Below are 230,686 nucleotides of genomic sequence, written 5' to 3'. Positions count from 1 at the left end.
TGATGAGATTGGCATTAGCTTATGTGCAAGGTGAGGAAAAAGGATATATTGTGATTGACAACGAAACGCTGCAATGGACGAAAGAATAGAAATAAAAACAGTGAAGCAGGAGCAGATGCTCGCACTTGGCGAACATAGACTCCTGCTTTTTCTTCACTCACTTGGCTTTCTTTTTTCTTTTTACTCTGGCGGATTTTTGCGAAACGGGCCTGGGATTGGCTGGCTTTCTGGACGTTCCGGGAGGTCTGTTGCGATATAACCATAAGGCGTACTCCAGCGGTTGAGTGATGGCTTTATAATAGATATCCCGCTCCCCGATGCGAGCGAATACTTCACGCGCAGGTTTGGGATTAACTTCAAGCAGGTAGATACGACCGCTTCTGTCAATCGCCAAATCCAGTGCCAGCTCACACAGGTCCCCATACGTATCTTCCAGAAACGAAGCAACATCAATGCCAAACGTCTCTGCAGTTGTGTTAATTTCTGCTCGGAGGTCGTCATCTTCGATCCATTGCTTCATGAGTCGGTTCATCGCTATTGCCTGACCGCCGCCATGCAGATTGGAGGTCACGCTTTTTTCTGCACCCATGCGTCCAGCACATCCAGTAAGCTCCCATTGTCCGTCACCGTTCTTCTGAACGAGCATGCGATAATCATGCACACGTCCATTCGGAAGCTGAAGTTGAATGCCCTTTTGTACAAGATACTTGTCTTTCATGTTCCAGTGCTGGAGCAACGCGCCAAGTCGTGATAAATGAACTTTACGTGGAGTGATGATACGACGCTTCTGATCCCGCCCCTGAACAAGCACCGTATTAGCCTCGCTACTGCTGCGTTCAATGCGCAGAATACCACGTCCGCCTGTTCCATTAATGGGTTTGAGATAGACCAGAGAAGAAACTTTGAGCATCCGGTTTACATCGGACATATCCTGAAATAGAGCGGTTTCCGGCAGGTGTTCACGAAAGTTTGCTTTTTGTAAAAGGGTCTGATGGATGGTCCATTTATTGCGCAGTGGCCTGTTCAGAAAGAGCAGATGCCCATATTTCTCACGAAAAGCAAGCAATTGCTGGAACCTTCGATTACGCTGAATCCGGCAGCGATCAAAGATCAGGTCCGGGAATGATCGCCACTCCCTGGACCAGCCTTTTCCCTCATGAAAAACCATGGCTTCAATTTGTTTGCCGCCGGGGTGTACGTCGGCTGGTGTGAATACATAGATATCGAGTCCCCGCTTGCGCCCTTCAAGAATCATTCTGCGATAAACGCTTCGTTCTTCAAGAGCGCGATGTTCATTTAAGTACAACGTCATAATGCCCAGAACAGGTGAGGACACAAACAATCACCTTCTTTTTGCAGTATTCCTGTCTGTCATCGTTTGGACTGACGGGCAAGATAAGCGCTGTAGTGAAATATACGTTCCAATGACCGCCGTCTGATCTGTGGTTCATCAAACTTCATGGGCTTTGCATTGGCTTCGAAGAACCAGAGTTCCCCCAGGTCATCAATGCCCAGATCCATGGACATTTCTCCGAGCGTGTAACCTGATCCCCGTTCTACCTGTCTTGCTATCATTAATGAAGTGGATTTCACACGTTTCATCAGGGTTGTTGACATTTCTTCGCCAAAAAGCTCAGTCAGCAGCTTCTCAGGGTCTTCTACGCTCCCGCCGCGTGGCACATGAGTTGTAATGCTGCGGGAGCCAGCAAGTCTCGCTCCTACACCGGTTACGCTCCATTGGCCTTTGGTGTTCTTTTGTACAAGAACACGCAAATCGAAGGGGCGTTTACGAGAGGATGCCAATTCAATGCCTTGTTGCATGATATAGGGCGTATGTCCGGTTTCTTTGCGGATTCGTGCCCATAACTTGGAGAGTGTAGCTGCTTTATAGGTCGTGCTTTTACGTGTGGTTTGTATTTTGAGTCGGTAGGGAAGCCGTTCTTTTTCCTGGAATTTAAGCATCATGATTCCTTTGCCAGCTTTGCCGCTCTCGGGCTTAAGGTATAGATAGGGATACGCCCGTAAAACGGCACCCAGAGAAGAAGCACTTCGCATCCGCCGAGTATAAGGGATCAGTTGCTGAGTCGATTTGGACTTCTTAAGCCATTCGAACAGATCCCATTTGTTAAAAAAGAATGGGTTATACAGTTCGATTCCTGATTGCATGCATTCGTCAATCTTGCGCTGAACGGAAGGTTTTCCTTCGTCTTCCCGGTTGGGAATACGATTGTACAGAACATGGGGAAGGGGGAAAGGTTGTGAAACCCACTTTCCACTCCCCTTGTTGTACGTATATCCTTTCACGGTGGGACCACTCACGTTCAGATCCCGCACAGTCACAATGTACACCACGTATCCCATGCTCTCGCCTGTCTGTAAGATATCCTGAAAATTTTGATGATTTCCCCTGAACATGCGCTGTTTATCATGCATGGTCAAAACAGCAATGACAGGTTTGAAATCATCATGAAGGCTCATCAAATTTCTTCCTTCTTCCGGAACTTGCTCAAATACAGGCAGTGTTCCAAGATGTGCTCCACCGACGATTTGCCCTCCACCCGGAGTGAAGGGTGACGGAAAATGGAGCGCCCGGGTTTGGCGTTCGCTTCGAACATCCATACATGTTCCTCCTGATCAATGCCCAGATCAAAGCCAATCTCACCAATCAGATGCTGGTGCTGGGTTTCAATCGCCTGGGCCAGTGTAATAGCGACGGATTTGGCCTGCTGAAGAACTTCTCCCGCACGATCGCCGAAGTTGCGACTGAGCGCCTGCTCAGGAGTCATTAGGGAGCCGCCATTTTTGATGTGTGTTGTGACGCTGCCACGTCCTGCCTTTTTGGCTCCAATCCCGACAACAACCCATTGATTGTTACCATTTTTGTGCATGTGAAAACGAAAATCAATTGGACATTCATCAATCTCAATTAGACGTATTCCCTGCTGAACAACATATCCGCGTAGCTGTTTGCCATGTCTTCCCTGAAGCATGCGCATCAGACTGTTGAAGGACCCAAAACGCAGGAGTGCATTACCGCCTTTTTTGCGATAACGTGCGAAATATCCGCGTTTGGGCGAATAAGTCAGGCGGTAGATCCCGTTCCCCAGACTTCCAGCAGTAGGCTTATAGTAGACGAACTGATGGCGTTCCAACATTTCCTTCATCTGTTCAACGGAAGGATTGGTAATCGATTCAGGGATATAACGTCCTGCTGCCGGCTCGTTCTCCAGCAACGTATAGATATCCGATTTGTTGAAGAAGCTCCAGTTGAAGAACGGAATTTTTCGGCGAACAAATCGTTCCCGCAGCTGGTTGATTGCTGGTGAGAAGTCTGAGCGTCTGCTCGGCAATCGGTTGTAGACAACATCGGGCAGAGGTACTGTTTTGCGTGTGAAGCTTCCGTTATCATTCAGAAAAAAACCCGATACCGTCTCATTCTGCCAATTGATATCCCGGGGAGTAAATGCGTAAATGTAAGATTTACGGCTACCTTCACGGAGTAACTGTTTGATGAAACCAGTACGGGAACCGAATGGATTAGTGCTCGTCGCAGGCCCATCAGAGAGTACGCCGATCAGTGGACCTAACTGGACCTCATCATTTTGCAAATTCCGGAGATAGATACTGCCCCGTTTGGGAACGTTCATCATATTACGGATACCTGAAGCGAGATACAGATGTTTACCTGCTTTTTTGATTGGTTTGATCGTTGCAGGTACCCGGTCACGCCCGAAGCGAAGGTGCACCGTTTTTTTGCCGGACAGGTTGAGGCTCTTCATTAAAGCGTTGGATACATAAACCACTTTATCCGGTTGCTTGGTGAAATGCAGATTGCAAAAGGTCAAACTCATGATTTATCCTCCTATCCTGAAAAGATCCTTGGGCTCCATGGCAAGCGGGCGCTGCGGGCCTCAGCCGCCGTGAATCGGGATGGGTTTCAGGCCAGCTTTGCTGGATGTATTCGGCAATTTCATTGGACGAATGACGTCCGTGAGAACATGTTGTTGCAACAGATAACGGGCATAGGCAAGCGGCCGGGTATAAGTCAGGGTATGCATGCGTCGGTCGCCCGCTTCTGCGAATGAGGTGCGGCCTGGTTTGGAGTTGACTTCAATTAGCCAGAGTTGGCCCTCTGCATCTGCTCCGAAATCAAGCCCCAATTCGGCTAACCTGCCGAAACGGCTTTCCAGCAGGGTGGGGATAAGAGTAGCAGTCTGCCGGATGCTCTTCAGCAGAGTTTCCGTGCGGATCGTTCCATATCGCTGGAGCAGATATGCGTGGGCAGGATATGCTTTACCCCCACCGTGAAGATTGGACGTGAGTGAACCTTCGGGTCCTTCCCGTACCATACATCCGGTAAGCGTCCAGCGACCTTGCCCATTCTTTTGCATTAGAGCCCGTATGTCGAATGCTCTTCCATGATGGCTAAGCTCCAGATATGGCTGCACGATCATCTTACGCTCAGCCTGATGTAATGCTAGCCAGGAAGATACAGCCTGGGTATGGTTGAATGTAAGAAGAAAGGGTTCATTGTCCTCGTTACGCCCCTCCACGACCCATGTTGATGGAGTCGCTCCCTGAGACAGGCGAAAGGTATTTTTGCCATGAGTCCCGGATACCGGTTTGAAGAACAGTCCTCTGGGCCAACGGTCCAGCCATGTTTCCCAAGGAATATGCGATCCTATCCGGGTTGTGGGAGCAAGTTGTGACCTCAATTCAGGATTTCGGGACAACACACGATGTACCTCCCATTTTCCTGGAAGGGAAGCAGACCAATAACGGTGTTGATCTGTGCCGTTGGTTGGTATCCATTCCTTAAGCTGTTGTCTGACGTACCTGGAGATAGGGCGAAGACAACGATCCATAATGAGATCGACTGCAGGAACAGGTGCCGAATTCCACTTCCCTTGATGATAGGCATATCCCCATTGAAGAGGGAGATGGACTGCATCATTCGATATCGGGATCACAATAATCTGAAGGGCGTATCGCATGCTCCCCAAACTGAGACGACGGCAGAAAAGTTCATCTGTAAAGGGAGGTGAGCCTTCGGTTGCACGTACCAGAATGGCCAGTGTCTTGGTCTGAGATGATGGAAACATTACGCTGCACCTCTCCTCTATGAAATAACTTTTCAAAAACCCGCCAGGTACGTAGAGTATTCAAGCATGGCTTTGACGGAAGGGCGGATCTTGCTCTCACTCAGTGGTGTATTATCATTCTTGGATGGTTTGGAGTTGACTTCCAGCAGCCATACGCGCCCAGTGGTGTCCAGAGCCAGATCAATACCAAGTTCACCAAAATGAGCAGGGATGGCACTCTCGATCCCTTTTGCGATATCCAGTGCTGCGGTGTGCAATCCTGCATACGCGGAAGCTTTGGCTGATCCAGACAACTGTGTTTTGGCAACAGCATCCTTGACGGTGCTGAGACTTCCACCCCGTGCCAGATTGGATACGTAGTGACTCCCGCCCGCAATCCGGGCGACGATGGAGGTTACACTCCATTTACCTGTACGGTTTTTTTGCACGAGCGCACGGAAATCCACGGGTCTGCCACTGTTGTCAATGAGAGTCAGCCCTTGTTGGATCTGATAACGCGTTGTTTTCATTTTCCCAGACATACTGGCATACAGTTTATCCAGAGAAGTATACGTTTGTTTCCGGGTACCCCCGACGCCAGTCGCCAGAGTCAGGAAGCTTCCGTCAGTCTGACGTGAGACCCGGATGATCCCTTTACCCAAAGAACCGCGTACGGGCTTCAGAAATACAACCGGATGTCGGTTGCACATCGTCTTGAGCATGGCGGACGTCTTGAGCAAATGAGACTCGGGAAGAACTCGTTTAAGCGTTGAAATGGACTTGAGTGCGTCAAACACTTCGTTTTTGTCCAGAAACTTTTCATTGAAGGTTTGCGTGCCGTAGAGCGATTTTACTTCTTTCATAAAATGCTGTACGCTAGGTTTGTTCTCAAGCTTGCGGGACGTTAGCCGGTTATTGACGACGTCTGCTACAGGCAGAACAGTCTTTTTCCAGCCGTCATCATACACCCAGCCTTTCATATAACCCGTTACCGCTCCAATATCCTCCGGTGTGAAAAAGGATACATAGGCGCCTTGCTTACGGCAGGCGTTCACCAGTTCTTGACAGAACATCGTGATGGAGCCAAAGGGCCGATCGGGCTGATCGGGATAATCCTGGCTAACCAGTACACTGATGTAGGGTCCAAGGCGAAGCGTACGGCTGGCTGAACGATAGGATACCCTCAGGACCGAACGTGGAACGAGACCGGTCTTGCTGGCAACTGTCTGATTGATGCGTAGCCCGTCATACCTTGGAACCGGAATGACAGTGACTTCTCGGCGGAAAGAGCCAAATTGCAGCTGAAGCGGCCTTCCTGAAGGGATTTTAAGCGCCTTGAGTACCCCTTCGCCCAGCATGATGACGTCGTCCTGCAGGATGCCCGAGCCGGTAACCTGAATCGTTACTTTTTTAGTGGACATCACGGATCTCCTTCCGGGCGGCAACTTGATGTCTGATCTCGAAGTTGAACGGCATCTGAACATGGCATGTGCTTCATCATATGAGGACATATAACCCTTGGTGATTGACCCATATGGATTAAATGCATTTGATTTCGAGGCAGGTTATTGATGACCTGTTTCAGATCGCCCTTGTTTGACAGGAGAGAAAAGCGTGTATTAACACGGATGAACAAACCAATCTGAGGAGGAATAATAGTGAACATTTATGACAAAGCCAATGATTTGGCCAAAGCACTGAGAGAAAGCAGCGAGGTGGAAGAGATTACTTCCGCGATGAAGCTGATTGAAGCTGATCCGGATGCAAAAGCAATGTTGGATAACTTCCGTGATCAACAAATGGAACTGCAACAACGTATGATGAGCGGGGATATGCCAGCTCCGGATGAGATGGAGAAAATGGAGAAACTGTTCGAAGTACTGAGCTTGAATCTGAACATCCGTCGCTTGTTTGATGCGGAGCGTCGCCTCAGTGTCATCATTGAAGACGTGAACAAAATTATTGCTGACAGCCTGGGTCATCTGTACGGTGGTGCTGAAGCGTAAAAAGGTAGTTCAAAAAGTCCACTTTTGATTACGAAGGATGCCTAGCGGCATCATCAGCATCGAATATGAAATTCAGCCGAAATAAGTGTGGGCTTACGAAGGTTGTTTCCTGCGGAAACATTGCGGTTGCTCACGTAGTTGTCCTACGCTCCGCTACTCCATTTCTAGCTTCATTCCATCTTCTCGGTACTGAAAACTGATCTTTTTGAATACGTACTAAAAGGTTGTCTTGTTTTTTTACCTGAACCTTTCATATTGGCTCCTTATCGTTCATAGACTAGACATATAGAGTCGATCAAGAACGAAGGAGCTGTGAATGGTGAAGAGGTTGAAAAAAGCAAAACATGTGATCTATCTGCTTATTGCGTTGTCGATGCTGGTCATTGCACTGCCGCGGATTTCTTTTGCTGGAGGAATGGACTGGGTTAATATTTTTGGCATCGTATGGGTGCTGTTCTCCTTATTAATCGTTGGTGCACATCTGCATTTTATTCTCGGTGTGGATGAAGAGAAGAAGCGTGCACTGGAAGCCGTTCGCCGGGCGAAGCTGCGGCAGTGGGAGATGAAACTGCTGGACAAGCAGGAGCGGAGCGAGTCAGTATAAGGTACAGAATGAGATCCAACATGGAAGACCGGAATCCCTTGATACAAGGGGGCCGGTCTTTTTTGGTACATACAGAATTAGAGGTTAATCGGATGAATAAATTCAGATGACGAACTTGCCTATGAGAATGGGTAGAGGTGGGGTTATTTTCCTAGAGCCGTGTTATAATAGATACAGTATAGTACAGATGCATCTTCGGGGGTGGTACAGTTGGACGGACAGGAAGAGAACGTCACGAAGCATGAACAGTTACTTCAACATATTGAACAACTGAAAGTTGGAAGCAAAATATCAGTACGTGGACTTGCGCGGGAGCTGGGTGTAAGTGAAGGGACAGCGTATCGTGCGGTAAAAGAGGCGGAGAACTTCGGGCTGGTCGTGACCAAGGAACGAATTGGAACGGTGCGGATCGAGAAGAGACCTCGGGGCATGTCGGAACAGTTGACCTTTGCTGATGTTGTGACCATTGTGGAAGGCCATGTGCTGGGGGGGAACGAAGGTCTCGCCAAACCGCTGCACAAGTATGTGATTGGTGCGATGAAAGAACAGGCGATGGCCCGTTATATTGACGCTGGGAGTCTGCTGATTGTAGGTAACCGTGAAGATGCTCACTCGCTTGCCCTCGAACAGGGAGCGGGCGTGTTGATTACGGGTGGTTTTGGGACAAGCCGAGAAGTAAGAATTATGGCTGACGAGCTTGGGCTACCGATTATTTCATCCAGACATGATACATTCACGGTGGCTTCAATGATTAACCGTGCGATCTTCGACCGGCTGATTAAGAAAAAAATTATGCTTGTTGAGGATATCATTGGTCAGAAACCTCGCTTGCAGGTGCTGAAGGTGACCAGTTCAGCCGCAGATTTTCATATGTTGGTTTCGGAGACAGGTGAACATCGCTTCCCGGTGGTGGATGAATGGAACCGGGTCATCGGAATTGTGAGTCTGAAGGATGTCAGTGAGCTGAAAGAAGATCAAAGTATTGAGAAATGTGTGATACGCCGCCCGATTACGGCCTCATTGCAGACATCTCTTGCTTCTGCTGCCCAGATTATGACTTGGGAAGGCATCGATTTTCTGCCAATCGTGGATCGGAATCGCAAACTGATTGCGTCCGTCACACGCAAGGAAGTGCTTCAGGCCATGCGGGATGCACAGAAGCAGCCACAACTGGGAGAGACGTTTGATCATCTGATCTGGAACGGGTTTGCCGAGGAGCGCGGTGAACAGAACGAATTGTTATTTCACGGATTCATCATTCCTCAGATGGCAACGGATCTGGGTACGATCTCCGAAGGTGTTCTGTTGAATGTGATGACACAGGCTGGCCGGCGGGCAGCGTGGGATGTTACAGGGAACGACCATGTGGTGGATAATGTAACGACTTACTTTGTTCGACCGGTACAGATTGAGGATCAGATCCTGGTTCGACCGTTAATTCTGGAAACCAGCCGTCGAACATGCAAAATGGACATTGTGGTTACCCGTGAAGGTAGTGTGGTATGCAAAGCGGTAATGACATTGCAGTCGATTGACCATGCCTAATAGGGTACGTTGCCTCGGGCATAAACAAAGAGAGTACTCCCTGATCGAGAAGCTCTGCCGGGTTGCGCTGTCGCGCGGTTCTGGCTTTGCTTAATGAAGGGAAGTACTCTCTTTTTGCAGACACAACAATAACACTTCAACGAATTATGCAGATTGTCCAGAGGTTTTACCTGATCCATTACTGGACCGTTGTTGAAGCCGCGCATAATAACTGCGGTTACGTATTCCGGCAAATACATTATACGCACCCATAATCAGAAATAGCGCTTCCACAATCACAGATAAAGTGGAGCCTGTGAAGACAAACATCAGGATCAGCGCAAGCACGACAAGCATGCCACCCATCCAGATATTCGTCCACGAACGGTACAGACCGGCGCTGGCAGCATCCGAGCTTCTGTGTGAACGAATACTGTTCAACGCTGCAAAAACCATGGCAACAGCAAAGATGGCGATTAGAGCATATTTGAGTACATCAATGAACACAAAGACGCAGCTCCTTTTCTGGAAAGCATTTACTGCCCTTATTGTACCATGCAGAGATGCAGACAAGGGCAGTTTTTTGCTATTATCCTTGTGTTACGCAGGAACGTGCATGCGAATCTGTACCCAAACTTGCAGTACGCCTTCCATAACCAGCATCGTTTTGACCTGAACGGTGTACTCCTTTTCCCTGACCGAGTACACTTTCTGATTCAGCATGATTCTCGTCATTTTGCTATACTCATCGATGTTGAATACATCTCTGCCCCGAAGTACCTCAAGTTCGTCTCCGAGCTTCTGTAACATCACTTTCAGAGAAGCCTCATCTGGCCCCTTATCCGATTCTTCTGCACGGACCTTGATTTCCTTGATAACGGTTTGGCGTTTACTGTATTTTTTCAGCGTTTTGATATCCTCCTCATTCTGATGCAGCTGAAGCTGCAGCTCCTGATTATTCAGCCACAACGCATTGTAACTCAGGTGAAATACACCGTTGTAGACGACACATCCAGCGATCATTCCCAGAACAAACACAGCGGTCATTCGCATCAGCGGGCGGTAACGGGAAAATGGCGGAATTCTCATGAACGCTGTTCCTGTCTCATATTAGCTCCGGCCTCCGCCGCACACCCATTTCACCAGCTCGGTTCCCATATGCGCGCCCATAAAAGCAGAGATCAAATACAGGATTTGTTTGACCGCCGGAGACAGGTTACCATCCAGGAAATTGCTCTCGATGACACGCATGGGATCTATTGTGCCGCCGACAGCGGCTGCGAGTGCCCATATCTTTATTTTTCCAGAAATATCGAGCATCGTTTGTGTTGGAGGCTGAAGAGAAATCACCGCTCCAATACCTCCGATCATCGCGCCGCCCAGCACGATTCCAAACGCAATAAAGAAATCAAGAATGGCTTTGGACAAAAATGTGCTCACTGGCAACACCCCTTTCTGACCTAGCAGCACACCTCCTGTCTTCGGTCTGTCACAGGGGGAGCGGCTTGTACTTCTATTGTATGGGCGTGCCCCCGAACGTTATGATAAAATAGAATAATAAAGTCTCCTTTTTATGAGGTTGTCACGAATTTTAATAGGAGATTCCATTTTTTTATTTATTTAATTCATATATATATGAGATAGATAGGGTAGCAGACGGATCAGAAGATCGATGCTGCGACTATCTGCGGCGAAAGGAAGAAAAAAACATGAGTTCTTTTGTGCATTTGCACGTTCACAGCGAATACAGTTTGCTGGACGGCGCTGCGCGTATTCCGGATCTCGTGAATAAGGCTGCAGATCTCGGAATGACGACACTTGCGCTGACCGACCATGGCGTGATGTATGGTGCAATTCCTTTTTATAAAGCATGTATGGAGCGAGGCATCAAGCCGATTATAGGGTGCGAGGCATACATGACAGCAGGTTCCCGCAAAGAGCGGGGAAGCCGCAAGGATCAACCGATACATCATTTGATTTTGCTGGCCAAAAACATGACGGGTTACCGTAATCTGATGAAATTGTGCTCGATTGGACATCTCGAGGGTTTTCATTACAAACCCCGTGTAGATATGGAAAGTCTGGCTGCCCACCACGAGGGCATTATCTGTCTAAGTGCTTGTCTGGGTGGTGAAGTACCGCAGCATCTGCTGCATGGGCGAGAAGAAGAGGCAAGACGTGCGGCGTTACGCTACAAACATATCTTTGGTGCCGACTTCTATCTGGAACTTCAGGATCATGGGCTTTCCGAGCAAAAAAGGGTAAATCCGCAGTTGATCAAACTGGCGGCTGAGCTTGAGATTCCGCTTGTAGCCACCAATGATGCGCATTACCTGTCGGAAGAGGACGCGGAGCTTCAGGATGTATTGATCTGTATCGGAACGGGCAAAACCGTGGATGATGAGAATCGGCTCCGAATTGGAACGAATCAGCTCTATCTGAAAAGTGAAGAAGAGATGGCTCGTTTGTTTCCGCATGTACCGGAAGCTCTGGCAAACACCGTCCGCATTGCAGAGTCCTGTGAGTTGAAGCTGGAATTCGGCAAATCGATTTTGCCGGAATACAGACCGCTTCCTGATGGACTCAGCCCTTCGGCGTATCTGCGTCAGCTGTGCGAAGAAGGAATGGAGGAGCGTTACGCGCAGTCCACACGTTGGACAGACGCGGAGCTTCGAGCTGAACTTGAACAACGACTGGCGTATGAACTCGGTGTAATCGACAGCATGGGGTTCTCGGATTATTTCCTGATTGTCTGGGATTTTATCGCCTATGCGCATAAACAAGGCATTGTTACTGGACCAGGCCGGGGCTCCTCGGCAGGAAGTCTGGTAGCGTACACGTTGCACATTACCGATGTTGACCCGATGAAATATAATCTGCTCTTCGAACGATTCCTGAATCCCGAGCGGATCTCCATGCCGGATATAGATATTGACTTCAGCGATGAGCGGCGGGATGAGGTCATTGATTATGTCGCGCATAAATATGGCAAAGCCCATGTTGCCCAGATTATTACGTTTGGAACGATGGCTGCCCGTGCAGCCGTGCGTGATGTTGGACGGGCACTGAATGTGCCTTATGGTGAAGTGGACAAGGCTGCAAAGCTGATTCCGGCCCAGCTCGGCATTAACATCGAGCGAGCCATGGAAGCTACACCTGAGCTGAAGGCGCTGTATGAAACCAAACCCAAAACGCGTGAACTGCTGGATATGGCGATGAAGGTCGAAGGTATGCCACGTCATGCTTCAACACATGCGGCGGGAGTGGTCATCTCCCGTGACCCGCTGACCGATGCGGTGCCACTTCAGGAGGGCAGTGAAGGAACAGCGTTAACCCAGTATTCCATGGAAAACCTGGAGTCTATTGGGCTGCTTAAGATGGACTTTCTTGGTTTGCGTACCCTCTCGATCATTGAGCGGTGTGTACGCTGGATTGGGGAACATGGAGAAATTCCGGATTTCCGCCTTATTCCCGATGATGATCCGTTAACGTACGAGATGCTTGGGAAAGGGGACACGATGGGCATATTCCAACTGGAATCTGCCGGGGTACGCCGTGTGCTGAAAGAGATGAAGCCAAGTAGTTTTGAAGATGTAATCTCGGTACTTGCCTTGTACCGTCCGGGTCCGATGGAGTTCATATCCAAATACATTCAGGGCAAGCATGGACAGATTGAAGTGGATTACCCCCATGTGGATCTGGAGCCTATCCTGAAAGATACGTACGGTATCATCGTGTATCAGGAACAAATCATGCAGATTGCCTCCCGGATGGCGGGTTTCTCGCTGGGTGAGGCAGATTTGCTCCGCAGAGCGGTCTCCAAGAAGAAACGGGAAGTGCTGGATCTGGAGCGTGGACACTTTGTACAAGGCAGTCTGAAACAAGGGTATAGCGAGGAAGAGGCAGACCTGGTCTATGATATGATCGTCAAGTTTGCCAACTATGGCTTCCCGCGTGCTCATGCCGCGGCATACGGTGTGCTTGCATTCCAGACGGCTTATCTGAAGGCACATTATCCGGTTCATTTTATGGCATCCATGCTGACAGCTGTGATGGGCAGTCATCGGAAAGTGGCAGAGTACGTAGTGGAATGTCGGCGTATGGACATGGAGGTGCTTCCGCCGGATGTGAATGAGAGCGGTATTCTGTTTACACCTGTATTTGTGCCGTCCGGCAGTACAGGAACCGGGGAACAGAGCAATGTATCGAACCTTATTGCGGGAGCAGATGCAGAGATTGATGCTGGAAGCCCTGCCGAAGAACATGCCGCGAACGGTAATGAGAGCTCCTTCAGGGAAGATCGCGTTCATGAGCATGATGGGCATTCGGGACAAGCAGAATATGGTGAAGCACCTCTGCCGGATGATCCCGGTCCTGGACCGGAAGAGGACAGTGGCGGATATGAGTGGCAAGCAGCGACATCCATGCCTGAGGCATCCGACAACCGGAAGGAACCGGGATTGGTGACGGCTGCTTCAACGGAAAATGGTAATGACCAGGGGAAAGAAGCGTCTTCTTCGCACACGGAGCAAGGTGAACTGTACTCTGTGAAGAAAAACGATGCAGTGTCTAATGCAAATGCGGATGAAGATAAGGAAAAATTAACGGGTGCAATACGATTTGGTCTTGCCGCTGTGAAAAATGTCGGTACCCAAGCAATGGAAAGCATTATGATCGTAAGGCAGGAGAGACCGTTCGACAGTCTGCTCGATTTTTGTCGTCGTGTGGATCTGCGTGTATGCAACAAACGGGTGATTGAATCGCTGATCCAGGCCGGAGCTTTTGATACATTACCTGGTCACCGGGCCCAATTGCTGGCGATGCTGGATGAAACTGTTGAGGCGGCGTTGAAATGGCGCAAGGAACGCGAGGATCTGCAGATTCAATTATTCGACTTTGTTGAGACGCCAAACTGGGAGATTGAATACCCGGAAATTCCTCCTTATTCCTCAGGGCAGCAACTGGAGCTAGAGCGTGAGTTGTTAGGTTTGTATCTCTCCGGGCATCCGCTGGATGACTATGAAGATGTGTTGGAATCGAGTGGGGCTGACCGGATCATGGAGCTGACCGAGGCGGCAGACGACACGATGACCGTCGCCGCGGGTATGGTTGTGTCCGTGAAGTCGATCACGACGAAACAGGGCAAGGCTATGGCGTTCATGGAGCTGGAAGACCAGATTGAACGCTGTGAAGTCGTTCTCTTTCCCGAGGTATGGAGGCGTAGCCAGCAACATGTCGGGAAAGGTGAACTGCTCGTCGTGCGTGCCAAAGTGCAGCAGCAGGACGAAGGGTTTAAGCTGCTGGCTGAGGAAGTGGTGCCGTTGTCACCGGCGGCACTGGAGCAGCAGCTGCGCAGCCGTGACCGGCGCGGCAAGCCCGGCAGCGGCAGCTCTTCGCGCCCGGCGCAGTCGGCTTCGCCGCGGCGGCCAGCGGGCGCAGGAGCCGAAGCGCAGCGCAGCAGCGCAGGCGGGAATGCTTCCGGTGCGCGTAGCAGCGGGAGCCAAGGCTCGGCAGCGACGCGCAGCGATGCGGCGGGTACGGGCGCAGCCACGGCGGCGGCTTCCCGGCCTGGCTGTGTCGCTGAGGCGGCTGGCAGCCCGGCGCAGAGCCGCGAACCGCGGGCCGTGGAGCAGCGGGTGTTCGTGAAGATTGCCCCGCATGCGGAGAAGCCTGAGCTTCTGGCACGTCTGAAGCAGCTGCTTCAGGAACATCCCGGACCTGTAGCGACAGTGCTCTTCTATGAGCAACAACAGAAGCTGCTTGCGCTGAGTGATGCCTACCGGATTAAACCATCTCCAGCCTTGTTCTCCGATATGGAGAAGATGCTGGGTGAAGGTACGGTCAAAATTAAATAAGAGCTTATCCCGTAAGTGATCGTTCTTATTCCATAATATGAAACCTGTTTGGCTCAATGCTGAACAGGTTTTTTTGTGATTATTTTAGCACGGTTCCCCTGATGAAATAATTTAAACAAACGAATTACAGACTAGCTAAAGACCAAAGCGGGATGCACAATCCTATATCAGTCCAAGGTGTTACTGGTCTCAACCATTCGCACATTTTATGAACATTTTAACAGGTTGCTGCATACACTTGAGAACACCGAAGGACCTCGCGGTCCTCGGGGGATTGATGCGGGAGGTCGAGATATGTCATATGAAATCGTAGAAGCCATGCTGGCCCGGCGGGGTGTACGGATTGATGCAATCGCAGCAATTGTATACCGTCTGCAAAAAGGGTACCACCCCGAACTGACCTTGGACGACTGTGTAACCAGCGTGAAATCCGTTCTGCAGAAACGAGAGGTGCAATATACGCTCTATACCGGTATTGCTCTCGACGAACTTGCGGAGAAAAAACTCTTGCCCCAACCGTTACAGGCTATTATGGAAGCGGATGAATCCCTGTATGGAGTGGACGAGACTCTGGCCCTCGGCATTACTCATGTGTATGGTATGATCGGTTTAACCAGCTTTGGTTATCTGGATAAAGAAAAAATAGGTGTAATTCATGATTTGAACGAACACACAACAGCCATTCATGTCTTTTTGGATGATCTGGTCGCAGGGGTGGCGGCTGCCGCATCTGCCCGGATTGCACACAAAAATATTAAAGCCAAAAAATACCCCTCAGACCTGTAGCCCCCTGTATTTCCATGCTTATATGCTGTTGTCACTCCAATGGCTCATATGAAGTCATCAAGGGCGGCCGAGGCTGCCCTGATAAGCTTGCGGCTGCTTATGGAAGAGGTAAGAACAAGAAGATTTCGTCAACCATATGAGTTATTCGTGGGGGACTAATGTCCCTCATGATCCCAAATTCTCCCCAAAGGTCCCGAACCCTTTCTTGCAGAAAAAAAGTGAGGTATGTTATCATTAGTCCAATATACGGGCTCTGAACATTAGCTTAGGGGGCGGACAAGGCATGTGGACGGTGATTTACATTGCGCCGACAGCAAAGGTTGCGGACAAGATCAAGACCAAGCTTTCGGAAGAAGGTTTTCTGGTACAGACCCGTCCCATCAGTTTATCCAAGCAGCAATTTGAGATTCGCGTCCCTTCTGGGGAATTGGAAGAGGTCCAGGAAGTGCTGAATTCCATTCTGCATTCCTGATTCGTTCGACATCAACGTGCCTTGGCAGATGAAGAAGTACCATCGGTACATAAGGGACTAATCGCGTAAGCGGAGAGAGGAATCGACTTGCATGTATTGTATGCTGCTGTCCTTCCTTCTTTTTTTGTTAGGACAAGGACCGACCTGGTTGCTCCCGGAGACCCTACCAAGATAGATTCAAACATCGGCGCAACAATCTTTCGGTTTTTGCAGGTAACATCAATCGTGCTGACAGAAGCCGGTGATCCTTGCCCTGTACCGGCGGATTTTTTTGTTGTGAATGCTGGACAAGGCCCATGGCAGCGTGTGGGTCGTAAGCGGTTTACCGTAACACGCGGATGAAGCTGCCACAAGCAGCGCTCTGCAGGTTGCGGCCATCAAATCAACGGCTGGAGAGGTGTAGTTGTGTTCAAAGATATATTCCAGAAGAAACGGAAGTACGCTACCATACCTTCCGAGCGTGCACTTCCCGGCGAAGGCCAGGAAGTCCTAGAACGCCCAAAACGTGAAATACCTGAAGGGCTTATGAACAAGTGCAGCAAATGCGGCACCATTCAATATAGCAAGGAATTGGAGAAAAATCTGAAAGTATGTCCTGCCTGCGGTTACCATATGCGTCTTAACGCTATGGAGCGCATTGCTATGGTACTCGATGATCAAGGATTTGTTGAGTTTGATGCTGATATGATATCGGTTGATCCACTTGGCTTTCCTGGATATAGCAACAAATTGGAACAACAGCGTCTGAAATCGGGTCTGAAGGAAGCGGTAATTACAGGGGAAGGAACCATTGATGGCCTGCCTGTAGTTGTGGCTGTCATGAGCTTTGATTTCTTCACAGGCAGCATGGGTTCTGTTGTAGGGGAGAAAATTACCCGTGCCATTGAGCATGCCACAGAGAAACGGTTGCCATTGATTATTTTCTCAACATCAGGTGGTGCCCGGATGCAAGAGAGTATTCTCAGCCTCATGCAAATGGCCAAAACAAGCGCAGCTTTATCCCGTTTGGATGAACAGGGCGGGCTGTACATTTCGGTCATTACGGACCCAACGACAGGTGGAGTCTCGGCAAGTTTTGCGAGCTTGGGCGATATTAATATTGCCGAACCTGGCGCTGTATTTGGTTTTGCCGGCAGAATTGTTATCGAACAGACGATCCGTCAGAAGTTACCTGATGATTTCCAGACGGCTGAATTTAATATGCAACATGGTCAGTTGGACATGGTTGTGCACCGGAAAGAACTTCGGGCCACTCTTGGCAAGCTTTTGGATATGCATAGTGAAAAAGGAGGGGTCTAAATGGCGGGTGAGTTGCCATATGAAGCGCCTCTGGTTGAGATGCGCAAAAAGATTGATGAACTCGTACAGTTTGGACAGGAAAAAGGCATCGACTTTACGGACGAGATTGCCCGCCTGGAAGAACGTTACCATAGACTTGAAGAAGAGATCTACACTGGCATAACAGCAGCTCAGAAGATGCATCTGGCCCGTCATCAGCAGCGCCCAACGGCGCTGGACCTGATTCAGCTGATATTTACAGACTTCATTGAGCTGCACGGTGATCGCATGTTCGGAGACGATCTTGCGGTTGTTGGCGGACTTGCCAAGTTGAATGGAAAGACAGTAACGGTAATCGGGCAACAGCGGGGGAAAGATACGAAGGATAATATCGCCCGCTTTTTCGGCAGCGCTCATCCAGAAGGTTTCCGAAAAGGACTGCGTCTGATGAAACAAGCGAACAAATTTGGCCGTCCTATTATTACGTTTATTGATACTAAAGGGGCGTATCCGGGTAATACTGCAGAAGAGAGAGGTCAATCGGAAGCGATTGCTCGCAACTTGATGGAAATGGCGAAGCTATCGGTTCCTGTTATTGTTGTGGTCATCGGCGAAGGTGGAAGCGGCGGTGCCCTCGCTATGGCTGTGGGTAATCGTGTGTTGATGCTGGAGCATGCGATCTATTCTGCAATCTCTCCGAACGGCGCTGCTTCGATTCTCTGGAAGGATGCATCCAAGGCAGATCAGGCGGCTGAAGCAATGAAAATAACAGCCAAAGACCTGCTCGAGATGGAAGTCATTGAAGAGATTGTCCCTGAACCACGCGGCGGTGCTCATCGGGATTATGAAGCGTCTGCTGCTTTCATCAGTGAAGCCTTGGTCCGTCATCTGGACGATATGAAGGGTTGGAGCGGGGATCAGCTGAAACAGGATCGTTATGAGAAATTCCGTAAAATTGGATCGGTCACGTTTGAACCTCAAGCATCAATTGAAGCCCCTCAAGAGCTTGTAGAAGTCGATGTTGCGAGTAATTTGTCGGGAAATGCTGAATAATGTGACGAATTTCCTATACAAATGAGCAAAAGTATAGTAAATTTAATAGTTGGAAAAAGAAAAATAGATAAAGAGTAATACCTTTAAAATCGGAGGAAACCCAAAATGCGTAAAACGAAAATTGTATGTACCATTGGTCCATCCAGTGAATCTCTGGAGAATACCAAAAAATTGATTATGGCCGGTATGAATGTGGCCCGTCTGAACTTCTCCCACGGTGATTTCGATGAGCACGGCGGACGGATCATTGCGATTCGCCAAGCATGCGAAGAGTTAAACAAAACAGTAGCGATCCTGCTGGACACCAAAGGACCGGAAATTCGGACAGGTAAACTCGAAGTTGAACCGATCGAATTGGTTCAAGACGAGTACATCACTTTGACAACAGAAGAAATTCTGGGCACCAAAGAACGTCTTTCCATTACGTATACAGATCTTCCGAATGATGTTGAACCGGGATCTACAATTCTGATCGACGACGGTCTGATCGGACTGACTGTGGTGGAAGTGCAAGGCACCGAGATCAAATGCCGTATCGTTAACGGCGGATCGATCAAAAGCAAAAAAGGTGTTAACGTTCCGGGCGTTGCCATTTCTCTGCCGGGTATCACCGAAAAAGACGCTAACGATATCGTATTTGGTATCGAACAAGGTGTCGATTTCATCGCGGCTTCTTTTGTACGTAAAGCAAGTGACGTACTTGAGATTCGTGAATTGCTTGAAAAACACAATGCTGGACATATCCAAATCATCTCCAAAATCGAAAACCAACAAGGTGTCGATAACCTCGACGAAATCCTTGAAGTGTCTGACGGCCTGATGGTTGCTCGTGGAGACCTGGGTGTTGAGATTCCTGCGGAAGAAGTACCATTGGTACAAAAACGCATGATCCAAAAATGTAACGTTGCAGGTAAACCGGTTATCACAGCTACACAAATGCTGGATTCCATGCAACGTAACCCGCGTCCAACACGTGCGGAAGCAAGTGACGTGGCGAATGCGATCTTCGACGGTACGGACGCAATCATGTTGTCCGGTGAGACAGCTGCGGGTAAATACCCAGTTGAATCTGTTCTGACTATGTCCCGTATTGCTGAAAAAGCAGAATCGGCTCTGCCTTACCAAGAGTTGTACCTGAAACAACGTGTTGCTCAACAAACAACAGTTACAGAAGCAATCAGCCAATCGGTTGCTCTCCAAGCTCAAGATTTGAACGCAAAAGCGATCATTACTTCGACTGAATCAGGACATACTGCACGCATGATTTCCAAGTATCGTCCAGAATCTCCAATCATCGCTGTGACTACGGAAGATAGAACTTCCCGTCGTTTGGCTCTGGCTTGGGGTGTAACTCCTGTCAAAGGAAGACTGGTTGATTCCACGGATGCTTTGTTCGAAAATGCAATTGAAGGCGGCGTAAAATCCGGACTTGTTAAAGAAGGAGACCTGGTTGTGATCACAGCAGGTGTACCTTTGGGTCGTTCCGGTTCTACCAACCTGATTAAAGTAAGCCAAATTCCAAACAACGCTTAATAGCGTCTTGGATGGAGAAGCAACAGGAAAGAAGCAATGGGGCGTTCTTGTCCCGTTGCTTTTTTTCCATCTTATTGACACTTTACAACCATGTAACACGTATGAATGATAGAACGAAGGAGGCCGATAACGTGCGAGAACAGAGCAATGGTAACTGGTATGCGGCACGTCTTCGTGTACGCTATCAAGAAAGTGACCAGATGGGCGTGGTCTACCACGCGAACTATTTGAATTGGTTTGAAATCGGTCGAACCGAGATGATTCGCCAAATGGGGTATACATATCGTAAAATGGAGGAACAGGGGTTACTGCTTCCCGTAACCGGACTGGATGTGAAGTATCACAAGCCTGCCCGATATGATGATGAAATTATCATTTTCACCCGTATTGCTGCATTTAGTGGTCTGCGACTGAACTATGAGTATGACGTAAGACGCATGTCTGAAGAACCTGATGAGCATATGGCGATTGGAGAACGGGTATGGTCAGCTGATGAATCACTCCCCGGTGAACGGCTAGTTACAGGTTCTACCCAGCATGTATGGGTGAATGGGGACTGGAAGCCAGTTCGGCTGGATAAGGCAGCCTCTGAGCTATACAGCGCGCTTGAAAAGGTGTGGCTTTTGGGAAAGGGGTAATACGTCAATGCGAAAATGGATGTGGGCTTTACTCTTAATCATTCCGGTGATTGAATTATTTGGTTTTATTCTGATGAGTGACTGGATCGGAGCCGGAAAGACATTGCTTCTCATGATTCTCACGTCCTTGATTGGTATAGCAATGTTGCAGTTTGAAGGGCGAAAAGTACTTGTGGACGCCAGATCCGAGATGGAGCGTGGCAAGGTACCTGGAAGAAAAATGGTCGATGGTCTTTTTATTTTTGTCGGTGGTTTCCTGCTTTTGATTCCAGGTTTTGTAACGGATCTGATTGGGTTTACACTGGTATTTCCATTAACACGTCCGGTTTACCGTCTGTTCTTCCTGGGGTGGCTGGAGAAAAAAATGAAAAGTGGTAAAATTACGTTTTATCGCCGTCCGAAATGAAACACCAGTTGTTATGCATAATGGAAAAGGCTCCGCTCAGCAGATAATTTCTGTTGAACGAAGCCTTTTTCTATTTTTCCTGGGTGCTCATAAGATGATGCCTCATCGGACACGTCCGTTGATGATATACGTTCTAAGGTCGCGTAATACGTTAGCCCGATTGAACGCATCGAGAATCACGAGACTGACAGGGCCAATAATCAAGCCCAGAACACCGAACAACTTCAAACCCACAAACATGCCAACCAGCGTGGCAAGTGGGTCGAGCCCTACACTACTTGCAAGTACCTTCGGTTCAATAATCTGACGGGCGATCAATAAGATCAGATAGATAATACTAATGCCAATACCCAGATACAGATCCCCATTCATAAAGAGGTATGCTGCCCAAGGCACCATGACAAGGCCAACACCCAGATAAGGAAGCAGATCGACCAAACCAATCATCAGAGCGATGGTGAAGGCTGAATTGACTTGCAATATAAGCAGTCCAATCATGACGAATAGTGCTGTAATCGAGATCATGATCAATTGTGCTCTTACATACCCAAACAAAGCCTTTTTAAGGTCAGTCCATATGTCTGATATTGGCTTGCGAATGGAAGAAGGCACCCAGCCCGATACGGTAATGCCATGCCGGGTCCAGCTTTTGCTAATGAAGAATGTAGACAACAACACAACGATTAATACCGCGCCCATGTTAGGCAGGGAAGTCAGCAGACTCAGAATCATGTTGAAAAATCCGGTGACCAGATCGGTCACGGCTGTACCTACTGTTTCGGTAGTTTTACTAATATTGCTGTTAATAGTTTCCTGGTAGTTGGGATTTTCTTTGTAAAATTCATTGATCTGCGCAGTCAAACTTTGAATGGTGTCATTCTGGGTCCAGCGCACAAACGTGTCCTTAATCTCATCAACATGAAGATCAAAGCTTGTCGTAAGTGAAATGACTTCTTTCACCATGCGGGTAATCGCCGCAGACAACACCACTGCAATGGCTCCAAAATAAAGGATCAATGAAAGAGTCACAGCCAGCCAGCGCGGGAATCGTGCTCGATGCTGAAGCAGTTTCACTAATGGATTCATGGCATAAGCGATAATCCAGGCAATCGCAAAAGGGTACAAAAGCGGGAACAGCAAGTATATGGCAACGGCGATCAGAACGGCCGCAATGATAACCCATAAGCCGCGGAGCAGGCGTTTCATTATAATTCTATCCAAGCATCAACTCTCCTTATTTCAATTAAGCCGACCTATGTATATCTGTGAAGCAGTATTAGAAATAGATGGCTATCTTAATTAATATAGAGCATTTACAAGGTTTTGAAACGCCGGGATGTTACCAGATCTTGTTCAGAAGCGGACTTTTGAACAAGATCTACGGGGATTCTTTCTTTTGCCTAGAGTATGCCTTAGTATTACAGAATATAGCAATAGAAAGTTCCTCATACGACAGGATTGGTTAAAAAACATTAAATGTCAACCTTGTTTTTGTAAAGGCTTTCAAAAATGCTTTATCAGTCCGATAAAGAAGTTTGATGTGCGAATGAACTCTCATCATGTTCACATAAACGACAAAATCCAGTATGATGTTATAAGTAAATACCGATTGACAGATAGGAAAACCGCAGTTTGAAATATTTGTTAATTTTAAAATGAAAATGTTTACAAAAAGAGAATAGGTGCATTTTGGCACTTATATGACACTCTGGAATGGTTCCTGATTTCGCTTATTAAAGGAGAGATGTATATGACAGCTACCAAAGGTCTGGAAGGCATCGTTGCAACAACCTCTTCGATCAGTTCTATTGTAGACGGTGTGCTCACATACCGTGGTTACGATATCGACGATTTGGCTGAACATGCTAGCTTTGAAGAAGTTGCCTATTTGTTGTGGTTTGGTAAATTGCCAACAACAGATGAACTGAAATCCCTTCGTAAAAGCCTGAGCGATTACGCGCCGATTCCGAGCGAGTTGATTGCACAAATCCAATTGTATCCGAAAAACGTCAGTACCATGGCAGCACTTCGTTCCGCGATCTCTGCACTTGCACTGTACGACGAGCAAGCGGATGAGATGACAACGGAAGCAAATGAGAACAAAGCCGTTAAGTTGCAAGCACAGTTGCCAACGATTGTGGCAGCCATCGCCCGTATCCGTCAGGGCAAAGAACCTGTGGCTCCAAAAGAAGGCGCTTCCATCGCAGAGAACTTTTTATATATGATGACTGGTGAAGAACCATCCGAGACCGCAGTAAAAGCATTGGACCAAGCGCTTGTCCTGCATGCGGATCACGAGTTAAACGCTTCGACATTTGCAGCCCGTGTAACGGTTGCTACGCTGTCGGATATCTATTCCGGTGTAACTTCCGCCATTGGCGCACTGAAGGGGCCACTGCATGGCGGTGCTAATGAAGCCGTTATGAAAATGTTGAATGAGATTGGCACGCCTGATCGTCTGGAAGCGGCTATTCAGGAAAAACTGAACAACCGTGAAAAGATCATGGGCTTTGGACATCGCGTATACAAAAACGGTGATCCACGCGCCAAACATTTACAGAAGATGTCCAAGGAACTTGGCGAGATGAACAATGATACGCGCTTGTATGAGATGTCTGTGAAGATCGAGGAACTGGTAACAGGACAAAAAGGACTGAAGCCTAACGTAGACTTCTATTCTGCTTCTGTATATACCCAACTGGAGATCGAACAGGAATTGTTTACTCCGATCTTTGCCATCAGCCGGGTGTCTGGATGGACTGCGCATATTCTGGAACAACTTGCGGACAATCGCATCATTCGTCCACGTGCGGAGTACACTGGCCCTACAGAACAGAAATACGTTTCTATTGAACTTCGCTAATAGCCGCAAAAACAGTATAATAATATAGACGAGGTGAAGGGTTGGAAAGCAGAGGCGTTACTGGCTTAAGCTCTCAGGACCCTTCTCTCAACAAGACTAGTGGTATGATGAATACTGCATATACGAAACCTAGGAGGAATTTTAACTATGAAATTAGAAAAATTTGCTCACCCAACTGAAGGCGAAAAAATCCAAATTGATAACGGTACACTTCAAGTACCTAGTAATCCAATCATTCCATTTATCGAAGGTGACGGTACAGGCCGTGATATCTGGAAAGCTTCCAAACGTGTATTGGATGCAGCTGTTGAAAAAGCTTATGATGGCAACAAAAAAATCGCATGGTATGAAGTGTTTGCTGGACAAAAAGCATTCGATACATACGGTGAGTGGTTGCCGAATGATACACTGGAAGCCATTCGTGAGTATATCGTAGCGATCAAAGGCCCATTGACTACGCCAATCGGTGGCGGTATCCGTTCCCTGAACGTTGCCCTGCGTCAAGAGCTTGACCTGTACACATGCTTGCGTCCTGTTCGTTATTTCGACGGTGTACCTTCTCCGGTTAAACGTCCTGAGCTGGTAGACATGGTCATTTTCCGTGAGAATACGGAAGATATCTATGCAGGAATCGAGTATGCTGAAGGTTCTGAAGAAGTGAAAAAAGTGATCCAATTCCTGCAACAGGAGATGGGTGCTAACAAAATCCGTTTCCCTGAGACTTCCGGTATTGGTATCAAACCAGTTTCTTCCGAAGGTTCGAAACGTTTGGTACGTGCAGCAATTCAATACGCAATTGATCACAATCGTAAGAGTGTTACATTGGTACACAAAGGTAATATCATGAAATTTACCGAAGGTGCCTTCAAAAACTGGGGATACGAAGTGGCTGAAGAAGAGTTCGCTGACAAAGTATTCACTTGGGCACAATATGACATCATCAAAGATAACGAAGGTACAGATGCAGCGAATGCAGCACAAAAAGCCGCTGAAGATGCTGGTAAAATCATCGTAAAAGATGCGATTGCCGATATCGCTTTGCAACAAGTATTGACTCGTCCAGGCGAATTTGATGTTATCGCAACATTGAACCTGAACGGTGACTATCTGTCCGATGCACTTGCAGCGCAAGTTGGCGGAATTGGTATCGCTCCTGGAGCGAACATCAACTACGTAACAGGACATGCTATCTTCGAAGCAACTCACGGTACTGCACCTAAATACGCGGACAAAGATGTCGTGAACCCTGGTTCTGTTATTCTGTCCGGAGTAATGTTGCTTGAGCACTTGGGATGGCAAGAAGCAGCTAACCTGATCTACAAAGGTATGGAAACATCCATTAACAATAAAACAGTAACGTATGACTTTGCACGTCTGATGGACGGCGCTACTGAAGTGAAATGTTCTGAATTCGCGGATCAAATCATTAAAAACCTGTAAGGGGAGATGTGAATCTTGACTATTCAGCGCAAAAAAATCACAGTAGTCGGCGCCGGTTTTACCGGTGCTACGACCGCATTAATGCTTGCCCAAAAAGAGCTCGGGGATGTTGTGCTGGTTGATATTCCTCAACTGGAGAACCCGACGAAGGGGAAAGCACTCGATATGATGGAAGCAAGTCCTGTTCAAGGATTTGACAGTCATATCGTCGGTACTTCCAACTACGAAGATACTGCAGGTTCTGAGATTGTAATTATCACGGCTGGTATCGCCCGTAAACCGGGTATGAGCCGCGACGATCTGGTCAATACGAATGCGGGTATTGTGAAGTCCGTTTGTGAAAATGTGAAAAAATATTGCCCTGATTCCATCGTCATTATTCTAAGCAACCCGGTGGATGCGATGACTTATGCTGCTTATCAGACCCTTGGTTTTCCTAAAAACCGTGTTATCGGTCAGTCAGGTGTTCTGGATACAGCACGTTATTGTACCTTCATTGCGCAAGAGTTGAACGTATCTGTGGAAGATGTTCGTGGATTCGTTCTTGGCGGCCACGGAGACGATATGGTACCCCTCGTTCGTTATTCGAGCGTGGGAGGTATTCCGATCGATACGCTGATTCCGGCAGACCGGATTGAATCTATCGTGCAGCGCACACGTGTAGGTGGTGGTGAGATTGTGAATTTGCTGGGTAATGGCAGTGCCTATTATGCACCAGCAGCTTCACTTGTTCAGATGACCGAAGCGATTTTGAAGGACAAGAAACGTATCATTCCAGTGATCGCTTATCTTGAAGGTGAATATGGCTATAATGATCTGTTCCTCGGTGTACCAACCATTTTGGGTGGTAACGGCATTGAGAAAATATTCGAACTTGACCTGACTGCAGAAGAAAAAGCAGGATTGGATAAATCTGCTGATTCGGTTCGCAACGTCATTTCGGTAGTAAACCTGTAAGTTTGAAAACTTTTTGAACAGAAGCTAAAAGAAAACCTCCGGTAAACCCGGAGGTTTTCTTTTCTTTGGATAAGTTCCCCAGTATAATGGGATGTGATGTATAGCACACCGAAAATGTTGAGGAGGATGAAAATTTTGACAATGATTATGTATTTGCTCCATATTGTTGGAGCACTGGCGATGGGATTCTATTTGATTCTGCCATTTGTGGTCGGTAAAATCCGTACCTTGAATGCTGCAGCACAAGAGGGAGCCTTTGCATCGCTTCGTTCTTTGAACAAAGTCGCGCAGTATGGACTTGTAATCCAACTTCTTACTGGTGGTTACTTGATGACCAAAGGTGAGTATTCTCATGTCTGGATGGCTGTCGTTGTTGTTCTGCTCTTGGCTATTGCGGCTATTGGAGGAATTATGGGTAAACCGCTCCGACTCGCTGCAGAAGGTGTGAAAAACAAGCGTGATGTGGGTCCTGAGCAAAGCAAGATCCGTATGTTCAGTACACTTCTGGCTGTATTCTTGCTAATCATGGTGTACCTGATGGTGAATAATCAGGTGATCTAAGTGCTTTGTGGACGGTTAATCCACCCTACAAAGATGTATTGTTAGTCGTTGGTTAAGCGTTTGCAGACGGAATTAGGACAAGCCGGATGATATGTAAGATGGTGTTTCGTTGAAACAAATGAAAATAGACAGCCTCATTGGCTGTCTATTTTTTGTTATTACCAAGATGATGAAATTAGCAGTCCTCGGTTTATTTGAACTGGAACTAGAGTGATCACTATCATACATAACAACATGCATACTCCATCAGACACGGTCTACATTGGTTAGGTTGTACTCACAGTATACGCATGAACTGCATTTCGACCATTACGCTTGGATTCGTACAAGGCAGTATCAGCGTCGCGTAACAAGGACTCCAGCGAATCGGAACCTCCATTGTACTGGGCAATACCAAAGCTTGAGGTCAGCGTAATAGGCACTCCCTTAACATCCAGTGGATCATTCAACAAGGCAACTCTCAGTTGTTCGGCAAGTTTCTCGGCTTCTTGAAGCGAGGTATTCGGAAGAGCGATGACAAACTCTTCTCCTCCATAACGGGCAAATAACATCTCAGGGCTTAAATATCGATTACAAACGGAGACCACATGAATGATGGCCTGATCGCCAACATCATGCCCGTACGTATCGTTGATGCGTTTAAAGTGATCAATATCAAATAAAATAAATGAAACAGGTTGCGGATTAAGCTGAGCTTCACTCAAAATCTCCCGTCCTCTATGCAAAAATTGAGTGCGATTATAGATTTTGGTCAGACCATCGAAATAAGCCAGTTGTTTCAGCTGTTCTTGCAAGAAGCGTTGTTCCGTTATATCGATTAACATAATTAGACTGCCCACAGTCTGTGCATCCTTGTTATACACGTAAGATGTCCTGACCTGATAACAAACGGTCTCTCCATTTAACTGCCAGTACAGATCTGTTTGCAATCCTTCCCTGCCGTATTCAACGGGAAACGTCTTTCCAGCAAGATTAAGCCAGATATCATCCAAGGGTTGGCCAATCATGGTTGTATTAAGCTCTGGCAACATGTCACGCAGAGATCTGTTGTAATCGACCAGTCGATTGAAACTATCCAGTACAATAACACCTTCACGCATGCTCTCGAAAATACTGTCTTTGGCGATGGGGACGATGGTCAGTAGACGAGAGGATAGGATGGCCCAGATATACATGGCAGATGTGATACACATGAGTACGGGTACGGGGTCCATTCCGCCAGGAGTCAAACCAAGCAAGTACAGAAAAGCTGCGACCATAGGAATAATCTGTGAAGTAATCAGAGTAAGTAATTGACGACGATACATCTTCTTGGTGTGTCTCCATTGTCCAATTAGAATGAGACAGGCACATAACAGACAGGAGAAGGTGAATGCACCGTGCACAACATACCATTGACCCACTGCGATATCCATCAGAGGAACGGGACTATCTTCTCTCAGCCATACTTTTTTATAAAAAAGATGATGAAAGTCATTGGTTGCAACCATACATAGTGTAATGGAAGGGATTACAAACAATGCGGCAGTTACCTTTTTGGATAACGTTTTTCCTGTGTACTTTATCATCAACATGAGGCCAAGAGAAGCGGAGAAGGGCATGCCTATATACTCCACGGTGGTCCAAAACTTCATCTGCTCCAGCGTGTTGCTGGCCAGCTCAATTGCATAACCAAAAGTGTATATGGAGAGTGCTGCTGTGTAGAGAATGAATATACTGGAACTGGGGATCTCGGATCTTCTGAAATAGGTATATAAACACAAAAAGACATTCAGCACGGCTGAAGTGGCTACGAGTGTTATATATGAATTAATATGCGATTCCATTGTCAGGTCTCCATGTTAGGTTAGGATGATTAAACCAGTAAAAAATGAAAGTTAAAGCACATCAGTATACTGTACATTGTACATCAGCCTAAGCAGCATAGGAATACACTTTGTATCATGAAACAGTCTAATTTCGAATAAATTTCGAATTTTGGCTAAACACGTATTGAAGCAAATCGATTGTTTGATGTCCAAAGATCGTGGTAAATAACGATTAGAGACAGCGCGCTGAGGCTTGAGTTGCTGTTGATCGCAGAAGAATAATCTGGACTGTTACTGCCATCCTACAGAATGAGACTTTTTTCAGAGAACGAAAGACAAGGAAGTGTGCAGTTATGTCCATGTCTTCTGTAATCCAAATATGTTCACATTTTGAGAGGAGAATGTTAGATGTCAACTACACCACAAAATCAAAAAACAATGCCGGCACAGCACCAGGATCAACGCCCCGGAATCGAATCAGAGATGCATCCCAGACCGGAATTTGAGAAGCCTGAATACAAGGCAGCAGGTAAACTGACGGGTAAGGTGGCGCTTATTACAGGGGGTGACAGCGGAATTGGACGTGCTGTTGCTGTTACGTATGCCAAGGAAGGCGCGGATATCGCCATTGTATACCTGAGCGAGCACGAAGATGCCAAAGAAACGAAGCGTCAGGTCGAACAGGAAGGACGCAAGTGCATCTTGATTGCAGGTGACATTGGTGATGATGCCTTTGCGAAGAAATCGGTTCAGCAGACAGTAGATGAACTGGGCAAACTGGACATTGTCGTGAATAACGCAGCAGAACAGCATCCACAGCAGAATCTGGAGGATATTACGCCAGAACAGCTGGAGCGTACATTCCGCACCAATATCTTTGGCATGTTCTATGTGACGCAGGCAGCCCTGCCACATCTGAAGAAGGGCAGTACGATTATTAATACAACCTCCATCACAGCCTATCGCGGCAGCCCGACCCTGCTTGACTATTCATCTACCAAAGGAGCAATCACTTCGTTCACTCGTTCGCTATCGATGAATGTGATTGAGAAGGGAATTCGTGTTAATGCCGTTGCACCAGGGCCGATCTGGACACCACTCATTCCATCTACATTTGATGAGAAAAAAGTAAGTGAGTTCGGCGCAACACAGCCAATGAAGCGGCCAGGACAACCGGATGAACTGGCTCCCGCCTATGTATATCTAGCTTCAGATGATTCTTCGTATGTAAGCGGACAGGTGATACATGTGAATGGCGGCGAAGTGGTGAACGGATAATACGTTAAGAACATTTAGACTCAGGATAAGATTGATTATATAAAGAGGCGTATCGCTTTCAGCATGGCTGAGCGGTGCGTCTTTTTTATATCAGGTGAATATGTATGTCAAAGATGCGGTTTAGCACCTGTTTACAAAAGTCGGCATCTCTGTTGATACAACTATGATATTTTATTATTAGCCTTGTCTGACTGCAGTTGAATAGCGTATTGCACAGTATTGACTAAAAGATTGGGAGTCCCCTAATCTGTGATATGATAGATCGAGCAATTATACTCGGAGGGACAAGTCATATGAAAATGAGCAAACAGAATGCAGCACATTATATATGGGGTGCACAGTGCGACGGTTGGCATCTCGTTCAAAATGAAACACTGAGCATTATTCATGAACGCATGCCCGCAGGAACGGCTGAAATACGACATTATCATTCGGTAAGCCGTCAGTTTTTTTTCATCCTCAGCGGTGAAGCATGTATGGAACTTAATGGAGAAACGTTTGTGCTGGAAACCCATGAAGGAATAGAAATTGCACCCGGGATGCCGCATCAGATGATGAATCGGAGCAACGAAGAAGTGGAGTTTCTTGTAATTTCCAATCCGGGTACCCGTGGGGACCGAATTGAACTGGATTCAATGTAGAGCAATTCATTAGATATTATTCTGATCATAAAGGAAGAGATAGATGAGACCGTTCCGAATTCGCCTTGCCATCATTATGATGGTGCTGATCGGCGTATCCGTCATTGTGGCTGGATATACGATGGGCAGAGTGTTTAAGACTACGCATATAGCCGCATTGGAGCAAACCATGGTGCGCGAGATTAATTTGCTCAAAGCAACTTTTCCATTCCATGATGCAAGTGATCCAACCTCGGAAGCCACACGAAAGTATTATTCAGATCGGGCGCTGGAACTGGATCGTCTGACGGATTCCCGTGTAACCTTCATCAATAAAGACGGCATGGTCATTGGAGATTCAGAGAGTGATCCGGCATCCATGGATAATCACTTGAACCGTGAGGAGATTAAGGGTGCCGTCGGAGATGGATACGGGCAATCCATACGTTACAGTGAGACATTGGGACAGGACATGCTGTATGTAGCACTACCTGTGAATTCGGATCAAAGTGACATGATTGAAATACCTAGCGGCAAATTCGATGGCTACATTCGCCTTTCCATGAGTCTGCATGCGGTTGATCAGGGTCTTCAGCGTGGTTGGATGATTATGTTTGCTGCACTAGGGCTATTGTTCTTAATTGTCGCATTTGTCAGTTATCGGGTTGCACGCGGATTAACCTCCCCGATTGAGCATATTACAAAAGTTGCCCATCGGATCACCAAGCTGGAATACGATGCGAGAGTTGATGTAACGCGAAGAGATGAGATCGGACAGCTGGGGCTTGCGATAAACGGAATGGCAGACAGCTTGCAGTCCCAACTGAAGACGATTCGTGACAATGAAGCGTTGCTACAGAGTGTCCTCGCGAACATGACCGGAGGAATTGTCATGATCGACGCAGGGCAATCCATTGCACTGGTCAATCGGGAAGCGGAGCGTATGCTTGGTATTCAGGCACGAAAAGTTACGGGTAAGCCTTATACTGAATTGAAAAGACACTACGAATTAACACGTACCATTGAAGAGAGTGTTGCCCTGAAAGAACGGATGCATGAAGAAGTGAGTGTGTTTAACCCGGAGGAAAAACTGATCCGTCTTGATGGAGTACCGATGTCCGAAGATGATGGCGGGTATCGAGGCATGTTGTTCCTGTTGCAGGACGTGACGGCGATTCGCCGATTGGAGTCAATGCGCAGTGAGTTTGTTGCAAATGTCTCTCATGAGCTCAAGACACCAGTTGCTGCGGTCAAAGGGTTTGCCGAAACGTTGCTCAGTGGCGGGGTACAGGATAAGGAGACAGAGCGATCATTCCTGAAAATCATCTATGATGAAGGAGATCGACTTAACCGATTAATTGGGGATATTCTGGAGTTATCCAAAATTGAATCGAAACGCGCACCGCTGCAATGCTCACCTGTTCATGTACACTCTTTCTTCGAAATGGTACTGGGCACCTTGTCCAAGGTGGCGGAGAAAAAGCAAATTCGTCTGGAAATGCATGTTCCGGAGGAACTGTACATTGAAGCGGATGAGGACAAGATGAAGCAGATATTCATCAATCTGTTATCCAACGGAATCAATTATACCCCCGATGGTGGGCGAGTGAAGTTACAGGTGACGATGGATAACGATGATGAAGTCATCTTTGCGGTGTCAGATACAGGAATTGGCATACCGAAAAAAGATTTGCCGCGAATCTTCGAACGGTTCTATCGTGTTGATAAAGGCAGATCCCGTAATTCAGGGGGCACAGGCCTTGGACTTTCCATCGTAAAACATCTGGTGGAACTGCATCATGGCAAATTGTCTGTAGAGAGTGAACTGGGCATGGGGACAACGTTCCGTGTGATCCTTCCATTCATTCAAGACGAAGAGATGTAGGCGTCTGGTATCAAAATGTAAAAAGTGTGTATTGTTTTACACCGCGTTAACAAATTAGTGCTATGATAGAAAAAGTGTTGTGGCAACAGACAACCTATGAAGAGAGAAGGGGTATCATGGCACAGCGTTTACTGGTTATTGAAGATGAACCTACATTATCAAGATTACTCACGTATAACCTGACACAGGAAGGTTACGACGTTACGGCAGAGGATCACGGATCTGCAGGATATGATCGGGCCTTGTCCCAGGAATTTGATCTCATTTTGCTGGATCTGATGCTTCCGGGTATGAATGGTCTGGACATTCTGAACAAGTTAAGAATACAGGGTGTCAGTACACCTGTTATCATTCTGACGGCCAAAAATGGTGAAGCCGAGGTTGTACAGGGACTGAAATCGGGTGCCGATGATTATATTACCAAACCGTTTGGTGTATCAGAGTTATTAGCCCGAGTGGATGCGGTATTAAGACGTTATTCCAATGGCGAAGATTTACCACAGCTTGAGGACAAAGATGGCTCACGAATTATTCTGGGAGAGCTGGAGATCTATCCATTGAAATATGAAGTGACACTGGGTGGACAATCCATCAGTCTGCGTCCAAAAGAGTTCGAAGTACTGCTATATTTGGCCAAAAAGCCGGGTGTGGTACTGACAAGGGATGATCTGATGAACGCTGTGTGGGGCTTCGATTATATTGGAGGTCAACGAACGGTGGACGTACACGTCAGCTCATTACGTAAAAAGCTGGAGCTGGACCCGGAATCAGTTCACATTGATTCCATTCGTGGTGTAGGTTATAAATTGGTTGTCAAAAGAAAAACTCCCCATCATTCAAGTTAACAATGATCGGGGAGTTTTATTTTACGTTTGTTTAACATAAAGGAGGATTTTACTTTACGTAGAGGGAGTAGCATGGACTTATCTGGGTGATACTTTATACCTACATAATCTATCTCAAGACGGAGCTAATACGTAAAGGAGATTGCGCATTTATGCCCATGTTGCTCGAAGTGAAACCTGACCAGCCTCATGTTGTTTTACATAATGAAGAATTAATAACATCCGAAATGAAGCAGAGTGAAGAAACGGTTGTTGCTGAAGAACCTGTAATCCATTTGCATGACTATTATCGTCAGGTACCCGTAGCAGGGGTCCATACGACCTGTGGAGAAGCTGCCACGATGATGAATCAGGATCAGGAGCACCCATGTATTGTTTTGTGTGATGAGCAGATGAAACCGACCGGATTGTTAATGCGAGAGACGTTATATCGGATGTTAAATGGCCGTTTTGCCGCAGATTTATTCTACCGTAAGCCGGTCATACAAGTAGTGAATACATCTCCCGTTATAGCAGATATTCATATGGAAGCCTCAACGATTATTGATATCGCACTTGGACGGAATGAACAGCATTTTTACGATTGTCTGCTGGTTACGGACCAAGGCAGACTGCTTGGTGTGCTGACGATGCGTGACGTAATGTCGCTCTCCCGCAGATTGCAACAGGCTTCTTCAGCAGAACGGGTACGTACGGTGTCCGAGAGCAGACAGGAGATATCCAGAATCAACGATGCGGTCACCAAGCTGGTGCATGCAGCGAATCAGACCGTTTATGAGGCCCGTGAGATCATGGCATTGTCCAAGCAGGGCGAAGAGAGTTTGAAACACGTTGATGCTTCCTATAACCGGGTACATCAGCATATGGAGAGTCAAGGACAACATGCGGATCACATGCTGAATTCGATCAAAACAGGCTCAGGCATGGCACAATCCATTCGCTCCCTGGCAGATCAGAGTGGTCTCCTCGCCCTGAATGCTTCCATCGAAGCAGCTCATGCCGGTGAATATGGACGAGGTTTTCAGATTGTTGCAGGCGAGATCCGAGCGCTCGCAAAACAGACACGTGAGGTTGCGGGGAACATGTCTTCATTGCTAGAGAATATTGGTGGATTGACCCTTCAGACTGTTGAACTGGTTAAGGCAAGCGGAGCGGAGATTGACGACAGTTCGGTGCATGTCACCGCAGGGGGAGCAACGTTCCGACAACTGAACAGTGCAGTGAGAGATTTGTCTCGTATAGCAGAGGAGATCGCCATGGAAGGCGGGAAAGCTGGAGAAGTCGCAGAGCACATTCGTACGAAGCTGGATGAGATGGTTTCGAATGGTGAGTAATATAAGGTAGTCAATAAAGCAGGCATCAGCAATCAGATTGATCCATCAAGCAGATCATGAAGGTTAAGGATGTCTTTTTTACATTCCGTTAACATGAAAGTGATACTGTTTTTACAATGAAAGGGTAGGATATTAAAGATGGCCGAGCAGCGATGAAAGATTATCAGCATCGGTCTCAACGTAAAGGGAGTTTCCGTGTCCCTGCAGCGAAGGAGAAGTGAACATCCATGAAGGACCTCATTCACATTGAAAATCTTAATTTATACTATGATACGCATCACGCGCTTAAAAATATATCGATGGATCTGCCGGAAAAAACCGTTACTGCGTTCATCGGGCCGTCAGGTTGTGGTAAATCGACATTGCTTCGCACGTTAAACCGGATGAATGACATGATTCCGGGTGTTCGTGTGGAAGGACAGGTTATGCTGAATGGCTCTGACATTTACAGTAATGAGATTGAAGTGGAGACACTGCGCAAACGAGTTGGTATGGTGTTCCAACAACCGAATCCTTTTCCAAAATCCATATACGATAACGTGGCTTATGGGCCGCGCTTGCACGGGGTAACCCAAAAGGCTGAACTGGATCAGTTGGTGGAACAAAGTCTTGTCCATGCTGCCCTGTGGGATGAAGTGAAGGATGTATTAAAAAAGTCGGCACTTAGTTTGTCCGGCGGACAACAACAGCGTCTCTGTATTGCACGGGCGCTGGCTGTACAGCCTGACGTTCTGCTGATGGATGAAGCAACGTCTGCACTCGACCCGATCTCCACATTGAAGATTGAGGAACTGGTGAAGGAATTGCATCACAAGTACACGATCGTTATGGTTACGCACAATATGCACCAGGCGGCACGGGTATCTGGACGCACGGTATTTTTCCTGAATGGTGAAGTGGTGGAGGCAGCTGATACGGAGACGTTATTCTCCACACCGCAAGATTCCCGGACCGAGGATTATATATCTGGAAGGTTCGGTTAAGCGAGCTGAATTGGAATGATCCCGGCATACCCGGAGATGATGGATAAGGAGGACATGAAATCTATGATTCGCAGAAAAGAATTTGATCAGGAGCTCGAAGAGCTGCGTACCTTGCTCAAACAAATGGGTGAACATGTAGGAGCAGCATTGGATGGTGCTATTGAGAGTTTACAAACGATGAACGCGGAGAAAGCTCAGGTCATCATCAAGAATGATGCGAATCTGAATGCCCTTGAAGACAAAATTATGGAACTTGGCTCCAAACTGATCATCACACAACAGCCGGTGGCGAAGGATCTCAGACGAATTATCGTGGCATTCAAAATCTCCAGTGATCTGGAGCGTATGGGAGATCTTGCGCTCGACGTGGCAAAGGTGACACTCCGAATGGATGGACAGAAGCTGATTAAACCTCTGGTGGATATCCCGCAAATGGCAGAAATCGTGAAATCCATGATCGATGAATCCATCGAATCTTTCCTGAAAGAAAACACAGACCTGGCCTACAAAATGGCTCAGACTGACGATCAGGTCGATCAACTGTACAGTCACATGATCAGTGATCTCTATACGTTAATGACAGAGCATCCTAATCAGGCTTCACAGGCTATGCTGCTGATGATGGTTGGACGTTACATTGAACGTATTGGCGATCATGCCACCAACATTGGTGAGAGCACGGTATACCTGGTGACAGGTAAACGTCCAGATCTGAATCAATAGAAGAGTATTGATTTGGAATTGGGGAATCAGTACTGATTAAGTAATGCAATCATATGAATGGAAAAGGACTTTCTCTCAGGTAGGCTGTGTACAGCTGTCTGTGGAGAAGGTTCTTTTTTGCGATTAAATGTGAAGTGAAAGAGGCTATTCTTTTTGATGTGACAGGTGGGTATGGTATCATGAGAGTAGATGTAATTTGAAGAGGTTGACCATATAATACGCGAGGTGCTGGAATGGACAAGTTTATTCTCATAGATGGAAATAGCATTATTTACAGGGCGTTTTTTGCAATGCCGCCTCTGACCAACTCGAAAGGTCTGCATACCAATGCGGTATATGGCTTCACTACGATGCTGCTGAGACTGCTTGAAGAGCATAAGCCTACACATGTTATGGTTGCATTTGATGCAGGCAAGATCACGTTCCGTCACGAAGGGTATCAGGAATACAAGGGCGGTCGGGAGAAAACTCCACCAGAGCTGTCAGAGCAATTCCCATTGCTCAAAGAACTGCTGAAAGGACTTGGCATCGCTCAGTTTGAGCTGGCTGGATTTGAAGCGGATGACATCATCGGAACATTAACCAAACGCGCAGATGAAGCGGGCAGACAGGTGCTTGTTGTATCGGGTGACAAAGATATGCTGCAGCTTGCTTCCGAAAATGTACATATCGGGCTGACGCGTAAAGGGGTAACCGATATTGAGCTGTATGATCCTGCTCAGATTAAAGAGCGTTATGGTCTGACGCCGCTGCAAATCATTGATCTCAAAGGTCTGATGGGCGATGCGTCCGATAACATTCCGGGGATTCCCGGAGTTGGAGAGAAGACAGCGTTGAAACTGTTGCACCAGTTCGGATCGGTAGAAGATGTGCTGAACGGCACAAGTGAGCTGAAAGGCAAGATGAAAGAAAAGATCGAGACCCATGCCGAAGATGCCCGGATGAGCAAACAACTCGCGACGATTCACCGGGAAGTTCCGCTGGAGCAGACGTGGGAGGATATGCAATTCGCTGGATTAAAAGAAGAACATGCTGGCCCTGCACTAGCTAAGCTGGAATTCAAATCCTTGCTCGAACGCCTGTCGTTCAGTGGCAGCATTGGTTCTGAACAGGAAGCGGTCCCTGCTGCCGAAGTTGAATCCTCCATTGCAACAGAGGACAACATCAGTGAGCTGTTCAGTTCCCTGGATTCCATTGATGTCCTCCACGTGGAGACACATGGGGATAACCCGCACCAAGCGAAATTGATTGGACTAGCTCTAGGTTCCGCTGGAACGTATACGTTCATATCTCCCGAATTGCTTCATTCCGAGGCTGCGGCTCCAGTGCGGGCGTGGCTTGGTAATTCAGACCAGCCGAAGCGCGGTTATGATCTTCATCGTGTAGACCTGGCCCTGCATGCACATGGCATTGAATTCGCTGGTGCGTCATTTGATGTACAACTGGCGGCCTATTTGCTTGATCCAACGGAATCCAACCAGACGATTAGTGGACTCACGACCAAGTATGGTCTGCCGTCGCTCGTAGAGGATGACACGGTTATGGGCAAGGGGGCCAAGTACAAGGTGCCGGAAGTAGAGATCTTGGGTGATTTCCTGTGCCGCAAAGCCGCTGCTGTCGCAGCCATTATTCCACTTCAGGAGCAGGTGCTGGAAACGGATGAGATGAATTCGCTGTTCCATGAACTGGAGATGCCGTTGTCACGCATATTGGCGGACATGGAGAAACAGGGCATCAAGGCCAATACGGCAGATCTACAGGCTTTGGGCAGTGAGTTTGAAGAACAGATCAGCAGGTTGATGGCTGAGATCTACAAGCTGTCAGGAACGGAATTTAATCTGAATTCACCAAAGCAACTGGGTGAGATTTTATTTGATAGATTGGGCTTGCCAGTGGTGAAGAAAACCAAAACGGGTTACTCCACAGATGCTGAAGTATTAGAGAAATTGGCCCCTTATAATGATGTGGTCAAGCATATTCTGCAATATCGTCAGCTTGCCAAGCTGCAATCCACTTATGTGGAAGGATTACTCAAAGAGATTTCCGATCGCGATGGCAAAGTGCACACGTATTACCGTCAGACCATTGCTGCAACGGGACGACTTAGCAGTCAATTCCCGAACTTGCAGAACATTCCGATTCGGATGGAGGAAGGTCGCAAAATCCGGAAGGTATTTGTTCCTTCGGAACCCGGATGGTCCATTTTGGCAGCAGACTATTCCCAGATTGAACTGCGTGTACTGGCACACATTTCGGACGATGAGCGCTTGAAGGAAGCATTTGTCAATGATATGGATATTCATACAAAGACCGCTTCGGATGTATTCGGCGTGAAGCCTGAGGATGTGGATGGGGATATGCGTCGTTCCGCCAAGGCAGTAAACTTTGGTATCGTGTATGGAATAAGTGATTATGGTTTATCCCAGAACCTGCACATCACACGTAAAGAGGCCGCGCAGTTTATTGACCAGTATTTTGAAGTATTCCAGGGTGTCCGTCGATATATGGATGACATTGTGAAGGAAGCTCGCCAGGATGGTTACGTCAAAACGCTGTTGGAACGACGTCGCTACCTGCCAGAGATTAACGCCAGTAACTTCAATCTGCGTTCCTTCGCAGAGCGTACCGCGATGAATACACCGATTCAGGGAACAGCGGCTGATATCATCAAGCTGGCCATGGTACAGATGGATGAAGCGCTGCGGGAACGCAAGCTGAAGAGCCGTATGTTGCTTCAGGTGCACGATGAACTTGTATTCGAAGTGCCTGCGGATGAATTGGAACTGATGAAAGAGTTAGTCCCTTCTGTTATGGAAAAAGCATTGGAACTGTCGGTTCCGCTAAAAGCAGAAGTCAGCTTTGGTGATAACTGGTACGAAGCGAAATAAATCAAGTGCCGCGCGGTTTTTCCGGTATTTTACAAAAGGACTTTCCATGTTTGAGATATAAGAAAAGGGTCCCGCTGAGCGCCATCTTCCGTTATAATATAGGGGAGGTGAGAACATCATGCCGGAATTACCGGAAGTCGAAACAGTCAGAAGAACATTGAATCAACTTATTGTGGGCAAAACGATTGATCATGTTACCGTTAGCTTGCCGCGGATTATTCAGCGGCCGGACGACATAGATGCATTTGCAATGGAACTCGCGGGACATACCGTCATTGGGGTGGAGCGCCGCGGCAAGTTTTTGCGTATTTTGCTGGACGGGCTGGTGCTTGTCTCCCATCTGCGGATGGAAGGAAGGTACGGTGTGTACGAGCAGCATGAAGATGTGGAGAAACATACACATGTGATCTTCCATTTTAATGATGGTACGGAATTGCGTTATAAGGATGTGCGTCAGTTCGGTACGATGCATCTGTTTAATGCAGGTGAGGAACTGGTGTCCAAACCTTTGCTGAAGCTGGGACTGGAGCCGCTTGAACCAGCCTTTACGGTAACTGCATTCCGCGAGGCGGTTGGCAAGCGGACAACCAAAATCAAGGCTGTACTTTTAAATCAGGCATATGTGGTTGGTATCGGGAATATTTATGTGGACGAGGCTCTATTTCGCGCAGGTATCCATCCCGAGACCATCGCCAAGACACTGACCGAAGCTCAGTTAACGGTGCTCCATGAAGCGATTGTAGCTACGTTGCAAGATGCAGTGAATGCAGGGGGATCTTCCATCAAGTCCTATGTGAATGGACAGGGTGAGATGGGGATGTTCCAGCATCAACTGAAAATCTATGGACGCAAATCAGAACCTTGTACAACATGTGGTACGTTAATTGAAAAAACGGTGGTTGGTGGCCGTGGCACGCATTTTTGTCCGAACTGTCAGCTGCTGTAACATGAACTGAATGAACGAAATGATGAAATCATAGCACCCTTGGATTCCTCCCTCCATATACTGATATGGCAGAAATAAGCGGGCGTATACCCATACTGGCATCTTCAGTTGGCACGAGTACCGCACAGAGGAGGAGTCCGGGGTGCTGCATCATTTTATTTCATTGCTGGCGCTTGCTTTGGCGCTTAGTTTAGATGGTTTTGGAGTCGGGATTACATATGGGTTACGGAGGACTAAGATTCCCCTGTTATCTATCGCTGTTATTTCGATCTGTTCAGGATTGGTTATTGCCTTGTCGATGCAAGTAGGTGTGTTGTTGTCCCATGTGGTGTCACCGGATATCGCTTCGATCGTGGGAGCCGTTATATTGATAGGTATTGGTGCGTGGTCACTGTTGCAACTAATTCGAAAGCAAGGCAAAGAACAGCTGGAAACAGACACTGGAATGGGTGAGGCAGCAGAAGCAAAGGTAACTGGAGTGGGAGAAGCACAAGAGAGACTGTCGGATTCAAAGGGCAGGAATCAGGTGCTCGCACTGGATCTGGAGCAGTCGGCTTCAAATGGATCACTGGAACGAATGGTATTTACACTGGAGCTGCGCAAGCTGGGCGTTGTCATTCAGATCCTTCGCAGTCCCTCTAAGGCGGATATGGATAACTCGGGGAGTATTTCTGCTCAAGAAGCGATGTGGCTAGGTATTGCCCTGTCTCTGGATGCGTTTGGAGCAGGATTGGGAGCGGCACTTCTGGGATTCCCTACACTATGGACAGCACTCATTATTGCACTGTTTAGTGGGGCGTTTCTGTCACTCGGCATGAAGGTGGGATTGCGATTCTCAGCTCTGCGCTGGATGCGAAGACTGTCTGTATTGCCAGCGCTATTGTTAATGATTATGGGAATAATGAAGTTGTTATGAGGTGAAACGATGAATATAGGCTTAACCGGCGGGATCGCGACAGGCAAAAGCAGTGTTTCCGCCTATCTCGCCAGTAAGGGAGCGTTGCTCATCGATGCAGACGTTATTGCCCGGGAAGTTATGATGCCCGGGCATCCCGTGTTGGCCGCCGCTGTTAAGCGGTTTGGACAAGCCATACTGAACGAAGATGGAACACTGGATCGGAAAAAGCTCGGAAGCATTGTTTTTCAACAACCAGAGGAACGAAAGGCACTGGAGGCTATTACACATCCGGCGATTCGAAGAGAGATGCGCGAACGGGCTGCTGCATACGAATTGCAACATCCGGATAAACTTGTGGTGTCAGATATTCCTTTGCTCTATGAATCAGGTCTGGAAGATGGTTTCGAGGAAGTCATGGTTGTATATGTTCCAAGGTCGATCCAACGAGATCGCTTGATGAGTCGGGATGGAATGACTGCAGCACAGGCTGAGGCACGAATGGATGTTCAGATGGATATTGAGCGCAAAAAACAGCTGGCAGACATTGTCATTGATAACAGCGGCTTATGGTCTGCGACGGAGCAGCAAATTGACTCATATCTACAGCGTAAGGGTTTGTTATGAGAGTATTACGCAAGAAACGTGTACTGCTGTTGATGTTTGTGTCCTTTGTACTGGTATTATTTCTGAATACAAACTGGATGGCATGGTTCTATCCCATTCATTATAAGGAAGAGATTCGTACCCAATCTCAGAGCTATGAGGTTGATCCGTTTCTGATTGCTTCCATTATCAAGGTGGAGACCAATTTCAAGACAAGCAAGGAATCCAAACGAGGAGCCATTGGGCTCATGCAACTGATGCCAGACACGGCCAACTGGATACTGGAACAAGCCAAAATTCCCGACACTTCGCTGGAGGAATTAAAGCACGAGCCTGAACGCAATATTCAGTTAGGTACATGGTATCTGCGAAATCTGTCCGATCAATTCGATGGCAATGAAGCAGTTATGATCGCTGCCTATAATGCGGGTCCAGGCAAAGTGAACAGTTGGCTTAGAGATGGTGTATGGGATGGCTCGTTTGATACGGTGAAAGATATTCCGTTTGGTGAAACGCGTCACTATGTACAAAGAGTCATTTACTATTATAATCAGTATGTAAAGATCTATAATACGTTCTAAGTATATAAGTAGAAGCACAGAGCAGGCCGGTTATTCACCGGCCGCTCCATGCTCCTCTTGTAGCGTATTACGATGCAGATATTATTGGTATTGACCTGCCAATTGCTGTTCTGCAATTGTTACCAGACGCTTCGTGATGTATCCACCGATCGAACCGTTCTCGTAAGAAGTCATGTTACCTTGGTATCCGTCTTGTGGGATGCTGATTCCGAGTTCTTGAGCAACTTCGTATTTCAGTTGTTCGAGGGCTGCGGAAGCTCTAGTTACCACCAGGTTGTTGGAGTTACCGTTGCTTTGTGCCATTGCTGTTCACCTCCTCGCGGGTTGGTAAAAGTATTATGTGTCGGCAATGCGTTTTTCATTACAAAATCAGTACAGGGAATATGTGGTAAAAAGTAAAACGTGGGAAGTGATCTGATTTGAAGTGTCCTTATTGCGGTTATATGGGTACCAAAGTGCTTGATTCGCGTCCGGCCAACGAAGCAAAATCCATTCGTCGTCGCCGTGAGTGTGAGCAGTGTGCCCGAAGATTTACAACGTTTGAGATGATTGAAGAGACTCCACTGATTGTTATTAAGAAAGATGGCAGTCGTGAAGAGTTCAGCCGGGATAAAATTCTCCGCGGGCTTATTCGTGCCTGTGAGAAACGTCCAGTCTCCGTAGAGACCCTGGAAATGATGGTATCTGAAGTGGAGAAATCTCTGCGTAATACAGCTGATGCTGAAGTTGAGAGTCGCCAGATTGGCGAGCTATTGATGGAACAATTGTTTCCGGTCGATGAAGTGGCGTATGTCCGTTTTGCGTCGGTATACCGCCAGTTCAAAGATATCAATATGTTCATGAAAGAACTGAAATCCCTGTTGTCCAAAGACGATCTGGAGGATTAGTGAAGTGGGTAAAGGGAGAAGAGCAGTCTGGAGTTCCAGTCCGTATGTGCCAGTGAAATCGGTTGTTCTTCTCCAAACACTTTGGATCATGAAAAAGTGATTGACAGCGAAAGCTGGATTTTATATGATATAGGAGTCGCCTGTGGAACGTAGCAGTGTTGGACAAGTTATCTATTTCATATCCTGGGGCCTTAGCTCAGCTGGGAGAGCGCATCGCTGGCAGCGATGAGGTCAGGGGTTCGATCCCCCTAGGCTCCATACTCGTAGAAAATCCGCTAATATAGCGGGTTTTTTCGTTTGTCTAGACGTTGACTGTTATCGTGGACACCTCGCAGATATGCGCTCCACGCATCGCAGATATACGCTTCTAATCCCTCGTTTTCTTACCGTACTTATTATCAAAGGAGACGGTATTGAATGGATAAACGAAAAGGAAGAACAATTAAGAGTGAACGCACATCTACGCGCTTACAACATTCGTTAGACTACTTGTTCGATTATTACTACCAGGCGAAGAAGTCGGAAGGTCGAGCGGAGAATACACTAAAGACATACGTACAGAATTACAATTACTTTTGCGAATTTCTGGACGAGCGTAAGATCATTCGTGACATCCGGAATATCAACGTTGAAGTAGGGCGTGATTACATAATTTGGTTACGCGATGAAAAGCGGAGATTTAGTGATAACTGTAACGTTCCGGAATCTGTTCGCACTGTGGGGCTGCTTCCGAAATCAATTAACACGCGCATTAAGAATATGAAGACGATGTTTAAGTTTCTAAAAGAAGAGGAAGTAATTGAAGCAGACCCGTTTACGTATTTAAAGAACGTACAGGACATTGGGAAAGATATTGAGGTGCTTACGGCGGAGGAAATGAACGACCTCCTCAAAGCGCCAAACCAGCGCAAATACAGCGACTTCCGTGATTTCGTAGTCATAAATCTCCTGATTGACGGGATGTTACGTGTAGACGAGGCGTTAACATTACGCAAGACTGACGTAGACTTCACCGCATGTTGTGCAACTTTACGACGGGAAGTGACCAAGACGCGTAAGCCTCGAATTGTGCCGATCACAAAACGAACTGCTAAGCTGATGCAAGAGTTAATCCGCGAATCAACGGAGTTTGGAAGTGAATATATATTCCTTAATAATTACGGGGAACGGTTGGTTCCGAATCACTTCCGTCACCAATTGAAGAAATACGCGGATCGTGCGGGTATAGAGAAGCGCGTGTACCCACATTTGTTGAGGCACTCTGGGGCGACGTTGTTTCTTGAGGAGGGTGGGTCACAGCGTCATCTACAGGTTATTCTCGGACACGCCGATGGCCGGATGACTGCACACTATACTCACCTGTCTGACAAGAACGTGAAAAAGAATCACGATGAGTTCTCTCCATTAAACGCGGTTATTGGTAAGCTGGAGAAGCCACGAAAGATTAAACGGTAATCCTATTGTCTTTCTCTTCGGAGAGATATTTTTACATTTTCCTTCTTTGGTTCCATAATTACTTTTGAACTAGAGGAGGTTATCATAAAGATGGTACAATTCAAATTTATCAGTAAAAAGGAAAAGCCGATTAAAATCAATCTCAACAACATGATCTTAGATTTTTTGTATGTAAAGAGAGTTGAGCGGCGCTCACCGCGGACTATCTCCGCGTACGAGGGCAGCCTAGAGCAATTTGCGAAATGGTACGAGTTATCTGGTGCAGTTGGTATCACTCGCGATCTAATCCGCTCCTACATCGAGTATCTGACGTACGAAAAGAAACGTTGGGACGATCATCCGACGAGTCCAACACAGGGTGCCGGCTTATCACCGCGTACAGTTAACAATAATATTCGTAACTTGCGCATATTCTTCAATTACTTGCTGAGTGAGCGTCGCATATCTTATTCACCTATGGAAGGAATGAACTATCAGCGAGAGGCTAAGGATACGTTCGATATATTTACGGATGATGACGTTAGACTCCTGCTGACCGCGCCTAATCAAAAAGTTTACTCCGGATTCCGCGATTACTGTATGATTCTCGTATTGTGTGATACTGGGCTTCGCGTGAGGGAGTTGACGGGTATTCGCGTAAAGGACGTTGAATTCACGAACAAGCATATTTATATTGACGCGGGCAACGTTAAAACGGCTACTACCCGGGTTGTACCGATATCAGACGAAACTACAGCCGCACTTTTTAAACTCCGCACCAGCATGAATATCGAGGATGACGATTACCTGTTCCTTACGCAATTCGGTGAGCGTTATTTCGGAGACACTTTCGCTAAGATGCTTAAGCTTTATGCAAAGCGCGTCGGCGTGACAGGTCCTCGGGTATCTCCGCATACTTTCCGGCATTATTTTAGCGTTAAATACTTACGTCAGGGCGGTGATCCAATTGCGTTGATGCGTATTTTGGGGCACACTTCGGTCGCGACAACAGAAAAATACGTAAAATACGCGGCTGTCCACATTAAAGAACAGCACGAGAGGGTGAATCCTTTGTCCGGAATTCTCCGTGGAGGTAAGAGTAAGAAGGGAAAGACTGTTAAGTTCAAATAGAGATACGCACAAAACTTTAGACCGGATAGCTCACCATAGCCGTCCGGTTTTTTTGTATTTGCACTATTATACATACGTTTCTCCTTCGTTATTTCCAGTGGCTACTCTACGCTTCAGAATTTGCGCTCCTTTGCGCTTCCCGTAAAATTCACGTGAAATTAGCGTATTTAAACGCTGACCCTGACGAATACTCTCACGCGCTATTTGAACGGCTAAATCCACGGTGATTTTACGGAGATTTCACGGCGGCGATTCGGAGGGTTCGGTGTGAGGGGCGGCGAGGCGTATCGTATTGTCTTTTTCTTTAGTTTTGCCGCGCAATTCCCTATGTGATACCCATTGTTACGACACGATCACTTGTTATCGGGGCGTACGAAGTTATGAACGTAGTGAATAACTGAGTAAAAGATCTTAAATCTTTAAAGTCTTAAAAAGATCTTTATTATACACACGACGACGAGAATGTCAATAGCCTAATTTGTATGGTTGCGCGGTACCTCGAATTGGTAATATTTATTTGCACTATATTACATGTTGTGCTGCGCGGCGGAAATACGGATCACTCTCCGCATTCTCCACGTACACATACTCAACTTGCGGAGGCTGATCGCGCATAGATTCTAGAGTATCGCGGACGGTTTCGTAGTCGGACTCCGCTTTACTCCGTTGGCGCTCTGCTTCCTCCCGCGCTTCTCTTTCCGCTTTGAGTGCGGCTTTAACTTCGCGCAGCTCACGGACGGTCATTTCGTCGACCGTTTTGGTCGTGCCGGATGACGGAATTGTGTGCGACGATGTGATGAATTCGTTTCGGTCAACATCGGATGGAAGTTGGATGATCTCGAATATTTTTCCGGGAGAAATATGGGACGACATCGTCCCCAACTCTTCGAATGCCTGAATGAGCCGATTGGCCGAACGCCTCGACATCTCGACCTCTTTCTCACACCACCGCTCCCAATCTCGATAGTCCAGAAGCCTGTACTTATCTGGCTCATCCCTAACTCCTTTTAATCGCCGTCCTATCTCGAATATCGCTTCGCCCGCCACGCGTTTGTAAGCGTTGATTTCGGCTGTTAGCGTAGGGAGGTCGGATGAGAGTTCGCGGAAGAAAAGTATGATGTACGAACATATGTTTTTTTGTTGCTGTAACCATTGGAAATGATATAATAGTTAAATCGTGGTAAGGTTTTAGGAGGGAGGTGTAACCCTCTATGACGACGGAAGCGATTATAACTTTAGTTTTCGTAGCAATGACTTTTGTTGTAAATCTGTTCAATGCATTTATCAATCTTATAAATATAAAGAAAAAGTAGTCGTATCCTTGGCCGGGGACGACTACTAATTGATGCACTGTTGTTTTTGTTTTAACGAATTTGAAACCTTACCACGATTAACTGACAGCCTGAAATGTTGTATTCTAGACTGATTGTCAATCATGATTTACACTTTATTTTATTTTACACCTGTGCGTCAAATGCTTCAAGTATTATATTTGTGTAATTGAAGTTTGTTGAAAGCTAACCCGCAGCGGATATCGTTTCCGTTCGCGGGCTTTTTGTCGTTTATGGGGGTAGGCTCAACTTTGGGCACACCCCCCCTGATACAAAGAATTCTTGTGTGAGGTGATTCGAACTCACTGCATAGCTTAGTTCACTCTTTAATTTTCAGGAGTCCCTACGTTGTAGTTAGTCACCTAACGATGGTGCGTCCGATTTTGGATTCATTAAGAGGTACGCGAAATGTGCGTATCCTTTTGAACGGTGACGTCGGGAAACGCGACCTCATCTGACTCCTCAAAGTTGGTGAGTGAGATTGACCACTCAAAGTTGAGCAGTGAAAAGGATGTATACAGTGTAAATACCCTTAAGAGACATCAGGAACTTTGCGGACACCTCCTTATACACATCCATAAAACGAACAACCAACGCAATCTTGCGCTCGTTAACAAGATGGGGCGGTGAATCACCTAGTCATCGACGCGGTTATCATACGGGAGCGTATCGCTGCAACCGTTTATCGCGGATTTCCGCATAGTCCATTTCGTTCGACGTCAAACGATTTCACCCGCTTGTATAATCCGTACCTCCCGCGCTATACTAAGAACAAACGTTCCGCTCTCGCGGATTCAAACGCACTATATCGGAGGTGCCTCCCCGCACATGATCGATATCACCGACGAAGACCGCGCGCTAGTCAAATCGCACATCATTCTCCCGCGCGTATTGACCGCATTCGAACGTGACGCCGCGCTGATTAATACAACGCTGAAAACTCCGGCACCTTATACGGATCTGATCGCCGAGGCTCAGCGTAAAATCACCGCAGACATTTACGAGATCCGCAAGCAGTTTCGGACGCGTGGTATCAAGGTCTACGAAGAGTTGACGGATAGTGACGGCGTTACAGCGCGCTATAAATGCCGCGGCTATGAATCGGAAATGAGGATAAGGTGGACGATGATGGCGGCGGATGCGAGCGTAGTTATGCGGAAGTATCTCGGGGTGAATGAGGGAACGGGGCCTTTAGTAACGGTGCCTCCGGTGTAGACAACGAAAAGACGCAGCTTCGATTGACTGCGTCCGGGGCCTTGCGCGTGTTGACGGTAAGCGTTATGATAATTACTGAATAGTGATCGCGGTAGCCTCCCGACCAAGAGTAGCTACCGCTTTTTTGCGTTCATAAAAGCTAAAATTGAAATGATAAAGGCAAGTAGGGTTAGAATTAATGACCCAAAGTTGAGCATAACCGTTAGCGATTCATATGTACTCATTTATATTCACCTCCTTTAACGCGCTTATAAACTGATTTCATGGAAGAATCCTTCGTGAATCTGTGCTCCATTCTCCTTTTAATCTTTTAAATTTATTGAAGCTTTTTTCCATAATCTCAAGTCCTATCTCTAAATTTGTTATTGCTTCAACTGCCTCCGGGGAGTAATGATTCATGTATAGAGACTGTGTTTCAACTAATTTAGCACGGATGCTTAAGTTTTGGATTTCAACTGCGGCTAACAAACCTGATAGGTTGCGTAATGAACCCTTGGCTCTATCATTAACAGACTCTTCCCACGCTTCATCATAATCGTACTCTTCAATTTGATCATCGCTTTTAGGAAATAACTCAACGTTATTAGACGACTTCTTCACTTTCATAACAGTATCCCTGTGCGATTCTAAATCCCACAACGCATTTTTAATTGTATGCTGATTCACTACATAGTCAGAGTCGACTAATAATGTCTCTACTTCACGCCATAGGTCTGACTGCTTTATACCCATTTCGAAATTACGTAGGATAGAAACAGCCACGTCTCTTATATAATCAGGTGTAGGTTTTTTCATTATTTACACTCCGTTTTAGAATATTTATTAGAAAGATTAAAAGATATCTAAAAAGAAATCTTTATTTTTGGATTATACATTCTTATTATTCCTAAGTCAAATGAACTCTACTTTTGTACTACAAACCTAGAATCTGGCACTGTAACCTTAAAATAATTGCAGGAAATTTGCACCAATTTGTCGAAGTACATACGTAACCCACAGCGAAAGGACTACGTCTATATGCGAACTAATCCGCGTTTTATGCGTCCTCTAACCTCCGATATCCAATTCTATACCGCGCAAATGGACCGCACGCCTATCGTTATATTTATCGGCGCGGAGCTCGTTGGCAGCGGAGTGATCGAGGACATTACGGAGATGAGTGTTGCGGTTAAGGGCGAGAGGTATATACGCGGCGTCTGTACGTTCAAATATGCGGGATAATTTAGGAGGGACTATGTATGTCAGAAGAGAGTGGTAGCGGAGGTAAGAAAAGTTTAATTGATATCTCAATCCTATCACCTGAAGTGCAAAGTGAGGTTTACAAAGATTTGGTTAAGACTTCTACTCAGAATTTAGGAAGCGTATTCGGAGCCTTGACGGGAATCTTGAAGTCTGTTACATATCGAGTTCAATATTGGAATGAAAAACAACGTTTAATGTATGAAAATAATATTAAAAAGCTTGAAGAAGGTCTTTCGAAAATTGAGGACGAAAAGAGGATTGAAATTCCTTTAGAACTAGCTGTATCGATTATTGAAAAATTATCCTACACCAGCAACCCAAATATTAGCGAGATGTATTTAAATCTCCTTTTGAAAGGGGCCTCACAGGATACTGTGACTCTCGCGCATCCTAGTTTCGTTAATAGTGTAGGGTGTTTGTCATACGATGAGGCTGTGTTGCTGAAAGTAATATATGAAAAAAGCATGAAAGTTGTCCCGGCTGTTGATTTTTTAGTATACTCCACGAATGGAGATAACACAAAATCGGTTGTTTCTGAGGATAGCTATACAGCATTTCCGATAATTACCAAACTGGATTACCCTGATAACGAAACTTTATATATCCATAATCTTGTGGGTCTCGGTATATTCAATAAAATGGAAGAACGTGTTGACCAACTCCATGTAAAACTTTATGACATATTGGAAGACTATCTGAAAGAAGAACAGCAGGAGTTCTTTGAGAGTGTAAGAAAAGAACAAAATTTAGATGATTCCTACGAAGTTAGATTCGTTAGGCACATGTATATATTAACAGACTATGGTAGGAAGTTTTTGGCTGCTTGTAATGAAACAATTTAGTTGTGCTCAATAGATTAGTTCTCATTGATTACAGAATGAACCGCAGCCCGTCCGTTGGGTTAGCGGTTCTTCCGCGTTCTCTCCGTCAAATTTCCGTACATTTAGCGCGCCTGGCCCGTCCGGGTACGCTCCCCCTCATCGAAGCCTTAACGCGCTGATTCCACGGTAAAACCACGCAAAAAAGAGCCGTATGGTTAACGGCCCGGTGTGTCTCAATATTTATTATTCCATAATTTTGAATCCGCGTGTATACTGGAAAGTGGACAAGAGCGAGATTTGTGTTATGTAAGGCATTAATCAAAGGAACATCTACCTTCAATCTTGAAGGGAGGTGTTATATATTTCAACATACGAAGCACTTACGCTAATGATAGCGTTTGCTGTACTCATAGTTATGATTATGAAGGGCAGGTAACCGCCTCTCTCCAAAGACTGCGGTTACCTAAAAACAATTGTTGTTTTACTCGCTCTTGTCCTCTGTAAATTTGTAAAATATAATTTACTAATCCAAGTGGCAATTCAATTTTACTTCTTAAGAATTAATGTTGCAACATTATTTTTATTCTTAAGAATAAATTTTATAACGAAAAGGACCGCTATCTCGATTGAGGTTTCGGTCCTTTTTTGCGTTTAATCAGTATTTTCTTCGGCAATCGGTATGTATTCGATTAACGCCTCTATGCCATATTGACGGGTACTCCCGCTTTCCTTGGCGATGCGGTTGATTGCGTTCAATATTTCTACCATTGTCTCAAGTTTAATAGTACGCGTATCTCCACTCGCAAGATCCAGTATCGTGGCCGGACGTGTTTTTGACTCCACAGCTATTTTATTCCGCTTAACATCGAGCTCATCTAGAACCTTATTTAAATTAAATTTGATTTGATTTACAGACACCTGATACGCCTCCTCGGAGTAGTCACAACACAATTATAATAGAACATCCTCCGCGCGTAAAACTTTTTTCGGATAAACGCTTGACGTACTACTCCCCGAGTAGTATTATTGCATCAGATAGTATTACTTACGGAGTAATACGAACGAAGTAAACAAGGGTTTCAACTTTCTCGCAACAATGTATCCGAACGAATCACCACTCACGCAAGGAGGTACGCAATTATGCCGATCACTATCGTAACCAAAGGCGTAGACGTCGACGGACCGTGGCGGATTGAATACGCTGGAACGCTTATAGATGAACATCACGCGATTTACGTTGACACTGAGTTTAGTCTCGCAGTTATGGAATGCGTAAACTTTGACGGAACCGAGTACGTTACAACTTACGGCGAGCCCGCAATCTTTGACCTGACGATAGAGGACCTGAATTTCGTTGATAACATCCTCAATATGAGCGCGATCGAACTACTATCTAAATTTATCCGAAAAGGAGATACACAAGATGCAACTAACCGTTAATAATACTCAGACTACGTCTAACAACATTAAAACAAGAAAGTATGGCCGTCGGTTCATTCAACTTCTGCGTGCTCTTTACGCAATCCTGATCATCACGAAGGAGATCGTAGCATGAGCTGCGCGCCAGACCGTTTCGAACTAGCGTCCGTTGCTATCGGGCCATTTGACAGTGATGACGTATTTTATGAATACGAAGGATGCGCACTGAACGAACGTTACCTGTTCTTCATCGATGCAGGCGCGCTATGGGTTCGCTCAGTTCACCAAGATCCGGAGCAGCCGCGCCAGTACATAGACGGAGAAAGCGGAGGCATGGCGATCGGCCTTGACGTTAGCGGAGACATAATGGGTATCACGGCCCAACTCGTAACTAGACTACGCGGCATGGATGCGCTCGATTTTCTGACGCAAATACTACTGTTCACGCCTGGCCGCGGTGATTTCAACCTGCAGCTTGATGGACTCATCTCGGATCGGAGGGAGCCACGTGGATAAAATATTCATCCTACACGTTTGGGAAGAGAAGGCGGAGAGCCACGAAATAACTCCGGCCTGGCTCGTAAACAGTAACACCGCGATCTATCTCTCGCACTGCACCGTATTCCTTGTCCGCGTCATCCCGATCCGTCTCGGCCACCTAACGCGTTATTACGTCGAGGATACGGCTACTTGCGGCATTCACCTTGCGCAGAACGTCGATGGCGATCCGGAATTAATCGCAGCGCGGATTATAGGAAGGCTCCGGAGTCGGACCGCGCTTGATTGGCTGGCGGATGATGTACTCGGGGGAATGACGGGATTGTTCGAATTTCAAGTATAGCCGCCTGATGAGCGCCTGTTTTAGCGGAGCAGGACGAAACCAACGGGCCCCGGTCCGGCGGTCGCGGAACTTCCGCATGTATCATGTAACAACGTACTGTAACGATATGTATTTGCTTTCTACTTAATAGTCGCGCGGACTAAAAACGCCGAGGGGGCATCCATGGAAAAAACGACAGTAATTGAAATTGGTTATGTACGCGATCATCGCACCGGTAACTTTATTGTTACGCTCATTGACGAATCATTCCATCCTAACAGTAACCGCCGTCGCCAACAGATCGTTGTGTTATCTGGCGCATTCTTCCGCATCCTAACCAAAATAGACCGCCGATCCATCGCGAACACAGTTTATGTCACGTTGGAACAAGCGGCCGACCTCGGATTCATTGTATCGAAAATTCCCTTAACCGTTGAAGCAATCGCCTAATTCTCTTATTTATCCGTACCGTCAGCGCTAACTGGCGGATCGCTATGCGGATAGTCTGAACTTTCTGACGCCAATCGGAAGGATCGCCATTCAGACGTTTAACACTGATTTACTTTCGCCGGTTCGCGCCAACGTTCCGGCTTTCCTTTGAACATTCCGCGTCACGGGGCGGCAACCTCGTTCAGGCAGGCGCGTTCACATATATCGAGTGTAAACGGAGGGAGCGGCGATTGGCTATCGCATGGCGCGCTCTTTTCCGTTGTTATACCAAGTAATACGCAAGTTGATGGACTAGGTTTCGTAATTTCCAACTAATTATCCTGATCTTTTTGAGGTACGAATAAGAGAAAGAAGTTATGTAATGCTTCGAGCGAGGCAGCAATAACTGCGTAAACTAATAAATTACTATTGATGACGTCACTAACTTTGTTGCGCCCCGAGAGTACAAACTGAAAGAAAGCATAAAAAGCTATCATAAAATAGATTGATCCTTTTGCAAATATGAATAGCTTGTCCACAATATTTCTAATCAGAATCTTCCTCCTTACATCTAGAAGTAGTAGGTTGAATGAAAAGAGAGGATAAAAACAAAAAAAAAATAGACAAACCTCTTGCATAGCTGAAAAAGTGTGCTATACTGAGATTTAGACTATGATTTTTACCTTAAAATATATCCATCATATCACCTTGCAATAATATTATATCGCGTATCTATCTGAAAGTCAACCCTTAACTTGAAAATTGGCAATATCCAATAACATCGGCCATCGCGCCGTTAACATATAGCACTACGTCAACACCAAACTAAACGAATGGGAGAGATGTACATGTTAGCAAATCAGCAACTAGTATTCATCGATAACGGCCGGGTATTGACGGATAGTCTGACGGTGGCGGACGTGTTCGGAAAAGGTCATGCTAAAGTGCTAAGGGATATTCGAGAGCTTGATTGTAGTGCAGAATTTAACGAATCCAATTTTGGACTCGTTGATTATATCGACACTAAGGGTGAAAAGAGGCCGAAATACATCCTCACACAAGACGGGTTTACCTTTCTGGCGATGGGATACACGGGTAAGGAAGCTGCGCGATTTAAAGAAGCATACATCACACAGTTCAACCACATGCGTCAGCAACTCCGCCAACTCTCCGCGCCTTCCTACGCGATCGACGATCCTATTGCGCGGGCCAAACGTTGGATTCAGGAGCGCGAAGAAACGGAGCGAATCGAGGCGGAGCGGTCGCTGCTTGCGGAAAAGGTAACCGAGCAAGGGGAGCAATTAACCATAATGCAGCCTAAAGCAGACAAGTATGATGCATTTCTTGACTCGGACGGTTACGCTTCCTACTCAACAGTTGGGAAGCAGTTTTTAGGCGGAATGTCTGCCGTAGGATTGCGCAGATGGCTCCAGGATAATGATATTTTATCTAAAAAGAAAGTAGACGATGTCTTTTTACCGCGAAAAGGATACGAAAGCTACTTTAAGGTGTATCCTGCATTCCAAAACGAGAGTGTTTCAAGATTAGGAGTGAAGGTGACACCCTTGGGGATTGACGCCTTGATCGAGTTTTTCTACGGAGGGGTCAAGCCAGAACGTAAATCCCCACTCAAACCACAAGCGCAGGTGGTTTCGTTATTTCCAACGGTAGCTCAGACGCCACGGAAAATTCCAAAACTCATATTAAACCCTAAAGCCCAATAATCCATATAACGGCCGTACTTTTATCGTGCGGCCTCGTTTTTCCTACTATAAAGGAGGCGCAATATGAATCTAAAAGACGGAATCACAGCGTATCAGCAAAACGGAGACTTTTCGATCGTCACCCGCATTATGAAGGACGCGGTTGAAACGGACTTCCTCGGCAATCCAACGCGGCGTTATAGATTCGTAGAGGGAAACGATATCTCCATAGATCTCGCGCATCCTCACCAATATATAGCGTACCGAATACGTGCGATCCGTGAAAAGGCGGTTAAGCACGCTTGGTATGTTCGTGAACCTATCCGCTGGGCATATGACGAGCTCAACCGGCAGCTTTCGATTTTACACATAGATATGGGCGTTAGAATACCATTCGAACCGGTAGACTGGGAGAAACACATCTACAAATACAACATTAATCCGGAGTTACTGGAATGGTTACGCTTGTCGGAAGATGAGATCACGCGGTCATACCACGAACTCGGAACGGTTGCGAATTACCGTCTGTATCGCGGTGTATTGTCGCTGATTGAGCCGACAGAAGAGGCCGCTCGCCGCGAAGAGTCGCAGATCAGATCCGAAGTGATGATTGATATGGAGGCGGCGCTATACCATGTTCTCCAATACGTAGATGTCACGCGTTCTGATCGGGAAATTGTTAAATACGTCAATCAATCGCTGATGACACGCTACTATGACGCGCAGGCCAAGAGGAATGGATTGCGTAGACTTCGGAAAGGAGGCGTAGATCGGACGGTACAACCGAATTTTATGACTCCGCTCGGAACAGTTCTAGGCGCAGAGATTGCGGAAGAGACCGTATGGCAGCGGATAGGTGGTCGCCAGGCTGACTTCCTGCGTAAATTGGTCGAAGCTGCCGAAAAGGATATGGTAGCGGGTGAGATGGAAAAGTACGGACTGACGAAAGATAGTTGTTATGTTATGACCGGGGAGAGGGCAAAAGAGATTAGTGGACTATCTTACGATGCTGCGAGAAGGAGACTAACGCGGATTAGAAAAAAAGTTTACACCCGGAGTCCATTAAGCGTCGCACATTGACGGTATATTTAGAACTTATATAGGGTAAGTAAACGGAATATCCCATTTTTATTTTACATCATAATTTCACTCAAGTAAAGCTAATGCCGCGCTATCACAGGCGGTATACCCTCTGGGTAAATATTTCCCCTAACAAAAACACGATAAAACACCTTACTTTACGGGCAATAAGGGGAGAGTACTTTTCCACCACGCTAAGGCTACGAACGATGCGGGTATACTCCGCACGCCCTTACGTTAATCCAACGTTAAGGAGATGGCACTTATGGCCGATATTAGACGATTGTGGATGCACATTGAGTTTTACGTTAAGAAACGCGTAGATTTCAAAACGCTGGACGGATTGAGTCCGGAGAGCTACGAAAAGTTTCTCACAAAAGCCGCGATCGAGATATCGCGCGAAACGTTCCCCGCTAAAGTTTTCGGTATTTCACGTGACGAACTACGCGAGATGGTTCGCGATGTTATCGTGGATATTAGAGCGGAAAAGCGAGTTCGCCCCGCGGCAGATAAAGTTTATTCGTATATTAATAGCATCGGAGAGACGATCATAGTATACGCGAAGACTAAGAAGGAAGCCGGCGAGCTTATGGCGCTAGCATCGTACGTTAATCCCCTCTACTGGGGTCAAAAGAAGACGATCAAACGTATAATGCAGGTCTCCGAAAGCGGTCAGGCCGAGCTAGACAACGGAGAATATCGCCAGATCCCGCACAGCGGACAATTCATAAATCTGTACGGTCACGGAGGTGCGGCATGAGCGAGATCGTCAAGCCCCTTCCGAACGACAAACGCGAGCTACTCGACAGTTCTACGGGCTACGAGACGTACAACCGTGAGTTGGTGCGCAAGGTATTCCCGCGCATCATAAACGAGGCATACGACGTAGTTTTTGCGGACAGCCGGCGTAAGCCAGAGATTCGCGACATCGTTGCGTTTTACTTCCTCCTGCAGTCGTATATTGACGGTAACCATACGCGAGCTGACGGAACCTACAACGACAGATTCGGCGCATGTTTCTTGTCGTACGAAGCGATAATGGGCGCGCTTAGGATCGAACGTAACCGGGTTAAGCTGCTTGCGGATATACTGGACACAAACGGGATTATCCGGAGCGCGAGTCATTACGAAGGTACGCGCCGATTTAAGTGGTACTTTCCGTCATACTGTCCGCGCATCACGGACGATGGCTATATCGTAGACGAGGACGGCGTCGTGATAATGCCGGACCACTCCGTATACAAGCCGCGTCGGACAACCGCTAAAGTTGCTTAGTAGGCGCTAGACATACTACCGGTGATATGCGCTAGACATACGATCCATAGTATGCGCTAGGCAGACGGTAAAGATAGAAAGATGTAAAAGAGAAAGATGTAAGAGAGAAACAAAACATTACCGCTCAGTTGATTTTGCTATCGCAAACTAAACTTCGCGGGACGAATAGAACTATATACCTTTATCCGCGTTATCAATTAAATAAGATACAAAGTACTGACAAGCAGCTGCGATCATCGAAAGATGTGAGCGCGAGGGCGAAAGCCTGAGCTTGTCTTTTTTGTTTGTGCTAATACATGAAGATAACTCGAAGAAGAGGCCCATGTAGGCAATATCAAAAGAATAGCGCGGTATCTCTTACGCCTTGCCTGAGCGTAGGAGACACGTTCTATTCACGTAAAGGAGACGGTATGAATGGCGCTTAAACGCCTAGAGACGCATCACCTTATCACGTTGAGTTATCTCGCGCAACCTAAACGCGCAGGTCTTACGATGGAGCAGATCGCAACAGAAGCCGGAGTTAGTCGCCAGGCGCTGTATGACTGGATGAAAGATCCGCTGTTCGAACGTGAGCTAAAGAAACAGATCACACGTAATGTACTCGATCGGATACCGGCAGTGACTGACGCAATGGCGCAAGCAGCTATCGAAGACAGGAACGCAGCCGCCGCGAAGTTGCTACTTACTATGACGGAGATGCTTACGGAGAAGATCGACGTTACCAAGACGGATGCAACTACGCTTGACCGCGAAGAGCTGGACCGTAAGCTTGCGGAGTACCAAGCAAGACGCGGAATGTAAAGCGGATAGATGGCGTGTGTTTGGCGCGTCATTATATGAAGGAACGCGATGGAGTGCGTATGTACTGCGGTTGACAAGACGTCAATTACATCTACTGCGACCTCCTGGCGCGTGACCCTTCGGAAATTTTCGTTTCGCCTTCGTAATTCACCACGTCACCGTAACGAAGGTTATTCACTCCTCGGTGAATGACGCTGTATAACCGCCGCATAAGTACCGACAGACCATACGGGAAATGACCGCATAACCTTCCAGCTACTAACGGGCATAATCCGTATAACGGCGCGGGTTGTACGCGTTATTAACTGGAAATGTATATGCGATGTATAAGGCGCGTTTATGCAGCGTAAATAAACGCAGGCGGGGCGCGGGTTTGCGGAGCGGACTATTGCACCGTATACGGGATTTTGTGCACATGTCCGTGCATATCCGTGATTAAACGGGATCGTTACGATTATGCATTGCGGATGAATAAACGGAGTGGTTGCGATGAGGGGCTGAGAATGAGAGGGCGGCCCACCCCCTCGACCCCTAGCGACCGCCTCAACTGGTGCCGGAAATATCCGCGAACAAAAATTAACTTTGGACTTTGCGCAAGCAGGCTATCGGAATGTTCCCGTAGTTTTACCGTGGTTTTAGCGTGTATTTAGCGCTTCTACCCAAGGCCGAGTGTATTCGGTAGGGTAACTGCAACAACAGCGTTATTTCACGCTGAAAATCAGCGAAGAGGAGGCGGAGTCATGGCGTGGGTAAACGATCGGTGGGTCGGTAGAGATGAGCGCGAACAGCTTATTGATAGATTAGACGCGTTAATTCACGCGATGACTGCGGAAGGTGTTCCGGAGTTACTTACGAGTGAGGAAGAAGCGGAACTGGCGCATTATCTCGACGAATCTAAGCGATTGTCGCGAATTCATAGAGCGGAAGCCGACCTCCTATACTTCGCGCTCGAATACTTTTCGGAGGTACATAATCCAGGCAACGCAGGTAACTGGGATGGATTTGACGTCGAAACTGTTGAAGAATCACCGTTGTTCCACCGTGAAATCTGCGAGACAATGGACGATGTATCTATGCGAGAGATAAATGCAAAGGTAGTGCGTGCGGCGCCTCGTTCTCACGCAAAATCGTCGTACTTATCAAAGGCGTTCCCTCTACGAGAGATCGCGTATAGACATCGTAAATACATCATCAATATATCGGAAACGCCTGCGGTATCTACCGGTAACCTTGAGTGGATTGCGAATCAGCTCAAAAGTAACGCGAAACTACGCGCAGACTTCGGGCCGTTGCTGAATCCCAAACAGCAAATGAACCCGAAAGATAACTCTTCGGAATTTGTTGCATGGGAGCCTACCGCAGATGGGGGACAGCGTCAGTTAACGAAGATGGAGGCCGCTTCCAGTAACCAGGCATTGCGTGGCCGTAACTGGGAAGGTGTCCGACCGGACCTAATTATCTGCGATGACTTGGAAGACATACGGTCTAACGCGGCCACGCCGGAACTACGGCAGAAGATGCGCGACTGGTTCTCTCAAACGGTGGTACCGCTAGGAGATCCGAAAGGCAAGCGTACTGCTTTCGTATATATGGGAACGGTTGTACACGCGGAGTCGCTGTTACGAACGGTTATGAAACGGTCTGACTTTAACTCGAAGCTATACAAGGCGCTGATTGAAGACCCGGAACATACAGAACTATGGGAAAAATGTCGCGCAATATATCTGAATCCTGACGTTGAGGACCGTGTTAAGGCTGCGCGAGCTTTCTACGAAGCAAACCGGGAAGAAATGGACCGAGGAGCGGTTGTACTTTGGCCGGAAGTTCAGCCATTATGGGCACTGATGACGTGGAAATGGGCTAACGGATCAAAAGCGTTTAATACGGAATATCAGAATACGCCGATAGACGAGGAATCAATGGTATTTAACCCGGAGTTATTCCGATATTACGATGAATCAGACCTTATTGATTCATTTGGACGCGAGCTTCCGCTTGATTATTACGCTTTCTGGGATATTGCGCAGGGAAAAAGTTCGCGTTCCGACTATAACGCGATCGTTACGGTCGGAATAGACCGGAACACTCGTGTAATGTACGTAATTGAGGCATGGGCTAGGAAATGCGCAGCTCACATAGCGTTGGAGCAGGCGGTAGAGATCATTAAGCGTTACGGGCATAAGACATTTGCGGTAGAGACAGTCGGTGCACAGCACGATATGTATCGGCAATTGAGCGAGAGATTACGCAAAGAACGCATCGGAAGTGTGCGCCTCAAGGCGGTTGTGTCTCGCACAAAGAAAGAAATACGCATTGAATCGTTGGAACCGCTTATCGAGAGCGGCTATTTGCGTTTTAACAGATCGCATAGGCTGTTGATCGAGCAGATGGAGCAGTTTCCTTCGGGAACTCACGATGATTTACCGGATTCTCTTGCCGGCGCGGTTGAGGCTGCAGGAGGTGGCTTAGGAAGACGTGGTAGATCATGGAGTAAAAAACCAAAAGGACTATAAAGGGGGCGTCGCATTGTTTGAGGTCGGTAAGATGTACCCACCAAGAGAGCACAAGGACCGGATAGACCGATACCGGGAAAACGCTGAGCTTGTCAGGTGTAACGCTGATTTGATTAATAGGCTAAGCGAAGAAATAGAAGTTGAGCCGAAACGTTATATCTACGCTAACTACGCGGGGCTGATATGCAAGAAAGCTGCCGACTTGCTATTCGGGGATTCTCCGATCTATAGCGCGGGAGAAGAAGCCTCAGCAGAGCAAACCGCGCTGGACCGGATAGTCAAAGACAATACGCTTAATACGACAAACTATGAGATGGCTCACGGAAATGCTTACCGCGGGGACTCGTTTTATAAGGTTAAATGGGCGCAAGAATATCGCGGCATCTTACCGGAATCACAAGACCCGTATCGCGCCGTCATTGAATCACAGAATGCAGCGTACGTCTTTCCGGAAACAGTGCCCGGCAACGCTAAAAAAGTCGCGGCTTACCACATAGCCGTCCCGATTGCTTTTCCCGAAGAAGGACGAACTCGATGGGAGCTACACGTTGAAACGCATGTTCCAGGAGAGATTACGTTTTCCAAGTTCGGAATGAACGCTCTGACTACGCGAAATGATGAAGTTACTTCGTGGACTATTACTGAGGAGTTGGGAGGCGATGAGGCTCCGCTGAAAACCGGGGTTCCCGCACCTCTTATCGTACACGTTCCTAATTTCTCTTTCGATGATTCCTGGTGCGGATTGGATGATATAAGCGAGCATAGGGCTTTGTTCCGTGAGATCAATAATCGATTGACTCAAATTGCATCGATCCTAGATAAACATGCTGACCCCATATTGACGGTTCCGTCAGGTGTTTTGGAGGACGGCCCGGACGGTGTACCTCAACAAAGAGCTGCATACGCTAAAGTCTTTGAAGTCGTAGACTCTGGCTCAGTCGTTCCTCAATATGTTACTTGGGACGGTCAGCTTGAGTCAGCTTTTAAGGAACTCGACAAGCTCATAGATACACTCCTGACCACGTCAGAGCTACCTCCTATTGCATTGGGGAAAGAAAACGCAGGGACTAGCGGAGCAACAGGGCTCGCCGTCAAATATCGTATGAATCCTTTGCTTTCTAAGATAGCGCGTAAACGCCAGTACTTTGATAAGGCGCTCACAGAGGCACTTTTTATCGCCCAACTACTTGAGCAATCGCAATCGAACGAAACTCTCGACTACACGCCGACAAAACCACACATCATCTTCTCCGATGGACTGCCGACGGATGATCGCGAGCAGGCGGAGATAGCGCAAATACGTACGGGCGGTAAGTCTACAATGTCCGTAAGAGACGCTATTAAGCGCTTGGATGGAGTAAACGATGAACAGGCCGAGCAGGCGCTTAGACGCATTGACGAAGACGAAACGCGAGTCGGTGGCATAGCGGATTCAGCGTCAGCGGACGCGGTGTTTAACAATGGATGAGCGGCCGGTATCGAAAATAGTTAATGCGTTTAAGCGTGCGAAATCCGCAGTGAGTGCGGCAGTCGGACGCTTATTTACGTTGGGCTTTTCCCTTAAGAATGGCGATGCGGCTGCGAAAGAGTCCGCGAAGATACTCAGCGAACTTAACGAAGAATCGCGGAAGCACGTTGACGAGGCGCTGACTCAGGCGGCCAAAGACGGAACGCGCCAGGTGCTTATTTCGCTCGGACTAGGAAGCGTGGTGTCTGATGTAAAGCTCACGCGTGTTAACCTCGCTATGTTAAACGCGGCTAAGGCGGACACGTACGCGGACCTGCTCGCAGTTACGCAGAACATGGACCGTAGAACGCGTATGAGTGTCCGCCAAGCAATTGCAGAGGCTATGCGCGCCAATCTCGGCCAAGGCGTTAACAGCTCGCGGACAATAAGTGCCGACGCGCTTAGTCGTCTACGAAACACGCTCGGCCAGGCGGCTGATACCGGCATTATCGACGCTGCAGGACGGCGTTGGAAACCGGAGGTCTACGTTGAGACGGTCGTACTCACGAAGATGTCCGAGACACAACGCGAAGCAACGATTAATGAGGCGCTTGGCCGTGACGTTTATTACGCGCAGATATCGAGTCATGGCGCAAAAGATGCGTGCCGGAACTGGGAAGGCCGCATCGTTAAGTTAACACCGGATGCTCCCGGAGATTATCCGTATGTAGGCGATTTGCCGCGCAGGGAGATATTCCACCCGCGCTGTAAGCACGTACTGACTCCGGTAAGAAACCCTTAAACGATCTGTCCGAACGTACACGACACTAAACTGCTACGGACACTATGCGCTACGCGGCGCTAAAACGCTGGAGGAAACGACCATGAAAACCGAACAAATTCGCACTAAATTTCCGATGAATCTGCAGCTCTTTGCGGAAGGAGATCCGGAACCGACACCGCAAGAACCTGAGAAGACATTTACGCAGTCTGAACTAGACGTCATTGTTCGCGAAAGGCTCATGCGAGACCGTAAAGGACGCGAGGATTATGAGGAAATCAAGGCTAAGTTAGCGGAGATGGAAGGTAAACAGCCGGAGTACGCGGCAGAAAAAGAAGCCGCTGAGAAACGCGTACAGGAAGCCGAGGACGCTCGAAACAACGCGTTAAAAACAGCGAATGAGCGCTTAGTTAAAGCCGAGTTTAAAGCTCTGGCTGTAACCGGCGAGCAAAAAATTCGACCGGATGCGGTCGAAGATGCGTTTAAGCTGGCGGATATTTCCGGAGTTACGATCGATGACTCTGGCAGTGTTACGGGTATGGCTGACGTCATTAGCGCGCTGATCTCTTCAAAGCCGTATCTAGCGGAACCAAGCGCAGGATCACGTCAAATTGGCGGAGAGACCAACGGAGGCACCCGTAAGATTGATTCTTCCGGTATGAATCCGCGCGAGATGATGGCTCTTGGCTATTCGAATACGAGTAACAAATAAGAACCTTACCGGTTCTTTTTTTATTATCAATAAATAATAGGGGGATTTTTAATTATGGCATTGACACTTATGGAATCCGCAAAACTTTCTCAGGATACTCTCCAACAAGGCGTAATCGCAACATTTGTACAGAACGCTCCAGTGCTTCAATACTTGCCATTCATGGATATTCAAGGTAACGCTTATGCGTATAACCGTGAAGCTTCCTTGCCTGGTGTAGCTTTCCGTGGAGTCAATGAAGGTTACGTGGAATCTACTGGCGCGGTTAACCAACTGACAGAGTCGCTGTCAATTATGGGTGGAGACGCTGACGTCGATAAGTTTATCCAACGAACACGATCCAACATTAACGATCAACGTGCAATCCAAACTGCATTGAAAACAAAAGCAGCAGCTTTCAAATTCCAAGACACGTTCTTCAACGGCGATGTCGCTACTGATTCCAAGTCTTTCGACGGTTTGAAGAAGCGTCTTACCGGCTCTCAAGTTATCAATGCAGCTACAAACGGGCTAAACATCGGTGACGAGGGTAATTATGACCTGTTCATCGAGGCACTTGAAACATTGCTGTATCAGACGCGAGGACGTGCGGATGCATTGTACATGGATTCGAGAACGAAGATCCGCTTGAGCACGATTGCAAGGAAACTCGGGTTCCATGAAAACAGTGTTGACGCATTCGGTAAACCAGTAATTGCGTTCAATGGAGTACCTATCTTCGACGCAGGAGATAATGCTGTTGGGGGTAAAGTAATCGGCCATAACGAAACTACCGGTACAGCTACGAACACAACCTCTATCTACGCGGTAAAATTCGGAGCAGATGAGTATACTTCCGGACTGACTAACGGTGGCGTTCAAGTAACGGATTTGGGCGAGGTACACGATAAGCCAGTCTTGCGTACGCGTATCGAATTTTACACTGGTATGGCGCTGTTCGACGGCAAATCGGCTGCTCGCTTGTCCGGTATCATCGTCTAATAATCGGGAGGTGCGCAGATGTTCGTAATCAAAACGCCGAATCCGAATTATGACGGAGTTACGTGCGGCGTAAAATTCGAAAATGGCACGGCCGTAGTTGAGGACGAAAACCTGCGCAGGGTTCTCGTTTACGACTACGGCTATTTGTCGGAAGCAAAACCGGAGGAAAAGCCACCGCAAGAAGAGGCCGCGCTTAAAGCGCCCAGACCTCGGAAAGGCGCTGCTAAGACCTCCGCAAAATAAACGGAGGTGTGGCGAATGAACTACGTAATACCTGACGCAGATGCGTATATCAACGCGAACTGTATTGATATCGAGGATTGGACGGCCAGCGATACCGCGAAAAAAACACGAATGTTAAATGTCGCAGGATCAACGCTGACTCGCGCCTATTCGAAATACACGATACCTAACGCGGCTGTGTACGAATTTGCGAATGTGCTTGCGATTATGTACAACGATATGCTCCGGATGCAGCAGCAGGGCGTATCCACGTTCGGACTGACCGGAGTATTTAACGTTAACTTTAAGGACGGCACAACGTCGATGCCATACGACGACATGCGTAAGAAGATTCCGCAAGTTGCGCTTGATCTAATCGGCGAAGAGAACGGCGTTAGGCTTTCTAAACAAAGATTTGGGAGGCTGATTGTCTAATGCCGTTAGTAGCGATGAATCAAACGATTACAGTTACGAAGGCTGGCGCAAGTGATGGTTGGGGCGGCAAGGAGGACGACGTCGTTGTCGAATACGATGCGCGCGTTACCGAAGAGACGAAGACCGTCGTTAACAATTACGGAGAGGAGGCCGTCTCAGGCATGACGATATTGCTCGATAAGCTGCCGGATATAACGTACGACGACACGATAACGTATACGAACGAATTGGGTGTTACGATCGCGCGTAAGCCGGTTGCAATCAAGCCACGTCGCATGTATAGCGGTCGCGCCGTATTAACGGAGGTGAACGTCTGATGACGATTAATCGGATTAACTTCGATATCGGGCGTGGTGGCGGATTCATACGTCGTTTGGTGAGCCGCTTCTCCCGCCGATACGAGGAGCGCTTAACTACCGCGATCGAAGACGGCGCAATGACCGGAACACACGACGTTATGGACGATTGGAAACGCCAGGCCACAGACTTAGCTCCGCTCGGTAAGACGGGTGATCTGAGACGCGGCATTGAAACGGACGTCACCCATAACGGTAAAACGTGGACCGGTGAGATTACGTCAACGGCGGTAACTATGCGTGGTGGTCGACGTTTTGACTATGCGACTTACCTACACGATACGTACCCGGAAAAGTACGGCGACTCGTTTAAGAATCCGACGACAGACGGAACAATTCCGCGCTATCTTGCGGTACCTGCGGAGGAGAATGAGGCGGAGTGGGCGCGTATATTCGAAGGCGAAATTAAGGCCGCGATCAAACGGGGGCGGTTATAATGGCCGCAATAATAGACGAAATACTCGGCATCGAAGCGTTTATAAAATCCGTCGTACCTGGCGCAGCAGTCGAAAAGCAAACGGCCCCGCTGCAACCTACGCCGGGCCTTTTTGTCGTGCGCTTTTTAACGGAGTCTCGTACGGATGAGACGGCGTATCACTACCGGATCGAGCGCGATTATCAAGTGATCTATTACAGCGCGAATCCTCAAGCGGCCTTTCCCGTTATGGACGCGCTCAGTAACGCCATATACGACGTGCAGCGGATTGTTGCGACAGGATCTCGTCTGAACGCGCTGAACTATTCGCAGCCCATGCGGACAGATACCGATAAGGCGTCGACCACTAACGCGGGCTACGCAACACTCGGCATACTCCGGATTACTTCGCGACAGTCACGTACGCAGCAATCGTATCCGCTTATTCAAAACGTTAATTCACGATTTAACTAGGGCGTCCATCCGGGCGCTCCTTTCAATTTAAAGGAGGTCATTGCATGGCAACTTGGGACCCATCAAATTTACCGACACGTCCCGGTATTTACATGCGCTTTATCCGCGCAGCAGCCGCACAGATTAGCGGAGGCACGCTCGGCACAGTCGCAATTCCGCTTCTGACATACGCCGGCACAGCGGTTGAGAAATCGTTCTATACGGTCGAATCCGAAGCCGCAGCGGTTGAGCTGTTCGGTAGCGCGAATATTCAATCCGTTTTACTCGCGTTGGCTGGCGGAGCTAAGGACGTTCTCGTCTACACGATGCCAGATACGGCCGTTGCGGACGACTACGTTGATATGCGCGAAGCTCTCGATGCGCGTCCGTTTAACGTGTTCGTGTTCGACGGAGAGTTCGACTCCGTACAACAAGCCGCGACTAAAACGTGGGTAACGCGCAATCGTGACGAAGGTAAACACTTCATCGTGGTTATCGGCGGAGACGCGGCTTCTGACGCAGATCCAGCGCTCGGTAACGCACGCTCGACGCTTAACGAAGACGACTACATCGTCAACGTAATCAGCGGCGGTATTGTAGGCGGAGTTACGTACACTTCGGCCGAATACGCGCCATTCATTGCGGGCGATATCGCGGGGACTCCGATTAGTCAGTCGATTACCTACGATCAATTGACGCTGGAAGACGTGACGAAGCGCTTGACCAATTCACAGACAGTCGCAGCGCTGGCGGCCGGATCGCTGTTATTTACGAATGATGGCGCGAAGGTGAAGATCGAGCAGGGACTCGTCACTAGCGGCCTCAAGATCAAGTCGATCCGTACGCAGCAAGCGATCACGAACGATATCTCGCGCACAGCTACCGACAGTTATATTGGCAAGCTTCCGAATAACGCGGACGGCCAAGCTACGTTGATTGTCGCGGTTAAGGCGTACCTGGAATCGTTAGGCGCGGCGGTACTTACGAACCCCATCGTAATGCTAGATCCACAACGTCCAAGCGTAGGAGACTCCGTTTTCCTTGCGGTTAGCTATACGGAAACCGACACAATGGAGCGCATCTTTATTACGGTAAATATTTAATCGAGGCGGTGAGAGAATGACTTTGGATGCAAAACGCGTTATTAGCGGTAACTACGGTCAGTTGTTCGACCAAGACGGCGAATGGTTGTCTAACGTTACCAGCGTTGAAGCGAATATCGAAATCGGCATGGAAGAAATCAAGCTGGCCGGCACGCGCTGGCTCGGCAACAAGACCACTACGCTAAAAGGTAGTGGATCGATTAACGGTTACCTCGTTACTTCCGAGTGGATCGAAAAGATGGCGCAAGTCACTGACGATGTCAGCTCGCCGTACGTTACGGAGCTTATCGTTAAGATCGACGATCCGGAAGCGTTCGGTGCGTATCGCGTACGTCTGAAAAACGTAACGTTCGACCGGATTCCGGTTGTGAATTACGAAGTCGGCTCGATCGTTGAGCAGGAGTATACGTTTGTGTTCTCCGGCTACGAAATTCTGGACGCAATCCGTCCGTCATAATAGCGCAACAAAACTAGCGGACTGCCTTCGGGTGGTCCGTTTTTAATTACGAAAATAATCGGAGGTTGACATATATGGCAAAAGGATTAGAGGCGCTACTTGGCGCGAATTTGGACGTTACGAAAGAGGTTTATATTCCGCGTCTTAAAACGACATTTACGGTCAAAGCACTGACTAACGCGGAGACTGCAAAGGCGAGATTACGCGCAACTACAGGCAAGGACAACGTTGACGCGATGACGCTTAGTTACGTGATGATTTCGATGGCCTGCGTTGATCCGGACTTTAACGACAAAGCGCTCAAAGCACATTATGGCGCAAGTGATGACGTGGACTGCGTAGGTAAGGCACTGCTTCCGGGCGAGGTTCAGAAACTCACTACGGAAATCTCAACTCTGTCCGGATTCGGCAACGAAGAGGAGCTGCTGGAAGAGGCAAAAAACTAATTCGGGCGGGTGGTGAGGCTCGGATTCTACACGAGATATTCCAGCGTCACCATATACCGCCCGATGAAATTTTCGTAAAGCCTGCACGACACCGCGCCGTGATCTATGCGTCCATGGCGATAGTGCTTGAAGATGAAGAACGCGCAAGGAAAATAGCGGAGCGAGGGAGGTAACGGGGCATGTCGTTTGATATCGTAGGACATTTAAAAATTGTAGATAACGCCACCCGACCTCTTCGTACAATGACCGCGGGAATCCTCAAGTTCGGAGCAGCGGCGGCCGGCATCGGAGCGGCAGTCGGTACAGTTGCGGTTGTAGGCGATAGCATTAAGAAAGCGATGGATTTCGAATCGCAACTCCAATCGATCAAGGCGTTAACCGGCGCCACTGAAACGCAGATGAAGGCGATTAGCGCGATGGCTCTCGAACAGGGCGCACTCACGAAATACTCCGCGTTAGAAGCTGCGCAAGGTATGGAAGAGCTCTTAAAGGCCGGTATGAGCGAAGCAACGATAATGTCTGGCGGCCTTAACGCAGCGCTTAACCTCGCGACGGCTGGCGGATTGGAACTCGCAGAAGCGGCTGAAACGATGGCAACGTCGATGAACGCGTTTAAGAAGGACGGACTCTCAGCGGCACAGACTGCGGACATACTTGCGGGCACTGCGAATGCGGCGGCGACTGACGTACGGAACATTGCGTATGGTATCGCATCTGCGGGCGGCGTGGCGGACATGGCTGGCGTTTCCTTCCGCGACTTGAATACCGCGATCGGACTCATGTCCAACGACGGATTGAAGAGCGGATCTGACGCAGGTACATCGTTTAAATCGATGCTCATGTATCTGCAGCCGCAAACGAAGAAGGCGACCGCGATGTTTAACCAACTCGGAATCGGCGTCGGGAAGGCGAACAAGTTTTTCGAAGGTGGAAAGATCAAGGATCTCGCGGGAATTGCGGAGGTCTTGAATAAAACGCTCGGTAAGATGAACAACCAGGACCGCGTAGCTACGTTGCTCGACATGTTCGGAACCGACGGCGTTAAAGCGGCGACTACGTTATACAAGGCAGGCGCAAAAGGCGTAGAAGAGTTCCATAACGAAATGGCGAAGGTTACCGCGCTCCAAGTTGCGGAAGAGAAGATGAATAGCGCGGCTGGTGCGATTGAACAGTTCCAAGGCGCGATGGAGACGTTGCAGATATCCGCGATGTCACCGCTACTTCCATATATTAAGAAATTCGCGATAGGTGCGCAGAAGCTGATTGCGGATTGGACCCCTCAGATTACGGCGGCCGTTCAAAATGCGGTTGATACTGCGGCGAAGTATATCAATACGAATTTTATTAATAATCCGGAGTTTAATAAGCTGCCGGATTTGGAGAGTAAAGTTCGCTTCGTGTTTGATACACTGGGAGATTCTTTCAACAAGTGGTGGGAAGCTGGTGGTAGAGATGACGCTAGGAATGCGACAAGCAGTATGATCGGGTTCCTCATTGATACTATGGAGGCGTCATCTTCGCAAATTACAGAAGTTGCTCTGAAAATCGGTGCAAGCATCGCTCAAGGTATCATGCAAGGGGTCAAGGATCATCTCAACGTCATTTCTTTACTTAACCCAGTGAAGCAGCAGATGGAGGATTTTAACAATCAGTACAACAGTGCAAAGAAACTCTCATCCGATTTGAGTACTTGGTCTGCAAATAATCCAGGAAAACCAATGGTTGACGGCGGAAGTATTGGCCCCACTGAAGGTAAAAGCAGTAGCAGTGGAGGAAATGCCGTTTCCAACTGGTGGAACGAAACATTTAGTAAGAGCGGTTGGTCGGGCCATTCCGCCGGCCTCGAACGCGTTCCATACAACGATTACCCTGCGCGACTTCATCAGGATGAGATGGTGTTAAATTCGAACCAAGCGCGAGACTACCGCGAGACTAACGGTGGAACCGGCGGAGGCCCGTCCGTAATGGTAACGGGCAACACGTTCGTCGTCCGTAACGATAGCGACATTGACGATATTGCGAACAGAATCGCGCTTCGGTTGGCGCAATAAAACGGAGAGGAGGCGGCATTATTGGCGAGAGGCAAGCCGCAGTTTTGGCTCAAGTATAACAATAACGCGGAAGTATTGTGGCTTCCCGTTAATCCCGAAACAATCAACGCAACATCCACGTACGGCTACGAAGACGTCAGCGTATCGAATCTCGGCGAGTATACGATTCTCGGAAACAATCGGCAGAAAGAATTTACGGTATCTTCGTTCTTTCCGCGCGATTATAACGGTTCCTACTGTCAGTATTCGAAGTTGAAAGATCCGTGGGAAATCGTTAAGACAATCGAACGGTGGCAGCAGTCCGGCCGTCCTGTCCGTTTTATTGTGACGAATACGCCGATTAATATCGCGGTTACGATTCGGTCATTTGAGTACGAGGAGCGCGGCGGAGAACCTGGCGACGTTTATTACACGCTACAGCTCAAGGAGTACACGTTTATTCCCAACGCCAAAAAGTCGGACCCTAACGCAAAGACAACGAATATATCCGCTGCTAAGGTTACGACTGATCCGGCGCGCCCTTCAACACGTACTACTCCAACATCATATACGGTCAAGTCGGGCGACTCACTTTTTAAGATTGCGGCTAAAGTCTACGGGAACGGCGACCGATGGCGCGATATCTACACGAAGAACAAGTCGGTAATCGGCGCGAATCCTAACGCAATTAAGCCGGGCCAAAAGCTGGTGATCCCGAAATGAGTACGCAAATTCGCGTTTTATATGACGGAAAGTACTACGTTGAGCCTCTCGTAAAGACCGCGACATGGTCCGGAGATGTAGCGCAACCTCATCGAACTCTTACGCTGGCCTTGTCAAATACGCTTAACGGAGAGGATCAAGAAATCGCGTTCGAGCTCGGCAAGGAAATACGCTTTTATGTAGATGGTAAAGGCGTATTTCGCGGCGTTATCTTTACGTACGACATAACTGAAAAGGGCGACGCGGTCGTGATTGCGTACGATGAAAACGTGTATCTCACGAAGAATACAGATACGCGGAAGTTTGTCAAGATGACGGCGGGCGCGATGATTGCGGAGCTCTGCAAGTCATTCGGAATCCCAACGGGCGACATCGCAAACACCGGCTACGTGATACCGCGCATGATCCTCCGGAGTAAGACGCTGTGGGACATGATGGTCACGGCGCTAACGGAAACGCGCAAGCAGAACGGACGGAAGTTCGTTGTATACGCGGCAAACGGTAAGCTCGGCCTACGCGAGAAGAAAGACGCCGCGGTGCGTTGGATGATCGAGGATGGCGTTAACATTATCGGCGCGACACGGACGCGCTCTATCGAGGAACTACGGACGGCCGTTAAAGTTGTCGGCGGCGAATCGGAAGAGAAGCAGATAACCGCGTCTGAAAAGAATGCGGCATTAGCTACGCGTTACGGTTTGATGCAGCATTATGAGAGCGCAGATTCGAAGCTTAACGCGTCCCAATTACGACAGCTCGCGAAACAGCGCCTTAAGGAGCTATCGACCGTTAAGGAGGACGTAACAGTTAATGCGTTAGGAATCACGGATGTCATCGCCGGAACAGCGGTCTACGCGTTCGAGAGTATGACGGATCTGGTCGGGGGCTTTTACGTCAACGCGGATACCCATACGTTCAGTGACGGCGTACACATGATGGACATAACGCTATCTAAAACGGATGACCTTCCGAAGCTGGATTACGAAGAGGAGCCGGAGAAAAAGAAAGCCGCGAAGGAATCGAAGAAAAAGGCGAAAGAAAAAGCGAAGAAAGGGAAGTGACGCGGTGGCTCTCGAAACTATCGACGGAGGCGGCGTAAGTAAATTGCGCGACGTCATCCGGCAACTCGGCTACAACAAGGACGTTGACGTAGAAATCGGAACGGTCACCGCACCGCTTCCGGATATTCGCGTGAAACTTGATAATGTAAACTTCGAGCTTGAGCGTGAAGACATTGTTATTGTCGAGCGCCTAAAAGGGTACACGCGGACTGTTAGGATCAACGGAGTAGACGCTGAGATTGAGTTTCCGCCGGTACTGGAAGCGGGCGACCGCGTAGTCCTTCAAATGTTCAACGCGGGACAGGATTACGTAATACTTGACCGGCTAGGAGGCGATGGAGATGGCGCTTAGTCCACTCGCAGTAATTACCGATGAGGAAACGGAAGAGACGGTCGTTAACGAAATACTGCCGCTCAAGACATATGCGCTTAACGTTGAGACTGGCGAAATGGGCGGAATGGTGGACGGAACGGCTGCGATTGAACAGTTCATTTATAAAGCGATTCGGACTGCGCGGTACCGTTTCGCGATATTCGATGACGACTACGGATGCGAGCTTGACGATTTAATCGGCCAGGAAGTGTCGGTCGAACTATTAGAAACGGAAATACCGCGGACAATTGAGGACGCGCTAATATACGACGACCGGATTCTTGCGGTACGTGACTTTACATTAACGAGGGAGGCGGACAAATTGTACGTCTCTTTTTTCGTGGAAGTAGATAACGAAACGATTCCGGTGGAGGTGACGATTTAATGGCATACGAAGACCAAACGAAGGCCGCGGTCCTCGAGCGGATGCTCGGAAACTCTCCGCCGGATATCGACCAGCGGCCGGGATCAGTAACGTACGACTTAGAGTCTCCCACTGCGATTGAAATATCGATGGCTTACGCTGAGCTTGATAACGTGTTGGACTGGGGATTTACGGATACGACGTTCGGCGAGTACTTGGATAGCCGTGCGTCTGACTACGGACTCGTTCGTAAGGCCGCGATCAAATCAGCCGGATCAGTGACGTTTACAGGCCCGGACACAACGGTAATTCCGGCGGGTTCAATCGTATCAACAGGCGGAGACACTCCGGTCTACTTCGTTACGAGCGCGGCGGCAACTATCGCAGGATCTACGGTTACAGTCGCAGCAGAAGCGCAGGACGCAGGCGCAGTGGGCAACGTCGGCATAGGCGCGATTAATACGATGGTCGGCGATCTCGTCGGCATTGTTGCGGTAAATAACGTGGTTAACTTCGAAGGTGGTGTCGATACCGAATCAGATGCGGCTTTATACGCGCGTTATCAGGAACGGGCGCAGCGGCCAGCCACGTCCGGAAACTCGAATCAATACCGCCAATGGGCGCTCGAAGTGCCTGGCGTAGCTGATTCGATTGTCTATCCGATATGGGCGGGGCCTGGCACGGTCAAAGTCGTATTACTTGGCGCGGATAAAACTTCGCCTGATCCTTCCGTAGTTACAGCGGCTCAGACGTATATTGATCCGACAATGGACGGACACGGCGAGGGCGTCGCACCAATCGGTCCGGTAGTCACCGTGCAAGGTGCGGTTGAGGTTCCGATCAATGTCGCGGTAGACGTCGACGTTGAACCGGGCTATACGCTCGAAGAAGTGCGCGCACAACTAGAAGCCGGAGTCACTGCGTATCTGGCAACGCTGGCCTTTGCGGACCCTCTCGTACGGATTACGCGGATTGCTAACGTCATCCTCGACGTGCCTCGCGTTATTGACTACCGTGACCTTACGATTAACGGAGGGACCGCGAATATCGTCGTAGCTAACGGAGAGGTTGCGGTTCTTGGGACGGTGACAGTTACGTGAGAACATTAACGGAGATTCAGCGCGACATGCTCGATTACCTGCCGCAGTATTACCGCGACTCTCTTGTAGCGAGCGGGATCTTGAACGCTGAGGCTATCGAAATCGCGCAGCTTAATGCGGACATTTACGACGTACTCGACCAATTCTATATCGATCGCGCAACGTGGGGATTGGCGCGGTGGGAGCGGATATTCGGAGTAACACCGGAAGCCGGCGCAACATACGAACAGCGGCGCGAAGTCCTGCGGGGTAAAATGCGTGGCGTCGGTAAGATTAGCGTAAGTCTCATCGAGAACGTAGCGGAGGCATATGCGAACGGTGACGTGGATGTAACGGTGGATAGCGCGGCTTATACGTTGACAATTACGTTTGTCGGCGTATTTGGTGTGCCCGCACAACTTGACGCGCTCAAAGCGAATCTACGCGATATTATACCGGCTCACATGGCGATTGATTACGTGTTCCGCTTTTACACGTACGGTGAGCTCACGGGAAGCGGCGTGACATACGCGGACCTGAGCGGATACACATACGACGATATTTACAATCGGAGGTTATAACGATGGCAACGACGCCAAATTTAGGATTGCCGCTGATTGATAGCGCGATGACTGCGGATGTGCCCCGCGATATGAATGCGCTGGCGAATGCGGTGGATAGTGCGGTAGAAGAAGCGTTGGCAGACGTAAGTATTCCAGACGCGAGCCTGACCGTGAAAGGTAAGGTTCAACTATCGAATAGTACGAACGGAACGTCACAAGCGCTGGCAGCTACGGAGAAGGCGGTCAATGACGCAAGGGTAAGCGTTGTGTCCGACTATATTCGGCAGCCAGGATTCGCGAGTACCGGCGGGACATCGACGGCATATACCGCGACATTAACTCCAACTCCGACTACCTTGCCGGACGGATTCGGGATCACTATTGTTCCGCATATTGCTAACGGAGCGAGCCCGACGCTTAATGTAAACGGACTTGGCGCTGTTCCGCTTAAAGACCAAAAAGGCATTGCGTACGCGGCGGGTAAGCTTGCGGTGGGTAAGCCGTACACATTTCGTAAAGTTGGATCGGATTTTTTGGCCGATAGCTCTGGTGGCTCTGGTAACGCAGTAGCGGGAGATATCAGAGCAGGGAAAACGGCGACAAACGATGCCGGAGACGTTACGGGTAGCTTGGTTGTGCGCAACACATCACAAACCAATGTCACGCCAACAACGAGTGCACAAACGCTGCAACCGGGAATTTATGATTATCCTATTGTGGTAGCAGGTGTGCCGGCAGCAACAGCGGATCTGGTGACTCAAACCCAATCGGTTCCAGCGAACTCGAGTAGAGCTTTTAATTACGCAACCCAACCTAATATAGCATTTGTTACTACAAGTGCTTCGATGGCCCAACAGCACGCAATGATGTTGCTAGGACCTACTCCTAGAATTAATCATAACGGAACAGTCCTTTTCACAGACACTTTGAACCCAAATGCTTACAACTCAGCCCTTTCTTATTCGAATTGGAACGGTTCGAGTTACCAAATATACAACAATAATGGAGTAGCAGCAAATCTAACTGTGGAAGCGTATTTCAAACGATAAGGAGAGGGTTTTGTGACGTCAACGGACTGGATTAACTCAAACTATTTGGTTGTTAATGATCCATACGTAGGAAAGTCTGTCTACTGGGGAAATGGAGTAATTTATTATGGCATACTTACTCCGGTGGTTAAATTTATTGAAATGTTCGGGGACGCGATCCAAGGCGCTATTGATAGCCAAGCGGACGTAAAGCAAGCGATACGCGACAGTGACCCGGATAACAGCAAGGGTTTTAATAACATACTGTGACCGCCCGTTACGCTCGGGTGTGTCTTTTTTTTTATTTTTTACGGATAGGACGTGAACCCGTGAACAAGACGCAGCTTTATCGCATCCTAGTTCTGCTCGCGCTGGCCTTAACATTCGTAGCGAGCGTCATCACGGCATCGTCCGTAACTAAATCACGCATCAACATTAACGTAAGCAGCCGCGCCGCAATCGAAACACTGCCGGGAATCGGGCCGGTACTTGCGGATCGCATCGCGAGCGGCCGTCCCTACGCGGATGTGTACGAATTGGATCGCGTTGAGGGCGTAGGCCCCGCGACAATAGACGGAATTATCGGGAGGGTTGATTGGTGATGGACATTGCGGGAATATCAGCGCTGGCCTTTACGCTACTTAAAGAGGGCGCGTGGATGCCGCTGGCCGTACTCGTAATCGGCGTGCTCGTATGGCTTATGTTACGCGCGCAGAAAGAGCAGACGGAGGCTAACCGGGCAGACGCTAAGAAGCGCGAGGATAAGTTGATGGCGTTCGTTGACGAGAACAAGGCGGAGGCATTAGCGCGTGAGGATCGTTTGATGGAACATCTTACGAAAACGGAAGAAGTACAGACGCGTATCGTATCGACATTGGAACGGATGGAAATGCGGATGCAGTATATTGAACGCGCTGTAAATATCGAAATCAAATACGGAGATGATGCGGCATGAATTATCGCAAGGATTATATTCCGAAAGGTACCGCGTTTAATCGGCGGCCTGCCCACGTAATGAACGCGACGACGATCACGATACACAATACGGGGAATGCGAACTCCACTGCGGCTAATGAGCGCGCTTGGCTGACGAATCCTACGAACGCGCGGCAAGCTTCGTTTCATATCGTTGTCGATGAGCGCGAGGCTATCGAATGTATTCCGCTGAATGAGAACGCCTGGCATTCCGGAGACGGTAGCGGAGCAAGTTCCGGAAACCGTACGTCAATCGGCATCGAAATCTGCGAGAGCGGCAATTACGCCAAGACGCTCGATAGCGCGGCTACTCTCGTTGCGTCGATGCTTAAAGAGCGCGGATGGGGCGTTGATCGACTACGCCGCCACTACGACTGGTCCGGTAAGATATGCCCGCGCTTAATGTACGATGGTGGCGCGTGGACCGGTTGGGGCCTATTTAAAGCGGCGGTTGCTGCGAAACTAAACGAAGGGAAGGCGGATGCTGACGTGAAGAAGGACGTAATCGTAAGCGTAGTTGTTAACGGTAAGAAAGTAACGGACGGCGTGCTTGACGGAGGGACTACGTATACGCCGGCGCGTGCAGTAGCGGAAGCGTTAGGCGCGAAGGTAACGTGGGACGCGAAGACTAAAACGGTGACGATTACGAAGGAGGCGAAGTAATATGAAGAAGCGTTTGACTAATCCGCTGTTTATCGCGGCGGCCGTAGGGCTTGCGTACCAGGTGCTCGAAAAGTACGGAGTCGCTCCGGATTTCGGTACGTGGCAGATTGGCGTTGACCTCGTGACCTACGCGTTGATCGGAAGTGGCGTGTACTCTACGTTTAAAAAGACGGAGCCAGTGGAATAAAACTGCGACCTACTTGCGGATGACTACGTATTGTATCGTAGGTAGGTCTTTCCTTTTTATATGATTCGATGGTACTATTTGGTTATACGGTTTGATCCAGAGGAGAGTTGCTAAATGACTTTGATTGATACAATCGTCGTTCAACCAGTAATAACAGTTTCCGGACTTTCTACGGAAGTAGTTCGTACATTTGAAAGCGCAATGATGCCGCAAGTCGGCCAAAAGATACGTGATCGAATGTTTGGTCACAGTGCTGATCTTATCGTTGAGGATGTAGTAATTGATTACGCTACGGATGAATGCTATGTGTATCTTGCTCCTGTGACGTTGGACAACGCGGATAGAGATGACCTACGTGATCATGTTCGGGAGTACGAAAGGCATGGATGGGAATGGCCGCGTCCTATATAAAGTACATACGCAATAAAACAGGCGCAGTTCTCGCGGATAAATTCCGTTGAGGGCTGCGCCTGTTCTTCGTTTATTCGAGGCCGGCCTGCGCTTTTTATAGTTGATTTATCCATAAACTAGTATTATATTAGAATTTGTGGATTGAGGAGTGATACTAGATTTGATTTTTAATAATTTCGAAGCGGTTTATTTTACAGTTCTCATGATGGTTCCTGGTTTTATCATGAATATGGGCTACAACTATATACTCCCTACAAGAGAAGGACAAGCACCAATCTATCTCGTGAGATTTATAGTTTTTAGCTGTGTTAATTTTGCTTTAGCATGGCCGGGATTAAACAGTCTGATTAAATCTCGGTATTGGGAGGAACACCCTTTTAGGTGGTCCGTACTTCTTGTGTTAATAGTATTATTTCTGCCTTACGCTATCGGTCTAATTGCAGGAATAGTTACTGAGAGAAAATGGGTGAGAAAGTTATTGTTAAAAACAGGGATTAACCCGATTCATCCATCTCCAACTGCTTGGGATTATATTATGTCTAACGAGTCAAGGTATGTAATTGTTACGTTGAAAAACGGATTTGTGATATATGGACTTTTTGCTTCAAAATCTCTTGCTTCTACTGTACCAACTGAAAAAGATATTTACTTAGAAGAGATATTTGAGCTAGATGATGATGAGACCTGGGTACCTAAATCCAAAGGCATATGGATTAGTGGCTCCGAGATTTTACATATTGAATTTTTAATTTTTAAGGAAAATCAGGAGGGACAAAGTGAAGAATCAGAACCAACAGAGTAAAGTTGCAGGAACCTTTGGATATCAGCCAAGACCGTCTTTGGAAATAAGTGGTTTGCAACCAAAGGCGTCAGGGAAAACATTAAATCCTCCTAAGGGTGGAAGTAGCGTTAAGAAACCATAGAAAGGGAGAGATTCGAATGTCACAAAACAAGCCTTCATCACCTATAAAACACATAGGGAACGGGCATCAACCGAATAAAGCGCAAGAACAAATGCCTAAACCACCAAGTGGTGGTTCTAGTGTGGAAAAGAAATAACGAAAACAAGTGTAGGACATACGCTTGTTTTTTTTTGATTTATTTAAACAACCGTCTTCCGCGCTTCTCCTCGTTTCCTTTATCAATTAGATCCGAAATTGGACTTGCCTTATCATGCTGCCCGCGCAGGTCTGTTCCAATAACCTTCGTTTATACTTGCGTAACAGTAAGCGCGGTATGAACGAGGATACGAGCTAGACTCAGGGCGCTGTCTGTAATCTCAGTCAATCCGGAGATTTTTCGCGCAGATATACGCTTTACAATTTGCAGATATACGCTCCTAAACGTTATAATATCAGTAACGGTAAGAATATAGCGCGGATAATTAGATTCTCATAATCGGGAAATCACGCTATTTTACGGTGTTTTCGTCTAACGTTGACTGACCGTTGGACTGTGCGGAGACACTTGCGAGCTGGCAGCGATGAGGTCAGGGGTTCGATCCCCCTAGGCTCCATAATCAAGAACGCCATCACATTATTGCGATGGCGTTTTTTTTGTGGTGAAATAAATCAGAACATTTATTAATGAAGTAGAATTTTGGACTTGGGGTCGAGCTTGGGGACGAATATTCTAGATGCAAAAATCGAGGGTTTAAAGTCCTGATCGTAGAGTTGTCAAAAAAGTACAGTTTGAAAACAAGGAGACCCTTCCGGCTGGATATTGTCCAACCGGAGGGGTTTGTATTTTTCTGTATACGCTTTCACTTAGCCAGATATTCAACGAACCTTACAAAGATCGTGGCTACTTCGGCGCGGGTGGCGTTGGCTTTGGGAGCAAAAAAGTTGTCCGGCTTGCCTAATACGATGCCGATGTCCCGCAGTGCCTGAACGGCCTCCAATGCCCAAGAGCTGATCTCACTCTCGTCCGCGAAGGACTTTGAGTGGCTTTCAGGTATCTCATAGCCCTTGTACTTCATGTAGTTGTACAGGATCACCAGCATCTGCTCGCGCGTCATCGGTGAATTGGGGTCAAACAGGTCTGCGTTTGTACCATTGACTATGCCTTTTTCGGCTGCCCACTCGGCTGCCGCCGTGTACCACTGTCCGTCCGTCACGTCGTTAAAGCGGGAACTCGTATAGCTGGAGAGGTTTATGTTCTCAAGATTGGCCAGTACCTGCACGAACATTGCACGCGTCATTGCGGTGCCTGGTGAGAACGTTGTGGACGTCGTGCCGTTGAAAAGATCGTATGTGTAGGCGAAATTTATATCGTTGTAGAACCAGTCGTCCATGTTGGCATCCCTGAAAGGATTGCCCGATATCACGAGGAGGCCCAGTGGGGTGGCGTCATCAAACGCCAGCTCCGTAGCCTCACGGATGTTCAGCGAGATGCCGTTGTCTAAGCCAACTCTTGCGCCACTCGGTCCTACCACAACCGCTCCGCCGCTCCGTATCTTCGATCCGCCGTGGATATCCACACGGTTGCCATTGGGCAGGTTCACATGCGCGTCTTTGCCACCTACTGTAACCGTACCGTCGCTCGCGATCGTCGAGCCGCCCGAAATGGTCACTGTGCTGTCGCCGCCGGGTAGTGTCACTTCGGCGCTCTTGTCTGCCGGAATGGTTACCTTACCGTTTGAGTCTATCGTTGTGCCTTCGGGCACCTTAATCTTCGTCCCGCCTTTGGTTGCAATCTCGCCGCCGCCGGGGAGGGTGGTGTTGCCGTTTTTGTCTGTGACCGCGGGTTTATCCTTCGGTGTATTCACTGTGTAGGTCGACTTTGGCGTTCCAGCGTCTGTCCCGGTGGCCGTATTGACAGTGTTGCCCGTATTACCGATGTTGCCGGTATTTCCGGTGTTGCCCGTATTGCCGCCAGAATCAGGCACAGTGGGGTTCGTCGTCTTCATCGGCGTCGTCGTCGCACTGATCTCCGCGCCGTCGCCCTTTGCGTTCACCGCGATGATGGTGAAGTTGTATCCTTGACCGTTTGTCAGGTTCTTGAAGGTATATTTGGTCTCCGCCGCATCCAGTGTGACCGGCGTAACGTTGCCATACCATACCTTGTAGCCCAAGATCGCACTGCCGCCGTCGTCAGCAGGGGCGGTCCAGCTCAATGTGACCTGTCCGTCACCGGCTGTCGCCTTGAAGCCGCTCGGTGCACTGGGTACGACCGGTTTTCTCTGCGCGAACATCCAATCAAAGACATCTGTGTAGTCATTGTTCCAAGCCGGCAAGTTAGAGGACTGCGCCGTGGGAGCTATACTCCAAGTTCCCATAGTTATCTGATTGTAAAGAACCGCTGCTTCCACTTCATGTGCTATATAATCAGCCATAACAGGTGTATTGGCAGGATTAGGCCTCAGATTCGGCTGATCAAATTGATTGTAGGGCCACGTAAGAGCCTCATTACTCTCAAAGCGTGAAGCCCTTGCGTTGATCATTTTCGGAATATTGTTATTGATGAAGTTATTGAGGTTAGTCTGGTAGCCTCCAACATTATGAGCATTTAAAAACATCCAATAGGCCAGGTTGTTGTGAGCGTCATTGTCCTTAGCGTTCGGTGAACCGCTTACCGGGGCCATAGGTGCAGCGGCAGCAAAGAAGCCAGGGTAGCTGTTAACTAAGTTGTTGGTATACTGGCCGCCCCAGGAGAAGCCTGCTGCGTAAACACGATTAGGGTCTACTTCGCCGCTAGCAATCAAGGCGTCTATGACCTTCTTAACATTTTCTGTTGAGGGAACAGATACGCCATTATAGGAAATATTCAGTACATGGCTGGCGTACTTATCGGGATTTTGCTCCATCTTTTTCATTAGAGCGACTGAGCCGTTGGCGGATTTCATGGCCGCTTTTTGGTCTGTCGCAGCGTTTGTGCCGCCGCGTGACATGCCGTGAGTATAAACATACAGTGGCAATCCTTTCATCACCTTACCATCATCATCCCTGTGAAGGTAGAGCGAACGATTGACCGAATTGTCCGTGAAAGTAGTGAACTTATCGAGGATTGGATTCGCAACCTTTTCCTGTTCAAAAACCACGTTGTGAAGCGGATTTCCTTCTGTCAGTATGATTTCGCCTTTTTGGACAATGGTGTAAACCTGCTTTGTCGAGTTACTGCTGCCATCCAGCGTTGTATTGCCGCCGCTCTCTGAATAAAACTCAGACTCAACGACGATGTAACGACCGCTCGCCAGTCCGTCTTGATAATCTGGTGAATTGTTAACCTGCCCCACATAGCCGCGTACTTTTGGCTCGTCATTAGCGTATACCCTTGTGATTTTGCGTGGTCCTTCAAAGGTCACCGCTTCGCCGTTCAGAGTCGTGTTCCTAGCTGACAAAGTAAACAAGCCCGGATTAAGCTCGGAGCCTAACGCAGCCTTCCCCTCGCCTAAGTCAATGATGACAGCCGTTGTGTATTCGCCACTGGCGAAGTTGTCATTCCATACGATAAAGGGGAGTATCCCCGCGTCCGGATCATTTTTGAATGTCACATGAATGGTATGGTCTGTTTCAATATTCGTAAAGGTATACGTGCCAGCAGAGAGAGTCACGGTCTCGCCGTCTACCGTTACAGTATCTACAATTTTGCCGTAATCAGGGGTAAACGTAATGTCTTTGTTAGAGCCCCGATCAACTCTGAGAACATCGCCGGGTGGGTTGGACATGATAGAGCCGCCCGGTCCCGCAGTGGCGGTGATTGAAAATCTGGTGTCGACTTCATTGGCTAAGGTGAGCTGCAGGCTGTCTGTAAATGAAACAGAACTGCTATAAGCCGCGTCCGGATCTCCGAAACTGGAAACGACTTCATAGCGGTCACCGCCCTTTTCCGTTGAGTTATTAATGTAAACCTCAAAGGTAAGCTTGCCTTCCTCCAAGGTCAAGGTTCTTTTGGGTATTCTCATCTCCACGATATACCCTGTTTCCGTGATCTGGGTCCATGCAGCTCTGCCCGGAGCGGCCTGCCCTGAGAACACCCCCGTCGCGCTGACGCGCCATTGGTTTGAGCCTCCGGTTCCGGTGCCGACATAAAACTCTAGGCTGTCGTACTGGTGATCTCCGCCAGCTCCCTGATATAGATTACTGTCATTCACAACTACTCGGGAATATAGGTAGTCATGGTCCCAAAGGATTCTGGCTGTGCCCGTGGCATGGGGTCTGGGATCGGCGGGTACAGTGCTTTTGTTGATGTGATGCTCCATGGTCTGGCCCCAGAGTGGGTCGTTTGACCCGAGTTCGGGAGTTCCATAAATAGCGATGGGTGTTTCATTCGCTTCTGCGTTCTCGATGTTGTCAGTAGCGGCGGCATAGCTGGTAGGCATTAGCGACATCACCATTACCAAGCAACAGAGGAACGCGAGCATTCTGCTAAATCGTTTTGGCATAAATGAAAATCCTCCTTATTTTTCCGATCCGGTGGCCCACGGCTTACCCGCATCGTATTTGGACACATTGTCCATTTGACAAGCGCCCAACTATATATATTAAGTTTATCAGAGGTTCAATCCTTTAATTTAAACATAGAGGGGTTCCGAACTCCTAGGCTCTACCATACATAAACCTTCAGAACGGCAGAGATGCCGTTTATTTGTCTTGATAATCTTGTGCGCATCCATACATGTAGATTGCTTCATATGAATGGTGTTGCAGTCTGCATCAATTTCAAATTGCAATAAAAAAATCCACATTATTAACAAGATAGTACATTGAATTGAAAGTCTTGAATACGTAATATGAGAAGAAATGTAAGCGCATTCTTTTTAAGGTGCTTCTCTATTTCCTTGAGCGAGGTGGTCTAGTTTTAAAGGTGAGAAGGGGTTGTATGCTTCTGAATATTAACCGAAGGGGAGAATGCTATGCGAAAGCGGATTTCAATCATAATGTTAGCTTTTCTTTTGACCTTTAGTAGCTGTTTTAGTCTTGTTCTGCCATTTAGCAATCAAGCTTCAGCGGACACAATAACACCAACGATGTTGGCGCATTATCCATTGCTTGAGGATGTACAGGATATATCAGGTAATAAAAAGCATGGAACGGCCGTAGGAAATATTACGTACACCGATGGTCTCACTCTACCTGGGGGAACAGATAGTAATACGAACTACGTTCAGCTTCCTACGGGTTTGTTTGATCATCAAGAAAATACAACGATTTCTGTATGGATCAAGAGCAACACGGGGAGTGGGAACTACTCAGCATTATTCTACGGTACGCCAGCAGCTGGCAATAACTTGCCAACAAATTACTGGATGTTGAATCCATCGAATCCAAGTGGTGATTTTAAGTCAGTATTTACGAATAGCAATAATGTTGACCAGCCTTGGACGACTGAGGTAGGGGTATCAGGCACTTCTACGTCACAGTACAAAGGTCAATGGGTTCACTATACGACGGTTATTACAGAACGCTCTATTACAGGTTATATTAACGGTGTTCATATAGGCACGACCGCCAAAGAGAAAACAACAGCAAATTTTGGTACGGATTTGCATGCTTACATCGGTCGCTCCAATTATTTAGGGGATGCTACTTTTGCGGGCAGCTTTCAAGATTTAAGAATTTACGGAGAGGCACTAAATAATGAAGATATCGCTGTAGTATATGAACAATCATTTAATGACAAGCAAGTACAAAAAGGCAAAATTGAGCTAACGTTAGGTGATATATCGGCAGTTACAGAATCTCTTGAACTACCTACTGAAGATAACAATGGCGCAATGATCTCATGGACTTCTAGTGATGAGAGTGCGGTTAGTCCAACTGGTGAAGTGTTCTTACGAGAAATGGAACAACAAGTGACGTTAACTGCAACCATTTCTTTAGGTGGAAGCCAGGCAACGAAGGAGTTTATTGTTACCTTACTACCTAAGGATGACTCTATTGAGCAGATTGCCGTTAAGAATGTTTCGCTTAATGAACCTACATTTATTTTATCAGTGGGGGACAGCGAAACATTAGTGGCTACTATTTCACCTTCAAATGCAACGAAAAAAAGAGTTATCTGGACATCTAGTGACTCCAGTGTAGCGATTGTCAATTCAACGGGTAAAGTTACAGCTGTTAGTGAAGGTACAGCCACAATTACGGTACAGACGGAAGATGGAGAGTTTACAGCTACATCAGCCCTTACCGTTAAGGGAAAATCGCTAAAAGATGATCTTATTCTTCATTACAACATGAAAACGACCGAAGAAGTAGACGGTCAACTCGTACTGAAGGATGTTGCCAACAAGGCAGTTACATTTGACGGAATATTTAGAAATCCAAACAATGGACAATTCATTTCAAACAGTGAGGTTGGCTTTATTTCCTTCAACGGTGGAAGCTCTACATCTAATAGTGGACATGTTGAGATTTCTAAGGGCTCAAATGAACTAGATCTACTACACGGTCTGAATGAGATTACAGTATCTTCAATCGTGAACTGGACGAATGATGGTACGAATCGCTGGATCTTCGGTTTGGGTACTGTATTAACACCAGAAACGAACAAATATTTCTTCGTAACACCACGTCACGGTAGTGGACCAGGTAATATGATTGCTACAGGTATCTCCAAAAATGGCTGGCCAAACGAAGCATTAGTTACAGGTAGCGCAAACTCAAACCTGATTGGCGGGCAGTGGAAGCATGTAACGGTGTCCTTGTCCCAAGCTAGCAATAGGATAACGTTATTCGTGGATGGAGTTAAGGTTGCTTCAGGTAATGCGAAGGGACTAAAGCTGTCAGAAATTATTAATTCGGATGCTCCGTTCTCTGGTTTTATCGGTAAGTCAATCTTCTCAAACGATCCGTATCTTCAAGGTAGCGTAGCTGATTTTCGAGTATATGATCGCGCGTTGACGGAGCAAGAAGTAGGCGAGTTATATCAACAAGAGGGAGCAACTCACATCTCAAAAATACGTCAGCTCACTGTTGATGATGCCGCGAATCAACTTGACATCAGTCGTTACTTAGGTGAAGGCGATAAGAGCACCGATAAGATAACGAGAAACGTTACATTACCGACAAGCGGTAAAAACGGCGTGAGCATTACTTGGAGTTCTAGTCATCCTACTGTCATTTCTAACCATGGCACTGTACAACGTCCAGCTGTTCAGGCAGGTAATGTTCAAGCAGAGCTTACGGCCACTTTAACGTATCAAGGCGTATCGACTACAGCTATATTCCCTGTTACGATCTTGAAGCAATTCGATGATCAGCAGAAGGTTGATTTAGATGCTGAACAGATAGAGATCTACAATGCTGACAACGTTAAAGGGAACTTACGTCTTGTCACTACAGGTGAACAAGGCTCCACAATTACATGGGTATCTAGCAGACCGGCAGTTGTTAAAGGAACGGCTGAAGCGGCTGGTAACGTTACACAGCTAGGTTGGGTAAGCCGTCAAGCTACGGATACGCCTGTTACGCTAATAGCTACAATTACGAATGGTGCAGCTTCTAAAGAGCTTATGTTTAACGTTACGATTAAACAAGCAATTGCGCCAGTTCAGCTTGATGCTTACTTCTTTGCGTACTTTACAGGTGAATATGAGGGTGGTGAAGAGATTTCCTTCGCTACAGCTGAAGATCCATTGTTCTGGAAAGCGCTGAATAATGGTAAGTCGATCCTTCAATCCGATATGGGTGAAAAAGGACTTCGTGATCCATTTGTTATTCGGTCACCAGAAGGTGATAAATTCTATATGCTGGCAACCGATTTGAAAATGGGCGAAAGTACAAATTTCGACCAAGCTCAAATTACGGGTAGTCATTACATGATGATTTGGGAGTCGGAGGATCTCGTTCATTGGGGCGAGCAGCGTATGATCGAGGTTGCTCCTAAGACTGGAGGAAATACATGGGCACCAGAAGCAATCTACGATCCAGTAACTGGAGAGTATATCGTATTTTGGGCATCATCGATGAAAAACACAGAGACATATGGTGATTATAACGGAAGACCGGAAGGTCAGTACAATGTGATGTACTACGCAACAACAAGAGACTTCTACAACTTCTCTGAGCCAAAGGTCATGATTGATGAGTCACTTCCAACCATTGATACGACGTTTATTGAGCATAATGATATGTTGTACCGATTCACCAAATCAGAAGTGAATACTAAAGTGTATGTGGAGAAAGCACCAACTTTCTACGATGACAAGGACGGTATTGCAGCAAACGGCCTTCAATACGACGCAGTTCCGGGTACACGTGACAATAAACTTGGCTTGATCGGAAATAATGGAAACAACGAAGGGCAAACGATTTTTAAAGATAATAAAAAAGACAAATGGTATCTGTTCCTTGATTCATGGCCATATCATGTCCGATATACAACAGATTTGGATAGTAGCACGCAATATATTAACAATGTATTAAGTAGTGATCAATATGCACTTCCGCCAGGACCACGACACGGAACGGTAATTCCAATCTCACGTGCAGAGTATGATGCTTTGCAAGAGAAGTATGCATGGAAAGGTCCAGCACCATCAACAGACCCGGTTGTACATTACTCATTTGATGCAAATACAGTGAATGGTACAACGTTGAACGACATTTCTGGTAATGGCCATCACGCAACACTAGTAGGTGGAGCAACGATTAATGAAGAGGATCGTATCGGTAAAACGGGTGGTGCACTAGAGCTTAATGGATCAACAGGATATGTGAAGCTGCCAGATAACTTGATTGAATCTTTGAATCTTGAGAAGGCTACGTTCTCTACATGGGTTCAAATGGACAGAAATCAAGCAAATCAAAGAATATTTGATTTTGCTTCTGAAACAGGCAGACAGGTTAACCGCAACACCATGTACTTGAGCACACAAGGGGATACAGGTAGTTTGGAGTTCGCTGTCGTAACACCTTTTACAGAGAAATTTAGCAATGACAGCACGCGACTAGGATCAGAATATAAATATGCGGTGAGAAATTCTGGACTATTACCAACGAAGACTTGGCAGCATGTTGCCATTACAATGGATGAATTTGATGCAGTATTGTATGTGAATGGTCTAGAGGTTAAACGTAGCTCGACATTTAACGTTGAGCCGCGAATGTTACTGGAAACAACGATAAATTATATTGGTAAATCGAGAAACGGCTCTCATAGTCTATTTGATGGTAAATTGGATGATTTCCGTATTTATAATCGTGCATTATCCGTTGAAGAGATTGCAACATTAGCTGATGAAGACGTTACTCCTCCAGTAGAGCAGCCATCCGGGGCAGAGCTCATTCTTCACTACGATATGAATGATATCGATGGTGCCGCGGTTATTGACCAAACAGGAAATTTCAACGGAAAATGGATGAATCCGTCTAAAGCAGAATGGATTCGTACACAAGATGCCGGTGTACTAGGCTTTACTGGTGGCACAACTAACTCTTATGTAGAGCTGCCACAAGGAGTTCTCGATGGATTAACGGATATGACCGTTTCATCCATTGTGAACTGGAGCGGTAAAAACGCTGCGGAGTGGTTGTATGCATTAGGAAGACCAGACAATAACACGCACTATACGTACTTCACACCACGTTATAATGCTAACGGTCTAGCTCGCCTTGGTATCGCGACGAATGCTTGGAATAATGAGTCATCAACTTCTACCACAGGCTTAAAGAATAATGAATGGAAAGTAGTTACGACTGTTGTTTCAGGCACGGATGGTACACTAACGCTTTATATTGATGGTGTTGCAGTTGCATCAGGCTCAACGAATGGGATGACACTAGAACAAATAAAAAATACTTCAGGCAGTAGTGGATATATCGGTAAGTCATTCTATCCAGCTGATCCATACTTCGGTGGTATGATTGCAGACTTCCAAATCTATGATGGTGCTATGACTGCGGCAGATATTACATCACTTAAGGCCCATTCAGATCAGAAGATTGCTTTAATGGAGGGCATGCTTGTATCGGCAGCGACCGAGAAATTAACGATTAATGATCTTCTTGCTTCTAATGCATCAAAAGATGCGATTATAAGCAATGTAACATTGCCAACATCAGGCGCTTATGGCACAACAATAAGCTGGACTTCAGATAAGGAGAATGTCATCTCCACTACAGGTGCCGTAACTAGACCAGCTAATGCAAAAGGTGATCAAGTTGTAACGTTAACAGCAGTATTTACAGAGGGTACAGAGACAGTTAACAAAACTTTTCAGTTGACGGTTAAGGCATTGCCAAACGATGGCACTTCTGTAGATGAAGCAAAAGCAGCACTAGTCGTTCATAACATTAATGATGTAAGAGGCCATATCGAATTACCAACATCCGGACTATATGGAACAACAATTACTTGGGCTTCTGTACAAACAAACGTCGTTTCAGTTACTGGAGAAGTAAAACGTCCGGCACACGGTAGTGGAAATGTAGACGTGAAGCTTACAGCTACGATTACATTAAATTCAGCATCCACGACGAAGGAATTCATTGCAAAGGTGAAGGAACTGCCTGCTGATGAAAATTATGCGGGATACTTTTTCACATATTTCACTGGAGAAGGTACTGCAACAGGCGAGCAAGTTTACTTTGCACTAAGTAACGGTAATGATCCGTTGGACTGGCGAGAATTGAATAATGGTAAACCTGTATTGACCTCTACCTTAGGGGAAAAGGGTGTACGTGATCCGTTCATTATTCGTTCGCCTGAAGGTGATAAGTTCTACATGATCGCTACCGATCTGAAAATTAACGGCAATGGTGACTGGGGTAGAGCACAGACATGGGGCAGTCGTTCCATTATGGTTTGGGAATCGAATGATCTAGTCAACTGGACAGATCAACGCATGGTAGAGGTTGCACCGGAAGAAGCGGGTAATACATGGGCACCAGAAATTATGTACGACAAGACAACGGGTGAATATATCGTATTTTGGGCATCAAGAATGTTTGAGGATGCATCTCATACAGGCAGTGCTTATCAAAAAATGATGTATAGCAAGACAAGAGATTTCTATACGTTTACTGAACCGCAAGTATATTTGGATTATGGATATTCCATCATTGACACAACGATGATTGAGCATGAAGGAAAAGTGTATCGCTTTACGAAGGATGAGCAAAACAACGGAGCTTCTGCTCCATTTGGCAAGATGATCTTCCAAGAGGTGGGTGACTCGATCTTAGATCCAACCTTCAAGATGATTAATCAAGGCGTTGGTAACATCAAATGGGTCGAGGGTCCAACGATCTTCAAATCGAATACAGATGAAAAATGGTATTTATTCGTAGATGAGTTTGGTGGAAGAGGTTATGTTCCATTCGAGACAACCAATCTTGCATCAGGTGTCTGGACATTAGCTTCTAACTACAACTTACCAGCTAGTCCGCGTCACGGAACGGTAATTCCAATTACACAAAGTGAGTATGATGCACTCAACGGGAAGACCGTACCCGTTAGCGGAATTAGCTTGGGCAAAACAACGTTGTCCATCGTAGAAGGTCAATCAGGGCAATTGACAGCTACGGTAGCACCAGCTAATGCAACGAAAAAAGCAGTAACATGGAGCTCAAGCAATACAGCTGTAGCGACTGTAAGTGCGACAGGTCAAGTAACAGCGGTGGCACCAGGAACAGCAAGGATTACAGTAACTACAGTGGATGGTGGTTTATCATCCAGCGCTACGGTAACGGTAACACCATTGGTTGATGGAACACCACAAGCACCAGGCAGTGGTAATGGAAATGGTGGCGGTGACGGTAACATCCCTGCACCTACAGTACCAACAGCTCCAGGTGGAAGTGAGCCAGTGGTCATGGACAACGGCCAAATAAATATTAAACCAGTTGTAAATGAGAGCGGTACTTCTGAAGTGAAGTTAAGTGCGGATACAATGAAGCGTGCGCTTGATCAAATGACAGGCGGTAAGTTACACATGCGAGTTGAAGCTGATGCAAGCTTGAACGGGCTAACGATTGAGCTAGCCGTAGATCCGCGTTTAACAAGTGGATCTTCTACGGTAGATCGCATCGAGATCAACACAGGCTCTGCAGTCGTAACCGTGGCAACCGAACTGCTTGGAACAGGAACAAATGCGGGGAAAACGTTAGGATTGTCGATTAAGAAAATCGCAGCTAATCAACTGCCAGCTGGCGCCCCAGCTCAGCTGAACGGTGAAGTCGTATACGATATCGAGCTAACGATGGATGGTAAGAAACTTGCAGAGTTTGATGGCAGAGATGATCTCGTGATTGAATTGCCATACACACTAAAGGCTAACGAAAATCCAAACAACGTCGTCGTATACGATGTGAAGGACAACGGAGAGTTAAGAGTGGTGACGAATGGTAAATACAATGCAGCGACAGGAAAAGTAGAGTTCAAGCCAACGTATCTGCGCAAGTATACGGTAGCGTATGTTGCAACGAGCTTTAAGGATGTGACCCAAGACTGGGCGAAGGATGCAATCTCAGCATTGGGAGCAAGAGGCATTGTGAAGGGTGTAGGCGACGGAGAGTTTAATCCGAATGGTCGAGTGACACGAGCAGAATTCATCACCATGCTGATGAATATGTTTGAGCTATCGGATGAGAGCGCAACGACAAGTTTTAGTGATGTGAAGCAAGGAGAATGGTACCATGGAAATATCGCAACCGCGCAGAAGCTGGGGATTGTGAACGGGAAACCAAATGGAAGATTCGGAGTTCATGAGAACATTACGCGAGAAGATATGGCGGTTATGGTATACAAGGCGATCCAAATGAAGCAACTAGCGTTAGTAAGTGGTGAAGTTACAGCCTTCAAGGATGAAGCAAACATCGCAAGTTATGCGAAGCAAGCGGTAGAGGCAATTCAGGGAGCGGGCATAATAAACGGTGTAGGCAACGATGAGTTTGCACCGAAGAAGAATGCTAGCCGTGCAGAAGCAGCAGTGATGATCTATAATGTGTTGGGTTTGATGTAGACACGTTAAGTATAGGGCAGTTGCTATTGATTCACTCTGATAATAAAGTTGGGCGGAAGAACTTTTTCCGTCCACTTTTTTATCTGTTTAATCAGTGAGTTTTGTTTGAAAACGCTTTAAAATTACTGTGGACAACAGTTATGTCGGATGATATATTGTTTCTGTGAGAAACAATATTATTTTTAAGTGAAATAATAATAAGCGTGTCCATGGTAGGGCGGAGGAAATGATCTCTCGGAGCTTAAGCTTGGACATCACAAAAAGGACGGGGAAACGATGACTAAAATTGAGACAAAGATTCAATCCTTTGACGGTACACAGCTTTATTTCAGCAATGATACAGTAGAAAATGCAAAAGCCGCTGTCGTTATTGTACACGGACTAGCTGAGCATGCAGGGCGCTACGATTATGTGACAGAGAAGCTGAGCCAGCGCGGGTTTAACGTATATCGGTTTGACCATCGCGGTCATGCCAGATCGGAAGGACAGCGTACATTTTATAAAGAATTTGATCATCTTATTGAAGATGTTCATGTCATTGTCGAGGCGGCATTGCAAGAGAGCGGAGATCTTCCGCTGTTTGTCATCGGACATAGTATGGGCGGTTTTGCAACCTCATCCTTTGGAACGAAATATCCTGGCAAGGTCAAAGGCATCGTGCTATCCGGAGCGCTCACTCGTTACAATACAAAAGTTGCCGGAGAACTGCCGATGGATCTTCCTACAGGCACGTATTTCCCAAATGAGCTGGGCAGCGGCGTATGCAGCGATCCTGAAGTTGTATCCGCTTACGCGAAAGACCCACTGGTTGAAAAACAGATCTCTGTAGATTTATTTAACAGCTTGGGAAATGGCATAACATGGCTCAAGGAGAACGCCAAACAGTTTACAGATCCCGTGCTTGTACTGCATGGAGCCAATGATGGACTGGTCAGCGAAAAGGATTCTCGTGACTTTTACGGCGATATCGCTTCGACGGATAAAACACTCAAAATATATGCTCATCTGATGCATGAGATATTTAATGAACCAACTCGTGATGATGTTATTGAAGAAGCAATTACATGGATTGAAAAACGAATCTGATTTCAGTAGAGTAAGAGAGAATCTGAATATGAAAGGGATTACTCATGAAATTAGATTGGATGGGCGACCATCGGGAACTGATTGAGAAAATTATAAAATACGGTAATGCGTACTCAAACACTTATAAGCTGCAGCGAAGTTATGGTACAGACATGATGTTCTCGGCTTCACAGATTCAGACGCTGGAATACATTCTGGAAGCCGAGGACAAAGAAGAGAAGATGTCGGAAATGGCGGCACGCCTGGGCGTAAGCCGCAGTACATTTTCCAAGAACGTGAAGAATCTGACGGAAAAAGGCCTGCTCGAAAAATTTCATTTAAGCGGTAACCGCAAAGACATATACGTCAAACCTTCGCCGAAAGGTCGCGAGGTATATGCGAAGTATACCGAATTTGTAAGGGAGCTTTGCTTTGATGAAATTTTCAAGTATGCAGATCAGATTTCAGAAGTGGATAAGCAGAACTTTGTTCGCATCATGGATTTATTTGCCGACGTGCTCGTCTGGTATGGTGAAAAAGAACAGGAAGCACGCAAGTTAATCAGAATTGATTCCGATTCGGGCAGCGACTAGTTTCGAGATAAAAGGGATTTTCCTCAAGGCTGTTCTGTGGCCTAACTCAATCCGAAACACGAACCTTGAAATTAAGGGCACCAGCCCATTCCCTCCGCGAATGTCCGTCATACAGTATAAAGTGCTTGATGCAGTAGAGGCTGTAGGACGATTATTCAGCAGGGAGTGGGACGTGTGAAATCATCAACAAAGCTAACCGGACGGGTTATTTACAAGGGTGATCCAGGATATGAAGCCGCGCGCAAGAACTGGGACCCGCATACCGACAAATATCCTAAAGTTTTTGTTTTTGCCCAAAAGACGAAAGATGTTTCCAACGCTATCCGATGGGCTCGTGAAAATAATGTACCGATCAGGCCGCGAAGCGGCAGGCATGCACTTGAGGTTAATCTTTCACAGGTTAACGGCGGAATTGTAATTGATGTGAGTGATCTGAATTCCATCAAACTTGATAAAAAAAATGGAACGGTTGTTGTTGGAACAGGAAACCGAGTTGGAAGAATTGCGAATACCCTTGCCAAGCAAGGTTTCATAGCTCCTTTTGGTGACAGCCCTACTGTAGGGATCGGTGGAATTACATTAGGTGGGGGAATTGGACCTCTCCAGCGTACCATCGGTCTTATCAGTGATAATCTGCTTGAGGTAGAGATGGTGGACGCCAAAGGAAAAGTGATTCGGGCCAATAAAAATCGTAATGCAGATCTCTTCTGGGCCTCTCGGGGAGGAGGCGGTGGTAACTTCGGAGTATACACCCGCTACAAATTCAAAGTGCGCCGTGCTCCAGCGAAGGCGACTGTATTTAAAATCACCTGGCCATGGTCTCAATTCGAGGAGGTACTTAAAGTATGGCAGAGGTGGGCTCCCTCTGTGGATACGAGACTGGGCAGCGAGTTGTCCATCGGACCGAAAAAGGGTGGCAACGTCCTTATGGAAGGGCTGTTCTTAGGCTCTAAAACAGAGGCTCTCCGTTTATTACAGCCAATTACGAGTGTTGGCAAACCGACAAGTTCCATTGTTCGTTTGTTACCTTACACAGAAGTTGTGAAGTTCTTATTACAACCTGATCCGACCGAGACTCAACGGTATAGCAACCAGTTCTCGTCCGGTTTTGGACGAAAACCATTCCCCGACAAAGCGATTAAATCGATGCGCGCATTTTTGGAGAACTTGGAAGAGGGACCAGGCGGGTTCTATTTCCTCAACTGGGGCGGAGCGGTAAGTCGCAAATCACCTAGATCTACCGCGTTCTTCTGGCGCAAAGAGAAGTTCTATGTGGAATGGACCAGTACGTGGCTCAAACCATCCCATGCCGCCAAAAATATTGCACTCGCTCGTAATACTCGCAAGAAATTGCAACCATACATTGTGGGTTCCTATATCAACGTTCCAGACCAAGGGATCAAGAATTCCGGTCCAGTGTACTATGGAGCCAACTATGCCAGACTGCGGAGAGTCAAAGCCAAGTATGACCCGAAAAATGTGTTTAACAATCCGCAAAGCATCACGCCGGCTCGGAGAGTATAAGGTAGAGCCATTCATTTATACTAGCAGCTAGTGCTAATCAGAAGTTAAATTCATCTATGTACTACTAATAATAAAGACACGTCTTTTATGGCGTGTCTTTTTGATTTTTATGGTAGTATAGATGCCAAAACGATATATGAAACGATACAGTTGCTGTTCGAGACCCTTGAATGGAGGTTTGGCTCATGTATGCACCGATCTTATCTACGAAATTAACCATTCCAGTTCAGCGCTCCCATGTAGTCGATCGTCCCCGCCTGTATGTCCGTTTGGGCGAGGGGATGCACGCTAAACTTATACTGGTCTCTGCTCCTGCAGGATCAGGAAAAACACTACTAGTCAATCAATGGGTTAAGTCTTCTTCAATAGATACTGCTTGGCTTTCGCTGGAAGAAGCGGATAACGATCCTTCACGTTTTTTGACATATCTATGTGCTTCGTTACAGACGATTGTCCCCCAACTTGCTGAAGGAATCATGGGATTTGTTCAATCTTCCGAGCCGCCACCTCTCGAGACCATTATTACATACCTTCTTAATGAAGTTTCTGAAATAACAAATCATTTTGTACTTGTTCTGGATGATTATCATCTCATGGCTTCAGAAGTGATCAATCAAGCGCTTGTCTACTTACTGAGGCACATGCCCCCGCATATGCATATCGTCATGACTACGCGTCAGCAACCCAAGTTACCTTTGGCTCGACTACGGGCAAAGGGGGAATTGATTGAAATACGTGGTAGTGATCTACGTTTTACTTCTGCCGAAAGCAGTGAGTTTTTGGATCGGGTCATGGGATTGAAACTTTCAGAGGAACATGTCGCTCTCCTTGAAAAACGAACAGAAGGCTGGGTTGCCGGGTTGCAGTTAGCGGCCTTATCCATGCAGGGTTATTCTGATCCAAATCACTTTATGGAAACGTTCAGTGGCAGGGACCCATTTGTACTGGACTATCTAATGGAAGAAATATTACAAGGGCTAACCGAACAGGTACAGAACTTTTTGTTGAAAACGTGCATGTTGGATCGATTATGCGGTTCATTGTGTGATGCGATCTTTGATATAGATGAACCAAAGGAACATGAATCCGTTGATTTTACCGGACAGGACATGTTGGAGTGGCTGGAGCAAGCCAATCTTTTCATCGTTCCCCTAGATAATGAGAGGCGATGGTATCGTTACCATCATCTGTTTGCAGATTTATTGCGTACAAGAGTACACCAGAATTCAAATTACGCCGGCTCAGCTGAGACCGATCTGTCTGTTACTGAGATACATAAGCGAGCGAGCATCTGGTATGAGAAGCACCAAATGGAGCTGGAGGCTTTCAATCATGCTGTAGCTGCGGCAGATACTCATCGTGCATCGAATCTGTTGGAAGGTAAAGGTATGCCACTTCTTTTTCGCGGGGGTGCTGTTCCTGCCTTGCAATGGTTGAGTTCTCTATCCTCAGCAGAAATGGATTCAATACCTTCCCTATGGGTGATGCATGCGGCTGCGTTATTAGTGTCAGGACATATGATAGACGTGGAACCCAGATTGCAGTCTGCTGAACAAGCGTTACAAAATACGGAACCTGAAAAGATCAATTCTGATCTCATCGGACATATCGCTTCCATCCGAGCCACGCTGGCTGTCAGCCGGCACGATGCGGATACAATTATTACGGAGTCACTTCGAGCACTCAAATATTTGCATCCTCATAATCTGCCCATTCGTGCAGCAACAGCTTGGACATTAGGATATGCATACCAGCTTCAGGGAAAACGTGTGGAAGCCGAATTGTCCTACGAGGAATCATTAGCGAACAGTACCAGGATCGGACATCATATCATCACGATGATGGCGACACTGGGCATGGGGAATATGCAGGAATCCAACAATCAGCTACACCTGGCGGCTGAAGCCTATCAGCAGGTGATACATATGGCAGGTAAGCCACCGCTGCCCATTGCATGTGAAGCCCATTTGGGTCTGGCGCGAGTTCATTATGAATGGAATAACCTTGATGTGGCGATGTTGCACGCTCAACAGAGTGTGCAGTTGGCACATCAATTTGTCCAGACGGACAGGGTTGTTGCAAGTGAATTATGGCTCGCCCGAGTGACGCTTGCGAAGGCGGATCTTCATAAAGCCGCTATCATGTTAGGTAGAATCAACGAAACGGCCCAACGGTTAAATTTTACAAAGGTGATCCCTGATATTACTGCTGCATACGTTCTTGTGCTCCTTCGTCAGGGCGATCTGAAAAAAGCAATGCGATTATCATGGGACAGAAATCATGCGCTTAGTCAGGCCAGAGTATTGCTGAAGCAGGGGAACACCTTGGAGGCACTTGGTATGATGGAATCCTGTCTTCGCTTGGCCATAACCAAAGGCTTCAAGGATGAACAGCTCAAGGCAACAATCCTTCTGGCGGTTATCCATGAGGAACATGGAAATAGAACACAAGCTATGGAGCTCCTGACTGAGGCAATGATGATGGCAGAGCCATCAGGCTTCATTCGTGTATTTGTAGACGAAGGTGTTGTTGTGTACAGCCTTTTGAAGAGGATAACAGCACGCGGTGACTCACGTTTATATTTGCTTCAATTACTGGCTGCATTTGATGAAGCTGAGGACAACAGAATAGAAATGATTTCGGAAGAGACAGATGTATATCCGTACGTTTCTGAACTGCGAATTGATCCGTTAAGTGTGAGAGAGCTCGAAGTATTACATCTCATTGCGCAGGGAAGATCCAATCGGGAGATTAGTGAGATACTTCATATTGCACTGCCTACCGTGAAAGGACATAACCGGATTATTTTTGACAAAATGCAGGTGAAGCGACGAACCGAAGCAGTGGCAAAAGCACGTGAATGGAAACTCCTGTAACGGGTGTATCTTTGAAACGATACTTTAGTATCTAGGGGCCGAACCCACTTCCAGATATACTCTTGGCAAACAGGAACATGTGGGGGGAAAGATATGAGAGCTATCATATGTACGAAGTATGGATCACCAGATGTGTTGCAGCTTAGAGACATAGCGAAGCCATCACCCAAAGATCATGAGATTCAGATTAAAATACACGCAACAACTGTAACATCCGGGGACTGCAGAGTTCGTGGTTCCAATGTTCCGTTTCTGTACTGGGTACCGATGCGTCTTTTTTTGGGATTCCGAAAACCTCGAAATTCGGTCCTGGGCGTAGAGTTGGCAGGAGAAGTTACGGCGATTGGCAAGGAAGTAAAGCAATTTAAGTTAGGTGATCAGGTGTATGCCATCAATGGATTGTCTTTTGGTGCCCATGCTCAGTATATATGTCTATCCGAAGAGGATCCAGTCGCTCTGAAACCGCTCAACGCAACGTATGAGGAAGCAGCAGCAATTCCGTTCGGTGGAACTACGGCCTTATATTTTCTGCGCAAAGGAAACATTAAACGGGGAATGAAAGTGCTCATCTATGGAGCTTCGGGAGCCGTAGGAACTGCTGCTGTACAGCTTGCGAAATATTTTGGAGCAGAAGTGACGGGGGTATGCAGTACAACGAATGTGGAGTTCGCGAAGTCACTTGGTGCCGAGCATGTTATAGATTATATGAAGGAAGACTTTACAAAAACAAGTCAGCGGTATGATCTGATATTGGATGCAGTTGGCAAAGTCTCGAAAGGTCAGTGTCGGCACCTATTGGCACCTAACGGCACATATGTCACTGTTGAGGGGCAAGGCATCGCAAGGGTCACTGCAAAGGATCTGCTACTTCTTAAAGAGTTGATGGAGGCTGGTGAGATGCAAGCAGTGATTGACAGACGTTATGCCTTGGAGCAAATTCAGGAAGCTTATCGTTATGTGGAAACAGGGCGAAAGAGGGGAAATGTCGTGATTACGGTCAAACATGAGAACTAAACGACGTCATACACGGGGGATGATCTTCTAATGGAAATGATTTAGCTCCCAATCAGCTATCTTAGTCAATCTGAGGATCGTAGAATTACTGGTTTTGCTGAAAGAACATTTTATAAGGCCAACCAGTAATTACTGGCTAACCTGATAATACAAAAAGCTGCCCTCGGTCATATGACCAAGAGCAGCTTATTCACATGCAAGATACGCATGGCAGTTAATGAGCTATTAAGCTTTAACTTGTTCTCCAGCAAATACTTCAACGTTCATTGGAGCGGCCATGAATGCTGCTGCTTGTTGAACAAAAGCTTGGAAATGCGCGCTTGTGTTGTGGGATGCTGTAGCAGCTTCATCTTTCCACAGCTCGATCATCGTGTATTGTTGTTCGCGTTCTGTGCTTTTTGCCAAATCGTAGCTGATGTTACCTTCTTCTTGACGTGTAGCAGCAATCAGTTCTTTCGCAGCTGCGAGGAATGCTTGCTCTTGATCCGGTTTAACTTGCAGATGAGCGTGAATGATAATCATAATGTAAAACCTCCATATTGTGTTTGTTTGGAATGTGTTAAGAATGTATGCTTATTAACTAGTAAAATCGTGACTTACAGGGAAACCGTCCCTGATATTATGCCCAAGTTGTGATTGTTTCTACAGGCAGACGGTAGGATGGGTGACCTTCTTTGGCCGATTTACCGATCGAGATCAGCATAACCGCTTGATAACGCTCTTTGTCCATGCCAAATGCTTCTGCAATTTGATCTTTTTCGTAACCACCGATTGGGTTGGTATCATAACCGTGAGCACGTGCTACAAGCATTAATTGCATGGAAGCAAGGCCAGCGTCGATCATATTAACTTCGCGAATAGCGGAAGCAGGCATACTTTCATAATAAGGCAATACTTTTGAGAGTTGCATATCTTTGACTTCTTGTGGCATATAACCGAGTTCTACAGCTTTACCAAAAATTTCTTCCATATGTTCCGCGTTTTTCATGTCAATGAATACGCCAATGACTGCGGAGGAAGTCAACACTTGATTTTGATTGAATCTTGCAAGTGGAGCAAGTTTTTCTTTACCTTCAGCCGTATCTACAACCAGAAAACGCCAAGGCTGCAAATTGATCGAAGATGGTGCACGGGAAGCTTCTGCCAGAATTTCAGTCATTTCTTCACGGCTGATTTTTACTTCAGGATCGTAAAGCTTAACAGAGCGGCGGCCGTAGGTAATTTCGTTAAAATCATTGGTTTTTTGGAATTTGCTTTGAATTGTACTCATGAATGGATCTCTCCTCTATATATATGGGTTTAGAAATTGTTCTGCATACGTTCCAGGAAATCGGCGAGTGATTGAACTTCGTCTTCACTAAAATCCTGTAAAATCTGGTTGATAAAATTGGTCTTCTCTGCTTTGTAGCCTTCAATCTGCTTCCGACCGTGGTCCGTCAAACGAACAAAAGTGACCCGATTATCATCGGGATTCTTACGTCTTGTAACCATCAGGTCCGCCTCAAGCTGTTTCAAGTGGCGTGTAATCGCAGCACTATCAATATTAATGATTTTCTGCAGCATGGATTGGTTAATCTCATCCACCTGATCCAGCTCATGCAGAATTTCAAAGCGAGAGGAACTGATACCTGTACAGCGTTCAAACTTGGGACTGATTTTATTACCCAACACGTTCAACAGATTGATGATTTGTTCTTCTTTGGAAACAATACGTGTCATGACTAGACCTCCCGGGTGAATCTGAATCATGAACAACGGCGTATGTTAACCAATGATTAATATTGCAGTATACAATGCCATTGCCTAATGATTATTTGGATGCTCTCGATCATTGATGTATCAATATTTGATGCGTCAATCATTGATGGCTCAATTAATATATCATGCCTTTTATGATTTTGCAACAGGTTAGAAAATGTTGCTGATTCTAGCGTTATTATCCCGCTACGTTACATTGTAGTCCGTATAGGATGTCCAAATAGATAAGTTAATATTGATTGTTTATGTTATTGAGAATTGTTATCAATCTATCTATAATTAAATGAAAGGCAAAAAATATGGTTTAATCAGACGATTACAGGGTTCGATCCAAACAGGGAGGTGACGTCATCATGGAGGAAAATGATTGGATTAAACAACTGGAGCAACTACATTTCTCTGCTGTCCACGTCTGCCATTACTCTAGCAATCCGGGGGCTGTTCAGCGTCGGATCTGGAAAAGGTTCGCCCTTTGCAGGGTCATCGCTGGCAAGGGATCTTTGTCTATGGATAACAATGTACATACGGTGTCTCAAGACGAGTGGTTTTTGTTGAAGCCAGGAATGCATGTGGAGTTTCAGACGGATTTGCAAGCACCTGTTCGATATCAGATCATCTTATTTTCCTGTGTGGCGCTTACCCGGAGTCGCAATGCTTGGTATACCGAGCCGTTTGATGTTCCTGTGACGGGCAAACTTAATGTTCCTTCCAATACACGCGATATTCAGGAGATGATGGATACCCTGGTGAGTGGAAAGTACTCCATCACGAGTCTGGAAAAGACACGCAGGAAACATCTTTTGCATCAGTTGTTGATTCAGTTAATGATGCACGTGAAAGAAGCAACTCCCCCTGTAGCAGGGATGGATTTGGCACTTGAGTATATGACGCATCAGTATACGGAAGACATTCGAATTGATCAGATGGCCCGCATGGCAGGGCTTAGTGTGAATCATTTTATAAGAACATTCAAACGGCAATTAAATATGACCCCGAATGAATATATACTGAAACTACGTATGGCAAAGGCCAAGCGACTGTTATTTTCTTCAGATAAAATCAAGGAAATTGCGGAGCAAGTGGGTTATAAGGACGAGCACTATTTCAGCAGAGTTTTCAAGAAAAACGAAGGAATCGCCCCAACGTTGTATATGAAAAATAAAGTGAATCGCATTGCCACCTTGTATTACGGGTTGGACGATTATGTGATAACGCTCGGTTTGAGGCCAGTATCCGCTTTATCCTATGGTCAGAGGGTGGCTCGTCATATTGCCATACCTGCGCTTCAAGCACACAGTCATCAGGGACTTATCCTGGATAGCTTCAATCAGAACTATGATGATTTGAGGCGAGTCCAACCGGACCTGATCATTACAAGTGATCGTTTGGAGCCAAATGACTCCCTGCATCGTATTGCGCCTACCACCATGCTGGAGCACACCAACCATTTTGGCGAGAGGCTTCTGTATATGGCGGATATTATGGGCCGCACCGAGCAGGCTGTACAGTGGATAGAACAACATGCTGAACTGAGCCGGGTTCTTCGAGGGCGCATTCAATCGAGGTGGGGGAAACAGAGTGCCATGTTCATCCGGGTGACTTCTCATTTCTACCGAATGTATGGATTGAATAATCAGACAGGGGCCCTGTTGTATGATGATCTGGGATTTTATTTGCCTCGTGATTTTCCGGAACAACAGTGGGCTGTAGAGAGTAAAGTTCGCGATTTGCATTTATACGACGCGGATCATGTGTTTGTAATGGTCGATCCCACAGAAGAGGCACGTGCTCAACTGAGGCAATTGCAGCAATCCAGCGCATGGTTGGCATTAAAGGCTGTTCAAGTAGGCCATGTATATAATGCAGGAGATATTTTCTTCAAAACGCTGGGTCCAACCGGACGCATGTGGGCCATGCGATATGTGGCAGAGCAACTTGGGGTTACCTTACGGTGATATTGTGCAAGAGAAGAGAGTGGAATAATCCATGGTAAGCCTGTACGCTTTTCCCTACTATAGTGATAATGATTATTATTATTAAAGAGTAGAGGGGATTCACTACAAATGGTAAGACAGAGAGCAGCAACGATGATACTGTTGGCCCTGCTTGTGCTTGTTCTGACGGCATGTAGCAAGGCATCAGAAGTAACGGAAGCAACGCCTCCGCAACAGGATACACCTGTGGAAGAGAGTGGTACGCAAACGATTGAGCATCTTAAAGGAAAAGCGGTTGTACCGCAAAAGATAGATCGTATGGTGGTATTATCTGCTGCTTACATCGATCACATGTTGACGATTGGTGAGAAACCAGCAGGCGTTAATGTAGAAGTTCGTTACGGAGGAGATTATTTGCCTTACCTTGCAGATCAGCTTGCCGGCGTTGCAACGGTAGGGTCGGCAGATAGTCCTAACCTGGAGGCTATCCTTCAGATTGATCCGGATGTCATCGTTGTTGAGAGTCGAACTGCGGAGAGTACGTATGAACAGTTGGAGAAAATCGCTCCGACGATTGTACTTGGTACTGAATGGCTGGATTATGCAGATGATACAACTTATTGGACACAGGATCTGTTGACCATTGCCGGGATGTACAACAAAGTGGATCTGGCAAAAGAAAAGATAGCCGAGGTAGAGCAGCAGACGCAGCAACTAAAGGCGAAGATCGAACAACTGGATCAAAAAAAGCTGGCTTATCTGCGTGTAAGAGAGAAGACCTTGCAGATTTACGCGGCAAAAGGACATCCAACCAACACACTTTTGTATCATGATCTTGGATTTGTGCCAACGACTGTGACACCTGCCGAACAACGTGAGGACCTGTCCATGGAGAAAATTGCAGATGTGGATGCTGATTTCGTAGTTCTGGAGATTGACCCGAATGCCGATGAGTATTTAAACAACATCAATGCAAGCTCACTCTGGAAGGGAGTACCGGCTGTTGGTGCAGATCAGGTCTATACGACAGATTCGTTCTGGTTGTTTAAGGGCTGGGGAGCAATTGGGCGAAGCGAGATTATCAACGAAGTTGAAGACATGATTAATAGATGAGACGTTATCTAAGACATGATTTTTCAGAGATGTCTGAAGCATTACAGCAATTTTTTGTGACGACGATTCGAGTGGACTGCGATGATTCCAAGTATCCTATTCGTGTGAAGGATGTGCTGAATGATGAGAAACGAAACTCGATATTGCATGAACAGGCTGTGCAGCAAGGGCTTCAACTGGGCGGCAAAGGAAGTGTGGCCGTCGGTACACTTTTTGCCAAACGTTACTCCGTATTTGTTATGTCCGTAATCTCAGCATTCAGTCTATACGATACTATACTTAGCATTGCAGACGATGATGTGCGGTTTGAATTGAATGGAGCAGGTGGCATGCGATATGAGACTCGGCTGAAGAGCTCCTTTCTGGAGGGTGGAGATCCTGTTCAGCGCAGATCAGAGAGCGGCTTGCTCAAGAAGAGAATGCTGTTACATCTGGAACCTGTTCTGCGAGCAGTAGCCGTTAGTACAGGAGCGAGCGATAAGGTCATGTGGTCTCTGGTTGCCCATAATGTGCAACAATTGTATGCACGAATGATCAATGATCGGAGCATTTGGAAGACAGATGAACGGCTTGAACAGATCAAGGAAGATCAAAGCATATGGCTTGACAAACAACAAAATGAAAATGCATTTTCATTTGCCTTCGAGCTGCATCGCTTTGATCATCCCAAGTGGCAGGGACCGCCGTTCCTGATACGCCGATATTGTTGTTTGGCATATCAGGTTGGGAGCGGCAGTCACGCACATGGATATTGTAATAGTTGTCCGAAGCTGGATTCGGAATCCCGATTGCGCAAACTTCTCCATCAGTGAACAGACACTCTTGTAATGCATGGTACGAAACTGTTTCAGACAATCCATGTTCTCTTCGGTTTCCAGTGGGTAGAATCTATGATCGACAAGCTACACCTGCAGCGGCTTGAGCCAGCGTCTGCGGGTTTGTTGGCTTTGTACAAGGTCAAGATACCTTTGCATTGAGGGATAGTATTCGTTATACTTCAAGCTATTGATCAATTAATCACTAACTATTGGAGGGCGGATTATCATGGCTAAGGAAACAGTAGCGTCAGTTAACCGGCGAAATGATATTATCTCTGCAGCAATTGACGTCTTCGCGGAAATTGGCTATTATCGTGCGACTACAGCCCAGGTGGCTGAACGGGCACAGATCTCGCAGCCGTATATATTTCGTTTTTTCAAAACAAAAGAAGCTTTATTATTAACTGCAATTGAGGTCTCATGGACACGGGTGATTGATTCGTTTCGAATTGTGGTGGAGACGGCGACGCCAGATCAGTTAGAGAATGATCTCATAGAAGCCTATGATAAGATTCTGGAATCGCACAAGAGCGAAATCTTGCTTCAGATGCAGGCGCAAACGATCCGGGAGGAAGTCATTCGTCAGGCCATGCAAAAAGGCATTAGTGATGTACGAAGTATGGTACTGGAAGCTTTCACCGTTGCAGGAATGGCTGAACCGCTGAAAAGAACCATGATTTTTCTGGCAATCGGGATGTTGTGTAATGTATCTAATGCACTGGATATGCCGGAGCTGAAGGAACGATAGAGGGGGAGGGAAAGTCCCTTTTTGAATTTTAGTTATTGATCAATCACTAATTATGGTTTATATTGTTTTCAGGTAAGTAATTGATCAATAACTAAATGGGTGAGAGAGGTCGATCTACGATGAAAAGAGCTATTGTGATTGGAGCGACAGGTGGAACAGGTGCAGCAATTACGGAAGAATTAATTAAAAGGGGTATTGTTACAATTGCATTTGGGCGATCCCGTCAAAAACTGGAGCAACTTGCGGTAAAGTTGGGATCACCGGATCACCTGCAAATTGCAGTGGGAGATGCATTTCGGTCGGATGATATTATCGCTGTTTCCCAAGAAACGGATGTCATGTTTCATTGTGCGAATGTCCCTTATAACGAGATGGAGAGCAGGCTGATTCCGCTCGGCGAATCTGTGATGGCGGCGGCAGAACACTTGGGTCTGAATGTGGTGGTAATAGACGGAATCTACCCCTATGGCAGAAGACAAATGAAGGAAGTAACCGAAGAACATCCGAAACAGCCACATACCCGCAAAGGCAAGACACGACTTGCCTATGAACAGATGTTATTCAGCACAAGATGGAGCAGAGCTCAGGTGATGATTGTTCGCTTGCCAGACTATTATGGCCCAACGGCCAATCAGGCTTCCTATCTGGGTTCAACCCTTGAAGCGATAGCAAAAGGCAAGATGGCTTTTTTTATCGGGAATATGAAGGTGCCAAGAGAGTATATTTATTTACCGGATGCTGCGGTCATGGTGGTGGAGCTGGCAAGCAGAGAGATGACGTATGGACAGAATTGGAACATTCCTGGATCGGGGATCATCTCGGGTCATGACATCGTGCGATTGGCACAGAAGGCTGCTGGAAGAAGCAAACCTGTGATGGCGTTAGGAAGAGTGGGATTGTCTTTGATTGGACTAGGTGTACCCGTTATGAAAGAAATTGTAGAAATGTTATATCTGACCGAGGAACCCCTGATCTTGAGTAGACAGAAGTATGTGGAACGGATTGGCCCAGTTGTGGCAACATCTTTTGAAGAAGGAATTAAGTTGACGATTAAGGAGTTGGAGTTGCGGGGGGAGTAGAGGGGAATATATTTTTTTGAAGAAAAGTAATTGATTGATCACTAACTTTGAAGGTTTCATAGGTATATTGAATAGGGGGCGCACAAAGCTAGTCCCGGGCATAGAGTGTACTATTGTAAAATGCGGGGATTTGACGTGGTGTACAAGGAGGGGGGATTTTCTTGTGAGCGGTATGTCCAAAAGGAAACGCAAAATTTCCTCAATCAGTACAGGTAAACGGAAAGCAAAAAAAGCAAAAAAACACTCTATCCCAAAGAAGAAGAGTAAGTCTTGTAAGAAAAGCAGACGTAAATGCAAAAAAAAGAAAAGTCACAGGATTCCTTTCCTTCGCGGCCCACGGGGTTATCGGGGAATGAGAGGATATACCGGAGCAACAGGTGCTACTGGGTTAACCGGAGACCCTGGGTATCCCGGCATATGCGGAGCAACCTATTTAACAGGACGGACCGGATTAACTGGAACCACGGGAAGTACCGGAATAACTGGAGTCACAGGTGTGACTGGAACTACAGGATCTACAGGTCAGACCGGTCCAACGGGTGAAGCGGGAGCAACTGGATCTACAGGAAGCACAGGAGTTACAGGTGCGACTGGGACTGGATCGACTGGAGTCACAGGAACAACCGGCGCAACTGGAAATACCGGATTTGGTGTTACAGGCATGACCGGGGCTACAGGAAATACAGGTATAACCGGCTTTACGGGCAGCACCGGAGTTACAGGTCCAACTGGAGTTGCAGGATTAGCTGGGGCTACCGGGTTCACTGGAGCAACTGGTCCAACTGGAATTGGTGTGATGGGACTAACAGGATCTACTGGTGAAACAGGATTTACTGGAGCAACGGGCTTAACAGGACCGACTGGAGTAACCGGTATTACTGGATTCACAGGGATTACGGGCGTGACTGGAGTGGCGGGAATTACCGGTTCGACTGGTGTGACGGGACCAATCGGGGCTACTGGATCAACGGGTACCATAGGAGTCACTGGCGCAACTGGAATTACAGGTGTTACAGGGACAACCGGCCCATCTGGATCTACTGGATCAACAGGCATAACCGGTACTACAGGAGCTATGGGTCCGGCTGGTGTAACGGGACCGACAGGGACTACAGGCGAAACTGGGATTACAGGTACGACCGGCTCAACCGGTGAGACTGGTTTGACTGGATCTACTGGAGAAACAGGTATCACCGGAGTTACAGGCGCTACAGGATTTACTGGGGCGATAGGAGCAACGGGAAGTACTGGTCCAACTGGAAATACTGGCATAACCGGCACGACAGGGATAACAGGTGCGATCGGCGCAACTGGTGCCACTGGGGGGATTGGGTCTTCGGGAGTTACTGGAATTACGGGTGTAACCGGATCTACTGGAAGTACTGGTGAGACGGGGCTAACAGGGGTCACAGGTACGACTGGTCTAACGGGACCCACCGGGTTCACTGGTGAAACAGGACCAACAGGTACAACCGGATTGACTGGCGTTACTGGAATTGCGGGCACAACAGGAACGACTGGAGTGACCGGTGCAACAGGTATTACTGGATTTACAGGTAGCACAGGTGCGATCGGAGCAACTGGTGCCACTGGCACAACCGGAGTCACAGGTACGACTGGTGTGACAGGACTCACTGGGGATATAGGAGTAACGGGAAATACCGGTGCCACTGGAGAGACGGGTCTAACAGGGATCACCGGCACGACAGGTGAGACAGGACCGACCGGCGCTACTGGAGAAATAGGAATTACAGGTACGACAGGTACAACCGGAGTTACAGGTGCTACAGGATCTACTGGGGCAATAGGGGCAACGGGAAGTACAGGTACAACCGGCGTTACTGGCATAACCGGCAATACTGGTGTAACAGGAGCCACAGGAATTACTGGTGCAACTGGAATTACTGGAGATACCGGTCCAACAGGGGTCACAGGACCGACAGGTGTGACGGGATCAACTGGCGCAACTGGAGAAACGGGGATTTCAGGTGCAACCGGGGTTAGTGGCACAACAGGAATTACCGGAGCTACCGGAATTACGGGTGCTACAGGAAACACCGGGACGACAGGTGTAACTGGAGAAACAGGGTTCACAGGATTAACGGGAGTTACCGGTCCAACAGGAACGACAGGGTTAACAGGGGTAACCGGAATCACCGGTGAGACCGGAGCCACAGGGATTACAGGTACAACTGGACTAACTGGCTTTACTGGAACCACGGGTATCACAGGCGTGACCGGAGCTACCGGACTGACTGGTGTCACTGGGGAAACGGGTCTAACAGGATTCACAGGCACGACAGGAGCGACGGGACCGACTGGGGTGACTGGAGCAACTGGAGCAACCGGAATTACAGGTATCTCGGGAGTGACTGGCGTAACCGGAACGACGGGAATTACGGGAGCGACCGGGGCCACTGGTGTCACTGGAGAGACGGGTCTAACAGGAGGTACAGGTGCAACTGGTATTACAGGTCCTACGGGTACGACGGGAACAACTGGTGTTACAGGTGCAACCGGAGTTAGTGGCACAACAGGAATTGCTGGTGTAACTGGCGCGACAGGACTCACCGGGGCTACTGGTTCAACTGGTAATACGGGAGCTACTGGCATAACCGGGGTCACTGGCGAAACAGGGCCAACCGGTTCGACTGGCTTAACTGGCGTTACGGGTACAATTGGTGTGACCGGAGCAACAGGCCTCACTGGAGAGACCGGAGCTACAGGTCTGACGGGAAATACAGGAGCAACCGGAGTTAGTGGCTCAACAGGAATTACTGGAGCTGCCGGAAGTACGGGTGCTACAGGAAACACCGGAACGACGGGGATTACGGGTACCACCGGAGCTACTGGCGTCACTGGAGAGACGGGTCTAACAGGAGGTACAGGTGCAACTGGTATTACAGGTCCTACGGGTGCGACTGGAGAAACAGGAAGTACCGGTGCCACAGGAGTAACCGGCGCAACCGGAACAATTGGTATAACCGGTCCGACAGGCACTACTGGACTAACAGGGATTACTGGTGAAACAGGACCAACAGGTACGATTGGGGCAACGGGTATCACGGGAGTTAGTGGTGTAACAGGAACCACAGGAATTACTGGTGCAACCGGAACTACTGGAGCTACAGGTCCAACAGGAGTGACAGGTACGACTGGAGCAACGGGAAGTACGGGTACTACGGGAGCTACTGGTGTAGCTGGCATAACTGGCATCACAGGGGAAACAGGTCTAACAGGAATCACTGGTCCAACTGGTGTTACGGGATTAACTGGAGCCACGGGCATTACAGGAGAGACTGGTGTAACAGGCGTTACCGGCACGACAGGTACAACAGGACCAACCGGAGCCACTGGTGCGACTGGCATAACCGGAGTCACAGGTACGACTGGAGTTACAGGAGCAACGGGGAGTACGGGTTCCACAGGAATAACTGGCGTAACCGGGCCGACTGGTGCTACTGGAATTACTGGTCAAACTGGTGTGACAGGATCAACCGGAGTTACTGGCGTTACGGGAGTAACTGGACTTACTGGCTTCACTGGTGAGACGGGTGTAACCGGGATCACAGGTGCGACTGGACCGACTGGTGCTACTGGGATCACTGGGGTAACCGGAGTTACAGGTATCACTGGATCGACCGGAGTAACAGGAAGTACGGGTCCCACCGGAGTTACCGGCATCACGGGAACGACAGGTAGTACAGGACCGACTGGTGCTACTGGAATTACTGGGGTAACTGGATTTACAGGTGTTACAGGGGAAACCGGTCCAACGGGTATTACTGGTGAAACAGGAATAACCGGCACGACCGGCGTAACTGGCATTACGGGTGTGACTGGAGCTACTGGAATTACAGGCGCCACCGGCACAACTGGCCAAACTGGTGAGACGGGTCTAACAGGGGTCACAGGTACGACTGGTGTGACGGGACCCACCGGGGCTACTGGAGCAACAGGAACCACGGGCATTACAGGAGAGACTGGTGTAACAGGCGCAACCGGTACGACAGGTGTATCGGGACCCACCGGAGCCACTGGCATAACCGGCATAACCGGAACTACGGGTATCACAGGTGTGACTGGAACAACCGGAGCTACTGGCGTAACGGGCACAACTGGCATCACAGGGGAAACAGGTCTGACAGGAATCACTGGTCCAACTGGAGTTACCGGATTAACTGGAGCAACAGGAAACACGGGCATTACAGGAGAAACGGGTGTAACAGGCGTTACAGGTACGACAGGTGTAACGGGACCAACCGGTACGACTGGTGTGTCAGGTCTGACTGGGGTAACAGGAGCATCGGGGAGTACGGGTATCACAGGAATCACTGGCGCCACCGGGACGACCGGTATTACGGGATTTACGGGCAGTACCGGTGCGACGGGAGCAACTGGTGGCACTGGGGAGACGGGACCCACTGGTTCCACAGGACCAACAGGCACGACTGGTTTAACTGGAGTTACGGGTACAACCGGTGCGACCGGAGCCACTGGGGAAACAGGTATAACAGGGGGTGCAGGAACGACTGGGGCAACCGGATCTACGGGAGTTACTGGAGTAACCGGCACGACAGGTACAACCGGAGTCACAGGTACGACTGGTGCTACAGGGGCCACCGGTCCAACGGGTATTACTGGTGAAACAGGACCAACCGGCACGACCGGCGTAACTGGCATTACGGGTGTGACTGGAGCTACTGGAATTACAGGTGCCACCGGCACAACTGGCCAAACTGGTGAGACGGGTCTAACAGGGGTTACAGGTACGACTGGTGTGACGGGACCCACCGGGGCTACTGGAACTACGGGAACTACGGGACTTACTGGCGTAACCGGCACAACTGGCCAAACTGGTGAGACGGGTTTAACAGGCGTAACCGGCACGACAGGTGTAACGGGACCGACCGGCGCGACCGGAGCAGCTGGGGCTACAGGGCTCACAGGTGTATCAGGAGCCACAGGCACAACAGGAATTACGGGTATCACGGGTGTAACAGGAGCCACCGGAAGTACTGGTTCAGCAGGAGTTACAGGTATAACTGGCGCGACCGGAGCAACTGGAGAAACAGGAATAACGGGAGCTACTGGTTCTACAGGTGCAACTGGGGTCACTGGGGTTGCCGGAGCTACTGGAACTACTGGGGTTACAGGCATCACAGGTCCAACCGGCCCGACTGGACCAACTGGTGCTAACGGACTTACAGGAGCTACCGGCATAACTGGTGTAACTAGTGCAACCGGAGCTACGGGAGCTACGGGAGCAACAGGAATTACAGGAACAACAGGTGCCACGGGATTGACAGGAGCCACTGGACCAACCGGCCCCAATTTTGCAACACAAGGGTTCTCGGCCTTCCTGGCTACACTTTCGACAGCAACGAGCGCACAGTTAACCAACTGGACGACAACGAGTCCTTATTACGGTAATGCCAACTTCAATGCAACAACAGGAAATTATACGGTCCCGGTGACAGGGAGATATTCCATTGTGGCCACGATCAATTATGCAACGACCGCAGCGATCGCCCTATCACTGGGTGCTGGAGTTAACCCAGCCTTTCTAGTCCAGAGGACATCACCGACAGTTACAACGCTAGTTAGTGGTTTATTGCCCGTACTCAATATTGCAGTTACACTACTAACACTGCGGGCAGTGCTGGGAAGCGGTGCAGTTACTTTGGCGGTAGAAGTGGCATTGAATGCGGGAGATGTGATTGGACTGTTCTATGCTGCAAACGGGCTGACGATTACGTTGAATCTGGGCAGTGGTGCTACAAATGGCATTGTGTGGTCTGTGCATGAGATCACCTAAAAACTTCTTAACGGATTGCGCCTATGGACAAATTCGTAAAGTTGTAATAAGTTAGTTTGAAGATATTCGAAATATCTTCGGAAATTGGACTAACAAGTGAGGTGGATTACATGATTCCTATTTTGGGACGCATCAATGAATTAAGTCGAAAACAACGCAGCAGCGTGGGCTTGACAAAAGCAGAAAAAAGCGAGCAGCAGGAGCTTAGAAAACAATATTTGCAGGCTATTCGAGGTCAGGTACTGACAACCATGCTGGCAGTATCCGTTATGGACCCACTGGGGCATGATGTGACCCCTGAGAAATTAACCAATGAAAAATTGCAGCGCCGTGAACAAGCCGGCCAATAGCATTCCTTTAATAAGACAGACCAAGGTTACATCTTGGTCTGTCTTTTTTTTCTGCAAATCATTCGTTCAGCACGAACTGCATCAAAAATCTAGTTCGGATTTCGTGCGAATTAACAAGCATGTTAGATATTTTTAGTGTTGATGACAATAAAGCTACCGCGAACTTCAAATGATCTCTGATAACTCATATAATAACGCTAATATATTTCAGAAAAACAAACAAAAAGCACAATAACTCTCAATATAACTGACAAAAAACTCACATTAAATAATTAATGAAAGACTAGTTCATATATGTATCTCGAAAGGGTTGATGAATCATGAGTCTGGAGGCTTTGAATGAACGTGTGAAGAAAGATCTAGCTTATTTGTCATTTGGTGGCGCGAATTGGGTGCGTCCAAGAGAACATGCGGATGGTCATGTCTATGATGTTGTCATTGTGGGCGGAGGCCAGAGTGGATTAGGGGCGGCATTTGGACTTCTTCGTGAACGGATCTCCAATATTGTAGTCATTGACGAGAATACATCGGGGCTTGAGGGACCTTGGGAGACATATGCGCGTATGGTTACTTTGCGTACACCCAAGCATCTGACTTCCATCGATCTGGGGATCCCCTCGTTAACCTTTCGCTCATGGTGGGAAGCACAGGTTGGGCCCGAAGGTTGGGAAGAGGTAGACAAGATCCCGCGTGGAGACTGGATGAATTATTTGCGCTGGTATCGGGAAGTATTGAAGCTGCCTGTGCTTAATGAGGTGAAATTGACACTGGTTGAGCCAATAGAGGACGGAATACATCGACTTCATGTGAACAATGCAGGAACTCAGATGGATGTTATACTTGCTCGCAAAGTAGTGTTTGCTACGGGAATACAAGGGGGCGGAGAGTGGCATGTACCTTCCATGATTGCGGATAGATTACCTCGGGATCGGTATGCCCATACATCGGAAGCGATTGATTTTGATCGGTTAAAAGGTAAAAGGGTTGCTGTACTTGGCGGCGGCGCTTCTGCATTCGATAATGCGAGCTATGCGCTTGCCACTGGTGTGGCAGAAGCTCATGTATTTGTGCGGCGGGAACAACTGCCTAGTGTTAATCCCATTCGTCAGATGGAACAATCCGGTATGATTGAGCGATACCATGCTCTTCCGGTTGCTGATAAATATGAAGTGATCTCTCATTTCTTCAAATTCAATCAACCGCCAACCAACGATACGTTTAATCGTGCGGCAGCTTGGCCAGGATTCGAACTACATTTGAACTCGCCTTGGCTGAGTGTAGAAGCGACGGACCAAGGCGCGATTGTGCGCACGGCAAAGGGAGCATTTACGTTTGATTTTCTAATTATTAGCACAGGTCTTCTCAGTGATCCGGCACTCCGTCCTGAGCTGAGGCTTGTGGAGCCATACATCGCGCGCTGGGAGGACTGTTATGAGGCTCCGCCAGAGCATCGCAATGCATTGCTGGACGCACATCCTTACCTGAGTTCCGGGTTTGCAATGACAAGCAGGAGTGAACAGGGTGAGAAGCAGTTGCATGGACTGTTTGTATTCAATTACTCTGCACTTGCCAGCTGTGGTCTGTCGGCATCGGCAATATCGGGAACCAAGAGCGCGGTGCCGAAACTAGTCTCTGCCATAGCGGATCAGTTGTTCCTCGATGATCGGGAGGTTATTTTGCAACAATTCTATGCATATGAAGAACAGGAATTTACGGCTACGTGGGTGAAAAGTGGTGCCCTCGCTGAGTAATCGCACTCTATAATATTGTGAACGTGTGGCATCTGTTGCTGCACGTTTTTTTGTTTTTCATATGATGAAGGTTACACTTGCCTTTAATTTGTTGTAAAATGTCGGTTGGAACATGTTAAAGGCAGGGATAATAGATGAATGAAATGAACTATGAACAATTTAGAGCCCATTTGAAGAAAGCGTCACGTAAACGAAATGTACCTTTGATTAAGATCGTTGCATTTCAAGAGAAATACATGAAGATTGAAGAAGTTCAATTTTACGATGTGGAACAAAATCATATGAGTGTTCAGGCCTGCAATACGTTGTGGATGCATCTGGAGAATAAATCTTTCCGTAATATGGTGTCCCAACATTTGCAGTTTTATAGAGACATGGAGAACCTGGGTCGGCATTCTTTTGAGAATCTGATCAAAGAACTATATGATACGTCTGTTCCTGTGCTGCTCGATTACAACCCCGCTCATTATTACACCTCGGGGCAGCTCGCTGAAATTTTGGCCATGGATGAGGAGAGGCTGATTGAACAATTGGAGATGGGCCGCTTCAAGGGGGCTTTTATTAATGAAGATGGAAAATGGCTTAAACCCAAACCGGATGCAATGTTTGTAGATTCATAAACGTCATAAAGTTCCCATGATAAGCAAAATCCTGCAACGCCGCGCATCAAGCGCTGGAGGCTGCAGGATTTTTAATGGAGACACGAAGGGCAAGGAATTGCAACTTTAAGAACATGAAGTAAGTCAGGTTACCACCATTCGATAAAATAGGGACTAAAATATCAGATGTGCGTTCAGGCGTCAGAGAAAGGGACAATTGGACAAGGAAATAAGTCGAAAGATGCGTGTTTTTGAATGTTTTTAAATTATTTTGAATGAAAGTGGTTGTTTTTTGAGTGGATTATGATACTATAGAAGCAGTTGGAGGAATGAAGATGCTGACTGAAGAACGATATGCTGCAATTATAGAGCGCTTACATTTACAGGGAATTGTGAAGTTACAAGAGCTTGTTGATGTGTTGGGTGCTTCTGAATCAACGATTAGGCGTGATTTGATTGATTTGGAGAGTCGTCAGATGCTCAAACGCATCCACGGCGGTGCCGCACTGGTGAATGAAAAAACGCTGGAACCGGGCATGGAAGAAAAAACGTTCAAAAACATTCAACAAAAAACGACGATTGCCCGTTTGGCTGCACAGGAGATCGAAAATGGCGAATGCATCTATTTGGATGCAGGAACGACAACGTTAGCCATGATTCCTTTTATTGAAGCTAAGGACGTAACGGTTGTTACCAACGGACTTTCACATGTTGAAGCTTTGGTAAGCAAACGTATTCGCAGTTATTTGCTTGGAGGTATGATGAAAATTCATACAAAAGCAGTCATTGGCAGTATCGCATTACAGAACATGGATAATTTCCGTTTTGATAAATGTTTTCTTGGAAGCAACGGAGTTGATCCCGAAATGGGGTATACAACACCGGATCCAGAGGAAGCCTTGATTAAAAGGCGTGCACATCAATTGTCGGGAAAATCTTATGTGCTGGCTGATTCCAGCAAAATAGGGGAAATTACTTTTGCCAAATTGTTTGATTTGGAGGAGGCCGATTTGATTACCGAGCAGATGCCAGAACACTGGCGGCCTGGAATCGCCCAGAAAACTAAAATAATTGAGGGATAACGATGATATATACGATAACACTTAACCCGTCCATTGATTACATCGTGGAAATTGATGAGCTGAAGCTTGGCGGATTGAATCGAATGAATCGGGATTTGAAGCTCCCTGGCGGCAAAGGCATTAATGTCTCTCGCATACTGAATCAACTTGGAGCAGATAACACGGCCATCGGTTTCCTTGGTGGATTTACTGGACGTTTCATTAATGACAAGTTGCAAGAAGATAACATTCGGACAGACTTTGTCACGATTGCAGACGATACTCGCATTAACATCAAGCTGAAGCATGGAGAAGAGACAGAGATTAATGGTCTTGGACCTGCAATAAGTGCAGAAGAGGCAGAGCAGTTGCTTCACAAATTGTCTTCGTTGGAAAAAGGAGATATTGTCATTCTCTCCGGAAGTGTACCGCCTTCACTTGGAACGGATTTTTATGATCGTCTCATTAAAGTCTGCAAGCAAACGGGTGCCGAATTTGTGATTGATACAACTGGCCCTGCGTTAATGGAAGCTCTTGAACATGCACCATTGCTGGTGAAGCCAAATCATCATGAACTGGCTGAACTGTTCGGTGTAACGATTGATACTCGTGAGGAACTGGTGTTATACGGGCGTAAGTTGCTGGAAGCCGGTGCCAAACATGTGTTGATCTCCATGGCAGGTGAGGGTGCATTATTCATTACCAAAGCGGAAGTTCATCATGCGAATGTGCCAAAAGGCATTGTGAAAAACTCGGTTGGTGCCGGTGACTCCATGATTGGCGGATTCGTAGGTACCTATGTACAGAGCGGAGATTTGCTGGAAGCTTTCCGCACAGGGGTTGCATCTGGAAGCGCGACTGCGTTCTCGGATGATCTGGCAACACGTGAATTGATTGATGAATTGCGCAATCAAGTAACCATTACGACAATCTAGTCTAAATGCCATATAAAAGGTTTTCATTGTAATTGTAATGTAGTGAGGCCTGCATATGCAGGCCGACTGAACTTAAGGGAGTGTACCAAGATGAGAATAACAGACTTGATGATCCAGGAAACGATGATCATGGACCTGCAAGCCACAACCAAAGATGAGGCTATTGATGAACTAATTGCAAGCCTGAACCGAAGCGGACGAATTAATGATCCGGTCCTGTTCAAGGAAATGATCTATAAAAGAGAAGCTGAGTCCAGCACGGGGATTGGTGGCGGAATTGCAATGCCACATGCCAAAACAACAGCGGTGAACGAACCAACAGTTGTATTTGCCAAAAGTAGAAAAGGGCTTGATTTTGAAGCGTTGGATGATCAGCCAGCTCATGTGTTCTTCATGATTGCAGCTCCAGAAGGCGCAGGTAATACCCATCTGCGTACGCTTGCAGCTCTTTCCAGGTTGTTGATTGATAGCGATTTCATCTCACAATTGATGAGTACAGATACACCTGCCGAAGTTAGTGCATTGTTTGATGCCAAACAGGCAGAAGCAGCGGAGAAGGAAGCAGCCAAAGAAAAAGCAAAAGCTGAAAAAGCAGCAAATGTCGCATCCACTTCTACTACTGGTCAGCAACAGAATACCTCTGGTGTGATTGTAGGTAATGCAAATTCGGAAGATTTTGTTGTTGCGGTTACAGCCTGTCCAACTGGTATAGCGCATACGTTTATGGCTGAAGATGCACTTAAAAAGAAAGCTCAGGAAATGGGCATCAATATTCGCGTAGAGACAAACGGCTCTGAAGGAGCGCAGAATGTTCTGACTGCTGATGAGATCGCTCGGGCTAAAGGGGTTATCGTTGCCGCAGACAAAAATGTGGAGATGGCACGTTTCGATGGCAAACCGGTATTGCAAAGACCGGTGAGTGATGGAATCCGTAAATCCGAAGAGCTGATTCGCAAGGCCGTTAACGGTGATGCACCGATCTATCGCAGCCAAGGCGGAAATGCCAAAGAAGAGGGCGCAAGCGGTGGCAAAATCAGTGTAGGTAGCAAAATCTATAAAGATCTGATGAATGGTATCTCGCATATGCTGCCATTCGTTGTAGGTGGCGGTATCCTGCTAGCAATCTCCTTCTTGTTCGAACAGCTTGCTAGCCCTGAGAATCCGATTGTGCAACTGCTTCAAACGATCGGTGGCGGAACAGGTGCATTCCACTTCCTGATTCCGGTACTTGCCGGATTTATCGCGATGAGCATTGGTGATCGCCCGGCCCTGATGCCTGGTATGGTCGGTGGATTGATGGCGGTTAACTCAAACGCCGGTTTCCTTGGTGGTTTGGCTGCCGGTTTCCTGGCGGGTTATGTAGTTATTGGTCTCCGTAAGTTGTTCAAAGGATTGCCAAAAGCGATTGATGGCTTGAAACCAATCTTGCTGTATCCGGTATTTGGTTTGCTGATCGTGGGTGCCATCAGTTTCTATGTCTTTGATCCAATCTTTGGTTCCCTGAACACATGGCTTGTAGATGCACTTGGTAACTTGGGTACAGGTAATGCGGTATTGTTGGGCTTGTTGCTTGGCGGTATGATGTCCATCGATATGGGTGGACCGTTCAACAAAGCGGCTTATACGTTCGCTATCGGCGTATTCACATCCAGTGGTAACACAGACGGTGCATGGATGGCAGCGGTTATGGCAGGCGGTATGGTGCCTCCTCTGGCGATTGCACTTGCAACAACGTTCTTCAAATCCAAATTCACGGAGCAAGAACGTAAATCCGGCCTGACTAACTATGTACTTGGATTCTCTTTCATTACAGAAGGTGCAATTCCATTTGCTGCGGCTGATCCATTGCGTGTATTAACTTCTTGTATTCTGGGTTCCGCTGTTGCTGGCGGATTGACACAACTGTGGAGCATTAATGTACCAGCTCCGCACGGCGGGATCTTTGTTGCAGCACTGGCGAACCACGCACTATTGTTCCTGCTCGCTGTTGCGATTGGTTCTGTGATCTCCGGTCTGATTCTGGGACTGTGGAAGAAGTCACCAACGCTTGTGAAGTAACAAATATAAGAAACATCTCCTGGGTGAAACTCACTTGGGGGATGTTTTTTATTTCAGCTTTTTCGTCAGGTAGTGGAAAGTTGCCTCCGGATTTGTGTAAAATGCTTATTTAGATTTTACATTCATGTGTGGTAAACTAAATATAATTATATTTTGAAACTATGTTTCGTCTAATGAAACTTATGCAGGAGGAATTGGAATGTCTGATGTAATTAAAAGTCAGGTGCAGAAGCAGTTTGCGAAAAATGCAGGAAAGTACGTGACGAGTGCGGGGCATGCCAAAGGTGAGGATCTCGCGTTGCTCGTGGCTTCATCTCAAGCCACTCCGGATATGAACGTGCTGGATATCGCCACAGGGGGAGGGCATGTTGCTAATGCTTTGGCTCCACTTGTTCAGCGGGTGACAGCCCTCGATCTAACGGAGGAAATGCTTCAGGCAGCTGAAGCATTTATCCAGGGGAATGGACACGGTAATGTAGATTTTGTAGCCGGAGATGCAGAGAAGCTGCCGTTTGATGATGATATCTTTGACCTTGTAACCTGCCGAATCGCTGCTCACCATTTTCCGGACGTTTCTTCGTTTGTTCATGAGGCATTACGAGTTATGAAGCCCGGTGGAAGGTTGTTATTCATTGACAACGTGGCACCTGAACGTGATGAGAATGACCAGTTTTACAATGAAGTGGAGAAGTGCCGAGATGCAAGCCATGTTCGAGCATGGCGCAAGACGGAATGGATTCATATGCTGGAGTATGCGGGCTTCCGAATGGAAACGATGGTTTCCTTCCAGAAGCGCTTTAAGTTTGAAGAGTGGTGTAACCGTGCAGCACTGCCGGAACGGGAGAGAAGGGAACTTGAAGCGAGCATGTTGAGCGCACCATCCATCATCAGAAAATTTTTTAATTTTGAAGTGACAACGAACGGGAAGCTCGACAGCTTCCAAGGAGAAAGTGTGTATATCCAAGCGATTAAACCAACTCATGTCTGATTAGGTAAAACAAATGATTTAGCTGAGCAGTTTATGAAAGGGTTAATGGATGAATGTCGATAAAATAAAACAAGCAGAGTACCTTGAACAGGTAGATCTGCTTGTTTTATTTTGCATATTTATAATCAAAGCAACGGTTCAGGGTTTTAGTATAACTTTGGTGCACTCGTCTTCATGATCGTTGAAAATGCGATACGCATCGCTTGCATTCTCCAGTGAAATTCGATGGGAGATGATCTCCGTTGGATCAAATTCACCAGCAGTGATTTTGCGGAACAATTCAGGCATGTAATGTATAACAGGAGCTTGTCCCATTTTAAGATTGATATTGCGTTCAAACAGGTTGCCTAACGGAAACATGTTGTAGGAAGAGCCGTATACACCCGTAAGTTGGAGTGTACCGAATTTGCGGATTGCTTTCATGCCGATTTCGATCGCACTCAGTGAACCGCCATGAAGTTTTAGCTTCTGTCCGATCTCCTCCAGCGTGGTTTTTTTACCATCCATACCTACACAGTCGATAACAACGTCGGTTCCGCCTTGTGTAATCTCACGAATGTGCTCACCCATATCATCGTAATCTTCGAAATTAAAGATCTCTGCGTCATTCAAACGTTTGGCTTTCTCCAGTCGATAGGGCAGGCGATCCACAGCAATAACTCGTTTGGCACCTTTCATCCAGGCGAACTTCTGCGTCATCAGTCCAATGGGTCCACTACCGAGTACAGTGACCGTATCTCCCGGTTTAACCCCGGCATTCTCGACGCTCCAGTAAGCCGTTGGAAGAACATCGGACAGGAACAATAAGGCTTCATCTTCCAGTTCACAGGATTCCGGAATCACAAACGGAGTGAAGTTCCCGAAGGGAACACGCAATAATTCTGCCTGACCTCCGGGGTGATTTCCGTAGCGTTCGGTGAACCCAAAATAACCACCTGTATGAATATCCGGATTGCCATTGGAATTATCGCACTGGCTCTCCATGTCATGATTGCAATAGAAGCATTCACCACAAGCGATGTTAAAAGGCAGGACCACACGGTCCCCCTTCTTCACACGTGTCACTTCCGGACCTACTTCTTCCACAATGCCCATCGGTTCATGACCGATAACATAATCTTTGGCAGCAGGCAGAGCTCCCTGATAAATATGCAAATCGGATCCACATATAGCTGTGGAAGTAATACGAACGATAATGTCATCCTTCTGTTGCAGTTGGGGATCTTCAACCTCTTTGACTTGAATGTCCTTTATTCCCTGAAACGTAACGGCTCTCATCTTTCATATTCCTCCTTATATAGTGGGATTCTCTGACAATTACCCCATTTCAGCATAAATGATAGATATACATATTAAATTAAACGACAGGCCATTTTACTTTACGCAAGGCATCGAGTAACTCGGGCGGCGCATTCAGATTGTCACGGACCAGATCCCGCGGGGTTAACGCCATCCACTGATTCAGCGATACATCCTCGAATCGATCACTTCGGAATATCTCCAAAAACCATAAAGTGTCTGTGCCGGTATTCTGTATATAGTGTCCCATAGCGACAGGAACATATCCGACATCTCCAGCCCGATAATCAAAGGTACGAGCAATGCCATTGCCTCCAAACACTGTCATTCTTCCTTGTCCTGTCAGATAATATTGCCATTCATCCGCATTGGGATGCCAGTGCAGCTCACGCATGGCGCCAGGTCGAATCTCAACGAGGGCGGCTGCAACGGTAGTTGAGATGGGGAAGTTGGTGGAATCGACAATCCGTACACTTCCGCCAGGTGTAATAAGCGGTTCTTGGGCCAGCAATCGGTGTTTGAATGTGAGAGGAACGGTACCGTATGGGGATTGAACTTCCTGGCTCTCGATGGAACCCGGGACAGTATCTTGGAAAATGTACACCTGTTCCTTCGGCATCGACTGAAAAGCGGATTCGGGTACGCCGAAATTGACAGACAATACCTCTGGTGGTGTGTGTGCAAACCAATCGGATATGGATAACGTATTCAGATCGGAGAAGGACCCGTCATCAAACACAAGCAGAAATTCACAACCGTCCTCCAGTCCTTGAATGGAATGGGGAAGACCTTTGGGGAAAAACCAGAGATCGCCAGGCCCGACATCGGCAATAAAATTACGTCCATTCTGATCTACAGAGGTGATTCTTGCCGTTCCCCAGATCATATAGGCCCATTCGGATTGCTGATGCCAATGCAACTCCCGTACACCTCCGGGTGTCAGGCTCATGTTCACACCAGCCAGTGTAGTGGCAATAGGGAGATCCCGTACGGTGATCTCACGTGACCAACCCCCATGGTTCAATTGCATATGGGTATCGGAAAAAGACATTCTCAGATTGGGCAATAACCCATTATCGGTTGCTGGAGGTACCAGCATATCGGGGTTCTGTCTATCTCTCATAACATCTCTGGGTCCCAAATCAGGTCCACCGGCGCCATCACTGCGAATGGGTTGCGGGATAAGCATTGGTTTCTCGTTTGGTTGTTGTCCTTTGGTCATTAAGTAATCCCTCCAGATTCAGTAACATGTCACACGCGACATTGTATCGTTATGTTTACACCTATGAATCAGGGCCTGGATAATATGAGGGACAAACGAAAAATAAAGACGTGACCGCATGCGGTCACGTCTTTATACGGATGTGAGAAAGTCGAAAAATCCATGAATCCGGTTATCGAATCAAATGAAGGCAGAATTCCAGATCGAATTGAAGATGATCTTCAATGAGGAAAGGCACTAATAATATAGTGCCCAACATCCATCATGGTTAAGATGGGTTGGTTGTGGGCTTTCCAGACTTCGTTGTACGAAAACGCTGCTCATAAATCTCGTTTACCCGGTGGAGAACAGCAGGGCCTTGCTCTGTAAAACGAAGTGCTGTCGCTTTATTTTTCACCAGAAATGTACCGGATTCATGTCTGGTGGGTGATAAAGCCGCACTGTAGAGTAATGAAGCGCCATGACTTGGATGGGGAAAGAACCATTTCATAATGGGTTTGATATAGAAGGGCAGGCCGGATGTTTTGTTGCCCCTTAGCGTATTATTTCCACCGGGATCTACGCTTAGCAGTTGTATGCCATTCGCTTTGGCAGACTTGGCAACCTCACGTGTCCACAGAGATAGAGCGAGCTTCGAGACAGCATAGGGACCAAACAGCTTTTTGAATTCAGCTGGACGTTCCAGGATGTTTAGATCAAATTGTTTGACCATACTGAACGCGGTGGTGGAAGTATTGACGACTGTTTTCATCTGTCCTTTGAGCAATAGCTCCACTAATTCCATGTAGATGATGTAAGGGACTACCGTCTGAAGTTCAAAGTGCAGTTCATGCCCCTGATCAGAGAAACGAAGCTCCGAAGCGCTGCCACCCGCATTGTTAAACAAGACATCGATCGAATCGGTATCGGATTTAATCTGATCCAGTGCAGTTCTCAGACTGTCGTAGTTGGTCAGATTAGCCTGAACCCAACGAAGCTCTCCTGAACGTAAGGCGTTCTGAATATCGGTATCCTCGGCTGGGAAAGCAGAACGGTTGAGGCCGATTACCTGCCATCCTTCAGCCAGTAACTTGCGTGTCAGTTCAAGACCAATTCCTGACGTTGAACCTGTGATGAGAGCGGTGCGAACCTGATTTTGTATATTCATATATACCTCCAGATAGAATGGGATTACAGAACGAATCTGTATGCTGCGCTCATTCTATAACTTGGAGTCGACTCCAAGTCAAGAGGTGTTGGGATTGAATGGATCATGCTTGACTTGGAGTCAGCTCCAAGTTGTAATATGGAGAGAAATGAATGTGGAGGAGGCCCATATGATGAGCGAGAAAGAAGTATTCTCCATTAAAGAAACGTCAGAACAGGCCGGATTATCGGAAGATACAATTCGTTATTATGAGAAGATTGGGTTGCTTCCCCGAGCGGAACGCAAAGCCAATCGCCATCGGGTATATCGCTCGGAGGATATCCATACGATGAAGTTGATCACTTGCCTGAAAAAAACAGGAATGTCTCTGGAGGAAATGAAGCCTTATTTACAAATGTCCATGGATTCCGATCTCGCAGATTTCCCGGATGAACGGGAGATGCTGGTGAATCACCGAAAGAAAGTTGAAGCACAGATTGCTTCGCTACAGCAAGTCGTTGATTTTATCGATGAGAAGTTGGAGAAACGAAGTATGTATCCTGATGAATGTCCTATTACCAGGGAGAACCAGTTGTCTGTTTTTGAAAAACAGAACATATTCTCTTGATGGCGCTGCTGCCTATTTAAAACTGAAAACCCACGTCATGATGACGCGGGTCTTTTTGTTGTTTCTAGTTTTAAATATCGAGTGTATGACGAAGTCGTTTGATATCGCTTTTGGGAGGGAGACCATACATGCGGGCATACTCCCGGCTGAATTGAGACGGACTTTCATAGCCAACCTGGAACGCAGCGTCTGCGGCATCGGTTGAACCTGCAAGCAGCATTCGCCGGGCTTCATGCAATCGAATTTGTTTCTGGAATTGCAAAGGGCTCATGGCGGTAATGGCTTTGAAATGATGATGTAATGAGGAAGAACTCATGTTGATCATGGCAGCAAGTTGCTCAATCCGAAGTGGCTTGGCGTAATCGGATTGGATGACTTCGATCACCTCGGCGATGTGCTGTGCATGACTGTCCTGAATCGCAAACTGCTTGATGGAATGTCCATGTTCATCCTGAATAATACGATATAGAATCTCGCGGATAAACATAGGGGCAAGGACGGGAATGTCTTCAGGTGTATCCAGCAGCCGAACCAATCGGATCACAGCTTCAAGAAGGGAAGGTTTGGTTGAGCTAACAAACAGTCCTCTTCGTGTTGAATGGTCAGGTTTGGGTTGTGCAGAAGGCGTATCCTGAATCAGATCGAAAATCTGTCCTGAATCAAAATCGAGTCGAATACATAGATAGGGATGTTTGATTGTAGCCTTTACAACCTGCCCTGAAATAGGCAAGTTTACGGAAGCTACCAAGTATTGTGACAAGTCGTAGGTGTAGCTCTCGCGGCCGAGTATAACTAATTTGGAACCTTGGGCGACAATGCAGAGGGCAGGCTGATGAACGGAATATATGGGTTGTGAGATCTCGGAGGCACGGATTAAGGCAAGGGATGGAATTGCTGTTGTATGTATCCCATCATTTGGGGTGAAATGCTCAATAAGTTGAGCCAATTGTTGCTGCTGCTCCGTGATGCCCGTATCCGTTTCATTTATTTTGATAAGCATGAATTGCAGCCCCCTTGTAAACCACTATTACTATTATTTTAAAACGCGCTGGAGGAATAGGCAAGAATATTGCGGGATTTTTCTATCGTACAACGACTGATCCTCTACATAATGGAGATAAGCAACGGAATCTTTTGAAGCAGAGAGGAGTGAGAAACGATGGGACGCAATTCAATGGGTGACCAACAGGAACCAAAACACCCGTATGTGGGGATGTGGGTCACGAAGGATGGATATATCAGACACGAACTTCTTCCTTGCGGTAGATATGATGAAGCGAGAGGAGATCGGCAAAGTGCATATCAGGGTCGCTACGTTGTTCATGGGAAACATATAGAATACGTGGATGATACAGGATTTACAGCGGATGGAGACTTCAGGAACGGCGTTTTGTATCATGCAGGCATGGTTTTGTATAGAGAAAATGTACAATAACAACCAAATAAGGAGCGATTTAATATGTCCAATGTAAAAGGGAAAGTTGTTGTCATTACCGGTGCGAGTAGTGGAATTGGTGAGTCAACAGCTCGATTGCTTGCACAGCATGGAGCACACGTAGTTATTGGAGCTAGACGTATGGAACGTTTGGAGGCATTGGCCTCCTCGATTCGTATGGAAGGCGGATCGGTGGAGTATCATTCGCTGGATGTTACCAGATTGGAAGAGATGCATACGATCGTTGACCTCGCTCAAACTCGCTATGGACGTGTCGATGTTATTTTAAATAACGCTGGAGTCATGCCGCTATCTCCCCTTGAATCGTTAAAAGTAGATGAGTGGAATCGCATGATAGATGTTAACATTCGTGGTGTTCTGCATGGCATTGCGGCTGGACTACCCGTCATGAAAAAGCAGGGTTTCGGCCAGTTTATTAACATCGCCTCTATTGGAGCCTATGCCGTGTCACCAACGGCAGCGGTGTATTGTGCAACCAAATACGCGGTCCGCGCCATCTCGGAGGGGTTGCGACAGGAAGTAGGCGGAGACATCCGTGTAACCCTTGTATCACCGGGCGTGACGGAATCGGAACTCGCGGATACGATTTCTGATGAAGAAGCACGTGATCTCATGAAAGAGTATCGGCGCATATCCATTCCCGCCTCGGCGATTGCGCAAAGTATCTTGTATGCCATTAGCCAGCCGGCAGAGGTGGACGTAAATGAGATTGTAGTGAGACCGACAGCAAGCATGGCTTAAGGTTGGATCCTCTTTTGGTATATAATAGGTTCAATTGATACGAAAAGAGGAATAGTGCAGTGACATTACAACAACTAAAATATGTGATCGAAGTTGCCACGCGCGGTTCCATGAATGAAGCAGCCAAGAGGTTGTTTATCTCGCAACCCAGCCTTTCGAATGCCATTCGGGATCTGGAGCAGGAGTTGCGAATTACTATTTTTGAACGTACCAATAAGGGGATATCTCTGTCTAAAGAAGGCGTTGAGTTTCTGAGTTATGCACGTCAGGTGGTAGAACAAGCTGAACTGCTGGAGAATCGTTATCTGAACGCCAAGCCATCCCCTCAGCACTTCTCCGTATCGACGCAGCATTATGCGTTTGCAGTAAATGCCTTTGTTCGTCTGGTACAGCAGTATGGTCAGGATGAATACGAGTTGGCGCTTCGGGAGACAAAGACCTACGAGATTATTCAGGACGTGAAAAGCCTGCGGAGTGAAATTGGCATCCTGTATTTGAATGAGTTCAATGCCAAGGTAATTAACAAATTGTTAAAAGATGCGGGATTGGTTTTCACGAGTTTGTTCATAGCCAAGCCCCATATCTTTATCAGTGTGAAGAACCCGCTGGCGAAGCAGGAGTCGGTTGCAATCGAGCAACTGCAGGATTATCCGTACTTGTCATTTGATCAGGGGGAGTACAATTCCTTTCATTTTTCCGAAGAAATCCTAAGTACGTTATCTCACCCCAAAAGCATACAGGTTAATGACCGCGCAACATTGTTTAACCTGTTGATTGGTCTGAATGGTTATACGATCTCTACGGGTGTACTTAGCGCTGATCTGAACGGAAACGAGATAATTCCTGTACCGCTGGAATGTGAGGAATCGATTAATGTAGGGTGGATAAGCCACAAAAGTACTTCTCTCTCTAATCTGGGTGTCGCATATGTCCAGGCTCTGCATGAGGCCATAGGGTCTTAGTGGTGTTGTATGGTTCATCAAAAGGCCGTTTCCGAATGATCGGAACGGTCTTTTTGTTGTACTACGATCTTTCAAGTATAGGGTGGTATGTTGTCATCCCGTGTAATAGAATGAAGGTATATGTCGAATAGGTGTGAAAGCACGAAGGGAGAACGGTTAGTGAGAGTTCTGTATCGAAATAAAAGTGAACAGCATGAGCTGACGGTATATGATACCAAAAAGCTTTATGGAGAGAAGGGCCGGTTTCGTGTATTAGAATTCTCCAACGCAGCTGTGCAGGGAGCCATGGATTTGGATGAGCCTAACCGGATGGTGTTGGAGTATCCGAGAGCGATGGTGCATCTAATGGAACGGAATGATCCTGAGTTTGATACCGTATTTGTGGTGGGACATGGTATTGGCACATTGCCAACCTACTTGTCTGATCGTCAGGTAAAGGTAGCTGAGCTTGACGCAGAGGTCGTGGAGTTGAGCCAAACCTTTTTTGGATATGAGGGAAGTCCTGTGCTCATTGGGGATGGTCGTGAATTATTAGGCAAGGAACCCGCTGCGACATATGATTATATTATTATTGATGCCTTTACGGCAACGGGTACACCCGAGCAGTTTATATCCAGTGATTTTTTTGCCATGGTCAAGGACAAGCTGGACTCGGACGGAGCTGTGATCCTTAATGTGTTTGGGCGTGCGGGCAACGATCGGCTTGTCAATGCGATCTATACGACACTTCAGGCACAGTTTGTCTATACACGTGCATTCGCATTACCTACAGAAACAGCGGATGAAGTTCAAAATCGCATTTTAATGGGTAGTCATCACCCGATCGAATTTCAGGTTCGTCAGATGGCAGGGTTTGTTGAACAAGAGCCAGAAGAAGGATATATCATTGTCGATTAGGGCGATCCTGAACAGTGATTCTTCCAGGGAAAGTAAAATGTCATTAAATCGTCAATCTTACGATGTAATTGTTAAGATTTCTCAAATTCTTTATTTGATCTTAACAACTTTCGTATAAGATAGAAGGAATATGCCTTTTCATGAAAATCCGGGGGAAGTAAACGATGATTGCACAGATCAAGAGATCTAGATTACGAAGAAAAATAAAAAACATCAAGAAGATCAGCCTCACGGCTTTACTCGGCGGGTTGGTCACTATTTCAGTTATAATGACATTGACCCTCATGGTCATCTCATCTTATACATCTCAGAAACAGTCACTCATTGATAACACCCTTTCGCTAAACTATGCCAGCGCTGTGCAAATGAGCCAAACGCTGGATTCGCTTTTTTATTCCATGCAGGAGAGCTTGAAATATGCAGCCAATTATTTCCCGGATATGGATCAGTCCAATACAAAAGAATTGAATTCCACATTGGATTTGGTTCGCAATAGCAGTAATTTTTTTAATTCCGTTTCCTTGGTAGATAAAGCGGGAGTAATCAGGTCTACCTCACCCTACTCACAGGCTAGTGTAGGTCACCATGTTAGTTCCCATGCAGCAAAAGAAGCGGTTAAATTGAGGACTTCGTATATCTCCGAAGCGTACCAGACACCCAGAACGAAACGCAGAATTGTATTTGTCAGTGAACCGATCTTTGATTCGGCAGGGGAGTACCAAGGAACAATCGGTGGAAATATCTTTCTGCAGGAAAATAATATATTGAGTCTGTCTTTTGGCAGTCAGCTCAAGACAAGTAATGGTTCCTACTTTTTTATTGTGGATAAGAAGGGCACTTTGTTATTTCACCCAAACACCAACCGAATTGGTGAAAATGTCAGTAAAAATGAAGTGGTGCAAAAGCTGCTAGTAAACAAGCACGGTAAAGAACAATACAAAAATCTGGCAGGTGTGGATTCGCTTGCAGGTTATTACAAAGTTCCATCAACAGACTGGGGTGTCGTAATCGTGTCTCCAACCCAAACGGTGTACGATCAGTTGAATCATCATATCCGTATGTTGTTGCTGTACACCTCAGTTCCTTTCCTGATCCTGACCCTTATTGTGGTTCGGGTTGCACGCAAGCTGGCCAGTCCTTTTGCTATGCTGGCTGATTTGGTGAATCAGGTCGATAAGGGACAAGTGGATCTACCGGTGATGAAACCTCACTGGAATAGAGAGGCAGACCTTCTAACAAGAGCAGTTGTTGGCGCATTGGCGAACTTTAGGAAACAGACAAACCAGCTTGTCTATGATGCCAGAACAGATGTTTTAACAGGTATGAACAATCGCAGAACCTTCGAAGAAGTTATTCAGGAATGGATTCAGGATGAGGCGCCATTCTCCATTATTGTTCTGGATATCGACCGCTTCAAGTCCATTAATGATACATTCGGTCATCATGCTGGGGATGAAGTGTTGAAACACATTGCCAATATCATTCAATTGTCTGTTCGACCAGAAGATGTCTGCGCACGGTTTGGTGGAGAGGAATTTGTAGTCTTGTTAAGAAATTCCGAGTCTAACGTAGCTTTTGAGATTGCTGAACGTATCCGAATAACGGTCGAAGAAAGCGTATTGCCTATAGATCGTTCCGTCACCATCTCGGCTGGAATTGCTGAATATCCGAAACACTCCACAACATCCACAGAACTGTTTCACTTGGCGGATAATGCACTGTATCAAGCGAAGGAAGAGGGGCGTAACCGTACGGTTACGATCCAAACGGTTATTAAATAAGCAAGCAAAGAAGCTGTTCCCTAAAAACTAGGAACAGCTTCTTTTGTGTTTTATACCTCTTGTGAGGATCTGGCCAGAACCTCATTTGTATACGTTTCTCCCCAATCTCGCATGCTGAAGATGATCGGCCGTAACGTTTCACCAAATGGTGTGAGGGAATACTCCACTTTAGGTGGGATCTGGGGGTATATTTCACGATGAACAATTCCGCTGCCTTCCAACTCTCGAAGTTGCAGGGTGAGCATACGCTGGGTAATGTCAGGAAACAATTTTCGGATCTCGTTAAATCTCAAAGGACCGGAGAATAAATGATACAAAATGGCACCTTTCCATTTGCCTCCGATCACGCTGAGGGTAACTTCTACGGAACAGCCGTATGGCGCGGGACATGGCTTGGTCGCGTCCTTTTTCATTATAAGTACACCTCCACTTTAGGGTGATTTTCTATGGTATCTATTTGGGTGGTTACATTACATAAAGTACGTATAGTTCATGAAAGAGCATATCACTTATGATGAAGATTATAAACCCTAATTATAGTCGAAGGCAGATGTGTTGATGTCTATAATAAAAAAAAAGAGCCCCGGTTTCGTCTTGCGAAACATTGAGGCTCCATGTGATGAATTTTGTACATTATATCAGGGCATCGAGGGAATATGCACCGGCTCCAGCGAGAGCAACACCAAGTAATGATCCGATCATCACAAGGTTATATTCGAATCCTCCGTTCAGATTCCATAGACCTTTATCGGCATGCACCTTGGCTATGGCTACAATCATCGGAAGAATGAGCAGAACGGCACCAACGATAATCCATAGACCGACTCCAAACAGGAACCCACCGATCAGTTCAGCAAGTCCGGCACACACTGCCAAGGGTCTAGCGGGTTTCAGGCCAATCGCTCCGAAGAATTCAGCCGTCCCTGATATACCCTCGCCTCCAAACCAGCCAAACAGTTTCTTACATGCATGTCCAATCATAATGAAACCAATCACGAGACGAATGATAAGTAGACCTGTGTCCAACATGAGATTAGTTCCTCTTCTCTGGATGTATAAAATATGATGATGAGCGTATTTACGCTACTTTAGTGATGATAGAATGGAGTCACATAGAGCCATCGTTGTAATATTATCCTTGGCGCTGGAATATGGGACGGTCTGATTCTGGCAACACTTGATGAAGTGCACCATTTCACCAACAAACCCGCGTAGATAAAGATCGCGATAAGCTCCTGACATGGGAGATCCGGAAGGTGTATATACAGTATCTTGCTCCTCGAGAGATTTCCAGGGAAGGTTGGTCGAGCTTCGGGATTGATGAACAGTAAGTGTGTTGATTTCTTCAGCTGACGCAAATCCGTTGTCAAAGGTGACGAGTACACTTTCACTCTCCCGTGACCAAGCGCTCATGCCGGTAAAATAAGCGCTGCCTACTACGTTATTCTCAAACACAAGGGAAATGCTTTGATTAATGTGTTCCCCATCTTTCACGGTTGTGCCTGTAACCCGTATTACTTCTCCGAATAAGTAACGCATCAGATCGACCATATGTATGGCAGCGAGCTTCATGAACTGTTCCTCATCCTTGCAAAATGGGGTACTGTCTACAGCGAATTTCATCTGGAATGAACGTACCTTACCTAGCGAACCACTATCAATGAGCTCCCTCAGCTTCATGTATACGGGAGCATAACGTTTCATAAAACCGACCATGACAATGACGCCAGCCTGCTCGGCAGTTTCTGCTACAGCGGCGGCTTCCGCTGCATTCCATCCGAGCGGCTTATCCACGTATACATTCTTACCAGCCCGAATGCATTCAAGGACAAGAGCGGTCTGATCTACAGGCTGTGCGACCACAACGACACCGTCACAAGTTTCCTGCTGTAACATAAGCCCAGCGTTATCATACGCTTTTCCGTTGCTGCCAAATCGCAGCAGAGCTGCTTCAGAGCGTTCCATACTGCGTGTGGCAATGGCCTGGATCTGCGCTCCGGCTTCAACAACAGAAGGGTAAATATTTGTGGATGCATGAAACCCGGCACCGATAAAGCACAGATGGGTTGTTTTCAAGGTGGATCTCTCCTTCATTTTTGCATTCGTATGGATGGTATATTTGTTTAATGCTACGATAGGGTGTTTGAAGTTGAGAAAAAAGGACATATGTCCTATTCTTGAATGAATAAAAAAGAAGTTGCATTTTTATTTTGGAGCATGTATACTCTGAATTACGGTAAAACAAGGAATTGCTTCACCGGAACGCTTTTCATCGATGGATGAGGAGATACATATTATGCGGTCGTGGCGGAATTGGCAGACGCGCACGGTTCAGGTCCGTGTGGGCTAACCCCCCGTGGAGGTTCGAGTCCTCTCGACCGCATCTAACAAAAAAAGGTTCGTGAGTTGCTCTAGGGCAATTCACGAACCTTTTTTTATTTTGTGGATCATTCGTGTGAAGCCTACATTTTGCTACCGGCTTGCTAATGCTAATGTTGCCGCTGGCGCAGAATGACTGCCATGATGATTCCGGCAATGGCTCCTGCAATACCAAATAGCGTAACACTGGCAACCACTTCAACCGACTGGAGACGAAACAAAAAAGCGATACCACTGCCAAAAGTGGTTCCAGCGAGAAATCCGAGCGAAATTCCTAATTCTTTGGTTAATTTCATTGCTTCACCTACTTGGAAATGTGAGATATGGATTTGCAAATATTGGGTACAGGCAGTAAAGTGTGATCAGGAAAATCATCACATTTTATTTCCTTTTTTATCTTGTGGTTTTAACCCGTTAATTATGCATGATATCTCATATGGGAGGGTAAGAGCGAATGAATATGAACGAACGAATTGCAGCATGGAATGAGGAAGCACAACAGTGTGCTTGCGGTCATCAACACCGGGTGGTGGATATGCTGATTCATCTGGAAGCTGGGGCCATTCAGAGGTTACCGGGTTATTTGTCTGAGCAAGGATATCGTCAGGTGACGGTTGTTTATGATCGACATACGTTTCTGGCCGCTGGATCTGATGTGCTGAGCAGTATTCGGGAAGCGGGAATGGATGTGGATGAGATCGCTCTACCGGAGAAACGTACGGGTGATATCATTGCGGATGAAGCAGCTATTGTACAGGTCATGTTGGGTGTGAAACTGGAAAGTCAGGCTGTAATTGCGGTGGGTTCAGGTACCATTCATGATCTAGTGAGATTTGTTTGTTCCAAAATGAACAAGCCCTTTCTGTCGATACCGACAGCGGCTTCAGTGGATGGGTTTACCTCTGCGGGTGCACCCTTAATTGTAAGCGGCGTCAAACAAACATTTCAGGCTGTTCCGCCGGAGGCTATCTTTGCCGACCTGGATATTCTGGAGCAAGCTCCCCAAGTGATGACAGCTGCCGGATTCGGAGATATGCTTGGTAAATATACTTCACTTGCAGACTGGATTATTTCTCGTGAACTGGGCGGAGAACCGTTCTGTCCAGTTGCTTATCGGATGACAGAAGAAGCGTTGAATACCTGCATAGATCATGTACAAGCTATTGCGGAGGGGCGAGCAGAGGGAGTAGCTGTATTAATGGATGCATTAATTGTTTCCGGTATCTCCATGCTGATCATTGACCATTCCCGTCCGGCATCCGGAGGTGAGCATCATCTGTCTCACATCTTGGAGATGGATCTGATGCAAGCGGGAGAAAGACCGGTTTTGCATGGTGCCAAAGTTGGCGTAGCTTGTGCATTACTTACGGTAAAATATAAAGAACTTGCACAGACATCGGGTGAACCGGTGTTTGGGATATATGACCAATTGCCGGAGGCTTCTCAGCTCATCGCATGGTTGGAACAAGTAGGTGGACCTGTGACTACTGAGCAACTCGGTGTAACCCCGGAGATGGTGGAACATGCGTTCAACACAGCGCATACGCTTCGTCCTCGATATACGGGGTTGAGATATATCAATGAAGTGTTGAACACGAAGTTAGGATGACCTTTTAGTGAGAATGGTCATGATGAAATGCATAAACTTAGCTTGTAGCGGGCTGTGATGGCTCTCCTTGGGAGCAAAAGGCGAAAAAGGGTAGGTTACCTGACACTTCTGATGGAATAGCCAGAACAGTGCTTCAAGTCCGAGAGAGAAGGTATGCATTTCATTTTAAAAAGGCTCTGGCCTCCTAAGAGGAGGTCAGAGCCTTTTGGCTGTTCGCTTATTTAGTTGTTGCGACGATCTTTCAAGATGACATCTGCGAACAAAATAGTTTTCGGGATACGGAAAAATTGCTCCGCTTGTTCCTGAAACGCAGCAGAAGGCAGTGTTCCCTGATGCAGCCATTTGCGGAAAGTGCCGGGATGAACCCCGATCCAGTGGCTGACATCTGTCACCGACAAATCATGGACCATACACAAGCCTGTCAAAATACGGTTACTAACCGGAGAACGGGTCACCGTACGCTTCATGAAGCGGGATGACTCGGGTTGACATATGACAGGGCTATTACGCACAACTTCTTCATTGAAGAGAATATGACGCGGGTAGCCGAGTAATTGGCAAGTCTTGTCCAAATTGGTACTGCCGGGTATCCGTCCTTCATATACCCACGCACTGACACTGCGTGAAGAGATGGAGAGGTCTTCAGCAAGCTGGGACAATTTGATATCATTGGCCATCAGCACGGCAAGAAGAACCCGATTGCGGATTTGACAGCGTGTCGGTTTTCGGAATCGTTTAACACGGACGCCTTTTCCCAAGTATTTACGGTTGATCAGAGACCACGCCTGGATGGAATGTTGTTCTGGTTGATTAGGCATATTTCCTCCGATTTTTTTTAACCAAATACTACAATAAACAACGGGGTACTTTCAAGTGCCGGGTTTACCGGTTATAAATGCGTCAATGCGTCAATTCATGATAAAGAGGGAACTACGAACTAGACCATGCGCAATTCACATCCTAGTATATTCCTAGATTACAATGTTTCACTAAAAATGAGGGGAGAAATTGAACAGGAATAAAAATAATATAGTTCTAATTACTTATTATTAGGTCTAAAGAACTTTTATCTGTTTTTTGTTGATATGATGCGGTTTATTTCCCTGAATTCCCCAAAAGCATGTGATTTTCGTTCTTCTGTTATGAAGAGGATGTGCACAAATCTGAAATGATAAATCCGCATGTTCAGCATGACATGTGACCTGTCAAATCTCTTACTTTTACATATATTGTATGATACTCAAGTGTAAGGGAGAGGTGAGGGACGTGAATCTATCTGTGAATACCTTTGCTGCCATCTCGGGAGCATTTGTTACGTTTGCTTTTGGCGGATGGGATCAGTTACTGAGCCTGCTCGCGGTCGCGATGGCTGTGGATTATATAACAGGTTTGGCAGCGGCGGTAAGAACAGGTACCGGGTTGAATAGCAACATTGGATTCTGGGGGATTGCTCGCAAAGGGCTCATGCTGACCGTTGTTTTGCTTGCTCATCGAATTGATCTGATCATGGGAACCGATTTTATCAAAGGCGGAGCTATTTATTTCTATCTGGTGAATGAACTCATTTCAATTACCGAGAATTATGCCAAAATCGGTCTTCCATTGCCTGCAAAGCTCAGACAGGCCATTGCAGTGTTGAAGAAACAGGAAGATCAGGAGTATCTGATGAATCGTGAATGGGCCAAACCGCAGCAAACTCCAGACAACATCAAGCAGCAGGCTGAAACAGGACAAACTTTGGAGGATGACTCAGCAAAACAGACGGAGGATGGATCGCAAAAGAAATCCGAATCGAAAGGAAACGGTTCGGATTAGTTTTTCTTATCAAGAGAACGTTTCCAAGTATCCTTTCGTAATAGAGAACGTTATGATATATTTTGGATACATGAAAATTCATTCATTTCTACTATTATATTAAACGAGGTGCTTGCCCAGATGATAAAACATATTGTCCTGTTCAAAATGAAAGATCGCTCAGCAGAAAGTATTGAAGCTGCAGCCCAGGTGCTTCGCAATCTGGAAGGTAAAATTGATGTTCTGGTTTCACTTGAAATTGGGATTGATGTGCTTCGCTCGGAGAGATCGTTCGACATTTCACTCACGGCGGAGTTTGCGTCACTGGAAGATCTTCAGGCGTATCAGGTACACCCGCTTCATCAGGAAGTTATCAAGTACATGAACGAAGTCAGAGAACAGTCAATTGCAGTGGACTACGAAATCTGATCTGTCATTTAAACTACGTTGAGATAAAGGGGACTCTGCATGAGCGATTTAAGAGACGTTATGGAATTTCTATATATTTTTGTTGTGTTTCTAATCGCTTGTCCTGTGATGGTATTCTGGCTTAAGCGAAGAGGGAAACGGAACCGATAACTCACTGAACGGGAAGTGAACGAATGTATTATGTGAACAGAGAACAGATTGCCCGCCGGCTTGCTGCTGTACCGGAAGTAGCTGAAGGACTTCGTGGGGCAGCAGAGGCTTGGGATGGCGGTCTCATGCTGGGGATGGTACAGGAACGTTGTCTTCACCTGGCGATCGAAATTGTTACCGATGTGGGAAGTTATCTGATAGACGGCTTCATCATGAGAGATGCGAGCAGTTATGATGATATTATTCAGATTAATTATGAAGAAAAGGTTTTTGATCATTCGACCTATGAGATATTGCGTCAGCTTGTCACGTTACGCAAACCACTGGTGCAGGATTATTACAGTTGGGAGCGGTCTGAGCTTCATCCGCTTAGCGTAGAGTTGCCGAGTATACTTGAACATTTTACTACTCAGGTTAGCGCCTACGTGGAAACAGAACTTGGTCCTTTCAATACGGCACAGGCCGAGGGACAGCGTAAGGAATGAGGGAAATCGCATGACAAATGAATCAAAAGAATTTAATGAAGTAAATACTGAAAGTAACGAAACGAATGAAACACCTTCCGGATTCCATCCGGTGTATATGGTTGAACTCTTGTTCCGGGAACGTCCAGAGGTGGATCGCCTGCGTTTGCAGGAATCGATGATTCGTCATACAGGACAAGTCCGACTGGATGTGAAACAAGGGAGTGGAGAGCAAGAGCATGAGATGCTTGTCTTCTATCATCTGGACCATAAGGTATCCTTCCAGGAAGGAAATATCCCTGCGCAGACCTGTATGCTCCCTGTGAATAAAATTGCAGATCGTGCACGCTTTGGCGGGGCTCTGCAGCAAGCATGGCATTGGCCGGAAGTGGGACAAGTTGTAGAAGCTTCACGTTACTCCATCCGGATACATGATATGTTCACGGCTGCTATGCCTCGTAAACAGCGCTTGGAGCTGTTTCAGAAGACTGTACTGGCAATCATGGAGAGTGTCACCTGTGACGCGCTGTATTGGTATGGCAGTGATAAGCTGGTTGAACCGGAAGCATATACGCAAGCTCAGGAACGTGAGGAACATCTGTATGCAGCCATGAACGTTCGAATGTATCAAGCCGGAGGTACAGAGGAACAACGCGGGTTGGTCATGGATACCGTGGGATTATCTGCGCTGGGTGTACCTGATGTCCAGTGTCACTTCGTCGGTCTTGATCCAGATACGGTGGCTCAGACCTTACTGGGTGCAGCGTATTACATATTTGATCAGGGGGATGTTCTGCAAGATGGACAGACGCTGGGTTCTTCAGGTGGACGTCGCTGGCGTTGTGAACATCAGGCGGCATTGATTGCACCGGGACGATATGTGATTGATTTGGACCCGGGGGATGAGCATGCCGCGGCTGATCTCGAGCCGGCTCGTCAGAATTGAGTTTAAGCCAAGTCATCTGCATCCATTCAAAAAGAGCGTTTAGATTATTTTTAACATCTGGAGTGTCAAGTCAAGCCTGTGCTGCTTATAATGCATCAACAGAGTAGGCATTCGCCCGGATGGCTGAGCGACAGACCGTTGCTTCTAGTCCGGTACTTAAACAATAGTAAAGGGAGAGATGTGACGTGAAGGATTCTAACAAAAGTTTGTTGTGGGGAGCTCTAATTGGCTCCGTGGTTGGCTCAGTAACGGCATTATTGCTGGCGCCGAAATCGGGACGTGAACTTCGTCAGGATATTACAGAAGGTGCTCGTCAGGTATCGGAGAAAGGTCAGGAACTGGCTGGTATCGTGGGAGAACAAAGTTCGCAGATCGTATCCAAAGTTAAAGAGACCGCAGATGTCGTGATTCAGGATATTCAATCCTGGCGCAATTGCGCTGAAGGGAAAGAAATTCGCATATCGGCAGCCATTGTTGATAACGATATCGATAAAGCAGTGGATGAACCCGGAATTGACATCGTAGCGAAGCTTCCTGCGGATGAGTCCAAGGACGACAACTAAGCAAAGCTTGATAAGCAGGCTTTCCTCTATTAGAGGAGAGCCTGCTTTGTTGCGTGTCCACACATAGATGACGTAGCGCGTGGATTTAATTTGAACCCTGCGATGAAATCGGGTAAGATGTAGGTACCTTTTTGCCGGAATGTTCATACGGTAGGAAGAAAGCTTTGAGAAACAATCGTTTTGAGAACCAATTCAATGAAGAAGGAAGCGGTGTGTTCGTGCAGCAAGCAATCGCTATATTAGACTCCGGTGTGGGGGGATTGACCGTCGCCAAGGAAGTGATGCGTCAGCTCCCGCGGGAAAAGATCATTTATTTTGGGGATACTGCCCGGACACCGTACGGACCCCGTTCGTCCGAACAAGTAAAACAATTTACGGAACAAATCGTTGATTTCTTGATCCAATTCGATCCGAAGGTTATCGTTATCGCCTGTAACACAGCAACAGCAGCCGCGCTGGAGTATATCCGTGCCAAGGTGAATGTGCCTGTCATTGGTGTTATACATCCAGGTGCGCGGGCCGCAATCACAGCGACACGTACAGGACGTATTGGTGTGATTGGTACCACGGGTACCATAGGTAGTGGGGCTTATACATCGGCACTCAAACAGTTGTCCCCCTATATTGATGTGGTCAGTCAGGCTTGTCCGGCGCTGGTGCCGTTGGTGGAACAAGGTGAATTTCGTTCCGAGCACACGACACATACGGTGGAACAATCATTGGGCGAGATTAAACAACAGCCAATCGATTGTCTTATTCTGGGTTGTACGCATTATCCCTTTCTCATGGACACGATTCAGGAAGTTATGGGGCAGGAAGTGAAGTTAATCAGTTCAGCAGATGAAACGGCACGTGAAATCAGTACGATTTTATATGATAAACGAAAGCTGGCCAGTGGGGATGAGACTCCGGTGCATCAATTTTTCTGCACGGGTGACCCGCGAATGTTCCAGAATATCACCCGTCGATGGTTGGGGGAGCAGATCTCCAAGACCCCTGTTGTCTGGCAGGTAACGCAATTATCATAGTTATACTCAAAATATGCATGAATAAGACTTTTAATTAATGTATTTTGGTTGTGGACGATCCCGGAACTGTGAAGTTCCGGGATTTTTTGTCGTCATTATGCATTAACCGGAGAGAAACATGATTCATGTCACATGACGGACAACCTGACCTGCATACATATGTTACAGACACGAAATCGGTCAGAACTGGACAGGAGAACTGTCTTTTCCTGTGGAAAGGAGAACATCATGGATCTGCAGTGGATTATCGTTCAGCGGGGAGATACATTGCCGCGAATTGCGTCAGCACATCATATGACCAAAGAGTTTCTTGCTGCACTGAACCCGGAAGTAGCTGCCCAGCCATACTTGCTGGCGGGTCAGATGCTGCGTATTGTCCCCGGGACAGGTCGCAGATACGCTGTACCACCTGGAGAAAGTGTAGGGGAGATTGCAGGCAGATTTGGTCTGGACGAAGAGGTATTGCGCCAGGCCAATCCCGAAATCACCAATGTAACCGACTGGGTTGGTCGCTGTATTCATATTCCGGCTTCGAATGGAAAAACTATTGTGAAGATTCAGGGAGAGTATGGTTATCGAGAATTAATCAGGGATATAGACAAGCTGGAGAATCAATACCCGTTTATCGAGACGGGGTCCATTGGAACAAGTGTCATGGGGAAGTCGCTGCCTTATTTGCGTATTGGGCAAGGGTCCAGACATATCCATGTTAACGCTTCCGTTCATGCTAATGAGTGGTTGACAACTGCAGTTCTGATGAAGTTTATCGAGGAGTATGCCGAGGCGTATAGTGCGCATAGGACATGGCATCAATACCAGACTGAACGCTGGATGCAAGAGACGACACTCTGGGCCGTGCCTATGGTTAATCCGGACGGGGTCGAACTGGTTCAGGAAGGTGTGGTCAATCAGCATCCACATGCACAGCAGTTGTTGGCCTGGAATGCCGACAGATCACATTTTACCCATTGGAAGGCCAACATCAGAGGGGTGGATCTAAATGATCAATTTCCAGCCCATTGGGATGAAGAGGCAGCGAGAAGAGGTGTGACCTCACCTGGCCCCAGGGATTATGCAGGGACAGCGCCATTGACAGAACCGGAGGCACAGGCCCTTGCGCAGTGGACGCAGCAACATACATTTGATGCGGTTGTATCCCTGCATAGTCAGGGACAGGAGATCTATTGGAACTACCGTGATCTGGAACCTAGAGAGAGTGGACCGTTGTCGCGTAGACTCGCCAAAGCTTCCGGCTACAAGGCGGTGAAGCTCGGTGGCAGTGATGCCGGATACAAGGACTGGTTTATTCAAGATTTTGGTAGACCGGGCTTCACGGTAGAAGTTGGATTGGGTGTTAATCCGCTTCCCGTAGAACAGTTTGATGATATTTGTATAGAAGTGGGAATGTTGCTGGCTGAACTGTTATCCAATGGACAATGAGGCAAGACCCCGAATTATGATGGTGTGAAACTTAACAGTAGATCATTCGTATAACAGGAACGGACGCTATGAGCGACGTTCCGTTTTTATTATTTTTTATAATGACATTCTACGTCATTCGTTCTGAATGTTTTTGAACGGGTAATGATGGATGTGCCGTTTCGGCGACATATATTTATTATACGGAGGGATTCAAATGAAGTGGAGAAGACTGCTATCGTTCAAACGATGGACACAAGTTTTCAAAAGGCTCCCCCGGCTGCTCCGGGCTCCGCAGATTCCTTTGGGAGAAAAGTTGTTGTTTATTATTCCGGCGCTATTATACTGGGTACTTCCTGACGTCATGCCGTTTATGCCCATCGATGATATCGGGGTCACTTTGATTCTGATGAACTGGTTTGTAAGCCGGGCAGAACGTAAATATCCTGTGCTTCAGGAGGGGACACCTTCTTAATTTGCAGCCCGATGGATCATTTTAACATTGAATTCGCATCAATGTTATTGCGAAGAGCGGTAACTTTCTTTACAATAGATGCTGTAGTTTAAGAATGCTGAAATTGTTGAAACCTGCAATTACAATATAGGAGATGAAGAGAATGAACTGCAAAATTACGCGTAATGCTGCTAAAGTATTGAAGCTTGAATTGGACAAGCCGGAGAACGAAGGAAAAAAACTGCGCGTTGTCATCACACATGCACATGGTGACCATGCTCACTACGGGCTTGATCTCGACACACCAAAAGAAAATGATACGGTTGTATCTACGGATAAAGAGATTGATGTCATTCTCGCGAATGATCAGCCTTTGTTGAACGGTGTTAAAATTGATTACCTCTACTTCCCGGAAGAGGGATTTGTTATTACGAATCCGTCCCAAGGTAATCACGGCGACCACTAAGGGCGCGAAGAAGGGGAACTCATGGCTAACGATATCCGCGTATGCGAAAAGTGTAATCATGTCCGACTGAAATCGATTGTACCCAAGTTGCAAAAAATGGCTCCAGACACGGAGATCAAGATTGGGTGCAAATCCTATTGCGGTCCTTGCGCGAAACGTGCGTTTGTCTTTATCAACGGTCGGTACATCAGTGCGCCGACAGAAGAAGAAGTGCTCGTCAAAGTCGCAAAGTTCGTGAAGTAACAGGATATAACAAGGTGAGTGGAGAAAACTGTCCACACATCAGAAAGGAGGGGCTACGTGCCTCTCCTTTTTTTTGCGTTTGGGTAGCAGTGAAAGGATGTTTTACTCCATAGCACCTTTGACCATTTCAGTAATTTGGAAGGAATCTTCTCGAATTTCAATGGCAATGACCGTATTATCCTTTTTCAGAAAATGTACATGCCCCAGTCGTTCTTCCTCCAATTCGACCCAACCTGTATCCGCTAACTTCTGAAAATAATCCATTGGTGGGTAGAGTCCTTGTTCACCCCCAATATGTTTCAGTTCATACTTAGCCCCTTTTTCAAGGTTGGGATCATCCGAATAAGTTATGTTTTCAATAAGCTTTGCATTAGTTGGAACAGGAATGTCTGGGTTCATGGATGACCCTGTATATCCTTCTATCTCATATGTTGCTGGAGCGCAGCCTTGCACCCAAATGAGGAAGGGCAACATGCAGAGTGTCAATATTATTTTCTTCAAATGAATTCCTCCTGATTCGGCATGATTATCTAATAAACGTAGCCAAATCAACTAAAGTTACGATAAAAACACAAAAGAAGAATAAGGAAGGCTTGTGTTATCCATCCTAAAGGGGTAACAGGAACATGATAATCCCAAGGAGGAATACTCATGCCGAAGCGTTATGATTCCAGTTTGCAAGCAGATACCACCGTATCTCAGGCGCAAAATGCGGTGAACAAGCTTCATTATGCTGTATCTCAGGCCATGTCTCATCCGACCGCACAGACCATTGTACAGGCGGAACGTCGTCTGGCACACACGGAGCAGGCGATGCGACAAGCAGAGCTTTCACTCGGAGGGCAAGGTGTTGAGTTGGCAGAGGAAATGTTCATCGAGGAGAAGAGAAGATTGAATTCAATCCAGAGTCAGCACGGTCAAGGGAATTTATAACGTTCCTGTCACATCAGAACCCGCAGGGCAGCAATGCTTTGCGGGTTTTTCATATCATTTGCAAAGACTCTGGGTCCATGGGTTTACTCCGACAGTATGTCGAATGGTCGCTTAAAATTCTGTGAGAAGGTTAATAGAACAAGAGCAGGCAAAATTCCATACGGGAGGTACAGAATGACAAAACATATTACAGATTGTACGATTCTGAACAACGGAGTAACGATGCCATGGCTAGGATTTGGAACATATAAAGCAAAAGGTAAGGAAGTACAACAGGCGGTTGAGACCGCTTTGGAGGTTGGATATCGCAGTATTGATACCGCGTCCATCTATGGAAATGAAGAAGAAGTGGGACAAGCTATTGCAAGCAGTGGTGTTGCCCGTAACGAACTGTTTGTGACGACCAAGCTTTGGAACGAGGATCAGGGATTTGATTCAACGTTGAGAGCATTTGAAGCTAGTCAGAAGGCACTTGGACTGAATGTAATTGATCTTTACTTAATTCACTGGCCTGGCAGAGACCAGTATAAGGAGACGTGGAGAGCATTCGAACGTCTATATAGCGAAGGAAGCATCCGTGCGATTGGTGTGAGTAACTTTCAAGTACATCATTTGCAAGATATCATAGATGAGGGCGGAACGGTGCCTGCGGTAAATCAGGTAGAGCTGCATCCGGGTCTGATCCAGCAGGAACTTCAGGATTTCTGTGGGGCGCAGGGAATTCAACTGGAGGCTTGGAGCCCGATCATGAAAGGCAAGCTGAACCAAGAGTCCACCCTCAAAGCGCTGGCCCAGAAATATGGGAAAACGCCAGCACAGATTATTCTGCGTTGGGACATTCAGAATCAGATTGTGACGATTCCGAAGTCCGTTACCCCGGAGCGTATTCGTGAGAATGCGGACATCTTTGACTTTGAATTGACACCGGATGAGTTGAGACAAATTGATGCACTGGATTCGGATAAGCGGACGGGTCCACATCCAGATCAACTGTTCTGGGATTAAGTGGGTGGCGCTAATTGAATATAAGTGTTTGATGAACTACTTGTGTTTGTTCCGGTTACGGAATCGTTCTTTTGATCGCTGTTGTCTCCAAATTTTTTTGAATCCTCTTTTCAGAGGATAAAATTCGGATACAAAGGCGCACGCTTCGCTTCTTCAGAATCGATTCCGTCCCCTCCACAGTAACTGTTCATCAAACACAAGTATATACAATGAGCTTGAGTGGTGTGTAGCATATAAAAAAAGCAGCAGGACCGGGGGATATCCCCTGATCCTGCTGCTTTTTGTGTGTGAAGTGGCTTAATTTTTTTTCGGGACTTCGCAACCGTCATCTGTGCAGACTCCGCTGCCGTCTGTTTCTGTTGTGTTGGATTCAACCATTGTGAATGGGGAACGCTCGTCCCATGCTTTTTGAATGGCATCCAGGAACACCTCGTCAGGCTGAGCGCCCGATACAGCGAACTTGCGGTCGAATACGAAAAAAGGTACACCACGGATACCGAGTTGCTCGCCTTCTGCTTGGTCAGCGCGGACATTGTCGGTGAATTGATCACTGGACAGCACTGCCGTAGCTGCATTTCGATCCAAGCCGACTTCTTCTGCTAACTGAGCCAACACTTCAGGGTCGCCGGAGTGTTTACCTTCAATGAACACAGCTTGGAATATCCGTTCACTCAGTTCAAGCGCTTTGCCTTGTGTATCCGCCCAGTGTGTCAAGCGGTGAGCTGAGAAGGAGTTCGTAGGGATCATGGCATCGATATTGTATTCCAGTCCTGCCGTACGAGCATTGGCATTCATCTGGGCATTCATACCTTTGGCCTGTTCCACGCTCATATTATATTTGGCAGCCAGATATTCCGAATTGGTTTTGCCTGGGTTCAATGCTGCGTTTGGATCAAGCTCGAAGCTTTTGAATTGCAGCTTCACTTCATCACGGTGTGGAAACTGTTCCAGTACATTCTCCAAGCGGCGTTTACCGATATAACAGAAAGGGCACAGAAAATCAGACCATATCTCAATATTCATTTTATTATAACCTCCATCATCCTTTTAGTTGAAACCAATATGGTTACAATTATAAAGCCACTTTCTATAATTCGCAAGGAGATTACTTTTTATCCCGATATGCCTTGGACCAATGGTACGGTTGGATCTCATCCAGTCTCTTGAAGACCAGTTGACCAGAAGGGTCGTATACGGCAGCTTTGACTTCTTCGCCCCAGTAAAATAATCGTTCCTGGCATACACCGCAAGGTGTAAGGACCTTAAATTCTGAATGCTCGTCATCACGAGCGATACAGAGGGAGTGGGTGACACGTTCGTTCAATTTGTGGGCTTCCAGATAAGCTCCTGTTTCCATGCACAGATGCGTGGCATCGTTGATGACCTCTGGCGCTACGCTAATCAGCAGGGAACCGGCTTCGGTATAGACGGCACCCGCACCGCCCCATCCCTGAGGATAACGTTGCTTCACAAATTCTGCGGCTGCATCGAACAATTTCTGTTCCATATTAAGTGGTTCAGTGTGTAATGTCATGTAATACAAGTTCCCCTTTTTAAATGCAGATACAAATTCAATTCATTCCGTGTATTTGTTTAGTTTGTCATTACGACATTGCTCATTGCGATGTTGCTGCTCCGCTGTCTTCCTCTCGAAAGCGCTGAATCAAATCATAGGTAATGACCGTGTCCGAGACATGCAATCGCTTCGCTGCTTCATCATGACCGGTACGGCAAGCATTGATATCTGTTTTGTCACGTGTGGACAGGTCATAACAAGCGCCATTCTCATAGATATAGTCATCCGATGGGATATAAAATACAGAACCATCCGAGAATGCGCCATTACGCAGCACAACCGTACGTGCAGACCCGTCATATACGTCGTTGCCCATATGATAATAGGACTGGTCGGACACGCCGAGCAGATGCAATACGGATGGCGTGATGTCCAGTTGTCCCGAAGGTTCGTCGATGGTTCCGGCATCTGCTCCGTCCGGTAAATGCACGAGCAGGGGAACCTCGTTCATGATCTGTGCCATATCCAGTTCGTTCAGCGAACGTCCCAGGAACTGTTCGTATTGTGATTGTTCCTTGATCGAGTTGTCGTGGTCTCCGTAGAACATAAAAATGGTATTTTCCCATAATCCCCGATTTTTCAGATCTTCCACCATCTTACCGAGTGCTGAATCCACGTAATGAACGGATTGCAGATAATCACCGAACATCGTTCCCTGGAACTCGCCTACATCCAGTTGCTGCTTCTCTTTTGGCAGGGCGTATGGGTGGTGACTGCTGAGTGTAATGAGGAAGGAATAGAACGGTTCGGTCACCTCACTACTCATTTTCTCAACGGATTGCCGGAAAAAGGATTCATCAGACAGGGACCAGCCAAGCGGGTCATCCTGTGCAAAATCATTTTTACTATAAAACTTGTCGTACTTCATGTTCTGATACATCGTATACCGATTCCAGAAGCCACTCTCATAAGCGTGAAATACGTTGGTGCTGTACCCGTTGTCCTTCAGAATGGAAGGAAGGGAATCATACGTATGGTCTGCATATCGTACAAAGGCTGATCCAACCGGAAGTGGATGTAGGGAAATATTTGCGCCAAAATCGGCATCTGACGTTCTGCCCTGACCGGTCTGGTGATAAAAGTGACTATAATACTGACTTTCCTTCATCAGTTCATTAAAATGGGGCGTGATCTCCTGACCGCCAATGCTCTGGCCAATCATGAAGTTCATAAAAGCCTCACCCTGGACAATGATCACATTGCTGTCTTTATATTTGCCAAACAAGGCATCATTCTGCGGGGCAGTCCCTTGCCTTTCGGCGAAGAATGCCTTTGCTTGCTCAACATCAGCGGGTTCAGCCTGCGGCCCGGAGCCGATGTGGTCTTTGGCATAGTTGTACAGATCATAACCGTGAAAAGCGAGCAGTCCGGTCACATTGTACATGGATACATTCCACCAGTTGTTATCAAACAGGCCTTTGGCCCATGTTTTGCTATAAAAATAAATCGGGCCGACGGCGAGGCCAAGTCCCAGCACAAGGGCAATACTGCCAGCCGTGAGACGGCGGCGCAACCGTGCCTTGCCATCGTTATACGAATAACTCCCGTAACCAGTAATAGACGTGCTGGAGTGCTTCGAACGGTAACGTCTGCTGAACAGTACGATAGCTGCGAACGGAATGACGACAAGCCAGTCAGCGAAGAACCAGAGATCACTTGTGTAGATCAGTGTAGCGATGCTGTCACCCAATGCGTCAACTTGTCTCGCCTGCAACAATACCGGGATGGTCAAGAAATCCTGGAAATAGCGATAATACACCATATCGGCGTAGATTAGTGCGGTAAGCAGCAGGTTAAGGATGGCGAGAGATACGATCATGCCTCTACGTGGCAGCAACCAGGTCCAGAAGGACAAGAGTAGTAAAGATCCAATGGCAATGACTTTATCCAGCAGTCCCATCGTAATGTTATAAGCGTGAAGATTGTGATGGAGCCACATGAGTTTGAGCAGCATAAGTGCTAGAAAAATAAGATATAACATTAATGGATGATTTAGAAGCCCGCGTGGCATGGAACTGCGCGTAGGCCGAGTGACAACCATATGTATGTCCCCCTTGCTTTTTGTTGTTTTGTTATCGGAATGTAAAATAGGGCTCCATTCATTATAGCGTGGCCTCATGTGTTTTCAACTATGCCCCAGAAGAATTGATTTCTGCTGAAGCGAAGAGCGAAGTCGATGAATTCTTATGACCAGAAAAGCGCATAAAAAAAGTGCGCCGGCCATGAATGGCAGGAGCACTTTAGATTCGAAATAATTATGAAGATTGTGGTGTTTTATTTCGTGGGGGCAGTGGACCCAAATACTGATAGTACTGGGTTTCGATTCGTCCGTTGAACAACTTGCGACGTTTGTCTGCCTTATGACCGAAATACTCCTCAAAAGCTTTGGTTGACGTGATGGCAAAAAAGGACCATGTTGGCATGTCGAGGTAACTGCGCCCTAATGAGCGGAGCAACTTCTGAACTTCTTTTTCTTCACTCAAACGTTCACCATATGGGGGATTGGTAATGATGACACCATATTCACCCTGTGGTCTTGCGCGGTGAGCCGGCAGGACGCTGACTTCAATATCTTTGGCGAAGCCAGCACTTTTGATCGCTGCCATAGCAACTTCAATCGCTTCAGGATCAATATCGCTACCTGAAATCTGTAATGGGACATCGTCACGTACAGCATCGAATGCTTCTTCGCGCGCCTGTTCCCATAATTCTTCAGGAATGACAGCCCAGTCTTCAGAGTTGAAGGTTCGACGAAGTCCTGGTGCAATGTTCCAGCCGATCATAGCGGCTTCGATCAGCATTGTGCCTGATCCACAACACGGGTCATAGAATGGACGGGTTACATTCCAGCGGCTAAGCTGAATAAGAGCTGCAGCAAGTGTTTCTTTGAGTGGCGCTTCGGTGACGAGTTTACGATAACCCCGTTTATGCAGACCTGGTCCCGTTGTATCTAAAGTAAGCAGGGCGCGATCGTTCAGCAGAATAACCTCAATCACATAACGAGATCCATCCTCTGGGAACCACTCTGTGTCATAAGTCAGCTTCAGTTTCTCTACGATTGCTTTTTTCACGATCCCTTGTGATGCAGGCACACTGCTTAACTGGGATTTTTGAGAGCGACCCTCTACAGGGAATTCGCCGTCGGCTGGAATCCACTCTTCCCAAGGCAGTGCTTTGGTGCCTTCAAACAATTCGTCGAAAGTTGTGGCAGGGAATTCACCCATTTTCACCAATACGCGATCCGAACTTCTCAGCCACAGATTACAACGGCATATATCAATATAATCTCCTGTAAAGAAAACCCGGCCGTTGTCGATCGTAACATCTTCATACCCCAGTTGCTTTAGTTCCCGGGCAACAACAGCCTCGAGTCCCATCGCCGAGGTTGCAATCAATTGCAATTGAGCCATGTGATTCATTTCAACTCCATTTCAAGCTGGAGAAGGGAGATCCTTCTCTCTGCTGTATAGTAACGGTGCGGCCTTGCCGCTTTCCGTGAAAAAACTTACAATGAGAAATGCGGTGAACGTATGCACTCCTCTTTCGAGGTGATGCATCAGTCAACCGCCTGTGTTGATAACAAACATTTATTATAGAACATTGGCATCCATATGGAAAGCAGTCCAAGTGTCCAAGGAGGATTTTAGTGGTGAATCTGACCCCTGATGAATATGTAAATCAATTATTTCAAGAGGATGAGCTTTTGCTAAAAGTGAAAGAGGCCATCCGTTCGAACGGGATGCCTGAAGTTTCCGTTGCTGCGGCGTATGGACGATTGCTCACGTTTCTAGCGAAGACATCCAAAGCAGAAGCTGCGCTCGAAATCGGCGTGCTGGGCGGTTACAGTGGGATCTGCATTGCACGAGGTTTGCGTGAGAATGGAACCCTGACTTCGCTGGAACTGAAAGAGGAATATGCGGCAATGGCGCGTGGTCATCTGGAAGAAGGCGGTTTTGGCGAAAAGGTAGAGTATCGCATTGGCCCAGCAGCAGACAGCCTGGAGCAATTGGAGCAAGAAGGTCGCACATTTGATTTCTTCTTTATTGACGCAGATAAGGAGAATTATCCGGTATATCTTGACTATGCCATTAAGCTGGCTCGGCCAGGTGCGGTCATTGTAGGTGATAATTGTTTCCTGCGTGGTCGTACGCTGAATCCGGACAAGCAGGGCCCGGCCGTGCTTGCTGTTCGCCGTTTCAATGAACAGATGGCAAGTGACCCGCGTCTGGTGACGACGATGTTGCCGGATTACGATGGGCTGGTACTTGCCTGGGTGAAGTGAAAGTGAAAATTTCCTAAAGATAAATAAAACTCCGACGGAACACGATCTCACCTTTTATGTTTGTGAGGGGGATCGTGATTCTGTACGGAGTTTTCTAAAAACACACAAAGAAAGAGATGACAACATTTTAAATGATCAAAAATGTGTCGTCTCTTTCTTTGTGTGTACAGATACCGTTGTAGTCGTTCTATTTATACTTCAGGTGTTCCGTACGTTTCAAACCATTTTTTGATGGTGTCAAAATCATCACTGAAGGACAAGCTCAGCATCAATAATACACGAGCTTGTTGTGGACTGAGGTTGTCGCCTGCAATGATACCTTTGCCACCGCCGTACACACTTCCTGAACCCGTCCGAGTGGTGGTCACAAAGATAACACCTTCTTCAATGGCTTTGGTACGAGCTTGTCCCATAGCTCTGGAGATACCGCCAGCTCCGGTACCGGAAGTCACGATTCCTTTGGCACCACTGCTCACGAATCCTTCAATGGCTCCACCGCCAGCTTCTTGATATGAGATGGCAATTTCTACTTTGGCCAGATCTGCCTTTGTGATTTTACTTAGATCAAATACGGGCTTCGCTGTGCCTTCAGGTTTCAAGGCACGTGCAGGAGCGCGGTAGATTCGAATGTTTTCTTCATCAATATATCCTACAGCGCCGAGCATCGGCGTTTCAAACGTATCTGTTCGATAATCATTTGTCTTGGTTACACCGCGAGCAAGCTGGATTGTATCATTCAACATGAGCACTGTGCCAAATGAAGTGGTACGACCACTACCTGCAAGTTTGATTGCGTTGTACAGATTGGCTTGAGCGTCAGAACCGATGACAGTCCATGGACGCATGGAGCCTGTGATCACGACAGGTTTGTCACTCTGAACCGTCATATCGAGGAAATAAGCGATTTCTTCCATTGTATCTGTACCCGTGGTAACGACAACACTGTCATACATTGCCAGAGCTTTGTCTACCGTCTGCGACAAGTCATAGAGGTCGGTCATGCTATAGGAACCTGAACCTGAGTTTCCGAATTGGAGTGTGCTAACATCAGCAATCTTCTGTTTATCCGGTAAGGCGTCTACCATCTCTCCAATGGGAAGCGTACCTGCCTTGTAATTCTGGAAGCTGGTGGCATCCTCGGATTGACCGGCAATCGTTCCGCCAGTTCCGATCACCAATACATTAGGGAGTGCAGATTGCTTGGAAGAGTCTGGTATTGCAGGGATGGAAGTATTGCGAGCCGGAGTAGTGGTTGCTGTCTGAACAGCACCTGTTGTGCCTTTCACCTCTACCGTAGCTGCGTGCGCAGCGTTGGTTCCAATGGGGGACAACGAGATGGTCAATGCTGTTAAAGCTGCGGTACTCCATACGGCCCAGGGACGAAGCTTGGATGTTTTACTCATGAATAGCACTCTCCTTCAAGTAAGTGTGATGTTAAGTTTTTTAAGAAGAATATGTATACCATTTCAAATTGATTGTATTTCATGTCAAGTAATATGACAAACATAGATAATGGTAGAGTAATCGGTTACATTCGTAGATAGTGAGAGTAAAATGATTATTTATGAGGAATTACGAAAGAATATTCAGTCTGATAGAGATATATAAGAGTTGATTTTAGTTGTTTTGAAGAGAAATACGCCTTCATTGTGTTAGTTAATATTACATAATGAGTCTTTTGTCCTGATAAAACGATGTATTTTAATAAAAGAATGTCGAATTGGGACTCATATCAGAAGTAGGTAACAGAATGAGAGGATGATAGTAACGCATATTAGGTAATGGGGCTCAATTACGGTCTAAAGAGTGGTTTCGTTATAGAGTTATGTTTATAATAGGGGTGATCAACATATGTAAATAAATATATAATACTGATTGGAGGAGAAACGATGAAACAGGCACCGAGAAAGTATGCAAATTACATTCCGATTCGGGAACTGGAGACTTTGGAAGAGAGGTTATCTCCCTTCAAGGTGTATGCAGAACTTCGTGATAACACTCCAGTCCGATATGATGAGCATCGAGAATGTTGGGATGTTTTCGGGTATGAAGATGTGAAGTACGTTCTGAAAAATCCCAAACTGTTCTCTTCTGCACGTGATCGTGCCAATACGAGCATGTTGACGACAGACCCTCCCAAACACAAACAGCTGCGTGATCTGGTGAACCAGGCGTTTACACCCAAGGCAATTGAAGCATTGGCTCCCCGTATTCAGGAAATCACAGATGAGTTAATTGCTCCACACCTGTCAGAAGGGCATATGGAACTTATTGATGACCTTGCAACACCATTGCCCGTCATTGTCATTGCGGAATTGATCGGAGTCCCTGCGGCGGATCGTCAAAAGTTCAAGGACTGGTCTGATGTATTGGTGAAAGGCGCACGTGATGATAGTGAGCAGGCTTTCCAGGAGTTATTGGAGGAGAAAAAAAGAAATATGCAGGAGTTGCATATCTATTTCACTGGCATTATGGAAGAACGTCGGTTGCAGCCAAAGGATGATCTGATCTCATTACTGCTTGCTGCGGAGATTGATGGTCAGAAATTGACTTCAGATGAAGTGGTAGGCTTCTGTATTCTCTTACTCGCTGCCGGTAATGAAACAACAACCAACCTGATTACCAATGCGGTTCGTATTCTGTCTGAACAACCTGAGCTACAACAGGAGTTGCGCGAACATCCTGAACGGATTACTTCTGCGATTGAAGAGACGCTGAGATATTATCCGCCAATTGTCGCGATTGGGCGGGTTGCCAAGGAAACTGTAGAGTTGAATGGTCAGATGATTCAAGCCGGGGAGCAGGTGATTTCCTGGGTTGGAGCAGCCAATCGGGACAGTGCCCAATTTGAAAACCCGGAAGATTTCATCTCTGATCGCAAGCCGAACAGGCATATGGGCTTTGGTTTTGGCATTCATTTTTGTCTGGGTGCACCACTCGCTCGATTGGAGGCAAGGGTAGTTCTTCATACATTGCTTCAGCACATGGGAAACATTCAACTTGTTCCGGGAACGGCTCTGCAACCGATACAAAGTGCTTTTGTATTTGGTGTGAAACATTATCCGATACAATTCAATCTAATAAATAAATGATGAATGGCGAATGAATGACAAAAGCCGCTCTCAGGCCAATTAGGCGCTGGAAGCGGCTTTTTCAAATGAAAAAGTTAAGATGTACTAATTAAGAAATGGATAGGGAATCAGGATTCCCGAATAGAAGCAGGTTTGTTATACAATTTGAATCGGACCCAAACCATATTAAGCAGCAGCAGTCCGCCAGATACGATAAACAGACCTTCGATTCCGATGAATCCTGCCATAAATCCTCCAATGATCGCTCCAAGCATGTTGCCCAGCGCCAGAGTACTCGTATTAAAACTGAATGCACGGCTGATCATGCTATCGGATGTATAGGAACGGATCAGGGCATTAACGCTCGGAAGCAGTCCACCCATGAACACACCCATCATGAAACGAACAAGAATGAGTTGCCATACGGTCTGAACAAATGCCTGCGGAATTAGCATGAGTCCTGTACCTATGAGGGAGAACGTCAGCACCTTGTGAGGACCAATCCGGTCACTCAGCTTCCCGAGAATCGGAGACATCGCCATATTGGATAGTCCCGTAACTGCACCGACAAGTCCTGCCCAGAAGGCCACATTTACATCCGAACCATGCAATTTTTGCACATACAACGGCAAGAGTGACATGGGGCTAATCATCGCAAACTGCAACAGAAACGTCACAGCAAACAGTGCGGGAAGTTGAGGTGACTTATTCAATTCCTTCAGACCGGACAATACGGATTGTGCCGGCAGTTTGGCTGCTTCTTGACGGTCGAACTTCTCCCTCACCAGGAACATGGCGAGCATGGAAGCGACAAAGATCAGTCCACCTGTAATATAGAAAATGGGGCGGAAGCCTACCGCATCCGCTAACAAACCACCAATGAGTGGACCCAGGATTGTGCCGGCAACCTGCCCGGACTGACTGATTCCCATGGCAAAACCCATGCGGTCTTTCGGTGTGGTACCCGATATCAGCGCAACAGCTGCAGGATTGAAACCGGAGATGGTACCGTTAAGCAAACGCAATAAGAGAAGCTGCCAAGGATTCTGTGCCAGACCCATAAGGGCAATTACGATGGCCATCCCGAATCCCGAACGCAGCAGCATTACTTTTCGGCCATACTTGTCCGATAACTTGCCCCAGAGCGGTTGGAACAAAAATGAGGTGAGGAAATTGGCTGCAAAAATAAATCCCGCCCATATGCCAATTTCATGTTCGCCAACAACGCCCAGATCTCTTGCGAGATAAAGAGACAAAAATGGGGTAATCATGGTCATGCCCGAATTGACCAAAAATTGTCCGAACCAAAGCACAATGAGGTTTACTTTCCACGTTTTCAAAGTGCTTTCACTTCCTTTCAAAGATATTTCTGTAATTCTCAAAAAAACACCATTCTTTCATTATAACATAATTGGCATATGAGGGATGGGTGTAAGGAATGTCATAGTATTGTCACGTAGAACGCATCTGCATGTGGTTGTTACGGCTGTTTAAAAAGGGCATAATGGTAATTATGAGTCCAAAAACTATTGGAGGCTTCTTACATGAGCTATAATGATCGACTGATTCGGGCAAGTTTCAAACAACAGGTAGACCGTGTCCCGGTGTGGTACATGCGTCAAGCTGGACGTTACGATCCTGAATATCGCAAAATTAAAGAAAAGTACTCCTTGTTAGAAATCTGCAAACAACCCGAGCTGGCGGCTGAAGTTACACTCATGCCGGTACGCAAACTTGGTGTAGATGCGGCTATTTTGTATTCCGATATTATGAATCCGGTTGCCTCATTGGGCATTGATTTTGACATTGTAAAAAATATTGGTCCAGTTATCGATAATCCTATTCGGTCTGCTGCAGATGTGGATCGGCTCCGTCCCATCGACGTAGAAGGAGATCTGTCACATATTCTGGAAACCATTCGAATTCTGGATAAGGAGCTTGATGTGCCTCTTATTACGTTTGCGGGCGCACCATTCACGATTGCGAGTTATCTGATTGAAGGCCGACCTTCGAAAGGTTATATCCGCACCAAAACGATGATGTACAGCGAGCCTGAGGTGTGGCATAAGCTGATGCAGAAGCTTGGTGATATGGTTATTACATATGTCCGTGCGCATATTGCGAATGGCGGTAAGGCATTCCAGTTGTTTGACAGCTGGGTTGGAGCACTTTCTCCCAAAGACTTCAGAACATATGTGTTGCCTACGATTACCCGTATCTTTACCGAATTATCGGATTTGAATGTACCGAAGATTTATTTCCCTGGTGTTGCATCGGGTGAGTTGTTGCCAGCACTGCATAATCTGCAAGCCGATGTAATTGGATTGGACTGGAGAGTATCCATTTCAGAAGGGCGTCAACGTCTTGGTGGCAAGTTTGCAGTACAGGGTAACCTGGACCCATATGTGCTGACTGCCCCGATGGAACTGATTAAAGAGCAAGCCAAAGTGATTATTGACGAAGGAATCAAGGAGCCGGGTTATATTTTCAACCTGGGACACGGATTGTTTCCTGAAGCATCGCTAGAGAAGCTCAGAGAACTAACGGCGTTTATTCATGAATATTCTGCCGAAGCAATGAAGACTGGGGTGACGGTAACTAATGACTAATACTGTAGGTGTACTGGTGATGTCGTATGGCACACCCGAAAATATGGAGAGTGTTGAAGCGTATTACACACATATCCGCAGAGGACGTCCGCCTGAACCGGAGCAATTGAAAGAACTGACGGATCGTTATGAAGCCATTGTTGGCGGTGTTTTCCCCCTTCGGGAGAACACAGACAATCAGGTCAAGGCCCTTCAAGAGACATTAAACCGCGATGAGCGTGGCACTGATGTGGAATTCCATTGTTATCAAGGACTGAAGCATGCCTATCCGTTTATTGAGGATGGCGTGGAGCAGATGGCTAAGGATGGAATTCAGACAGCAATTGGTATTGTACTGGCTCCTCATTTTTCAACGATGAGTGTAGGCAGTTATATCAAACGTGCGCGTGAAAAAGCAGAAGAGCTGGGCGTTCATATGTCCTTTATTGAGAGTTATCATCTGCATCCGAAGTTAATTCAGGCGTTGTCCACACGTGTCAGTGCCAAGTTGGATGCGTTCGAAGAAGCTGGAGCCAAACGCGGAGATGTGAAGGTATTGTTCAGTGCGCACAGCCTGCCGGCACGTATTGTGGAGATGGGTGATCCATACCCGCAACAATTGCTGGAGACCTCGGAAGTGATTGCCTCACGTGTAGGAATAACCAATTGGCAATTTACGTGGCAGAGTGCCGGACGAACAGCTGAGCCTTGGCTTGGACCGGATATTCTGGATACGTTACAGGAGCTTTCGCGTGAACAGGTAGAGGATGTACTTGTGGCACCAATCGGGTTTGTCTCGGATCATCTCGAAGTGCTCTATGATCTCGATATTGAGGCCAAATCGATTGCCAAAGAGATCGACATGCGCCTGATGCGTATTGATTCTCTCAATAGCGATCCTCTATACATGGAGACGTTAAGCGACGTTATTATAAGCCAATGGCAGCAAGGGTCGGATGAGTAATGGGTGATAAGAAACGCCGTGTTGTTGTTGTCGGCGGTGGCCTTACCGGCCTCAGCGCGGCATTTTATATCCGCAAGCATTACCGGGAAGCAGGAGTTGAACCCGTGATTACTTTGGTCGAGAAAAGCTCGTCCATGGGAGGCATGATTGAGACACTGCACCGGGATGGATTTGTGATTGAAAAAGGGCCCGATTCTTTCCTGGCTCGCAAAACAGCAATGATTGACCTTGCTAAAGAATTGGAGATTGATCATGAGCTGGTCAGTCAGAATCCGGAGTCGAAGAAAACGTATATCATGCAGCGTGGCAAACTTCATCCTATGCCAGCAGGACTTGTTCTTGGTATTCCTACAGAACTAAGACCATTCTTGAGAAGTGGTCTGGTCTCTCCGGCAGGCAAACTGCGGGCGTTGATGGATTTTGTCATCCCGCCGCGTCGTACAACAGAGGATGAATCGCTTGGTTATATGATTGAACGCCGTCTTGGAGCAGAAGTGCTGGAGAACTTGACGGAACCACTGCTCGCAGGAATCTATGCAGGTGATATGCGGCGATTGAGCCTCCAGGCTACCTTCCCGCAGTTCGGAGAAGTAGAGCGCGATTACGGCAGCTTGATCCGGGGTATGATGACGGGTCGCAAACCGGCTGAGACGCATACCGGAACAAAACGGAGCGCTTTTTTGAACTTTCGCCAGGGACTTCAGAGCCTTGTTCATGCACTCGTCCATGAGTTGCAGGATGTGGATCAACGTCTGAACACTGCGGTGAAGTCGCTGCAACGCCTTGATGGAGCGCAGACCAGATACAGTGTTGAACTTGGTAATGGCGAAATGCTTGAAGTCGATGATGTAGTGATTACTGTGCCGACCTATGTCGCGTCGGAGCTGTTGAAGCCTCACGTGGACACAGCGGCACTGGATGCGATTAACTATGTGTCTGTAGCCAATGTCGTGCTCGCTTTTGAGAAAAAAGAGGTGGAGCATGTATTCGACGGGTCGGGTTTCCTCGTTCCGCGGAAAGAGGGGCGGAATATTACGGCTTGCACGTGGACATCGACGAAATGGCTGCATACCAGCCCGGATGATAAAGTACTGCTCCGCTGTTATGTTGGTCGCTCCGGTGACGAACAGAATGTGGAGCTTCCGGATGAAGCGCTGACGAATCTGGTTCTCAAGGATCTGAGAGAGACGATGGGTATTGAAGCAGTGCCGATCTTCTCCGAGATTACAAGGCTTCGTAAGTCCATGCCACAGTATCCGGTGGGACACCTCCAACATATTGCCGCCCTCCGTGAGGAGCTTGGCAGCAAATTACCGGGTGTGTACATTGCGGGTGCAGGTTATGAGGGTGTAGGTTTGCCTGATTGCATCAGACAAGCGAAGGAAATGTCTGTTCAAGCTACACAAGAGCTTGCAGCAGATTAAGTACAGCAAGAGAGCTGTCTCAAACGTAGAATTATCTACTGGAGAGATGGCTTTTTTATATGAAGATCTGGAAGCTAACCGAGTTAATACCCTTTCAATCGATACAGTTCCAAGGAATGATGGAAATCCAGAATATGCCTGATATAATGGTATGTATGGCTGTGAAGAAGAAGAGGAGTTGCTTATGTATCCCCCAAGATCAGAGCGAAGTGTAAAGAAGAAAAAAGGCAAACGCACGCGCAATACAATCATCTGGACAGTTAATATTGTATTGATCATGGCAATTGGTCTGGTGGGCATTTTTTATGTTATTAATACACGTCAGCAACAGGCGGACCAGCCAGTGAAACAAGAAATCGTCGATCAGGATCAGCCTTCCATTGGAGATGATGCCAAAGGCGGGGATCAAGTAAGTTCTCCAGACTCGGAATCTGATGAGACTTCGGAAGAAGAACCCGAAGCTACGGATGAAGAGACAACAGCGGATGCAGATAAGACATCTGGAGCAGCGACACCTGACACTTCAGGCAATACCAATAGTGGGAAAGCAGAATCCGGAACGAAAAAACCTGCGGCAGATTCTACACCGTCCGGCACCAAGGGAAATGCAGGTGTGGATCAGGAATCAGGGACATCGAAACCTTCCAATTCAGCGAAGGATGTCACGATTAACTTTGTGGGTGATATTCAATTCTCGGGCAAAGTTGCTGAGCTGTTGGATAAGAACGGTTATGATTATCCCTTTGCCAAACTCGGCAGATTATTCAAGGATGATGATCTTACCATCGGCAACTTGGAGACACCGATAACCCTGGGTGGTACTGGTGCAGTCGACAAAACCTATGTATACAAATCTTCGCCCAAAGCATTGGCGGCAATGGCCTCTGCGGGTTTTGATGCTGTCAACTTGGCTAACAATCATATTCTGGATCAGGGCGTAGAGGGTTTGGTGGATACGTTAACTTATCTCAAGGAATATGGCATAGTTCACACCGGGGCAGGTATGAACAGGGATGAGGCCTATGCACCAGCATATCTGGAACGCAAAGGCATGAAGATTGCATTGCTTGGGTTCTCACGAGTTGTACCGGAAACGAGTTGGAAGGCGGAAGGTAATCGGGCAGGCGTGGCTGAAGCTTATGATTCCACAGGGGCAGTCACAGCGATCCAGGAGGCCCGTAAGAAGGCTGATCTGGTGATCGTGGTTGCACATTGGGGAGAGGAACGTGTAAGTACTCCGAATAGTGACCAGACCCGATTGGCTCATGAGTTTGTAGATGCTGGCGCTGATCTGGTCATAGGTGGTCATCCTCATGTGTTGCAAGGGCTGGAGTACTATAAGGGGAAGTGGATTGCATACAGTACGGGAAATTTCATTTTCTCCAGATCAACAACCGAAGAGACATGGAAAACGGCGGTATTTCAGGCTCGTTGTAGTCAAGATGCAGCTTGCAGCATGAAAGTTATCCCTTATGAGGCCGGGCTAGGTCAGGCCATTCCGATGATCGATGAGGCGAACAAACTGCTGTTGGAACAGATGGCAAAGCTCTCTCCTGGTATTCGATATGATGGGAATGGAGTCGCTTCACCTAATTAAAAACCTTTTTGAGGAGGGAATCGAATGAACAACCTTTGTGTAGCGCACCGTGGATTTTCTTCTATTGCACCAGAGAATACGATGGCTGCATTCCTGATGGCCATGGAACGGCCTGAAGTTCAGTGGATGGAGCTGGATGTGCAGTTGTCGCGTGATGGTGTACCGGTGGTCATTCATGATTTTACAGTGGATCGCACGACAAATGGCAAGGGCCTGGTTCGGGAAACCGATTGGGCAGATCTGCAACGACTGGATGCCGGATCGTGGAAAAATAAGTCTTACAAAGGCGAACGGATTCCGGCGCTAAGTGAATTGTTAGATCGCTCGTGCGGCAGAGTACGTTTGAACATTGAACTGAAAACGCAGGGAGACATGTACCCGGGTCTGCCTGCGGCTGTTATACATGAAGTGAGAAAAAGACATATGCAAAATGATGTTGTGATCACATCATTTGAACCAGCCGCTCTGATCGAAGTGAAGAAACTTGCACCGGAGATCCAGACGGGGCTGATTATCGATGCACGACCAGGTGATCTGTTAACCGCCCTGCGGCAGATGAATTGTACATTCCTCTCGATTGGATACACCAATGTGGACAAATCCTTAATGAACGAGATGCGGAGTGCAGGCATTCGGGTGATGGCTTGGACAGTGGATGACAAGACCATTATGAAGAAACTGGCGGCAGTTGATCCAGAACTCATGTTATGTACGAACCGTCCTGACGTATGGGAGCTGGCATTTCAGGAGACGAGCAGCCGATTTTTCAGACCCTAATTTACACCATACACACTAATGAATCCAATAAAGGTGGTTATATACCCATGTTGACTAACATTCGCAATGTATACTGTGTAGGACGCAATTATAAACTTCATGCGGAAGAATTGGGTAACGCGGTTCCGGATGAGCCAATGATCTTTATGAAACCTTCTCATGCAGTCGTGTCCCTGAATGGTGAAACGCTTGAATTGCCTGCTACCAAGGGTGAAGTTCACTATGAAGCTGAACTGGTCGTGCAAATCGGCCGGAGTTATGAACCAGGTATGGCGGTAGATGAGCTGGTGGATGCGTATGCGTTTGGTATTGATTTTACGTTACGTGACGTACAGACCGTGATTAAGAAAAAGGGCCACCCGTGGACAGCGGCCAAAGGGTTCAGAAATTCCGCTCCGGTTACTACATTTCAGGCATTCCCGGGTGCGGCAGCATTACTGGAGAAAGACTTTACATTGACCAAAAATGGTGAGGAAGTCCAGCGTGGTAACATTCGTAACATGATCTTCAGTTTACAGGACATTGTGGAATATGTAGGTCACCATTACGGCTTGGGGCCGGGCGATGTCATTTTTACAGGAACACCCGAAGGTGTTGGACCAACACAAGCAGGAGATGTGCTCGAACTGGCATGGGACGGCGAATCCTTGGGTGCCTGTACGATTGGGGCAGCGCAATAAGGATTACACATCATACCTGCTTGAGATGAATAGGGTACAAGAAAGGGGCGTGCATACGCTCCTTTTTGCTGTGTTATCGTGGATATATGTTTATATCTTCATCGTACGGATACGCTACTAATTTACGCCAAGCTGTATGCTGTATTTGCGCTCTGTGTGACCAACTCTTCCAGTTCAGCTTGTTGTGCAGCATGTTGCTCCGAGCTGATACTTCCACTTGCGAGCCGTTCATCCAACTGCTCTCTGAGCTGTCTTACTTGTATAGCAATGACCTCATCCAAATTCCCGTTGTTTTCTTCCGTAATCATCCTCAGTGATTTGCCGTTGTACAGTTCCTGATACAGATCCGCTTCTGAAGGCTGATTCAGAGCGCTGAGCAGCTCGTCGCTACTTCCCTCACGAGTGTCCAAGTCAACGATGGACCATTTAGCAGTAGGTATGGGAGAGATGGCGGATTGGCCCCATGCTGTTCCGGCGAAGGACATGGTGACAATCATTGTGCCTATAATAATGACTCTTTTCATATTCATATGGATAATCCTCATTTCTGTAGTTGAGTACGAACTGAATCGTAACTTGTCGTTGATGTAGTTGTAGATGTTTCGATCTGAGAATAGTGTAAACGGGAAACCTGAAGTGAAACTTAAAACAGGATAAGTAATTTCAACCTAGCGGAGAATGGCTGCAAAAAGAAAAGATCACTAATATAATTCACACTTGACAGGTTGGGTTAGTTGGTTATATGATAATCTCAATTATTTTAATACTCATTAAATGAACAGTGAAATAATTTGAACTGAAAACTGCATTGAGCTGATTGGACCACCAAAGGCTCCCGGGACTACTCCTCTAAGGAATGTCCTCGGGGGCCTTTTTTCGTATGCTGTTGGGGTTTCAGACGATCAAGGAGGTTATGGAATGAGTGATAGAGACTGGGAAGCGTTGGAGCGGACGGATTGGTTATTTCGCAAAATGGTCAGACGATTCGTCAAAGAGCGGGATCGTATCTCTGTAGAAGGTATCAGCCTGCCAGGCATGCTTATCCTGCACAAAATCATTCGTGAGGGAGAACAGCGGCTTGGAGATCTGGCAGAACAATTGGACTTTACATCGGGTGCCATTACAGCTCTGACCGATAAGTTGGAGAAAAAGGGACTCACCATCCGCAGACGAAAGGAAGACGACCGCCGGACGGTTTTACTGGACATCACATCCAGCGGGCGGGAGATGTATGCGAGAAACAGCAATATCGGTGCCCGATGTATCACGCTTCTGTTTGAGGGTTTTACGAGTGAGGAACTGGAGCAGCAAAGTCAATTCTACGAGCGGGTAGTAGCGAATCTGGAGGGATTCTCGGACACGGTGCTGGAATTGGCGGTGAACAACGGGATACAAGAACATGATCGGTCCTCCACAAGTAACCTTGAGCAGAAGCAGCGGGACAATACCGGGAAGAGTAACTATCTCAGTTATTGAGGTTGGGTTACAGTAAGGACATTTGATATACCACAAACATTCTAGGGGAGAGATGATCAATGGGACACTCAACAATATATCCAACTGGAGCGACGTTATACAATCCGGATAAGGCTTGGGGCGGTTATACCGTTTATCAGGCAGGTGAGGAAGGCGTAGTGTTGATCGATATGAATGGCAAGGAGGTTCACCTGTGGAAAGGATTGTTAGGTTTTCCGGCTAAAATATTACCTGGCGGCTACGTGCTGGGCAGCACAGGCCGGAGAGATCCGAAGTTCGGTATTCAGGATAATGTCGATCTGGTTCAGGTGGATTGGGACGGCAACATTGTATGGAAATACAATAGCTACGAACACATCGAAGATCCGGGGTATGAGCCATTATGGTATGCCCGCCAGCATCATGATTATCAGCGTGAGGGAAATCCGGTAGGTTATTATGCACCTGGCCTTGCGCCAAAGACGAAGAGTGGCAAAACACTTATTCTGGCACACAAAAATGTGAGTAATCCGCAAATTTCAGATAAGCCATTGCTTGATGATGCCATTATCGAAGTGGATTGGGAGGGGAAGGTACTCTGGGAATGGCTGCCTAACAAACACTTTGAAGAATTAGGTTTTGATGAAGCTGCTCGAAATGTTCTGTTCCGTGACCCGAATACACGTTCTTTCGGTCATCTGGGTGGTGGCGTTGGTGACTGGTTACATATTAATTCTGCTTCTTATGTCGGACCCAACCGTTTCTATGAAGAAGGAGACGAACGCTTCCACCCCGACAATATTATCTGGGATGCCAGAGAGGCCAACATCATCGCCATTACAGACAGACAGAGCGGAAAGATCGTGTGGAGATTAGGGCCAGACTATACTTCACCTGAAGTGAAACACATCGGCACAATTATCGGGCAGCATCATGCACATATCATTCCCCAAGGTCTACCGGGAGAAGGCAACTTGCTTGTATTCGACAATGGCGGCTGGGCAGGTTATGGCCTCCCAAATCCGGCTTCTCCATTTGGATTGAAACATGCGATTCGGGATCACTCCCGTGTACTGGAGATTAACCCGGTCACCCTGGAGATTGTCTGGCAGTATACCTCGGCAGAAGCAGGTTTCTCGGTTCCGACGGATTCTTATAAATTTTATAGCCCATACATCAGTTCCGCCCAGCGTTTACCTAACGGCAACACCCTGATAACCGAGGGTTCCAATGGCAGATTGTTCGAAGTGACAGCGGAGCATGAGCTGGTCTGGGAGTATGTCTCCCCGTACACAGATGGGCGGAATACCAATATGGTCTATCGTTCGTATCGAGTTCCTTATCAGTGGGTTCCACAGTTGGAGAAACCGCAGGAAGTTGCGATCGAAGCTATTGATGTCTCCAACTACAGAGTGCCGGGAGCAGCACCCAAAGGTTCTGCATCCATCGTGAGCGTAGAGACAACTCTTCCATTTGTGGAGGGTGCAGCCTGTGTGGCAACGTCGGATGAAGGCAAGTCAGGCGGTTAAGCGTCAAGAATCATGACTAGATCGAATGGGGTGTATATTTTGAGAAAACCATCCATAGTAACTGGCGTATTGATATTATTTCTGGCCACGGCACTCCTATTATCCGGATGCAGCTCAAATGCAGCAGGATCTGGAGCCAAAGACACTACCGGCAAGAATGCCGATAATGTAAAAATTCGCATCGCAGATACAAGTACGAACCCAACGTTCAGGGTAGCCATTGCCAAAGGTTTTTTTGAAAACAGGGGCATTGATGCAGAGAGTATTACCTTTGGCTCACCGGCTGAAGGTGTAAATGCACTATTTATCAAACAGGTAGATATTGCGTACGGGGCGGACTTTCCTGTATTAAATGCTTTGGCTAAAGGGGAATATTCAGTCATCGCTTCTGCAGGTCAGACTACGGATGAAGCGGCAGCCGCCTGGAAACTGTATGCAAGGGATGATATTCAGAGTGGAGCGGATTTGAAGGGCAAGAAAGTGAGTTTCATTCGAGGTACATTTATTCCATATCTATGGGATGAATATTTGAAAGATCAGGGGGTGGCGCTGAGTGATGTGACGCAAATTGGTCAGGGGGCTTTTGATGAAGCCTACATCGCACTGAAACAGGGAGACCTTGATGCCGCTTGGGTTATAGGTTCAGCGTTAACCGATAAATTCGATGCACTCGAAGGAGTACATCAGCTGACGGATATGTCTCAGACGCCTATACGCCTTGGTATGGGGCTGGTATCGAGTAATGACTTCATCCAGGCAAACCCCGAAAAGATCAGTGACTTCCTCGCGGCTCTTGATGAGGCATCTACGTATGCCCAAGCGCATCCTGAAGAAGTGGCGGATCTGATGTATCAAGAGACCAAACAGCCTAAAGATGCCACCTTGAAAGACCTTCCGATCAATCCATGGGAAGTTGGATTTACGCAGGCCGCTTATGATAGTTTGGCAGGTCAGAAGCAATATATGGTGGACACCGGAATCATCGAACAGGATTTTGATCTCGACACCAAACTCAATCTGACTTCTCTCCAGCAGGCGTTGCCGAAAAAAGTGACATACAGTAAATAATTCTTATTGAAATGGGAGGTGTCCGTTATGTCCTTACCTGCAACTCAGCATACCATTCATATTGAACAGCTTCGGAAAACGTATCATGCCCCGACCAATGGGGATGTGCATTATATCATTAAGGATGTTGATCTGGTTATCAAGGGAGGGGAGTTCTTTGTCCTGCTTGGTCCCAGTGGGTGCGGGAAGTCAACGCTGCTGAACATGATCGCTGGTTTTATTTCCAAGTCGGGTGGGCAGCTCAAGGTAGACAACAAGGAGATCGAAAGACCAGGCAGGGATCGGGCAATGGTATTCCAGCAGGCGGATTCTTCTCTCTTTCCATGGCTAACTGTGAGGGAAAATGTTGAATTCGGACTTCGAATGTCCAAGGTGCCTAAGACACAACGACGTGAGATCTCTGATCGATACATCCAGCTTGTTGGACTGAGTGCTCATGAGGGAAAATTTCCAAAAGAACTCTCGGGTGGCATGAAGCAGCGGGTTCAATTGGCCCGCGTACTTGCGAATGACTCGGCGATCTTGTTGATGGATGAGCCATTCGGTGCACTGGACGCGATGACGAGACGGACCATGCAGAAGGAACTGGTGAATATCTGGAAAGAAACCCATAAAACCGTTATCTTTGTCACACACGATATTCAGGAGGCGTTATTGCTTGGTGAGCGCATAGGCATTATGTCTGTAGGTCCGTCTTCGAATATCACGGATATTTACCACAACACGTTACCTTACCCGAGGAACATCGCCTCGTCTGAGTTCAACACTTTGTATGACCGAATTCAAGGCCACTTTGAAGAATGATTGAGGTGATATACAAGATGAAATGGTTGGAGAAAAAATGGGTGTCTATCCCGCTTCTATGGGTAACGGTCATCTTAATCTGGCAGCTTGGTGCCCTTATCTATGGGCCTGACGTAATCCCTGGTCCGTGGCACACGATCCTGGGAGCACGCGAACTGATAGCTGACGGTACGCTGATGGAGTATATCGGAATCAGCTTCACTCGTGTACTGGCCGGCTGGGTACTCGGAAGCATCATTGCTATTCCGGTAGGGCTGATTATTGGCAAAGTTCATCTCATCCGGCTGTTCGCCGAACCGTTCCTTAACTTTATACGTTTTATCCCGCCGATCGCCTTTATTACCTTATTTCTGGTGTGGTTCGGAATTGGTGAGCAATCCAAGATCGCGCTCATTATGTACGCAACCTTCTTCATTGTTGTATTGAATACACTGACAGGTGTACTCTCCGTTGAAGAAGATAAAATCCGGTCGGCCCGCAGTATGGGAGCCAATGAACGGCAGATTCTGCTGCATGTGATTGTTCCGGCGACAACCCCGTATATCTTCACGGGTGTGCGACTGGCGATGGGAACTTCTTATATGGCCATAATCGGTGCTGAGATGATTGCCTCGAATGAGGGAGTCGGTTACTTGATCTGGAATTCCAGACTCTTTTTCCGAACAGATTGGATCTTTGTCGGGCTGATTTCCCTGGGTTTTATGGGATTCCTGACGGATCGATTGTTCAACTGGTTTGGTCGCAGAGTACTCTACCGATATGGGGTAATTGGCGGAGCGAAGCGGGTCTGAATTAGAACATAGGAACATTGAATTCCAGACGTTACTTGAAAAGGGAAGTTATCTTGTTTTGACGTTTGATCGATAACCTGTTTTGGCACTTCTACACGAGGCCAAAACAGGTTTTTTGTGTGCTGGCGTAAGGAGTTTCGGCATTGGGATCAAACCGTGGTATAATTGAATTTCAAAAATACAATAAACGTCATGCGGGCTGTACATACGCTGCATGCAGGAGACATTATGGATTGGATTATTGGCGCCGTATGCGCTTCTATGGTGGCAGGTGCTGCCTATGCGAAAAAGTCGCTAACCCTGTCTGGCTGCCTGGCAGCAATCATGATGGGAACGATATATTACGGAGCGGGGAACCTGTTCTGGTTTGGCACGTTATTGATGTTTTTCATTACTTCAACGTTGCTCTCCAGGTTCCGTAAAGATCGGAAGCAGGAGCTGGAGAAATCCTATGCCAAGTCAGGAAATCGGGATGCCGGGCAAGTGATGGCTAATGGTGGAATGGGCATGTTCCTATGTCTGGGATACTGGATATTTCCGCATCCGGCATGGGTGTATGCTTTCATTGGTGTAATGGCTACCGTTACATCCGATACATGGGCAACCGAAATTGGGAGTCTTAGTCGCAAGCCGCCGCGCTCTGTGCTCACGTGGAAGGTACTTACGCCAGGTGCTTCAGGAGGTGTCTCACTTCTTGGCACCGGGGCTGCAGCCTTAGGCGGGGCTCTGATTGGTGCGGGAGCATTCTTGTTTTCCTGGATCGCCGGGATAGAAGGGCTTGTTCTGTTTAGTTGGACTTTTGTGGGCCTTGTAGGTGGATTGGCAGGCGCTTTTGCTGATTCTTATCTTGGCGCAACGGTGCAGATGATGTATCGTTGTACCGTGTGTGGCCGTGAAGTTGAGGTACATGAACATTGCGGGCATCCGACGGTTCGGGCTCGTGGCTGGGCATGGATGAGTAACGACCTGGTGAACGTGCTTAGCTCGGTGATCGGCGGATGTGTAGCGATTGGTTTAGGTAACATTTTGGCGTTGTAGGGGGGAGTACATTTTGAGCACTGTACAGGGAGACAAATCGGAGGCTATTTTGGATGCGGCCTATGGTATTTTTGGCTCGAAAGGTTTTTATGAGACCAAAATGTCTGATATTGCAGACGAAGCCGGCATCGCAAAAGGCACCATTTATTTATATTTCAAAAGCAAGGAACAACTTTTTATCGCAGTATCCAAGCGGGATTGTAACAGTTTTATCAGCCGTCTTGAATATGCTTTGAACTCGCATGAGAACACAGGTGATAAACTTGGAGCAATAGCCAAGACCCACCTTACGTATTATTATGAGCGTCGCAATCATACCAAGCTCTTTTTTATGGCACCCAATAATGATCCGGATCTAATGAAATTCATGAAGGCATTCATGAATCAATACATGAGTATGGTGTGTGAGGTACTGGAGAGTGCAAGTGTACCTGAGCCTGTATTGCTCGCTGAAGCCTATATCGGAATTCTGGACCGGCTGAAGATGGATATCATGTTGAATCCGGAGTTTAATGAGGAACATCTGAACAAACGAATTGCTTTTGCAGCAGCATTGTTTCTGGACGGATGCCGTTCTTTTTTACAAGTGTAAAGTGAGTGCGCGGATGTACGTAATATTGAATTTTAATTTACAGAGAAGTGGGTACGAGCAATGAACATAATGACGGTAGAACAAATTGCAAAAAGTTATGGCGAAAAAATATTGTTCAAGGATGCTTCATTTGGTATGGCTGATCAGGACAAGATTGGTGTCGTTGGGGTAAATGGAACCGGTAAATCCACGTTTTTGCGTGTGATATCCGGTATGGAACCTGCAGATTCGGGACAGATCTCGATCGGTAATGATGTACGTATTCAGTTCTTGGCGCAAAATCCGGACTTCAATCCGGATAATACGGTACTGCAACAAGTATTCGAAGGTGACAGCATGGAAATGAAAACCGTGCGTGAATATACGGAAACGATGGAATTATTGGAACTGAATTCGTCCGATCCAGCATTGCAAGAGCGGTTATTACGTTTGAATCAGCAAATGGAGCAGCTTCAACTCTGGCAGATGGAGAGCGAAGCGAAGAGCATTTTGTCCAAACTGGGTATTCGTCAATTCGATGCACTGATGGGCACATTGTCTGGTGGACAACGCAAAAGGGTAGCACTTGCCGCTGCACTGATTCATCCTTGCGAACTGCTCATTCTGGATGAGCCGACGAACCATATTGATAATGATTCGGTCGTATGGCTCGAGCAGTACTTGCAGAAGCGCCGCGGCGCACTGCTTATGATTACGCATGATCGGTATTTCCTGGATCGTGTGGCGAATGTCATGCTGGAATTGGATCATGGTCGTTTGTTCCGCTATGAAGCCAACTATACACGTTTTCTTGAACTGAAGGCAGAACGTGAAGAACGGGAAGCCTCTTCCGAACAGAAACGCAAGAACTTGCTTCGAACGGAGCTCGCATGGATTCGTCGCGGTGCCAAGGCACGGACAACAAAACAAAAAGCGAGAATTGATCGCTTCGAACAACTTAAAGACCAACAAGGGATCCAGCGCTCGGGTTCATTGGAAGTATCGGTTGGCTCCACTCGTCTGGGGAAAAAGATTCTGGAGATCGAGCATCTTTCCAAATCCGTCGGTGGTCGCAAACTGATCGAAGATCTGAGTTATATTGCCGTACCTGGAGATCGGGTCGGGATTGTTGGACCGAATGGTAGTGGTAAGTCCACGTTGTTACAGATGATATCTGGCAAGTTGGAACCCGATGCAGGCGTGGTTGACGTTGGTCCTACGGTCAATCTGGGCTATTTCACACAGGAACATCAGGAGATGGATGAATCTCTTCGTGTTATTGAGTACATCAAGGAAGTGGCTGAGAATGTGAAAACAGCCGATGGCTCTCTGATTACAGCATCCCAGATGCTGGAGCGATTCCTGTTTACCCCGGCATCCCAGTGGACGCCAATCTCCCGCCTGTCTGGTGGAGAGAAGCGTCGTCTATATCTGCTGCGTGTGCTGATGGCTGCGCCGAATGTATTGCTGCTGGATGAGCCGACGAATGATCTGGACATCCAGACACTCGCTGTACTGGAAGACTACCTGGACGATTTCCCGGGTGTTGTCTTTGTGGTCTCCCATGATCGCTATTTCCTTGATCGTACTGTGGATAAAGTGTTGTCTTTTGAGGGCAACGGTGCTGTACGTGTACACGTCGGCGACTACAGTGAGTATGCGGAATGGATGCTGAAAAATGCACCCGGAGCTACTCAAGAGAGTGACACAGGAACAGCGAAGGTGAAGCAGTCATCGGAGAAAACGACTCCTGCTGTGTCAGCGGCTAAACCGAAGTTGAAATTCAGCTTCAAAGAGCAACGTGAATACGATCAGATTGATGAAAATATTGAGAAGGCTGAAGCTAATCTTGTCCGGATTAACAAAGAGATGGAAGAGTCGTTTAGTGATTCTGCCCGTCTACAGGAGTTAATGGCGGAGCAGGTTGAGGCTGAACGTCATCTGGATGAATTGATGGAACGCTGGACCGTTCTGAATGAACTTGCAGAGCAGATTGAACAGAGCAAGTCTTGATTTATAACTAAACATCGCCCTTTTTTCCATAGTGACTTTATGTCGCATTGGAGAAAAGGGCGATTTTTTGTCTGCGAATTTGCGCTTTTATGTGAAACGTTCTGTATGTTCATTACGTTGTATAAGTAAAGAATTCCATAGAAGGGAGAGAACACCACACTTATGTATAAGGAAATTAATCAACAGTTGGCAGTGCTCAAGGAAAAGGGGAGAATTTACGAGAAATGGACCAAACGTCTGGAGAAGCTTCAAACGGAGGAAAGCGAATGGGAAGCAAAGGTAAAGCGTCGTCTGGAGCATCTCCAGAAGGAGCAGAAGGATGTTGATAGACTGAACAGTATGACATTGTCGGCCTTTTTCTATCAACTGATTGGCAAGAAGACAGAACGTCTGGAGAAGGAAGAGCTGGAACTGATGGAGAGCAAGGCTGCATACGACACCGCTTGTCGCATGTTACAAGACGTACAGGAGCAACGAATTCATGTGGAGCAGGAGTTGGAGGGCGGGCGGCAGTATCAGTACTGGCAAAGCGACTACAACGCGCTGTGGGGGAAGAAGGAAGGTCGTCTGCTGGACCAGGATGCGGAATTGCAACAGATGGCTGAGAATCGGGAACATCTGGCGAGCGAGCTACAGGAACTGGATGAAGCTTTCCGGGAGGGAGAATATCTGCTCTATGCCCTTGAACGTGCCGAGAAGGCTTTGTCTTCGGCAGGTAATTGGGGTGTATATGACATGATGGGCGGTGGGGTCATCTCCACGCATATCAAGCGAGGAAGAATGGATGACGCTCAGGTCGCCATCATGGATGCAGGTAAGCGTCTACGACGTTTTCAGAAGGAACTGGAGGATGTAGAGATGGCTGTACACGCGGATCTACATCTGGGAGGTCTGCTTTCATTCGCAGACTATTTCTTCGATAACCTCTTTGTGGACTGGATGGTTCAGGACAAAATTCGCAAAGCCGAACGTCAGGTGAAGGATGGACTGAGCGCGGTTCGGAAAACCATGCATGTATTGAGAAATGAAATGCGTGACCATAAGGCAGAGTTAGAGATATTGGAGCGTAAATATCATGCATATGTCGAACAGGCAGATTAAGAGATATGACAACAAAGGCCCCTTCCAAGCACACCGAATTGCTGTGCTTGGAAGGGGCCTTTTGCTTAGAAGAACATGTGGATGTTATCCATGATAATTTCGTCGATCAATGATTCTGTTTTACTTGGTTGTAATGTAAGCTGCGAGCAATCGTGCCGTATTCAGGACAGCATCCTTATGTGTACGCTCCATGGAATGAGATGCGTGAACTCCAGGACCGATCAGTGCTGCACGGATATTGTTTCCTCCGCGTAATGCTGCACTGCCATCTGAGCCGTAGTGGGGATAAATGTCGACGACGTAATCCATTCCATCTTGTTTGGCCAGTTCAATGAGACGACAGGTCATATCGTAGTCATACGGGCCAGAAGAATCTTTGGCACATATGGAAACGTCGGTTTCTTTACAACTCAGGTCATCGCCCATGGCTCCCATGTCTACAGCGATCATTTCACTGATTTCCGCAGGGATATACGATGCGCCATGTCCAACTTCTTCATAATTCGAGATAAGCAGAGAAACGTTATGTAATGGCTTCCAGCCTTCACGATGTGCAGACTCAAGGATGCCGAAGAGGGCAGCTACGCTGGCTTTGTCGTCCAGATGACGTGACTTGATATAACCACTCGGCGTGATGACTGCGCGAGCATCAAAGGAGATAAAGTCACCGACAGAGATCCCGAGTTTCAACACATCTTCCTTGGAGGAGACAACTTCATCGATTCGAACTTCCATATGGCTCTCAGTCCGTTCAAATGTGCGTGCATCCGGATAAACGTGGACAGACGGATGAAGGGAGAGAATGGTGCCTGTGTATGTCTTTCCATCCCGAGTATGGATGTTGCAATATTCGTTTTCGATACTTTGCATCGAAAATCCACCGACAGAGGTAAGCTTCAATGTGCCATAGGATGTAACCGAGCGTACCATGGCTCCTAGCGTATCCACGTGGGCGCTTAAAGCGATTGTCTTGGAAGAGTCCTGTCCGGGCAATGTAAGTACCGCACCGCCCTTGTTATTCAGCTCACAGGCGATGCCCAGTGCTGCTGCTTCCTTCCGGATCATCTCGATAATATGATGTGTGTAACCACTTGGGCTTGGTGTATCCAGCAATTTTTTCAGGAAAGACAGAACGTATGATTCATCAATTGTAAAACTCATTGTGTAATTTCCTCCTCGGATCGTGGGTATGGTGTGAAACAAAATACAGCCTGTCTGGGGGAGAGAATGTGATACTACCATTCCTGACTCGCCAGCAGGCTGTCTCTGATTGGTTACAGTGTTCCCGTAGGGTTTCCTTTGCGCTGACTCTGGATCGAATCTTTCTCCAATAGGCTGTTGGATTCATTTGAGTCAAGCGAATCCATCGTTTTGAAAGAATCGAGCGAAGATTTGCTTGTCGCGGAACTTTCCAATTCAGATACACGCAATTTCAGTTGTTTATTTTCACGTTGCAGTCTGTACTGGCGATAAATTCCATATGACCCTACAATAATTCCACCGATCAGGGTACAGCCGAGAATGAGCAAGATCAGCGGGATTTGTACCGTGTTAAATAACAGGTTGACTTGTACGGAATCCACATTAATGACCGCAAAGATTCCCGTGAGCAGTGCAAAAACAAGACCTGCTATGAGTGCCCATTGCATTTTCATGGTGTTGCCTCCTTGTTGAACAATTGAGAACTAGATATGCATTACCCATATTCGGGTATGTTGCATCTTGCAATGATGATAAAATCCCCTGCCCAAACGGGCAAGGGATGCAGGTCACATGGAAAGACAACCTTATTTGGTTAGTTGCTCCATCTGTTCAATCAATTCCTTGAACACACTCATAGCTTCACGAATTGGCTGTGGTGTAGACATATCCACACCAGCTTTTTTCAGAATGTTGATGGAGTAATCACTGCCACCGCTCTTTAGGAAGCCAAGATAACGGTCAACAGCCGGTTGGCCCTCTTCCAGGATTTGCTTGGAAAAGCTTGTTGCTGCGGAGAAGCCAGTAGCATATTTGTAAACGTAAAAGCTGTTATAGAAGTGGGGAATACGAGCCCATTCCATTTCAATTTCTTTGTCGACAGCCATGCCTTCTCCGTGATATTTAACGTTCAGATCATAATAGATCTCGGATAACAATTGTGGTGTTAATGCGTCACCTTGTTCCGCACGTTCATGAATGATTTTCTCGAATTCAGCAAACATGGTCTGACGGAATACCGTTGTACGGAATTGGTCGGCATAATAGGTTAACAGATACAATTTTTCCTTTGGATCTGTTGATTTGTTAAGCAGGTAATCCATGAGCAACGCTTCGTTGGTTGTGGATGCAACCTCAGCCAGGAAGATGGTGTACTGGGCATCACGATACGGAAGTGTTGTATCCGAGTAATGTGAATGCAGAGCGTGACCCATTTCATGTGCGAGTGTGAACATACTGTTCAGGTTATCTTTGTGATTCAACAAGACATACGGGTGAGTGCCGTAAGCGCCCCAGGCATATGCGCCTGAACGTTTATTTTCATTCTCATATATATCGATCCAGCGGTTATCATATCCAGTCTGCAATGCGTCTGCATAGTCCTTGCCGAGTGGTTTCAGACCGTCTTTAACCGTTTGTTTCGCTTCCTCATAGGTAATATCCATTTTGTATTCGTCTACGAGTGGAGCGAACAGATCGTACATGTGCAATTGATCCACACCCAGCAACTTTTTGCGCAGGTCCATATAACGATGCAATAACGGAAGGCTCTCGTGAATGGTGTCTACCAGATTGGTATACACATCCGTTGGGATGTTATCTCCATATAGGGACATTTCCATCACGGAAGGGTACTTCCGAACATTAGCATAGAACATATTTTTGGTTACATTTGCATTCAAGGCAGCGGCAATTGTGTTCTTCTGTTTGGCATAGGTTTCGTATACCGCTTTGAAGGCACGTTCGCGAACTTCACGGTTAGGGTTCTCCAGGAACTGAATGTAGCTGCCGTGTGTCAGCTCAACTTCGTTACCATGTTCATCCTTGATTCTAGGAAACTTGAGATCTGCGTTATTCAGCATGCTGAAGATTGTCTGTGGTGCTTGTGAAAGGTTGCCTACCTGTGCAAGCAAAGCCTCTTCAGCTTGGCTAAGAACGTGGGCTTTTTCGCGTTTCATCTCTTTCAATGTAAACGTGTAAGCAGAGAGTTTTTCGTTCGCAATAAATGCGTCCAACTGATCATCCGGCAGGGAAAGAATCTCCGGTGTGACAAAAGAAAGTGCTTCACCAACCCGTACGCCTAATTTCTGGGCTTTTTGGGACAGGTTTTGATATGTAGGATTCGCTGTGTCTTCATCTTGATGCATACGTGCGTACACAAAGAGGCGTTCTATTTTGAGGCTGATCTCATCTTCGAATTCGAAGCAAGATTTGAGTACATCAGGTTGATTCAATTTGCCTTGGAATTCGGAGGCCTTCTTGGTCAAAGACGATACTTCTTCATATTCCTGATCCCAGGCTTTCTGATCGGCAAATAAATCTTCCAGTTTCCAGCTATGCTCAGCTGGCACCTCGGAACGTTTCAATAATTGACTCATGGAAATCCTCCTTTGATGATCTGATGAATGTATGGACGAAGCTGCCTTCGTCTCGCTTGCCTGTGCGGAGAGAGACGAAGGAATCAGACTAAGTACCAGGATAACAGATAGCGATTTCTGGTATTTCAACGGCCTTCCTCCTTACGATACGAATAATCTCGTATAGTATGACCTTAGGCACGTTGAAATATTTGAGCATCTGGGTCCCCTTGATTAGGTTCCCATGTTATACAGAAAATAAACGATCAGGAAAAAGGCGAAACAAATGAGCAGGGTAGCAATAAGCGCCATTCCCCGTCTCAATCGATCCGGGATGGAATTACGTCCCAAAATAAGCACAATACCTAGGGAGAAGGCAAGGATAATAAAGATGACGACATTGCTTGAGTCTAGCTGCATGGGTTAGACCCCTTTGAAGGCAGCCATCAATTGACGCCATTCATCCTCACGGTTCTCAAAATCTGCTTTTGGGAAACGGCGTTCAGCCCAGTGCATTAAGGCAGGACGGCTTAGGAAAGTATGGCATTCTTCGCCCCACTCTTCCGAAATTTCTCGCAGTACGAGATATTTGCCTTGAACTTCTACGGTCATCATATTCCACTTGTCTGTTTTGTATATTTCATGTTTTTTTATCATAGGTAGTCTCCAAACTAACGGTTTTGGTAAAATGATACCGTACCCTACGATTCAAAGCAAATTTTTTCGACATTTATGGAAAGATAAATTGCAAAATGGAAGCCCATACAGTATAATAAGGGTATTCGCCATAGATGGCGATATTTTTAGGAGGTTTTTCATTTGAAAGGTACAGTTAAATGGTTTAACGCAGAAAAAGGCTATGGCTTTATTTCAGTTGAAGGCGGCGAGGACGTATTCGTACATTTCTCCGCAATCCAAGGAGATGGCTTCAAAACATTGGAAGAAGGTCAAGCGGTAGAATTCGAAATCACTGATGGAAACCGTGGTCCTCAAGCAGCTAACGTAAACAAACTGTAAGAATTTTTCCGGTCAACGGACTTCTTATATATGATAAATTTATAGCTGAATATTAAGAACCTAAGCACAGTCCCCCAAGGGAGGCTGTGCTTTTTTTGATTCTAAAATTTTCAGTGTAAATAACGGTTGAATACGGTGTAAGTTTCCCTGTGTGTTCAGGATACACGATTGGTCATGCTGGACCATAACTTCAATCCGAAACCGATCAGTGCAGCCAGGGAGAAAGCCATAGCGGTGAGATAGAAGGTTTGTCTGCCTGCATGTTCCAGCAGCAGTCCGCCCAACGTTCCACTAAGAAGTCCCGAAGCACTGGACCAGACAATGGTGAACAAAGCCATACCCGTAGCTCTGTAGCCGTCCGGAACTAGGCGAATGATATAGCGGACCGCCGTAACGTAGAAAATACCAAAGGTAACACTGTGCATCGTCTGAATTGCAACGACAGCTGCTGGTGTATCGGATATGGACATGAGAAGCAAACGAACCGTATACATCAGTGCAGCAAAAGCGATTAGCGGCAGTTCTTTATAACGGTTTCCATACTTGCTGAGCAGTAGAAATATGGGGATTTCACTTACGGAAGAGATCAGCAAAGACCAGCCGATCAGCCCCTCGCTGGCACCAAGCTCTTTTAGCGTGATGGTAAGAAAAGCTTCGTTCATGCGATGTCCCATGGCAAGCAAAAATACACAGCCAAAAAAGGTGAGCACATCTCTGCGTTTCAAAATAGCCCATAACCCCGATAGGTCCATTTTGCTACTACTCCCCGAAGGTTGATCCTTCAATTGAAAACTGATCAATAGTGTAGTGGCAGCAAGACCAACGCAGACCCATATCGTCCATGCTGGACCAAAAGATCCAAGGAAATACCCGATACTTAATGCAAAGAAGGCATAACCAATCGATCCGAAGACTCGAATGGAAGTGAAATTTCGGCTGTACTTGCTGGCCGTTGTAATAGCCATCGTATCGGAGAGTGGATAGACCGGATAATAGAAAAAGTAAAACAGGGTTACGAGTACAAATACCTGACCAAAAGTTGTTGCGTTGGCAAGCATGATACCTGTGATCAATTGGCCACCAAGCAGAATGATCATCACTTTGCGTACTGTTTGGTAGCGGTCGCTGGCCATGCTCCAGAACATATTGGAGAACACGGAGATAAGGGGGCCAATTCCGTAAAGATATCCAATCTCAGCCCGACTGAAGCCCAGATGACTGAAGTAAAGCTGGAAGTAGGATACCACCAGAACGGTGGAACCAAAGATGGTGAACATGAGAGCCCGCAACCAGTTCTGGTCCGGGCGGGCGTTGTGACTTAATTTCATGATGAGAGACTCCAATCCTGATAACAATTCAATGATTTTATTACCCTTTCAGGGATGTTGATTTACGGGCTTTCGGCACAGACATCGTAGGTTCCTGCTTCGTGCGCCGGATGACAAGCCAGACAATAACAAGTTCGGCGAGCAGGCCAAGGGATTGGGCTACAGCGCCAATCATACCGTTCCACGCAGGGAAAATACTAACCAGTATAAGCAGCACAATTACCGTGCAGATTGCATTCGCCGTTTGCGAACGAAACATCGTTTTTGTCTGACCGCGAAGCAGAATAAGACCATTGCTGAAATCCAGAAAAGGGAAGATCAGCGGAAATAAGACAAACGCACGCAGTGTCCACAGACTTTGTTCCAACAGTTCACCCTGAACGCTCATGACATTTTCGAGTACCCAAGGTCCCAAGGGGGTATAGGCAATCGACACTATCATCGCAAACGGAATAAATCCGGTGACAAGTGCGAATTTCCGTACCAGTTTGGCGTCCACAAGGTAGAAATTCAGCACGATCTGATGGATGTATGTAAAGAAACTTAGCATCAACTGCATCAGACTGCTTGCTATGGCAAAGGACGAAATGGCTAGTGCGATCCCGGTCGTTTTGCCAAGTACGATGTTAATAACCGGTCCTATGAACAGCGCTACAAAGCTGGATAACAACAGCGGCTTATAAAAGCGAAATACGTCTCCCTTGCTCTCGACGGGATGATCCTCAAGCTTGGCTGGCATCTTGCGTTTGATGCTGTTTCCCTCCAGAAAGCTGACCAGCGCTTCAATCATCATGCCAGCAGCAAAAATGATAGCGCCTACACGTCCACTGTCAATGCTGTCTGTATATATGAAGTAGAGGGATAGGCCGTACATGCCGGCTAAACGGAATACCATGCCGATTGTTAACCACTTGGTGCGGTTATTCGTAATGATGATCCCCTGATAGATGTTGCGGATCACTGAAAAGATACTCACATACATGAGAATTTCATATACGTCGATGACTTTGTTCAGCAGATCCGGACTTACACCAAACAAGTATTTGAACACCCCGGTACCAACGGGAGAGTATACGATGAGAAACCCAATGAGAAGCACACAGGCAAGAAATATTTTGGTCACAAACGTGAGGGCCTGAAAGGATAGGCGATCGCGAACCAGTGCGGAACAGGTTTGCCGCAGCAGGGTGGAGGGGCGTTCCGTGAGGGTTAACAAGCTACCGGCGATGGCATAGCTGGCAATAACCGTCTCGGGATGAGCGGAACGTGCTAATGTGCTGTTTATGATGACGTGAGAAATGGTGACGAGAGAGGCGGAAATGCCAAGTGGCACAAAAAAAGAAAATAACCGTCTCCACGAAAGTGATTCACTTGACGACATGTCAACGACTCCTTTGATGGATGAAATATGCCTAGTATATCACAAAGCATTGAACGCCGATGCGATTTTTTATGCGGAATATGCGGCAGATCATTTGTACAATTAAGGGGATCATATTATAATAGGAATGGTTAAAAATCGCTCTAATACGTATTCAACCAAGTGGAGGCACATTTATTTTGAGCCAATCAAATCGAAAACGTCATCAATATCCGCGTGGACCGCTGGCATTGATGAGAGGGGTGTACAAATACACCATTCCGGAAACACGGGAGGCACTGAATGGATGGCGTGCTCAAGCTGAGGCGATTCCGAATGAGGAATTGCGTACACAGGCACTTGCCAGTCTGAAGGATAAACAGTTTCACTGTGAAGGCGGAACCGTCTACGCATTAGCTGATTTGCCCAACAGACACATTCTGATTCCGCTGATCGTTTCATATCAAACTATTAGTGATTATTTGGACAATCTGTGCGACCGCAGCACGTCGATGGACCCGGATGACTTTCGTCTTCTCCATCAATCCATGCTTGATGCGGTAGATCCCGAAGCAATTCCCGTCAATTATTATGCCCTTCGTGAGGAGCAGGATGACGGTGGATATCTGCGGAATCTGGTGACCACATGTCAGGAACTGACCCGTCAGTTACCAGGCTATACGTCCGCCAAGCCCCAAATTCAGGATCTGGCAGGCCTATACACGGACCTGCAGGTATATAAGCATATCAAGCCGGAACTGAGAGAAACGGCACTGCTCGAATGGTGGTCGGAGCATCGGCATCGCACACCTCAGTTTCGTTGGAACGAATTTGCTGCTGCAACTGGCTCTACACTGGGCGTTTTCATGCTGTTTCTGGCTGCGAGTGACGATCAGTTGACTGAAGAGCAAGCGGCCTCGATCCACACGGCCTATTTCCCACATGTATGCGCATTGCACATTATGCTCGATTATTTAATTGATCAGGATGAGGACCGCATCGGGGGAGATCTCAACTTCTGCAACTATTATGAGAATGTAGAGACAATGCTGGACCGAATTGCTTTTATTGTGGAGATGGCACGCAGCGATGTGCAGAAGATTCCGGGAAGCTCCTTTCACCGGATGATCATCGAAGGACTGATTGCCATTTACCTGTCTGATCCCAAAGTCAGCGAACAACAGGAAGTTCGCGTTGTATCCAAACGTCTGCTGAAAAATAGTCCGATCACAAGAATATTTTTCTTCATTTTCAGTCGCTGGATACGGAAAAATATGTAAGTCAGGTGTGATATTGCGGAGCCTGAAGTGAAACTAGAGGAGGAAGAAACATCATGACAGCAGTAAAGAAAATCGCAGTATTAACGAGCGGTGGTGATTCACAGGGGATGAACGCGGCTGTTCGTGCGGTTGTTCGCAGCGGACTGTTTCACGGTCTCGAAGTATTTGGAGTTCAACGTGGATACCAGGGTCTTTTGAATAATGACATTTTCCCAATGGATTTGCGGAGTGTAGGGGATATCATCCAACGTGGGGGAACGGTTCTTCAATCGGCACGTTGCAAGGAGTTCTATACCGCTGAAGGTCAGCAAAAAGGTGCGGACATTCTGCGTGCGCGTGGCATTGATGGTCTGGTTGTTATCGGTGGGGATGGTTCCTACAACGGAGCAAATAAACTGAGCAAGCTGGGCATTAACACCATGGGTCTGCCAGGAACGATTGATAACGATGTTTCTTTCACCGACTATACCATCGGATTTGATACAGCTGTAAGCATAGTAGTTGATGCAGTAAACAAATTACGTGATACGATGTCTTCACACGAACGTTCTTCCATCGTTGAAGTTATGGGTCGCCACTGTGGAGATATCGCTCTGCATGCCGGACTTGCTTCCGGTGCTGAAACGATTCTTGTCCCAGAAGTTCCATTTGACATGGACGAAGTAGCAGATCGGATGAAAGCTAACTTTGCACATGGCAAACGTCACAGTATTATCATCGTTGCAGAAGGCGTAGGCAAAGGTGAGGATGTAGCAAAAGAACTGATGGAACGTTGCCCAACGTATGAGCCACGTGTAACCGTTCTGGGTCACATTCAGCGTGGGGGTACGCCAACACCTTTCGACCGTAACCTGGCAAGTCGTCTTGGCGACTTCGCTGTTCGTAGTCTGATCGCAGGCGAGACAGACAAAGGTTGTGGCATTATTAAGGGTGAACTTACCCTGACAGATATTGATAAAGTGGTTAACACAAAAAAAGATTTCGATATGGAAACGTACCAGCTCGCACAACGTTTGTCCCAATAATTCGATTCAAAAACAAAGAGCACAATCCCGCATTAACGTGGATTGTGCTCTTTTTGTTGTTTCACAGAGTGAGTATATTAATACTACGCCTTGCGGAGTACGGCTTGTTTTTGTACCAGGAAGAGTCTCCAGAGAAGCGCTGTTGCTCCCACAGCAAGGCCGGCAATGAGGCCGATCCAGTATCCGAAGGCACCGAGTGAAGTATACGTAGCAGTTAGATAACCTACAGGCAAGCCAATGATCCAATACGCTACGAACGTGATGATCAGTGCAGGATTAACATCTTTGTAGCCACGCAATGCTCCTTGGGTCGGTGTAGCAATCGCATCCGAGATCTGAAAGAAAATGGCGTAGATGAGGAAATGCTGCGTAAGTGCAATGACCTCTCGATCGTTTGAATACACGCCTGCAATCTGTTCGCCGAACACAATCAACACGATCGCTGTCAGCAGTGAGAGGCCGATGGCTCCACCAATTCCAAGCAGACTGTATTGTTTGGCATCTCTCAGACGTCCCGCACCTGCCTCATAGCCCACAAGGATCGTAAGAGCCATACATATGCTCACAGGCAACATGTAGAGCGTAGAAGCGAAATTCAGCGCCGCCTGGTGGGCAGCAATTGTTGTGGTATCGAAACGGCTCATCATTAAAGTCACAGCAGCGAAGATGGACGTTTCGAAAAAAGTCGCAAATCCGATGGGCACTCCAATCTTAAGTAACTCTTTCCATTTGGACAATGATACACGGGTCCATTGACGGAAAATGCCATACTGAGCGAAAGGTTCGACCCGATGGACAAAACAGAGACTAATAAGAAAGATCAGCCAGTATGTACATGCTGTAGCAACACCAGCACCAACACCGCCCAATTGTGGAAAGCCCCAGCGGCCGAATATCAGCAGATAATTTAGAAAGATGTTAACGGGCAGGGAAACCAACGTAATGAACATCGTAGTCCTTGTCTGGCCCAGCGCATCCATGAAGCTGCGCAGCACCGTATATCCGAAGAGCGGGATAATGCCAAAAGCAAGTGCGCACAAAAAATAGAAGGCAACTTGGGCAACTCGGGGTTCCAGAGGCATTCCGTTCAGTATAGGGCCAAGTAACAACGCCCCGGCTCCGATCACGACGAGACTGACAGCAATCCCGAGATACAACGCCTGTATGACGTTATACCCGATCTGATCATTACGTTTGGAACCCAGCAGATGGGAAACAACAGGCGTTATGCCAATTAGAATCCCGCTTAGTCCAGTTTGAACTGGCATCCATAGACTTGTACCAATTGCAACTCCTGCAAGGTCGGCCGGAGAAAACTTGCCTGACATATTGGTGTCGAAGAACGACATGGCAGAGAGGGCGATTTGAGTGGTGAAGATGGGCAAAAATATAATCAGGAATTGCTTCACTTTTTGGGAAAAACTTGTTGTGTTCATGTTCACTGGCAGTGCCTCGCTATTCTTAATAGATGTCATCCAAGTGTCATATATGGACAGCTACTTATTGTAGAGGATTTTGTTCAATTTGAATAGGGACAGAAGCAGAGTAGGGGTGTACAGAGAAAAATGAACACCAAAAAACCTCGCTCCGCTTCAAGCAGAACGAGGTTGGATGAAATGAAAAGTATGAAAGAGTGCGGATTACTTATATTGTACACCTGATGTATAACGGTTGGACGCATTCCAGAGCAGATATTCATGCACATCCATGTCCTTCATCGCTCTAATCTGGTCTTCCACTTGTTTCTTGCCATACTTGATATAATGCCCACTGCCCAGCCAGCTTGCTGTGAAGTCCTGAATCCACGGACGAATGACGGGTTTGAGTTCTTTGGTAGGGTCTAGTTTCTTGTGTGTATCTTCCATTGAGCCCTTGATGGTTGTGTAAGGATCTTTGTCAGGGTCCTTGACCCCATACCAGCCAGTTGAATAGTGACTAGGGTATACCATCGGTGAGATCACGTCCACGTTTTCGGATATTTTAACAAAATCCTGTCCAATGCCTTCAGCCGCAGGTACAGAAGCGGCATAACCGAAAATATCAACTGAGACACGGACCCCTAGCGGGGCCAACTCCTTGCGTGCATATTGCACGAATTCAGCCACAACATCCACTCGTGACTTGTCGGATTTGGTATATTTCAGTACATCGGCTCGAGTTTCGAAACCTTCCGGGAAACGAACATAGTCAAATTGAATCTCTTTAAATCCAAGCTTGGCAGCTTCCTTGGCAATCTCAATGTTATAGTCCCATACTTCCTTGCTGTACGGATTCACAAAGCTGTCGCCTTTGCCATTAGCCCAGACAGATCCATCCTTGTTACGGAAGGAGAGCTCCGGATTTTTCTTGGCAAGAATCGTATCTTTGAATACAACGACACGTGCAATCGGGTAGACCTCATGTTTTTGCAATCGTTTCATCAAGGCATCGATATCCCGAATAAAAGGTTGGGATTTACCCATTTTCTGAAGCGCTTTGTTTTCTGTGGGGTAAGTTATGTATCCGAGATCGTCTTTGATATCAATGACCATGGCATTCAGTTCTGTGCTGTCTGTCAGTTCCAGCAATTCTTTCATACGTGCGCCGCCTGCGCTGTAGGCCGTTACATAAATACCTTTGACCACAGGTGCATCAGGTTGAGGATCCATTTTGGCAGGTGGGTTATCGGCATCGATAACAACCTGATCTTTTTGAGATTGAATAATTGCGGTGTTAAAACTGTTGGTTAACGATTGGAATTGAGGGTTTCCCTGGTCTGCCACTGCGGGGGCACCACCAAAGCTTCCAAAGGCCATAGCCAGTAAAGCCCAAAACATGTTCATTCATTTCCACTCCCTTATGTGTGCATTCCATGTATGAATTATACATTAAAGCCTCTGGGCTTTTAACCATATTAATCAAGTAATGAAACACATGGAAAAAATGAAAACCGCTTCCTGCTGAGGAAATCCCCTGCAAGAAGCGGCGTGATCAATCTGAAAAAAATTATTGAATGTAAATCTCATTTTGATGCTCACAAATACTGTACTGAATGATTTCCATTGCGTCTCCCTGTTCCAGGATGCCCAGCCCATCCCGGAGGACAATCAGTGAGTCGAGTTCATTCGGTTTCAAGAAAGGGAGCATTTCCGGGCACCATCTGTTGACAATCTCAAACAGTTTTACCGTTTCCATATCCACAATAATCACCCTTTCCTACTCGAATTCCAAAATGGTAAGTCATTCGGCGCGATTCGGGAAAGCATATGGCCTGTGAAATTGAAGGGTTGAACCTGCTATACAACATATTTAGGAGCCGTACACCGTTATTATACCACAATGTTGTGAATTGTTAACCGTACAGGTGTCTCAACTTCTGCGAAATGAACCCATAACACCAACCGTTTCCACAATGTTAACAAAAGCGTTTGGATCTGTATCCTTGATAATACGTTTAATTTCAACCAACTCGTAGCGGGTAGTTACGGTCATGAGCATGTCCTTTTCAATATCCGTGTATGCTCCCTGAGTCTTAATTTTGGTAACTCCACGAGGCCGAACAAGTAATTTTTTTAACATGGCTTCGGTTTCGTTTGTAATGATGTACAGTGTTACTTTGACGTGACTGATATGGATCAGATCAAGCACTTTGCCTGTGATGTAGATGGATACCATGGAGGCCAAGGCTGTATTCCAATTGTCACTCAGGTATCCTGCAAGCATAATGATCGTACCGTTCATACCGGCCATCACTGTACCAATCGGAAAGTCTCGTTTACGCGTGAAAATGGACCCAACAATGTCGAGTCCTCCTGTGGAGCCGCCGACTCGGAAGGAAACACCAGTGCCCATTCCAATAAGCACACCGCCAAATACAGAACTAAGTAAAGGGTCTGTAGCCACAGCAAAAACAGGCAGAAGCGCAATGAACCAGGAGGTGGCTGCTACCGAAAGAATACTTAACGTAATGAAGCGTCGTCCAAGAATAAACCAACCTGCAATGAGCAGGGGAATGTTAAGAACAAAATACATTATACTAAGATTCAACGTTGTAAAATAACCCAGAAGCATTGAAATACCGGACACCCCGCCGCTTAAAAGCTGATGGGGGACCAAAAACCAGTTAAAGCCGCAGGCAATAGCTGCAGCACCCAAAATGATCACTAAAGAGTGCCAAATTATTTTGGGCAATTTAATCACCTCATTTATATTTAAAACCAGATTGCTGGTAATCTTGAATTGTTTTGTGATATAATAATTTGTGGATATTCTTGAGTAGGAAACTTTTCCTAAATGGAGCAATAAAATTTTGAAATGTTTCAAACACATGTATGTAGTTTTAGTCTTATGTTGGGGACCCATTCATGGAATTATATTCGTTATGAAAATAATTCGTCCCGTTGGGATACCCTATAAATATTAACGCTACTTAAGAATACAGACAACAAAGTGGATTGTCCACCATGTCCACCATATAAAAGGAGCATGAATAATTTTGACAAATTTAAACTTTACAGATTTCAATCTTGAACCACTGGTGCTGCAAGCCATCACTGAGCTCGGGTTTGAAGAAGCAACACCGATCCAATCCAAAGCGATTCCTTTGGCACTCGAAGGCAGAGATTTGATTGGTCAAGCTCAAACAGGTACGGGTAAAACAGCTGCATTCGGTATTCCGTTGATCAGCAAAATCACAAAAAGTGATGAGAAAATCCGCGCCCTTATTATGGCACCTACACGTGAACTTGCCATTCAAGTTGCTGAAGAGATCGAAAAACTCACTCGCTTCAAAGGTCTTCGCTCCCTGCCAATCTACGGCGGACAAGATATCGTGCGTCAAATCCGTGCACTGAAAAGAAAACCACAGATCATCATTGGTACACCTGGACGTCTCCTTGACCACATCAACCGCAAAACAATCAAACTAGATGATGTACAAACTGTTGTACTGGATGAAGCAGATGAAATGCTCGACATGGGTTTCATGGAGGATATCCAATCCATCCTGAAACAAGTTCCAGACGAGCGTCAAACCATGCTGTTCTCAGCAACAATGCCTCCTAACATTCAAAAATTGGCACAACAATTCTTGAACAATCCTGAACACATTTCTGTGATTCCGAAACATGTTAGTGCACCATTGATTGACCAATCCTATATCGAAGTACCTGAGCGTCAAAAATTCGAAGCATTAAGCCGTTTGTTGGATATGGAATCTCCTGAACTGGCGATCGTATTCGGACGTACAAAACGTCGTGTTGACGAATTGGCTGAAGCTTTGCAAAAACGTGGATATTCTGCAGACGGTCTTCATGGTGACTTGTCCCAGAATCAACGTGATGCGGTAATGCGTAAGTTCCGTGACGGCAGCATTGACGTACTCGTTGCAACAGACGTGGCTGCACGTGGTCTCGACGTATCTGGTGTAACTCACGTTGTTAACTTTGACCTTCCGCAAGATCCGGAGAGTTATGTTCACCGTATCGGTCGTACAGGTCGTGCGGGTAAAGAGGGTGCTGCTTGGTCCTTCGTTACACCGCGTGAGATTGATCACTTGCACTTCATCGAGCGTGTAACACGTCACCGTATTCCACGTAAACCACTGCCAACAATGGCAGAAGCGGTTGAAGGTAAACAACGTTTGACAGCAGAGCGCTTGCTGGAAATCGTACAATCAGGTGAACTGAACGAATACAAAGGTATTGCGATTCAAATGCTTGAGCAATATGATTCTGTTCAACTGTTGTCGGCTGCACTGAAGCTCCTGACAGGTGACAAGAAAGATGCTCAAGTTGATCTGACTCCTGAAGATCCAATCCGTGCAAAACGTCGTAAACCGGATGTTCGCTCTGGCGGACGTAAACCATCAGGTTACAGCGGTAACCGCACAAGTGGTAGCGGCGGCAGTGGTGGTGGTTACAACCGCGATCGCAACAGCAGTGGTGGCGGACGTGGCGGTTACAACCGTGATCGTAACAGCGGCAGCAGCACTGGTGGTGGAAGCAGAGAAGGTGGTTACAACCGTGACCGCAAACCGCGTCCAAGCAGTAACGAAGGACGTCGTCCAGCGAAAGATTCTTCTTTCGAGTAATATAAACGTATAATCTGAAAAATGGAGCGGGCAACTGCTCCATTTTTTTATTTTCAAAATTACTGCATCATTTATTTCACTGCCAGAAGCGGCTAGAAGCGCTAGTTAAGGACAATGACGATCTCTTTTCGGGAAGTACTGGCTTTTCCTATCTATAATAAGGTATATTAATATTAGACTTCAGGTAATACGCAAGGCTGCAGAGGAGGAGAAATGTTTGGAATTTAAAGGAGCTATGGGTGGGATCTACCGGCTTACAGAGTGGATTACGAGACTGGCCGCAACCAATCTGTTGTGGGCTATTTGTTCGTCTCCGTTCTTGTTTTTCTTGATTATGAAACTGCTCGTGATGCAGCAGAACCTCGCAAACGAATCATTGCAAATGAACTGGGCTATAGCTATTGTGGCACCGCTTACACTGTTCCCGGCGACTTCGGCGCTGTTTACGGTTGTTCGTAAATGGAATATGGGCGATACGGATGTACCGATCTTCCGTACTTTCTTTGTAGGTTACAAGGAAAACTACAAGCAAAGTTTAATTGGGGGCATTTTTTACACACTGCTGTTCGCGATTATGTATCTGGATTATACAGTGTACATGACGCAGTTCCGCAATATGCAGCTCGTGGGAATCATCATGTTAGTACTGCTTCTCTTGTTATTTGTATCACTCTTTAACTTTTTCTCGATGGTTGTACACTATCATATGTCCATCGGACTCATTATCAAAAACGCGGTATTGCTTACGCTGATCAGACCATTCCGTGTATTTTCCACATTGCTGGGAAGTGGATTGCTGTTCTACATCGGTTTCCGTTATCCGGTCTTGTTCGTTTTCTTCATTATCAGCATCATTGCTTGGTTCGCTTTCTTTAACTTCTACGCAACCTTCAACAAGATGCAGGAGCAGATGGAGAAGTTGCAACTCAAGAAGGAAGAAGAGGAAGCTGCTGCGCTGGCTGAACAATCAGCAGAGAATGGTGAAACATCTGAGCCATCAGACGACAAAAACATTACATTGCAAAAATAAAACATGATGGATCGCCATTTACTTTTTACACAGTTAGGGATATAATAATTGTACATCCTGCGATGTACGTTTCGGTTATTCGTTGTTTTGAACCAATGATGATGTCTTCGGGAGATCAACACAGAATGTTGCTGAAAAGCCCTGTCTATACGACATGGGGACTTCAAAAAGCATTTTTGCGGTCACCCACCTGCCAAGCAGGTTCATAAGACAATGTAGCCGGACGGCATAGGCGGGTTCCTAAATCTTATGTACAGCACCCTGACTTTTCCTCTTCAGAAGGAATTTCAGGGTGTTTTTAAGTTGTAATGAATGTTTTTGATTGGTTTTACGATAAATATGATGCTTGCCCTTTTGTTACTACTTGAACAATGTTACACTAAGATACATAAATGGAACGGTTACATTCAAAGGAGGAAGGGTCTTGACCTTAAAGAGAACGCTCGTCGGTATCATCCGCAGCATGGAGGGGACCAGCGATCGAGCCAAGGATCCCAAATTAAAAACACGGTATTATAACTTATCCAAAGACAGAGCCTGGGAAGAGGTCTCTTCGACACTCAAAAAGATTCCGGGTTATAAAGTGCTGCATGAAGTGCCTTCTGTTGGAGAAGTTATTCTGGAGAAGCGGACTACCTTTGGACGGACGATGGATATTACAGTTTCCATTATTTCGGTAAGTCCTGTTCGTAGTGCGGTGGATATGTATTCAGCTTCACGTGGTTCACTTGGAGACTTGGGTTCCAATTATCGCACGATTATGAATTTATTCTCTGTACTCGATAAAAAGCTAAGCAAGTATAAAGCAAATGATTGAAATAGATGATAAATAACAAAAAGCGAGTGAAGGTTAACCTTCCTCGCTTTTGTTCTGAACGTATGATAACTTCTACAGCAAAGCTTTTACAGCAAAGCTTTTACAGCAGCAATTGCTTGTTCGAAGTTAGGGGAGTCTGTCATTTCAGGCAAATACTCCACATATGTAATCCGGTCTTCGGCATCCAAAACAAAAATGGAGCGCATGTCGAGTTGGAATTCTTTGATCAGAACGCCGTAGTCTTCACCGAAAGAACGTGTTTTGTAGTCTGACAATGTAACTACGCGGTCAACACCAGCTGCTCCACACCAACGGGCCTGAGCGAACGGAAGGTCAACGCTGACTGTCAAGACAACAACATTGTCTCCGAGTTCTCCAGCTTCCACGTTGAAACGACGAGTTTGCGCATCGCATACGCCAGTATCCAGGGAAGGAACAACGCTGATTAATTTGATTTTGCCTGCGAAGTCTTTCAGGGAAGCGTCCTCAACCAGGTTCTTGCTCAGTGTAAAATCAGGTGCTTGATCGCCCACTTTCAGTTCGGGTCCGATCAATGTAATAGGGTTGCCTTTAAATGTGGCTGCGCCTGTACGTTCTTGTGTCATAATAATGTTCCTCCTTATAAATTGGTGATCCGTGCCAAAATCCATTATAATCTTTTATGAAAGGCATTGTCCAATTCGGGCATGTACCATTACGATGGATCAGAGATGTAAGTCCGATCTGAACAGGGTGGAGTGAAAGAAGAAATTTATGATATTTATTCGCTATGAGAACTGGAAAGGTTATTTGAAGTATTTCCCTTTGACGTCGCTTTTTTTAATTGCCAATGTAGTCATGTTTATTGTGTTAACGGTGAACGGTGGATCAACGAACAATATGGTGCTGCTGAAATTTGGGGCACTCACGAATCATGAACTGTTCGCACATGAATGGTGGCGTTACATTACATCCATGTTCCTGCATGCGGGCTTCAGTCATTTATTGTTTAACAGCTTTGCGTTAATCGTATTTGCACCACCGATGGAGCGGTTGCTCGGGTCGGTAAGGTATGGTGTATTGTACCTGGGTGGCGGTGTATTGGGTAATATTCTTGCTGTTGCGTGGTACAACTCGGTTGGGAGTATTACCATCTCGGTAGGGGCTTCAGGAGCGATCTATGCTGTCTATGGTGCATTCCTATATGTAGCACTGTTCCAGCGAACGATGATGGATGAGGCTTCGCGCAAAACGATGTACACGTTGCTTTTGTTCGGAATCATATTCTCCTTCGCCATGTCGGGCATCAATTGGATGGCTCACCTCGGAGGATTGTTGGGTGGATTCTTTATTTACGGACTGTTGATCAGGTTGTGGAAACCCCGTAGCTTAAAGCGGTAGTCAGAACGTTCTCAAGATGGAATGCAATCAAGGATAAGTAGGGTATAACAGATTGGAGCGATCAGGCGAGTGGAATTAAGACAGTTGCATTACTTTTTGAAAGTGGCACAGAAGGAACATGTAACACAGGCTGCTGAAGAGTTGCATGTGGCACAGTCGGCGGTGAGTCGTCAGATTCATCAGCTGGAAGAAGAACTGGGCGTGGATCTTTTTATGCAAAAGGGACGAAATCTGCAGTTGACTGCAGTAGGGCAGCTTTTTTGCAAACGAATTGAAGGTATCTTGAAAGATTTGGACAAGGCAGTCGGGGAAGTTCATGAGTTTCTGGACCCGGAGCATGGGGAGATTCGAATTGGATTTCCGCATAGCCTGGGGATTCATCTCATTCCTTCCGTGGTGGCTGCTTTCCGTCAGCGCTACCCCAACGTGAAATTCAGATTTAAGCAGGGGATGTTCCCTACACTGATTCGTGATGTATTATCGGGTGAGGTAGACTTGGCATTTATTTCTCCTTTTCCAGAGAAGCATGATCAAGTAGATGGTGATATTGTACTTACGGAAGAATTACATGCCATCCTTCCCCCCAATCACCCGTTAGCTGGTGAAGAGACAATTGCGCTTGAACAGCTCAAGGATGATAAATTTGTATTGTTTAGCAAAGGTTATTCTCTTCGTCCTATTGTGTGGCATGCCTGTCTGGAAGCTGGTTTTACACCCAAGATTGCTTTTGAAGGGGAAGAGACCGACACTATCCGCGGATTGGTTGCTGCGGGCATGGGGGTCAGTCTGCTGCCTGAGATGGCGTTATTCCAGACGAACCCGTTGCAACCGGCACATGTGGCCATCTCTCATCCCAAAGTAACACGGACCATTGGGTTAATTCACCGTGCGGATGACAAGCTACCGCTGGTTGCCCAGTCCTTTCGTTCATTTTTGCTTCATTATTTTGGTTTACAACAAAACAATACCCCATCCGATTAACGGTGGGGTATTGTTTTTTGTTTTTGTTGTATTAGGTATCTGATTAATCGCGGCTGTTGAAGATTCCGATGTAACGAATCAACTCAAGCAGTGAGATCAACGCTGCAGCAACATAAGTCAAGGCTGCGGCATTCAGAACTTTTGCAACACCTTTTTCTTCTTCATTACGAATGTACCCTTCGGATACCATAATCTCTCTAGCGCGATTACTTGCATTGAACTCAACCGGTAAAGTGATGAGTTGGAATGCTACAGTTACGGAGAAGAAGATGATACCGATACCTACAAGGTTCATGGCATTGAAGATGAATCCTGCAATCAACAGGAATGGAGCTAATCCGGATGCAAAGTTCACAATTGGGAAGATCCGGTGACGCAGTGCCAGCATCGGATAACTTTCTTTATGCTGAATGGCGTGGCCAACTTCGTGACACGCTACCGAAACAGCTGAGATTGAGTTTTCGTAATATACTGGTTCTGATAAACGTACAACCCGATTGATCGGATCATAGTGATCAGAGAGCGTGCCGCGTACAGGTTCAATTGGAACATCGTGCAGGCCGTTAGCATCAAGCATCTGGCGAGCGGCATCGTAACCAGTCATTCCGTTCTGGTTCGGTACCTCCGACCAACGTCTAAACGTACCTTTAACGCGAAATTGCGCCCATAAAGAGAGCAAAAAGGCGATAATGATCAATACGAACATACCGTTATTAAAACTCATATTCATTCCTCCGCTTTCTAAAAATAAGCTACATCATGGTGTTCTCAAGCAAGATTTTTAGTGCCTCCATTGTACCGGCACTTTTGGTGAGGAGTCCTGCCATCATTTTACGTGCTTGTACAGGTTTCATCTCTCCAAGTAGCGGTTTGAGTTCGTTAACCTCTCGCTCAAGTTGTTGTACATGAAGCTCCAACGTTGTCAGTTTGCTGGCAACTTGTTCTTCTGTACTAACCAGACGCCACTTCTCAAGAGATTGCTTAATCTCGTCGAGACTATACTTCTCTTGTTTCATCTGTACAATACGTTCAAGCCTCGTTAAAGTTTCATTACTATAGAGACGATAATTTTTTTGTGTACGTTCTTCGGGAGCGATTAGTCCAAGCTTTGTGTAATAATCAATCGTCCGTTCACTAACACCAGCGGTCTTGGCAAGTTCGCCAATCCGAAAAAGTTTCATATCCCCAATGATATTCACCTCGCTTGCAAGTTCAAATGTAGGGAATTGTAGTTTCCACTTGTGAATTTCTAGACTACGCCCAATTTTTCTTACTAATAAGTATGATACATGATCTTTAACCGTACAGTCAAACGTTATGCTTTGGCAATCAGCATACTGCATTTCTATATCTATGTACTCATAGAATGTGATTATGTACTTAAGTGCAAGAAAAAGACGTATGACTTTATTCCCAGAAATAATTTTCAGTTTTGATGAAAATACTCTTGTCAACTTTCCTCTCTTCTGCTTATAATGACATTAAGAGTTTCACGTTATGTGAAGAAACTTAACATAAGAGGGAGTGGGGTATATGAGAAAGAAATGGTTGGTTTCCATGTTAGTAATGCTTACTTTGCTCGCTTTTCCGGTCAGCGCATTTGCGGCTGCGGAGGGTCCGACTAACATTGAACTTCAAAGTGGTTTGAACTCAGCCTTTACGTTTCTGGCTGTTGTACTGGTGTTCTTGATGCAAGGGGGATTTGCTTTACTCGAAGCGGGTTCAACACGAATGAAGAATGCAGGACACATTGCGGGTAAGACCATCCTGACATTGGGAATTTCAGTTATTGCCTTCTGGGCTTTGGGTTTCGGTCTTGGTTTCGGTAATGGTAACAGCTTCTTTGGAACAACAGGATTCTTCCTGAGTGGTGACAAGATGGCTGCTTCCTTCGAATCACTGGCTTTCTCCGATGTTCCACTGACTATTAAATTCGTATTCCACCTCGCCTTTGCGGCGGTATCTCTGGCCATTGCCTGCGGTGGTATGGCTGAACGTGCAAAGATGAGCGTATATATTGTTTTCGGTACTCTTTATACCATTATCATGTATCCGGTTGTTGCTCACTGGGTATGGGGCGGCGGCTGGTTGGCTGAGCTGGGTATGCAAGACTTTGCAGGATCGACGGTTGTTCACTTGACTGGTGCGACTGCAGCATTGGTAGCGACCATCTTGTTGAAACCACGTATTGGTAAATATAACAAAGACGGCAAACCTAACATCATTCCAGGTCACAACCAAGTGTATTCCGTACTCGGGGTTATTATCCTCTGGATCGGTTGGTTCGGATTCAACCCAGGTAGTACATTATCTGCCATGGGGGATGGATTCTTCGGTTATGTTGCATTAACTACTAACGTAGCTGCTGCAGCCGGTGGTGTTGCTGCGCTGTTGATCTCATGGGCAGTACTTGGTAAGTCTGATATCCCTAGCATGTTAAACGGTGTGCTTGCGGCACTCGTTGCAATTACAGGAGCATGTGCATTCGTTGAACCTTGGGCAGCGCTGGTTATCGGTGCTCTGGCGGGTATCATCACATTCTTCACAGCACAGTACTTCGATCGTAAAGGAATTGACGATCCAATCTACGCTTTCTCCGTGCATGGTATTGCGGGTATGTGGGGTGCGATCTCCACGGGCTTGTTCGCTACTCCTGAACTTGCCGAGAATGCTGGTGTAGGTCAAGCGGGTCTGTTCTATGGCGGTGGATTCCACCAATTGGGCGTACAGCTTCTCGGTCTGGCAGGTGCTTTTGCCTTCGTACTGGTAATGTCCTTCATTATTCTGGGCGGAATGAAAGCAATCATGGGCATCCGTGTTACTGAAGAAGAAGAAACAATGGGTCTGGATATCAGTGAGCACGGTACTTACGGATACCCTGAACAAATGAAAAATGTAGATTCTAAATCCAATGGTGGTACGTTCAGCTCCTGAGGTGAATGATGCTGAATCATGCTTCAAGGAGGCTGGACATGATGGAACCCATCTCGTATACAAACTATTCCTGGTCTTATCAGGGAATCGATGGTGCGGTGTCTTCTCAAGAACTGCGCCAGGCACGTGTGATATTACAGAACGAGCTCCAGGAATTGTTGTCCGCTTCCTTGTCGCCGATCGAGTGGTACCAAACGGTAAATGAACTGCATGACCGGATTGCACGGAAAGCAGTAGAGTTATGCATTCAGGGGATGGTTGAGGAAGGCTTCGGCCAACCTCCCGTCCCCTATGCCTTTATCGTATTTGGCAGTTCCGGCAGGGAAGAAGCAACGTTATGGAGTGATCAGGATAATGGCATGATCATTAGCGATACTCCGCATGAAGGTAAAGAGGAATATTTTGCTCAGCTCGGACAGCGAATGACGGATATGTTGGAAGAGCTTGGTTACGCCAAATGCGAAGGCAAAGTCATGTGCTCTGAGCCACTCTGGAGAAAAACGCTGGCGTCATGGAAGCATCAATTAGCAGATTGGAGCTCGGATCTGAATTGGGAGCCCGTTCGTAATCTCATTATTGCTTCAGACATGCGTTTTGTTGCAGGTGAGCAAAGTCTGGCGGAGGAATGGATCACGAGTTTTTATGAACAGTTCAGACTGGTTCCTGAACTTTCGGATGCAGTTCTTCGCAATACGGTTAAACATAAAGCTACATTAAATGTACTTGGACGTGTGGTCACAGAACGATTTGGTGAACATGCAGGCGGATTTGATGTTAAGTATGGTTTGTACATTCCGCTGGTGAACAGTGCCCGTTATTTGGCTTTGCAACATGGGATCAAGGAGTCATCGACGTTAAAAAGAATGGAGAGACTGACTTCACTTGAAGCTGTTCCATTTACATTACTGGATGCATGCCAGCGGGCCTTCTTAGCAGCTTTGAAGTTTCGCAGAAGTACACCGGTTGTCATCAAAGGGGATTTGCAACATAGCAGTGGGTTCCTGGATGAGAAACAGATGAAACAAAAGCAAATTCATTATGAGCTCAGGGATACGCTCGGGTTGGTACGACGAGTGCATCGTGCTTTGCAAAGACAGTTGCGTTTTGCAGAAAGGAGACGTCCATGAGAGAGCCGGCAAGGGGCAATACAGGATTCTGGAATTCGCTGCGTCAGGGAGGGGTTCCTTCCGCCATCGCTTCCATTATGGGAGCCCCTACGGCGCAACACATGGCGTTTATCCGCTCTATGATGAGAGAACAGCGCAGACCTGAGGTTCTGCATACGCCTCTAAATGAGCTGGACGCAGTTGTATTTGATCTGGAAACGACGGGTTTTTCGCCCCAGCATGGGGATGAGATTATCTCATTTGGTGCGGTCCGTATACATGGTGGTGTGGTACTGGAAGGAGAACAGTTCTATACGGTGGTGCAGTCCAAGACTGCGGTTCCGGAACATATTACTGAACTTACAGGTATTACGCAGGAGATGACGCTGGACGCACCAACTTTGCTGGAAGGGCTGCATGATTTCATGTCTTTTGTAGGTGGAAATGTTCTGATTGCACACGCAAGTGCGCATGACCGAGCTTTTCTGAATGCGGCTCTGTGGCGGACTTCAAAGGTAAGGCTGACACATCGTTTAATCGATACGATGATGTTGGCCCGCTGGCTTGAACCGAGCAGGCCGGGGTATGGTCTGGATGAATTGCTGGAATCCAGAGGCATTCCGATCTATGGGCGTCACCATGCACTGGAAGATTCCAAAATGACTGCACAATTATGGTCCTGTTATTTGGAGGACATGATGCGTAAAAATGTGGAGACCTTGGGTGATTTGTATACCCAGCTAAGTCACGCATAACGGAACGGGAAGCAGATTGTATGAAGGCACAACGCGGTGTGCCGGATCTTGCGGTTTCTTCGAGGGTTCAATCAGATAACCGTTCAGATGCATATGAGATCGCAACCCGCTTGTTAGGTCGGGTGAGCCGATGAGGTACATCTGAAGCAAACCGGCGAAGGCCGGAAGAGCTTGCAAGTCCTCTAAGGAAGGAACAGGCCTAGTCTCCGGATGAGAATGGAAGATACCAATGAGCTTGGGCTCGGAGAATACGCACCGAATCCATTCGGCATCGTCCAGAGTAAAATGGTGCAGCGGGTCAGGTGCTACGTTACGAATGGGCTGAAACCGACTGATTCGTATACCGCCCGCTGCGGTTTCACCCAGCATAACCCCGCAGGCTTCTTGCGGCAGCGAAAGGAACATGTGCTTTGACATCTCTTGTTCTACGGAAGAAGGGATGTAGAAGACGTTTTGCTGCCCGTGAAGTGCTGCCATTTGTATTCACCCCTCTCTCTTTGGCTCCTGCTTAGGCAGGAGTCCTTTTTCATTTTATTTTCTGTAATCCGGATTGTAAAATTTTAAAGGAAAAGGGTACAATAATAAAGAGAACATTTGGGAATCATGTTCTGGTGAACTGTGATAGAGCGTGGTAAAACACTTAGCATGTGCAGAAATTACGGTTTCAGTTTCAATATGCTAATTATATAAAAGGGTGGCTGGTTATGAAACGAAACATATACATACTCCTTGGTGTTGTCTTGCTGGTTGGTATTGCACTGGCCCAGAATGCGGGTGACGGCATTGCAGCCGTCTTTAAGCAGGAAGAACCGATGCCTACAGAGACGGGACCACGTGCGGGTCTTCTGGCACCTGCTTTTTCTCTGACAGCAATGGATGGAAAGACGTACAGTGTGGGCGGTGCCAAAGATAAGGCCACGTTCGTCAGTTTCTGGGCATCCTGGTGTGAGCCGTGTAAGCAGGAAGCTCCAGAGCTGAACAGAATGGCTGCGAAATACAAGGATAAGCTTGACATGTATGGGGTTAATGTAACGTCATACGATAAACTCAAAGATGCCAAAGCTTTTGTGGATGAGTACCAACTGACATTCCCTATTCCCTTGGATGAGAAGGGGACTGTGTATGCTCAATACAATGGGGTGGCTTTTCCAACGAATGTTCTGATTGACTCCAGAGGAGTTATACAGGAGATTGTTCTGGGCATACTGCCCGAAAAAGAGTTGGAGCGTAAGATTGAAAAGTTAATTGCGAATTAATTTTCTGCAAAGAAAGAAGCCTTTGCATCCATGAATCATGGGTGCAGAGGCTTCCTTTTTATTTTCCGGGAAATAAGCTTTAAGAGCCTGTTCAAAAAAAGCCTTTTTTGAACATACACTTTAATGATTACTTATCCCATGAGCAGGAATAGGGAGTGTGCCCGGCTCATCCTGCAATTTTTCTTGAAGCAAAGCATAGCGGAAACTGTGTACAAGAGCTTCCCAACTTGCTTCAATTACGTTCTCGGATACACCAACTGTGTTCCATGTATTTTCCGTATTTTTGGATTCGATCAATACACGAACTTTGGCGGCTGTGGCATCTTTCTCATCCAGTACACGCACTTTGTAGTCTGACAGATGCATATTGGCAAGTGAAGGGAAGTATTGCACCAGCGCTTTCCGAAGCGCATTATCGAGTGCGTTAACCGGACCATTGCCCTCAGCAGCGGTATAAGCGCTTGTTCCAGCGATATTCACTTTGACAAAAGCTTCGGAAACAACAGATTTTCCCGCCGTTTTCTCTACAAGCATTTTGAATGATTCAAACGTAAACAATTCTTTCATGTCACCGTTCGCTTCACGAATTAACAATTCAAGCGAAGCATCTGCACCTTCGAACTGGTAACCCTGATGCTCCAGGTCTTTAATTTTCTCAATAATCTGACGTGAATTGGCACTGCTTGGATCGAACTCAAGCCCCAGTTCCTGAGCTTTGGATACAATGTTACTTTGTCCGGCAAGTTCCGAGACCAGCACACGTTGTTTGTTACCAACCAGTTCAGGCACGATGTGTTCATAGGTACGGGAATCCCGCAGGATGGCAGAGACGTGAATTCCACCTTTGTGAGCAAAAGCAGCATTGCCGACATAAGGCTGATTAATCGGCATATTTACATTGGCAATTTCGCTAACATAACGAGCCACGTTTGTAAGTTGTCTCATGGAATCCTCAGTAACACATTCATAGCCAAGTTTCAGTTGCAGGTTCGGGATGATGGACGCGAGATTGGCGTTACCGCAACGCTCTCCATAACCGTTCATTGTTCCTTGAACCTGACGGGCTCCGGCTTGTACAGCGCTGAGTGTGTTGGCTACAGCCAGTTCACAATCATTATGTGTATGGATGCCGAGATGTGCATGAGGCAGGCTTCTATGCAGTGTGGATACGATCTCATGTACCTCGTTTGGCATGGTCCCGCCGTTGGTATCACACATGACGAGCCAGTCCGCTCCAGCCTCATGAGCCTTGGTCAAGACAGCTTGAGCATACTCCGGGTTATGTTTGAATCCGTCAAAGAAGTGTTCTGCATCAAAGATCACTTCCATACCATTCTGTTTCAGATAGGCGATGGAATCATAGATCATGGACAAGTTTTCTTCCAATGTAGTCTGCAAAGCGGTATGCACATGGAAGTCCCATGATTTACCGACCAAAGTTGCAGCCTGAGCACCAGATTCGATCATGCGCTTCAGGTTGACGTCTTCACTAGCAACGCTGCCTTTACGGCGGGTACTGCCAAAAGCAACAACCTTTGCGTTTAGGTTTAATTCCTTGACTCTTTTGAAAAACTCAATGTCCTTGGTATTGCTGCCGGGAATTCCGCCTTCAATATAATGGACACCCAGGTCATCAAGCTTCTTGGCAATTTTGAGTTTGTCGTCTGCCGATAAGCTGACACCCTCCCCTTGTGTGCCGTCACGTAAAGTCGTATCGAAGATGGAAATGGCCTTTGACATGAAGATCCTCCTTTGAGATAAAGCGCTCTTTTAAAAGATTGGATTGTAAGTTGGGAAAGCTGTTAAGTACGTTAGTGGACGAATCCTTCGATTCGGCAACGCTACACTGTGTTAAATTGGGTGCGCTGATTTGTCCTAAAGTCGTCAATTTGTATAATTAATTATTATAGCACCATTATAGCCAAATGCTACATAGAAATCGCAGTTTCATGTAACAATTAACGGATTTTAGAGCAAAAAGAAGGATGTTAATCATAATCCGGATGTATGTTATAATTTTTTATTGAGTTTTAATTGGAATATATGGAAGAAAAGGAGGGTTGATTTTGAGTTTTGTATGGGAAAATACGGTTATTGCGCTGATCACATTGATCCTTTTTGTGAGTGTAGGCTGGTTAATTATTCGGTCTCTGATCAGTTCTCGCAGAAAATAAATGTTCGTGACTGAATTAACATAACGGGTTTGATATACTATAGAAGAAAGAAATTCGTTTCATTAATTAGTGTGCAAGAAAGGGCGGGGGTTCATGATGTCTTCAGACGGCAATCCTCCAGCGAATGTGGATCAATACTACCCTACAGCCGGACGGGTGATTCTGCATGTCGATATGAATGCTTTCTACTGCTCTGTACATGAAGCCGAGGAACCAGATTTATATAGAGGAAAAGCAACGGCCGTTGCGGGCAGCAGTGAACTGCGAAAGGGTGTAATTGTAACCTGCTCATATGCCGCTCGTAATCGAGGCATCTCAACAGGTATGGTTGTCCACCAAGCCATGAAAAAGTGCCCTGATCTCATTGTGATTCGTCCTGATTTTCATTTATATCGTCAATATTCAAGAGCTTTCATGCAGATTGCGTATAGTTATACCCCTCAACTTGAGGCTACATCCATTGATGAATGTTATCTTGATATTACAGGTTCAAGGCAATTCGGGAATCCAATGGAGATTGCGGAGAGCATTCAGCGTAGAATCAAGGATGAATTGGGGCTGCCATGTTCCATTGGCATTGCACCCAACAAATTATTGGCGAAAATGGCTTCGGATCTGAAAAAACCGAACGGTATCTCCATTTTACGCATGAGGGACGTACCCCGGATTCTTTGGCACAGACCATGCAACGAGATGTTTGGCATTGGCAAAAAAACGGCTGAAAAGCTGAAAAAACTGGGCATTGAAACGATTGGTCAATTGGCCCAGTCGGATGAGAACATGTTGACCGAACTATTCGGAGTTAATGGAACATGGCTCAAAAATTCTGCGAATGGCATTAACCATTCCGCAGTTCACGCGGAACGGGAAGCCAATAAATCCATTGGGCATACAACCACTTTACCGGCGGATGTATCGGATATGAATGAGATTCATCGGGTATTCCTCAATATAAGTGATCAGGTAGCCAGAAGGTTGCGCAAGCACGAAATGTTCAGCCAGGGGATTCAGATTACGATCCGCACACCGGATATGAAGACAATCACCCGATCACGTCTAATGGAAGTTCCTACGGAGGATGCAACGGTCATTTACCGTGAGGCCTGTAAACTATTTGAGAAGCATTGGGGTAGTGGCAAGCCTGTACGCATGCTCGGTGTGACACTTCAGAACCTGATTCCAAGAGAGGAATCCGCTGTACAGATGGACTTGTTCGAATATGAGCAGAAGCCCAAGAAGGACAATCTGATTCGGATTATGGATCAGTTACGTGATAAATTTGGTGAGAATGCTGTTGTGACCGCAGGTATGCTTGGAGACGATCCTTCCGTGCTGCTTCGTAATCATAAAGTGCGCGGTACTTCCCTGCAAAAAGATAACTTGCAAAGTCTTGATTAAATAGGGGATAATAGAGACTTGTGGTTGCAAAATGATTTGTAATTATCCTTACTTTGTATTAATATGTTTCTAGATAAAAACACTGTACGTTTCGAATTTTAGGAGGAGAGAATGTAAATGAGTAAATATACTTGGGTTGAAAAAGACACATGCATCGCATGTGGCGCTTGTGGAGCAACGGCTCCTGACATCTACGATTACGATGATGAAGGTTTGGCAGAAGTTATCTTTGACGGCGATGCTAACCATGGTATCAAAGCTATTCCAGACGACTTGTTTGACGATATGCAGGATGCATGCGATGGCTGCCCTACAGATTCAATCAAAGTAGCGGATGAGCCTTTCAATAAAGAGGGTTAAGTATTTCTTGCATGAACACAGAGCACTTTCTTTTGTCTTTACGACAAGGGAAGGTGCTTTTTTTGTTTTCATTTTACTGTGATCTTATGACCTGTGGATCAAGGACGATTATTGTCGAAAACCCTTTTTTCCACCGGGTACTCAAGTCCTATGGATTCAACGCCTGGTTATGCCGATATATAATGATATACGGAAAAAGGTGAATAGTGGAGGATCGGATGCAAAATACTCATCTAAGAACATATGTCAAGAAACATCCAGACAATAAAATGGCTTGGTACTTGCTTGGAAAGGAGTACTTGGGCGAAGGACAAGAGGCTAAAGCCAATTATTGTTTTCAGCAAGCGGGCGAGGTTTACGAGGCATTTGAACGCAGTAAAGCTCCTGCGGACATCTGGGTAGACTATCAGGAGAAATTGGTGGAGATGTCTGAGCAAAAAGAGAAAAAACAACGTAGACGCAAAATGTGGCTTACGCTGTTCATGCTGCTTGTGCTGGCAGGTCTGCCACCTGCGGACGCTCCGGGTTTCAGTCGTGAAGCGGCCGATGCACTGTCAGCAGCACTGGAATCCACGGATGAAATCCCTGACCCAGTAGGAGCGGATCAACAGGCTAGGACCGCATCCATTCCCCCAAGTAATGTGTTCACCGCTGCTGCGTTTGGTGGAGGCAACCATGGCGAGGCTGCTCTCGCAGCTGCCTGGTCCGGGTCTGGCCCAAAAGTAGAGACTTCGGCTGTACTGGGTATGCAAACCTCGGATGACTGGTCTTTATGGAAGCGAAATATGCCTGTGAAGTACATAGTACAAACCAATACAAGCGGTAAATTAACTGCACAGAGTTATGATGCCAAGCAATGTAACTGTGAACCTCCTGAAGTTACGCCGAAAATCAAAAAGATGGCCTTGGCGTGGACCGCCAAGCAGGAAGCCGCTGCATCATTATCAAGTGCAATCATTGCCTATCGCAAAAAAAATGACGCTTGGCCCAAGAGTGTAACGCAAATGGCCCAGCCATTTCCAAATAATATTCTGGGAGAGACTGCGCCAGGGATGACCGAGATGTTTCCGAAGCTGTTAGCTTTGCATCAAGGAAAGGCACAGGAAGGAAAGAGCGATTCAAATGGTAAAGAGAGCGGTTCAACATCTTCGAATTTGTCTCAAGGCAAAAATGCCGCTTTTGCAGATACGCTGGGAGGTCAGCCTTTTTTGCAGGAACCGCTGGAGATTGTCATTGATAAGGATATACATAAACTTGCATTAATCAGTGGGGATACCATTGTTCGTATGTATGATGTGGGACTTGGCGGTGATCGAACACCGGAGGGTTCATTTGTCATTACAGATAAAGTGGTCAATCCGAATGGGCGCTCGAACGGTGAGTTTGGAAGCAGAGGTATGCAGCTCTCGAATACAAATTATGCCATCCATGGGACCAACGAGCCAGACAGTATCGGACTGGATGAGTCCCTTGGATGTGTGAGAATGCGTACAAGAGATGTAGAAGAGTTATTCGCTCTTGCTCCGCAAGGCACTCCGGTACGTATTGGAGAAGATGTACTGCCAGATCTGACGCTTGTTCCAGAAGCAAAGCAGCGTTATCAGCATACGCTTGTTCCAAAGCAGAATAATCCGAACAAAACGTATCACTGGCTGAATTGATCTGTTTGATATGTAGAATCAGATGGATTCAGCCTGAATCATCTACATGTTGGCAATAATGATAAGAGCACCAATGATGATGATCAAGCCGCCTACACTGGCTGCAGTCCATGCAATGGCTTTGCGATTCACTTCTTCTTTCTTTTGCTGTAATGCAGGTGGTTTACGTTTGGGAGCCATGAGTTATTCCTCCTTATTTGGAATAGAACTGGTGTAGAGTAACCATGCTCTCATTGTAAAGAATTCAACTCGTCATTTCCAGTGGGCGGGTGGATTTCTTGTGAGCATTTTGCATCATTCGATTTGTGCTGTCTATGCGCAAACTACTTTCCTTTTTAATAAGAAACAGATAGACTTGTGTGTAGGGTGTTTTTTACATATGAAAAGACGGAAAACGGCTTTTTGGCGTACCGGAACAGAACGGAGTGAGTGATTTGTTATACAGAAGTCTTGCTAAACCTTTGTTGTTCAAAATGGACCCTGAACAGGCCCATCATCTGATTATTGGCGGCCTTAGTGGCATGGGCAGCATCCGTCCGGTTCCTTCCGGACTGCGTGTGATGTACGGCGTTCGTGAAACGTCTGATCTGGCTGTTGACATGTTTGGGTGTCATTTCCCTACACCTGTTGGTCTGGCTGCGGGTCTGGACAAAAACGGACAGGCCGTAACGGGCTTTTCTTCCATCGGGTTTGGATTCATGGAAGTGGGAACCGTGACGCCACTTGCACAACCAGGTAACGATCAACCACGGCTGTTCCGTTTGCCTCCAGATGAGGCTTTGGTGAACCGGATGGGCTTCAACAATCTGGGTGCGGAAGCGATGGCAGGAGAACTTTCACGTCTACAGGATCGGCGTATTCCAGTGGCTGTTAACATCGGCAAGAATAAGGCAACGTCTAATGAGGAAGCTCACCTGGACTATTCGAAGTGCATTCAGGCATTATACGATTATGCTGATCTGTTCGTGGTTAATATCAGTTCACCAAATACACCGGATTTGCGTAATCTGCAACATGGGAATGAATTGAAGGAACTGCTCGCTGCGGTTATGAACGAGATGAAGGTGCAGCATGCACGAGCTGGCGGAGCGACCAAATCCGTTCTGGTGAAGATCGCACCGGATGTGAATGATCAGGAACTTGAATATATGGTTCGCACAATTGCAGACAGCGGTGTTGCTGGCATTATTGCAACGAACACAACCATCAGTCGTACAGGACTTTCCCACCAACATGCAAAAGAGACTGGCGGTCTGAGCGGTAAACCTCTGCGTGAGCGTTCTACGGAGATTATTCGCCAGATCTATCGTCAGACTGAAGGCAAACTTCCGATCATCGGTTCAGGTGGTATTTTCACAAGTGAGGATGCTTACGAGAAAATTAAAGCCGGAGCAAGTCTGGTCGAAATATATACAGCATTAATCTACGAAGGACCTGAGGTGAATCGGCGCATTCATGTCGGACTGCGTGAGTTACTGCGCAAGGACGGTTATCGTCATATCTCTGAAGCGGTTGGTGCGGAGCATCGTTAAGAAGGAATGTGGATCCCCGGATTGAAAATATAGAAGCATGGAAGAGCGTAAAATGGTTCGGGACTCTTCCCCCCACCAAACATCATGTATAATGGAATAGAACAGGGGACGCTATAGAGACAGGAGGCATAAGCATGGACGGTAGAGACTGGGGTACATTTTTACTTCCTTATGAACAAGCGGTAGAGGAATTAAAAGTCAAGTTTAAGACAATGCGGGCGGAGCTGAAAAAACGGGAAGAGTATGCCCCGATTGAATTTGTTACCGGTCGTGTCAAAAAAATATCCAGTATTCTGGAGAAATCCAGAAGACTGAATGTGTCGCTTGATGACGTGGAGACAGGCATTGAGGATATTGCAGGTATCCGTATCATGTGCCAATTCGTAGATGATATCCGTCGGGTTGCCGAATACATTCGAGGTCGCAAGGATCTCACGGTACTCATTGAGAAAGATTATATTACGAATTTCAAAGAGAGCGGTTATCGCAGCTTCCATATGATTATTGAGTATCCCGTTCAGACGGCTCTGGGACAAAAGATCGTATTGGCCGAGATTCAGATCCGGACACTTGCCATGAATTTCTGGGCTACCATTGAACATTCTCTAAGTTACAAATTTCGGGAGAGTTTACCGGATGACATGCGAGCCAGGCTGAAAAAAACAGCTGAGGCCGCTTTTGTACTGGATAATGAGATGTCTGCAATTCGTCTACAGATTTTGGAGGCGCAGAAGGCATTTGAGGATGATTCCAATATCGTGTCAAGAACATTGAATATCATTCATCAATTATATTTCTACCACCTTGTCAGTGAAGCGATTGAAGCTCAGAAGCGTTTTAACGATTACTGGGAACGGCATGATATGGAAGGGCTCAAAGACTTGCTGGATGACGTGAAGAAACTTCTGAACAACGCCAGAAAGGGCGAAAACCCGGATGAGCATCTATGAGCCACTGTACATTGACTACTTAATCTACTTCAATCGGGATCAGGATTATTTCGAGTGCCATGAGGTGCTGGAAGAATTGTGGCTTGAACGGAACCGGGATTCTCTCTATAAAGGGTTGTTGCAAATTGCGGTTGGTTTATACCACTTCAGGAATGGCAATCTCCGCGGAGGAACGATGATGTTACAGAGCTCACTTGATCTTCTGGAACCTTATCCTGCTACGATTCTGGGCATTGACCTTGGGACTTTGGTACGGGATGTACAGGAAATCGTGAAGGAACTGTCCCAATCAGATATTCAGTCTGTGACTTACAGGGATTTGTCCATACGAATTGTTGATGAGGTCTTAGAACAGGAGATATCTAGAAGATCGCTTGAGCTAAAACCTAATATTCCGCAACGCCGGAGTCCTACCAGAGGGCGAATATACGAAGAGAAGATGAAGGCGATGGATCAGGGTAAAAGTTAAGCTGTTATTAGCGTTAACATCCAAATGAGCATCCCATGGATATGAAGTTCCATGTATATGAAACACCCCGACGATTCCTGTAAAGGGAAAGATCGGGGTGTTTTTGAATGTTGCGTCATATCCAGATGATTGCAGGTGGCACAGCCTGTCCTTCAACAACTGCGTCTGGTGATACAAGTGCCTGATTGTAGATACTTGTGGAAACGGATCTATCAGTTAGCTTGCTGAAGGAGCGGCACTACCTTTATATTTTTGGAAAAATTGTTTGTAATCATCCAGTGTGTAGCCTTGGTCACTGCCATTCTCTTTCAGTCCGCCAACCATACGGTCTTTCTCGACACCAGCCTCATAATAGACGAGTGTAGGCGTGAACTCGATATTGTAATCGGTCCATCCTGCTTCGAATTCACGCAGATTGAACTGCGGAAGCTCAATACCTTCACTGTCAACCAGTGGCATCAACTGAGGTGTTGTTGCACGGCAATGCGAGCAGTCGGAAGCAAAGAAATAAACAAAAAAGCTGTCTTTGTTATCGATTTTTGCTTTGAGATCAGTGGGTACAATAATTTGTTGATAGTTGGGATCACTAAGTAGCTCCCGTGTAGCTGGATTAAGCTTGGAAGCAGCGATTCCATAAGCATTTTCCACTGAATCCATCTGTTTCTTGGATTGCTGGTCTACGACAACCAGTGCTGCAATCATAATGATTAAAATACCCAGGAATATAAGGATCGCAGCACTTTTCTTTTTCTTCTTGGATTTCATTGGACATCCCCCATCGATCATATCGAAATATAGTTTGGGCAAAAATAAAGGTTGGGATAATATGCATAAACACCCGAATTTTTGCTCAGGAATCAATCTACTTGCCATTATACTACATTACACGCTGTAGTGGAATAGATACGATATGATAGGAAAGCAAAGCTTGGATATGATAAAATAAAACGATATTGCAATCTTACCAAGACAGGATGAGTGGGAATATGGGTGTAAAGTTACCTTTGATATTTGCTGAGCGAATGAAAAGTTTGCTGGGTGATGAGTTTGAACAATTTATGAAATCTTATGAACAGTCTCCTCATGCGGGACTGAGAGTGAATACGTTAAAAATATCGATGGAACAATTCGATGAGATCGCTCCGTTTGACCTAAGACCTATTCCGTGGTGTGAGACAGGATTCTATGTACCTCATGGTGTTAAACCGGGGTTGCACCCTTATTATCATGCAGGTCTGTATTATATACAGGAACCAAGTGCAATGGCTCCAGTTGAATTATTGCAGGTGGAGCCTGGAGACCGCGTGCTTGATCTGTGTGCTGCTCCGGGAGGAAAAACGACACAGATTGCTGCAAAGCTGCAAGGCAAGGGTGTACTTGTCACGAACGATATCCATGCTGAACGCACAAAAGCGCTGGCCAAGAACGTGGAATTGTACGGGGTGCGTAACGCCGTTGTTTTGAATGAGTCGCCCGAGCGGATCGCAAATGCATTTCCTCATTATTTTGACAAAGTATTAATTGATGCGCCTTGTTCAGGTGAAGGCATGTTCCGCAAGGATGAAGACATGGTGAAATCGTGGGAACATCATTCGGTGGAAAAATGTGTACTTATGCAGCGGGATATCTTGGAGACTGCGGCACGATTGCTAGCCCCGGGAGGAACCATCGTATATTCGACCTGTACCTTTGCACCGGAGGAAAATGAAGCAATGATTGCGGAGTTTCTGAATGTAAACCGTGATTTCGTAGTAATGGACATTCCTGAAGAGACAGGATTTGCTCCAGGGCGTCCGGAATGGGTTCGTCAGATGATGCCTGAGAAGGCGGATGAGACGGAAGCTGTACTGGGGCAAACGCGTGGCACCGCAAGATTGTGGCCTCACCTTTTGGAAGGCGAGGGACATTATGTCGCTGTGTTGCAGCATCGTGCAGGGCAAGGAATAGAAACAGATCAACCTGGAGTAGTTAAAGAAGGAGCAATGGAGTATGGACAGGTCGTGGATGTGTCCAGGATTGAAGTAGAGGGGAACAAGGATCACTCTATTGCTGCTTCTTCAATTGCTATGACCAAGGCTGATCGCAAAAAGGAACGTTTATTGCGAATCGAATCCCGAGAGTCTCATGACAGACAGGCTGGTGGCGCCAAGAATTCGGGTAGACAGAACAAAAAAGGTAAAGATCACGGTGGACGTAAATCGGAACGGGGTCAGGGACGCGGAGCTGATCCGGCAAGTATTGATCCGGTTGCGATCTACACTTCATTTATGAAAGAACAATTGGAGATTGAGTTAACTGGAGAAACGGTATGTTATGGAGATCGTGTGTATCAATCCTCGGTTGGTGCAGCTCGGTTGGAGGGACTGAAAGTCATTCGTCCAGGCTGGTTTATGGGCACGATCAAGAATGGACGATTTGTTCCGTCCCACCCGCTTGCATGTGCTCTGAATGCATCTGAAGCACGGCGTAGCGTAAATCTGTCGTCTGCTGATGGCGAAGCTGTGAGGTACCTCAAGGGTGAAACGTTAAATATTGAAGAAGAACGAGTGGTGCTCAAGGCAGATATGGTTGCCAAAGGGTACGTTCTTGTATGTGTAGATGGTTATGCCGCTGGCTGGGGAAAATGGCTGGATGGTGTGCTGAAGAATGAATATCCGGCAGGCTGGAGGTGGACATCGGTATGAGTGGAAAAGGCAAACAAACGCTGCGTCTGGACAAAATATTAAGCCATATGGGTGTGGGAACACGAAGTGAACTCAAAAAGATGGTGAAACAAGGCAGAATCCATGTGGACGGCAAAGCGGTGAAAGACAGTGGTGTACAGGTGAATCCCGAGGTCAACGTCATTGAAGCCGATGGAGAGCGGATTGTGTATCGGGAGATGATCTATCTGATGCTGCATAAACCTCCGGGTGTTGTGTCTGCTACCGAGGACAACAGAGATAAGACGGTGTTGGACTTGCTCCGTAAAGAGGATCGGGTCTTCAATCCGTTTCCTGTTGGACGACTGGATAAGGATACGGAAGGACTGCTCATTCTTACGAATGACGGTCCGCTTGCCCATGATCTGTTATCTCCACGCAAGCATGTGCCCAAAACCTATGAAGCTCGTGTGCTGGGAAATGTGGATGAAGCGGATGTGCAACGTTTCAAGGCGGGCATTCAATTGGATGACGGATACGAGACGCTGCCTGCCGAACTGACTATACTTGGTCAGGAAGAAACGGAAGAAGGCAAGATCTCGTCGATCTCGCTTATTATTCACGAAGGGAAGTTTCACCAGGTAAAACGTATGTTTCAGGCGGTAGGCAAGCGAGTGATCTATCTGAAACGCGTAGCCATGGGTGAGCTTGAACTAGCTTCCGATCTTGCTATCGGAAGTTATCGTGAACTAACCGCAGACGAGTTGAGCCTTCTGCGGAAATAAAAGCTCCTGTCCTTCGCGAAGCGGAGCAGGGAGTCGTGGAGGGAAGCGAAGCCCCGATACTAAACGCCGAAGGCGAGAAAGCTCCCGACCTTCACGAAGTGAAGCAGGGAGCCGGGCAGAGAGCGAAGCCCTGCCCGTAATGGTCCCGGTTAAGCTTGGGCGGGACCGCCGCTGACCAGCAGTGTGCCCGGCAACAAGCGTTCCTACGACAACCGTGACATAGCAAGACCCGACCTAACACCGGTGAGCAAGACGGGAGTCCAGAGGGCAGAGCCCTCTGGGGCCCTCCCTCGGAAGGGAGGGTTTGGGTGGGTGCGACTACTAACAGATGAGGATGAAGCCAGAATGACTTATAAATTAATTGCACTTGATGTAGATGGAACATTGCTGAATGATCATCATGAACTTACAGAATGGACTCAGGAGACCTTGATCCAAGCTTCCCGTCAGGGAGCAGAGATTGTCCTGTGTTCAGGAAGAGGTCCTGCCAACACGATTCCTTTTATGGAGCAGATGGGACTGGATGGATATGTGATTACACATAATGGCGCCGTTACTGCGCAAGTCGATACCCGTGAAGTGGTTCATCATTTTGCATTAGATGGACAAGGACTGGAGCCGATCATCTCCTACTGTCGAACCAATGGAGTACATTTTGACATCAATACAGCATTTGGTCTGTATGTGGATCAACCGGAAGGTTTGGGGTTGCAGGTGCGTGAGATGTATTACAATTTTATGGCAGAGCCACTGAAGTTACCCAAGTGGGTTGACATGACAGAACCGCTGGCGAAATTCACTGCATTTGGTCCGATTGAACAGATGGATGCAGTGCTTCAGGAATGGTCTACCTGGAATCTGCCTTATTATATGACACGGAGTGGTGACTTTTTTATTGATCTGATGCATCCCGAAGCGTCCAAAGGCGCTGCACTGAAAAGGCTTGCCGAATCGAAAGGAATCATGCCTTCGGAGATTATGGCGATTGGTAATTACTTCAATGATATTACGATGCTGACCTTTGCGGGCAAAGGCATTGCCATGGATAACTCACCGGACGAGGTGAAAGCTGCTGCAAACGAGGTTACACTCTCCAATAACGAGCAGGGTGTGGCACACGCAATCCAAAAATATGTGTTATCCGTCTAATCCTACATCTTATACTTAAAATGCACGCTTCCCTCATAATCTACCGTCCTCAGGGGCATCCTAAGAGAATAACGTTAGGAATGGAGGAGGACACGTGATGAATTATGATGTGGAATTGGTTGCAGACCTGCGGACATCAGGTGGAGAAGTACAGGACGTGATGGTTAATGGTCAATATGCAGGCTCACTTTTTCTTGTGTACAGAGAAGGAGATCGTTTATCAGGTAGTCTTCAGATCGAGCAGGAGTCTCTGCCAGATGGTACAGAGGAACGTATCGTGGAAAAAGTGCATGCCTATGTCCGCTCTCTTGCAGACGCGTTGGAAGCTGCATATTATGAAGTGCTGGTTAGTTGTGGCTCATTACATTCGGTTCTGCATAAGCCTGAGTCAGAGACAATGTGGCCGTCTGAAGATATGAATCATGACGAAGACAGCTATGACGATATAGACAGCAGTGGAAGTAAGGTAATCCCTGTTTCACAAGCCGAATCGTTTACATATGAAGATCGGGATCAGGTTCTGGAGATGGAAATGGTAAGCGCAGGACGCAGCATATCGACGTATATATTCAATGATGTCGAAGGTCAGGAACTTGCAGAAGCTTCCTTGAAACAATATGGCGCTGATGTACAAGGTGAAATACACTGGTATGACGAGCCGGAAGAGAATCAATTGGAAGCCGCTGCAGAGTTGCTGGTCAGAGAGCTGGATGAAGATATCATCGATACGATTACGATCCGCATGTGGCATCAGGGCAACGAACTTGAGACGCTAGAGTGGGTACATCGCGATTTCTCCGAGGATTTTGAGGATACCGATGAATCGGATCTGGATGAGCTGGAAGCTGCTGAAGAAACATGTTATGTCATGTTGAAGCGTAAGGATCGGGAGTTCCGGGTATATGAGCTGTTTCTTCAGGAACGAGGTGGATTGCCTGTGGGAACAGCAACAATAGACACTTCTCAATCCGATCTGACGGGATACATTGATTACGAGGTTCCTGGTACCAGCATTCAGCGAAAGAGCCTAGTCGAAGTGTTGATGCAGGAGTTGGACAAGGAAATGGAGTTTGATACCTTGCACCTGACGATGTTGTATCGAAATCAGATTATTGATGAAGCCAGAATAGATGGGTAAAGGGCAATCGCCTTTTACCTTTTTTTGTTCTCGTTTTGACGAAAAATCCATTTCCCGGTATAGTACCATTAGTTTAAAAGAGATCAGGAAGCGGAGGAGAACAATGATGCACTCATTCAGGATCAGTAGCGAATATATTAACGATGGTTTTCAAGCGGTTCAGGCGAAGCCGGAAGATACGGACGATGTGATGTCGCTGCTGGTTGAGACAGCCGAATGGTTACAGAGCCAAGGTTCTTCCCAATGGAACGCTCTGCTTAAAGGGGAAGATTCACATAATACGGCAGGGGCGATTCGGCGTGGAGATGTGTTTGTATTTAAAAAAGGAGCAGACGTAGCGGGGATGGTCATCCTTTTGGTTCAGCCAAGCCCTTGGGATATTCATCTTTGGGATCAAAAGCTCATCCCGAGGATGGTGCAATTTATCTGCATCGGCTAGCGATTCGAAGAAAATATGCTCAGAGCGGTCTGGGACGGTCCATTTTGCAATGGTCCAGCAGTGGCATACATTTTGAAGGCAAACATACGGTTCGGTTAGATTGCGGAGCGAGCAACGCAACGTTGAACGCCTTTTACGCGCGGAACGGGTACACTTTTTTGGGAGAGACAGATGGTTACAGTACATATGAGAAGCCCGTGGAGCTACTGAGCTGAGAATTCTGAATACCCAATGATTATGTTGACGACAAACGCGAGCGGTTAACAGCTGGATTAAAGCTTTTGCTTCTGAGGGGCACGTTTCATGAATATGTTGTATATACGAGTTGGTGAACAAAAGCTTGATCAGTGTAGCTTTGATTGAGCGGTTTAAATAGCCAAAAGTTTGCACTATCTTACGTAATATAGATGTTCCGGCTTCCCTATGTCATAATGGATAGTAGAGTAGTACGTAAGTTAGAAAGGGGGAAACTAACGGTGAAATTGCTGCAGGCGCTTTTCTTTCCTCCGGAGCAGCCCGGAGGTGTATCCTCTATGATTCCGTATATGCAAGAGAGATTTACAACCCCGAGGTGGGAAATGGATCTGTTCTCGTTGCCAAAGCGAATTCGCAACAAGGGCAGAGAGGAAGTTCAGTTCGAAACGTTTGACTGGACGGAATATCAGGATAGTCCTGTTGTCCAAAAATATATTCAAACTTATCGTGATTATCTTTGGTGGACCAAACTGCGTATTCAGAAGCCCTATGATCTGATCCATGCCCACCACCCAATTGCAGGACTTGCGATGAAAACGGTTTTCCCGGATACACCCCTCATTCAGACGATTCACTCCAGTTATGAACGAGAATTAATCCTTAATGGACGCATTGAAACGGATGGACCCGAGCATCGATTCCTGCTTGCGATATATGGTGAGCTGGAACATCAGGCAGAGCGCCTCTTGACGGTGTCGGATTCGTTCCGTCGTTATCTGGCTCCCTACGTGAAGGAACCTGATGTCATCGGTGTGATTCCCAATGGATTTGATGAGAAGCGGTTTAAGCCGATTCCTCATGATAATGCGATACCACAACTGGTCACGGTATGTCGGCTTGTTCCGGCAAAAGGGTTGGATATTCTTTTCAAAGCTTGTGCGGAACTGAAGGGCCGAGGTCATGATTATGTGTTACATATTATTGGAGATGGACCGATTCGTCCTGATCTGGAAGAATTGGCACAACGATTGGGGATCTATAATGAGACCATCTTCTATGGTTACACACTGCACCCTGAGGAATTCATGCCATTCTTTGATATTTTTGTACTTCCTTCACGGGCAGAAGCATTTGGTTCCGTCTTCGCTGAAGCGGCGCTGAGTTGTCTTGCCCTTGTGGGTACGGATGTAGGTGGTATACCGGAACAGATCGAGAACGGTAGCAATGGGTTGCTTGTACCGGCAGAAGATCCTTCTGCATTGGCTGAAGCGCTTGAAAAGGTGATGCTGGACCCGGCTTATCGTTATGAACTTGCCCGTTCAGCGTGTGAAAAAGCCAAGACACATTACTCGCTCGGCAGATCGGTCAATGAGTTGAAAAAGATGTATCTGCAGTTTCCTAGCAAAGCCTAAAACGTAGGGCAAAAAGTGCGAGCCGCTGTGATAAACAGCGGCTTTTTGTCATGTTTAAGGAAAGAGTAACCGCGGTGACTTGTGGTTATGAGGCAAACGGATGCTCATATTCATGAAGCACATGGACCGTGAGATTTATATATTGTTGCGTCTACGAAAGGCGCCCCAGCGGTTCAGTACCAATTTGGCAGCCCAGATTAATGCCATACTTCCAAAGATGGGGTAAAGGATGGACAGCAGGGAACTGAATCCAAACTGACTGAGTGAGTAACACAACAGCATAATGGTTAATGTAATGAAACGGGGATGGACACGTATATGTTGTCTGAGTTGCAAGGTCATTCCATAGATATCGGCTACAAAGGTACTGAATATTTCCATGAAAATAAGGGATACATATACAGATTGCACTGCCCATCCAAGTTGAAAGGCAATACTACCCATCGGGATTTCGAATTGGATGATGCCGGGCATCTGAGCTGACATGGCAAAATGAGCTGCCATGAGCATGAAACCTACGCCAATTCCACCCAATACTCCACCCCACTTCAGCACATTCCGACTACGAATCTGGTTACCTACTGGCACAAGAACAGCTTGAGCCAACACCAGATTGAATGAAGTATACAACAGTGGAGACAGCCACACTTGAATAGGGTTTGAGTCTGTCGTCAGTGTGATGAATCGGGAAGCGCCTGGATGATGGATCGTACTGGTGATCATGAGCAGAGATAACAGGAGCATCATGGGCACGACGATGCTATTCATTTGTAGGATGGCCTGAATGCCCCGACCGAGAAGCAGATATGTCCCTACAAGTGTGACGATCAGACCTGTCTGATAATGCAAACCCAGATGTTCGACAAAAACGGAACCTGCTCCGGCAAGCATGACACTGTTCACACCAATGAGAATGAGAAGGGTTACCCAGGTGATCCATTTGCCTGCCTTGTGGCCGAATAAATGTTTGTTCAGATCCTCATAAGAGCGGGACCCGGTATCGTGAGCGATCAGCATCATTTTGGTACCTAACCAGACAAAGAGCATGGTGGATAAGCCTATGGTGACGGTGGCCCATTTGCCATACTGGGTAAAAAACTGCAAAATTTCCTGCCCTGTAGCGAAGCCGGCTCCGACAACCGTTCCGATGTATGTAAATGCGATCTGCAGCACCCGAAATGCCTGTTTCATGTGTTTCCCCTCTCAGGCCCCTGTTTAGTTTGGACATGCGGGTACCATGGTACAAGGTATGCTTGACCCACGAAAGTCATGACAATCGATAATGAGCTTTGGCTTGAATTGCGTCCCAAGGAAAGCGCCCAGGCAATTTCGCTTGAACTTATAGATAGATATATGATACTTTTACCTCATAGGATAGGCTTGGGAGGTCAAATCATGGAATTATTGAAACAACGAATTTTACAAGAAGGTGTGGTTATCTCGGATCAAGTATTAAAGCTGGATGGTCTGTTGAACCACCAGATTGATCCTGCATTAACGATGGAGATGGGACGTGAGTTCGCTGCCCGTTTTCGTGAAAGTGGAGTAACTCGGGTAATCACGGTAGAATCCTCAGGGATTCCGGTTGCGTTTGCCGCAGCCTATGAACTTGGGGTGCCACTTGTATTCGCCCGTCGCAAAAAAACACTTCTGGCTGATCCTGATGCTTACTGTGAACGTGTACCGTCCTTTACCAAAGGAATTGTAACTGACATTATGGTATCCCGCGAGTTCATTCATGAGAATGACCGTATTTTGTTCATTGATGATATCATTGCCAATGGCGATGCCGCTCGTGGCGTCATCAAAATTATCGAGCGTTCCGGTGCGGAACTTGTCGGATTCGGCGTTGTGGTCGAGAAAAGTTTTCAGGCAGGGGCACGCACGATTCGTGAACAGGGTATTCCGGTGGAAGCCTTGGTACGCATTCGTTCCCTGAACGATGGTACGGTACAATTTGACGATAACGAAATGTGACATTTTAAAGGAATAGGGCCTATTTTTTGAACTATGCCTTTGCATGACCGCCGATTTCATTTATAATGGGGTTATGTTAGGGAGAGGAGGCAACACCATGGGGAACCAACCGGCAACAGAACAATTTTTTAATGATAAGCTGGCGGAATCGAAAGTTCATTTTGAACGTGCCCTGGATTGTAAACATACGGAATTCGATGACCTTTATCCCTATATGATTGAACATCCTCAATTTTTCTGGTACAAACGCTATGTTGCCTGGTCAGAATTACTGACGATTGTAGGCTTATGCGAAGAGTTGTCCTTCTCTTGGAAAGAACAATTTACACCGCATCAAGTGGAGTACCTTGAAGAACGTGTGATGTCCGCCAAAGTGCTTGATTTTTGGTTCGAGAAGAACGACAGCAAAGAGCACGCGCAGCGGTAACTTTCAGTCGGGACATAATTTCGAATGACATGACAGTCCAATACAGTCACGTGAGACCTAAATGACTTTTCATTTAGGTCTCTTTTTGTAAATAAATTTGGAATATAGGAGCCATGAAGATGATCAGTGATACAGAACTGGACGCCCTGCGTCTGTCAGGTGAGAAAGTAAGAGTAGTACGGGACGAGCTGGAATCTAACGATGTAACCGGGATTGTTGTTGCCTGGGATGGCGAGCAGGTACTTATCCGTCGTCAGAATCGACGTGTCGTTAAGCTGGATCGCAGTTACAAATATCAGCTGTTCAGTGAGCCGCGCCAGAGTCCACTTAGTGAGTAACAGCTTATAATTATGGCAGAGCCATGAGCGTTAAATGTTTGGAATTACCATGATTTCTTGGCATAATTGACTCACTCGGGAGAGAAGATAGGTACAGTGAGGAAGATCTGTAACTATAGCCGAGAGGGTGTGCTACAAGCCATGACATTGATGAATGATAAAGTTCATGCCTACAAGGATCAGATTGGAGCATTAAGCGATGTACTGCCAGGTGTGGTGAAGTCATATCATGAGTTTACGGGAGAATGCTTCCAACCAGGCGTGATTGATGCCAAGACAAAACAGCTAATTGCACTTGGCATTGGATTATTCGCCAACAATGAGGTATGTACCTTCTACCATGTAGAAGAAGCACGTGCCAAGGGTGCAACAGATCAGGAGATTATGGAGACCGTAGCCGTGGCCGGAGCTGTTGGAGGAGGACATGCCCTGTCTCAGGGTGCGATGCGAGTGCAGAAGGCGCTGCATTAGTAAGCAATGCAACATACATTTTAAGTACAAAAAAGGCATCCGGTTAATAACCGATGCCTTTTTGTATGTGAATTACATTTTACCTAACATTTTATCATACATAAACTGTCCAGTTACCCGACGTGCTGTTACATAGCGGTCATTGAAGTATGGATTCGATAACTTCGTGATGCTTACACCTTTACTGCTGGAGGCATGAGCGAATTGTCCGCCGCCGATATATACACCTGTATGTGAAATGCCTTTGCCTGTTGTATTAAAGAACACCAGATCACCTGTCCGAACATTGCTTTTGGCTACCGGAGTACCTGCTTTGGCTTGCTGCTGAGAAGTACGTGGCAATTCAATGCTGTATTTGTTGAAAAGATATCTCATAAAACCAGAACAGTCGAAGCCGGCTACAGTCGTGCCACCCCATTTGTAAGGAATACCTGTCATGTTGTTCACTACGGAGTTGATACTGCTTGCCTCTGTGCTTGTTGCCCCGGATGTAAATAATACAGCTGCTCCAAAAATGGAGATAATCAGTTTTTTCAAAATCAATGTTCTCCCTTCGATGCCTACGGAGTTAGCTAAGGGTTCGGTAGAAGGTTCCCTATATTTCCTATGTATAAGAATAATTCACCCAAATTGGTTCCCCCGTTTTCAAACATGAAACTCGGCAATGAATAATTAAGTTTTTGTAACTATTTGAAACTATATTGCATAAATGCGTAATTGTCAAACCCATTTAAAACCCTTCGTAATACCTCAATGTTAGCGGAATTAAGGTTTTTATATGAAAGAAGGGATTAAGTTTGGGTATCATTCATGACAAAAACGTCATTATTGATTCGTTTAAGACGAATTTGGATAAATAAATAGGTTTGTCATGAGTTAAAAGAACTATTCCGTTATGTAGAATTAGAGAGATTATATTCATTAAGTTGCATATATTGACAAAAATCGATTTTTTGCATATTATCTGATTATCCAATCCACATATTGGATTAAAATTGATTTTATTATGCGATAAATACAAATAAAGGAGGTTTGGGGACGCTTATCATAGGTAAAGTAGAAGTGGCAGATTTATAAAAACGAACATAGGAGAGTGTTACATTTGAAAGCGAAGAAAATAATTACTTTTGTCCTGGCATGTACGATGGTGTTCTCAGCAGTTGGAATGGCAGTTCTCCCTGTAGGGACGGTATCTGCTGCGGATGCATCGGGTACTACAGCGAGTATTTCTGATATTTTGAAGAACCAGCTGCCAGATGGAGGTTGGAGAAAAGATTATAAACAGACAAGTGGAGAGTGGGCGAAGTCCACGATAGACAACAAGGCTACATACTCAGAAATTAGAAGATTGGCGAAGGAATTTAAAAAGACGAATGATCCGCGATACTCCACAGCTGCAATCAAAGGAATTAACTTTTTGATCAACATGCAGTATTCAAACGGAGGATGGCCACAGGTCTACCAAAGCTCCGGATATCACAAGCACATTACCTATAATGATGATGCCATGATTAATGTAATGATCATGCTGGATGAAGTAGCAGCCCGCAAAGGTGATTTTTCATTTATCGACAGCACACTTGCTAACCGCAGTAAAAATTCAGTTGCCAAGGGTGTGGAGGCGATTCTGAATACACAAGTCGTTTCAGGTGGTAAGTTGACAGCATGGGGACAACAACATGATTCCAGTTCCCTTAAACCAGCGAGCGCAAGAATCTACGAAGTGCCATCGCTGACAGCTGGAGAGAGTGTAACGATTGTTAAATTTCTAAAAACCAGACCTGCTAACGCTAAAATTACCGCATCCATTAAAGGAGCTGAGGCTTGGTTTAACAAGGTGAAAATTACGGGTTACAAGTATGAAAGAGCTAATGGAGACAGTAAAATTATCGCAGATTCCAAAGCTGCACCAATTTGGGCACGCTTCTATGAGATAGGAACGGATAAACCAATCTTTATTGGTCGTGACGGGGTAGTTAAATACAAATTAAGTGATATTGATAAAGAAAGAAGAGGCGGTTATGCATGGTATGGCAACTGGCCTTCCAAGCTGTAATTTGTAGTTAAAGGTAAAGCCCGAATCGACATGGATGTCTGGTTCGGGCTTTATTGTTATTATTTTCAGTGTTGACATGATAGATTCCACATGATATATTATTTCTTGTCGCCGATATTGATGACGGAGATACAATATGCGGTCGTGGCGGAATTGGCAGACGCGCACGGTTCAGGTCCGTGTGGGCTAACCCCCCGTGGAGGTTCGAGTCCTCTCGACCGCATCTAAAAAAAGACTCCTTAAGCTAATGCTTAAGGAGTCTTTTTTTGCATTTTTTGATATAACACTAACTTTAGACTTGAGTATCCAAGAGGTTACTACTTAGCTGCTCTTACAGCAAATGGTCTTCCATCAGCCATATGGAACTTTTATTGCGCTGCGGTAACATTAATGCTGTCAATATTCGGTCCTTCCGATCCGGTGGTAACCACTTTCAATGTATTGGTCCCCGTGTTCATGGGGACCTGTATTGTTTTTTCAACCCAAGTGGACCAGCTTCCCGTAGCCGGAAAGGGTTCGTTGCTGATGACTTTGGTTCCGTTCACAAAAATGTCGAGGTTCCGTGTTCCACTTTCCAGCGCATAACGAAACTTTACGTTTTTGGTACCTGTTGTAGCGTTATTAATGCCGTTCCATTGAATGGCTGAACCAGTCATCGCATTAAAGTTAACATACCCGGAGCCAGTGTAACCGGGGTAGATTGTTTCAATGGCAGCTTCCGTAAGTGACGTTCCGGTCTCAGCTTCATACGTAGTGCCACTGCCTGTATTCCCGCCGCTATTTCCGCCAGTAATGTTGGCAACAAATGTTGTTACGCTCTGAGGCGGGAGCTGTGCCGTGAAGGCTCCATTGGATACGGTAAGCGGGGTTCCGCTTGCCAGGTTTCGACTGCTGTCCGTAATCCATGAGGACACAGTGGAGGCATTACCATTCTGCAGAACGAATTTTTGGCTTGTGGCTGAAGTTCCACGGTTAATCGCCACGACGACAACTTTGTTATCACCTTTGTAGGCTGAGACAAAGGTGTTCGTATCCGGATTTTTCGTTGCGTCGACTCGCAGGTAGCCTGGACGCACGAATTTGGAGAAATGAGCCATATTATATCCGCGTTTGCTTATGGTACCGTCCTCTTTCATCGGACCATACTGTCTGCGGATGTACCACCACACATAGGCCTGGAAATCACCTTCTACCATGGCATTGTGCATGTGATAGGAAACGTCCAGTGCTTCAGGCCAGCGGTCTGCTGAGTTGTTGTCACTATTCGGAACGTACACCTCAGTCATCCACAGTTCTTTACCGGCTCCTTTTTGCTTAAAGAGAGGGTAGGCAAAATTCGAAATCTGGGTTCCATACGTATGTGCTCCCAGTATGTCCATGTTGGCAAGTGCCTGCGGATCATTCAGGATTGGGTCGGATATATTCTTTAAATACTGGAAGGATTCAGGCGCCATGACTCTGGTACCTTGAATGGACCCGGCATTTTCTTTCATGAATCGAAGGATCTCTTGTGGAGTCCACCAGGTCCAGTCATGAGCATAATCCGGTTCATTTTGCACAGAAATGGCATACAGATCTACGCCGTTATTTTTCATGTAGGTTACAAAGTCGTTCAGATGTTGCGCATATGCGGCATATTTGTCGTATTTCAGACGTTTGGCATTGGTGTCCCCATTGCGGTTGAACGTTTCAACCATGCTGCTTGGAGGATTCCATGGGGATGCAAATACGATAGCCCCTTTTTCAATAGCCCGTTTGGCTGTGGCAACTTCACGATACCAGTTATTAGAATCCGGATCGACGTAGATCCTGAGAATTGAAAAGCCTAACTGATTCTGGTCATTACCAAAAGCAGTTTCACGTTGAGCGGGAGTCAGATCACCAATCCAGGCAGGAAGGTTAATGCCCCCAAAGCCCTTAATCAGTTGTTTTTCCGAGGACAAATTAATGTTGGCATCGCTGGCTGCTGACACATTTGTCGGGGTTAACATCAAAGGCAGGGCTGTTAAACAGGCCAAAAGAACATTAATCGTCTTTTTTAGTTTGAATTTCACTACTTTCATCCTCCTCGATAATGGTAAATGGTTACATAGATAAACCGCGACCAGGAATAACAAACAAGAATAGCGGATTGTCTTGCATTTATTTTATGTAAACCCTTTCAAAACCTCCTTCCATAAATCATAGGAAAGAAATGTAGCATATAAGCTCTTTCATTTGTTGATTCTACTAAATAATTCCTAAACTGAAAACCTGACAAATTACAGTATTTTTTCTAATTAATCTCTATTTTCCAACTGTACAATGACAGTTCTTGTCTGAATTGATAGGGAAAAACTGGAATAATGGGGATCTTCGCTTGAGATAGAGGTCTCCAATGGCTGGGGATGTTGTTATTAAGGAAGGCTTTGGCTTACATATTCCTCCCTTCATTATCAAACAATGAGATCACAGAAGTTACGGGGAGGGAATCTTGATGAAGGAACAGAGAAAGAATTATCGATTAATTGCAGGTATTATGGCATTTTTGATTGTGATTTACGCAGGCATATCCGTAGGAGGGCCAACAGCGGCAGCTTCAGAGTCCACATCGATTCACAAACGGTTAGCCATTATCATCGATGATGTTGGTAATGACATGAAGGGTACGGCAGAGATCCTGGCGATGCCAGTTAAACTAACGGTAGCGGTCATGCCTTTTTTGCCCACAACGAAGAAAGATGCGATAGCTGCACATGAAAAGGGGATGGATGTGATTGTGCACATGCCCATGGAACCCAAGAAAGGACGACCTGAATGGCTGGGCCCGGGTGCAATCACATCCAATCTAACAGATGAAGAAGTCCGTTCACGTGTGGAGAAAGCGATTGATGATGTGCCCCACGCAATTGGCATGAACAATCATATGGGTTCCAAAATTACTTCGGACAAACGCATCATGTCAATTGTGCTCGATGTATGCAAGGAGCGGGGCCTCTTCTTTGTAGACAGCCGTACGAACTTTCGCTCCGTGGTGGGGGAACTGGCCGTATCCAAAAATATGCCACCTGTAGGCAATGACATTTTCCTGGATGATCAAAACTCCAAGCCACACATTCGCAAGCAACTGGATCTGGCTGCTCAGCGTGCGATCGACAAGAATATCTGTGTTGTCATTGGTCATGTCGGTCATTCGGGGATGAACACATCCGCAGTAATTCGTGAATCCGTTTCCCGTCTCCAAAATCAGGTTCAATTTGTAGGAATCGGTGATCTGGTTCGAGAGGTGTGGCAATGGCATTCTGCTCCTACACTACCGACAGATAATAAATAATGCCATTGGCAATGGACTGGGCGATTCGTTTTTGCTCAGCGGGGTCATTCATTCTGGCTCGGTCTGCTGCATTGCTCAAAAATCCGGTTTCAACGATGACGGCAGGTTGCTTCACGTAATTCAATATATAAAAGGGCTTGCCCCATACGACCCCGTGCTCCGTTCCGTACAACTTGTTCATGGCGTCCTGAATGGATTGGGCCAGCAAATAACTCCTGCCTTCCTTCTGGTGCAGTACCACCGGGCCATGTGCATTCGATCGGGGACTCCAGTTCGCATGAATGCTGACCACGATATCAGTACTTACTTCTTCGCTAAGGCTTTTACGTTGGGCAAGATCTCTGGTATGACGGGAGCGGCTGTTCAGCCAGCGGTTCTCATCACTAAGTGCATAATCACCAAGTCGATTGATGATAACGGCATAACCTTTGCTGCGAAGCAGGAGATAGACCTTTTGGCTAATGGCCAGATTGATATCTTTTTCCAGCACACCTTGGGCTGAGGTACCACCGTCAATACCGCCATGGCCTACATCGAGCAGGATAACGGGTGCTGCAAAGGCATGATGACTTGAGCGATAAGCATCTCCATCGGTCACCGGCAGCATGGATGGACTGTTCTGGGACGGGGCTGCTTTTCCATAAGCGACATGGGGCAGCATGGGAAGGCAATGGAAGCTGATTAGCAAGGCTAACGAAGCGATCAGCAGCTTATACATGGGAATACACACTCCTTCATGAAATAGGTATCTAATGCAGATTAACGACTCGATGGATACCTTTGGCATTAGACTGTGCATTCTGAGAGTTTTCATACTTCTTTCAATAAAAAAATGTTTAACCAGTACACATCCTGCACACAATAGAATTATCGTAAGCTCCGCGAATGTGCAGGAGCGAAGGAGGCAGAATTATGGCCAAAAGTGATGAATTGGTAAAATACATTACGCAGCGTGTTGTTCATTATATTGATACGCCGAAGGAAGAGCGGAAAGGTCGCACCAAAAGGAAAGAGCCGTGGGCGATGAAGTGGTTTGGTATGATCCCTTTCGCTGTATCCCTGTGGGTGGGGAAAAAGGAAAAAGAATTCGATACACAGTCCCATAAACGAAGTTCTTCGGGTAAAGGGTGACTATCGCTTACCTATTTCACTAATGTAAAACCAAAAGACGCAATCCCTTAATAAAATGGGAAGGCGTCTTATTTGTTGTGGATGTTTATAGATGTACAGGTTATCTGATTGTATCTTAAGAATTTGCTGATGATCAAGGATTTACGATGTAAAAATGGCCATCTTGCTGTAATGTGCTCAAAGGTACAAAGCGTTGAATGGATGATTTTCCACCTAGCGCTACATATAGAATGGATTCTGTTTCCTGATCTGTATGCCACAGCTGATAACCGCTAACGGGTAGAGGACCGCTGTATACGACGTTACGATCACCCGCTGAGAAAACAATCTCTTGATTCTCTCCGTGTTATATCACATCTTGTGCCCGGTCGGCAGCAACAGGCTTGGCGGTAATCCACAACAGATTGTCAGCCGGATTGAAGACTGGTCGGGGATGAAGTGGATCAACTGATAAAGCTGGTATTGTGGACAAATCAGTTATGCTGGCAGAGGTCTGTTTGGAATCAGCCTCCAGCAGGTTCAGGAACTCTGAAGGTAGTATATCTCCGTTCGTAGCATCAATATAAAGTGCAGGATGGTTAGGTTGTTCCACTTTCCAATAAGCAAGCAGGGGAAGAGCATAACCAAGATGAAGCTCTCCTCCACCAGCAAGTAATGCCTCAAGGTTCACATGTTGTCGATCCAAAGCTTGTCCAAGAAGTTCATTGTTATATGGTGACTGTTCTCCATGACCATATTCACTAAGCATCAACTGACCCTGCTCTGTGACTGTAATAATCATATATCCGATAGGTTTGCCTTCAAACTCAGCTTGCACGAGCCAGCTATGTGTACCCGGCCCCAGAGGGTAGAAGGCCAGATCGGCATTCTTCCAATGTGCTTCGGCGGTACCTTTACCAAGTGTAATAGCTTGTTGCTCTGCAAACCGTTGTACAGCAGCGGGAGCTAGCTTTTCATTCTGAATGACATGATGTTCGGGACTATATTCTGTAGATGATACGGGAGATAGTGAAGACGTTTTTTGTTCCTCTGCATTGGCTATCGACCAGAAAGAGAATAGGGCAAGACAACTGAGCAAGCCCAAGGTCATATAGGTTGTTTTTCGAGCGTTGTTCCAACATGTATGAAAGAATCGTTTCAAATTTACACCTACTTTTCATTTATCCGTTACCTGAGCGGGTCCTAGTTTCATTCTAGGGGACAGGCTATGCAAAGGTTGCCGCAACCTGTCGGGCAGCCAATCATGAATAAACACTACTTTTGCCAGCATTTGCAGGAAAAGTAGTGTCTTCGTCTATCTTAAGTGAAACATGCCGCTGCTAATGGCAGTCACTTTCACTTTGGGTTCATATTGCCAGATCATCTCGGTCCGGCGTGTCTCATACTGCAGTTTCATAGCTTCACGATCTATTACCGCCTGTTTTGCTTTCTCTTCTTCGGCATCTGTCTCGGAGTCGATCGGTACTGTGGCTTCTGCCGCCAGTTCTACATCTGCTCCAATGGGTTTAGCGTTAGTTATATCCAGAACTTTTTTCAGTGGTGCAGGTGGCGTGCGGTCAGATTGGACATTCTCCGTGTCTGAGGTTATGTTACCTGGTGATTCTACCTCAGGCGTATCTTCTCGGAGTACCGCTTCATAGTAGGTGTCCAACACGTCCAGCTCCAGATCAAGCCGCTCTTGGGCTTTCTCTGCCCAGCTATAATCGAGTTCCAGCAAGCGATTTGTCAAATGAGATTCCAAAGCAGCTCCGGCATCAAGTAACGAAACTTTAGCTGTCTGTACATGCATGTTCTCCGCAAGTCTCGGACTGAGATCACGTCGGTTCAGCTTGGTGCCGAATTTTTCTATAATTTCACCCGAGCGAAGGGAGATGCCGAGAAAATGCAATTCCTCCCGTTTCAAATCACAGGCGAATTCCACCTTGAAACACACACCAAGCCAAGGCTCATATACGGCTGGCGCTGTAGCGCGCAATTGCCGTTTGGCAGCCTGTTCGAACAGGTTTACGAAGGCACCGCCTTCACGGGCAGCGCCGAAAATCTGCTGCAGTCTGCGACTGCCGTACACCACTTCTTCACGTAATATTCGTCCTGGCCCCAGCTGTGGCAGCGATGGCGTAATACCGAAGTAACGGCCTAGAATAGTTTCTTTTGGTGGCTCGACTTGAGGACTGCCGTTGGCTACGCGATTCGTTCCATCAGGGTTAGTTACAACAGGAGGTGATGCTTGCGCAACTTTGGCTTCTGCTGCTTCAATGGCCTGCTGATAACTGTCAGGATCAAATATAAATGTAAAGGACATCGTCTCAGCGGGTGCTCCGGTTCGTTCCACGAACCCCCAATAATAGGGACGATTGGTCAACGCTTTGTCCGCCTCAGGCGAGAGTTTGACTGTAACATGGGCAGGGGAACGCTCCATAATCTGACAATCAAGTGCTTCCAGATAGGTGAGAACATAAGCCTGCACTTCATGGGGAGACATCGTCATGAGTTAGCTACCTCCTTTGCGAAGATCTAACAACCCGGATACGGCAGGGTCTTCATCGGCAACCTCGCGTTGAATGGAGTTCAGCGATTGTCCAAGTGAGTCCATTTTACGGCGAATATCTTCATCAGTTTGTGATTCCAACATGATTTTGTACAAACTTTTCTCAATAGATTCCTTCTTCTCCAGCCGTTCCAGAATGACATCCAGCCCGCCGATCACCATCTCAAACATATTGATCTTCTCATGCAGCAGATTCAGAATATGTTCCTCAATCGTTCCAGTCGTGGATAGGTTGAAAATGTTCACGTCATTTTGCTGTCCTAGCCGGTGTACCCGACCGATCCGCTGCTCTACCCGCATAGGGTTCCAAGGCAGATCAAAGTTGATCATATGATGGCAAAATTGCAAATTGATGCCTTCACCACCTGCTTCGGTTGCAATCATGGCCTGCACACGCCCACGGAAGAGATCCATCATCCAGTCTTTTTTGCCTCGATTCATGCCACCCCGATAGGGTACCGCCGTAAGCCCGTTGTTGCGGAAATAGTTTAGCAGATACTCCTGCGTGGCCCGGTATTCGGTGAAGATAATGACTTTTTCATTCATGTTCCGAATCAGTTCCATTGTTTTCTCGGCTTTGGTATTTTCCTTGATCGCTTTAATATGGGCAACGAGTTCCCAAATCTTGTCCCGAAGGGGAGAGTCCAGCGGAAGTTTCTTCGACAGATTAACCAGCGTCACGAATACAGCATCCCGACTGCTGCACACTTCACGCTGCAATGTAACAAGGGAGAGCATGCTGCTCAGATTGCCGCCAGCTTCCTGGTACTGGTCTTTAACAAAGGAAGTCACACCATCATAAAGCGCTTGTTCTTCAGGCGATAATTGCAGATTCACGTTGGAGACGTTCCGTTTGGTAAATTGAACGGGGCCTTCGCCGCGACGGTTACGAATCATGACTTTGGATAACTCGTTCTTAAGCTGTTCCTGATTTTTTGGTACCCGTTTGTCTACAACAAAGTTGGCCGCAAAGTCACCCTGACGACCCAGTTGACCGGGCTTCAGCAGGTTGATCAGATTGAACAATTCACTCATATCGTTCTGCACAGGTGTAGCTGTGAGCAGCAGACAATACTTTTTGCGCAATTTCAGCATGAATTGATAGTTGGTTGTTTTCTTGTTTTTGAGCTTATGTGCCTCGTCAATAATAATCATGTCGTAATCAGTATTCAGCAGCATATCTTTATGCGGGTCCCGTTTGGCTGTATCCATGGAAGCAACAACCACTTCATTCTGCCAGGAATAGGCCTTTTTCTGGGCAATCGCAGGGATGCCAAATTTCGAATTCAACTCCCGTACCCATTGCAGCACAAGAGATGCTGGCACGAGAATGAGTACCTTGGATACGAGACCTCGAACCATATATTCTTTCAGAATGAGACCGGCTTCAATGGTTTTGCCAAGACCCACCTCATCGGCGAGAATGGCCCGGCCTGACATTTCAAATAATACTCTGCGTGCAGTGTCCATCTGGTGAGGAAGTGGAGTAAGGCCTTGTAGATGTTTCAAACACTGGATCTCGTCAAAATTGGGAATCAGGTTGGTCTCTTCGGCTTGAATGCCCAGTTGGAAGAGTCGATAATCCCCCCAAGGACCTCCTTTATCCAGTCGTGATTCTAATTGATTAATCCAGCTTCGATCAAATTCCAACGGAACGGGCAGTTCGGCTACTGGTTGATTCATGTGGTGCGGGTTTTTCCGGTTCATTGTGCTTCCTCCCCTGCCATACGTGATGACGTTTTATTCGTAGGTAATAGTATGGACGAATGAGAGTCAGTTCATAACTATACAAGTTGAACTACAGTTTATTTGCACGAACACTACGATGACAGAACAACCTTCCAATCGCTGTTATCCCCAGATTTCTTTGATTCCCTTTTCTGGAGGGGAAATCCGGGGATAGCGTATGCTTTCGATGCAGCTTTCTTTCAGAAAGCTTTTAGGCGAACGCTTCGCTTTTTCAGGTTTTTTCTGTCCTCTCCGTTGACGTGCAAATGATTAGTTTAACTTATATTGAACCCAGAAATTTAGTGAAGGCACATGTTTTTTCTGTGCCAAAAAATTCACAGATGTCGTATTCATGCGTATGAGGGTGTGTGAAGAAGCTTGTCCGAGTATGGGGAGTCTATGAAGATGGACTATGATAAAAGTCGCATGGAAAATCAATATATGGTGTAATATACTGGTTTTGTATCACTATATGTGGTGTTTTATCATAGTTTACTCTTATAGTGAAAATGGAGCTTTATACCGGGGAGGTTGAATGTAGCGATGAAATCAAACCAACGATCGCATCAATTAGAAGGACTTAGCGAAAAAATATTTCTGGACCGATACGCCTGGAAGGACGCTGATTCGAATCATGCCAAGGTCGGAGATGTGGTATTGGTATTAACGAAGGATGATCCCAAGTTCCCAACCAAGGAAGTGGGCGAAATCATAGAACGACAGGGCCAGCTTGTACAAGTAAGGACTCGAAGCGGAGAGATCCTCGAGACAAACGTGGAGAAACTGACACTTAATATAGAAAAAACACCGGAAGAGATGTGGGACCGTCTTGCCAAAGCCATGGCTTCTGTCGAATCCACAGCGGATCAGCGGGCAACGTGGGAGTCCAAGTTCCGCTCCGTATTGGAAGATTGGAAGTTAGTACCCGGAGGCCGCATTGCTGCGGGCGCGGGGGCAAGCGATGAGCTGACACTTTTCAATTGTTATGTCATTCCGTCTCCGCAGGACAGTCGGGGTGGCATCATGAAGACCTTGACCGAGATGACGGAAATTATGGCACGTGGGGGAGGCGTTGGGATTAATTTGTCCTCTTTGCGTCCTCGCCGAGCGGTGGTCAAAGGGGTCAACGGATCATCCAGCGGTTCCGTATCGTGGGGCGGACTATTCAGTTATACGACGGGACTGATTGAACAGGGCGGAAGCCGCCGGGGTGCGCTTATGCTGATGATGAATGACTGGCATCCGGATGTGCTTGATTTTATTACCGTGAAACAAACGATGGGGCAGGTGACCAATGCCAATCTGTCGGTATGTGTGAGCAACGCATTTATGGAGGCTGTCAAGCAGGACGGAGATTGGGATTTGGTTTTCCCCGATACGAACGATCCGGACTACGACACCGAGTGGAACGGGGATATGCAGCAATGGAAAGCCGCAGGTCATTCGGTGGTGCACTATCGTACACTGAAGGCTCGCGAAATCTGGCATACCATTATTGAATCAGCTTGGAAATCGGCAGAGCCTGGTGTGGTATTCATGGAGTACTATAACCAGATGTCCAACAGCTGGTACTTCAATCCGATTATCTGTACTAATCCTTGCGCGGAACAGGGTCTGCCTGCCTGGGGTGTATGTAATCTGTCAGCGATCAATCTGTCCAAATTCTACGATGAAACAAATCATGATGTGGCATGGGATGAACTGGCGGAAACCACTCGCATCTCGGCTAGATTTTTGGACAATGTCATCGATGCAACACCATATCATTTTGAGGAAAATAGATTGAATCAGCAGCGTGAACGCCGGGTTGGACTTGGCACAATGGGACTGGCAGAGCTGATGATTAAGCTGCGTATACGATATGGCAGTCCTGAATCTCTTGTTTTTCTGGATAAACTGTATGGGTTCATGGCAAAGGAGGCCTACCTGGCATCGGCAGAGATTGCAGCAGAGAAGGGTGCTTTCCCAGCATTTGAAGCTGAACCGTACTTACAGAGTGGATTTATGAAAAACATGGTTGCGACCTATCCTGAAGTGGGAGAGGCCATTCGTAAACAGGGCATTCGAAATGTCACACTGATCACACAGGCGCCAACGGGCAGTACAGGTACGATGGTGGGCACATCAACAGGTATTGAGCCGTATTTTGCCTTCAAGTATTTCCGTCAAAGCCGTCTAGGTTATGATGAACAGTTCGTACCGATTGCACAAGATTGGCTGGATGAACATCCAGGTGAAGTTTTACCAGATTATTATGTGACGGCGATGGATCTGTCGGCTGAGAATCATATTCGGGTGCAGGCTGCGATCCAGCAATGGGTGGATAGTTCGATCTCGAAGACGGCCAACTGTCCGGCTGATTTTACAGTGGAGGATACGGCTGAGCTGTACGAACTGGCCTTCGACCTAGGCTGCAAGGGAGTAACGATATACCGCGACGGCAGCAGGGATGTGCAGGTGTTGTCCACGTCGAAGAAGGAAGAGAACAAGACCGAAGATCAGAACACGGCGCAAGCTGAAGAGAAGCAAGGGCAGGCAGGTATTGAAGCTTTCAGTAGCGAGGTTGATGTTGAAACCCATGTTTCAGTTGAAGTCCCTTCCTCTTCTACACTGCTGGATAAACAATACAGAAGCCGTCCTCAAGTACTGCACGGTGCGACATACAAAATCAATACGCCATTTGGTATGGCTTACATTACGATCAATGATCTGGAGGGAACGCCGGGTGAGATCTTCCTGAACGTGGGCAAAGCGGGATCGGACGTGTTTGCCATGGCTGAGGCACTCGGTCGAGTGTGCTCTCTGTTCCTTCGATACGGAGATCATGGGCACAAGGTTGAACTGTTGATCAAACATCTCAAGGGAATCGGTGGTTCGGGTGCGATTGGCTTCGGGGCCAACCGAGTGGAATCGATTGCTGATGCAGTCGCCAAAGCATTGGAAAGTCATGTACAGAGCGATGTGCAGGAGAACGAAACTGGAGCATTACAAGAACAGAATCAAGTGGAGAACACGTATCCAAAAGTGGAAGATCAGAAAACCTTTAGCGAATCGAGAGATTTATGTCCTTCATGCGGCTCGGCATCCCTGATGAATGTGGAAGGATGCAAAACATGCAGCAGCTGTGGATACAGTAAATGCAATTAAATATCTCTTGAAAAAAAGAGAAAAAGAAAGGCATTCCTGACTCCATCATGAAGTCAGGAATGCCTTTTTGTCATTTAGCTAATTAACACCAATCCTGGCATCGATCTGCAAGTGATTGCAATTCATTAAATAAAACGCCAGCATGGTAGCCGTCGCACACGGCGTGATGTAACTGAACAGACAAGGGAAGATAAACTTTATCGTTCTGTTGAACATATTTCCCCATCGTG

Annotated in this window: 222 protein-coding genes, 3 tRNA genes, 1 other RNA gene, 1 pseudogene and 1 riboswitch (2 of these 228 cut by a window edge); of the genes and pseudogenes, 165 read left to right on the top strand and 62 right to left on the bottom strand. The window is 46.8% G+C overall.

What is annotated here, in order from left to right; genetic code table 11:
• Positions 1-89, top strand: partial view of an alginate lyase family protein gene (locus BLS69_RS14320; RefSeq protein ID WP_091032566.1) — the 3' end only. 1,828 nt of this gene lie to the left of the window's left edge; the window shows 89 of its 1,917 coding nt (coding positions 1,829-1,917); its start codon lies off the left edge, out of view; it ends in the stop codon at positions 87-89.
• Positions 90-157: 68 nt separating this feature from the next.
• On the opposite strand, the gene BLS69_RS14315 is transcribed toward BLS69_RS14320, so the two are convergent.
• Genes BLS69_RS14315 through BLS69_RS14295 form a run of 5 tightly spaced genes read right to left on the bottom strand, consistent with a single transcriptional unit; the run spans position 158 to position 6,502 of the window.
• Positions 158-1,336 carry a YheC/YheD family endospore coat-associated protein gene (locus tag BLS69_RS14315; RefSeq protein ID WP_091032563.1) on the bottom strand — a complete coding sequence of 393 codons (1,179 nt, stop codon included), beginning with the start codon at positions 1,334-1,336 and terminating at the stop codon, positions 158-160.
• 35 nt (positions 1,337-1,371) lie between these two features.
• Positions 1,372-2,478, bottom strand: a complete 1,107-nt coding sequence (locus tag BLS69_RS14310; RefSeq protein WP_091032561.1) for a YheC/YheD family endospore coat-associated protein — start codon at positions 2,476-2,478, stop codon at positions 1,372-1,374.
• Positions 2,478-3,851, bottom strand: a complete 1,374-nt coding sequence (locus BLS69_RS14305) for a YheC/YheD family endospore coat-associated protein (protein ID WP_091032558.1) — start codon at positions 3,849-3,851, stop codon at positions 2,478-2,480. Before BLS69_RS14305 ends, BLS69_RS14310 begins: the two co-directional genes overlap by 1 nt.
• 60 nt (positions 3,852-3,911) lie before the next feature.
• Positions 3,912-5,102 carry a YheC/YheD family endospore coat-associated protein gene (locus tag BLS69_RS14300; protein ID WP_091032555.1) on the bottom strand — a complete coding sequence of 397 codons (1,191 nt, stop codon included), beginning with the start codon at positions 5,100-5,102 and terminating at the stop codon, positions 3,912-3,914.
• Positions 5,103-5,134: 32 nt separating this feature from the next.
• Complete coding sequence (locus BLS69_RS14295; protein WP_074094376.1) at positions 5,135-6,502, bottom strand: YheC/YheD family endospore coat-associated protein; 1,368 nt, start codon at positions 6,500-6,502, stop codon at positions 5,135-5,137.
• Between the two features lie 237 nt (positions 6,503-6,739).
• On the opposite strand from BLS69_RS14295, the gene BLS69_RS14290 reads away from it, so the two are divergent.
• The 3 genes from BLS69_RS14290 to BLS69_RS14280 all read left to right on the top strand — a co-directional run bounded on the left by BLS69_RS14290 (position 6,740) and on the right by BLS69_RS14280 (position 9,236).
• Complete coding sequence (locus BLS69_RS14290) at positions 6,740-7,087, top strand: YlbF/YmcA family competence regulator (RefSeq protein WP_036609862.1); 348 nt, start codon at positions 6,740-6,742, stop codon at positions 7,085-7,087.
• Between the two features lie 319 nt (positions 7,088-7,406).
• Positions 7,407-7,691 carry a hypothetical protein gene (locus tag BLS69_RS14285; RefSeq protein WP_085981456.1) on the top strand — a complete coding sequence of 95 codons (285 nt, stop codon included), beginning with the start codon at positions 7,407-7,409 and terminating at the stop codon, positions 7,689-7,691.
• Positions 7,692-7,901: 210 nt separating this feature from the next.
• A complete protein-coding gene (locus BLS69_RS14280; RefSeq protein ID WP_036609860.1) occupies positions 7,902-9,236 on the top strand; it encodes a DRTGG domain-containing protein in 1,335 nt (444 codons plus the stop codon).
• Between the two features lie 144 nt (positions 9,237-9,380).
• Here BLS69_RS14280 and BLS69_RS14275 read toward each other — a convergent pair whose 3' ends face one another.
• The 3 genes from BLS69_RS14275 to BLS69_RS14265 form a co-directional block, all read right to left on the bottom strand.
• Positions 9,381-9,722 carry a YtpI family protein gene (locus BLS69_RS14275; RefSeq protein WP_017689501.1) on the bottom strand — a complete coding sequence of 114 codons (342 nt, stop codon included), beginning with the start codon at positions 9,720-9,722 and terminating at the stop codon, positions 9,381-9,383.
• Positions 9,723-9,815: 93 nt separating this feature from the next.
• The gene (locus tag BLS69_RS14270) at positions 9,816-10,304 is read right to left on the bottom strand and encodes a sporulation membrane protein YtrI (protein ID WP_017689500.1); all 489 of its coding nucleotides are present in this window, start codon (positions 10,302-10,304) and stop codon (positions 9,816-9,818) included.
• 21 nt (positions 10,305-10,325) lie between these two features.
• On the bottom strand, positions 10,326-10,655 hold the full coding sequence (locus BLS69_RS14265) for a YtrH family sporulation protein (RefSeq protein ID WP_026081169.1): 330 nt from the start codon (positions 10,653-10,655) through the stop codon (positions 10,326-10,328).
• Positions 10,656-10,924: 269 nt separating this feature from the next.
• Here BLS69_RS14265 and BLS69_RS32565 point away from each other — a divergent pair, with 269 nt between their 5' ends.
• The 9 genes from BLS69_RS32565 to BLS69_RS14215 all read left to right on the top strand — a co-directional run bounded on the left by BLS69_RS32565 (position 10,925) and on the right by BLS69_RS14215 (position 21,236).
• A complete protein-coding gene (locus BLS69_RS32565) occupies positions 10,925-15,070 on the top strand; it encodes a DNA polymerase III subunit alpha (protein WP_256332300.1) in 4,146 nt (1,381 codons plus the stop codon).
• 294 nt (positions 15,071-15,364) lie between these two features.
• Positions 15,365-15,856: a phosphatidylglycerophosphatase A family protein gene (locus BLS69_RS14250; protein ID WP_036609851.1), complete on the top strand. Its 492-nt coding sequence runs from the start codon at positions 15,365-15,367 to the stop codon at positions 15,854-15,856.
• A 283-nt stretch (positions 15,857-16,139) separates the two neighbouring features.
• Positions 16,140-16,328 (top strand): hypothetical protein, encoded by a 189-nt coding sequence (locus BLS69_RS14245; RefSeq protein WP_017689496.1) that lies wholly within the window; start codon positions 16,140-16,142, stop codon positions 16,326-16,328.
• A gap of 87 nt (positions 16,329-16,415) precedes the next feature.
• Positions 16,416-16,670 (top strand): hypothetical protein, encoded by a 255-nt coding sequence (locus BLS69_RS14240; protein ID WP_036609848.1) that lies wholly within the window; start codon positions 16,416-16,418, stop codon positions 16,668-16,670.
• A gap of 63 nt (positions 16,671-16,733) precedes the next feature.
• Positions 16,734-17,627 carry an acetyl-CoA carboxylase, carboxyltransferase subunit beta gene (gene accD, locus BLS69_RS14235; protein ID WP_036609844.1) on the top strand — a complete coding sequence of 298 codons (894 nt, stop codon included), beginning with the start codon at positions 16,734-16,736 and terminating at the stop codon, positions 17,625-17,627.
• Positions 17,628-18,659, top strand: coding sequence for an acetyl-CoA carboxylase carboxyltransferase subunit alpha (locus tag BLS69_RS14230; protein WP_091032554.1), 1,032 nt, complete (start codon positions 17,628-17,630; stop codon positions 18,657-18,659).
• A 105-nt stretch (positions 18,660-18,764) separates the two neighbouring features.
• Positions 18,765-20,192 (top strand): pyruvate kinase, encoded by a 1,428-nt coding sequence (gene pyk, locus BLS69_RS14225; protein ID WP_017689492.1) that lies wholly within the window; start codon positions 18,765-18,767, stop codon positions 20,190-20,192.
• 131 nt (positions 20,193-20,323) lie between these two features.
• Positions 20,324-20,830, top strand: coding sequence for an acyl-CoA thioesterase (locus tag BLS69_RS14220; protein WP_256332299.1), 507 nt, complete (start codon positions 20,324-20,326; stop codon positions 20,828-20,830).
• Positions 20,831-20,837: 7 nt separating this feature from the next.
• Positions 20,838-21,236: an FxsA family protein gene (locus tag BLS69_RS14215; RefSeq protein ID WP_091032551.1), complete on the top strand. Its 399-nt coding sequence runs from the start codon at positions 20,838-20,840 to the stop codon at positions 21,234-21,236.
• A gap of 102 nt (positions 21,237-21,338) precedes the next feature.
• Here the strand turns inward: BLS69_RS14215 and ytvI are convergent, their stop codons facing one another.
• Positions 21,339-22,457, bottom strand: a complete 1,119-nt coding sequence (gene ytvI / locus BLS69_RS14210; protein ID WP_091032547.1) for a sporulation integral membrane protein YtvI — start codon at positions 22,455-22,457, stop codon at positions 21,339-21,341.
• A 529-nt stretch (positions 22,458-22,986) separates the two neighbouring features.
• Here ytvI and citZ point away from each other — a divergent pair.
• The 4 genes from citZ (at position 22,987) to BLS69_RS14190 (ending at position 27,057) form a co-directional block, all read left to right on the top strand.
• Entirely contained in the window at positions 22,987-24,099 is a 1,113-nt protein-coding gene (gene citZ, locus BLS69_RS14205; protein ID WP_091032543.1) for a citrate synthase, read from the top strand.
• Between the two features lie 147 nt (positions 24,100-24,246).
• The gene (gene icd, locus BLS69_RS14200; RefSeq protein ID WP_076330335.1) at positions 24,247-25,539 is read left to right on the top strand and encodes an NADP-dependent isocitrate dehydrogenase; all 1,293 of its coding nucleotides are present in this window, start codon (positions 24,247-24,249) and stop codon (positions 25,537-25,539) included.
• A gap of 15 nt (positions 25,540-25,554) precedes the next feature.
• Positions 25,555-26,496 carry a malate dehydrogenase gene (gene mdh, locus BLS69_RS14195; RefSeq protein WP_036609827.1) on the top strand — a complete coding sequence of 314 codons (942 nt, stop codon included), beginning with the start codon at positions 25,555-25,557 and terminating at the stop codon, positions 26,494-26,496.
• Positions 26,497-26,631: 135 nt separating this feature from the next.
• Positions 26,632-27,057 (top strand): hypothetical protein, encoded by a 426-nt coding sequence (locus tag BLS69_RS14190; protein WP_017689485.1) that lies wholly within the window; start codon positions 26,632-26,634, stop codon positions 27,055-27,057.
• A 266-nt stretch (positions 27,058-27,323) separates the two neighbouring features.
• Here the strand turns inward: BLS69_RS14190 and BLS69_RS14185 are convergent, their stop codons facing one another.
• Entirely contained in the window at positions 27,324-28,883 is a 1,560-nt protein-coding gene (locus tag BLS69_RS14185; RefSeq protein WP_091032540.1) for a histidine kinase N-terminal 7TM domain-containing diguanylate cyclase, read from the bottom strand.
• A 390-nt stretch (positions 28,884-29,273) separates the two neighbouring features.
• Here BLS69_RS14185 and BLS69_RS14180 point away from each other — a divergent pair, with 390 nt between their 5' ends.
• The 12 genes from BLS69_RS14180 to BLS69_RS14125 all read left to right on the top strand — a co-directional run bounded on the left by BLS69_RS14180 (position 29,274) and on the right by BLS69_RS14125 (position 42,449).
• Positions 29,274-30,143, top strand: coding sequence for an SDR family oxidoreductase (locus BLS69_RS14180; RefSeq protein WP_091032538.1), 870 nt, complete (start codon positions 29,274-29,276; stop codon positions 30,141-30,143).
• A 293-nt stretch (positions 30,144-30,436) separates the two neighbouring features.
• The gene (locus tag BLS69_RS14175; protein WP_091032535.1) at positions 30,437-30,784 is read left to right on the top strand and encodes a cupin domain-containing protein; all 348 of its coding nucleotides are present in this window, start codon (positions 30,437-30,439) and stop codon (positions 30,782-30,784) included.
• 43 nt (positions 30,785-30,827) lie between these two features.
• Positions 30,828-32,648, top strand: coding sequence for a two-component system histidine kinase PnpS (pnpS, locus tag BLS69_RS14170; RefSeq protein WP_091032531.1), 1,821 nt, complete (start codon positions 30,828-30,830; stop codon positions 32,646-32,648).
• Positions 32,649-32,764: 116 nt separating this feature from the next.
• Positions 32,765-33,493 (top strand): response regulator transcription factor, encoded by a 729-nt coding sequence (locus BLS69_RS14165; RefSeq protein ID WP_091032528.1) that lies wholly within the window; start codon positions 32,765-32,767, stop codon positions 33,491-33,493.
• 152 nt (positions 33,494-33,645) lie between these two features.
• A complete protein-coding gene (locus BLS69_RS14160) occupies positions 33,646-34,827 on the top strand; it encodes a methyl-accepting chemotaxis protein (protein WP_091032525.1) in 1,182 nt (393 codons plus the stop codon).
• Between the two features lie 227 nt (positions 34,828-35,054).
• Positions 35,055-35,810, top strand: coding sequence for a phosphate ABC transporter ATP-binding protein PstB (gene pstB, locus BLS69_RS14155; protein ID WP_036609821.1), 756 nt, complete (start codon positions 35,055-35,057; stop codon positions 35,808-35,810).
• 63 nt (positions 35,811-35,873) lie between these two features.
• On the top strand, positions 35,874-36,533 hold the full coding sequence (gene phoU, locus BLS69_RS14150; protein ID WP_017689478.1) for a phosphate signaling complex protein PhoU: 660 nt from the start codon (positions 35,874-35,876) through the stop codon (positions 36,531-36,533).
• Between the two features lie 233 nt (positions 36,534-36,766).
• Complete coding sequence (gene polA, locus BLS69_RS14145; protein ID WP_091032522.1) at positions 36,767-39,421, top strand: DNA polymerase I; 2,655 nt, start codon at positions 36,767-36,769, stop codon at positions 39,419-39,421.
• A gap of 118 nt (positions 39,422-39,539) precedes the next feature.
• Positions 39,540-40,367: a DNA-formamidopyrimidine glycosylase gene (gene mutM / locus BLS69_RS14140; RefSeq protein ID WP_091032519.1), complete on the top strand. Its 828-nt coding sequence runs from the start codon at positions 39,540-39,542 to the stop codon at positions 40,365-40,367.
• A 142-nt stretch (positions 40,368-40,509) separates the two neighbouring features.
• Positions 40,510-41,283: a manganese efflux pump gene (locus BLS69_RS14135; RefSeq protein WP_036670002.1), complete on the top strand. Its 774-nt coding sequence runs from the start codon at positions 40,510-40,512 to the stop codon at positions 41,281-41,283.
• Positions 41,284-41,292: 9 nt separating this feature from the next.
• The gene (gene coaE, locus BLS69_RS14130) at positions 41,293-41,889 is read left to right on the top strand and encodes a dephospho-CoA kinase (protein ID WP_091032517.1); all 597 of its coding nucleotides are present in this window, start codon (positions 41,293-41,295) and stop codon (positions 41,887-41,889) included.
• The gene (locus tag BLS69_RS14125; RefSeq protein ID WP_091032514.1) at positions 41,886-42,449 is read left to right on the top strand and encodes a lytic transglycosylase domain-containing protein; all 564 of its coding nucleotides are present in this window, start codon (positions 41,886-41,888) and stop codon (positions 42,447-42,449) included. The genes coaE and BLS69_RS14125 overlap by 4 nt, the downstream gene beginning before the upstream one ends.
• An 81-nt stretch (positions 42,450-42,530) precedes the next feature.
• Here the strand turns inward: BLS69_RS14125 and BLS69_RS14120 are convergent, their stop codons facing one another.
• Positions 42,531-42,752: an alpha/beta-type small acid-soluble spore protein gene (locus BLS69_RS14120; protein WP_091032511.1), complete on the bottom strand. Its 222-nt coding sequence runs from the start codon at positions 42,750-42,752 to the stop codon at positions 42,531-42,533.
• 116 nt (positions 42,753-42,868) lie between these two features.
• Between BLS69_RS14120 and nrdR the strand changes: the two genes are divergently transcribed.
• The 4 genes from nrdR to BLS69_RS14100 all read left to right on the top strand — a co-directional run bounded on the left by nrdR (position 42,869) and on the right by BLS69_RS14100 (position 45,901).
• A complete protein-coding gene (nrdR, locus tag BLS69_RS14115; RefSeq protein ID WP_036609807.1) occupies positions 42,869-43,336 on the top strand; it encodes a transcriptional regulator NrdR in 468 nt (155 codons plus the stop codon).
• 185 nt (positions 43,337-43,521) lie between these two features.
• Positions 43,522-43,594 (top strand) — tRNA-Ala (locus BLS69_RS14110).
• Between the two features lie 159 nt (positions 43,595-43,753).
• Positions 43,754-44,791 (top strand): tyrosine-type recombinase/integrase, encoded by a 1,038-nt coding sequence (locus BLS69_RS14105; protein ID WP_091032509.1) that lies wholly within the window; start codon positions 43,754-43,756, stop codon positions 44,789-44,791.
• 90 nt (positions 44,792-44,881) lie between these two features.
• A complete protein-coding gene (locus tag BLS69_RS14100; protein ID WP_091032505.1) occupies positions 44,882-45,901 on the top strand; it encodes a tyrosine-type recombinase/integrase in 1,020 nt (339 codons plus the stop codon).
• Between the two features lie 522 nt (positions 45,902-46,423).
• Here the strand turns inward: BLS69_RS14100 and BLS69_RS14095 are convergent.
• A complete protein-coding gene (locus tag BLS69_RS14095; RefSeq protein WP_256332349.1) occupies positions 46,424-46,966 on the bottom strand; it encodes a DUF3102 domain-containing protein in 543 nt (180 codons plus the stop codon).
• A gap of 1,094 nt (positions 46,967-48,060) precedes the next feature.
• On the opposite strand from BLS69_RS14095, the gene BLS69_RS14090 reads away from it, so the two are divergent.
• A complete protein-coding gene (locus BLS69_RS14090) occupies positions 48,061-48,447 on the top strand; it encodes a YhjD family protein (RefSeq protein WP_091032500.1) in 387 nt (128 codons plus the stop codon).
• Between the two features lie 113 nt (positions 48,448-48,560).
• Here BLS69_RS14090 and BLS69_RS32560 read toward each other — a convergent pair whose 3' ends face one another.
• Both BLS69_RS32560 and BLS69_RS14085 read right to left on the bottom strand, forming a co-directional pair.
• The gene (locus BLS69_RS32560; protein WP_143023579.1) at positions 48,561-48,671 is read right to left on the bottom strand and encodes a putative holin-like toxin; all 111 of its coding nucleotides are present in this window, start codon (positions 48,669-48,671) and stop codon (positions 48,561-48,563) included.
• Positions 48,672-48,708: 37 nt separating this feature from the next.
• Positions 48,709-49,242: a hypothetical protein gene (locus BLS69_RS14085; protein WP_091032497.1), complete on the bottom strand. Its 534-nt coding sequence runs from the start codon at positions 49,240-49,242 to the stop codon at positions 48,709-48,711.
• 222 nt (positions 49,243-49,464) lie between these two features.
• Between BLS69_RS14085 and BLS69_RS14080 the strand changes: the two genes are divergently transcribed.
• The 3 genes from BLS69_RS14080 to BLS69_RS32945 all read left to right on the top strand — a co-directional run bounded on the left by BLS69_RS14080 (position 49,465) and on the right by BLS69_RS32945 (position 50,946).
• Complete coding sequence (locus tag BLS69_RS14080) at positions 49,465-49,668, top strand: hypothetical protein (RefSeq protein ID WP_256332298.1); 204 nt, start codon at positions 49,465-49,467, stop codon at positions 49,666-49,668.
• 17 nt (positions 49,669-49,685) lie between these two features.
• Positions 49,686-50,531 carry a DUF4393 domain-containing protein gene (locus BLS69_RS14075; RefSeq protein ID WP_091032494.1) on the top strand — a complete coding sequence of 282 codons (846 nt, stop codon included), beginning with the start codon at positions 49,686-49,688 and terminating at the stop codon, positions 50,529-50,531.
• A 331-nt stretch (positions 50,532-50,862) separates the two neighbouring features.
• Positions 50,863-50,946, top strand: coding sequence for a putative holin-like toxin (locus BLS69_RS32945; RefSeq protein ID WP_371129078.1), 84 nt, complete (start codon positions 50,863-50,865; stop codon positions 50,944-50,946).
• Positions 50,947-51,161: 215 nt separating this feature from the next.
• On the opposite strand, the gene BLS69_RS14070 is transcribed toward BLS69_RS32945, so the two are convergent.
• The gene (locus BLS69_RS14070; RefSeq protein WP_091032492.1) at positions 51,162-51,428 is read right to left on the bottom strand and encodes an XRE family transcriptional regulator; all 267 of its coding nucleotides are present in this window, start codon (positions 51,426-51,428) and stop codon (positions 51,162-51,164) included.
• Positions 51,429-51,650: 222 nt separating this feature from the next.
• Between BLS69_RS14070 and BLS69_RS14065 the strand changes: the two genes are divergently transcribed.
• The 37 genes from BLS69_RS14065 (at position 51,651) to BLS69_RS13880 (ending at position 78,614) form a co-directional block, all read left to right on the top strand.
• The gene (locus BLS69_RS14065) at positions 51,651-51,950 is read left to right on the top strand and encodes a hypothetical protein (protein ID WP_091032489.1); all 300 of its coding nucleotides are present in this window, start codon (positions 51,651-51,653) and stop codon (positions 51,948-51,950) included.
• A gap of 111 nt (positions 51,951-52,061) precedes the next feature.
• The gene (locus BLS69_RS14060; protein WP_091032486.1) at positions 52,062-52,445 is read left to right on the top strand and encodes a hypothetical protein; all 384 of its coding nucleotides are present in this window, start codon (positions 52,062-52,064) and stop codon (positions 52,443-52,445) included.
• Positions 52,438-52,770, top strand: coding sequence for a hypothetical protein (locus BLS69_RS14055; protein WP_091032483.1), 333 nt, complete (start codon positions 52,438-52,440; stop codon positions 52,768-52,770). Before BLS69_RS14060 ends, BLS69_RS14055 begins: the two co-directional genes overlap by 8 nt.
• 162 nt (positions 52,771-52,932) lie before the next feature.
• Positions 52,933-53,199 carry a hypothetical protein gene (locus BLS69_RS14050; protein ID WP_091032481.1) on the top strand — a complete coding sequence of 89 codons (267 nt, stop codon included), beginning with the start codon at positions 52,933-52,935 and terminating at the stop codon, positions 53,197-53,199.
• 827 nt (positions 53,200-54,026) lie between these two features.
• Positions 54,027-54,902, top strand: a complete 876-nt coding sequence (locus BLS69_RS14040) for a Rha family transcriptional regulator (protein WP_091032475.1) — start codon at positions 54,027-54,029, stop codon at positions 54,900-54,902.
• Between the two features lie 63 nt (positions 54,903-54,965).
• Positions 54,966-55,961 (top strand): hypothetical protein, encoded by a 996-nt coding sequence (locus BLS69_RS14035; protein WP_091032472.1) that lies wholly within the window; start codon positions 54,966-54,968, stop codon positions 55,959-55,961.
• A gap of 265 nt (positions 55,962-56,226) precedes the next feature.
• Complete coding sequence (locus BLS69_RS14030) at positions 56,227-56,721, top strand: hypothetical protein (protein WP_091032469.1); 495 nt, start codon at positions 56,227-56,229, stop codon at positions 56,719-56,721.
• A complete protein-coding gene (locus tag BLS69_RS14025) occupies positions 56,718-57,236 on the top strand; it encodes a hypothetical protein (RefSeq protein ID WP_091032466.1) in 519 nt (172 codons plus the stop codon). The genes BLS69_RS14030 and BLS69_RS14025 overlap by 4 nt, the downstream gene beginning before the upstream one ends.
• A gap of 414 nt (positions 57,237-57,650) precedes the next feature.
• Positions 57,651-58,037: a phBC6A51 family helix-turn-helix protein gene (locus tag BLS69_RS14020; RefSeq protein WP_091032463.1), complete on the top strand. Its 387-nt coding sequence runs from the start codon at positions 57,651-57,653 to the stop codon at positions 58,035-58,037.
• Positions 58,038-58,777: 740 nt separating this feature from the next.
• Entirely contained in the window at positions 58,778-60,550 is a 1,773-nt protein-coding gene (gene terL / locus BLS69_RS14015; RefSeq protein ID WP_256332297.1) for a phage terminase large subunit, read from the top strand.
• Positions 60,513-62,018: a phage portal protein gene (locus tag BLS69_RS14010; RefSeq protein WP_256332296.1), complete on the top strand. Its 1,506-nt coding sequence runs from the start codon at positions 60,513-60,515 to the stop codon at positions 62,016-62,018. Before terL ends, BLS69_RS14010 begins: the two co-directional genes overlap by 38 nt.
• Complete coding sequence (locus BLS69_RS14005) at positions 62,011-62,799, top strand: phage minor capsid protein (protein WP_091032462.1); 789 nt, start codon at positions 62,011-62,013, stop codon at positions 62,797-62,799. The genes BLS69_RS14010 and BLS69_RS14005 overlap by 8 nt, the downstream gene beginning before the upstream one ends.
• 82 nt (positions 62,800-62,881) lie before the next feature.
• A complete protein-coding gene (locus tag BLS69_RS14000) occupies positions 62,882-63,490 on the top strand; it encodes a hypothetical protein (protein ID WP_091032459.1) in 609 nt (202 codons plus the stop codon).
• A gap of 54 nt (positions 63,491-63,544) precedes the next feature.
• Positions 63,545-64,471 carry a major capsid protein gene (locus BLS69_RS13995; protein ID WP_091032455.1) on the top strand — a complete coding sequence of 309 codons (927 nt, stop codon included), beginning with the start codon at positions 63,545-63,547 and terminating at the stop codon, positions 64,469-64,471.
• An 18-nt stretch (positions 64,472-64,489) separates the two neighbouring features.
• A complete protein-coding gene (locus BLS69_RS13990; RefSeq protein ID WP_091032452.1) occupies positions 64,490-64,714 on the top strand; it encodes a hypothetical protein in 225 nt (74 codons plus the stop codon).
• Positions 64,715-64,729: 15 nt separating this feature from the next.
• Positions 64,730-65,128: a hypothetical protein gene (locus BLS69_RS13985; RefSeq protein ID WP_091032449.1), complete on the top strand. Its 399-nt coding sequence runs from the start codon at positions 64,730-64,732 to the stop codon at positions 65,126-65,128.
• Entirely contained in the window at positions 65,128-65,445 is a 318-nt protein-coding gene (locus tag BLS69_RS13980) for a hypothetical protein (RefSeq protein ID WP_091032447.1), read from the top strand. Before BLS69_RS13985 ends, BLS69_RS13980 begins: the two co-directional genes overlap by 1 nt.
• Before the next feature lie 119 nt (positions 65,446-65,564).
• Positions 65,565-65,921 (top strand): HK97 gp10 family phage protein, encoded by a 357-nt coding sequence (locus BLS69_RS13975; RefSeq protein ID WP_143023578.1) that lies wholly within the window; start codon positions 65,565-65,567, stop codon positions 65,919-65,921.
• Positions 65,921-66,373: a hypothetical protein gene (locus tag BLS69_RS13970; RefSeq protein WP_091032442.1), complete on the top strand. Its 453-nt coding sequence runs from the start codon at positions 65,921-65,923 to the stop codon at positions 66,371-66,373. Before BLS69_RS13975 ends, BLS69_RS13970 begins: the two co-directional genes overlap by 1 nt.
• A 44-nt stretch (positions 66,374-66,417) precedes the next feature.
• A complete protein-coding gene (locus BLS69_RS13965) occupies positions 66,418-67,455 on the top strand; it encodes a phage tail sheath subtilisin-like domain-containing protein (RefSeq protein WP_091032439.1) in 1,038 nt (345 codons plus the stop codon).
• 16 nt (positions 67,456-67,471) lie between these two features.
• Complete coding sequence (locus BLS69_RS13960) at positions 67,472-67,912, top strand: phage tail tube protein (protein WP_091032436.1); 441 nt, start codon at positions 67,472-67,474, stop codon at positions 67,910-67,912.
• 74 nt (positions 67,913-67,986) lie between these two features.
• Positions 67,987-68,358: a phage tail assembly chaperone gene (locus BLS69_RS13955; RefSeq protein ID WP_091032433.1), complete on the top strand. Its 372-nt coding sequence runs from the start codon at positions 67,987-67,989 to the stop codon at positions 68,356-68,358.
• A gap of 179 nt (positions 68,359-68,537) precedes the next feature.
• Complete coding sequence (locus BLS69_RS13950; protein ID WP_091032431.1) at positions 68,538-70,409, top strand: phage tail tape measure protein; 1,872 nt, start codon at positions 68,538-68,540, stop codon at positions 70,407-70,409.
• 21 nt (positions 70,410-70,430) lie between these two features.
• A complete protein-coding gene (locus BLS69_RS13945; RefSeq protein ID WP_091032428.1) occupies positions 70,431-71,111 on the top strand; it encodes a LysM peptidoglycan-binding domain-containing protein in 681 nt (226 codons plus the stop codon).
• Positions 71,108-72,169: an XkdQ/YqbQ family protein gene (locus BLS69_RS13940; RefSeq protein WP_091032425.1), complete on the top strand. Its 1,062-nt coding sequence runs from the start codon at positions 71,108-71,110 to the stop codon at positions 72,167-72,169. Before BLS69_RS13945 ends, BLS69_RS13940 begins: the two co-directional genes overlap by 4 nt.
• A 4-nt stretch (positions 72,170-72,173) precedes the next feature.
• The gene (locus BLS69_RS13935) at positions 72,174-72,521 is read left to right on the top strand and encodes a DUF2577 family protein (RefSeq protein WP_176872709.1); all 348 of its coding nucleotides are present in this window, start codon (positions 72,174-72,176) and stop codon (positions 72,519-72,521) included.
• A complete protein-coding gene (locus BLS69_RS13930) occupies positions 72,511-72,927 on the top strand; it encodes a DUF2634 domain-containing protein (protein ID WP_091032418.1) in 417 nt (138 codons plus the stop codon). Before BLS69_RS13935 ends, BLS69_RS13930 begins: the two co-directional genes overlap by 11 nt.
• Positions 72,928-72,968: 41 nt before the next feature.
• Positions 72,969-74,006, top strand: a complete 1,038-nt coding sequence (locus BLS69_RS13925; RefSeq protein WP_256332295.1) for a baseplate J/gp47 family protein — start codon at positions 72,969-72,971, stop codon at positions 74,004-74,006.
• Positions 74,003-74,566, top strand: a complete 564-nt coding sequence (locus tag BLS69_RS13920; protein WP_143023577.1) for a putative phage tail protein — start codon at positions 74,003-74,005, stop codon at positions 74,564-74,566. The genes BLS69_RS13925 and BLS69_RS13920 overlap by 4 nt, the downstream gene beginning before the upstream one ends.
• Before the next feature lie 2 nt (positions 74,567-74,568).
• Positions 74,569-75,597, top strand: a complete 1,029-nt coding sequence (locus tag BLS69_RS13915; protein WP_091032409.1) for a phage tail protein — start codon at positions 74,569-74,571, stop codon at positions 75,595-75,597.
• 12 nt (positions 75,598-75,609) lie between these two features.
• Positions 75,610-75,846 (top strand): hypothetical protein, encoded by a 237-nt coding sequence (locus BLS69_RS13910; protein ID WP_091032406.1) that lies wholly within the window; start codon positions 75,610-75,612, stop codon positions 75,844-75,846.
• A 59-nt stretch (positions 75,847-75,905) separates the two neighbouring features.
• On the top strand, positions 75,906-76,178 hold the full coding sequence (locus tag BLS69_RS13905) for a ComEA family DNA-binding protein (RefSeq protein WP_176872707.1): 273 nt from the start codon (positions 75,906-75,908) through the stop codon (positions 76,176-76,178).
• Positions 76,175-76,531, top strand: coding sequence for a hypothetical protein (locus tag BLS69_RS13900; RefSeq protein ID WP_143023576.1), 357 nt, complete (start codon positions 76,175-76,177; stop codon positions 76,529-76,531). Before BLS69_RS13905 ends, BLS69_RS13900 begins: the two co-directional genes overlap by 4 nt.
• Positions 76,528-77,214, top strand: coding sequence for an N-acetylmuramoyl-L-alanine amidase (locus BLS69_RS13895; RefSeq protein ID WP_091032396.1), 687 nt, complete (start codon positions 76,528-76,530; stop codon positions 77,212-77,214). Before BLS69_RS13900 ends, BLS69_RS13895 begins: the two co-directional genes overlap by 4 nt.
• 1 nt (position 77,215) lies before the next feature.
• Positions 77,216-77,401: a hypothetical protein gene (locus BLS69_RS13890; protein ID WP_091032393.1), complete on the top strand. Its 186-nt coding sequence runs from the start codon at positions 77,216-77,218 to the stop codon at positions 77,399-77,401.
• 114 nt (positions 77,402-77,515) lie between these two features.
• Complete coding sequence (locus BLS69_RS13885) at positions 77,516-77,812, top strand: hypothetical protein (protein ID WP_091032390.1); 297 nt, start codon at positions 77,516-77,518, stop codon at positions 77,810-77,812.
• 160 nt (positions 77,813-77,972) lie between these two features.
• Positions 77,973-78,614: a DUF6338 family protein gene (locus BLS69_RS13880; RefSeq protein WP_091032387.1), complete on the top strand. Its 642-nt coding sequence runs from the start codon at positions 77,973-77,975 to the stop codon at positions 78,612-78,614.
• Positions 78,615-79,574: 960 nt separating this feature from the next.
• On the opposite strand, the gene BLS69_RS13875 is transcribed toward BLS69_RS13880, so the two are convergent.
• Positions 79,575-83,195 (bottom strand): S-layer homology domain-containing protein, encoded by a 3,621-nt coding sequence (locus tag BLS69_RS13875; protein ID WP_091032384.1) that lies wholly within the window; start codon positions 83,193-83,195, stop codon positions 79,575-79,577.
• Between the two features lie 471 nt (positions 83,196-83,666).
• On the opposite strand from BLS69_RS13875, the gene BLS69_RS13870 reads away from it, so the two are divergent.
• From BLS69_RS13870 to BLS69_RS13845, 6 genes are all read left to right on the top strand, one after another.
• Positions 83,667-91,715: an immunoglobulin-like domain-containing protein gene (locus BLS69_RS13870; RefSeq protein ID WP_091032381.1), complete on the top strand. Its 8,049-nt coding sequence runs from the start codon at positions 83,667-83,669 to the stop codon at positions 91,713-91,715.
• Between the two features lie 276 nt (positions 91,716-91,991).
• Entirely contained in the window at positions 91,992-92,801 is an 810-nt protein-coding gene (locus tag BLS69_RS13865) for an alpha/beta hydrolase (protein ID WP_091032378.1), read from the top strand.
• A 44-nt stretch (positions 92,802-92,845) separates the two neighbouring features.
• Positions 92,846-93,373: a MarR family winged helix-turn-helix transcriptional regulator gene (locus tag BLS69_RS13860; protein ID WP_091032375.1), complete on the top strand. Its 528-nt coding sequence runs from the start codon at positions 92,846-92,848 to the stop codon at positions 93,371-93,373.
• Between the two features lie 174 nt (positions 93,374-93,547).
• Positions 93,548-94,897: an FAD-binding oxidoreductase gene (locus tag BLS69_RS13855; protein ID WP_091032373.1), complete on the top strand. Its 1,350-nt coding sequence runs from the start codon at positions 93,548-93,550 to the stop codon at positions 94,895-94,897.
• A gap of 185 nt (positions 94,898-95,082) precedes the next feature.
• Positions 95,083-97,773, top strand: coding sequence for a winged helix-turn-helix domain-containing protein (locus BLS69_RS13850; protein ID WP_091032370.1), 2,691 nt, complete (start codon positions 95,083-95,085; stop codon positions 97,771-97,773).
• A 93-nt stretch (positions 97,774-97,866) separates the two neighbouring features.
• Complete coding sequence (locus BLS69_RS13845) at positions 97,867-98,787, top strand: NAD(P)-dependent alcohol dehydrogenase (protein WP_091032367.1); 921 nt, start codon at positions 97,867-97,869, stop codon at positions 98,785-98,787.
• A gap of 225 nt (positions 98,788-99,012) precedes the next feature.
• Here the strand turns inward: BLS69_RS13845 and BLS69_RS13840 are convergent, their stop codons facing one another.
• The 3 genes from BLS69_RS13840 to BLS69_RS13830 form a co-directional block, all read right to left on the bottom strand.
• On the bottom strand, positions 99,013-99,309 hold the full coding sequence (locus BLS69_RS13840) for a putative quinol monooxygenase (RefSeq protein WP_017689458.1): 297 nt from the start codon (positions 99,307-99,309) through the stop codon (positions 99,013-99,015).
• A gap of 97 nt (positions 99,310-99,406) precedes the next feature.
• Positions 99,407-100,057, bottom strand: coding sequence for a nitroreductase family protein (locus tag BLS69_RS13835; protein WP_091032364.1), 651 nt, complete (start codon positions 100,055-100,057; stop codon positions 99,407-99,409).
• A 29-nt stretch (positions 100,058-100,086) separates the two neighbouring features.
• The gene (locus tag BLS69_RS13830; RefSeq protein ID WP_074094402.1) at positions 100,087-100,506 is read right to left on the bottom strand and encodes a MarR family winged helix-turn-helix transcriptional regulator; all 420 of its coding nucleotides are present in this window, start codon (positions 100,504-100,506) and stop codon (positions 100,087-100,089) included.
• A gap of 392 nt (positions 100,507-100,898) precedes the next feature.
• On the opposite strand from BLS69_RS13830, the gene BLS69_RS13825 reads away from it, so the two are divergent.
• The 13 genes from BLS69_RS13825 to BLS69_RS13765 all read left to right on the top strand — a co-directional run bounded on the left by BLS69_RS13825 (position 100,899) and on the right by BLS69_RS13765 (position 119,797).
• Entirely contained in the window at positions 100,899-102,500 is a 1,602-nt protein-coding gene (locus tag BLS69_RS13825; protein WP_091032361.1) for an AraC family transcriptional regulator, read from the top strand.
• Between the two features lie 108 nt (positions 102,501-102,608).
• Entirely contained in the window at positions 102,609-103,592 is a 984-nt protein-coding gene (locus tag BLS69_RS13820) for an ABC transporter substrate-binding protein (RefSeq protein ID WP_091032359.1), read from the top strand.
• A 29-nt stretch (positions 103,593-103,621) separates the two neighbouring features.
• The gene (locus BLS69_RS13815; protein WP_143023575.1) at positions 103,622-104,404 is read left to right on the top strand and encodes a hypothetical protein; all 783 of its coding nucleotides are present in this window, start codon (positions 103,622-103,624) and stop codon (positions 104,402-104,404) included.
• 232 nt (positions 104,405-104,636) lie between these two features.
• Positions 104,637-105,158: a TetR/AcrR family transcriptional regulator gene (locus tag BLS69_RS13810; protein WP_091032354.1), complete on the top strand. Its 522-nt coding sequence runs from the start codon at positions 104,637-104,639 to the stop codon at positions 105,156-105,158.
• Between the two features lie 119 nt (positions 105,159-105,277).
• Positions 105,278-106,237 (top strand): NAD-dependent epimerase/dehydratase family protein, encoded by a 960-nt coding sequence (locus BLS69_RS13805; RefSeq protein ID WP_091032351.1) that lies wholly within the window; start codon positions 105,278-105,280, stop codon positions 106,235-106,237.
• Positions 106,238-106,589: 352 nt separating this feature from the next.
• Positions 106,590-112,055: a beta strand repeat-containing protein gene (locus tag BLS69_RS32555; protein ID WP_256332294.1), complete on the top strand. Its 5,466-nt coding sequence runs from the start codon at positions 106,590-106,592 to the stop codon at positions 112,053-112,055.
• A gap of 110 nt (positions 112,056-112,165) precedes the next feature.
• A complete protein-coding gene (locus BLS69_RS13795) occupies positions 112,166-112,405 on the top strand; it encodes a DUF896 domain-containing protein (protein WP_091032349.1) in 240 nt (79 codons plus the stop codon).
• 320 nt (positions 112,406-112,725) lie between these two features.
• A complete protein-coding gene (locus BLS69_RS13790) occupies positions 112,726-114,156 on the top strand; it encodes an NAD(P)-binding domain-containing protein (protein WP_091032347.1) in 1,431 nt (476 codons plus the stop codon).
• A gap of 134 nt (positions 114,157-114,290) precedes the next feature.
• Positions 114,291-114,776 carry a hypothetical protein gene (locus BLS69_RS13785; protein WP_091032345.1) on the top strand — a complete coding sequence of 162 codons (486 nt, stop codon included), beginning with the start codon at positions 114,291-114,293 and terminating at the stop codon, positions 114,774-114,776.
• A 314-nt stretch (positions 114,777-115,090) separates the two neighbouring features.
• On the top strand, positions 115,091-115,837 hold the full coding sequence (locus BLS69_RS13780; protein ID WP_017689448.1) for a DeoR/GlpR family DNA-binding transcription regulator: 747 nt from the start codon (positions 115,091-115,093) through the stop codon (positions 115,835-115,837).
• Positions 115,838-115,839: 2 nt separating this feature from the next.
• Positions 115,840-116,751: a 1-phosphofructokinase gene (gene pfkB, locus BLS69_RS13775; RefSeq protein WP_091032342.1), complete on the top strand. Its 912-nt coding sequence runs from the start codon at positions 115,840-115,842 to the stop codon at positions 116,749-116,751.
• A gap of 90 nt (positions 116,752-116,841) precedes the next feature.
• Entirely contained in the window at positions 116,842-118,809 is a 1,968-nt protein-coding gene (locus BLS69_RS13770) for a PTS fructose transporter subunit IIABC (protein WP_091032340.1), read from the top strand.
• Positions 118,810-119,008: 199 nt separating this feature from the next.
• Complete coding sequence (locus tag BLS69_RS13765; protein WP_091032339.1) at positions 119,009-119,797, top strand: class I SAM-dependent methyltransferase; 789 nt, start codon at positions 119,009-119,011, stop codon at positions 119,795-119,797.
• Between the two features lie 138 nt (positions 119,798-119,935).
• Here BLS69_RS13765 and BLS69_RS13760 read toward each other — a convergent pair whose 3' ends face one another.
• From BLS69_RS13760 to BLS69_RS13750, 3 genes are all read right to left on the bottom strand, one after another.
• Positions 119,936-121,075 (bottom strand): zinc-dependent alcohol dehydrogenase, encoded by a 1,140-nt coding sequence (locus BLS69_RS13760; protein WP_091032336.1) that lies wholly within the window; start codon positions 121,073-121,075, stop codon positions 119,936-119,938.
• Between the two features lie 79 nt (positions 121,076-121,154).
• On the bottom strand, positions 121,155-122,318 hold the full coding sequence (locus BLS69_RS13755; protein WP_091032333.1) for an oxalate decarboxylase family bicupin: 1,164 nt from the start codon (positions 122,316-122,318) through the stop codon (positions 121,155-121,157).
• A gap of 268 nt (positions 122,319-122,586) precedes the next feature.
• Positions 122,587-123,465 (bottom strand): SDR family NAD(P)-dependent oxidoreductase, encoded by an 879-nt coding sequence (locus BLS69_RS13750; protein ID WP_091032331.1) that lies wholly within the window; start codon positions 123,463-123,465, stop codon positions 122,587-122,589.
• A 169-nt stretch (positions 123,466-123,634) separates the two neighbouring features.
• On the opposite strand from BLS69_RS13750, the gene BLS69_RS13745 reads away from it, so the two are divergent.
• Complete coding sequence (locus BLS69_RS13745) at positions 123,635-124,072, top strand: MerR family transcriptional regulator (RefSeq protein ID WP_091032328.1); 438 nt, start codon at positions 123,635-123,637, stop codon at positions 124,070-124,072.
• 70 nt (positions 124,073-124,142) lie between these two features.
• On the opposite strand, the gene BLS69_RS13740 is transcribed toward BLS69_RS13745, so the two are convergent.
• Positions 124,143-125,072 carry an AraC family transcriptional regulator gene (locus BLS69_RS13740; protein WP_091032325.1) on the bottom strand — a complete coding sequence of 310 codons (930 nt, stop codon included), beginning with the start codon at positions 125,070-125,072 and terminating at the stop codon, positions 124,143-124,145.
• 159 nt (positions 125,073-125,231) lie between these two features.
• Here BLS69_RS13740 and BLS69_RS13735 point away from each other — a divergent pair, with 159 nt between their 5' ends.
• From BLS69_RS13735 to BLS69_RS13715, 5 genes are all read left to right on the top strand, one after another.
• Complete coding sequence (locus tag BLS69_RS13735) at positions 125,232-125,507, top strand: Atu4866 domain-containing protein (RefSeq protein WP_218133565.1); 276 nt, start codon at positions 125,232-125,234, stop codon at positions 125,505-125,507.
• Positions 125,508-125,531: 24 nt separating this feature from the next.
• A complete protein-coding gene (locus tag BLS69_RS13730) occupies positions 125,532-126,269 on the top strand; it encodes an SDR family oxidoreductase (RefSeq protein WP_091032323.1) in 738 nt (245 codons plus the stop codon).
• 59 nt (positions 126,270-126,328) lie between these two features.
• On the top strand, positions 126,329-127,231 hold the full coding sequence (locus tag BLS69_RS13725; protein ID WP_091032319.1) for a LysR family transcriptional regulator: 903 nt from the start codon (positions 126,329-126,331) through the stop codon (positions 127,229-127,231).
• A 159-nt stretch (positions 127,232-127,390) separates the two neighbouring features.
• Positions 127,391-128,128, top strand: a complete 738-nt coding sequence (locus BLS69_RS13720; protein ID WP_091032316.1) for a spermidine synthase — start codon at positions 127,391-127,393, stop codon at positions 128,126-128,128.
• A 164-nt stretch (positions 128,129-128,292) separates the two neighbouring features.
• Positions 128,293-129,909: a sensor domain-containing diguanylate cyclase gene (locus tag BLS69_RS13715; protein ID WP_091032312.1), complete on the top strand. Its 1,617-nt coding sequence runs from the start codon at positions 128,293-128,295 to the stop codon at positions 129,907-129,909.
• A gap of 50 nt (positions 129,910-129,959) precedes the next feature.
• On the opposite strand, the gene BLS69_RS13710 is transcribed toward BLS69_RS13715, so the two are convergent.
• From BLS69_RS13710 to BLS69_RS13700, 3 genes are all read right to left on the bottom strand, one after another.
• Positions 129,960-130,322 (bottom strand): winged helix-turn-helix transcriptional regulator, encoded by a 363-nt coding sequence (locus tag BLS69_RS13710; RefSeq protein ID WP_091032309.1) that lies wholly within the window; start codon positions 130,320-130,322, stop codon positions 129,960-129,962.
• Positions 130,323-130,542: 220 nt separating this feature from the next.
• The gene (locus tag BLS69_RS13705; RefSeq protein WP_091032306.1) at positions 130,543-130,938 is read right to left on the bottom strand and encodes a DoxX family protein; all 396 of its coding nucleotides are present in this window, start codon (positions 130,936-130,938) and stop codon (positions 130,543-130,545) included.
• A 54-nt stretch (positions 130,939-130,992) separates the two neighbouring features.
• On the bottom strand, positions 130,993-131,985 hold the full coding sequence (locus BLS69_RS13700; protein ID WP_091032304.1) for a Gfo/Idh/MocA family protein: 993 nt from the start codon (positions 131,983-131,985) through the stop codon (positions 130,993-130,995).
• Between the two features lie 222 nt (positions 131,986-132,207).
• Here BLS69_RS13700 and BLS69_RS13695 point away from each other — a divergent pair.
• Positions 132,208-132,292 (top strand) — tRNA-Leu (locus BLS69_RS13695).
• A gap of 106 nt (positions 132,293-132,398) precedes the next feature.
• Here BLS69_RS13695 and BLS69_RS13690 read toward each other — a convergent pair.
• Positions 132,399-132,584, bottom strand: a complete 186-nt coding sequence (locus BLS69_RS13690) for a hypothetical protein (RefSeq protein ID WP_076209053.1) — start codon at positions 132,582-132,584, stop codon at positions 132,399-132,401.
• A gap of 158 nt (positions 132,585-132,742) precedes the next feature.
• Between BLS69_RS13690 and BLS69_RS13685 the strand changes: the two genes are divergently transcribed.
• The gene (locus tag BLS69_RS13685) at positions 132,743-133,897 is read left to right on the top strand and encodes a sn-glycerol-1-phosphate dehydrogenase (protein ID WP_091032301.1); all 1,155 of its coding nucleotides are present in this window, start codon (positions 132,743-132,745) and stop codon (positions 133,895-133,897) included.
• A gap of 221 nt (positions 133,898-134,118) precedes the next feature.
• Here BLS69_RS13685 and BLS69_RS13680 read toward each other — a convergent pair whose 3' ends face one another.
• Entirely contained in the window at positions 134,119-134,715 is a 597-nt protein-coding gene (locus BLS69_RS13680; RefSeq protein ID WP_017689431.1) for a helix-turn-helix domain-containing protein, read from the bottom strand.
• Between the two features lie 415 nt (positions 134,716-135,130).
• Here BLS69_RS13680 and BLS69_RS13675 point away from each other — a divergent pair.
• The 10 genes and pseudogenes from BLS69_RS13675 to BLS69_RS13630 all read left to right on the top strand — a co-directional run.
• Positions 135,131-135,547, top strand: a pseudogene (locus BLS69_RS13675) (holin family protein); the annotation flags it as partial.
• A 285-nt stretch (positions 135,548-135,832) separates the two neighbouring features.
• The gene (locus BLS69_RS13670; RefSeq protein ID WP_017689429.1) at positions 135,833-136,120 is read left to right on the top strand and encodes a Dabb family protein; all 288 of its coding nucleotides are present in this window, start codon (positions 135,833-135,835) and stop codon (positions 136,118-136,120) included.
• Between the two features lie 173 nt (positions 136,121-136,293).
• Positions 136,294-136,755 (top strand): DUF86 domain-containing protein, encoded by a 462-nt coding sequence (locus tag BLS69_RS13665; RefSeq protein WP_091032295.1) that lies wholly within the window; start codon positions 136,294-136,296, stop codon positions 136,753-136,755.
• Positions 136,756-136,765: 10 nt separating this feature from the next.
• Positions 136,766-137,680, top strand: coding sequence for a DUF4261 domain-containing protein (locus BLS69_RS13660; protein ID WP_091032291.1), 915 nt, complete (start codon positions 136,766-136,768; stop codon positions 137,678-137,680).
• 185 nt (positions 137,681-137,865) lie between these two features.
• Positions 137,866-138,243, top strand: a complete 378-nt coding sequence (locus tag BLS69_RS13655) for a YtxH domain-containing protein (RefSeq protein WP_091032288.1) — start codon at positions 137,866-137,868, stop codon at positions 138,241-138,243.
• A gap of 218 nt (positions 138,244-138,461) precedes the next feature.
• A complete protein-coding gene (gene racE, locus BLS69_RS13650) occupies positions 138,462-139,271 on the top strand; it encodes a glutamate racemase (RefSeq protein ID WP_076209504.1) in 810 nt (269 codons plus the stop codon).
• A 228-nt stretch (positions 139,272-139,499) separates the two neighbouring features.
• Positions 139,500-140,711 carry a M14 family metallopeptidase gene (locus BLS69_RS13645; protein WP_371129047.1) on the top strand — a complete coding sequence of 404 codons (1,212 nt, stop codon included), beginning with the start codon at positions 139,500-139,502 and terminating at the stop codon, positions 140,709-140,711.
• 196 nt (positions 140,712-140,907) lie between these two features.
• On the top strand, positions 140,908-141,165 hold the full coding sequence (locus BLS69_RS13640; protein ID WP_036670081.1) for a hypothetical protein: 258 nt from the start codon (positions 140,908-140,910) through the stop codon (positions 141,163-141,165).
• 142 nt (positions 141,166-141,307) lie between these two features.
• Positions 141,308-141,610 (top strand): heme biosynthesis protein HemY, encoded by a 303-nt coding sequence (locus BLS69_RS13635; RefSeq protein WP_036670085.1) that lies wholly within the window; start codon positions 141,308-141,310, stop codon positions 141,608-141,610.
• 21 nt (positions 141,611-141,631) lie between these two features.
• The gene (locus tag BLS69_RS13630; RefSeq protein ID WP_091032287.1) at positions 141,632-141,853 is read left to right on the top strand and encodes a YuzB family protein; all 222 of its coding nucleotides are present in this window, start codon (positions 141,632-141,634) and stop codon (positions 141,851-141,853) included.
• A gap of 102 nt (positions 141,854-141,955) precedes the next feature.
• Here BLS69_RS13630 and BLS69_RS13625 read toward each other — a convergent pair whose 3' ends face one another.
• The gene (locus tag BLS69_RS13625; protein ID WP_143023574.1) at positions 141,956-142,354 is read right to left on the bottom strand and encodes a hypothetical protein; all 399 of its coding nucleotides are present in this window, start codon (positions 142,352-142,354) and stop codon (positions 141,956-141,958) included.
• 150 nt (positions 142,355-142,504) lie between these two features.
• On the opposite strand from BLS69_RS13625, the gene BLS69_RS13620 reads away from it, so the two are divergent.
• The gene (locus BLS69_RS13620; RefSeq protein WP_076209046.1) at positions 142,505-142,786 is read left to right on the top strand and encodes a hypothetical protein; all 282 of its coding nucleotides are present in this window, start codon (positions 142,505-142,507) and stop codon (positions 142,784-142,786) included.
• Positions 142,787-142,960: 174 nt separating this feature from the next.
• The gene (locus BLS69_RS13615) at positions 142,961-143,791 is read left to right on the top strand and encodes an aldo/keto reductase (protein ID WP_036670089.1); all 831 of its coding nucleotides are present in this window, start codon (positions 142,961-142,963) and stop codon (positions 143,789-143,791) included.
• A gap of 297 nt (positions 143,792-144,088) precedes the next feature.
• Here the strand turns inward: BLS69_RS13615 and BLS69_RS13610 are convergent, their stop codons facing one another.
• The 4 genes from BLS69_RS13610 to BLS69_RS13595 form a co-directional block, all read right to left on the bottom strand.
• A complete protein-coding gene (locus BLS69_RS13610) occupies positions 144,089-144,814 on the bottom strand; it encodes a DsbA family oxidoreductase (RefSeq protein WP_091032282.1) in 726 nt (241 codons plus the stop codon).
• An 82-nt stretch (positions 144,815-144,896) separates the two neighbouring features.
• Positions 144,897-145,325 carry a cytidine deaminase gene (locus tag BLS69_RS13605; RefSeq protein WP_091032279.1) on the bottom strand — a complete coding sequence of 143 codons (429 nt, stop codon included), beginning with the start codon at positions 145,323-145,325 and terminating at the stop codon, positions 144,897-144,899.
• A gap of 82 nt (positions 145,326-145,407) precedes the next feature.
• Complete coding sequence (locus BLS69_RS13600; RefSeq protein WP_091032276.1) at positions 145,408-147,408, bottom strand: LTA synthase family protein; 2,001 nt, start codon at positions 147,406-147,408, stop codon at positions 145,408-145,410.
• A 214-nt stretch (positions 147,409-147,622) separates the two neighbouring features.
• Complete coding sequence (locus tag BLS69_RS13595; RefSeq protein WP_091032274.1) at positions 147,623-148,777, bottom strand: THUMP domain-containing class I SAM-dependent RNA methyltransferase; 1,155 nt, start codon at positions 148,775-148,777, stop codon at positions 147,623-147,625.
• A 239-nt stretch (positions 148,778-149,016) separates the two neighbouring features.
• Between BLS69_RS13595 and BLS69_RS13590 the strand changes: the two genes are divergently transcribed.
• Positions 149,017-149,649: an O-methyltransferase gene (locus tag BLS69_RS13590; RefSeq protein ID WP_036670998.1), complete on the top strand. Its 633-nt coding sequence runs from the start codon at positions 149,017-149,019 to the stop codon at positions 149,647-149,649.
• Between the two features lie 191 nt (positions 149,650-149,840).
• Here the strand turns inward: BLS69_RS13590 and BLS69_RS13585 are convergent, their stop codons facing one another.
• Positions 149,841-151,052 carry an asparaginase gene (locus BLS69_RS13585; protein ID WP_091032272.1) on the bottom strand — a complete coding sequence of 404 codons (1,212 nt, stop codon included), beginning with the start codon at positions 151,050-151,052 and terminating at the stop codon, positions 149,841-149,843.
• A gap of 486 nt (positions 151,053-151,538) precedes the next feature.
• Here BLS69_RS13585 and BLS69_RS13580 point away from each other — a divergent pair, with 486 nt between their 5' ends.
• The gene (locus BLS69_RS13580; RefSeq protein WP_091032269.1) at positions 151,539-152,741 is read left to right on the top strand and encodes a cytochrome P450; all 1,203 of its coding nucleotides are present in this window, start codon (positions 151,539-151,541) and stop codon (positions 152,739-152,741) included.
• 107 nt (positions 152,742-152,848) lie between these two features.
• Here the strand turns inward: BLS69_RS13580 and BLS69_RS13575 are convergent, their stop codons facing one another.
• A complete protein-coding gene (locus BLS69_RS13575) occupies positions 152,849-154,060 on the bottom strand; it encodes an MFS transporter (protein ID WP_017689411.1) in 1,212 nt (403 codons plus the stop codon).
• Between the two features lie 204 nt (positions 154,061-154,264).
• On the opposite strand from BLS69_RS13575, the gene hemE reads away from it, so the two are divergent.
• The 6 genes from hemE (at position 154,265) to BLS69_RS13545 (ending at position 160,750) form a co-directional block, all read left to right on the top strand.
• Complete coding sequence (hemE, locus tag BLS69_RS13570; RefSeq protein WP_091032266.1) at positions 154,265-155,329, top strand: uroporphyrinogen decarboxylase; 1,065 nt, start codon at positions 154,265-154,267, stop codon at positions 155,327-155,329.
• On the top strand, positions 155,322-156,272 hold the full coding sequence (gene hemH, locus BLS69_RS13565) for a ferrochelatase (protein WP_091032262.1): 951 nt from the start codon (positions 155,322-155,324) through the stop codon (positions 156,270-156,272). The genes hemE and hemH overlap by 8 nt, the downstream gene beginning before the upstream one ends.
• Complete coding sequence (hemY, locus tag BLS69_RS13560) at positions 156,272-157,696, top strand: protoporphyrinogen oxidase (protein WP_091032259.1); 1,425 nt, start codon at positions 156,272-156,274, stop codon at positions 157,694-157,696. Before hemH ends, hemY begins: the two co-directional genes overlap by 1 nt.
• Before the next feature lie 184 nt (positions 157,697-157,880).
• On the top strand, positions 157,881-159,293 hold the full coding sequence (locus BLS69_RS13555; protein WP_091032256.1) for a CapA family protein: 1,413 nt from the start codon (positions 157,881-157,883) through the stop codon (positions 159,291-159,293).
• Between the two features lie 24 nt (positions 159,294-159,317).
• Positions 159,318-160,070 carry a glycerophosphodiester phosphodiesterase gene (locus tag BLS69_RS13550; protein WP_091032254.1) on the top strand — a complete coding sequence of 251 codons (753 nt, stop codon included), beginning with the start codon at positions 159,318-159,320 and terminating at the stop codon, positions 160,068-160,070.
• 47 nt (positions 160,071-160,117) lie between these two features.
• Positions 160,118-160,750 carry a fumarylacetoacetate hydrolase family protein gene (locus BLS69_RS13545; protein WP_091032252.1) on the top strand — a complete coding sequence of 211 codons (633 nt, stop codon included), beginning with the start codon at positions 160,118-160,120 and terminating at the stop codon, positions 160,748-160,750.
• A gap of 122 nt (positions 160,751-160,872) precedes the next feature.
• Here BLS69_RS13545 and BLS69_RS13540 read toward each other — a convergent pair whose 3' ends face one another.
• The gene (locus tag BLS69_RS13540) at positions 160,873-161,280 is read right to left on the bottom strand and encodes a hypothetical protein (protein WP_091032249.1); all 408 of its coding nucleotides are present in this window, start codon (positions 161,278-161,280) and stop codon (positions 160,873-160,875) included.
• 388 nt (positions 161,281-161,668) lie between these two features.
• Between BLS69_RS13540 and BLS69_RS13535 the strand changes: the two genes are divergently transcribed.
• The 9 genes from BLS69_RS13535 to BLS69_RS13495 all read left to right on the top strand — a co-directional run bounded on the left by BLS69_RS13535 (position 161,669) and on the right by BLS69_RS13495 (position 171,120).
• The gene (locus BLS69_RS13535; RefSeq protein ID WP_091032246.1) at positions 161,669-162,226 is read left to right on the top strand and encodes a MarR family winged helix-turn-helix transcriptional regulator; all 558 of its coding nucleotides are present in this window, start codon (positions 161,669-161,671) and stop codon (positions 162,224-162,226) included.
• Positions 162,227-162,285: 59 nt separating this feature from the next.
• Positions 162,286-163,734, top strand: a complete 1,449-nt coding sequence (locus BLS69_RS13530; protein ID WP_091032243.1) for an aryl-sulfate sulfotransferase — start codon at positions 162,286-162,288, stop codon at positions 163,732-163,734.
• A 39-nt stretch (positions 163,735-163,773) separates the two neighbouring features.
• Complete coding sequence (locus tag BLS69_RS13525) at positions 163,774-164,802, top strand: ABC transporter substrate-binding protein (protein WP_256332293.1); 1,029 nt, start codon at positions 163,774-163,776, stop codon at positions 164,800-164,802.
• Positions 164,803-164,829: 27 nt separating this feature from the next.
• Complete coding sequence (locus BLS69_RS13520; RefSeq protein ID WP_091032238.1) at positions 164,830-165,606, top strand: ABC transporter ATP-binding protein; 777 nt, start codon at positions 164,830-164,832, stop codon at positions 165,604-165,606.
• Positions 165,607-165,623: 17 nt separating this feature from the next.
• Positions 165,624-166,397 carry an ABC transporter permease gene (locus BLS69_RS13515; RefSeq protein ID WP_074094444.1) on the top strand — a complete coding sequence of 258 codons (774 nt, stop codon included), beginning with the start codon at positions 165,624-165,626 and terminating at the stop codon, positions 166,395-166,397.
• 228 nt (positions 166,398-166,625) lie between these two features.
• Positions 166,626-167,435, top strand: a complete 810-nt coding sequence (locus BLS69_RS13510; protein WP_091032236.1) for a DUF92 domain-containing protein — start codon at positions 166,626-166,628, stop codon at positions 167,433-167,435.
• Between the two features lie 13 nt (positions 167,436-167,448).
• Positions 167,449-168,027, top strand: a complete 579-nt coding sequence (locus BLS69_RS13505; protein WP_017689402.1) for a TetR/AcrR family transcriptional regulator — start codon at positions 167,449-167,451, stop codon at positions 168,025-168,027.
• A 60-nt stretch (positions 168,028-168,087) separates the two neighbouring features.
• Complete coding sequence (locus BLS69_RS13500) at positions 168,088-170,019, top strand: ABC-F family ATP-binding cassette domain-containing protein (RefSeq protein ID WP_091032233.1); 1,932 nt, start codon at positions 168,088-168,090, stop codon at positions 170,017-170,019.
• A 162-nt stretch (positions 170,020-170,181) separates the two neighbouring features.
• A complete protein-coding gene (locus BLS69_RS13495; RefSeq protein WP_091032230.1) occupies positions 170,182-171,120 on the top strand; it encodes a hypothetical protein in 939 nt (312 codons plus the stop codon).
• 120 nt (positions 171,121-171,240) lie between these two features.
• On the opposite strand, the gene BLS69_RS13490 is transcribed toward BLS69_RS13495, so the two are convergent.
• From BLS69_RS13490 to BLS69_RS13470, 5 genes are all read right to left on the bottom strand, one after another.
• Entirely contained in the window at positions 171,241-172,281 is a 1,041-nt protein-coding gene (locus tag BLS69_RS13490; RefSeq protein WP_091032227.1) for a M42 family metallopeptidase, read from the bottom strand.
• Positions 172,282-172,394: 113 nt separating this feature from the next.
• Positions 172,395-172,775, bottom strand: coding sequence for a LapA family protein (locus tag BLS69_RS13485; protein ID WP_091032225.1), 381 nt, complete (start codon positions 172,773-172,775; stop codon positions 172,395-172,397).
• Between the two features lie 132 nt (positions 172,776-172,907).
• Positions 172,908-174,698: an oligoendopeptidase F gene (gene pepF / locus BLS69_RS13480; protein ID WP_091032222.1), complete on the bottom strand. Its 1,791-nt coding sequence runs from the start codon at positions 174,696-174,698 to the stop codon at positions 172,908-172,910.
• 213 nt (positions 174,699-174,911) lie between these two features.
• Positions 174,912-175,097, bottom strand: a complete 186-nt coding sequence (locus tag BLS69_RS13475; RefSeq protein ID WP_047842378.1) for a hypothetical protein — start codon at positions 175,095-175,097, stop codon at positions 174,912-174,914.
• 3 nt (positions 175,098-175,100) lie between these two features.
• Positions 175,101-175,334: a hypothetical protein gene (locus BLS69_RS13470; protein ID WP_017689395.1), complete on the bottom strand. Its 234-nt coding sequence runs from the start codon at positions 175,332-175,334 to the stop codon at positions 175,101-175,103.
• Positions 175,335-175,496: 162 nt separating this feature from the next.
• Here BLS69_RS13470 and BLS69_RS13465 point away from each other — a divergent pair, with 162 nt between their 5' ends.
• Entirely contained in the window at positions 175,497-175,694 is a 198-nt protein-coding gene (locus BLS69_RS13465) for a cold shock domain-containing protein (RefSeq protein WP_017689394.1), read from the top strand.
• A 155-nt stretch (positions 175,695-175,849) separates the two neighbouring features.
• On the opposite strand, the gene BLS69_RS13460 is transcribed toward BLS69_RS13465, so the two are convergent.
• Both BLS69_RS13460 and BLS69_RS13455 read right to left on the bottom strand, forming a co-directional pair.
• Entirely contained in the window at positions 175,850-177,022 is a 1,173-nt protein-coding gene (locus BLS69_RS13460) for an MFS transporter (protein ID WP_091032221.1), read from the bottom strand.
• A gap of 40 nt (positions 177,023-177,062) precedes the next feature.
• Positions 177,063-178,403, bottom strand: coding sequence for a polysaccharide biosynthesis protein (locus tag BLS69_RS13455; RefSeq protein WP_091032218.1), 1,341 nt, complete (start codon positions 178,401-178,403; stop codon positions 177,063-177,065).
• 179 nt (positions 178,404-178,582) lie between these two features.
• On the opposite strand from BLS69_RS13455, the gene BLS69_RS13450 reads away from it, so the two are divergent.
• Together BLS69_RS13450 and pfkA are read left to right on the top strand one after the other, a co-directional pair.
• Positions 178,583-179,662, top strand: a complete 1,080-nt coding sequence (locus BLS69_RS13450; RefSeq protein WP_176872705.1) for a tetraprenyl-beta-curcumene synthase family protein — start codon at positions 178,583-178,585, stop codon at positions 179,660-179,662.
• Between the two features lie 53 nt (positions 179,663-179,715).
• Positions 179,716-180,687, top strand: coding sequence for a 6-phosphofructokinase (gene pfkA / locus BLS69_RS13445; RefSeq protein WP_091032214.1), 972 nt, complete (start codon positions 179,716-179,718; stop codon positions 180,685-180,687).
• Between the two features lie 83 nt (positions 180,688-180,770).
• Here the strand turns inward: pfkA and BLS69_RS13440 are convergent, their stop codons facing one another.
• The 4 genes from BLS69_RS13440 to BLS69_RS13425 all read right to left on the bottom strand — a co-directional run bounded on the left by BLS69_RS13440 (position 180,771) and on the right by BLS69_RS13425 (position 184,857).
• Complete coding sequence (locus BLS69_RS13440) at positions 180,771-182,123, bottom strand: MATE family efflux transporter (RefSeq protein WP_091035014.1); 1,353 nt, start codon at positions 182,121-182,123, stop codon at positions 180,771-180,773.
• A 204-nt stretch (positions 182,124-182,327) separates the two neighbouring features.
• Positions 182,328-183,509, bottom strand: a complete 1,182-nt coding sequence (locus BLS69_RS13435) for a putative glycoside hydrolase (RefSeq protein WP_091017521.1) — start codon at positions 183,507-183,509, stop codon at positions 182,328-182,330.
• Positions 183,510-183,672: 163 nt separating this feature from the next.
• Complete coding sequence (locus BLS69_RS13430; RefSeq protein ID WP_029880762.1) at positions 183,673-183,861, bottom strand: hypothetical protein; 189 nt, start codon at positions 183,859-183,861, stop codon at positions 183,673-183,675.
• 174 nt (positions 183,862-184,035) lie between these two features.
• The gene (locus tag BLS69_RS13425; RefSeq protein WP_036609659.1) at positions 184,036-184,857 is read right to left on the bottom strand and encodes a YitT family protein; all 822 of its coding nucleotides are present in this window, start codon (positions 184,855-184,857) and stop codon (positions 184,036-184,038) included.
• Between the two features lie 304 nt (positions 184,858-185,161).
• Between BLS69_RS13425 and BLS69_RS13420 the strand changes: the two genes are divergently transcribed.
• The 4 genes from BLS69_RS13420 to BLS69_RS13405 all read left to right on the top strand — a co-directional run bounded on the left by BLS69_RS13420 (position 185,162) and on the right by BLS69_RS13405 (position 188,604).
• Positions 185,162-186,757 carry a degradosome RNA helicase CshA gene (locus BLS69_RS13420; RefSeq protein ID WP_091017518.1) on the top strand — a complete coding sequence of 532 codons (1,596 nt, stop codon included), beginning with the start codon at positions 185,162-185,164 and terminating at the stop codon, positions 186,755-186,757.
• A gap of 217 nt (positions 186,758-186,974) precedes the next feature.
• Positions 186,975-187,787: a YesL family protein gene (locus BLS69_RS13415; protein WP_091032212.1), complete on the top strand. Its 813-nt coding sequence runs from the start codon at positions 186,975-186,977 to the stop codon at positions 187,785-187,787.
• A gap of 51 nt (positions 187,788-187,838) precedes the next feature.
• Positions 187,839-188,030, top strand: a non-coding RNA gene (gene ssrS, locus BLS69_RS13410) — 6S RNA.
• Positions 188,031-188,211: 181 nt separating this feature from the next.
• Positions 188,212-188,604, top strand: a complete 393-nt coding sequence (locus BLS69_RS13405) for a DUF1499 domain-containing protein (protein WP_017689382.1) — start codon at positions 188,212-188,214, stop codon at positions 188,602-188,604.
• 86 nt (positions 188,605-188,690) lie between these two features.
• On the opposite strand, the gene tpx is transcribed toward BLS69_RS13405, so the two are convergent.
• Positions 188,691-189,209, bottom strand: coding sequence for a thiol peroxidase (gene tpx, locus BLS69_RS13400; protein WP_036609653.1), 519 nt, complete (start codon positions 189,207-189,209; stop codon positions 188,691-188,693).
• A gap of 148 nt (positions 189,210-189,357) precedes the next feature.
• Between tpx and BLS69_RS13395 the strand changes: the two genes are divergently transcribed.
• Together BLS69_RS13395 and BLS69_RS13390 are read left to right on the top strand one after the other, a co-directional pair.
• Positions 189,358-189,984 (top strand): rhomboid family intramembrane serine protease, encoded by a 627-nt coding sequence (locus BLS69_RS13395; protein ID WP_036609651.1) that lies wholly within the window; start codon positions 189,358-189,360, stop codon positions 189,982-189,984.
• A gap of 69 nt (positions 189,985-190,053) precedes the next feature.
• Positions 190,054-190,965: a glutamate biosynthesis transcriptional regulator GltC gene (locus BLS69_RS13390; RefSeq protein ID WP_062833647.1), complete on the top strand. Its 912-nt coding sequence runs from the start codon at positions 190,054-190,056 to the stop codon at positions 190,963-190,965.
• A 43-nt stretch (positions 190,966-191,008) separates the two neighbouring features.
• Here the strand turns inward: BLS69_RS13390 and BLS69_RS13385 are convergent, their stop codons facing one another.
• Both BLS69_RS13385 and BLS69_RS13380 read right to left on the bottom strand, forming a co-directional pair.
• On the bottom strand, positions 191,009-191,689 hold the full coding sequence (locus tag BLS69_RS13385; RefSeq protein WP_036609646.1) for a zinc metallopeptidase: 681 nt from the start codon (positions 191,687-191,689) through the stop codon (positions 191,009-191,011).
• Between the two features lie 28 nt (positions 191,690-191,717).
• Positions 191,718-192,146 (bottom strand): MerR family transcriptional regulator, encoded by a 429-nt coding sequence (locus tag BLS69_RS13380; RefSeq protein WP_017689377.1) that lies wholly within the window; start codon positions 192,144-192,146, stop codon positions 191,718-191,720.
• Positions 192,147-192,498: 352 nt separating this feature from the next.
• On the opposite strand from BLS69_RS13380, the gene BLS69_RS13375 reads away from it, so the two are divergent.
• From BLS69_RS13375 to BLS69_RS13365, 3 genes are read left to right on the top strand one after another with little or no spacing between them, the layout of a single operon-like run.
• Complete coding sequence (locus BLS69_RS13375) at positions 192,499-193,899, top strand: ammonium transporter (RefSeq protein ID WP_091032209.1); 1,401 nt, start codon at positions 192,499-192,501, stop codon at positions 193,897-193,899.
• 41 nt (positions 193,900-193,940) lie between these two features.
• Positions 193,941-195,026: a DUF294 nucleotidyltransferase-like domain-containing protein gene (locus BLS69_RS13370; protein WP_371129077.1), complete on the top strand. Its 1,086-nt coding sequence runs from the start codon at positions 193,941-193,943 to the stop codon at positions 195,024-195,026.
• Complete coding sequence (locus BLS69_RS13365) at positions 195,023-195,760, top strand: exonuclease domain-containing protein (protein WP_091032202.1); 738 nt, start codon at positions 195,023-195,025, stop codon at positions 195,758-195,760. The genes BLS69_RS13370 and BLS69_RS13365 overlap by 4 nt, the downstream gene beginning before the upstream one ends.
• On the opposite strand, the gene BLS69_RS13360 is transcribed toward BLS69_RS13365, so the two are convergent.
• On the bottom strand, positions 195,746-196,237 hold the full coding sequence (locus BLS69_RS13360) for a M67 family metallopeptidase (protein WP_091032201.1): 492 nt from the start codon (positions 196,235-196,237) through the stop codon (positions 195,746-195,748). The two genes, BLS69_RS13365 and BLS69_RS13360, sit on opposite strands and share 15 nt — an antisense overlap.
• A 227-nt stretch (positions 196,238-196,464) precedes the next feature.
• Between BLS69_RS13360 and BLS69_RS13355 the strand changes: the two genes are divergently transcribed.
• Positions 196,465-197,016 (top strand): TlpA family protein disulfide reductase, encoded by a 552-nt coding sequence (locus BLS69_RS13355; protein WP_091032198.1) that lies wholly within the window; start codon positions 196,465-196,467, stop codon positions 197,014-197,016.
• A gap of 120 nt (positions 197,017-197,136) precedes the next feature.
• On the opposite strand, the gene cimA is transcribed toward BLS69_RS13355, so the two are convergent.
• Entirely contained in the window at positions 197,137-198,756 is a 1,620-nt protein-coding gene (gene cimA / locus BLS69_RS13350; RefSeq protein ID WP_091032196.1) for a citramalate synthase, read from the bottom strand.
• 530 nt (positions 198,757-199,286) lie between these two features.
• On the opposite strand from cimA, the gene BLS69_RS13345 reads away from it, so the two are divergent.
• The 3 genes from BLS69_RS13345 to BLS69_RS13335 all read left to right on the top strand — a co-directional run bounded on the left by BLS69_RS13345 (position 199,287) and on the right by BLS69_RS13335 (position 202,609).
• Positions 199,287-200,588 (top strand): DNA polymerase IV, encoded by a 1,302-nt coding sequence (locus tag BLS69_RS13345; RefSeq protein WP_091032194.1) that lies wholly within the window; start codon positions 199,287-199,289, stop codon positions 200,586-200,588.
• Positions 200,589-200,705: 117 nt separating this feature from the next.
• Positions 200,706-200,948 carry a ferredoxin gene (locus tag BLS69_RS13340; RefSeq protein ID WP_091032191.1) on the top strand — a complete coding sequence of 81 codons (243 nt, stop codon included), beginning with the start codon at positions 200,706-200,708 and terminating at the stop codon, positions 200,946-200,948.
• A 218-nt stretch (positions 200,949-201,166) separates the two neighbouring features.
• Positions 201,167-202,609, top strand: coding sequence for a L,D-transpeptidase family protein (locus BLS69_RS13335; protein WP_091032189.1), 1,443 nt, complete (start codon positions 201,167-201,169; stop codon positions 202,607-202,609).
• A gap of 42 nt (positions 202,610-202,651) precedes the next feature.
• Here the strand turns inward: BLS69_RS13335 and BLS69_RS32135 are convergent, their stop codons facing one another.
• The gene (locus tag BLS69_RS32135; protein WP_017689367.1) at positions 202,652-202,789 is read right to left on the bottom strand and encodes a hypothetical protein; all 138 of its coding nucleotides are present in this window, start codon (positions 202,787-202,789) and stop codon (positions 202,652-202,654) included.
• A 254-nt stretch (positions 202,790-203,043) separates the two neighbouring features.
• On the opposite strand from BLS69_RS32135, the gene BLS69_RS13330 reads away from it, so the two are divergent.
• The 3 genes from BLS69_RS13330 to BLS69_RS13320 all read left to right on the top strand — a co-directional run bounded on the left by BLS69_RS13330 (position 203,044) and on the right by BLS69_RS13320 (position 205,560).
• Positions 203,044-204,141 carry a quinone-dependent dihydroorotate dehydrogenase gene (locus tag BLS69_RS13330; RefSeq protein WP_091032186.1) on the top strand — a complete coding sequence of 366 codons (1,098 nt, stop codon included), beginning with the start codon at positions 203,044-203,046 and terminating at the stop codon, positions 204,139-204,141.
• A gap of 134 nt (positions 204,142-204,275) precedes the next feature.
• Positions 204,276-205,091 (top strand): GTP diphosphokinase, encoded by an 816-nt coding sequence (locus BLS69_RS13325; protein ID WP_091032183.1) that lies wholly within the window; start codon positions 204,276-204,278, stop codon positions 205,089-205,091.
• Entirely contained in the window at positions 205,078-205,560 is a 483-nt protein-coding gene (locus BLS69_RS13320) for a DUF309 domain-containing protein (protein WP_091032181.1), read from the top strand. The genes BLS69_RS13325 and BLS69_RS13320 overlap by 14 nt, the downstream gene beginning before the upstream one ends.
• Before the next feature lie 216 nt (positions 205,561-205,776).
• Here the strand turns inward: BLS69_RS13320 and BLS69_RS13315 are convergent, their stop codons facing one another.
• Positions 205,777-206,325 (bottom strand): thioredoxin family protein, encoded by a 549-nt coding sequence (locus BLS69_RS13315; RefSeq protein WP_036609632.1) that lies wholly within the window; start codon positions 206,323-206,325, stop codon positions 205,777-205,779.
• Positions 206,326-206,546: 221 nt separating this feature from the next.
• Here BLS69_RS13315 and BLS69_RS13310 point away from each other — a divergent pair, with 221 nt between their 5' ends.
• The 7 genes from BLS69_RS13310 (at position 206,547) to BLS69_RS13285 (ending at position 213,320) form a co-directional block, all read left to right on the top strand.
• Entirely contained in the window at positions 206,547-208,244 is a 1,698-nt protein-coding gene (locus BLS69_RS13310) for an RsmB/NOP family class I SAM-dependent RNA methyltransferase (RefSeq protein ID WP_091032178.1), read from the top strand.
• Positions 208,241-208,987, top strand: coding sequence for a pseudouridine synthase (locus BLS69_RS13305; RefSeq protein ID WP_091032177.1), 747 nt, complete (start codon positions 208,241-208,243; stop codon positions 208,985-208,987). The genes BLS69_RS13310 and BLS69_RS13305 overlap by 4 nt, the downstream gene beginning before the upstream one ends.
• Before the next feature lie 345 nt (positions 208,988-209,332).
• Positions 209,333-210,136 carry a Cof-type HAD-IIB family hydrolase gene (locus BLS69_RS13300; protein ID WP_091035012.1) on the top strand — a complete coding sequence of 268 codons (804 nt, stop codon included), beginning with the start codon at positions 209,333-209,335 and terminating at the stop codon, positions 210,134-210,136.
• 97 nt (positions 210,137-210,233) lie between these two features.
• On the top strand, positions 210,234-211,274 hold the full coding sequence (locus BLS69_RS13295; protein ID WP_091032174.1) for a hypothetical protein: 1,041 nt from the start codon (positions 210,234-210,236) through the stop codon (positions 211,272-211,274).
• 103 nt (positions 211,275-211,377) lie between these two features.
• The gene (locus tag BLS69_RS32940; RefSeq protein ID WP_371129046.1) at positions 211,378-211,713 is read left to right on the top strand and encodes a hypothetical protein; all 336 of its coding nucleotides are present in this window, start codon (positions 211,378-211,380) and stop codon (positions 211,711-211,713) included.
• Entirely contained in the window at positions 211,662-211,928 is a 267-nt protein-coding gene (locus BLS69_RS32935; protein WP_371129045.1) for a GNAT family N-acetyltransferase, read from the top strand. Before BLS69_RS32940 ends, BLS69_RS32935 begins: the two co-directional genes overlap by 52 nt.
• 261 nt (positions 211,929-212,189) lie before the next feature.
• The gene (locus tag BLS69_RS13285; RefSeq protein WP_074094467.1) at positions 212,190-213,320 is read left to right on the top strand and encodes a glycosyltransferase family 4 protein; all 1,131 of its coding nucleotides are present in this window, start codon (positions 212,190-212,192) and stop codon (positions 213,318-213,320) included.
• Positions 213,321-213,455: 135 nt separating this feature from the next.
• Here the strand turns inward: BLS69_RS13285 and BLS69_RS13280 are convergent, their stop codons facing one another.
• Positions 213,456-214,511, bottom strand: a complete 1,056-nt coding sequence (locus BLS69_RS13280) for a YkvI family membrane protein (RefSeq protein ID WP_091032171.1) — start codon at positions 214,509-214,511, stop codon at positions 213,456-213,458.
• 204 nt (positions 214,512-214,715) lie between these two features.
• On the opposite strand from BLS69_RS13280, the gene BLS69_RS13275 reads away from it, so the two are divergent.
• The 4 genes from BLS69_RS13275 to BLS69_RS13260 all read left to right on the top strand — a co-directional run bounded on the left by BLS69_RS13275 (position 214,716) and on the right by BLS69_RS13260 (position 216,533).
• Positions 214,716-215,297: a xanthine phosphoribosyltransferase gene (locus BLS69_RS13275; protein ID WP_036609617.1), complete on the top strand. Its 582-nt coding sequence runs from the start codon at positions 214,716-214,718 to the stop codon at positions 215,295-215,297.
• A gap of 97 nt (positions 215,298-215,394) precedes the next feature.
• Positions 215,395-215,724 (top strand): hypothetical protein, encoded by a 330-nt coding sequence (locus BLS69_RS13270; RefSeq protein ID WP_036609615.1) that lies wholly within the window; start codon positions 215,395-215,397, stop codon positions 215,722-215,724.
• A gap of 119 nt (positions 215,725-215,843) precedes the next feature.
• Positions 215,844-216,062 carry a hypothetical protein gene (locus BLS69_RS13265; RefSeq protein ID WP_091017488.1) on the top strand — a complete coding sequence of 73 codons (219 nt, stop codon included), beginning with the start codon at positions 215,844-215,846 and terminating at the stop codon, positions 216,060-216,062.
• Positions 216,063-216,203: 141 nt separating this feature from the next.
• The gene (locus tag BLS69_RS13260; protein WP_017689352.1) at positions 216,204-216,533 is read left to right on the top strand and encodes a carboxymuconolactone decarboxylase family protein; all 330 of its coding nucleotides are present in this window, start codon (positions 216,204-216,206) and stop codon (positions 216,531-216,533) included.
• 72 nt (positions 216,534-216,605) lie between these two features.
• Here BLS69_RS13260 and BLS69_RS13255 read toward each other — a convergent pair whose 3' ends face one another.
• Positions 216,606-217,070, bottom strand: coding sequence for a C40 family peptidase (locus tag BLS69_RS13255; RefSeq protein WP_091032168.1), 465 nt, complete (start codon positions 217,068-217,070; stop codon positions 216,606-216,608).
• Between the two features lie 5 nt (positions 217,071-217,075).
• Positions 217,076-217,207: riboswitch (cyclic di-AMP (ydaO/yuaA leader) on the bottom strand.
• Between the two features lie 428 nt (positions 217,208-217,635).
• Here BLS69_RS13255 and pelA point away from each other — a divergent pair.
• Positions 217,636-218,589 carry a pectate lyase gene (pelA, locus tag BLS69_RS13250; RefSeq protein WP_200868499.1) on the top strand — a complete coding sequence of 318 codons (954 nt, stop codon included), beginning with the start codon at positions 217,636-217,638 and terminating at the stop codon, positions 218,587-218,589.
• Positions 218,590-218,727: 138 nt separating this feature from the next.
• A tRNA-Leu gene (locus BLS69_RS13245) sits at positions 218,728-218,812 on the top strand.
• Between the two features lie 145 nt (positions 218,813-218,957).
• Here BLS69_RS13245 and BLS69_RS13240 read toward each other — a convergent pair.
• On the bottom strand, positions 218,958-220,652 hold the full coding sequence (locus BLS69_RS13240) for a glucuronoarabinoxylan endo-1,4-beta-xylanase XynC (RefSeq protein WP_283945613.1): 1,695 nt from the start codon (positions 220,650-220,652) through the stop codon (positions 218,958-218,960).
• Between the two features lie 455 nt (positions 220,653-221,107).
• Between BLS69_RS13240 and BLS69_RS13235 the strand changes: the two genes are divergently transcribed.
• Complete coding sequence (locus tag BLS69_RS13235; RefSeq protein WP_091035008.1) at positions 221,108-221,902, top strand: divergent polysaccharide deacetylase family protein; 795 nt, start codon at positions 221,108-221,110, stop codon at positions 221,900-221,902.
• On the opposite strand, the gene BLS69_RS13230 is transcribed toward BLS69_RS13235, so the two are convergent.
• Positions 221,877-222,620, bottom strand: coding sequence for an N-acetylmuramoyl-L-alanine amidase family protein (locus BLS69_RS13230; RefSeq protein WP_091032163.1), 744 nt, complete (start codon positions 222,618-222,620; stop codon positions 221,877-221,879). The two genes, BLS69_RS13235 and BLS69_RS13230, sit on opposite strands and share 26 nt — an antisense overlap.
• Before the next feature lie 194 nt (positions 222,621-222,814).
• Here BLS69_RS13230 and BLS69_RS13225 point away from each other — a divergent pair, with 194 nt between their 5' ends.
• Entirely contained in the window at positions 222,815-223,033 is a 219-nt protein-coding gene (locus BLS69_RS13225) for a YqzE family protein (protein WP_091032160.1), read from the top strand.
• A 346-nt stretch (positions 223,034-223,379) separates the two neighbouring features.
• Here the strand turns inward: BLS69_RS13225 and BLS69_RS13220 are convergent, their stop codons facing one another.
• The 3 genes from BLS69_RS13220 to BLS69_RS13210 form a co-directional block, all read right to left on the bottom strand.
• Entirely contained in the window at positions 223,380-224,174 is a 795-nt protein-coding gene (locus tag BLS69_RS13220) for a hypothetical protein (protein WP_091032157.1), read from the bottom strand.
• Between the two features lie 153 nt (positions 224,175-224,327).
• Entirely contained in the window at positions 224,328-225,521 is a 1,194-nt protein-coding gene (locus BLS69_RS13215) for a YqhG family protein (protein ID WP_091032154.1), read from the bottom strand.
• 3 nt (positions 225,522-225,524) lie between these two features.
• Positions 225,525-227,288, bottom strand: coding sequence for a DEAD/DEAH box helicase (locus BLS69_RS13210; protein WP_091032151.1), 1,764 nt, complete (start codon positions 227,286-227,288; stop codon positions 225,525-225,527).
• 564 nt (positions 227,289-227,852) lie between these two features.
• Between BLS69_RS13210 and BLS69_RS13205 the strand changes: the two genes are divergently transcribed.
• Positions 227,853-230,456, top strand: a complete 2,604-nt coding sequence (locus BLS69_RS13205; protein WP_091032148.1) for an adenosylcobalamin-dependent ribonucleoside-diphosphate reductase — start codon at positions 227,853-227,855, stop codon at positions 230,454-230,456.
• Between the two features lie 82 nt (positions 230,457-230,538).
• Here the strand turns inward: BLS69_RS13205 and catA are convergent, their stop codons facing one another.
• On the bottom strand, positions 230,539-230,686 hold the 3' end of the coding sequence (gene catA, locus BLS69_RS13200; RefSeq protein WP_091032146.1) for a type A chloramphenicol O-acetyltransferase. Its footprint extends 500 nt past the window's final position; only the last 148 of its 648 coding nucleotides appear in the window; the start codon falls outside the window, past its right edge; it ends in the stop codon at positions 230,539-230,541.

The sequence above is a fragment of the Paenibacillus sp. CF095 genome, from assembly GCF_900101225.1.
Classification (GTDB): Bacteria; Bacillota; Bacilli; order Paenibacillales; family Paenibacillaceae; genus Paenibacillus.
This window is presented reverse-complemented; position numbering and strand designations above follow the sequence as displayed.

Coding starts and splice junctions, on each gene's coding strand:
- BLS69_RS14310 (WP_091032561.1), bottom strand. CDS start 2,478: ATGAGCCTTCATGATGATTTCAAACCTGTCATTGCTGTTTTGACCATG.
- BLS69_RS14305 (WP_091032558.1), bottom strand. CDS start 3,851: ATGAGTTTGACCTTTTGCAATCTGCATTTCACCAAGCAACCGGATAAA.
- BLS69_RS14300 (WP_091032555.1), bottom strand. CDS start 5,102: ATGTTTCCATCATCTCAGACCAAGACACTGGCCATTCTGGTACGTGCA.
- BLS69_RS14295 (WP_074094376.1), bottom strand. CDS start 6,502: ATGTCCACTAAAAAAGTAACGATTCAGGTTACCGGCTCGGGCATCCTG.
- BLS69_RS14270 (WP_017689500.1), bottom strand. CDS start 10,304: ATGAGAATTCCGCCATTTTCCCGTTACCGCCCGCTGATGCGAATGACC.
- BLS69_RS32565 (WP_256332300.1), top strand. CDS start 10,925: ATGAGTTCTTTTGTGCATTTGCACGTTCACAGCGAATACAGTTTGCTG.
- BLS69_RS14250 (WP_036609851.1), top strand. CDS start 15,365: ATGTCATATGAAATCGTAGAAGCCATGCTGGCCCGGCGGGGTGTACGG.
- BLS69_RS14245 (WP_017689496.1), top strand. CDS start 16,140: ATGTGGACGGTGATTTACATTGCGCCGACAGCAAAGGTTGCGGACAAG.
- BLS69_RS14230 (WP_091032554.1), top strand. CDS start 17,628: ATGGCGGGTGAGTTGCCATATGAAGCGCCTCTGGTTGAGATGCGCAAA.
- pyk (WP_017689492.1), top strand. CDS start 18,765: ATGCGTAAAACGAAAATTGTATGTACCATTGGTCCATCCAGTGAATCT.
- BLS69_RS14215 (WP_091032551.1), top strand. CDS start 20,838: ATGCGAAAATGGATGTGGGCTTTACTCTTAATCATTCCGGTGATTGAA.
- citZ (WP_091032543.1), top strand. CDS start 22,987: ATGACAGCTACCAAAGGTCTGGAAGGCATCGTTGCAACAACCTCTTCG.
- icd (WP_076330335.1), top strand. CDS start 24,247: ATGAAATTAGAAAAATTTGCTCACCCAACTGAAGGCGAAAAAATCCAA.
- BLS69_RS14185 (WP_091032540.1), bottom strand. CDS start 28,883: ATGGAATCGCATATTAATTCATATATAACACTCGTAGCCACTTCAGCC.
- BLS69_RS14180 (WP_091032538.1), top strand. CDS start 29,274: ATGTCAACTACACCACAAAATCAAAAAACAATGCCGGCACAGCACCAG.
- BLS69_RS14175 (WP_091032535.1), top strand. CDS start 30,437: ATGAAAATGAGCAAACAGAATGCAGCACATTATATATGGGGTGCACAG.
- pnpS (WP_091032531.1), top strand. CDS start 30,828: ATGAGACCGTTCCGAATTCGCCTTGCCATCATTATGATGGTGCTGATC.
- BLS69_RS14165 (WP_091032528.1), top strand. CDS start 32,765: ATGGCACAGCGTTTACTGGTTATTGAAGATGAACCTACATTATCAAGA.
- BLS69_RS14160 (WP_091032525.1), top strand. CDS start 33,646: ATGCCCATGTTGCTCGAAGTGAAACCTGACCAGCCTCATGTTGTTTTA.
- pstB (WP_036609821.1), top strand. CDS start 35,055: ATGAAGGACCTCATTCACATTGAAAATCTTAATTTATACTATGATACG.
- phoU (WP_017689478.1), top strand. CDS start 35,874: ATGATTCGCAGAAAAGAATTTGATCAGGAGCTCGAAGAGCTGCGTACC.
- polA (WP_091032522.1), top strand. CDS start 36,767: ATGGACAAGTTTATTCTCATAGATGGAAATAGCATTATTTACAGGGCG.
- mutM (WP_091032519.1), top strand. CDS start 39,540: ATGCCGGAATTACCGGAAGTCGAAACAGTCAGAAGAACATTGAATCAA.
- coaE (WP_091032517.1), top strand. CDS start 41,293: ATGAATATAGGCTTAACCGGCGGGATCGCGACAGGCAAAAGCAGTGTT.
- BLS69_RS14125 (WP_091032514.1), top strand. CDS start 41,886: ATGAGAGTATTACGCAAGAAACGTGTACTGCTGTTGATGTTTGTGTCC.
- BLS69_RS14120 (WP_091032511.1), bottom strand. CDS start 42,752: ATGGCACAAAGCAACGGTAACTCCAACAACCTGGTGGTAACTAGAGCT.
- BLS69_RS14105 (WP_091032509.1), top strand. CDS start 43,754: ATGGATAAACGAAAAGGAAGAACAATTAAGAGTGAACGCACATCTACG.
- BLS69_RS14100 (WP_091032505.1), top strand. CDS start 44,882: ATGGTACAATTCAAATTTATCAGTAAAAAGGAAAAGCCGATTAAAATC.
- BLS69_RS14090 (WP_091032500.1), top strand. CDS start 48,061: ATGATCGATATCACCGACGAAGACCGCGCGCTAGTCAAATCGCACATC.
- BLS69_RS32560 (WP_143023579.1), bottom strand. CDS start 48,671: ATGAGTACATATGAATCGCTAACGGTTATGCTCAACTTTGGGTCATTA.
- BLS69_RS14085 (WP_091032497.1), bottom strand. CDS start 49,242: ATGAAAAAACCTACACCTGATTATATAAGAGACGTGGCTGTTTCTATC.
- BLS69_RS14080 (WP_256332298.1), top strand. CDS start 49,465: ATGCGAACTAATCCGCGTTTTATGCGTCCTCTAACCTCCGATATCCAA.
- BLS69_RS14075 (WP_091032494.1), top strand. CDS start 49,686: ATGTCAGAAGAGAGTGGTAGCGGAGGTAAGAAAAGTTTAATTGATATC.
- BLS69_RS14065 (WP_091032489.1), top strand. CDS start 51,651: ATGCCGATCACTATCGTAACCAAAGGCGTAGACGTCGACGGACCGTGG.
- BLS69_RS14060 (WP_091032486.1), top strand. CDS start 52,062: ATGAGCTGCGCGCCAGACCGTTTCGAACTAGCGTCCGTTGCTATCGGG.
- BLS69_RS14050 (WP_091032481.1), top strand. CDS start 52,933: ATGGAAAAAACGACAGTAATTGAAATTGGTTATGTACGCGATCATCGC.
- BLS69_RS14040 (WP_091032475.1), top strand. CDS start 54,027: ATGTTAGCAAATCAGCAACTAGTATTCATCGATAACGGCCGGGTATTG.
- BLS69_RS14035 (WP_091032472.1), top strand. CDS start 54,966: ATGAATCTAAAAGACGGAATCACAGCGTATCAGCAAAACGGAGACTTT.
- BLS69_RS14030 (WP_091032469.1), top strand. CDS start 56,227: ATGGCCGATATTAGACGATTGTGGATGCACATTGAGTTTTACGTTAAG.
- BLS69_RS14025 (WP_091032466.1), top strand. CDS start 56,718: ATGAGCGAGATCGTCAAGCCCCTTCCGAACGACAAACGCGAGCTACTC.
- BLS69_RS14020 (WP_091032463.1), top strand. CDS start 57,651: ATGGCGCTTAAACGCCTAGAGACGCATCACCTTATCACGTTGAGTTAT.
- terL (WP_256332297.1), top strand. CDS start 58,778: ATGGCGTGGGTAAACGATCGGTGGGTCGGTAGAGATGAGCGCGAACAG.
- BLS69_RS14005 (WP_091032462.1), top strand. CDS start 62,011: ATGGATGAGCGGCCGGTATCGAAAATAGTTAATGCGTTTAAGCGTGCG.
- BLS69_RS14000 (WP_091032459.1), top strand. CDS start 62,882: ATGAAAACCGAACAAATTCGCACTAAATTTCCGATGAATCTGCAGCTC.
- BLS69_RS13995 (WP_091032455.1), top strand. CDS start 63,545: ATGGCATTGACACTTATGGAATCCGCAAAACTTTCTCAGGATACTCTC.
- BLS69_RS13990 (WP_091032452.1), top strand. CDS start 64,490: ATGTTCGTAATCAAAACGCCGAATCCGAATTATGACGGAGTTACGTGC.
- BLS69_RS13985 (WP_091032449.1), top strand. CDS start 64,730: ATGAACTACGTAATACCTGACGCAGATGCGTATATCAACGCGAACTGT.
- BLS69_RS13980 (WP_091032447.1), top strand. CDS start 65,128: ATGCCGTTAGTAGCGATGAATCAAACGATTACAGTTACGAAGGCTGGC.
- BLS69_RS13975 (WP_143023578.1), top strand. CDS start 65,565: ATGACCGGAACACACGACGTTATGGACGATTGGAAACGCCAGGCCACA.
- BLS69_RS13970 (WP_091032442.1), top strand. CDS start 65,921: ATGGCCGCAATAATAGACGAAATACTCGGCATCGAAGCGTTTATAAAA.
- BLS69_RS13965 (WP_091032439.1), top strand. CDS start 66,418: ATGGCAACTTGGGACCCATCAAATTTACCGACACGTCCCGGTATTTAC.
- BLS69_RS13960 (WP_091032436.1), top strand. CDS start 67,472: ATGACTTTGGATGCAAAACGCGTTATTAGCGGTAACTACGGTCAGTTG.
- BLS69_RS13955 (WP_091032433.1), top strand. CDS start 67,987: ATGGCAAAAGGATTAGAGGCGCTACTTGGCGCGAATTTGGACGTTACG.
- BLS69_RS13950 (WP_091032431.1), top strand. CDS start 68,538: ATGTCGTTTGATATCGTAGGACATTTAAAAATTGTAGATAACGCCACC.
- BLS69_RS13940 (WP_091032425.1), top strand. CDS start 71,108: ATGAGTACGCAAATTCGCGTTTTATATGACGGAAAGTACTACGTTGAG.
- BLS69_RS13930 (WP_091032418.1), top strand. CDS start 72,511: ATGGCGCTTAGTCCACTCGCAGTAATTACCGATGAGGAAACGGAAGAG.
- BLS69_RS13925 (WP_256332295.1), top strand. CDS start 72,969: ATGCTCGGAAACTCTCCGCCGGATATCGACCAGCGGCCGGGATCAGTA.
- BLS69_RS13915 (WP_091032409.1), top strand. CDS start 74,569: ATGGCAACGACGCCAAATTTAGGATTGCCGCTGATTGATAGCGCGATG.
- BLS69_RS13895 (WP_091032396.1), top strand. CDS start 76,528: ATGAATTATCGCAAGGATTATATTCCGAAAGGTACCGCGTTTAATCGG.
- BLS69_RS13890 (WP_091032393.1), top strand. CDS start 77,216: ATGAAGAAGCGTTTGACTAATCCGCTGTTTATCGCGGCGGCCGTAGGG.
- BLS69_RS13885 (WP_091032390.1), top strand. CDS start 77,516: ATGACTTTGATTGATACAATCGTCGTTCAACCAGTAATAACAGTTTCC.
- BLS69_RS13875 (WP_091032384.1), bottom strand. CDS start 83,195: ATGCCAAAACGATTTAGCAGAATGCTCGCGTTCCTCTGTTGCTTGGTA.
- BLS69_RS13870 (WP_091032381.1), top strand. CDS start 83,667: ATGCGAAAGCGGATTTCAATCATAATGTTAGCTTTTCTTTTGACCTTT.
- BLS69_RS13865 (WP_091032378.1), top strand. CDS start 91,992: ATGACTAAAATTGAGACAAAGATTCAATCCTTTGACGGTACACAGCTT.
- BLS69_RS13860 (WP_091032375.1), top strand. CDS start 92,846: ATGAAATTAGATTGGATGGGCGACCATCGGGAACTGATTGAGAAAATT.
- BLS69_RS13850 (WP_091032370.1), top strand. CDS start 95,083: ATGTATGCACCGATCTTATCTACGAAATTAACCATTCCAGTTCAGCGC.
- BLS69_RS13845 (WP_091032367.1), top strand. CDS start 97,867: ATGAGAGCTATCATATGTACGAAGTATGGATCACCAGATGTGTTGCAG.
- BLS69_RS13840 (WP_017689458.1), bottom strand. CDS start 99,309: ATGATTATCATTCACGCTCATCTGCAAGTTAAACCGGATCAAGAGCAA.
- BLS69_RS13835 (WP_091032364.1), bottom strand. CDS start 100,057: ATGAGTACAATTCAAAGCAAATTCCAAAAAACCAATGATTTTAACGAA.
- BLS69_RS13830 (WP_074094402.1), bottom strand. CDS start 100,506: ATGACACGTATTGTTTCCAAAGAAGAACAAATCATCAATCTGTTGAAC.
- BLS69_RS13825 (WP_091032361.1), top strand. CDS start 100,899: ATGGAGGAAAATGATTGGATTAAACAACTGGAGCAACTACATTTCTCT.
- BLS69_RS13820 (WP_091032359.1), top strand. CDS start 102,609: ATGGTAAGACAGAGAGCAGCAACGATGATACTGTTGGCCCTGCTTGTG.
- BLS69_RS13815 (WP_143023575.1), top strand. CDS start 103,622: ATGTCTGAAGCATTACAGCAATTTTTTGTGACGACGATTCGAGTGGAC.
- BLS69_RS13810 (WP_091032354.1), top strand. CDS start 104,637: ATGGCTAAGGAAACAGTAGCGTCAGTTAACCGGCGAAATGATATTATC.
- BLS69_RS13805 (WP_091032351.1), top strand. CDS start 105,278: ATGAAAAGAGCTATTGTGATTGGAGCGACAGGTGGAACAGGTGCAGCA.
- BLS69_RS32555 (WP_256332294.1), top strand. CDS start 106,590: ATGAGAGGATATACCGGAGCAACAGGTGCTACTGGGTTAACCGGAGAC.
- BLS69_RS13795 (WP_091032349.1), top strand. CDS start 112,166: ATGATTCCTATTTTGGGACGCATCAATGAATTAAGTCGAAAACAACGC.
- BLS69_RS13790 (WP_091032347.1), top strand. CDS start 112,726: ATGAGTCTGGAGGCTTTGAATGAACGTGTGAAGAAAGATCTAGCTTAT.
- BLS69_RS13785 (WP_091032345.1), top strand. CDS start 114,291: ATGAATGAAATGAACTATGAACAATTTAGAGCCCATTTGAAGAAAGCG.
- BLS69_RS13780 (WP_017689448.1), top strand. CDS start 115,091: ATGCTGACTGAAGAACGATATGCTGCAATTATAGAGCGCTTACATTTA.
- pfkB (WP_091032342.1), top strand. CDS start 115,840: ATGATATATACGATAACACTTAACCCGTCCATTGATTACATCGTGGAA.
- BLS69_RS13770 (WP_091032340.1), top strand. CDS start 116,842: ATGAGAATAACAGACTTGATGATCCAGGAAACGATGATCATGGACCTG.
- BLS69_RS13765 (WP_091032339.1), top strand. CDS start 119,009: ATGTCTGATGTAATTAAAAGTCAGGTGCAGAAGCAGTTTGCGAAAAAT.
- BLS69_RS13760 (WP_091032336.1), bottom strand. CDS start 121,075: ATGAGAGCCGTTACGTTTCAGGGAATAAAGGACATTCAAGTCAAAGAG.
- BLS69_RS13755 (WP_091032333.1), bottom strand. CDS start 122,318: ATGACCAAAGGACAACAACCAAACGAGAAACCAATGCTTATCCCGCAA.
- BLS69_RS13750 (WP_091032331.1), bottom strand. CDS start 123,465: ATGAATATACAAAATCAGGTTCGCACCGCTCTCATCACAGGTTCAACG.
- BLS69_RS13745 (WP_091032328.1), top strand. CDS start 123,635: ATGATGAGCGAGAAAGAAGTATTCTCCATTAAAGAAACGTCAGAACAG.
- BLS69_RS13740 (WP_091032325.1), bottom strand. CDS start 125,072: ATGCTTATCAAAATAAATGAAACGGATACGGGCATCACGGAGCAGCAG.
- BLS69_RS13735 (WP_218133565.1), top strand. CDS start 125,232: ATGGGACGCAATTCAATGGGTGACCAACAGGAACCAAAACACCCGTAT.
- BLS69_RS13730 (WP_091032323.1), top strand. CDS start 125,532: ATGTCCAATGTAAAAGGGAAAGTTGTTGTCATTACCGGTGCGAGTAGT.
- BLS69_RS13715 (WP_091032312.1), top strand. CDS start 128,293: ATGATTGCACAGATCAAGAGATCTAGATTACGAAGAAAAATAAAAAAC.
- BLS69_RS13710 (WP_091032309.1), bottom strand. CDS start 130,322: ATGAAAAAGGACGCGACCAAGCCATGTCCCGCGCCATACGGCTGTTCC.
- BLS69_RS13705 (WP_091032306.1), bottom strand. CDS start 130,938: ATGTTGGACACAGGTCTACTTATCATTCGTCTCGTGATTGGTTTCATT.
- BLS69_RS13690 (WP_076209053.1), bottom strand. CDS start 132,584: ATGAAATTAACCAAAGAATTAGGAATTTCGCTCGGATTTCTCGCTGGA.
- BLS69_RS13685 (WP_091032301.1), top strand. CDS start 132,743: ATGAATATGAACGAACGAATTGCAGCATGGAATGAGGAAGCACAACAG.
- BLS69_RS13680 (WP_017689431.1), bottom strand. CDS start 134,715: ATGCCTAATCAACCAGAACAACATTCCATCCAGGCGTGGTCTCTGATC.
- BLS69_RS13670 (WP_017689429.1), top strand. CDS start 135,833: ATGATAAAACATATTGTCCTGTTCAAAATGAAAGATCGCTCAGCAGAA.
- BLS69_RS13665 (WP_091032295.1), top strand. CDS start 136,294: ATGTATTATGTGAACAGAGAACAGATTGCCCGCCGGCTTGCTGCTGTA.
- BLS69_RS13660 (WP_091032291.1), top strand. CDS start 136,766: ATGACAAATGAATCAAAAGAATTTAATGAAGTAAATACTGAAAGTAAC.
- BLS69_RS13645 (WP_371129047.1), top strand. CDS start 139,500: ATGGATCTGCAGTGGATTATCGTTCAGCGGGGAGATACATTGCCGCGA.
- BLS69_RS13640 (WP_036670081.1), top strand. CDS start 140,908: ATGAAGTGGAGAAGACTGCTATCGTTCAAACGATGGACACAAGTTTTC.
- BLS69_RS13635 (WP_036670085.1), top strand. CDS start 141,308: ATGAACTGCAAAATTACGCGTAATGCTGCTAAAGTATTGAAGCTTGAA.
- BLS69_RS13630 (WP_091032287.1), top strand. CDS start 141,632: ATGGCTAACGATATCCGCGTATGCGAAAAGTGTAATCATGTCCGACTG.
- BLS69_RS13620 (WP_076209046.1), top strand. CDS start 142,505: ATGCCGAAGCGTTATGATTCCAGTTTGCAAGCAGATACCACCGTATCT.
- BLS69_RS13615 (WP_036670089.1), top strand. CDS start 142,961: ATGACAAAACATATTACAGATTGTACGATTCTGAACAACGGAGTAACG.
- BLS69_RS13610 (WP_091032282.1), bottom strand. CDS start 144,814: ATGAATATTGAGATATGGTCTGATTTTCTGTGCCCTTTCTGTTATATC.
- BLS69_RS13605 (WP_091032279.1), bottom strand. CDS start 145,325: ATGACATTACACACTGAACCACTTAATATGGAACAGAAATTGTTCGAT.
- BLS69_RS13600 (WP_091032276.1), bottom strand. CDS start 147,408: ATGGTTGTCACTCGGCCTACGCGCAGTTCCATGCCACGCGGGCTTCTA.
- BLS69_RS13595 (WP_091032274.1), bottom strand. CDS start 148,777: ATGGCTCAATTGCAATTGATTGCAACCTCGGCGATGGGACTCGAGGCT.
- BLS69_RS13585 (WP_091032272.1), bottom strand. CDS start 151,052: ATGAGTAAAACATCCAAGCTTCGTCCCTGGGCCGTATGGAGTACCGCA.
- BLS69_RS13580 (WP_091032269.1), top strand. CDS start 151,539: ATGAAACAGGCACCGAGAAAGTATGCAAATTACATTCCGATTCGGGAA.
- hemE (WP_091032266.1), top strand. CDS start 154,265: ATGAGCTATAATGATCGACTGATTCGGGCAAGTTTCAAACAACAGGTA.
- hemH (WP_091032262.1), top strand. CDS start 155,322: ATGACTAATACTGTAGGTGTACTGGTGATGTCGTATGGCACACCCGAA.
- hemY (WP_091032259.1), top strand. CDS start 156,272: ATGGGTGATAAGAAACGCCGTGTTGTTGTTGTCGGCGGTGGCCTTACC.
- BLS69_RS13555 (WP_091032256.1), top strand. CDS start 157,881: ATGTATCCCCCAAGATCAGAGCGAAGTGTAAAGAAGAAAAAAGGCAAA.
- BLS69_RS13550 (WP_091032254.1), top strand. CDS start 159,318: ATGAACAACCTTTGTGTAGCGCACCGTGGATTTTCTTCTATTGCACCA.
- BLS69_RS13545 (WP_091032252.1), top strand. CDS start 160,118: ATGTTGACTAACATTCGCAATGTATACTGTGTAGGACGCAATTATAAA.
- BLS69_RS13540 (WP_091032249.1), bottom strand. CDS start 161,280: ATGAATATGAAAAGAGTCATTATTATAGGCACAATGATTGTCACCATG.
- BLS69_RS13535 (WP_091032246.1), top strand. CDS start 161,669: ATGAGTGATAGAGACTGGGAAGCGTTGGAGCGGACGGATTGGTTATTT.
- BLS69_RS13530 (WP_091032243.1), top strand. CDS start 162,286: ATGGGACACTCAACAATATATCCAACTGGAGCGACGTTATACAATCCG.
- BLS69_RS13520 (WP_091032238.1), top strand. CDS start 164,830: ATGTCCTTACCTGCAACTCAGCATACCATTCATATTGAACAGCTTCGG.
- BLS69_RS13515 (WP_074094444.1), top strand. CDS start 165,624: ATGAAATGGTTGGAGAAAAAATGGGTGTCTATCCCGCTTCTATGGGTA.
- BLS69_RS13510 (WP_091032236.1), top strand. CDS start 166,626: ATGGATTGGATTATTGGCGCCGTATGCGCTTCTATGGTGGCAGGTGCT.
- BLS69_RS13500 (WP_091032233.1), top strand. CDS start 168,088: ATGAACATAATGACGGTAGAACAAATTGCAAAAAGTTATGGCGAAAAA.
- BLS69_RS13495 (WP_091032230.1), top strand. CDS start 170,182: ATGTATAAGGAAATTAATCAACAGTTGGCAGTGCTCAAGGAAAAGGGG.
- BLS69_RS13490 (WP_091032227.1), bottom strand. CDS start 172,281: ATGAGTTTTACAATTGATGAATCATACGTTCTGTCTTTCCTGAAAAAA.
- BLS69_RS13485 (WP_091032225.1), bottom strand. CDS start 172,775: ATGAAAATGCAATGGGCACTCATAGCAGGTCTTGTTTTTGCACTGCTC.
- pepF (WP_091032222.1), bottom strand. CDS start 174,698: ATGAGTCAATTATTGAAACGTTCCGAGGTGCCAGCTGAGCATAGCTGG.
- BLS69_RS13475 (WP_047842378.1), bottom strand. CDS start 175,097: ATGCAGCTAGACTCAAGCAATGTCGTCATCTTTATTATCCTTGCCTTC.
- BLS69_RS13470 (WP_017689395.1), bottom strand. CDS start 175,334: ATGATAAAAAAACATGAAATATACAAAACAGACAAGTGGAATATGATG.
- BLS69_RS13460 (WP_091032221.1), bottom strand. CDS start 177,022: ATGAAATTAAGTCACAACGCCCGCCCGGACCAGAACTGGTTGCGGGCT.
- BLS69_RS13455 (WP_091032218.1), bottom strand. CDS start 178,403: ATGTCGTCAAGTGAATCACTTTCGTGGAGACGGTTATTTTCTTTTTTT.
- pfkA (WP_091032214.1), top strand. CDS start 179,716: ATGACAGCAGTAAAGAAAATCGCAGTATTAACGAGCGGTGGTGATTCA.
- BLS69_RS13440 (WP_091035014.1), bottom strand. CDS start 182,123: ATGAACACAACAAGTTTTTCCCAAAAAGTGAAGCAATTCCTGATTATA.
- BLS69_RS13435 (WP_091017521.1), bottom strand. CDS start 183,509: ATGAACATGTTTTGGGCTTTACTGGCTATGGCCTTTGGAAGCTTTGGT.
- BLS69_RS13430 (WP_029880762.1), bottom strand. CDS start 183,861: ATGGAAACGGTAAAACTGTTTGAGATTGTCAACAGATGGTGCCCGGAA.
- tpx (WP_036609653.1), bottom strand. CDS start 189,209: ATGACACAAGAACGTACAGGCGCAGCCACATTTAAAGGCAACCCTATT.
- BLS69_RS13395 (WP_036609651.1), top strand. CDS start 189,358: ATGATATTTATTCGCTATGAGAACTGGAAAGGTTATTTGAAGTATTTC.
- BLS69_RS13385 (WP_036609646.1), bottom strand. CDS start 191,689: ATGAGTTTTAATAACGGTATGTTCGTATTGATCATTATCGCCTTTTTG.
- BLS69_RS13380 (WP_017689377.1), bottom strand. CDS start 192,146: ATGAAACTTTTTCGGATTGGCGAACTTGCCAAGACCGCTGGTGTTAGT.
- BLS69_RS13375 (WP_091032209.1), top strand. CDS start 192,499: ATGAGAAAGAAATGGTTGGTTTCCATGTTAGTAATGCTTACTTTGCTC.
- BLS69_RS13370 (WP_371129077.1), top strand. CDS start 193,941: ATGGAACCCATCTCGTATACAAACTATTCCTGGTCTTATCAGGGAATC.
- BLS69_RS13365 (WP_091032202.1), top strand. CDS start 195,023: ATGAGAGAGCCGGCAAGGGGCAATACAGGATTCTGGAATTCGCTGCGT.
- BLS69_RS13360 (WP_091032201.1), bottom strand. CDS start 196,237: ATGGCAGCACTTCACGGGCAGCAAAACGTCTTCTACATCCCTTCTTCC.
- BLS69_RS13355 (WP_091032198.1), top strand. CDS start 196,465: ATGAAACGAAACATATACATACTCCTTGGTGTTGTCTTGCTGGTTGGT.
- cimA (WP_091032196.1), bottom strand. CDS start 198,756: ATGTCAAAGGCCATTTCCATCTTCGATACGACTTTACGTGACGGCACA.
- BLS69_RS13345 (WP_091032194.1), top strand. CDS start 199,287: ATGTCTTCAGACGGCAATCCTCCAGCGAATGTGGATCAATACTACCCT.
- BLS69_RS13340 (WP_091032191.1), top strand. CDS start 200,706: ATGAGTAAATATACTTGGGTTGAAAAAGACACATGCATCGCATGTGGC.
- BLS69_RS13335 (WP_091032189.1), top strand. CDS start 201,167: ATGCAAAATACTCATCTAAGAACATATGTCAAGAAACATCCAGACAAT.
- BLS69_RS32135 (WP_017689367.1), bottom strand. CDS start 202,789: ATGGCTCCCAAACGTAAACCACCTGCATTACAGCAAAAGAAAGAAGAA.
- BLS69_RS13325 (WP_091032183.1), top strand. CDS start 204,276: ATGGACGGTAGAGACTGGGGTACATTTTTACTTCCTTATGAACAAGCG.
- BLS69_RS13320 (WP_091032181.1), top strand. CDS start 205,078: ATGAGCATCTATGAGCCACTGTACATTGACTACTTAATCTACTTCAAT.
- BLS69_RS13315 (WP_036609632.1), bottom strand. CDS start 206,325: ATGAAATCCAAGAAGAAAAAGAAAAGTGCTGCGATCCTTATATTCCTG.
- BLS69_RS13310 (WP_091032178.1), top strand. CDS start 206,547: ATGGGTGTAAAGTTACCTTTGATATTTGCTGAGCGAATGAAAAGTTTG.
- BLS69_RS13305 (WP_091032177.1), top strand. CDS start 208,241: ATGAGTGGAAAAGGCAAACAAACGCTGCGTCTGGACAAAATATTAAGC.
- BLS69_RS13300 (WP_091035012.1), top strand. CDS start 209,333: ATGACTTATAAATTAATTGCACTTGATGTAGATGGAACATTGCTGAAT.
- BLS69_RS13295 (WP_091032174.1), top strand. CDS start 210,234: ATGAATTATGATGTGGAATTGGTTGCAGACCTGCGGACATCAGGTGGA.
- BLS69_RS32940 (WP_371129046.1), top strand. CDS start 211,378: ATGATGCACTCATTCAGGATCAGTAGCGAATATATTAACGATGGTTTT.
- BLS69_RS13280 (WP_091032171.1), bottom strand. CDS start 214,511: ATGAAACAGGCATTTCGGGTGCTGCAGATCGCATTTACATACATCGGA.
- BLS69_RS13275 (WP_036609617.1), top strand. CDS start 214,716: ATGGAATTATTGAAACAACGAATTTTACAAGAAGGTGTGGTTATCTCG.
- BLS69_RS13270 (WP_036609615.1), top strand. CDS start 215,395: ATGGGGAACCAACCGGCAACAGAACAATTTTTTAATGATAAGCTGGCG.
- BLS69_RS13265 (WP_091017488.1), top strand. CDS start 215,844: ATGATCAGTGATACAGAACTGGACGCCCTGCGTCTGTCAGGTGAGAAA.
- BLS69_RS13260 (WP_017689352.1), top strand. CDS start 216,204: ATGACATTGATGAATGATAAAGTTCATGCCTACAAGGATCAGATTGGA.
- BLS69_RS13240 (WP_283945613.1), bottom strand. CDS start 220,652: ATGAAAGTAGTGAAATTCAAACTAAAAAAGACGATTAATGTTCTTTTG.
- BLS69_RS13235 (WP_091035008.1), top strand. CDS start 221,108: ATGGCATTTTTGATTGTGATTTACGCAGGCATATCCGTAGGAGGGCCA.
- BLS69_RS13230 (WP_091032163.1), bottom strand. CDS start 222,620: ATGTATAAGCTGCTGATCGCTTCGTTAGCCTTGCTAATCAGCTTCCAT.
- BLS69_RS13225 (WP_091032160.1), top strand. CDS start 222,815: ATGGCCAAAAGTGATGAATTGGTAAAATACATTACGCAGCGTGTTGTT.
- BLS69_RS13215 (WP_091032154.1), bottom strand. CDS start 225,521: ATGACGATGTCTCCCCATGAAGTGCAGGCTTATGTTCTCACCTATCTG.
- BLS69_RS13210 (WP_091032151.1), bottom strand. CDS start 227,288: ATGAACCGGAAAAACCCGCACCACATGAATCAACCAGTAGCCGAACTG.
- BLS69_RS13205 (WP_091032148.1), top strand. CDS start 227,853: ATGAAATCAAACCAACGATCGCATCAATTAGAAGGACTTAGCGAAAAA.